This is a genomic window from Streptomyces sp. NPDC006743, assembly GCF_040703815.1.
In the GTDB taxonomy this organism is placed as follows: domain Bacteria; phylum Actinomycetota; class Actinomycetes; order Streptomycetales; family Streptomycetaceae; genus Streptomyces.
In genome coordinates this window covers 5689-170405 of sequence record NZ_JBEYJA010000013.1, presented here as the reverse complement: position 1 = coordinate 170405, position 164717 = coordinate 5689, and the positions used below count along the sequence as shown (strand labels likewise).

Below are 164717 nucleotides of genomic sequence, written 5' to 3'. Positions count from 1 at the left end.
CTGGCGGCGCGGGTCCCACTGGGAGAACTCGTCGCGGAGGCTGAACACCCGCTCCTTGGCGCGGGCCTTCTCCTCGTCGCGGCGCCCGCCGCCGAAGACCGCGTCGAACCTCTCCGCCTGGATCTTCTCGGTGAGCGGCAGCGTCTGCAGCGGGTTGCGGGTGCCGTCCGCGCGTTCCTTGAGCACGCCCCGGTCGATGTAGTCCTGCACGGAGGCGACGTGAAGGCGCAGCCCGTGCCGCTCGACCGTGCGGTCCCGGTACTCCAGCACCTCGGGGAAGTTGTGCCCGGTGTCCACGTGCAGCAGCGCGAACGGCACCGGCGCGGGCGCGAACGCCTTCAGCGCCAGGTGGAGCATGAGGATCGAGTCCTTGCCCCCGGAGAAGAGGATCACCGGGTTCTCGAACTCGCCCGCCACCTCGCGGAAGATGTGCACCGCCTCGGACTCCAGCGCGTCCAGGTGGGAGAGCGCGTACGGCCCCGCCGTGCCCTCCTCGGCCTCGGTGACGGTCGTCGTCATGCCAGTCCCCTTTCGCTGAGCAGGGCGTACACCGACGCCGCGGACTCCTGCACGCTCTGGTGCTGCGACTCGATCCGCAGGTCGGGCCTCTCGGGCTCCTCGTAGGGGTCGTCGACGCCCGTCAGACCGGTCAGCTCGCCCGCGGCCTGCTTGGCGTACAGGCCCTTCACGTCGCGCACCGAGCACACCTCGACCGGGGTGGCGACGTGCACCTCGACGTAGGCCGTGCCGTTCTCCTCGTGCCGCTTGCGCACCGCGTCCCGGCTGTCCGCGTACGGCGCGATCACCGGGACCAGCGCGAGGACGCCGTTGCGGGCGAGCAGTTCGGCGACGAAGCCGATCCGCTGCACGTTGGTGTGCCGGTCCTCGCGGCTGAAGCCGAGGCCCGCGGAGATGAACTCGCGGATCTCGTCGCCGTCGAGCACCTCGACGCGGTGGCCCTCCTCGCGGAGCCGGGTCGCCAGCTCGTGCGCGATGGTGGTCTTGCCGGCGCTCGGCAGACCCGTGAGCCAGACGGTGGCTCCGGTCGTCACGTGGTTCTCCTGTATGTGTGTCATGGTCAGCCGTGCAGTCCGCACTCGGTCTTGGCGCGGCCCGCCCAGCGGCCGGCCCGCGCGTCCTCGCCCTCCAGCAGGCGCCGGGTGCAGGGCGCGCAGCCCACGGAGCCGTAGCCGTCCATCAGCAGCGGGTTGGTCAGGACGCCGTTCTCGCCGACGTAGGCGTCCACGTCGTCCTGGGTCCAGCGGGCGATCGGGGAGATCTTGACCTTCTGCCGCTTCTCGTCCCAGCCGACGACCGGGGTGTTCGCCCGGGTCGGTGACTCGTCGCGGCGCAGCCCGGTGGCCCACGCCTGGTAGCCGGTGAGGCCCTCCTGGAGCGGGCGCACCTTGCGCAGCGCGCAGCACAGGTCGGGGTCGCGGTCGTGCAGCCTCGGACCGTACTCGGCGTCCTGCTCGGCGACCGTCTGCCGCGGGGTGAGGGTGATGACATTGACGTCCATCACGGCCTCGACCGCGTCGCGGGTGCCGATGGTCTCCGGGAAGTGGTAGCCGGTGTCGAGGAACACCACGTCCACGCCGGGCATCGCCCGGGAGGCGAGGTGGGCGACCACCGCGTCCTCCATCGACGAGGTCACGCAGAACCGCTTGCCGAAGGTGTCGGCCGCCCACTGGAGGATCTCCAGCGCGGAGGCCTCCTCCAGGTCACGGCCGGCCTGCTCGGCCAGCGCCTTCAACTCCTCGGCCGTGCGCTCCTGCTGAGTGGTCGTCACGTCTGCTCGTCCCCTCGGTCGTCGGCGGTCCGCTGGATCCCTCGGGCCAGCAGCCCGAGGAACTTCAGCTGGAAGCCGCGGTTGCACGCCGCGCATTCCCAGGCCCCGTGGGTCTGCTCACCCGGGCGCAGGTCCTCCTCGCCGCAGTAGGGGCAGTAGAAGGGCGCCGCGCGCTCGCTCACGACAGCGCCTCTTCGGAGGCCCGGGCCGCCCAGGAGGCGAAGCGCTCGCCGTCCTCGCGCTCCGCCTGGAAGCGCTTGAGGAGGCGCTCGATGTAGTCGGGCAGCTCGGCGGAGGTCACCTTCAGGCCGCGGACCTTGCGGCCGAAGGACGGCTCCAGGCCGAGGGCGCCGCCCAGGTGGACCTGGTAGCCGCCGACCTGGTTGCCGTCGGCGTCGGTGACCAGCTGGCCCTTGAGACCGATGTCCGCGGTCTGGATGCGGGCGCAGGCGTTCGGGCAGCCGTTGATGTTGATGGTGACCGGCTCCTCGAAGCCGGGCAGCCGGCGCTCGAGTTCGTCGATGAGGTCGCTGCCGCGGTCCTTGGTCTCGACGATGGCGAGCTTGCAGAACTCGATGCCCGTGCAGGCCATCGTGCCGCGCCGGAACGGGGAGGGGCTGACCCGCAGGTCCAGCGCCTCCAGGCCGTCGACCAGCGAGTCGACCCGGTCCCCGGGCACGTCCAGGACGATCATCTTCTGCTCGACGGTGGTGGAGACCCGGCCCGAGCCGTGCTCCTCGGCCAGCGCGGCGACCTTGGTGAGCAGCGAGCCGTCCATCCGGCCCACGCGCGGGGCGAACCCGACGTAGAACCGGCCGTCCTTCTGCCGGTGCACGCCGATGTGGTCGCGCCAGGCCTGCGCGGGCATCTCGGGCGCGGGACCGTCGATCAGTTTGCGGCCCAGGTACTCGTCCTCCAGTACCTGGCGGAACTTCTCCGCGCCCCAGTCGGCGACCAGGAACTTCAGCCGGGCCCGGTTGCGCAGCCGCCGGTAGCCGTAGTCCCGGAAGATCGAGGTGACGCCCTCCCAGACGTCGGGCACCTCGGCCTCCGGCACCCAGGCGCCCAGCCGCACACCGAACCGGGGGTTGGTGGACAGACCGCCGCCGACCCACAGGTCGAAGCCGGGTCCGTGCTCGGGGTGGACCACGCCGACGAAGGAGATGTCGTTGATCTCGTGCGCCACGTCCAGGAGCGGCGAGCCGGAGACGGCCGTCTTGAACTTGCGCGGCAGGTTGGAGAAGCGCGGGTCGCCGATGTAGCGGCGGGCGATCTCGTCCAGTGCGGCCGAGCCGTCGATGATCTCGTCCTCGGCGACGCCCGCGACCGGGGAGCCGAGCATGCCGCGCGGGCAGTCGCCGCACGCCTCGGTGGTGGACAGGCCGACCGACTCCAGGCGCTCCCAGATGGCGGGCACGTCCTCGATGCGCACCCAGTGGAACTGGATGTTCTGCCGGTCGGTGATGTCCGCGGTGCCCCGCGCGTACGTCTCGGAGACCTCGCCGATGGCCCGCAGTTGCTCGGTGGTGAGCCGTCCGCCCGTGATGCGGACGCGCATCATGAAGTACTCGTCCTCCAGCTCCTCGGGCTCCAGCAGGCCGGTGCGCCCGCCGTCGATCCCGGGGCGGCGCTGGGTGTACAGGCCCCACCAGCGGAAACGTCCCCGCAGGTCATTGGGGTCGATCGCGTGGAATCCGCGCTTGGAGTAGATCGTCTCAATGCGTGTCCGCACATTGAGACCGTCGTCGTCCTTCTTGAGCTGCTCGTTGCCGTTGAGCGGGGTCAGGTGCCCGACGGCCCACTGTCCCTCGCCACGGTGACGGCTCACCTTGCGGCGGGGCGCGGCGGAGTTCTGCGAAGAGGCGGCGGCCATGGTCGATACGTCCTTCGGGACAGCGGGGGTATGCGGCTCTGACCTGCGCGGATGCGGGCGCACGGGCAGACAGGCAGGCGGGCGCGTCGTTGCGCGGGAAGGGGAGGGGAATGATCCGGTGGTGCTGCGCCGGCGGCCGCTCAGGCCACCGCGGGCGAGTCAGCTCGCCGGACAGATGGCGCTGGACATGCGGCCGTGGTCGACGTGCCGTCGGCTCACCAAGGCGGTTCCAGTTCCAGGCATGACCGCAGAGTGGCACGGAGATCTGGACACAGTCCACCTTTGTCCAGACTGCGGACACCCTTGTCCCGAGATGCGGGACAAGGGTGCCGTCGGTCACATGCGGGAGAGCGATTGCCCCTGCCCGGACCAGGCCGGTGAGGCGCCGGGCGGGGCGGGCGCGGCCGGATCCGACCGGGAAAGCGCGGGCGGATCCGGCGGGGAAAGTACCGGCCGGTCAGGCCGCTGGGGCGTGGGGCGGGCCGGGCAGGGAAGCGCCGGTGGATCAGGTCGGTGGGGCGTGGGGCCGGCCGGGCCCCGAAGCGCCTGTGGTCAGGCCGGGTAGGCGCCGGGCCAAGGACCCGGAGTGGCCACCTCCGCCTCCTCCTCGACCTTGGTGTCGAACAGCTTGAAACCGCGGCGCTGGTAGTTGTCCATCGCGTGCTCGCCGTCCTTGCTGCACGTGTGCAGCCAGACCCGCTTCGTCGGCGCGAGCCCCGGCCAGCGGTCGGCGAGGTCCCAGGCGCGGGCGGCGCCGTGGGACAGCAGGTGGCCGCCGATGCGCCGGCCGCGGAAGGCGGGGATCAGCCCGAAGTAGACGATCTCGACCACCCCGTCGTCCTGCGCCTCCAGTTCGACGTACCCCGCCGGCGTGCCCCGGTCGTACGCCACCCAGGTCTCGACACCCGCACGCTCCAGGTACGCCCGCCACCGGGCGTGCGTCCAGCCGAGCCGGTCCGTCCAGCGGATGTCGCCGCCCACCGACGCGTACAGGAACCGGCTGAACTCGGGCGAGGGCACCTCGGAGCGGACGACGCGGACGTCCCCCTCCGGCGCGGCGGCCGGCAGGAGGTCGGCCGGGGCGGTCTGCTCCAGGGACCAGGTGGTCACGGCGATGTTCGTCATGCCGGCCAGGGAATCATCCGGCCGGGGTCCGTGTCGATCGAGCGGGGCGCGCCGGCGCCGGGGGAGGGGCCCGGCGGCTCGGAGCCGCGGACAGAAGGGGGCCTCCGATCAGCGGGCGCCGCCCGCAGGGGCCCGCCTTCTGTCCGCGGCTCTCAGTGCAGTTCGTGTTCGACGGCGGACAGGGGCACCGCGAACAGGGTGCGGCCGGAGACGGACCACAGCTCGCCGGTCCCGGGTTCGTAGGACAGGGAGCCTGCGCCGTCGCCCCAGCAGCGGTGCGTGTCGCCCGACGCCCCGCACTCCGTGGCCTCGGCGCCGTCGTCGTCCTGCCGCCACAGCGTGCCGTGTCCGCCCCGCTTGCCCGCCGTGCGGCCCAGGTACCAGTCGGTGTGGGCCGAGGGGCCCGTGCGGTGCGCGAACACGCCGCGCACGCCGTTCGCGTCGGTCTCGTACGCCTCGGCCGCGCTCACCGTCCCGGCGGAGTCGGCGGCCAGCAGCCCGGCGCGGGCCGGGTCCGTACTGAAGGGGTAGCGCCACAGACGGGTGTGGCGGTCGCCGTCCGCCGCCGCCGTCTGACTCGCGACCAGGCTGTCCGGCGTCGAACTGTCGTCCAGGGAGAGGCCGGTGGGGCAGGGAGGGGCGGAACCCTCCCTGCCCGGTGCGCCGGAACCGTACCCGCCGCCGGAGGCGGACGCACGTGCCGGAGCGGACGCCGTGCCCGGACCGCTCCCGGCCCCGCCCGTGCCGTCCGGGCCCGCCGCGCGGTCGCAGCCGCCCGCGGCCGGGCGGTAGGAGGCGACCGCGGGGAGGACCCAGCGGTAACCGTGCGCCGACCAGCCGCCCGGCACCCGGCCGACCGCGTCGGCGGTGACGGTGGCCCGCTGGATGCGGCGCAGGTCGTAGACGTACAGCGCGTCCCGCTCGGCACCGGAGGTGGTGACCAGCAGTTTGTCCTGGTACCGGACCATGCCCGAGACGCGGGACGCGAGCGCGCGGTAGTCGCGCCCGCCGTCGACCGGCACGGCGAGCAGCGCCCAGGTGTAGGTGAGGCGGGCCGGGTCGTCGGCGTCGACGAAGGCGACCCGGGCCAGCCGCCCGCGGCCGGTGTCGTCGCCGCGGTGGGTCCAGCCGGAGAGGATCACCCGGTGCGTGCCCCACCGGCCGGTGCCCGACGCGTCGCCCGCGGCGGCCACCGACTGCGGCCGCCACTCGCGGGTGGCCGCGTCCGCGGTGTCCCAGCAGTACGCGCGTGTGGCCGCCGGTTCGACGGGCAGGGCCTTCTTCTCCTCGTCCGTGCAGCCGTCGGCGTCGCGCAGGGTGCGGTCGGCGGCGCCGAGCACCGTACCGGCGTCGACCGGCCGGCCCATCGCCGCGGCGAGCCGGTCGAGGGACGCGGCGGGCACGGGCTGCTCGGTGAGCCGCAGTCCGGCCAGTTCGGTGGCCGAGGTGAGTGGCCGGAGCGCGCCCGGGTCGTCGGTGACCGTGGCCTGCGAGGCGCTGATCAAGGTGGCGGTGGCGGTCAGCGCGAGGCCGGCTCCGGCCAGGACCGCGCGCAGCGCCCTGCCCCGTCTGCGCCGGCGGTGTCGCCCGCGTTGCTTCATCCAACCCCCCTTGTTCCAGGGCTCGGTTCGCCTTCGGGACGCCCGCCGGCCGGGCGGGCCAACTGCGCCGCGGGTTCCCAGCGTTGAGCAAGGAGCGGATGGGGCGACCCACAGTGATGCTACGGCAGTCCGGCGCGCCGTACGCCGAAGACCCCGCAAACTCGCGCAAGATGCGGACCGGGGGCGGGGCGGGCCGCCTTCAGGGCACCGCGGACGCCGCCCGCTCCCGGCGCACCGACGGGGCCGTCGAGTGCGGCAGCAGATCGCGGGGATCGTCCGGGAGCAGCAGCCGGACCCGGGCGTCGTCACGGAAGCGGTACGGGCGGTGTTCGAGCAGCGCGCCCAGGTACCGCCGTACCCGGGACATCTCCGCCCGGACGGTGACCGTGCGGGCCGGGTCGCCGAACACCTCGCCGGCCAGTTCGGCGGCGCCGCGGCCGGCCCGGTGCACGGCCAGCAGGCAGAGCAGTTCCGCGTGGCGCGGGCTCAGTTCGCGCGTCCAGGTGCCGGCGTCGCCCGAGACGGCGAGCGACCAGCGGTGCGGGCGGGACAGGTCGAGCACGATGTGCGCCTCACCGGGCGGGGCCGCCTCCTCACCGGCCCGCAGCAGCCAGCCGTCCGCCAGCGGCTCCAGCGAGCACAGACCGATCGCCGGCAGCCAATGGGAGCCGGGAGCGGGCGAGTTGGGCAGCGCGATCCGCGCGGTGTACGGCATCCCGGTCACCGCCGCCGTCCAGCCGTCGCGGTCCACCACCGCCGCCCGGCCGCCCAGCCGGGCCAGCACCGGAGCGGCCACCGCGCGCAGCCGCTCCAGCGCGGACAGGTGCAGCTCGCGCAGCCGGGCCTCGGCCAGCTTGGCCACCGAGTCCACCCAGGCCAGCGTCGCCGGGTGCACGGTCCTGAGCGGGCCGCTGACGTCCACCACCCCGATCAGCCGGCCGTCCCGCGGATCGGTGACGGGCGCCCCGGTGCACGTCCAGGTGGTGTGCGAGCGCACGAAGTGCTCCGAGGCGAAGACCTGCACGGGCCGGCGCACCACCGCGGCGGTGCCGACCCCGTTGGTGCCGACGACGTCCTCCCGCCAGTCGGCGCCGAGTTCGAAGCCGAGACCGTCCGCCTTGCGCAGCACCGACGGGTGCCCCTCGCGCCACAGCACCCGCCCGTCCTCGTCGGCCACCACCATGATGTGCTGCGCCGCGTCCGCGAACGACAGCAGGCCCTCGCGCAGCACCGGCAGCACGTGCCGCAGCGCGGAGGTCTCCCGCCGCCGCTCCACCTCGTCGCGGGGCAGGAGCCCGGAGCGGAAGTCGTGGTCGGGATCGACGCCGCTGCGCAGCATCCGCTCCCAGGACTGGCCTATCACCGGCCGCGGCGCCACGCGGGTGGGCCGGCCGGCGAGCGTCCCGGAGCGGACCTCGCTGAGCAGCCGTGCCGCCCCCGCCGCGTCGACGGCGGCGAGCCGCGTCACGTCCACCGGCGCCTGTGCCACTGGATCCTCCCGCCAGAAGTCGCCGCCGGCGCCCGGATCCCCCTGGGTCGCGGCCACGCGCCGGCGCCTGCTCTGCCCTGCTCCCGCGCGGCCGTTCACCGGCCGTCGGCCACTGTCCGGTTCATAGTGCCGTCCGCCGCCGCCGGAGGGGGCTGCTCCGGCCATCCGCGAGGCCCGGTTGCAACCCCCCGCAACCCTGGTGAACCCGGCCGTCCCGCCCGAGACTTGTCCTGCGCCGCCCCGCGCGGCGCCCGCGGCCTGCGACGGGCCGGCGGCGCAGGTGGTGCCGTGTCGGCGCGGCACCACCTCGCGGGGTGTCCGAAAAGCATCGCCCGGCGCCGTGGAACCCGGGCGCCCGGCCGCCCCGGACGGCCGGGTCCGGCCACCGTCCGCCCGTTCAGGACACCGGACGGGCGCGTTCCACCAGCGACGCCAGGTCCAGGGTGTGCGGCAGGGTGCCGAAGGCGGCGCCGTGGTCCCCGCCCAGCCGGGAGGCGCAGAAGACGTCGGCGACCTCGGGCGGCGCGTACCGCACCAGCAGCGAACCCTGCAGGACCAGCGCCAGCCGCTCCACCAGACGGCGGGCGCGGGCCTCGATCCCCTCCAGGTCGGCGAATTCGGTCAGCAGGGACTTGATCGCGGCGTCCAGCCGGTGGTCGGCGCCGCGCGCCGACCCCACCTCCCGCAGGAAGGCGTCCAGTGCCCGCGGCTCGCGGCGCAGCGCCCGCAGCACGTCGAGGGCCTGGACGTTGCCCGCGCCCTCCCAGACGGAGTTGAGCGGCGACTCCCGCACCAGGCGGGGCAGCCCGGACTCCTCGACGTACCCGTTGCCGCCCAGGCACTCCGCGGCCTCCACGACCAGGGGCGCGCACCGCTTGGTCACCCAGTACTTCGCGGCCGGCACCGCGATCCGCAGCAGCGCCCGCTCCTGCTCGCCGCCGTCGTCCCAGGCCGCCGCGAGCCGCAGCACCAGCGCGGTCGCCGCCTCCGACTCCAGCGCCAGGTCGGCCAGGACGTTGCGCATCAGCGGCTTGCCGGCCAGCGGGCCGCCGAACGCCTCCCGGTGGGTGCAGTGGTGCACCGCCTGCGCCACCGCCTGCCGCATCAGCCCGGCCGAGCCGACCGCGCAGTCCAGCCGGGTCGCCGCCACCATCTCGATGATGGTGCGCACCCCGCGCCCCTCCTCGCCGACCCGGCGCGCCCACGTCCCGTCGAACTCGACCTCCGCCGAGGCGTTGGAACGGTTGCCCAGCTTGTCCTTCAGCCGCTGGAGCAGGAACACGTTCCGCGTGCCGTCGGCGAGCACGCGCGGGACGAGGAAGCAGGTCAGACCGCCCGGGGCCTGCGCCAGCACGAGGAAGCCGTCCGACATGGGGGCCGAGCAGAACCACTTGTGCCCGGTCAGCTCGTACGTGCCGTCCTCGGCCAGCGGACGCGCCGACGTCGTGTTCGCCCGTACGTCGCTGCCGCCCTGCTTCTCGGTCATGCCCATCCCGAACAGCGCGCCGGCCTTCAGGCGGGCGGGCCGCAGCTCGCGGTCGTAGACCGTCGAGGTCAGGCGCGGCTCCCACTCGGCGGCCAGCTCCGGGTCGGCGCGCAGCGCGGGGACCGCCGCGTGGGTCATCGACAGCGGGCAGCCGTTGCCCGCCTCGACCTGGGTCCACACCAGGAAGCCCGCCGCCCGCCGCACGTGTCCGGCCGGGCGCGTCCAGGCGGCGGTCAGGCCGGCCGAGACGCCCTTGCCGAGCAGCCGGTGCCAGGCCGGGTGGAAGTCCACCTCGTCGACGCGGTGGCCGTAGCGGTCGTGGGTGCGCAGCCGGGGCGGGTTCTCGTTCGCCTGCGCCCCCCACTCCTGGAGCTGGGCGGAGCCGGCGGCCCGGCCGAGCGCGGACAGCTCGCTGCGGACCTCGTCGAGCAGACCCGGCCCGACATGCCGTTCGACCGCCTCGGTCAGCGCCCGGTCGGCGGTGAAGACGTCGTACCCGGTCAGCGGGGGCACCTGGTTGGTGACGGAGTGAGTGCGGGCTGCCATGGCACGGAACCTACCCGCGCCACGCCCCCGGCCACCACACCGGCGGGGATCTCCGTCGGAGGCCGGGGCCGGGGGGCGAAGGCGGGGGCGGCCGTCCGGCCGTGGCGGTCCGTGTCCGGGCGGCGGTCCGCGTCGGGGACGGCGGTCCGCGTCGGGCGCGGCGGTGGCCGTCCGGCGGCGGTGATCCGTGCGGTGCCCCGGTGGATGAGGGCGGCGGGGCAGGACAGGGATACCTTTGGCTCGTGCAGCCAGCCAGTGAAACCCCCGACAGGCCGACCGGCCGCTTCCACCGGGCCCGCGCCCTCTACCGGAACGTCTCCAAGCGCAGGACCGCCTGGCTGCTGCTCAAGGACACCGTCAACTCGTGCATGGAGTACCGCATCCTCGGCCTCGCCGCCGAGGCCGCGTTCTTCACCCTGCTCTCCGTTCCCCCGCTGCTGCTCAGCCTGATCGCCCTGCTCTTCTACGTGGACTCCTGGACCGGCGCGCACACCATCGCCAGCCTGGAGCGCAACATCATGGACGCCTCCCGCACGGTCCTGTCCGACCAGGGAGTCAAGGAGATCACCCAGCCGATCCTGCGGGACGTGATGCAGGGCGGTCGGCCGGACATCATCTCCATCGGGTTCGTGTTCGCCCTGTGGTCGGGCTCGCGCGCGGTGAACGTCTTCATCGACACCATCACCGTGATGTACGGCCTCGACGGCGTGCGCGGCATCGTCAGGACCCGCCTGATGGCCTTCCTGCTCTTCGTGGTCGGGCTGCTGATCGGCTCCGTCGCGCTGCCGCTGATGGTGGCGGGACCGGACGCGGTGGTACGGGTCGTGCCCTGGTCGACGACGGTCGTCCAGGTGCTGTACTGGCCCGTGGTCATCGTCCTGTCCATCGCCTTCCTCACCACGCTCTACCACGTGTCCGTGCCCGTGCGCTCCCCGTGGATCGAGGACGTGCCCGGCGCGCTGGTCGCCCTGGCCATGTGGGTGGTGTGCAGTTTCGTGCTGCGCATCTACCTGACCAGCACCGTCGAGGGCCCCACGATCTACGGCTCGCTGGCCGCGCCGGTCGCCGTGCTGCTGTGGATCGGCGTGTCCGCGTTCGCCGTGCTCGTCGGGGCGGCGGTCAACGCCGCCATCGACCGGGTGTGGCCGGCCGCCGCGACCGCCGCGGCCCGCGCCGCCAACGAACGGGTGCGCGAGGCGCAGATCGCCGAGTACGTCGCCCGGGCCGCCGCTGTCCGCGAGGCGGATCCGGACGCCTTCGACGACGACGCCGACGACACCGACGACGCGGACGGCCTGGGCGACGCCGACATGCCCTCGGAGTTCCCCGAACGCTGGTCGCGCTTCCTGCCCCCGGAGGACGTGACCGCGCGCCTGCGGGCGCACGCGAAGAGCGCCCAGGCGCGCGGCCCGCACAAGGAGGACCGGAACGGGTCGGCGCCGCACGAGTGAGGGCCCCGGGAGCTCCGGGAGCCCCGGGGTTCCCGGGCCCGGCTCACGGCCGGTCCCACACCCCGGCCGCCGCCGCCTCCCGCGCGAAGCCGGCGAAGTCCCGCGGCTCGCGTCCGAGCACCTGCCGCACGCCGTGCGAGAGGAAGGAGTTCCGGCCGTCCAGCAGCGTCCCGAACAGCTCCACCAGGAACTCCGCCTCCTCGGCGGGCACTCCGAACCCGGCCAGCGCCTCCCCGTAGGCCGGCGCCGGCACCGACCGGTAGGTCAGCGCGCGCCCTGACGCGGCGGCGGCCTGCGCGACCGCGTCGCCGAACGTCAGCAGCCGCGGCCCGGACACCTCGATGACCTGTCCGGCGTACCGGTCGCCCGAGGTCAGCGCGGCCACCACGACGTCCGCTATGTCCCGCACGTCGACGAACGGCTCGCGCACGTCACCGGCCGGGAACACCAGTTCCCCGTTTCGCCGCAGTTCCTCCGCCAGCGGACCCTCGCTGAAGTTCTGTGCGAACCAGGCGGCCCGCACCACCGTCCACCGCGCCCCCGACGCGCGCAGCGCCTCCTCCGTGGGCAGCGCCTGCTCCTCGCCCCGCGCCGACAGCAGCACCAGCCGCCGTACGCCGAGCGCGACCGCCTCGCGGGCCAGCCGCCCGACCGTGTCCGCCGCGTCCGGGGCGCCGACGTCCGACGGATGCACCAGGTAGGCCGCGTCCGCGCCGCGCAGCACCGGCGCCCACGTCGTCGCGTCCCGCCAGTCGAAGCCGTGCGCCCGGGACGCCGCCCGCACCGTCAGACCCGCCGCCGCGGCCGCCGCGGCGACCCTGCTCCCCGTACGGCCGGAGGCGCCGGTGACCACCACGGTCGTCTCCCGCGCCGACCGCGCGCCGGTCCACACGCCCGGCGCGTTCCGCGCGTCCTGCGCGTTCTGCACGTCCTGTGCCTCCTGCGCGTTCTGTACGTCCTGCGCGTCCTGTGCCTTCCGCGTGTTCTGTGTCATGCGGACAGTCAACTGCCCGGCCCCGTACGGGAACCATCGCCGAACCGCTCACACGCATAAGCGCCCGTCTACGCTGTCCGCATGGACGCACTCGCCGGCCTCCTGGAGGGCCCCCGCGCGCGCGGCGCCTTCATGATCCGCGCCTGCCTGGAGCCGCCCTGGGCGGTACGCGTCGAGGACGAGGCCCCGCTCACGGTGATGCTGATGGCCCGCGGCCACGCCTGGATCGTGCCCGACGACGGCGAGAAGGTGCGCATCGGCCCCGGCGACCTCGCCATCGCGCGCGGCCCCGGCCCGTACACCTGCGCCGACGACCCCGGAACGGCCCCGCAGGCGCTGATCCTGCCGGGCGGCGAGTGCAGTCACCCCGACGGCCGCTCCCTGAACGGTTCCATGGACCTCGGGGTGCGCACCTGGGGCGACCGCATCGACGGCGGGACGGTGATGCTGATCGGGACCTACCTCATGAAGGGCGAGATCAGCAACCGGCTGCTGGACGCGCTGCCGCCGCTGCTCACCCTGACCCCGGACGTGTGGCAGTGCCCGCTCACCCCGCTGCTCGCGGACGAGATCGTGCGGGACGAACCCGGTCAGGAGGTGGTCCTGGACCGTCTGCTCGACCTGCTGGTCATCGCCGCGCTGCGGGCGTGGTTCGCCCGGCCCGACGCGGCGGCGCCCGCCTGGTACGGAGCGCTCGGGGACCCGGTCGTCGGCCCGGTGCTGCGGCTCGTCCAGGACGAGCCGGCGCACCCGTGGACCGTCGCGGCGCTCGCCGCGCGGGCCGGCGTCTCCCGGGCGGCGCTCGCCCGGCGCTTCACCGCCCTGGTGGGGGAGCCCCCGATGGCGTACCTCACGAACTGGCGGCTGGCTCTGGCCGCCGACCGGCTGCGTGACACCGACGAGCCCCTCGCCGCCGTCGCCCGTCAGGTCGGCTACGGCAGCGCCTTCGCGCTCTCCACCGCGTTCAAACGTGCCTACGGCGTCAGTCCGCAGGAACACCGCACGCGGGTCCCGCACTCCGGCGCGTGAGGGACGTGAGCGGCGTGAGCGGTGTGAAGGGCGCGAGCGGGGTGTGCGGGGCCCGCGGGGCACGCCGGGCGGGGGGAGCGGACGGCGCGCCCGCGGACGCGGTCCCCGCGCCCGGCGGATACGCGGAACGGCCCGCCCGGCTGCCCGGTGCGGTGCTCTGGACGAAGGGTCCGGCGGCCTCCGGTCCCGGCGCCGGACTCGTCCTGCCGGACGGGTGCATGGACCTGCTGTGGAGCGAGGGGCGGCTGCTGGTCGCCGGGCCCGACACACGGGCGTACGCCCCCGACGGGTCCTCGGCGTACTGGGCCGGCCTGCGCTTCTTCCCCGGTACGGCGCCCGCCTGCCTCGGTGTGCCCGCGCACGAACTGCGCGACCGGCGCGTCGACGTGGCCGACCTGTGGCCCGCCCCGGCGGTGCGGCGGCTGCGTGCCCGCCTGGCGGTGGCGCGGGACCCGGCCGCCGCCCTGGAACAGGCGGCGCTGGAGCGGGCGGAGTCGGCCGGACCCCCCGACCCGCTGCTGCGCCGCATGGTCGCGGCCCTGGACGCGGGACGCCCGGTCGCCGCGACCGCCGACGAACTCGGCGTCGGCGCCCGCTGGTTGCACCGGCGCTCCCTGACCGCCTTCGGCTACGGACCCAAGACGCTGGCCCGGGTGCTGCGGTTCCAGCGGGCCCTGGCGCTGGCGCGGAGCGGGGTGCCGTTCGCGGACACCGCGGTCCGGGCCGGATACGCCGACCAGGCCCATCTCTCCCGCGAGGTACGTGAGCTGGCCGGCGTGCCGCTGGGTGAACTACTCGGCGTCCGCGGGTAGCGGCGCGAACAGGTCGACGCCGTTGCCGTCGGGGTCGTGGACGACCGCGTACCGCATCCCCCAGAACGCGTCCCACGGCTTCAGCTCCCCGTGGTGCCCCGCACCGGCCAGGTCCTCGTGGACGGCGTCCACGTCGGCGGGCGTGGCGCAGCGGAAGGCGAGCGAGACCCGGCCGCCCGCCGCCGGGGGCCGCCACCCGGGGTGGAAGGAGCGCACGGTGTCCTCGGTGTCCAGCGCGAGGGTCAGGCCGCCGGGCAACTCGGCCTCGACGTGCGGCTCTTGTCCGGCGCCCTCGGGGAAGACGAGACCGAGGCGGCGGTAGAAGGCGAGGGAGGCGGCCAGGTCCGAGACGACCAGGCCGACCACGGCGAATCGTGGGGTCATGCCGCCACGGTGGCACGGCCGCGGCCGGCGGTCTTGAAGGAATCGGACGGCCCGGATCAACCCCGTGACGTGACACGCCGGTCAGTGACGTTTCTCCGGTGAAGGTGTTCCGCCGTCCGGGTGAGTAAAGGACGCCCCAAGTCCCGATCTCGGCTCGGTCTAGGGATCCTTTTGTCTCGGCAAAGGGCAGCGGGCCGCCGTTCACCGGCACGCAGCCGCCCCTGCGGGCGCCGCGCGCGCCCGACCCCCCATCAGAGGAGTCACGTTGACCTACGGCAAGAAGCTGCGCCAGCAGATCGCCGGGCCGGGTACCACCCCGCTGATCGGTGTCTACGACATGTACTCGGCGTCGATCGCGGCCGAACACTACGACGGCATGTTCGTCTCCGGGTTCGGCTTCGCCGCCTCCTACTACGGGCTGCCGGACATCGGCTTCATCGCCTGGCCGGACATGGTGGCGTTCGTCCAGCGGCTGCGGGGCGCCTTCCCCGCGCACCACCTGCTGGTGGACATCGACGACGGCTACGTCGACCCCGAGGTCGCCTGCCACGTGGTGGAGGGACTGGAACGCATCGGCGCCTCCGGGGTGATCCTGGAGGACCAGAAGCGGCCCCGCCGCTGCGGGCACGCCGACGGCAAGCAGGTGCTGCCGCTCGACGAGTACCTCGCCAAGCTGGAGAAGGTGCTGGCCACCCGGCAGGACCTGGTCGTCGTGGCCCGTACGGACGCCACCGACGAGGCGGACATCCTGCGCCGAGCCGAGGCGCTGGCGGCCACCGAAGCGGACGTGATCCTCGTCGACGGCATCCGAAGCGTGGACTGGATCCGGCGGGTGCGGGAGGTGGTCGGCGGCAAGCCGCTGCTGTTCAACCAGATCGCCGGCGGCAAGTCGCCGCGGCTGTCGCTGAGCGAACTGTCCGACCTGGGCGTGGACGTCGCGATCTACTCCACCCCGTGCCTGTTCGCGGCGCACGAGGCGATGGACAGCGCGCTCGCCGAACTGCGGCGCGCCGACGGCCGGCTGCCCGAGGTGGACCCGGCCGGTGGCGTGGGCGTCCGCGCGGCGACCAGTCTGCTGGAGCGCAACATGGCTCACCGGCGGGCCGAGCGCGCGGGCGCGAGCGCCGGCGTGGTGGCGGGCGCGGGCGTCGGCGCGTGAGCGTCCGGCCGCCCCGGCTGCGCACGGCCGCCGTGCTGGCGATGGCCCTGGTCGCCGGTTCGGCGCCCGCGGCGGCGGCCGGCAGCCTCATCACCGTCCTCGACAACTCGCACGCCGACTCCATCCTCGAGGTCGACCGCACGGCGAACCTCCAGACCGGCAGCGGCACCGCCGGCAGCGACCACGACGGAAGCGCGGTCGACCTGATGGAGGCCCTGGTGGGGGCGTCCCGCGGCGGGGGAGAGGAGGACGGCGCCTGACCGCCCCGGCACCACCGGCCGTCCCACCGGTCGTCCGCAGGCCGCGCGCAGCGGCGGCGGCCGGCCGGTGACCGGTGACCGGCGGGCGGCCGGCAGGCGGTGGGCGCACAGGGGCGCGGGGGGCGGGGCGCCCGCCGTGGCCCCGCCCCCGCCTGCCCGGGTACGCCCGCCGGTCCCGCCCCGGGCACCGGCGGCGGAATACCACGGGGCTCCATGGTGCTCTTGGGTTACCGGGGCTCGTGCGCGGTCGGCCGGGCGCGAGCGGGGTGCAGCGAGCGCGCTGAAGGGCTGGTGGGCACATGACGTCGGACCGGACGGCTCCCGTGGTCAGAACGCCGCACGGGGCGGTACGCGGAAGGTACGAGCACGGCGTGGCCGCCTTCCGGGGGATCCCGTACGCGGCACCGCCCTTCGGCCCCCGCCGGTTCCGGCCGCCCCGGCCGCCGGAGCCGTGGGACGGGGTGCGCGACGCGGGCGTCTACGGGCCCACCGCGCCGAAACCGCCGTACTCCGAGGCCTTCTCCCAGTACCTGTCCGACCCGTCCGTGCCCGGCGACGACTGCCTCAACCTGAACGTGTGGACGCCCGACCCGAGTCCGGCGGCCCGGCTGCCCGTCCTGGTGTGGCTGCACGGCGGGGCCCTGACCCGCGGCTCGTCGGCCGTGCCCGTGTACGAGGGACACTCCTTCGCCCGGGACGGTGTCGTCCTCGTCTCCGTCAACTACCGGCTGGGCGTGGAGGGCTACGGACTGTTCCCGGACGCCCCCGCCAACCCCGGCCTGCGCGACCAGCTCGCCGCGCTGCGCTGGGTCCACGAGGCCATCGGCGCCTTCGGCGGCGACCCGGGACGGATCACCCTGTGCGGCCAGTCGGCCGGTGCCATCAGCACCGGAGCCCTGATCGCCGCCCCGCAGGCCCAGGGGCTCTTCCGGCGGGCCGTGCTGCAGAGCGGCCCGCCCGAGGCCGCCGACCGCGACAAGGTGCGGCGGATGGTGCGCCGGATGGCGGCCCGGCTGAAGGTCCCGGCCACCGCCGAGGCCTTCGCCGCCGTCGACCGGGACCTGCTGCTGCGCACCCAGGCCGAGGTCGGCCGGCTCAGCAGCCCGGTCCTCGGCGGCCCCGCCTTCGGCATCGTCGTCGACGGCGACCTCGTGCCCCGCGACCCGCTGGAGGCGCTGGTCGAGGGGGAGGCCGCCCGCGGCGCCGGCCTGCTGATGGGCTGGACGCGCGACGAGTACCGGCTGTGGCTGGTGCCCGGCGGTCTGCTGGAGCGCGTCGACCGGCTCGGCCCGGTCGCCCTGGCCGGTGCGATGGCCCGCTGCCACTGCGGGCACGAGGTGGTCCGCGGCTACCGCTCCCTGCGGCCCCGGGCGGGCGCCGCCGAGATCGTCGGCCAGCTGGTCACCGACCACCTGCTGCGCCGCCCCCTGCACCGGCTGGCCGACGCCCGCGCCGGGTCCGCGTACGTGTACGAGTTCGCGTGGCCGTCCCTGCTGCCGGGCCTCGGCGCCTGCCACGCGCTCGAACTCGGCTTCGTCTTCGACACCGGCGACGTGCCGGACTCGCGCCGGCTCGCCGGCGAGGGTGCCCCGCAGGAACTCGCCGACGCCATGCACGCCGCCTGGGTCCGCTTCGCCACGGACGGCGACCCCGGCTGGCAGGCGTGGGATCCGTCCCACCCGGTCCGCGTCTTCGGTGACGGGCCGCCGCACACGGCGTACGGTCCGCGGGACGCGGAACTCGCCCTGTGGACCGCCCCGCCCGCCGCCACCGCCCCGCCCGCCGCCGGCCCGCTGCCGCTGTCGCCCGCCGCACCGGCCGCCGCCCCGGCCGTCGCGGCGGCCGGGGCGTCCGTGGGCCCGGCGGCCGTCGCCGTCCCGGGCCGGGGCGCGGAACTGCGCGCGGTGATACGGCGCCTGCGCCGCTCCGGCGGTGTCCGGGGCGCCTGACGGCGGCCGCCGCGCAGGCGTCGGGGAGGACGCCCGGGACGCGCTCGCCGCCCAGCAGGTTCCCGGCCGCCACCGCGCCGGCCGCGCCGGCCGAGGGGACCGGGGCGCGTGAGTCCTGGGCCCCGTGGTGCGGGCAGCCTGACGCGGGCGCGTGGGTCCGGGGTGCGTGAGACGGGCGGGTGGGAGACGGTGAACCGTCCGGGGTGCGCGAGCCGGTCACCCCGTCCGCAGCGTGCGGGCGAGCTGTGCGATCGTCGCCGGGCCGACCCGGCAGCAGCCCCCGATCAGACGGGCGCCGGCGGCGCGCCACCGTTCGGCCTGGGCCGGGGTGAGCGTGCGGTGCCCGGTCCAGGAGCGGGACCGGGCGTCCCAGACCTCACCGCTGTTGGGATAGGCCACGACCGGCTTGCCGGTCACCCGGGCGGCCGTCTCGACGGCGGCTTCCACGTCCTCGGGGGCACAGCAGTTCACGCCGACCGCGATCACCTCCTTTGCCCCGGCCGCGGGCGCGAACGCCTCCTCCAGGGGCTGTCCGGCGCGCGTGCGGGAACCGTCGACCGTGTACGAGAGCCAGGCCGGCATCCCCAGCCCCCGTACGGCCCGCAGCAGCGCGGTCGCCTCGTCGGCGTCCGGCACCGTCTCCAGGGCCAGTACGTCGGGCCGGGCGGCGGCCAGCACCTCGAGGCGGGGCCGGTGGAAGCGCTCCAGCTCGTCCACGGTGAGCCCGTAGCGGCCCCGGTACTCCGAACCGTCCGCGAGCAGCGCGCCGTAGGGGCCGGCCGAGGCCGCCACCCACAGCGGGCGGGCGACGCCCTTCGCCCGGGCCCGCGCCACCGCCTCCCGGGCCAGGGCGACGCTCGACGCGATGAGCGCCGCGGCCCGGTCACGGCCGAACCCGCGCCGCGCCAGGCCCTCGAAGGTGGCCTGGTAACTGGCGGTGATCACCACGTCGGCGCCCGCCTCGAGGTAGGCGAGGTGCGCCTGCGTGATCGCCTCGGGCCGCTCGGCCAGCAGCCGGGCCGACCACAGGTCGTCCCCGAGGTCGTGCCCGGCCGACTCCAGCTGGTTGGACAGCCCGCCGTCGAGCACGACCGGCCCGGCGGCGAGCGCCTGGGCGAGTCCGGTGGGGGGCGCGCCGTTCGTGCCGTGTGTCATGCCACGACGCTAGCGCTGTGGCCCAAGGAGGTTCACCGGCGCGCGACGCCCGGCACGGCTCCCCCTCGACGGCAGGCCGTCGGCGCGCGGCACGACGTGCTCCTGACGCGGCACCCGTCGGCGCGCCGCCGCGAAATCCCGTACCGCCGTCAGCGGGGAGCCTGCCAGGATCAGGAGCATGACTTCGAGGATCCGCCATGTGACGATCGACTGTTCGGACGCGTACGGCTTGGCCGGCTTCTGGTCGCGAGTCCTGGACCTGCCCGTGCACGAGGACGACCGGCCGGGTGACGAGGAGGTGCTGATCGAGGGCGCGGGCCTGCTCTTCGTGACCGTGCCGGACGCCAAGACGGTCAAGAACCGGGTGCACGTCGACCTCCAGCCGCAGGACCGCGGCCGGGACGAGGAGGTCGAGCGGCTGCTCGGTCTGGGGGCCACGCTCGTCGAAGACCGCCGCCGGGCCGACGGCACCGGCTGGGCCGTCCTCGCCGACCCGGAGGGCAACGAGTTCTGCGTCGAGCGCAGCGCCGCCGAGCGCGGAGACTGAGCCCCCACAGAGGCGGCCGAGCGCGGTGGTTGAGCCCTTACGGAGGCGGCCGGGCGCGGTGGTTGAGCCCTTATGGAGGCGGTCGAGCGTGGCGATTGGGCCCTTCCGGCCCCGGTCGAGCGCTGCGGTTGAGCCCCATCGGAGGCGGGCGGGTGGCGGGCGGCGGCGCGGGGCGCGTCCGGTGGCGGGCGGGCCGCGCCGCGTGCTCCCCACAGTTCGGCCGGCACCGAACTGACCGGCTCCTACGGTGGCCGCATGAACGAGATCACTCCTGACGACACGCCCGCCGCGGCCGTGACCGGCATGGTCGACCACGTGCTGGCCCTGGCCGCCACCTGGACCGCCTGGGACGGCACACCGCTGCCCGCCGACGACCGGGTCTACACCCCGCACAAGGCGGTCCGCCGGGTCGCCGACCACATGGTGGACCACCTCGCGGAGCTGGAGGCGCGGCTGGCGGGCGAGGCACCGCAGCCCGACCACTGGCACGCCTCCACGATCACGACCGGGGCGGACCTCGCGCCCTTCACCCGGCAGGACCTCGACGAGGCCCGCAGCCGCCTCACCCGGCTGGCCAGGATCTGGGCCGTCCGGCTCGACGCCCTCACCGCCGACCAGCTCGACCGCTCCCCGGGCGAGGGCTGGACCTTCCGCGAACTCGCCCGCCACCTCGCGGAGTCCACGTACTACGCCGACGCGGTGGGCGACCTGTCCTGACCTTCCGGGACCCGGTCGAACACCTCGGCGAGCCGGTCCGCGAACGCCTCCGGCTGCTGGACGGCACCGATGTGACCGCCCGGGAAGCGGGCGAACCCCGCGTCCAGGCGCTCTGCGAGGGCGGTCGCGGTGCGGTGCAGCAGCCGGCTGTGCGGGTCCTCGCCCGCGGCCGGCGTGAGGAGCGCCGCACCGCCCCGCGGGGCCGCCGCCCCCGGGCCCGCCGGTGCCCCCGGCAGCGGCGGGACGTAGCCGGTGAACGGCACCAGCACATGGGCGAGGAAGAGAGCCATGGGGGAGGACAGTTCCGCCTCGCGGGACAGGGGGCCGGACCCTGGGGCGGCGTCCTCGGCGCCGGGCTCCCCGGCGTCGTCCGCCTCGCGTTCCGCCAGCACGGCGGCCAGGCGCGCACCGGCGGCCCGCGGGCCCGCCGCTCGGTAGACGTCGTACACCTCGCGGAGCCTGTCCCGCTGCCGCGTCCCGTCCGGCAGGACCCCCACGCACGGCGGCTCGTGCGCGACGACGTGCCGCAGCCGCTCCGGGTGCCGGGCCAGCAGGTCGAGCGCCACGACGCCGCCCGCGCTGGTGCCGAGCACGTACGCCTGCTCGCCCTCGGGCAGCACCGTGTCGAGCACCCGCCGTGCCCCCTCGCTCCAGTCCTCGACGCGCTGGTCGGCGACCGGCTGCCCGAGGCGGCCGTGGGCCAGGCCGAGCGGGTCGCAGGTGACGACGGTGAAACGCCGGGCGAGCCGGGCCGTCATCGCCTCCAGCCCCATCGGGTGCCCCGCCCCGCCCGGCAGGACGAGCAGCACCGGCCCGTCGCCGCGCGCGTCGTGGTGGAAATCAGTCGTGTCGCGCATGTCGCGGAGTCTCCCGTGGCCAGTTGCTGAGTGCGGTGTGCAGGGCCTCGACGGCCTTGTCCCAGGAGGCGTCCACGTCCCGGCCCGCGTGGAAGCCGCCGGCGGCCTCCAGGGCGCAGAAGCCGTCGAAGGTGCTGCGCAGCAGCCGGACGGCGTCGGTGAGATCGGGCTCCTGGAGGCCGTAGGCCCGCAGCATCCCGTAGGTGATCTCGGCGGTGCGCCGCATCGCCGGCGCGTCGGTCACCGTCGCGGGGTCGACGCGGATCCGGGTGGCGGCGTACCGGCCGGGATGGCGGTGCGCGTACGCCCGGTAGGCGCCGGCGAACGCGGCCAGCGCGTCCTTCCCGGCCCGCCCCGCCACCGCGGCGGCGATCGCGTCGGTCATCTCGCCGCCGGCCCGCAGCGCGAGCCGGGTGCGCAGGTCCTGGACGCTTCTGACGTGCGAGTACAGGCTCGCGTCCTTGACGCCGAAGCGCCGCGCCAGCGCCGACAGGCTGACACCGTCGAGCCCGGCCTCGTCGGCGAGTTCGGCCGCCGCCGCGACGATGCGGTCCGCGGTGAGTCCGGCCCGGGCCATGCGGTCCCCGTCCCCTCGGCTGTCCGGGGCGCCGCCCCGCCTTCGCGTTTCCTAGAGGCCCTAGGATGCGGCCTGGGGAGGACAGGAATCAAGGGGCTGCGGCCGTCGGCCCGCGGCGGGTTCCGTACGAACGCCGGACGGCGGGCAGCTCCCGTCCGAACGCCGGGAGGCGGGCAGGTCCCGCCCGAACGCCGGGCGGCGGCCGGCTCGTACGAACGCCGGGCGGGCCCCGTACGTCCGTCAGTCGGTGAGCAGGTCCCGTACGAAGGCGTTGGTGAACTTCCCGGCGGGGTCCAGCTCGCGCGCCAGGGCGCGGAAGTCGGCCAGCCGCGGGTAGCGCTCGCGCAGCGTGGCGGCCGGCACGGTGAACACCTTGCCCCAGTGCGGCCGCGGGCCGAACGGTTCCAGCGCCTCCTCCAGCCGCCGTACGGCCGGGAGCACCGCGGCGGTGTCCTCGATCCAGGTGAAGTGCAGGGCCACGGTGTCCCGGCCGTGGCTCGGGCCGAGCCACTGCTCGTCGGCGGCGACGGTGCGCACCTCGCAGGTCTGCAGCACGGGGGAGACCGCCTCGCGGACCGCGTCGACGGCGTGCAGGGCCGCCAGGGCGTCACCGCGTGGCAGCAGGTACTCGGACTGGAGCTCGGCGCCGCTGCTGGGGGTGAACTCCGCCCGGAAGTGGGGCAGCCGCTCGTGCCAGGGCCCCGGTACGCCGAACTGCCCGGTGCAGTTCTCCGCCGGCATCCCCGGCACCGGATGAAGGGCGACCTGGGCGGGCACGGCCCACGGGAAGTCCGGCAGCGGCTGGTCGGTGCGCCGCTTGAGCCACACCTGCCGGAAACCGGGGTCCCGCCAGTCGGTGAACAGGCTGACGCTGTAGGCCGCGGCGGCCACCGTCTCGAAGTCGAGCCCGTCCAGCGGGAGTTCGGTGAACACGTGCTGCTCCACCTCGAAGGCCGGTTCGAGGTCGAGGACGAGGGCGGTGACGACGCCCAGTGCCCCGAGGGAGGTGACGGCCCCGCCGAAGCGGGCGTCGCCCCGGCCGATCCGCAGGGTGGAGCCGTCCGCGGTGACCAGTTCGACCTCGCGCACGGCGGCGGCGAGCGGGCCGTTGGCCACCCCCGAGCCGTGGGTGCCGGTCGCCACCGACCCGGCCACCGAGATGTGCGGAAGTGAGGCCATGTTGGGCAGCGCGAGCCCGTGCGCGTGCACCCGGCGGGCCAGCTCCGCGTACCGCACCCCGCCGCCGGCCCGGACCGTGCGGGCCGCGGTGTCCACCTCCACCTCGGCCGGCAGCGCCGCCAGGGAGAGCAGGACGCCGCCGGCGCCCGGGTCGGCGATCGTGTTGAAGGAGTGCCCGCTGCCCAGGGCGCGCACCTTCGCGCTGGAGGCGACGAGCGCCCGCAGCGCGCCGGCCGACTCCGGGCGGCACACCTGGCCGGCGGTGTAGGTGATGTTGCCCGCCCAGTTGGTCACGGCCTCGGTCATCGTCTCGTCCCTCCAGCGCTCCGGGCCCGGCCGCAGCGGGGCCCCGTACGACCGCCGACGGTGCCACGTAATTTGTCAATTGACAATACTAATTCGACCGGGGTCCCTCGTCCGCCGGCGCCGCCCGCGAGTGGGGGACCCGGCACCGCCCGCCGGGGCGCGGGGGCATACCGTGAGGAGTCGTACGTACGAGCCAGGAGGAGAGACGGGATGGGCAGCCGTACCGCGCTGGTCGAGGATCTGATGGACCGCTTCCCGCACGTGCCGAGGGAAGCGGTCTTCAAGGAGGACCTGCTGCGAGGCGGTGTGGCCTTCGACCCCTCCGCGCTCAGCGACAACGAGGGCGGGGAGGTGAAACCCAAGTCGTACTTCATCTTCTCCTTCGACCACGGCACCCTCCCCGAGCTGGGCGAGGCCGCGCTGCGCCGCCCGCCCGAGGAGATCATCCTCACCGGCGGACCCTACGACCTGCGGCGCACCGTCGTCTCCGTACGGGTGAACCCCGCCTCGCCCTACCGGGTGGCGGCCGACGACGAGGGCCTGCTCGGGCTCTACCTCGACGGCAAGCGGATCGCCGACGTCGGCGTGCCGCCCATGCCGGAGTACTACCGGCACACCCTGGCCAGCGGGAAGTCCGTGATGGAGGTGGCGCCCACCATCCAGTGGGGCTACCTGATCTACCTCACCGTCTTCCGGGTCTGCCAGTACTTCGGCGCCAAGGAGGAGTGCCAGTACTGCGACATCAACCACAACTGGCGCCAGCACAAGGCGGCCGGACGGCCGTACACGGGCGTGAAGGACGTCGAGGAGGTCCTCGAAGCCCTGGAGATCATCGACCGGTACGACACCCAGAAGGCCTCCACCGCCTACACGCTCACCGGCGGCGCGATCACGTCGAAGGTGGCGGGCCGCGACGAGGCCGACTTCTACGGCCACTACGCCAAGGCCATCGAGGAGCGCTTCCCGGGCCGCTGGATCGGCAAGGTCGTCGCCCAGGCGCTGCCCAAGGACGACGTGCAGCGGTTCAAGGACTACGGCGTGCAGATCTACCACCCCAACTTCGAGGTGTGGGACGAGTACCTGTTCAAGATGTACTGCCCCGGCAAGGAGCGCTACGTCGGCCGCGACGAGTGGCACCAGCGGATCCTGGACTCGGCCGAGATCTTCGGCGCGCGCAACGTGATCCCCAACTTCGTGGCGGGCGTCGAGATGGCCGAGCCGTTCGGCTTCACCACCGTCGACGAGGCCATCGCCTCCACCACGGAGGGCCTGCGCTTCTTCATGTCGCACGGCATCACGCCGCGCTTCACCACCTGGTGCCCCGAGCCCACCACCCCGCTCGGCAAGGCCAACCCGCAGGGCGCGCCGCTGGAGTACCACATCCGGCTGCTGGAGGCCTACCGCGCCACCATGGACGACTTCGGTCTCTCCTCGCCCCCCGGCTACGGCCCGCCCGGACCCGGCCGCGCCGTCTTCTCGGTCAGCTCCTTCATGGACAGCCTGCCGGCGCAGGAGGACGCGGACGGGAGCGCGGACGGTGGCGCGAGGCAGGCGGCGGGGGAGAGGAACTGACCCCACCGTGAGTGCGGGCCACGTCCTCCGCGCGATGCGGAGGCGTGGCTTGTCAGTTGTGTCGAACACGTGAAAAGCTCGGCGTCCACCGCGATAGTTGCCTCAACTCCGTTCTGAACGGGGTCGGTTGACCCCCCGCCCGTGGACGCAGGAGAGCCATGCCCGACCAGCCGAGTCCCCGGGACACCGCCGAGGCCGCGCTGCTGTCCGAGTGCTGGGACGCGGTGCTCTCCTACGCGGACCTGTGCACGGCCGGTTCCACCGCGGCCGGGGAACTGGCCGCGGAGGCCTTCGCGCTCGGCCTGCGCGAGGTGCGCGCCGCGGACGCGGGCGCCTCCCGGGGCCGCCGCACGCCCCGGCTGCCCGCGCTCCCGCTGATGCTGACCGCGGTACGCACCACCGCCGCGGCCTGGGAGGCCGCCGGACTCGGCGACCGGCTCGACCCCGGCCTGCGGCTGTGGCTCGACTCCCCGCGGGCCGCCCGCTACTGCGGCCCGCCGCTCCACCGCCCGCCGGCGCTGCGCGCGCTGCGCGACCTCCAGGAGGCGGACGCGGCACTGCTGTGGCTGGCCGAGGTGGAGGCGCTGCCGCTGGTCGTCGTGGCCCGCCGGCTCGGGCTCGACCCGGCCCGCGTCTCGGAGGAACTGGAGCAGGTGCGCGGCCTGTTCCGGGACCGCTGCCGCCGCGACCACCTCGACACGCCGATGGACCCGGAGTGCCGCGGCTACGCGCGGCTGCTGGACGTGGTCACCCGGCCGGCGATGCCCGTCGAGACCCCCGAGGACCTCTCCCGGCACCTCGCCGCCTGCGCCACCTGCGCCGAGGCCGCCGCCTGCCTGCGGCTGCGCGCGGACACCCTGCCCGCCGCGCTGGCCGGCGGGGTGATCGGCTGGGGCGGCCTCGCCTACCTGGAGCGCCGCCGCCGGGCGGCCGACGTGCGTCTCGGCGCGCGCGGGCCGGCGGCCGGTGCGGCGGACCGGGATCCGCGGGCCGAGGGCGCGGGCCGGGCGCGGCTGGTGCGCGGCGGCCTGCTCGCCACGGCCGTCGCGCTGTCGGCGCTGGCCCTGGCCGTCTCGCTGATGCCGTTCGGCGGCGCGGCGAGCGACGCCGCCCGCGACGACGCGGACCGGCGGGCGGTCGCCGACCCCCGGGCCGTCCCGCCGCCCGCCGGGCGTCCACCGGCCCCCGCCCGGGCCACGGCGTCCCCGTCCGGCCGGTCCGCCGCGAGCGGCGCGGCGCCCGGCTCCGGTCGTCACGCCACCGGTCCGCAGCCGCAGGGCACGCCCTCGGCCGCCGCCACGGGCGACGCGTCCGGCCCCGCCGCGACCGCGCGGGGCTGCCGGGTCCGCTACGACCTCGTCGACCGGTGGCCGGGCGGATTCCAGGCCGCCGTCACGGTGACCACCGCCGGGGCGCTGGAGACCTGGCGGATCGGCTGGACCTTCGGCGACGGACCGCGCATCACGCAGATGTGGGACGCCACGGTCGCGCAGAGCGGCTCCCGGGTCACCGCCACCTCCGTCGCCTACAACCGCTCGGTGGCCGCGGGCGGCACCCTCTCCTTCGGCTTCATCGCCTCCGGACCGGCCGGGCCCTCGGGCGCCGGGGACGCCGCGGGCGGCGGGCCGTGCGGCTTCACGCTCGACGGCCACGCCTGCCATCTGAACTGAACGGCCGTACCGAGGCCGCCGGTCAGGGCGGCGGGCGCCCGCGTCGGAGCGGCCCCCACCGCCGGCCGGGCCCCGCGGCACCCCGCCGGGCCCTGCCGCACTCCGCCGGGCCCGCGGCACTCCGCCGGGCGCCGCGCTGTACTCCGCCGACCGCCCGACCGCCCGACCGCCCGACCGCCCGACCGCCCGACCGCCCGCCGGACTGCCCGACCGCCCACCCACCCACGCGTGCGCGTACCCGGGCGGCTGCGGGGCAGCGGCAGGCGCCCGCGCCTGCTTCCCGGCCGGACGCGCCGGGCGGGTGCGCGGGCGGGTGCGGGGCGGGGCACGCGGGCGGGTGCGCGGGGCGTGGGCGTAAGCGGAACGAGCCGGGCGGGCGGGGCGTCACCGTACTCTCACGACCTCACCACGGAGCCGTCACCGCCTCCGCGACGGGGAAACCTGAGTTTTCGCCAAAAGCGGTTCACCGCCCGCCTTCCGCCGCCAGGGGCCGGCGCCCCCGGCGGTCCGGGTCTGACCTCACCCTCGTCCGTACGGGCCGTGCGGCGCGGAGGGGCCGCGAGCGGGCCCGGGCCGGTGCCGTGCCGCAGGGCCGTGGACGAGCGGGCGGCCCACCTGCCAGCTCGTACCCTACTGGCCAGTACAACAATGTGGCGTAATTCACTCGCCCTAAATCGACTCTCTGTCACCATCATCGCCAACGAGGCACAGGCATCCGGACTGCGGCGGGGGGCGTGGCATGGGGCTGCTCGGCGGTGAGCTGGCATTCGCGCATGCCCTGACTGCCCAGGAACGCGAGAGCGTGATGGCGCTCGGCAGCCGCAGGCACTACCCGGCCGACACCCATCTCCTGACGGAGGGGGACCGGTCGAGCCACGTCATGATCCTCGACCGCGGGTGGGTGACGGTCTCGGTGTCGACGGACCGCGGCGCCACCCGGCTCATACTCGGCCTGCGCGGCCCCGGTGAACTGCTCGGCGAGATGGCCGCGCTGGACCCGCACCCGCGCAGTGCCACCGTGCGCGCCCTGGGACCCGTGGACGCCCGCCTCATACCCGGCGACGCCTTCCGCCGCTTCCTCGCCCTGCACCCCCGCGTCAGCGGTCTGGTGATCCGCCAGCTCACCTTCCGGCTCCGCAGCGCCGACCAGGAACGGTCCGCGCTCGCCTCCCTCACCGTGCTGCAACGCCTGGCCAGCCGGCTCACCGAACTGTCGGCGGCCGCCCCCTCCGGCCCCTACGCCCCTTCCCGGGCAGGCCCCGCGCCCGGCGGCCCGGGGCCCGCGGGCCCCGTCGTCCACCTGGCCCAGGACGAACTGGCCGCCACGGTCGGCGCCACCCGCGAGGCCGTCGCCAAGGCCCTGCGGCTGCTGCGCGGCCAGAACATCGTGCGCACCGGCAACCGGATGGTGGAGATCCTCGACCCGGACCTGCTCGCACTCCTCGCGGACGGCCATCACGAGGAGATCCCGCCCCCACGTGTGTAAACGGCCACAGACGTCTCCCGCCCCGCAGGACACGCTCTTGGGGACGGACCACCAGGGCCGCGAAGGCCCCCGGAGCGACCGGCACGACCAGCACCACCACCTCTTCGGCAAGCGCACAGGACCTGCAGGGGGACACGGGTGAACCACGACGCCACCGAACCGACCGAGGCGCACTACGAGCTGGTCGTCAGTGTCGACGCCAGACGGTCGGGCCAGTACGACGACGTCGACAAGCAGCGGATGCGCGCCCGGATCTACCGCGTGCTGGAGACGGCCTTCACGCACGCCGCAGTCCCGCCGGACGCCCTGCACACCGAGGACCGCGGCGACGGCGTGCTGCTCGCGGTGCAGGGCCGGGTCGCGGCCGACCGCATGCTCGGCCTGTGGCTGATCGAGGTGCACGAGAAGCTGCGGGACGAGAACCGCGGTCTGCGGGTCCCCCTCGGGCTGCGGATCGGGATGCACGTCGGCCCGGTCCGCCACGACGACCGGGGCATCAGCGGACGCGCCGTCGACCTCGCCTGCCGGCTCGCCGACTGCGCCCTCGCCCGGCAGCTCCTGGACGCCGAGGACGCCGACCTCGTCCTGGTGACCTCCTCGTCCCTGTACGAGGACGTGGTCAGGAGCGGCGGCAAGTTCATCGAGCCCGAGCGCTACGCCCCCGCCCGGCTGGAACTCAAGGAGGGCGAGGCCACCGCCTGGTTCCACCTGCCCGGCCGGCCCGCTCCCCGTATCCCCGAAGCCGCGCCCGCCCCGGCCGCCACGGGGGCCCCCGCGACCCCCGCCGAAGAGCCGCCCGCCGGTGAGGAGCCGTCCGCGGGCGGGGCCGCCGCCGGCGGTCCGTCCGGCGCCGCCTCTTCCCCCGGGGGTCCGTCCGGGGCCCGGTACACCGTCCACGGTGACATGTCCGAGCACCACGACAACGTCTACCACCAGCCCGTGCACATCGGCCGGATCAGCGGTCGCGACTCCGAGCAGCGGAAGGGCTGAGCCGCGTGAGCGACGAAGCGGAGGCGGACGGCCAGGCCGGGGAGGCCCCCGACAGGCCGCAGCGGCGCGAGCAGCCGGACCGGGACCGGAAGCCGGAGCGGGCGCGCCCGCCGCAGGACGAGGAGAAGCGGGACAAGGGCGACAGGCCCCGCGACGACGGGGCCGGCGGTGGCGGGCGCCCGTCCCGGACCGACGACGAGGACGACCCGGACCAGGCCGGGGAACGGGACAAGGAGAAGGAGAAGGAACGGGAGCGGGAGAAGGAACGGGAGCGGGAGAAGGAGCGGGAGCGCGCCGCCGGGCGGTTCAAGGAGCACACCCGCGACCCCCTGGCCGAGGAGGAGAGCGAGGACGGCCCCACCGACCTCGCCGCCGCCGCCCGCACCCGCCGCGCCACCCACCGGCTGTTCGACGTCGGCCGCGACCACACCAGCTTCGACCGCAACTACTTCCGCAGCGCCCACATCGGCGACGTCAACCTGCTGCTGGACAGCCGCCGTCCGGCAGCGGGCATGCGCGGCGGACCGGTGCCCGACGAGGAACTGCGCCGGCTGCGCCGTATCCACGTGGAGCCCGACGGGTACGTACAACTGCGCAACGCGCTCAGGGCCCGCCGCCTGCTGGTGCTCGGTGCCGCTCCGGGCACCGGACGGACGAGCACCGCGCTGTCCCTGCTCGACGAGGTCACCACCGGTGCCGCCCGCGGCAGCGGCCCCGAGTCAGCCTCCGGCCACCGGGTGCGGCGGGTCGACCCGGACGACGGAGTGCGCGGGCTCGCCGCCTTGCTGGCCGGACCGCGCGCCGAGGAGGACGAGGAGGGCCGGCCCGGCGGCGGGTACCTGCTGGAGGTCTCCCTCACCCGGCCGGGTGTCCTGCCCCCGGCCGAGATGGACCTGGACGAACTGGCCGCGGCCCTGGACCGCCGCGAGGCCTTCGCGGTGGTCGTCGTCGCCGTCGGGGCGGCGGCCGGCCCGCTGCTCGCCGGCCGGTACGGCATGCTGTGCCCGCCCGCGCCGACCGGGGAACTGCTGCGCACCCGGCTGCGTGAGCGCCTGGAGCGCCACGCGGGCGTGGCACCGCGGGACGACGGCGCCGGCCCGGCCGGGCTGCTGGCCCGTGCCCAGGCACTCGCCGAACGCGACGACGTCAAGGACGCCGTCGGCCTGAAGGACCTGCGTCCCGCCGAGGCCGAACTGCTCGCCTCCCTGCTGGCCGGGCACGTGCTCGGGGACGTCACCCACGAGGACCTGATGTCCGGCTGCCGGAGCCTGGCCGCGGCCCAGGCCCAGGAGTGGTTCGCGGGCGTGGACCGCGCGCTGACGGCACCGGCGGCCGATTCGGACGGGAGGACGGGACGGCCGGGCACGGCGACCCTGTTCCACCCGGTGGCGTTCCGGATCGCGCTGGCCGTGCTCGGCGGCGCCCCGCACAGCGCGGTGGCCTCCGCCGCCCATCTGCTGACCTGGGAACTGTCCGTGCAGAGCGACCCGGACCACACCCCGGCCCGCCCGCTGTTCTGCGACGACCCGGACGCCGACCTGGCGCTCTCGCGCGCCGAACTGGCCGACGGCGAGGTCGAGGTGGCCGGGACGCAGGTGCCGGCCCGGCTGATCTGGTACCGGGGTTCCGCACTGCCGTCCGCCGTGCTGACCGAGCTGTGGGACCGGCACTTCCCGGCGCGGGCGCCGGTGATGCGCTGGCTGCGGCTGCTGGCCGACGATCCGCGCCCCCAGGTGTGGATGCGCGCCGCGGTCGCCGCCGGCGAACTGTGCGTGCGCGACTTCGACCACGGCTACACCGAGCTGGTCCGCCCGCTGGCCGAGGCGGCCACACCCCTGCGGCGGATCTTCGCGGCCACCACGCTCGACCAGGCCGCACGGCACGGCTCGCACCGCGCGGCCGTGCACCGGCTGGTCGGCGAGTGGAGCCGGCACGGCACGAAGACGCTGCGCTGGACGGCGGCGATGGCCCTCGGCTACGGCAACGCCGCCGCCACCACGGACGACACCCTGGACGCCCTGGCCCGCATCGGCGTCCACGGGGACGGGGACCAGCTCGCCGTCGCCTCCTTCAACGTCGTACGCCTGCTGGCCCTGCGGGACGGGGGCCGCGTGCTGGCGCGGATGGCCGACTGGACCCACCACAAGCGCGCGCCCTACCAGGACATGGGCCTGGTCACCACCGTCCGGCTCGCCCTGACCACCGTCGACGAGGTGCTGACGGACGACCCGGACTCGCCGCTGGCCGACCGGGGCGACTGGCCGCTGCCGCTCGCCCTCGCCGCCGACCGGCCCGAACTCGTCGGCCCCATGGCCGACCTGCTGTGGACGGCGCTCAACACCGCCCGCTCCAAGGACGTGGCGACGGACGCGCTGGAGACCCTGCTGCGGTCGGCGGTGCGCAAGGACGGCACGGAGTGGACCCGGCGGGGACTGGCGGCGCTGCTGCCCGCGCTCGCCGGCGACGAGTACGACCGGCGGCGGCTGGACTGGCTGCTGCGCCGCATGATGAACGACCCGGAGAAGCCGTTGTCCGACGCACGGGCGCGCGAACTGTGGTGGCTCGCCGTCACCCCTGCCCGGCGCGCGGGCCCGGAACCCGCGAGCCGGCGGCCGCCGCGCCCCGACCCGGCGCGTCAGGAGGCCCCGCGCCAGGACCCGGCGCGCCGCGAACCACCGCGCCAGGAGCGGACCCGCCGGGAGAGCACGCGCGAGGAGGAGAGGCATGGCTGAGGACGAGAACCGGGCCGGCACCGGGGGCACGGCTCCCGCGGGGCCCTTCCTGCGGGAGTACGCGCCGACGGGCGGCTACCCGCCGGTCAGTGCCCAGCGGGCCTCCGTGGTGTTCTACCGCAACGGCGGCTACAGCGTGATCACCGTCTCCGGGATCCAGCACGTCGGCAAACGCGCCCTGGCCCGGCCCTACACCGTGTGCGAGATCGCCCAGGGCACCTTCGTCACCACCCTCGACATGGACCTGCCCGCCTCCGGCGGCACCAGTTTCTTCAAGGCCGAGGTGGACATCGAATGGGAGGTGACCGACCCGCACCTGGTCGCCGTCAACGTCGTCACCGACGTCGCCGCACGGCTCACCTCCCCGGTGCTGGAACGGCTGCGGGAGGTCACCCTCGGCTACCGCGTCACCGAGGCCGACCAGGCCAACCGCGTCATCACCCAGGAGTGCGTCGCCGGACGCTGGAGCGACCTGGGCACCGAACTCGGGCTGCGCGTCAGGCTCTACGTCCGGCTGGGCGTGGACGACGAGGCCATCGCGTACGCGCAGAAGAAGCGCGAGGTGCACGCCGACGCCGAGGTGACCCGGGTCCGCCAGGACGAGTTCCGGCGGATGCTGCGCGGCGGCGACATGGAGCAGCTCACCTACATGCTGGCCGCCGACCCCGCGGGCGCCAAGGACTTCCTGGAGAAGATCCGGCAGGAGGGCCGGCAGGACGACAAGGACCGGCTGGACCGGCTGTACTCGATGGCGATGGCGGGCGAACTCCACGCCGCCGACGTGGAGACACAGGTCCTCAACCTCCTCAACCGCGACCAGCGCCGCCCCATCCAGGGCCCCATCGGCTCACTGCCCGCCCGCCGCGAGCCGCGCGAGCTGGAACCCGCCGCGGGCGACCGGCCGTTCACTCCCGAGTGGGCGTCGGACGAGCCGCCCCGCCGCTGGCCCCACCGGCCCGAGCCGCCCTGGGACGAGCCCGGACCGGGCCGGCCGCGGCGCCGGCCGGCGGACGACGTCCGGCACGATCCGCCGCCCGAGCGCGTCCACCGGCCCGAGCCCTACCACCCCGAGGACGAGGAACCGGAGCCCGCGCCGCCGCGCCGCAGCCGCGCCGAGGACGACGGCTGGTCCTGGGTGGACGAGGACCGATGAGCGCCCAGGGCGGATCACAGACCTCCTCCGACCCGGTCGTGCCCGTGCCGAACGGGGGTCGGCACAGCCACGACCGGGCGGAGGAGCGCATCGCCGAGCGCCTGCTGAGCACGGTCCGCGAGGACCTCGGCCGCGCCGACTCCAAGGCGGCCGTGCTGCTGTCGGGGACGCTGGCGCTGCCCGCGTTCCTGGCGGGCTGGCACGGCACCCCGGGCTGGCACGGGCCGGCGGACGTGACGCTGGTCCTCGCCGGGGTGTTCTGGGCCGTCGCGGTGGGCGCGCTGGTCGGGGCGCTGCTGCCGCGTACCGGCACGGTCCGGGGCGGGGACGGGGTGACGTACTTCGGCGACCTGGTGGCGCCTCGCGACCTCGCGGGGCTGTCCGCCCGGGTCACCGAGGCCGGCCTCGATCCCACCCGGTGGCTGCTCGTCCAGGCGGTGGACGTCAGCTCGATCCTGTCCGCCAAGTACCGGGCCATCCGCTGGGGGGTGGGCGCGCTCGCCCCGTCCTCGGCCCTCGCCCTGATCTGGGGCCTGACCTCGCACTGAACCACTGCCGACCGCCGACCTCCAGCCGCCGACTGACGACTGCCGACCGACAACTGGCAACCGAGGACCGACAACCGACAACCGACGAACGCCGGCTGACGACTTCGAACCGACAACCGACAACCGACAACTGTCCACCGACGACCGGCGATTGCGCGCTGACAACTGGCGACCGGGCCCTGACGACTGACCGCCACCGACCGCCGGCGACCGTCGGCGACCGGCCCACGGTCACCGGTCATCGGTCATCGGTCATCGGTACGAAGCAAGCAGCACGTCACGGATCAAGCAGCACGTCACGGATCAAGCAGCACGTCACGGACCAAGAACCACCTCGCGAACCAAGAACCACCGACACGCACCAGGAAACAGGGGATGCCGTGGGAAGAGTCACGGGAAGACGGCAGACGGGGAGAGGCCGGGCGCGGCGCGCCGCGGTCTCGGTGCTGGGCGGCGCCGCGGTGCTCGTGTCCCTGGTGGCACCGGCCGGCCGGGGCGCCGTGCCGGTGGCGGACACCGCCCCGGCGTTCCCGGCCGTCAACTACGCGGTCGCCGTGGACGAGTCGGCCAGTCTCACGGCCGACGACATGAAGGCGGAGAAGGCCGCCGCCGCCCGGATCGCGCTCGGCGACGTCTCCTCCGACTCCCACGTCACCGTCTACGGATTCGCCGCCGCGGAGTCCGCCGACCAGCGCGCGGTGGACCCGGTCTGCCCGCGCACCGCGCTGGACGCGGCGGGCCGCGAGACGATCGACGCGTGCGTCGGCAAGCTCCGCGGCCGCAAGAAGGACGAGGGCACCGGCACCGACTTCCCGAGCGCGATACGGCAGGGCGTGCACGACCTCACCGACGGCACCGACCCCTCCCAGCCGCGGGTGCTGTTCCTGCTCACCGACGGGAAGCTCGACGTCACCGGCAGCCCCGCCTACGGCGACCCCGCGCACCGCACCGCGGAGGGCGAGAGCCAGCTCAAGCAGGAACTGGCGAACGCCGCCTCCCACGGCGTGCAGATCTGGCCGCTCGGCTTCGGGGCCGACCCGGACAAGGACCAACTGGACCGGATGGCCGCGGGCGGCTACCAGAAGGGCTGCGTCGCCCTGCCCTCCGCCGCCCCGAAGGCGCACAAGGTCTCCGGGGCGAAGGACATCGCCGGCACCCTGGAGGAGATCTTCGCCGCCGCCCACTGCCTGCGCCACGAGCAGGGACCCAGCAAACGCCCGCCGGCCACCCTCCAGATCGGCATCTCCCCGCTGGCGACCGTGGGCAGCATCGTCGTCGACAAGGGCGACCCCGCCGTCGAGATCACGTACTACGACCCGCGGGGCGACAAGGTCCCCACGCACGGCACGTACGAGAAGTCCACCTTCGAACTGGCCGGCGGCTCCGGCACCGTGGAGGCGCTCAAGGTCGTCGACCCGCTGCCCGGCACCTGGAAGGTGAAGGCCGAGGCACCGGAAGGACACCGCTCGCTGCCCGTTGCCGTCAGCGTGCTGTGGCAGGGCGAACTGCGCGGCGCCCTCACCGCCGACCCGCCCTCACCGCAGGCCGGTGAGAAGGTCACCGTCGCCATGCGGCTGCAGACCCGCGAGGGCTACCAGATAAAGGACCCGCGGGACTACGCCGGGCTGCGCGTCGCCGGCCGGCTGACCGGCGAGGGCGTCGGCCCGCAGCCGCTGCGGCTCACCGACGACGGCACGGGGGCCGACCGCACGGCCGGCGACGGCTTCTTCACCGGCACCGCGCAGATCCCCGCCGGCGCACGGGGCACGCTGAAGGTGAGCGCCACCCTCACCGCCTCCGGGCTCAAGGCCGACACCCGCGACCTGGGCATCGACGTGGCGCCCGGGCCCCCGCCCGTCACCGCGCCGCTCGACCTGCCCGCCGCGGACGTCCACCCCGGCGCGACCGTCACCGGCACCCTCGACGTCCACAACAGCAGCTCCACCGCGCACACCCTGCACCTGTCCGTCGCCGACGTCCGCGCCGGGCTGCTGTCCGTCAGCCCGGCCACGGTGACGCTCGCGCCGGGCGAGTCCGGCACCCGGAAGGTGAGCGTCGAGGTCGCCCCCGCGGGCGTCTTCGGTGATCGCCTCGGTGACGGGCTGAGCCTCGCCGCCACCGTCAAGGTCACCGACGCCACCGACGGCAACCGGACGCTGACGGCCACCCCGCTCTCCCTGCGGGTGACGCCCGCACCCGGCCTCTGGGACCAGTACTGGTGGGCGTTCCTCATCGCGGTCCTGGTGCTCGTGGCGCTCGTCGCGGTCACCGCCGCCTGGGTCCGGCTGCGCCGGCGCCGCCGGGACCCGTACGGGCTGAAACTGCGCCTGGTGGCGGAGGACGGTGACGTACTGGGCGAGCACAAGGCCGGACACGGCAACAAGAAGCAGTGGTACGAGTTCGCGGTCGCCGAGGCCCACCGCAGTCCCCGCCTGGAGAAGCGCCCGCACGGCCCGTACGCCGTCCGGCGCAACCCCGAGGGCGGCGCCGTCCTGCGCAAACAGGGCGGCCGGATGCCGCTGCGCGCCGGGAGCCGCGTCGCACTGACCGACAGGCTGTACCTGGAACTGGGCGAGGACCCGCACCCGGGCGGGACCCCGCAGACACCCACCGCCGTGCCCGCCCCGGGCGACGGCGACGGCGGCAACAGCGCCTACGGCGACTACCTGTGACCGGCACGACGTCCGGCCGGACCCGGCCGCACACCGAGACCGCCAGGGCGCGCGGGCCGGTGGCCGTCACGGAGCCCGGGGCGGGGGCCGTCACGGAGCCCCAGGCGGCGGCCGTACCGCGCACGGCGGCTGTCGCGGCGCACGGCGGGGCCGGCGCGGCGCACGCCACCGCGGCCCTGCCGTGCGCCGTGGTCGCCGCACCGCACGCAATCCACGAACGCACCGAGCACGAACCGCGGCCGGCCCGGCCGCGAGCGGGGAGGAAACCATGAAGATCTTCCAGCCGATGCTCTTCGTCGGCCTGGGCGGCACCGGAGGACTGGTCGGTGCCGAACTGGAGCGCCGGCTCCGCGTCGAACTGTGCGGGCCGGACGGCATGGCCCTGAGCCGCATGAACGGCCACGCCCCCTTCCAGCTGCCCGACTGCCTCCAGTTCGTGTACGCCGACTACAGCGAGAGCGACCTCCAGCGCCTGCCCCAGTTCAACGTCGACCCCTCGCTGCGCGCCGCCTACGCCCGCACCTCACGGGCCACCCACAACCTGCTGCCCAACTTCGACAGTTCGCCCGAAGTGACCAAGATGCTCCGGGCCAGCCTCCGCGAGGAGGTGGCCGGCTGGCTGCCGCCGATCACCGGCGAACCGGAGGTCACCCCGCTGCACAACGGCGCCGGACAACTGCCCACCGTCGGCCGCGCCGCCCTCTTCGCCACCCTCCGCCACAGCCTCGCCCCGGTCCTCGAGCCCCTCCTGCAGGCGATCGACGCCATCGCCAAGTCGGCGGGCGAACTGAGCGAGCTGGGCGGCGGCAAGGTCAACGGCTGCGACGTGTTCGTCGCGTTCTCGGTGGCCGGCGGCACCGGCGCCGGCATCTTCCTGGACTACCTGCACCTCATCAACCACGCCTTCCGGCTGCGCAGCTTCGACGGGGTGAAGATCTACCCGCTGGTCGTGATGCCGTCGTCGTTCTCCGCCGCCACCGGCGGCGGACGCGAGGCCGAACTGAACGCGGCCCGCGCCCTGGTCGACCTGTTCCGGCTGGTGGACCAGCAGAACGCGCCGGTCGAACGCCCCGACATCGGCGACCTCGACCACGAGGCCAAGTTCGGCATCCGCTACCCGGGCATCACCCCGGTCCGGCTGCGCACCGGCATCCTGCCCACGGCCTTCCTGTTCAGCCCGACCGCCGGGATCCGCGCCGACGACCTGCGCCGCTCCATCGTCTCCCTGGTGATGTCGCTGGTCGGCACCGAACTGGGCGACGGCCGCCCGCAGGGCCGCAAGATGGCCGCCGACGACGACTACCAGACCTTCGCCGCCAGCTTCATCAACCGCGGGGTGGCCCGCAGTTCCATCTCGCCCACCGGCATCGGCCGGCGCGGCGTGTCCACCAGTCTGGTGGCGTCCATGACCGCCCCGATGGACCAGCTCGCCGACCTGGTGGCCGGCCGGATGCTGCGGGAGGCCGTCACCGACCTGGTGGAACGGCCGCGCGCCGAACTGCGCGAGGGCGCCGTCCCCATGATCCGGCAGCTGTTCGCCGACTCCCACCTCGAAGATCTCTGGGAGCGACGCCAGTTGGCGGTGCCGGAACCCGACCCGCTGCCGCGCGGCGGACGCAACATCGAGCAGGCCCTCGGCCAGCGCATCACCGACATGCAGGCGCTGCTGTCCGACCTGCGGGCCGAGGCGAGCCGGCAGGCCGCCGTGATGGCCGACCGGTTCGCCCCGCGCCTCGCCATCGACAAACTCCTGCAGAGCGCCGACCCCTTCCTCGTCGAACGCGTCGTGCGGGGCGTCCCGGACAGCGAGGAACAGATCGCCCGGCTCGGCTTCCTCGGCATGCTGGACAGCCGCGCCCGCGCCCCGCAGCGCCCGCCGGGCGTCACGGAGCAGCCGCCCAAGATCCCCCGCATCAAGGGCCAGCTGGCCGGCCTGGCTCCGGCCCGCTGGGGCGACGACGACGTCCAGGCCGCCCTCCAGGAGCAGAACACCTGGTACCAGTGGCGCTGCCGTTCGATCTGGCACGAGGCATGGCGCGAACAGCAGCAGCACTGGCAGCCCCAGGCGGACGTGGCCGGCATCGACCTCGACCGCCTGGTGCGGGCCTTCCTCGGCCACAGCGACCAGGAACGCAAGGCCTCGCAGCAGAAGGGCCGAGAACTCTACGAGGACCGCACCGGCATCTCCTACCTGCTGCCGCCGCAGCGCACCCTCAACCACTTCTACGAGGACGTGGTCGCCCGGCTGCGGCACCGGGAGAACCTGCGCGAACAGGACCACGTCTCCGCGCTGCTGCTCAAACTGATCGACGGCGACGCCTGGCGCCAGGTCCACACCCTCAGCCGCCGCGACCCGGAGGGCGCGGTCGCCCGCATCAAGAGCCAGCTGGAGGGCCGTGTCACCCGGCTCTTCGCCGAGAGCGGCACCCATCTGGAGGAGCGTCCGCTGCTGCCGGCCATGGGCACGCTGCTGGCCGCCGCCGCGGGCGACGCCGACGCCCGCGACCAGGTCAGCAAGGACGCGCTCGACGTGTTCGGCCGCAAGCTGGCCGGACTGCTGCCGGTGGGCTTCACCCCGGAGGGAACCGGGCCGCTGCGGGTCCTGGTCACCTACCCCCGGGTGCAGGCGGTGGACGAGGTGCAGGAGTTCCTCGGCAAGACGCTGCGGCTGCCCTCGGACGCGAAGAACTCCGTCGAGTACCGGGGCGTGGAGAGCGACTCCGTCACCGTGGTCCTCTTCCGCAGCGAGATGAGCCTCACCCAGGTGCCCGAGGCCCGCAAGGTGCTGCGCCAGTGGGCCCGCGCCAAGGAGAACGAGCAGGCCCAGGACGTGCTGCGGTGGCGGCAGCGGCTCGGTTTCAGGGACACCTGGATGGTGAGCACCGAGGACGACCGGCAGACCATCCTGCACCGGCTGCTGTGCTGCCTGTGGAACGGCCAGGTCGACGTGCTGGACGGCGGCACCGACTCCCCGCGCCGGATCAGGCTGCGGCTCTTCCCCGACACCAGCCCCGACGTGCCCGGCGTCCGGCTGCGCCTCGGTGACTTCCCCGACGGCGTCTCGAGCTGGGCGGAGCTGCTGCGCTCCTACGAACGCTGGACGGTCCTCGACGACGAGGCGACGGTGGAGGACTACTGCTACGAGCTGATGGCGGCTCAGCCGCTCGGACTGTCCCGCACGGGCAGCACACCGCACCCGCTCTTCGTGGAACTGGTCGAGGAGATCGCGCCGCGCCAGCTCGAGCTGCTGGAGGAGCGGCGTGAGCGGGGCGGCCGCCGGGTCGAGGGCTGGGTGCGTCCCCTGTGGGAGTTCTGGGCGGAGACCCTGCCGGCCGCCCTGGACAAGGAGTTCGGCGACCAGCGCGCGGTCCAGCCGACCCTGCGCACCCTGCTGGAGCACGTACGCGGCGGCTCGCCGGCCCGGCCCCGCGAGGAGGCCCCCGCGCCCCGGCGCCCGGCACCGGAGGACGACGACTTCGGCACGACGCCCTTCACCCCCCGCGGCTCCTACGGGCGCGAGAACGGACGGGAGGAGCGGAACGAGCGGTACGAGCGGGAGCAGCCGTACGAGCGGCGCGTGCGGAGCGACCGGGACGAGCGCGGCGGGTGGGACGAGCCCGCCGACGAGTACGGCACCGGGCGGAACGCCCGCGCTTCCGGCGACCACCGCGCTTCCCGCGACGCCCGCGACCCGCACGGCGCCCGTGATCCCCGCGACGGCGGCGACGCCTGGCGCGGCCGGCGCGAGGACCGGTACGACGGTGACGGGTTCCGGGACGACGGGGGCAGGGAGGACGGCGGCAGGGAGGACCGGTTCGGCGGCGGGCGGTACGGCGACCGGGACCGCGCCCACGAGGACGACCGCGAGCGCCCCTACGCCGGTGACCGGGAGGACGACCGCGAGCGCCCCTACGCGGGTGACCGCGACCGCGATCACGCGAACGACCGGGCCCGGGACCGCCGGTCCGAGTGGCGCGACGGCGAACGCAGGCGCTCCGCGGGCCGCCCCTCCTTCGGCAAACCCGACGCCGAGGACCGCGACGCCGGCCGCCGTGAGGATCCGCGCCGTGAGGATCCCCGCCGTGAGGACCGGCCGCGGGCGCCCTGGGACGAACCCGGCGACCCGGGGCCGTACCCCGGTGCCGGTGACGGCGGACGCGACCAGCACCGTGACACCCCCTGGGACGGTGACGTGCAGTGAGCACACCTCATCAGGAGGCGCGCTGCGTCATCCACCTGGACCTGCGCGCCGGAGCGGCCGAGCTGGACAGACCGTCCGCGCTGCGCGCCAGGGTCGCCCGGCAACTGGGCGGAGCCGGACTGCCGGAACCCGACGACCCGCTGTTCCTGGTGGTCGACACCCCGGCCGGGCTCACCGACCACCAGCTCCAGTACGAACTCCTCACCGGCTACCGGACCGTGGGCCAGGTCAGTCTCCTGGTCCTGCTGGTCGGCAGCGCGCCGGGCTCGTACGCCGGGGACGACGAGGCCTTCCAGCCCGACCGCAGGCTGGTGCGGCCCGCCGTCCTGCGGTCCTCGGTCACCGGCCTGCTGTGGGCCGGTGACCTGCGCTCCGCCCGCACCGCGTTGGAACAGCCGGCGCCGGACGACCCGGACGCCCTGGCGGTCCTCGTGGACGTGCTGTCGGTGCCCGACCTGTACCTGCGGGTCCTGGACGGCGTCCGCGCGCTGCCCGAGGCCGTCGCCGCGCCCGGCGTGCGGCTGCTGGAGCAGGACCTGCCGCCGCAGGTGCGCGACCGGGCCTGGCGCGACGCGCTCACCCGGTTCGCCGGCGAGGACACCGAACTGCCGACGGACGTGCTGCTGACCGCCTCCTCCGGCGCCGACCTGCCCCAGCCGCTGGGCCGGCTGGTGGCGGCCCGCGGCGCCCGGGACCAGCCGCACCGGGCACCGGGCGGGGTGGCGGACGGCGCCTACCGCGCCTGCACGGACGCCCTCGACCGCGCCGAGGAGGAACTGGCCGGGCTGCAGACCCTGCCGGGCCTGCTGCGGGCCGCGCGCCGTGCGGCCTTCGAGGCGGACGTCGACCAGGCGCGCATCGCCCTCGACGAGTACCGGGACCTCGCCGGGACGGCCCTGCGCGGCGGCGGCTCCGCGCCCTCGGCCGCCGACTCGGGGGCCCGGCTCGCCGCCCTCGGCCTGCGGGTGCCGTCCGCGGACGGCGTCAAGGACCCGATCCGTGACGGGCTCAAGGAGTTCGCCGGGAAGCTGCTGGCCCAGGGGCTGCCCCTGCGGTCGGTGGCGCAGCGTTTCACGGGCCTGGCCGGGCGGGTCGAGCCGGTGCCGGGTTCGGCGCTGCTGCCCCGGCTCGCAGCGCTCCCGCGCCCCGGCTCGCGCGAGGACCTGCCGGGCGGCGGCGCACAGCCCGGCCCGCCGGCGGCGGCCCTCGCCGCGGCCGCGACCGGACTGCTCGGCGCCCTGTGGACCGGGCCGCTGCTCGCCCTGGCACTGGTCGTCCCGCTGCTGTTCGCCGCCACGGCGGCGCTCGGCACGTCCCGGCTGCGGGACGCGGGGCGCCCGGGCCGCTGGGCCGTGCCCCACCAGGCCGCGGCGGTCGGCGGCGCGGTGGCTGGCGCGGCGGTGGCGTACCCGACCGAGCCGCCCGTCTGGCTGGGCACCATCGCCCTGGTGCTGGGGCTCGGCGGCGCGGTGGAGACGGCACGCCGGCTCTGGCGCGCGGCGGCGGCCTCCTGGGCGCCGGGCCGGACGACCGCCGTACTGCGGCAGTCCCTGGAGCAGGTCGACGCGCTGCTGGCCGAGGCGGTCAGGGAGCACTGGGCCGTCGAGGAGCGCCTGGAGTGCGCGGACGCGGCACGGTCCGTCGCCGGGGTGCTCCGGGCGACGGCCGCCGCGGCCGAGGCGGAGGCGGCGCCCGAGCGGGAACGGTCCGCGGCCACCGGTGCCCCGGGCTCCATCGGTGCCCCGGCCTCCACCGGAGCCCAGGGCCCGGCCGTGGCATCGGGCGCCGGCGGCACCCCGCGTGCCGCCCACGGGACCGGGCGAGGGGACGGGCCGGGCCCCGCGGCGTCCACCGAGGACTGGCTCTCCAGCGCCTCCCCCCTGGAGGCGGACGACGACGCCGGCGGGTCCGACGACGCGGACGTCGACTGGGCGCGCATGTACGCCTTCAGCGAGGAGCCGGAGGCGCAGACGCAGACGCACGCGGCGGACGCAGCGGACGCGGCATGGCTCGACGGGCGCGAGGAGGACCCGGACGAGGACGGCACCGCCTGGGCGGACCGCGCCAGGGTGGCACCGCGCTGGCTGGAGCGCGAGAGCGGAGAGGGCGGCCCGGAGCTGGTCGCCACGCTCGCCGCGGACCTGACGGACGCCGCCCTGGAGGCACTCGATCCCTACTGGCGTGCCGAACGCGGCCAGGCCGGCACCCGCGCCGTCCGGCGCACCGAGGAACGGGTCCGCGAACTGCTCTCGACGGCCCGCCACCACCTGCGGCGCAACGGCGTGCTGGCCGCGCCGCCGTTCGCCGCCCCCGGCCGGGTCCGCGCCGGCTCGGCCAGTCTGCTCGGCACCGACCCCTACCGGCCGGCCCAGCTGGTCGGCGCGGAGGCCGAACGGCAGGCCGTGGTCCAGCTGTCCTCGCCCGAACAGGGCGCGCTGCTCAGCCGCGACCCGGCGGACGCGGTGTGGATCAGGTTCGCGCCGCGCGCGGTGCGCGACGAGGTCCAGAAGGCCTGGCACGGGGGCGGTTCGGCCCAGCCGGAGGACGTGCTGTGGACGTCGTCGGGGCGGTACGCCGGCCTGGTCCGGCTGACACCGCTGCGCTCGGGAGTGGTCTTCACCGTCCGCTCCCGCCGCACCTCCCCGCCCGCCGGCGCGCCGTCCCCGTACGACACGTACGACAGTCACGACAGGTATGACGGTCACGACAGGTATGACGGTCACGACACGTACGACAGCCACGACCTGTACGACAGGTACGAGGCCAGGAACCCGTACGAGGCCGGGAATCCGTACGGGACGACCGGCGCGCACGACGTGAGGGACCCGTACGGCGGAGACGATGGGTACGACGGGGGCAGCGCGTACGGCGGAGATGGTGCGTACGGCGCAGATGGTCCGTACGGCAGCAGGGACGACCCGTACGACCGGCCCGTGGAGGACGACCGCCCCGTCGAGGACGACCGGCCCGTGGAGGACGACCGGGGCGTCGAGGACGCCAGGCCTGTCGAGGACGACCGGGGCGATGAGCGAGGGGACGCTCTTGAGCGCGGCCGGTGGGACGACCGTGAGGACCGGTGGGACGACCGTGAGGACGGTCGCCGGGGCGGTGAGCGTCCATGACCCTTGTCCGTACCGGTAGTTCGCCCGGTTGCCCCGGCCGCCTCGGTTCCCCCGGATCCAGCGGGCGCGGCTTCGCGCACCCGCACCCACCGGTGCACCCGTACGAAGGAGAGGACCGCCGGTGACCAGCCCCACGCACTCCGCCGGGCACGGGCAGGGCGGCGCGCCGCCCGGCAAGCTCGTGTTCACCACCCCGTCGGGCGGGCGCCGCGTCACCCCCGCCCGCTTCGGCCGTGAGTCCCGCCGGGACCGGCTGCTGCCCCAGCTGATCCGCAACTGCCTGCTGGACGACGAGGGCCGGCAGTGCGTGCAGGTCCGCCTGACCGCCGCGGACGCGGCCAACCCGGCCGCCCGCGACCTGCTGGAGACGGAGACCGGCACCGCCCTGCACCTGCACCGGCTGCTCGAGGACTCGCAGTACGCGCCGCTCTTTCCGAAGGTCGTCGGCCACCAGCTCGACACCGCGGAGCCGTTCCTGCTGTACGCCGCGCCGCGCGGGATCGCCGCGGCCCGGACCCACGTGATGGCGGCGAGCGACCAGCAGCACTTCACCCGGGACCTCATGACGGCCCTGTGCCTGCTGGACGGGCAGGGCCTGGTGCACCGCGGCCTGACCCCGGCGACCGTCCTGTGGGACGGTGCCAGGGCCCAGCTGTGGGGGCTCGAGGCGGTGACCCGGGCGGGCCTGCCACGCAGCCCGTGGGGCCGGCTGCCGTTCTGCTCGCCCGAACAGCGCCGCGGCGAGGGGCTCGCCGACGGGCGCGACGCGATGTGGAGCGCCGCGCAGTTGCTCTACCGGCTGGTGACCGGGCGGACCGGCCCCGCCGACGGGGCGCCGGCCGATCTGCGCGAACACCGGGTGCTGGACCGGACGTTCCGCGGCGCCTTCGCCCCGCGGGCCGCCGCCCGGCCGACGCCCGCCGAGGTGCTCGACGTGGTGGCGCCGGGCGCCGGTGACCGGATCCGGCTCACCGTCCCGCCCGACGAGACGCGCCCGCACCGGGAGGCGTTCGAGGACGCGCTGCGGCTCAAGCGGCAGGCCCCCCTCGCCCGGAGCCGCGACGGCTCCGGGCCCCAGGCCGAGGGGGGCAACGGCGAAGTGCTCTGCCCCTACTGCCTGCAGACCATCCAGCTCGACCTGTCGAAACTGTTCGTCGCCGACAACACGATGCAGTACAAGCAGCCGCTGGACGTCTCCGGCATCACCAACCCCGTGGTGCTGGACGACGTCATGCGCGGCGCCGTCCAGAAGTGCGCGGCGGATCCGGCCTTCCCCGAGCACGTCATCCCGGTTCCCTACCTGACCCACGGCCGCCCGCTGACCGTCGCGATGGTCGGCCAGTCCTCCACCGGCAAGAGCCACCTGCTGACCCAGATGATCGCCGCGATCACCGACGGTGGTCTGGAACCGTTCGGCCTGACCTGGCAGTCGGTCAACCCGGAGCAGCACGCCCGGTTCGTCCGCGAACGGGTGCAGCCCCTGCGCAACGGCAACGTCCTCGACCACACCGCCGCGCTGGGCCTGGACGACTTCGCCCGCTTCGTGGAGTCCCTGCTGATCACCGACGCCCGCGGCCAGGTGCGTCCCGTCGCCTTCTTCGACCTCGGCGGCGAGGACCTCGTACGGACCGACGCGGCGCTGCGGTTCCTGCTCGGGATCGACGCCCTGATCTTCGTCGTCGACCCCGCGCTGGCCCTCCCGCTGCCCGAGCTGGACCAGGCCAGGGAACGCTGGGGCGTGGAGGTGAACCGGGACGGCGACCTCGCCTTCGGCACCGTCCTGGACCGGCTGCCGAAGAACGGCCCGTACCTGGAGGTCCCGGCCGCGATGGTCCTCGGCAAGGCGGACCTGCTGCGCTTCAGGACGCCCGTCGACCGCTGGCTGACCCGGCCGCCCGCCACCTCCCTCGACCCCGCGCTGGTGCGGGCGGAGAGCCGGGACGTCCACAGTCTGCTGCGCCGGTACGCGGGCCAGGCGTGGCTGCGGCCCTTCGACACGATGCGCCGGTGCACCCTGCACATCGCGTCCGCCACCGGCGGCCAGGAGGACCGCGGCCGCTACCCGGCGGGAGCGGGGCCGCGACGGGTGCTGGAACCCCTGCTGGCGCTGCTCGCGATGCACGGGCTGATCGAGGTGCCGGGCGGCGCCGAGGCGTTCGCGGTCGGGGAGACGCCCGGCTTCGAGACGGTGCCCGGGCAGCGGGCGACAGGATCCGGCGGACCCGGCGGGACGGCCGGGGGAACGACGGCCACAGGAACGGCCGGAGGGGGACTTCAGTGAGCGACTTCCAGGACCGGGGCCCCGTGCACCAGGTCGTCTTCCGCTGGGACGGCAACCATGGACGGCAGGGCACCGGCATGAACGCCGTCGCCTACTCCTGCTCGCCCGAGCGGGCCGCCGAACTGGGCCGCGAACTCGGCCCGTTGCTGTGGATGTCGGGAGCCGCGGCGGCCCGGCCCAGTGTGGTGCGCGCCGTCTCCCGCGACGGCCACGTCATGCTCGTCCAGCGCTGGCCCACCACCGACCGCGGCGGCCGGCCCAGCACGGTCAGCCACGCCCTCGTCGGGCCGCCCGGCACCCTGAAGACCCGCCAGTGCCTCGGCCTGGCCCACCTCGGCTGGGGCACCCCCGAGAAGGCGGAGCAGGCGTCCGGCCCGCAGCCCGAGGTCGACGTCGTCCGGCTCGCCGCGGTGGCGCGGGAGCAACTGCCCCGCATGGTCGGCCGGCTGCCCGCGGTCAAACACGCGCTGACCCTGGTCACGGCGGAACTGCTGCGGGACCCGGCCCAGCGGGTGTCGCTGCTCCTGGAGGAGCGGACCCCGCTCGCCTGGCCGGACCGGTCCCAGGTGCCGCTGGTCTACCTCGGGCTCTTCCTGCTCTTCGGCTCCTGGCTGCCCCACGACTGGACGTTCGCCACGTACGACACGGTCGACAGCCATCCGCTGCTGCTGACGGCGGTCCCGCGCTGGGAGACGGACACGGCGGGCTCCGGTCCGCTGGCCCGCGTCATGGGCCGCACTCCGGACCGGCCCCGCTTCGAACTCGCGGCCGCCGCCGAGCTGGTGAAGCATCTCCTCGCGCACGCGCACCCGGAGGCGCACGCCGGCGTACCGCAGCTCGTCGAGGAGCTGCCCGGCGGCGCGGCCCTGGACTGGGACCGGCGCCGCGCCCGGCTCCAGGAGATCCTGGACACCGACCACCCGACCGCGCGCACCGCGCCCCCGGCCCGGGCCGTCCGGGACGCCCGCACCCCCCGGCCCGAGCGCACCGGACCCGCCGACCGGACCCCGCCCGGCGCCCCGGCGGCCCCGGCCTCCTCGGCCGACCGGGACGCACGGCAGCCGGACCACCCCCACCGGCCCGCCGGCCCCACCCACCCGGACGGCCCTGCCTGGGCCGCCGGGACCGATGGACGGGACTGGTCCGCGGGGACGGATGGCCCTGCCTGGGCCACCGGGCGTGAAGGGCTGGGCCGGGGTGCCGGGTCGGACGGGCGGGACTGGTCTGCCGGGTCGGACGGTCGGGGCTCGGCCGCTGGGCGCGAAGGACCGGGCCGGGCACCCGGGACCGATGGGCGGGACTGGTCTGCCGGGTCGGACGGTCGGGGCTCGGCCGCTGGGCGCGAAGGACCGGGCCGGGCACCCGGGACCGATGGGCGGGACTGGACCGCTGCGGCCGATGGCCGGGACGGGGCTGCCGGGTCCGAGGGCAGGGACTGGTCCGCCGGGACGGACGGGCGGGACTGGTCCGCCGGGTCGGATGGCAGGGGCTCGGCCGCCGGGCGTGAAGGGCGGGACTGGGGACTCGGGTCCGAAGCCGCTGACGGGCCCGGCCGGGCCGCCCGTACCGAGGGCACCGACCGAACCGACGGGGCCGCCGGGTTCCACGGCGCCGGCGGGGGCGCCCGCACCTACTGTCCGGACGAACGGGCCGCCGGGGCCACCCCGGCGGGCCACGGGGCCCAGCCCGGCGGGAGCGACTGGGCCGACCGCGATCCCCAGGACCCCCGGGCCGGCCGGACCGGCAGCGGCGCCCAGACACCCCGGGCCGGCCAGACACCCCGGGCCGGTCAGACACCCTGGGAGGAGTACGATCCCCGGACCCCCCAGGATCCCCGCGACGTCCGGGCCCCCGGGGGCGGCGAGGACCGCGGGGACGGCCGCGACCAACGGGACCGGCGGGACAGCCGCGACAATCGAGACAGCCGGGACCGGGACGACCGCGACCGCTCGGACCGTCCGCACGACTGGGACCGCCCGGACGACTGGGACCGCCGGGAGCCCCGTGAGACCCCGGCCCCCGAGGCCGCCTGGGAGGAACACGAGGCCCAGATTCCCCGGGCTCCCCAGCCCCTCCGGGCTCCCGAGACCCCCCGGAGCCCCCAAGCCCATCGTGACGACCGCGACGACCGCGACGCCCGCGCCACCCAGGCCGCCCGGACCGATTGGATCAGCCGTGCCCACTGGACCGGTACGAGCCGCCAGGCGCCCGTAACGGAGAGGACGGAGCCGGGCCAGGCTCCGCAGCCGCAGCCCGGCCCGGTGGCGCCGCCCCCGCCTGCGCGACCGCCCCTGCGGCCCTCGCCGGCCGCCCGCCCCCCGGCCCCGCCGGACCTCCCGGCGGTGGCCACCCCCCAGCCCCCGTACCCGCCGCCCGCATCCGACGCGGGCCGGCAGACCGCGCTCCCGGGGAGCACGGCGGGCGCCGGGACGCAGGAGCTGCGCCGGGTGCTGCGCGACCACCGGCCCGGCGACGGCCTGCGGCGCAACACCCTGACGGCCGAACTGGGCAGGCAGCCGGACGCGTTCCTCCTGGACGAGCTGCGCTCCGGCGAACTCCCGCAGGAATCACTGGGCCTGGTACTGAGCGAACTGGGCAGTCCCGACCGCTACCGGGCGCGGAGCGAGGAGATGCATCACCAACTGTTCCTGGAGGCGCTCCACAAGCACCTGTACTTCGCTCCGCACGGCCCCGGCGCGGAACAGGTGTCACTGAAACAGATGACCGACCGGGCGGTCGAGCTGTTCCACTGGGCCGTCGCCCCGCGGGCCAGGACGGAGCACCCGGAGGAGCAGCGGGCGCTGCGCGAGTTGATGCACAGCATGAACCAGGCCCCGGGGGCCGCCGCGGGCAACTGGCTCAGCGGGGCGCTGCTCAAGCCGCCCGGCCGCCCGGTGCCCGACCTGCCGCCCGACCTGTGGCGCCAGGTCCTGGAGGACGTGCTCAAGCGGACCGGTGACGCCGCGGCGGACCCGGCGCCCTCGCAGCACCCCCCGGCGGACAGCCGGCCCTGGTCGCAGCCGGCGGGCTGGGTGTTCGTGGGCCTGGGGGTCGCGGCGGTCGTGATCGTCGTGCTGCTGATCATGGTGATGCTGCCGTACGTCTGAGACGCGGCCGGGCCGGCGGCGGGGCGGAAGAAATTCCGTGGCGCCGTGGAGGGGACCTCTCTAGGGTGAGGGGCACATCAGGCGGGGGCCGTCGGCCATCGCCGCCGGCCCGACGGGAAACAGGAGGTGTGACCCATGGCTGTCTCCGTGATGGGCGCTGCCCGCAACCACCGAAGCATCCACACCACCTCCGCGGTCTCCGGCTGACACACCTTTCTGATACGCCCGCACTCTTCGTCGCGGGCAGTCGGGGCCGCCCTTGTGAAGGGTTCCCCTTGTCTCTCCCCTCTTCCTCCGCGTCCGCTTCTTCCACGTCCGCGTCCTCCGCGTCCTCTTCCTCCTCGCAGCCGCACCCGCTCGCCGCGTTCGGCTGGGACGAGGGCTGGGCGGCGGAGTTCGCCCCGTACGCCGAGCAGGGCCTGCTGGCCGGCCGGGTGCTGCGGGTCGACCGCGGGCAGTGCGACGTCGCCACCGCCGGCGGGGTGCTGCGCGCCGACACCGCCTTCGTCACCCCGCACGACCCGATGCGGGTGGTCTGCACCGGCGACTGGGTCGCCGTCGAACCCGGCGGCAACCCGCGCTACGTCCGCACGTACCTCCCGCGCCGCACCGCCTTCCTGCGCTCCACCTCGTCCAAGCGGTCCGAAGGGCAGATCCTCGCCGCCAACGTCGACCACGCCGTCGTCGCCGTCTCGCTGGCCGTCGAGGTCGACCTCGGCCGCATCGAGCGGTTCCTCGCACTCGCCTGGGAGTCGGGCGCCCAGCCGGTGGTCGTGCTGACCAAGGCCGACCTCGTACCCGACCCGGTGACGCTGTCGTACCTCGTACGGGACGTGGAGACGGCGGCGCCCGGCGTGCCCGTGCTGCCGGTCAGCGCGAGGACGGGCGACGGGCTCGACGCGCTCGTCGCCGCCGTCAGCGAAGGCACCTCCGTGCTGCTCGGGCAGTCCGGAGCCGGCAAGTCGACCCTCGCCAACGCGCTCTGCGGCGACGACGTGATGGAGGTGCAGGCCGCCCGGGACGTCGACGGCAAGGGCCGGCACACCACGACCACCCGCAACCTGATCGCTCTGCCCGGCGGCGGCGTACTGATCGACACGCCGGGGCTGCGCGGGGTCGGACTGTGGGACGCCGAGAGCGGCGTCGGGCAGGTGTTCTCCGAGATCGAGGAGCTGGCCGCCGGGTGCCGGTTCCACGACTGCGCCCACCTGCGCGAACCCGGCTGCGCGGTGCTCGCCGCGGTCGACGCGGGAGACCTGCCCGAGCGGCGGCTGGAGAGCTACCGCAAACTGCTGCGCGAGAACCAGCGGATCGTCGCCAAGACCGACGCGCGGCTGCGCGCGGAGATCCGGCGCGACTGGAAGCGCAAGGGCGCCGAGGGCCGGGCCGCCATGGAGGCGAAACGAGGACGCTGGGCGTAGCGGCCGGGGGCCCGGGGCCGCCGCCCGGCCGTCGGCGGCGCGGCGGCCCCAGGCCCGTGTCCGATTTCCGCCAGCACCACCCGGGCCGCGGGCGGACACTGGACCATGTGATGGACGAAGACACCAGGTACGAGGCGGTGCGCAGCCGGGACGGCCGGTTCGACGGCGAGTTCTTCTTCGCCGTCGAGACGACCGGCATCTACTGCCGTCCCAGCTGTCCGGCGGTCACCCCCAAACAGCACAACGTGCGGTACTTCGCCACGGCCGCCGCCGCCCAGGGCGCGGGCTTCCGGGCCTGCCGCCGGTGCCGGCCGGACGCGGTGCCCGGCTCGGCCGCCTGGAACGTACGGGCGGACGTCGTCGGCCGCGCCATGCGGCTGATCGGTGACGGCGTCATCGACCGGGAGGGGGTGGGCGGGCTCGCCGCGCGGCTCGGCTACAGCGCACGGCAGGTGCAGCGGCAGCTCACCGCCGAGGTGGGCGCCGGGCCCGTCGCCCTCGCCCGCGCCCAGCGCGCGCACACCGCGCGCGTCCTGCTGCAGACCACGGACCTGCCGGTGACGCAGATCGCCTTCGCGGCCGGGTTCGCCAGTGTGCGGCAGTTCAACGACACCGTCCGCGAGGTCTACGCGGCGACCCCGAGCGAACTGCGGGCCGCCGCGCCCCGCACCCGGCACCGCAGGGCCGCCGTGCCGACCGCCGGGATACCGCTGCGGCTCGCCCACCGGGGGCCGTACCAGGCCGGGCCCGTCTTCGACCTGCTCCAGTGCGAGGCCGTGCCGGGCGTCGAGGAGGTGAGCGGCCCGGCGGGCGCACGGACCTACCGGCGCACCCTGCGGCTGCCCTACGGCACCGGGATCGTCGCCGTCGACGAGTGCCCCGGCGGACCGCGCACCGCGTCCGGTGCCCACCCGGGCGGCTGGCTGGAGGCCCGGCTGCACCTGACCGACCTCCGCGACCTCACGACGGCCGTGCAGCGGCTGCGGCGGCTGTTCGACCTCGACGCCGACCCGTACGCCGTCGATGACCGGCTCGGCGCCGACCCACGGCTGGCCCCGCTGGTTGCGGCCCGCCCGGGGCTGCGCTCACCGGGCGCCGCGGACCCGGAGGAGGCCGCGGTGCGGGTGCTGGTGGGCCCCGGGGCGGCCGCGGAACTGGTACGGCGCCACGGCAAGCCGCTGGACGCGCCCTGCGGCACCCTCACCCACCTGTTCCCCGAACCCGCCGTCCTCGCCGGCGCGGAGCCCGGGGGCACCCTGGGCGCGCTGGCCGCCGCCCTCGCCGGCGGCGCCCTGCGGCTGGACTCGGGCGCCGACCGCGACGAGGCGCACCGGGCGCTGCTGGCCCTGCCCGGCCTGGACGCCGCCACGGCCGCCGCGGTCCGCACCCGCGCCCTCGGCGACCCCGACGTGGCCCCGCCCGGCGTGGCGGCCCCCGACAGCTGGCGCCCCTGGCGCTCGTACGCCCTGCACCACCTGCGTGCGGCGAAGGAGTTGGAGATCCGATGACCACCGAGACGACCCCCGAGAAGACCACCGGCAGGACCGACGGCATGACCAACGGGACGGCCGGCGACGTGCTCACCGGCATGACCGACGGGACGGCCGGCGACGTGCTCACCGGCACGACCACCGGTCCGACCGCCGGCAGGGCCACCGGGACGGCGGCCGAAGCGGCCGTGGAGGCCACGTACTGGACGCGGTGCGAGAGCCCGCTGGGGCCGCTGCTCCTCACCGCCGACGCGGACGGCGCCCTCACCTCCCTGTCCGTGCCCGGCCAGAAGGGCGGCCGTACGGTGGGGGAGGGGTGGCGGCACGACCCGGCCCCCTTCCGCGCGGCCGAGGAGCAGCTGCGGGCCTACTTCGCCGGTGAACTCGTGGAGTTCGACCTGCCGATGCGCAGCCAGGGCACCGCGTTCCGGGAACGGGTGTGGGCCGCCCTCGGCACCGTTCCGTACGGCACGACCACGACGTACGGCGAGATCGCCGCCCGGATCGGCGCCTCCCGGGCCGCCGTCCGGGCCGTCGGCGGCGCCATCGGCGCCAACCCCCTGCTGGTGGTGCGCCCCTGCCACCGGGTGATCGGCGCGGACGGCTCGCTCACCGGCTATGCGGGCGGCCTGGAGCGGAAGGTGCGGCTGCTCGCCCTGGAGGGCGTGCCGCTGCCGTAGGCCCTGTCGCCTGATTCCCGGCCGCCCCTCACCTCTCCTCCAGGCCCCAGCTGTGGATCCGCCGCGGATGGATGCGGATCACCTCCGCGCTGAACAGCGGGCCCAACGTGTGGGGGCCGGTGAGGAGTTCGGCCTCGCCGCGGATGTCGACGCCCCTGACCCGCCACGGGTCCAGGCTGACGATGTCGTCGACCACCAGGGCGACCCTCGGGTTGTGCAGCAGGTTGCGCCACTTCTTCGTACGGCCCATCGCCGCGCCGCCGATCAGGACGGTGCCGTCGTCCTGCGGGAAGAAGCCGACGGGGTTGGCCTGCGGCTGCCCCCGCGGGTCGACGGTGGCCAGCCGTCCCAGCCGCTGGGTCCTCAGATAGGCGCGTTCCGCCTCGGTGAATCGGGTGTCGGCAGTCATGGCAGCAGCCAACCACTCCCACGCGGCCGGTGCGGCAGCCGCCCCGGGGCGTCGGCGGGGCGAGGGGTCAGCCGTCGTGCCGTTCCCGGGCCACCCAGCCGCGTTCGTAGGCGTGCCAGCCCAGTTGCAGCCGGGTGGTCACACCGGTCAGCTCCATCAGCCGCTTCACCCGGCGCTGCACGGTCCGCAGACCCAGGTCGAGCTGCTTGGCGACGCTCGCGTCCGTCAGACCGGCCAGCAGCAGGGACAGCACCTCCAGATCGGTGGTGTCGGGACCCGCCGGGCCCTGCTCACCGACCCCGGACGCGCCCAGCCGCAGCGGCAGCGCGCCCCGCCACACCGATTCGAACAGGCCCGACAGCAGCTCCAGCAGGCCGCTGGAGTGCACGACCAGCGCGGCCGGCTCCGCCATCCGGGACGTGAGCGGCACCATGGCCAGTGCCCGGTCCGCGATCACCAGTTTGGTCGGCACCTCGTCGACCACGCGGACCTGTTCGTCCCGGCCCAGGGCGGCGGTCAGCTCGGTGATGCCGTTCGGCAGGTCCAGCACCGCGCGCTCGACCACCACCCGGTAGCGCACCCCGCGGCCCGCCGCCTGTTCCTCGGCGTCGTTCTCCATGCCGGAGACGACCATCGGGTTGCCCGTGACCAGCGCGCACACCTCGTCGACGGCACCGAGCTGCAACTGCACGAAGCGCTGCGCGACCGCCGAGGCCCCGGTGACCACCTCGATCAGATCGTGCACCGAAGGCTCGGCCGCCGCCGCCCGGTACTCCTCCGCGAGCAGCGCGGCGGCCAGCTCCGCCTTCTCCAGCTCGTGCCGCTGCTGGGTGAGCAGCGCGCCGAGCGCCACCCCGGGCGGCGCGGCGACCCAGCGGCCCGGCCGGGCCGAGGACTGGGCCGCGAGGCCGTGCCGCTCCAGACGGCGCAGGGCGCGCTCGGTGTCGCGCTCGCCGAGCATCAGCCGTCGCGCGAGATCGGGCACGTCGGCCGCGCCCACGGTCACCAGGGCCCGGTAGGCCGACTCGTGTCTCTCGTCCAGCCCTATCGCTGCCAGCATCAGCTGCCGTTCCTCCCCTTCGGGCCCACGTCACCGACCAGCGGCGAGCCGGGCGTGGCGGAAAGCGGCCACGGCGCAAACCCGCCGTCCGACATCATCGCCGCACCCCTGGTCATCCTGACAAGGTGGCACCACCGAAGCGCCGACGGACGGTCCGGCCGGCCGCGGGCACGCGGCCTGCGCCGATGCGCGGGGCCACCTGCGTACGGCGGCCGGACGTCCCCGCCGGGCGGTGCCCGGCGGGCCGCGCACCCGGTCGCCCTGCCCGCCCGGCCGCCGCGGCCCGCAGGCGGGCGGGGGGCGCGCAGGGCGCGGAGGCGGACGCGCGCGCCGGTGTGCGGGGCGGGGGAGTTCCGGCCGCCCGCAACCCGGCCCGGACCCGCCCCGGACCCGGCTCCGGGGCGCCCAGACGTCGCCGGGCGGTTCTCCCGTGGGGGGTGGGACCGCCCGGCGGCATTGTTCCGTACGGGTGTACGAGGGTTCGTCCGGTGGGCCGTTCCTGGTGCGTTCAGGCGCCGGATTTTCCGGATGCCCCGTTTTCATCCGGGCCGCGCGGTGGACAATCGAGGGCATGAGCCAGCAGGGGGGAAGGCCCACCGGTCATGAGGACGACTGGTGGCGGCAGCTGTACGACGACTCCACCGAGGACACGGGTCCCGCGGCCGCGGCCGATTCCCTGGACGAGCGTTTCGCCTCGGCGGCCGGCACGGTGGGCCGGGCACCGCGTCCCGGACACCCCGGCGCCCGCCCGCCCGGCCCCGGCCGGCCCGGTGACCGGCCGGAGGAGCCACCGGACGCCCCGGCCGGCAAGGACGAAGCCCCGGTGAGCGAGGACCACGGCGAAGCCCCGGTGAGCGAGGGCGACGGTGAAGTCCCGGTGTACGAGGTCTACGGCACAGCCCCGGTGTACGAGGACCACGGCGAAGCCCCGGGGTACGACGGCTGGGACGAACCTCCGGTGGACGACGGGGAGGAGGAATGGATCCGGTTCGGCCGCCCCACTCCTTCGCCCGCGCCCCCACCCCCTTCGCCCAGCCCGTCACCACCCCCTCCGCCCAGACCCCCGTCGCCGCCTCCGCCTTCGCCTCTTGCCGAGCCTTCACCGCACGCCCCCGCCCCGCCACGGGTTCCGCGCCCGGTAGGGGAATCCGCCCCGCGCCCCGTACCCGGCTTCGCCCGGCCCCCGGCCCCGCGCCCGCCGGAAGCGGCCGAGGCCCCCGGGGACACCCCGCCCCCGTGGTGGCGGCGAGCCCCCTGGGAACCCCCGCCGCCCGTCTCACCCGGCCCGAAGACGTTCCCGCCGGGCCCCGACGGCCCACCTGGCCCGTCCACCCCCTGCGGCCCGCCCGGAGCGTCCCGCCCGAGCGGCCGGGAGACCTCCCGCCCGGACGAGCCGCCGGCGTCCGAAGACGCCGTTCCCGGCCCGCCCTCGTTTCCCGGCCCGGCTTCCGCCTCCGCATCCGACGACGGCCCGGCGGACCGCTGCCCGCCGCCCTTCGCCGTCACCCACGTGGGTTCCGGGCCGCCCACCTACGAAGCGGAGCCCACCGCGCTTCCGCTCGCCGATCCCGACGCGCTCGACGACCTGGTGCCGGACACGATCCTGGACGGCGCCGGGTACGGGGTCTGCACCCTGCGGGCCGTCTCCGTCCGCGGAGACTCGCCGCGCTACCGGGGCGAGCCGCGCCGGGACGCGTTGCTCACCGCCCGCTTCGGCACCGGGGAGCAGGCACTGGTCCTCGTGGCGATGGCCACCGGGGCCCGCGCCAGGCCGGGCGCCCACCGGGCCGCGGCCGAGGTGTGCCAGTGGATCGCGCGCGCCGTCGGCCGCAGTCACCTCCGGCTGGCCGAGGACATCAGGGCGGCACGGCGCGGTGAACTGAAGTCCGGCCTGCACCGGCTCACCGACCGCAGCCTCGGCAGGCTCCGGGCGAGCGCCGCGGAACTGGGCGTCGCCCCCGGGGAGTACACGGCCGCGCTGCGCTGCCTGCTGCTGCCCGCCGACCCCGCCTGCCGTACGCGGGTCTTCTTCGGAACCGGAGGGGGCGGGCTCTTCAGGCTGCGCGACGGCACCTGGCAGGACCTCGAGCCCGGCGACCCCGGGCGCCACGATGCCGGGCCCCACGACGCCGGGTCCCGCGGCACCGACCCGCCGGGCAGCGGGCCCGATGCCGCCGGACGGCCCCCGGGGCAGCCCGGCCCGTCCCGGCCGCACACCGCCGCCTCCCGGCTGTCCGCCCCGGCCCAGGCCCCGCGGGGCGACCGGCTCACGACGGACCCGGGCCCGACCGTCCCGCCGGTCCCGCGGGACCCGGCCCCGGGCCCGGACGCCGGGTCGGGACCGCCCCACGAACCCTTCCTCTTCCGTGCCTGTGTAGCCCGGCCGGGTGACACCCTCCTGATGTGCACCGCCGGCCTCGCCGAGCCCCTGCGCGGCGAGGAGGAACTGCGCGCGCACCTCGCCCGCCGGTGGTCCGGTCCCCTCCCGCCCGGCCTCGCCGCGTTCCTCGCGGACGCCCAGGTACGGGTCAAGGGCTACGCGGACGACCGTACGGCCGCCGCCGTTTGGGAGGCGTGAGCGGCGGGGCTGTGAATTCATGGACCCAGGAAGTCCGCACCGGCCGGCAGCGGCAGGCGAACAGGCGGAGCGGCCGCGGGCGGCCGCGGCCGCCGGCCGGAGACCGAAGGGTACCGGGAGCATGGCCAAGCAGAACGTCGCAGAGCAGTTCGTCGACATCCTCGTCCGCGCCGGCGTCAGACGCCTGTACGGCGTCGTCGGGGACAGCCTCAACCCGGTCGTCGACGCGGTCCGCCGCAACGCCGCCATCGACTGGATCCACGTGCGCCACGAGGAGACGGCCGCGTTCGCCGCCGGCGCCGAGGCACAGATCACCGGCAGGCTCGCGGCCTGCGCCGGCTCCTGCGGCCCGGGCAACCTGCACCTCATCAACGGCCTGTACGACGCCCACCGCTCCATGGCCCCGGTCCTCGCGCTCGCCTCGCACATCCCCTCCAGCGAGATCGGCCTCGGCTACTTCCAGGAGACGCACCCCGACCGGCTGTTCCAGGAGTGCAGCCACTACAGCGAGCTGATCTCCAGCCCGAAGCAGATGCCCCGGCTGCTGGACACGGCCATCCAGCACGCGGTGGGCCGCAGCGGGGTCAGTGTCGTCACGCTGCCCGGTGACATCGCGGCCGAGCCGGCCCCGGAGAAGGCCGCCGAGACCGCCATCGTCACCTCCCGGCCCACCGTCCGGCCCGGTGACGCGGAGATCGACCGGCTGGTCCGGATGATCGACGAGGCCGGCAAGGTCACCCTGTTCTGCGGCAGCGGCACGGCGGGCGCGCACGCGGAGGTGATGGAGTTCGCCGGACGGATCAAGTCGCCGGTCGGGCACGCCCTGCGCGGCAAGGAGTGGATCCAGTACGACAACCCGTACGACGTCGGGATGAGCGGACTGCTCGGCTACGGCGCCGCCTACGAGGCCACCCACGAGTGCGATCTGCTGCTCCTGCTCGGCACGGACTTCCCGTACAACGCGTTCCTGCCCGACGACGTGAAGATCGCCCAGGTCGACGTGCGGCCCGAGGTGCTGGGCCGCCGGTCCAAGCTGGACCTGGCGGTGTGGGGCGACGTGAAGGAGACGCTGCGCTGCCTGATCCCGCGGGTGAGGGAGAAGAAGAACCGCCGCTTCCTCGACCGGATGCTCAAGAAGCACGCGGACGCCCTGGAGGGGGTGGTCAAGGCGTACACGCGCAAGGTCGACAAGCACATCCCGATCCACCCCGAGTACGTGGCGGCCGTGCTCGACGAAGTGGCCGACGACGACGCCGTGTTCACGATCGACACCGGCATGTGCAACGTGTGGGGCGCCCGGTACATCTCGCCGAACGGGCGCCGCCGGATCATCGGATCCTTCTCGCACGGCTCGATGGCGAACGCGCTGCCGATGGCGATCGGCGCCCAGTTCACCGACCGCGGCCGGCAGGTCGTCTCCCTGTCCGGGGACGGCGGCTTCGCCATGCTGATGGGGGACTTCCTGACCCTGGTCCAGTACGACCTGCCGGTGAAGGTGGTGCTGTTCGACAACTCCTCGCTGGGCATGGTGGAACTGGAGATGCTGGTCGCGGGCCTGCCCTCGTACGGCACGACGAACAAGAACCCGGACTTCGCCGCGGTGGCCCGCGCCTGCGGAGCCCACGGCGTACGGGTGGAGAAGCCCAAGGACCTGGCGGGAGCGCTGAAGGAGGCCTTCCAGCACAAGGGACCGGCGCTGGTGGACGTCGTCACCGACCCCAACGCCCTGTCCATCCCGCCGAAGATCAGCGCCGAGATGGTGTCCGGCTTCGCCCTGTCGGCGTCCAAGATCGTGCTGGACGGCGGGGTGGGACGGATGGTGCAGATGGCCCGGTCCAACCTGCGCAACGTGCCGCGGCCGTGAGGACCCGCACGGACCGGACGCCCGGGAAAGGGCGCCGCGGCGCGCGGAAAGCGTCGTACTCCGGCCAAGTTCGGGACACGCGGGGCGGCCGGCCCTACGCGCGCCGTACGTCCTGCGCGCGGATGCCGTACGCGCTTCGTACGCCCTGGGTACGTCCGCCGTACGGCCGGCGACGTACCCGGGGCGCCGACGGCGGCGCGTCCGGGGCCCCGGCGGGCCCGGGCGTCCCGGCTCCCGCGGGCGTCCGGCAGCGCGGCGGCCCCTCGCGCGCCGGTGGGGCCGTGGCCGAACCCTTGGTCGCCGAAGATCCGGCAGGACTGCCCCGGATCCCGCTGGGCATGGATCCCCGTGAACGTGTTCGAGCTGGAGGGGAACCGACATCGGCACGCGGGCGGGGGAGATGAAGAGTCAGACGCGAGGGAGCGGTCCCGTGACCACAGGGACCTCCTCGGTGAGGACGGTGGAGGAAGAGGCCGACGGGGCGGCGGCAAGGGCGTCGGGGCCCCAGCTCAGACGCCGGCTGGACCGGGCGGACCTGCGGGCGGTGCCCGAGGCGCGCCGGGCCCTGCGCGAGCTGCTGCACCGCTGGGGGCCCGGGGAGCGGTCGGAGGTCGCCGAACTGCTCACCAGCGAGCTGGTGACCAACGCCCTCGTCCACACGGACGACGACGCGATCCTGACGGCCACCGTCTCACCGAGCGGACTGCGCGTGGAGGTACGGGACTTCGTGGCCCGCGGACCACGTCCGCGGGTGCCGGTCGCCGCCGAGGACACGAACGGCCGGGGACTGTTCCTGATCGAGTCGCTCGCGGACGACTGGGGCGTGTGCGCGCACGAGGTCGGCAAGTCCGTGTGGTTCGAACTGGGCGCGCGGCAGGCGGCGTGAGACCGCGGGAGTGCGGAAAGGGGGAGGGCGGAGAAGGTTCTCCTTCTCCGCCCTCCCCCGGCCGCGCGCCCGCCGGGAGCCTCCCGGTCCGCGGGCGCTGTCGCCCTAGCCGAACTGCTGCTCCAGATCCTTGAGCTTGCGCTCCAGCGAGTCCAGGCGCGGCAGGGCCTGGGTGTCGTCCTCGGCGGTGAGGTCGACCGTGAGGGCGTCAGCGCCCTTGCGGACGGGCTGCAGCGAGGGACGGGCGCGTACCGGCAGCGGTTCCGCCGCTATGGCAGGCTCCGCGGTGACCTGCGAGGAGCCGCGCTCCAGGGCCTGGGCCTCGCCCTGCCGGCCGCCCCGGCCGGCGAAGCCGCGGTGGCCCCGGCTGATCGCCTTGAGCTGGGCGCGCTCCACACGGTCGTGCTCGCGCCGCAGACGGCGGTTCTGCTCCTTCTGCCGGGCGTCCTCGCGGACCTCCTCGACGGCCTCGTCCAGGCTGCGCACGTTCTCCAGGAGCATCAGCGACCAGGCGCGGTAGGTCTCCCGGGGAGCCCGCAGCCAGCGCACGATCCGGATCTGCGGCAGCGGACGCGGCACCAGGCCCTGCTCGCGCAGCGCGGCCCGGCGGGTCTGCTTCAGGGCGCGGTCGAAGAGGACCGCGGCCGACAGGGACATGCCGGCGAAGAACTGGGGCGCGCCCGCGTGGGCGACACCCCTGGGCGCGTGCACCCAGTTGAACCAGGCCGCGGCGGCGGCGAACATCCACACGAGTATCCGGGAGCCGAGGGCCGCGTCACCGTGGCTGGCCTCGCGCACCGCGAGCACGGAGCAGAACATGGCCGCGCCGTCCAGGCCGAACGGCACCAGGTACTGCCAGCCGTCGGTCAGGCCGAGGTTCTGCTCGCCGAAGCCGACCAGGCCGTGGAAGGAGAGCGCCGCGGCGACCGCGGCACAGCAGAACAGCAGGATGTAGGAGGCGGTGCCGTAGACGGCCTCCTTGCGCCTGCGGCGCTCCTCGCTGCGCTCCCACGAGTCGTCGGTGCTCGTGCTCCCGTTGGACCGCTTGCCGCGCGCGAGCACCGCCACCGCCGCCAGCACGCCCAGGAGCAGTACGGCGCCCGGAAGCAACCAGTTCAGCGATATGTCGGTCAGTCTCATCTGGGGTCCCTTGCATGGGGATAGGGCGTGACGCCCGCCATAGTGGCCCAATCCCAGCGGCCCTCAGAGGGTTTCGGGGCAAGAGGCCGCCAAGGAGGTGCAAGGGGATGCCCGCGGACGGCGTTCTGCTCGAACTGCCGCATGAGGGGCGGGAGTTGAGTTCGAATAAGACTACCCGTACGAGTGGTTCCGCGGAAAGTTCCCGCGGCGGGTGAGGGAGTTGTGAACTTCCTGTCGCCGCCGCACCCGTGAGGGCGCCCCATTCGCGGACGATCTTACGGGACGTACGGCGGTCCGCCGGACCGGGCGGCGGGGTGACGGGCGGTCAGGCGGCCGCCGTCGCGGTCAGTTTGGTGATCCGGTCGGCGTCGCAGGTGCGCGGGCAGGTGGCGCAGGTGTCCTCGGGGCGCACCGTGTAGAACATGCAGCAGCTCGCCCGGTCGCGGGTGGGCAGCGCCTCGCCGTCCGGCCCGGTCAGTTCGCGGAAGGCCGCCGAGCCGACGTAGGGGCGGGTGGCGCCGGGGAGCAGCAGTTCCAGCTCGTGCCGCGCCCGCTCCTGCTCGCCGAGCAGGTGGGCGACGTACCACAGGCCCTCGACGACCTCGTCGGTCGCCATGCCCCACAGGGCCCGGCCGCGCCGCCGCATGCGGGGGCCGAAGCCGGTGAGGACCGGGTCCAGGTGTTCGGCGACGGCCGCGCGCACCTCGGCGCGCAGGGCCTCCTCGTCGGGTACGACGCGGGCGCCGGGCAGCGTGGCCGCCGGGTCGTGAGGCAGGCAGGCGAAGGAGACGGGACGCACCGTCATGCGGCCGGCGGCGCGGTCGTACCAGACGTGCGTCACGGGCAGCCGCGGCACGCGGCGGTGCAGGAACCAGGGGACGGTGAACAGCAGACAGGCCGGCCAGGCGTAGCGGTGCAGTCCGAAGCTCGCCACCACGTCGGGGCGGGCCCGGGTGCCGTAGTCGCGCAGGACCTGCGCCTCGTCCCAGGCCAGGAACGCCTCCAGGCCCGGGCCGCCCTCGGCGAGGGCGGCGGCCTGCACCCAGGCGCCGCCCTGCGGGGTCCCGTCCGCCGGGTGCGACTCGGTCACCGTGAGGCCGGGGAAGGCCTCGGTGAGCCGGGCGTAGGCCTCCGCCACGGCCGAAGCGAGCAGGGGCATGCCGAACCGCCGATCCACGTCCGAAGGTGCGTTTTCAGGTAAGCCTTACCTTACTCGACGTCGACGGGATGTGAACCCGTGGCCAGTTGCGCCGTAAGGTGCTTGACGGACGGACAGCAACCCGTCGTAATGACCCCAAGCACCCCCAAGCCCGGAGGAGCACCGTGAAGCAGGGCGCGCAGGACTCCGCCGCGGCCGAGGGGACCGCCGGGCCCGTTCCGCGGCCCCGGCCGGAGGCCGCCGCAGTCCGCGCCCCCCGCCTGCCGCGCGCCGCGGACCCGCGGCGTCAGGAGCCGCGCGCCGCGCAGCCGCACTCGCCCCGGCCCGCGCAGGTCCGCCCGGGAAGCGGTCCAGGGCCGCGCCCGGACCGCGCGGCCGAGGGCGCCCGGCCGGCTCACCGAAATCCCGCCCCTGCGCCGTCCGCGCGCCCGAGCCCGGAGGACGGCCCGGCCGGCGGGCCGGGGCCCGGCGCGCCCGCGGCGCTCGCCCAGGACGGCCGGCGGCCGGGGGACCGGGGCCCTCGCACCGCCCCCTCGGCACCGGAGGCGGACGCGGACGCCGCGGCGCCGGCGGGCCCCGGCCCGCGGACACGGCGGGAGCACGGCACCCCGCCGGACGACGACGCCACCCGCGGCGAGCACCCGCACGGCGGACGGCCCGGCCCGCGCCCCCCGGTACGGCGCTCCTCCGTGCGCGGTCAGGTCCTCGACGCCCTGCGCACCGCGCTCGTCACGGGCGAACTGCGGCCGGGCGAGATCTACTCCGCGCCCGCGCTCGGCGAACGGTTCGGGGTCTCCGCGACCCCGGTGCGCGAGGCCATGCAGCAGCTCGCGCTGGAGGGCGCCGTCGAGGTCGTGCCCAACCGCGGCTTCCGGGTCGTCGAACGCGAGGCCCGGGAACTGGCCGAACTGGCCGAGGTGCGGGCCCTGATCGAGGTCCCCGTGCTGCTGCGGCTGGCCCGTACCGTGCCCGCCGAGCGGTGGGCCGCGCTGCGCCCGCTCGCCGAGGCCACCGTCCGGGCCGCGTCCTCCGGCTGCCGGGCCGCCTACGCCGAGGCCGACCGCGCCTTCCACCGCGCGATGCTGGCGCTGTCCGGCAACGAGCAGATGGTGCGGGTCGCCGAGGACCTGCACCGGCGGGCCCAGTGGCCGCTGACGGGCGTCCTCGGCCGCGCCGCGCGCGTGGCTCTGGTGGCCGAGGCGGCGCAGCACGGGGCACTGCTGGACGCGCTGATCGCCCGCGACACGGAGACGGTGGGCGCGCTGCTGGCCGCCCACTTCACCGCCACGGCCTGACGCCCCGCCCCGAACGCCCGCCCCGCCCCGCGCGTCCGCCCCGCCCGCACGCGGACGCTCCTGGCACCTCTGGCGCCTGGCACCTCTGGCGCCTGGCGCCTGGCGCCTCCGGCACCTGGCACCTCCGGCGCCTTCACACCGTGGCCGCCCCCGGGGGTGCCAGCTGGCGGGTGAGCCAGGTGGGGACCCCGCCGAGGAGACGGATCAGGCGGCGGGCCTCCTCGCGGAGGCGGGAGGCCTCCGGTTCCTCCTCGGTGTCGGCCAGGGACACCAGCGCGGGAGCCGTGCCGACGAGGTAGCCCAGTTCCTCGCGCAGGCGCAGGGACTCGGCGAAGCCGTGCCGTGCCTCCGCCAACTCGCCCTCGCGCAGGGCGAGTCCGGCCAGATGACGCCAGGTGAAGGAGAGCAGCAGCGGGTCGGGGCGGGCGGTGGCGCCCGCGTGGGCGCGGCGGTAGGCGGCGCGCGCGGCCTGCGCGGAACGGGTCAGGTTCTCCGCGATCAGCCCGCGCCGGAAGTCCAGCAGGGCCCGCCCCGGCGCCCCCGGAGGGATCAGCGCCGCGGCGCGGCCCAGCGCCGAACGCGCCTCGTCGGCGCGGTCCCGTACGCCGTGCAGGGTCGCCGAGTAGGCCAAGTACCCGCGTTCACAAGCGGCCGCGCCGCGCTCCTCGTCGGAGTGGGCCAGCGCCTCCGCGGTGCGCAGCGCGTCCTCGGCCTCCTCCCAGCCCGCCTCGGTGTACAGGCAGCGTTCCACCAGCAGCGCGGTGCGCTGCAGCGCGGCGGCGGCGGTGGCCGCCGGCAGCAGTGCCGCCGCGTCGGCCCAGCACGCGCGGGAGCGCAGCCGCCATACCGCGGTCTGGAGTGGATCGTCACCAGCGGTCGTTCCGTTACCAGACATGGCGGTATGCGCCACGTTGCCCTCCCCGAGCACGCCTTCGAGCCTTGAGTGGTGGCCGCATCTCAGCACGGATCCGGCGGCCCGGCCAAGGGGGCGGGTGAAGGATTTCACAAAGTCGTGGGACGGCGGACGGCCCGTCGCCGCACCGCCTTCGTCCCCGTTGACCTCAGCTCATGCGCAGGGCCAGGAAGAAGTCCAGCTTGTCCTCCAGGCGCGACAGGTCGCGTCCCGTCAACTGCTCGATCCGCCCGACCCGGTAGCGCAGCGTGTTGACGTGCAGGTGGAGGCGGGTCGCGCAGCGCGTCCAGGAGCCGTCGCAGTCGAGGAACGCCTCCAGGGTCGGGATCAGTTCCGCGCGGTGCCGGCGGTCGTAGTCGCGCAGCGGGTCCAGCAGCCGCGCGGTGAAGGCGCGGCGCACGTCGTCGGGGACGAAGGGGAGCAGCAGCACGTGCGAGGCCAGCTCCTGGTGGCCGGCCGCGCAGACCCGGCCGGGGCGGGCCGCCGCGACGCGCCGGGCGTGCCGCGCCTCCTCCAGCGCCCCGCGCAGGCCCTCCGCCGAGTGCACGGCCGCGCTGACGCCGAGGGTGAGCCGCCCGTCGCCGTCCAGCCCCGCGGCCAGCGGGTCGTGCACGGAGCGCAGCAGCGCGTCGGCGAGGATCCCGCCCTCGGGGCCGTCGTGCTCGGCGGAGACGGCCGGGAGCGGCACGAGGGCGATGGCCTCGTCGCCGCAGTGCGCGACGGCTATCCGGTCCGAGGGCTCGGTGCCGGTGCTCCGCGGGTCGGCGAGGATCTCCTCCAGGAGCGACTGGGCGACCGCGCCGCTGCCGGCCGGGCCGGCGTCCCACTCGACGCGGGCCACGACCACCTGCCAGTGCGGGGCCGAGCCGAGGCCGGGCAGCAGCACCGGCGCCGCCACCCGCAGCCGGGCGGCGATCTCGGCGGGCGGCGCGCCGCTCTGCACCAGCTCCAGCACCTCCTGCGCGAGCCGCCTGCGTACCGTGCGCGCCGCGTCCCGCCGGTCCCGCTCGACGGCGATCAGCTGGGTGACCCCGTGCAGCAGGTCGAGCCGTTCCTCGGGCCAGTCGCTCGCGTCCGCCTCGACGGCCAGCACCCAGTCCGACAGGCCCGTCTCGCGCCCGTCGCGCCCGGCCCGCGGGGAGCGGGCGCCGCTGCGGACGGGGAAGAGCGAGTACGTCGTGCCGTCCAGGGTGATCCGGTGCGGGCCGCGCCGGGCGGTCCGGCCGGCCGCCAGGTGCTCGGCGGCCAGCCGTGCGCAGGCCGGGGCGGGCAGCGCCGGGCCGCCCGCCTTGGGGCCGGCGATCAGCCGCCCGGTGGGGGAGAGCAGCCAGGCGCGCAGGTCGAGGTCGGAGCCGAGCAGGTCCAGGACCACGTCCGGGCCGCCGCCGGCCGGGCCGGCGGTCATCATGCGGCGGTGCCGGTCCACCACGGCGGCCAGGTCGCCGGCCCGCTCGCCGGACACCTGCCGTACCACGTGCTCGGTGATCGTCGCGAACGCCACCGACTCGTGCACCGCGAACAGCGGCAGCCGGTGCCGGGCGCAGGCCACCACCAGGTCCTCGGGCACCGCGCCCAGCTCGGCCTCGCCGGCGGCCAGTGCCACGACCCCCGCCTGCACGAGGATCCGCACGAAGGGCTCCGCGTCGGCGGCGTCCCGGCGCCAGGCCAGACCGGTCAGCACCAGCTCGCCGCCGGAGAGGTAGCGGCTCGGGTCGCGCAGGTCGGTGGTCATGACCCCGCGGACGGTCCGGTCCAGCTCGTCCTCCCCGCCGAGCAGCTTCAGGCCCAGCGCATCGGTGTCCAGCAGTGCGCGCAGCCGCATGTCTCGTCGCCGCCGTTCTTGTCTCGAAATCTATGATGAATCTTGTGGCGAGGGGCCCGGTCCCGTGGCCGGCCGGCGACTTCGCCGGTGGCGGGGCCCTGCCGGGCCGTGACCTCTGGTTCCCGGGGGAAGCGAAGAGGCGGGTGACGACCTTCGTTCATACGAATCTACAAGATGCATGGCGCGGCCAGCCAAACCCTTCATGGTTTCGGTGACTGACCCCGCCGGAGTACTCGGTTGTGTACTGACTCCACTCCACGTGAACAGCACATGAACGAGCCTGGCCCGCCGCACACGGATTGGCTCAATCTGTACGACCCTCCGAGACGAAGAAGAGAGCCGGTCATGGACTTCCTTCGCCCCGCCAGCTGGGAGGAGGCGCTCGCCGCGAAGGCCGAGCACCCCACCGCTGTGCCGATTGCGGGTGGCACCGATGTGATGGTCGAGATCAACTTCGACCACCGCCGGCCCGAGTACCTCCTCGACCTCAACCGCGTCGGCGACCTCTACGAGTGGGAGGTCGGCGAGGACAGCGTGCGGCTGGGCGCCTCGGTGCCGTACTCGAAGATCATGGAACATCTCCGTGCCGAGCTGCCCGGCCTGGCGCTCGCCTCGCACACGGTCGCCTCCCCGCAGATCCGCAACCGCGGCGGCGTCGGCGGCAACCTCGGCACGGCCTCTCCCGCCGGTGACGCCCACCCCGCCCTGCTCGCCGCGGGCGCCGAGGTCGAGGCGGAATCGGTGCGCGGCACCCGCCGCATCCCCATCGACGCCTTCTACACCGGCGTCAAGCGCAACGCGCTCGCCCCGGACGAGCTGATCCGCGCCGTGCACATCAAGAAGGCCGACGGCCCGCAGCAGTACTCGAAGGTCGGCACCCGCAACGCGATGGTCATCGCGGTCTGCGCCTTCGGTCTCGCGCTGCACCCCGGGACCCGCACGGTCCGCACCGGCATCGGTTCGGCCGCCCCCACCCCGGTCCGCGCCCAGGCGGCCGAGGAGTTCCTGAACGCGGCCCTGGAGGAGGGCGGCTTCTGGGACAACGGCAAGATCATCACTCCGTCGGTCGCCAAGCAGTTCGCCGAGCTGTGCTCCGCCGCCTGCAACCCGATCGACGACGTCCGGGGCACCGCGAGCTACCGCCGCCACGCGGTCGGCGTGATGGCCCGCCGGACACTCACCTGGACCTGGGAGTCGTACCGCGGCGCCCGCCGCACCACCGAGGGAGCTGCGTGATGCGCGTCAACTTCACCGTCAACGGACGCCCGCAGGAGGCCGACGACGTCTGGGAGGGCGAGTCCCTCCTGTACGTCCTGCGCGAGCGCCTGGGCCTGCCCGGCTCGAAGAACGCCTGCGAGCAGGGCGAGTGCGGCTCGTGCACGGTGCGCCTGGACGGCGTGCCGGTGTGTTCCTGCCTGGTCGCCGCCGGGCAGGCCGAGGGCCGCGAGGTCGTGACCGTCGAGGGCCTGGCCGACTTCGCCCGGCAGCGGGCCGAGGGCGGCTGCGCGAGCGGCGCCTGCGGCCCGCAGGGCGAGGAAGCCGGTACGACGCTCGACGGCGCCAAGCGCTGGAGTGCCCAGGGCACCGACTCGCAGACCGGCGAGGGCACCGGACTCTCCCCCGTCCAGCAGGCGTTCATCGACGCCGGCGCCGTCCAGTGCGGCTTCTGCACGCCCGGCCTGCTGGTCGCCGCCGACGAGATGCTGGAACGCAACCCGAACCCGACCGACGCGGACATCCGCGAGGCGCTGTCGGGCAACCTGTGCCGCTGCACGGGCTACGAGAAGATCATGGACGCGGTCCGCCTGGCGGCCGCCCGCCAGTCCGAGGGGGTCTGAGCATGACCACGGCCAACGGTGCTCCCACCAAAATCACCCAGGGCTACCGGACCAAGGGCGGCATCGGCGAGTCCACGCTCCGCCCCGACGGCACCCTCAAGGTCACCGGCGAGTTCGCGTACTCGTCCGACATGTGGCACGAGGACATGCTCTGGGGCCAGATCCTGCGCTCCACCGTCGCACACGCCGAGATCGTCTCGATCGACACCTCCGAGGCCCTCGCCATGGCCGGCGTGTACGCCGTGATGACCTACGACGACCTGCCCGCCGAGGTGAAGCACTACGGCCTGGAGATCCAGGACACGCCCGTGCTCGCCCACGGCAAGGTGCGCCACCACGGCGAACCGGTCGCCATCGTCGCCGCCGACCACCCGGAGACCGCGCGCCGCGCCGCCGCCAAGATCAAGGTGGACTACAGGGAGCTGCCCGTCATCACCGACGAGGCCTCCGCCACCGCGCCCGGCGCGATCCTCGTCCACGAGCGGCGCGACGACCACCACGCCGGGCACGTCCCGCACCCCAACATCGTCCACCGCCAGCCGATCGTCCGCGGCAACGCCGACGAGGCCGCGAAGAGGGCCGACTTCATCGTCGAGGGCGACTACTACTTCGGCATGCAGGACCAGGCCTTCCTCGGCCCCGAGTCCGGCCTGGCCGTACCCGAGGAGGACGGCGGCGTCCACCTCTACATCGCCACCCAGTGGCTCCACTCCGACCTGCGCCAGATCGCGCCCGTCCTCGGCCTGCCCGAGGACAAGGTGCGCATGACCCTGGCCGGCGTCGGCGGCGCCTTCGGCGGGCGCGAGGACCTGTCGATGCAGATCCACGCCTGCCTGCTGGCCCTGCGCACCGGCAAGCCCGTCAAGATCGTCTACAACCGGTTCGAGTCCTTCTTCGGGCACGTGCACCGCCACCCGGCGCGGCTCCACTACGAGCACGGCGCCACCAAGGACGGCAAGCTCACCCACATGAAGTGCCGGATCGTCCTGGACGGCGGCGCCTACGCCTCCGCCTCCCCGGCGGTCGTCGGCAACGCGGCCTCGCTGTCGGCGGGACCGTACGTCATCGACGACGTGGACATCGAGGCCATCGCCCTCTACTCCAACAACCCGCCCTGCGGCGCCATGCGCGGCTTCGGCGCGGTCCAGGCGTGCTTCGCCTACGAGGCGCAGATGGACAAGCTCGCCGACAAGGTGGGCATGGACCGGGTGGAGTTCCGCCGGCTCAACGCCATGGAGCAGGGCACGGTCATGCCGACCGGGCAGCCGGTCGACTCCCCGGCGCCCGTCGCCGAACTGCTGCGCCGCGTCAAGGCGATGCCGCTGCCGCCCGAGCGCCAGTGGGAGTCCAGCGAGGGCCCGGACGTACGGCAGCTGCCCGGCGGCCTGTCCAACACCACGCACGGCGAGGGCGTCGTCCGCGGTGTCGGGTACGCCGTCGGCATCAAGAACGTCGGCTTCTCCGAGGGCTTCGACGACTACTCCACGGCCAAGGTGCGCATGGAGGTCGTCGCCGGTGAGCCGGTCGCCACCGTGCACACGGCGATGGCGGAGGTCGGCCAGGGCGGCGTCACCGTGCACGCGCAGATCGCCCGCACCGAACTGGGCGTCACCCAGGTGACCATCCACCCGGCCGACACCCAGGTCGGTTCGGCGGGTTCGACCTCGGCCTCCCGGCAGACGTACGTCACCGGCGGCGCGGTCAAGAACTCCTGCGAACTCGTGCGTGAGCAGGTCCTGGAGATCGGCCGGCGCAAGTTCGGCTCCTACCACCCCGCGTGGGCCACCGCCGAACTCCTGCTGGAGGGCGGCAAGGTCGTCACCGACGGCGGCGAGGTCCTCGCCGACCTGGTGGACGTCCTGGAGGACGAGGCCGTCGAGGTCGAGGCGGAGTGGCGGCACCGGCCGACCGAGCCCTTCGACCTGCGCACCGGACAGGGCAACGGCCACGTCCAGTACTCCTTCGCCGCGCACCGCGCCGTCGTCGAGGTCGACACCGAACTCGGCCTGGTGAAGGTCGTCGAGCTGGCCTGCGCGCAGGACGTCGGCAAGGCGCTCAACCCGCTCTCCGTCATCGGGCAGATCCAGGGCGGCACCACCCAGGGCCTGGGCATCGCCATCATGGAGGAGATCATCGTCGACCCGAAGACGGCGAAGGTCAGGAACCCCTCCTTCACGGACTACCTGCTCCCCACCATCCTCGACACGCCGACCATCCCGGTCGACGTGCTCGAACTCGCCGACGACCACGCCCCCTACGGGCTGCGCGGCATCGGCGAGGCCCCCACCCTCTCGTCCACCCCGGCCGTCCTCGCGGCGATCCGGAACGCGACCGGACTGGAACTCCCCCGCACGCCGGTCCGGCCGGAGCACCTCACCGGCAAGGCGTAGCACTCCCGAACGGACCGGCCGGGCCCACGGGCCCGGCCGGCCGGACCGGAGAAACGGCAGACCCTCCGGGCGGCGCACCGGAACGTCACACCTTCCGCGCCGCCCGGAGCACTCCCCCCCACCTCTTCGAGTTCCGCTCCGCTCGCGGCCCTTGAAGTACCAGCAACGAGGTTCGTCTCGGGCCGTCCCCCGGGCCGTCCATTCCCAAATCCCGTGCCCAGGAAGGGCTTTCACGGGTGTCCCTATGAACCTTGGGAGTTGGCCCCATGACCCAGCAGTCAGTGGAGCCGAGGACCGCCGCCGAAGACGCGGGCGCGGGCAGCCGCGTCCCGGCGGGACGGTCCTGGCTCGACCGGTACTTCCACATATCCCGGCGGGGATCCACGGTCGCGCGTGAGGTGCGCGGCGGTGTCACGACCTTCATGGCGATGGCGTACATCCTGCTGCTCAATCCCGTCATCCTCTCCGGCAAGGACGTCGCCGGGGACACCCTGGGCCAGAAGGCCCTGATCACCGCGACCGCGCTCGGCGCGGCGTTCACCACCCTGCTCATGGGCTTCGTCGGCAAGGTGCCCCTCGCCCTCGCCGCCGGCCTGTCCGTGTCCGGTGTCATCTCCACGCAGGTGGCGCCCAACATGACGTGGCCGCAGGCCATGGGCATGTGTGTGGCCTACGGTGTCGTGATCATGCTGCTGGTCGTCACCGGCCTGCGCGAGATGATCATGAATGCGATCCCGTTGCCGCTCAAGCACGGCATCACCATGGGCATCGGCCTGTTCATCGCCTTCATCGGCCTGGTCAAGGCCGGGTTCGTCGGCCGCAACCCGTCGCCCGGCGGCGGCCCCGTGGTCCTCGGCCCCGGCGGTGAGCTGTCCGGCTGGCCGGTGCTCCTCTTCGCCGCCACCCTGCTGCTGATCTTCGCCCTCCAGGCCCGCAACGTGCCCGGTGCCATCCTCATCGGCATCATCGGCGGCACCGTCGTCGCCGCGGTCCTGAACGGGACCGGCGTCATCAACGCCAAGCAGTGGGTGAACGGCGCCCCCGAGCTCCACGGCAGCCCCGTCTCGATGCCCGACTTCTCGCTCTTCGGACATGTGTCGTTCAGCGGCTGGGGCGACGTCGGCGTCATGACGGTCACCGTGATCGTCTTCACGCTGGTGCTGGCCGGCTTCTTCGACGCGATGGCCACCATCATCGGCGTCGGCACCGAGGCGAACCTCGCCGACGACAAGGGCCGGATGCCCGGCCTGTCCAAGGCCCTGTTCATCGACGGCGCCGGCGGTGTGATCGGCGGTGTCGCGGGCGGCTCGGGCCAGTCCGTCTTCGTCGAGTCCGCCACCGGCGTGGGGGAGGGCGCCCGCACGGGCTTCTCCTCCGTGATCACCGGCCTGTTCTTCGCCGCCTGCCTCTTCTTCACCCCGATCACCGCGATCGTCCCCTCCGAGGTCGCCTCCGCGGCCCTGGTGGTCATCGGCGCGATGATGATGATGAACGCACGGCACGTCGACTGGGGGGACCGCGCCACCGCGATCCCGGTCTTCCTGACGGTGGTCATCATGCCGTTCACGTACTCCATCACGCCCGGTGTCGCCGCCGGCGTGGTCTCGTACACGATCATCAAGGTCGCCCAGGGCAAGGCCCGGGAGATCGGGGCCTTCATGTGGGCCCTGACGGCCGTCTTCCTCGTGTACTTCGCCCTCAACCCGATCGAGGGCTGGCTCGGCGTCCACTGACCGAGCCGCCCCCGCCCTTCACACGACCGCTGTAAGGAGACGACAGATGCTGGACATCGCCGAGGAACTGAACCGGTGGGTCGAGCAGGGCCGCACCTTCGCCGTCGCCACCGTGGTGGCCGTCGGCGGCAGCGCCCCGCGCCGGCCCGGTGCCGCCCTGGCGGTGGACACCGACGGCACGGCGATCGGCTCGGTCTCCGGCGGCTGTGTGGAGGGCGCGGTCTACGAACTGTGCCGGCAGGCCCTGGAGGACGGCGAGACCGTCCTGGAGCGCTTCGGGTACAGCGACGAGGACGCCTTCGCCGTGGGTCTGACCTGCGGCGGCGTCATCGACATCCTGGTCGCACCGGTACGGGCCGACGGTCCGGCCCGCCCGGTGTTCGCGACCGCGCTGGCCGCCGCCGCCCGTGGGGAGGCGGCGGCGGTCGCGCGGATCGTCACCGGCCCGGCCGAACTCCTCGGCCGGCCCCTGCTGGTGCGCCCGGACGGCTCCTCGGAGGGCGGTTTCGGCGCCCACCCCGAACTGGACCGCACGGTGGCCGCCGAGGCGGCCGCCTTCCTCGACGCCGGCCGCACCGGCACCCTGGAGATCGGCGAGCAGGGCTCGCGCTGCGGCGCCCCGCTCACCGTCCTCGTCGAGTCCTCCGTACCGCCGCCCCGCATGATCGTCTTCGGCGCGATCGACTTCGCCTCCGCGCTGGTGCGGATGGGCAAGTTCCTCGGCTACCGGGTGACGGTCTGCGACGCCCGCCCCGTCTTCGCCACCCGGGCCCGCTTCCCGGAGGCCGACGAGATCGTCGTCGAGTGGCCGCACCGGTACCTGGAGAACACCGACGTCGACGGCCGCACCGTCCTGTGCGTCCTCACCCACGACGCCAAGTTCGACGTGCCCCTGCTCGAACGCGCGCTGCGGCTGCCGGTGGCGTACGTCGGCGCCATGGGCTCCCGGCGCACCCACCTCGACCGCAACGCACGCCTGCGCGACGTCGGCGTCACCGACCTGGAACTGGCCCGGCTCAGGTCGCCCATCGGCCTCGACCTCGGCGCCCGCACACCGGAGGAGACGGCCCTGTCCATCGCCGCGGAGATCGTCGCCTGCCGCCGCGGCGGCAGCGGCGTCGCCCTGACCGGCGCGCACACCCCCATCCACCACGACCCGGCGCCGATGCCCGCGCAGCGGATCGGGTCGGTGGCCTGAACGGTCACTTCCGCCGGCCGGGGCCGCGCCGAACGCCGAACGCGTCCCGCGTCCGCCCCGTGCCGCGCCGGCGCCGGTCGCGTGCCGCGTCCGCGCGTGCCGCGCCGGCCGCCTCGCCGTGGTCCGGGTGTCGTCCTCGCCGTCCCGGGGCGGTGCGTCCCGGTCGGTGTTCGGGGCGGTGCGGGGCGGCGCGCCCCAGCCGATCCTCACCCTGACGGGCCGTCGGCGGCAGCGGTACCGGCCGGGCGAAGACGAGGGCGAGCACCGCGTCGCGTGCAGCGTGCGGCCCGGCTCTCCCGCGATGGCCGGTCAAAGGGAGGCCGGGCTCTCCTCCGGCCGCCATGTGGGGTGGAAGCGGAGGATCTCCGCGGTGGCGGCGCCGCTGGTGACGAACGGGTCCGCGGCGACGGCGGCCTCCACCGCCGCCTGCGGGCCCTCCGCCAGGACCACCCCGCCCGTACGGGGCTCCAGCGGCCCGGCCAGCCGGACCAGTCCCTGCCCGAACACCCCCTCGGGATGGGCGTAGTGGGCCTCCTTGAGGGAGTCGATGGTCTCCAGCGGTGCCTGGTATCGGAACACGATGACGTACATGACCCCACTCAAGGGCGCGCGGACCCGTCCGCACCAGGACCGGCCGCCGAGGCACCTATAGGCTGGCACCTATGGCTGCGCCGCTGGAGTTCCCCGACCTGGAGCTGCGCCACCTGCGCTACTTCGCCGCCGTCGCCGAGGCCGGCACGGTCACGGAGGCCGCCCGGCGGCTGCGGATCGCCCAGCCGAGCCTGAGCCAGCAGTTGCGGCTGCTCGAACGGCGCGTCGGCGCACCGCTGTTCCGGCGGCTGCCCCGGGGCATGGAACTCACCGAAGCGGGCCGGCTGCTGCTGACCGGCGTCCGCCAGGCGCAGCACGCGCTGGGTTCGGCGGTCGCCGCCGCCCGTGCCGTGCCGGTGACCGCGACGGTGGGCGTGTGCCGCGGCGTACCGCACGACGTGCTGCGCCGCGCCGAGCGGATCCTGACGGCCGCCCGCCCGCTGCGCCCGGTCTACGAACAGGTCGACTCCGGGCGCCAGGGCGAGCTGCTGCGCAGCGGAGCGCTGGCCTTCGGCGTCCTGCGGGCCCCGGTGGACGACGAGGCGGGCCTGGAACTGCGGACGGTGGGGGACGAACCCCTGGGCGTCGTGCTCGGCCGCCACCACCCCCTCGCCGTCCGTACGGAACTGACCTGGAGCGACATGGCCGGCCAGCGGCTGCTGTGGTTCCCGGAACGCAGGGCGCCCAGCTACGCTTCCGCCGTCCTCGCCCGGCTCGCGGAACACGGCTGGCACCCGGCGACCCTCGTCGAGGACACGGGCAGCCACACCCTGTTCCGCCACGCGCTCCTCGCCCACGACGACGTGGTGGCGCTGCGTCCCCGGTCCGGCTCGAGCGCGGACACGGATCTCGTCTGGCGCCCCGTCGGCCCCGAACCACCCCGCGAACGCATCCTGCTGGCCACCGCCGGACGCACGCCCTGGTCCCGCCTGTTGGCACCGCCGGACGGCCCGCCACCGAGCGAGGCCCACCCGCAGGACTGAGGCCCCCGGCCGAGCCGTTGCCGGCTCCCGGGCCGGGGCGCAGCCCGCCAGCCTGGTCCCGCCTGATGACACTTCCGGGCAGCCCGCCACCGAGCGAGGCCCGCCCCCAGGCCGAGGCCCACCGCCGAGCCCTCGCCGGCTCCCGGGCCCGGTCACCGGCCGCCGTCGCCGGTCGCGTCCCGCTGTCACGGCTGCCGCAGCAGTCCGTCCATCGCGCGGCCGAAGACCGCCCGTGCCACGAGGTGCAGGAGCGGGTCGAAGACGGCGGGCAGGAAGCGCACCCGCAGCTCCTCCCGCCACCGCACGCACGCGCGGCCACCGGGGCCCGGCCGCACCTCGATCTCGGCCCGGCCCAGGATCGTACGGCCCCGTTTCTCCAGCCGGCACAGGCCCGGTCCGCCGTCGGCGGGCGGGCGCCAGACGGTCACCTCCATGGGGTCGGCGAAGCGCAGGGGGCCCACTTCGGTGCGGGCGACGAAGCGGGTGCCCTCGCGGGTGGGCCCGGGGGTGAGCACGGTGACGCGGGTCAGCGGCACCGCGCCGCCGTGCCGGGGCCACCGGGTGAGCCGCCGCCAGGCCTCGTCGACGGGCAGCGGCGGTGTGCGTTCCAGGCGGAAGGTGACCACGGCACGATCGTAGACAGCGCGGGCCCCGCGACGACGGCTTCGCCCCCGGCCCGCACCCGGCCGGCCGTATGCTGCGCCCATGGTGATCCTGGAGCGGCTGCGGCCCGACCACGCCGAGGCGGTGCTGGCCTTCGAGCGGGAGAACCGGAGTTACTTCGCCCGCTTCATCACGGACCGCGGGGACGCGTACTTCACGCACTTCGCGGACCGCCACCGCGCCCTGCTCGCCGAACAGGACGCCGGTGTGTGCCACTTCCACCTGGTCCTCGACGAACAGGGCACGCTGCTGGGCCGGGTGAACCTCGTCGACGTCGCCGACGGGTCGGCCGAGCTGGGCTACCGGATCGGGGAGCGCGCCGCCGGCCGGGGTGTCGCGACGGCCGCGGTGCGGGAGGTGTGCCGGCTGGCCGCCGGGACGTACGGGCTGCGCGCGCTCACCGCGGCCGCCCACGTGGGCAATCCGGCCTCCCGGACGGTGCTCGCCCGCAACGGCTTCACCGAGGAGGGCGAGCTGACGATCAACGGCCGGCCGGCCCTGCGCTTCCGGCGCCGGCTCACGCCCCGCACCTGACAGCGGCGCGGCCCGCCTTCACAGCGGCCGCGTCCGGCGGTTCCTCCCGGAGGTCAGGGGCGGTACACCTTGCCCGGGACCGGCTTGCCGGGCGCCAGCAGTTGCGGCACGGTGACGAACACGTACCCCCGCTCCTTCAGCGCGTCGATGATGCCGGGCACGGCGGGCACCGTGCCGGCGTAGATGTCGTGCAGCAGGATGATCCCGTCGCGGGACGCCTGGTCCAGGACGCGCTTCTCGATCAGGTCGGAGTCGGTCGTGGTGTAGTCCTTCGCCGTCACGCTCCACAGGACCTCCGACATGCCCATCTCCTCGGAGATCTTCTGGACGGTGTCGTTGGTCCGGCCCTGCGGCGGGCGCATCAGCGTGGGCTTGCGGCCCGTCAGCCGCTCTATCGCCTCGTTGGGGCGCCGCAGCTCGTCGCGTATCTGGGCCTCGGATATCTCGGTGAGGATCTTGTGGTCCCAGGTGTGGCTGGCCACCTCGTGGCCCTCGGCCGCCATCCGCTTGACCAGCTCGGGGTACTTGTCGATGTGCCGCGCCCCGAGCAGGAAGAAGGTCGCGGGAACCTTCTTCTCCTTCAGGATGTCCAGCAGCCGCGCGGAGTTCTCGCTCGGCCCGGCGTCGAAGGTCAGTGCGATGCACTTGGCCTGCCGGCAGTCGACCGGACCGAACCGGCCCGGGGCACCCGCCGCGGCCTGGGTCCGGGCGGTGCTCGGGCTGGTCGCGTCGACCTTCGTGCAGCCGCTCAGGCCCAGCGTCAGGCCGGCCGCGGCCGCCAGCGCGGTGATCGCGCGGAATCCCGTTCCGGTTCTCCCCGTTCTCCCGCTTTTCCTGGTCTTCTTGGTCAAGGAAGGCATGCGCGGGACTTTACAGAGGGCGTATGTACGCGGTGTATAGCGGGGTCGAATAAAGAGCCGTCGCACAAGTGGTCGAGGTGGTCGGCCACCGGAAGGGGGTGATGTGTGCCGTTCTGTCACCGGGTTACTCAAGCCGACATCTGAGTGAACGCGGGGAGGGCGAGAGGGAGGAGAGTCCCGTGAGCGGACGCGAGTGGCACCGGGCCCTGGTGACCGGCGGTGCCGGCTTCGTCGGATCCCACCTGTGCGCACGGCTGCTCGACGCCGGCACCGGTGTCGTCTGCCTGGACGACCTGTCCACCGGCAGCCACGCCAACGTGGCCGAACTGGAGCGACGGCGTGGATTCCACTTCGTCCGCGCCGACGCCACGGACCCCGACGCCGTACGCGGCCTGCCCGGCCGCTTCGACCTGGTCCTGCACTTCGCCTGTCCCGCCTCGCCCGCCGACTACCTGCGGCTGCCCCTGCAGACCCTCGACGTCGGCAGCACCGGCACTCGCAACGCCCTGGAGCGCGCCCGTGCCGACGGCGCCCGCTTCCTGCTCGCCTCCACCTCCGAGGTCTACGGCGACCCGCTCGAACACCCGCAGCGCGAGACCTACTGGGGCAACGTCAACCCGGTCGGCCCGCGCAGCGTCTACGACGAGTCCAAGCGCTTCGCCGAGGCCCTGGTCACCGCGCACCGCGGCGTCCACGCCACCGACACCGCCATCGTGCGCATCTTCAACACGTACGGCCCCCGGATGCGCACCGGCGACGGCCGGGCCGTGCCCACCTTCATCGCGCAGGCCCTGGACGGCGCGCCGCTCACGGTCGCGGGCGACGGCAGCCAGACCCGGTCCCTGTGCTACGTCGACGACACCGTCGACGGCATCCTCGCCCTGGCCGCCTCGGACGAGCCGGGGCCGGTCAACATCGGCGGCGGCGACGAGATCACCGTGCTGGAGCTGGCCCGCCGGATCGTGGAACTGACGGGTTCCGCCTCCCGCATCCGCTTCGTCGACCGCCCCGTCGACGACCCCGGCCGCCGCCGCCCCGACACCCGCCTCGCCCGGGAGCGCCTGGGCTGGCAGCCGCGCGTGCCCTGGGACCAGGGGCTGGAACGGACCATCGGCTGGTTCACGCGGGCCGCGGCGGCCTGAGAACGGCCGCCGCCGGGCGCCGCAGCGGCCGGTCCCGGGCCCGGAGCCGCGGTCGCGGTCCGGAGGCGGCGGTGACGTAAGGGGCCGTCCGAGCCCGGCTACCCCCGGGCCGGGCCGGAGCCGCCCCAGCCACCTGGACTGAGCCGGCCCCGACCCCCGGGACCTGAACCGAGCCGACCCCGGCACCTGAACCGAGCCGGCCCCGACCCCGGGACCTGAACCGAGCCGACCCCGGGACCTGAACCCTGCCGCGGCCCCGCGACCAGCGGTGTTCACGCACCGTGAACGCCACCCCTGGCTCTGTCGCCCCTCGGCCCTCACCGGTGCCAGTTGGCTTCAGGTGTTTGAGACAGCTGTGGCGCGGCACCCAGAAGCCCGGAATGCCACATATGCCCCAATAGCACCGGACCGACCCCGACCCCCAGGTCCCCGCCGGAAGGCCCCCGCCGCAACGGGACGGAGCCCACCCCATGCGCATCCTTGGAATCAACGCCCTGTTCCACGACCCCGCCGCCGCCCTCGTCGTCGACGGCCGCACGGTCGCGGCCGGCGAGGAGGAGCGCTTCAGCCGCCGCAAGCACGGCAAGCGCCCGGTGCCGTTCTCCGCGTGGGAACTGCCGGAACTCTCCGCCCGCTGGTGCCTCGACCACGCGGGGCTGCGCCCCGGCGAGCTGGACGCCGTCACCTACTCCTTCGACCCCGCCCTCGCCCGGCCCGCCGCCGACCTCGGCCTGTTCGACCCGTGGGACCCGCTGCGCCTGGAGTACGCGCGCCGCGCCCCCGAGTTCCTCGCCGAGGCGCTGCCCGGCCTGGACCCGGCCAAGGTCGTGTTCGTGCCGCATCACATCGCGCACGCCGCCTCCGCCGGACCCGCCTCCCCGCACCCCGACAGCGCCGTCCTGGTCCTGGACGGCCGCGGCGAGGCCGCCTCCCACCTGGCGGGCCGCTTCCACGACGGCAAGCTCGACACCCTCGCCGCGCAGGCGCTGCCCCACTCCCTCGGCCTCCTCTACGAGGAGCTGACCGCCCACCTCGGGTTCCTGCGCAGCAGCGACGAGTACAAGGTCATGGCGCTCGCCTCCTACGGCAAACCGCGCTTCCTGCCCCAGCTGCGCCAGTACGTCCACGCCACCGGCGACGGCGGCTTCCGCGCCCACGGCGTCGACTGGGGCGCCCTCGCCCCGCCGCGCGCGAAGGACGAAGCCTGGACCCAGGACCACGCCGACCTCGCCGCCAGCTGCCAGGCCGTCCTGGAGGAGGTGCTGCTCGAACTCGTGCACTGGCTGCACCGCGAGGCGGGCGGCGACGCGCTCGCCTTGGCCGGCGGCGTCGCCCTCAACTGCGTCGCCAACTCCAAGATCGCCGCGCGGGGCCCGTACCGGCACGTGTGGGTGCAGCCCGCCGCCGGTGACGCCGGCACCGCGCTCGGCGGCGCCCTGTACCTGGCCGCGAGCGAGGGCGGCGCCCCCGCGCCGATGCCCGGCGCCGACCTGGGCCGGGGCTGGAGCGACGAGGAGCTGCGGGCCTGGCTGGAGGAGGCGGGCGTCCCCTACGAGCGGCCCGGGGACATCGCCGAGGAGGTCGCGCGGGAACTGGCCCGCGACGGCGTCGTCGCCTGGTTCCAGGGCCGCAGCGAGTACGGACCGCGCGCCCTCGGCCACCGCTCCCTGCTCGCCCACCCCGGCCGCGCCGAGAACCTGGAACGGCTCAACCGGGTCAAGGGCCGCGAGGAGTTCCGGCCGGTCGCCCCCATGGTGCTCGCCGAACGCGCCCACGAACTGTTCGAGGGCCCGCTGCCCAGCCCGTACATGCTCTTCGTGCACGACGTCCACCGCGACTGGCGGGACCGCATCCCCGCCGTGGTGCACGTCGACGGCACCGCCCGCATCCAGACCGTCGACGAGCGGCAGGAACCGCTGGTCGCCCGGATGCTGCGCGGCTTCGAACGCCGCACCGGGCTGCCCGTCGTCGTCAACACCAGCCTCAACACCGCCGGCCGGCCCATGGTCGACGACCCGCGCGACGCGCTGGAGTGCTTCGGTTCCGCACCCGTCGACCTGCTGGCCATCGGCCCGTACGCGGTGCGCAGGACGAGGGCGTACGCATGAACGGCCCCGCCGCCCACCCCGCCTACGCCGTGGTCGTCCCCACGCTCGCCCGGGACACCCTGGCCGACTGCCTGGCCGCGCTCGCCGCCGCGCACGGGCCGCGGCCCGAGGAGATCGTCCTCGTCGACGACCGGCCCGATCCCGAACCCGGCGCACTGGAGCACGCGCTGGCCGTGCTGGGCGACCTGCGGGCCCGCACCACCGTGCTCACCAGCAGTGGCCGCGGCCCGGCCGCCGCCCGCAACACCGGCCTGCGCGCGGTCACCGCCCCCTGGGTCGCCTTCCTCGACGACGACGTCCAGGTCGGCCCGCACTGGTGCGACCAGCTGGCCGAGGACCTCGCCGAGGCGAGCCCCGACACCGCGGCCGTCCAGGGCGTCATCGCCGTACCCCTGCCCGGCGAACGGCGTCCCACCGACTGGGAGCGCAGCACCGCCGGGCTGGCACGGGCCCGCTGGATCACCGCCGACATGGCCTACCGTACCGACGCCCTCAAGCAGGTCGCCGGGTTCGACGAACGTTTCCGGCGCGCCTTCCGCGAGGACGCCGACCTCGCGCTGCGCGTCCTCGACGCCGGGTGGCGCATCCGCCAGGGCCGCCGCACCACCCGCCATCCCGTGCGCCCCGCCGACCGCTGGGTGTCGCTGCGCGCCCAGCGCGGCAACGCCGACGACGCGCTGATGCTGCGCCTGCACGGGCCCGACTGGTGGCACAAGGCGGTCGCCCCGCGCGGACGCATCCGCACCCACCTCGCCGTCACCGCCGCGGGCGCCGCCGCCTGCGTCCTCGCCGCGGCCGGCCGGCCCCGGCTCGCCGCGCTGGCCGCGCTCGGCTGGGCGGCGGGCACCGCCGAGTTCGCCCGGGCGCGGATCGTCCCCGGGCCGCGCACCCGGGACGAGGTGACCACCATGGCCGTCACCAGCGTCCTCATCCCGCCCGCCGCCACCTGGCACTGGCTCAGCGGGCGGTGGCGCCACCGGGCGGCGCCCGCCTGGCCGGAGGTGGCCCCGTGAAGCCGCTCCGGGCCGTGCTCTTCGACCGCGACGGCACCCTCGTCGAGGACGTCCCCTACAACGGCGACCCCGACCGGGTCCGTCCGGTCGAGGGCGCCCGCGAGGCGGTGCGGCTGCTGCGGCAGCACGGCATCGCCACCGGTGTCGTCACCAACCAGTCGGGCGTGGCCCGCGGCCTGATCACCGCCGCCGACGTCCGCCGCGTCCACGACCGCGTCGACCAACTCCTCGGCCCGTTCGACGTGTGGGCCGTCTGCCCGCACGGCCCCGGCGACGGCTGCCGCTGCCGCAAGCCGGAACCCGGCCTGATCCTCCGGGCGGCCGGACAGCTGTGCGCCGAGCCCGCCACGGTCGTGGTCATCGGCGACATCGGCAGCGACGTGGAGGCCGCCCGCCGCGCGGGCGCCCGCGCCATCCTCGTCCCCACCCCGGTCACCCGCCCCGAGGAGACCGCCGCGGCCGGACACGTGGCCCCCGACCTCCTGACGGCCGTCCGCTCCCTGCTGGCCGGGTCCCCGGCCGGCGAGCGCCCAGCCGCCCCCGCCGGCGCGGACCCGGGGCGGTGGCCGCGATGAAGGCGATCGTCACCCGCCTCGACAGCTTCGGCGACGTGCTGCTCGCCGGGCCCGCCGTGCGGGCCGTCGCCGCCCGGGCCGAGCGGGTCGCCCTGCTGTGCGGGCCGCGCGGCGAACCCGCCGCGCGGCTGCTGCCCGGGGTCGACGAGATCCTCGTGTGGGACGCGCCCTGGGCCGGATTCGAGCCGCCGCCCGTCGACCGCGCCGAGATCGAGAAGCTGCTCGACGCCATCGACGCCGACACCGCGCTCGTCCTCACCTCCTTCCACCAGTCCCCGCTGCCCACCGCCCTGTTGCTGCGGCTGGCCGGCGTACGGCACATCGCCGCCGACAGCGTGGACTACCCCGGCTCCCTGCTCGACGTACGCCACCGCCGCCTCCCGCACGCCCACGAGGCCGAGGCCGCCCTCGACCTCGCCGCGGCCGCCGGGTTCCCGCGCCCCGACGACGGACGGCTGCGCGTCCTGCCCCCGCCCGCGACGGCCCACCTCACCGGCGGCGAGCCGTACGTCGTCCTGCACCCGGGGGCCAGCGTCCCCGCCCGCGCCTGGAGCCGGGAGCGGTGCGCGCAGGCCGTACGGGAACTCACCGCCGCCGGACACCGGGTGGTCGTCACCGGGGGCGGGGGAGAGAAGGACCTGACCGCGCACGTGGCCGGCCGCCACGGCCTCGACCTCGGCGGCCGCACCGGGGCCGCCGAACTCTCCGGCGTCCTGGCCCGGGCCCGCGCGGTCGTCACCGGCAACACGGGCCCCGCCCACCTCGCCGCCGCCGTCGGCACCCCCGTCGTCTCCCTGTTCGCCCCGGTGGTGCCCGCCGGACGCTGGCGGCCCTACGGCGTCGCGTACGTCCTGCTCGGCGACCAGGACGCCCCGTGCGCCGGCAGCCGCGCCCGCACCTGCCCGGTGCCCGGCCACCCCTGCCTGGAGTCGGTGACCGCCACCGACGTGCTCGCCGCCGTGGAGAAGGTGATGAAGCCGTGAGGATCCTCATCTGGCACGTGCACGGCTCCTGGACCACCGCGTTCGTCCAGGGCCCGCACACCTACCTCGTCCCCGTCACCCCCGACCGCGGCCCCGACGGCCTCGGCCGCGCCCGCACCTTCGACTGGCCCGACTCCGTCGTCGAACTCCCGCCCGAGCGGCTGCGGGACGCCGGCATCGACCTCGTGGTCCTCCAGCGCCCCCACGAGTACGGCCTCGTACGGCGCTGGCTCGGCCGCACCCCGCCGATGGTCTACCTGGAGCACAACGCCCCCCACGGCGACGTGCCCGACACCCGGCACCCCGTGGCCGACCTGCCCGCCGGCATCCCGCTCGTCCACGTCACCCACTTCAACCGGCTGATGTGGGACGCGGGCCGCGCCGAGACCGCCGTCGTCGAACACGGCATCGTCGACCCCGGCCCGCTGTGGACCGGCGAGGTCCCGCACGCCGCCGTCGTCGTCAACGAGCCCGTGCGGCGCGGCCGTACGACGGGCACGGATCTGCTGCCCGCCTTCGCGCGGGCGGCTGCGCTGGACGTCTTCGGCATGGGGACCGACGGCCTGGCCGAACACGTCGGACTGCCGCCCGAACGCTGCCGGGTCCACGAACTGGTGCAGAAGGAACTGCACTCGGAGATGGCCCGGCGCCGCCTCTACCTCCACCCCGTCCGCTGGACCTCCCTCGGGCTGTCCCTGCTGGAGGCGATGCACCTGGGCATGCCCGTGGTCGCCCTCGCCACCACCGAGGTCACCGAGGCGGTGCCGCCCGGCGCCGGAGTGGTCTCCAACCGGATCGACGTACTCACCGACGCCGTACGGGACTTCGTCGCCGACCCGTCGCGCGCCCGCGCGGCCGGCGAGGCGGCGCGCTCCGCCGCGCTCGCCCGCTACGGACTGACCCGCTTCCTGGACGACTGGGAGCGGCTGCTGAAGGAGGTCACCCGATGAGGATCGCCATGGTGTCCGAGCACGCGAGCCCGCTCGCCGCGCTCGGCGGGGTCGACGCCGGTGGCCAGAACGTGTATGTCGCCCGCCTCACCGAGGAACTGGCGCGCCGCGGACACGACGTCACCGTCCACACCCGGCGCGACGACCCGGACCTGCCCGACCGGGTGCCGCTGCCCGGCGGCGCCGTCGTCGAGCACGTACCGGCCGGGCCGCCCGAAGTCATCCCCAAGGACGCCCTGTTCGCGCACATGCCGTCCTTCGGCGCCCACCTGGCGCGCGTCTGGCGCCAGGAGCGGCCCGACGTGGTGCACGCGCACTTCTGGATGTCCGGCATGGCCTCCCTGCTCGGCGCGGGCCCGCACGGCGTCCCCGTCATCCAGACCTTCCACGCCCTGGGCACCGTCAAGCGCCGCCACCAGGGCCGCGAGGACACCAGCCCGCTCGAACGCATCGGCATCGAACGGCAGATCGGCCGCACCTGCGACCGGGTGCTGGCCACCTGCTCCGACGAGGTCCACGAACTCGCCGCCATGGGCATCTCCCCGAACCGCGTCTGTGTCGTCCCCTGCGGCGTCGACTCCGCCCACTTCCACCCCGGCGCGGACCCCGCCACCGCGCCCGCCCCCGCCCGCACCCACCGGCACCGGCTGCTCTCCTGCGGCCGGCTGGTCCGCCGCAAGGGCTACGACCAGGCGATCCGCGCCCTCACCCGGATCCCCGACACCGAACTCCTGCTCGCCGGCGGCCCGCCGCCCGCGCTGCTGCACACCGACCCCGAGGCCCGGCGGCTCCTGGACCTGGCCGCCCGCGAAGGCGTCGGCGACCGGGTACGGCTGCTCGGCGCCGTCGACCCGGCCCGGATGCCCGCGCTGATGCGCAGCGCCGACCTGGTGCTGTGCACCCCGGCCTACGAACCGTTCGGGATCGTCCCGCTGGAGGCGATGGCGTGCGCCGTGCCGGTCGTCGCCACCGACGTGGGCGGCCACCGCGACTCCGTCGCCGACGGACGCACCGGCCGGCTCGTCCCCCAGGGCGACACCGCGGCGGTCGCCGCCGCCGTGCGCGACCTGCTCGGCAGTGAGCGCACCCGCCGCCGCTACGGCAGCGCCGGCCGCGAACGCGTGCTCGGCCGCTTCACCTGGCGGCGCGTGGCCGACGGCGCCGAACAGGTCTACCGGCGGGTCAGCGCCGAGCACGAGGTCAAGACGGAGGTCGCGTGATGAACGTCGAGACGGAGGTCGCGTGATGAACGTCGAGACGGAGGTCGCGTGATGAACGTCGAGACGGAGGTCGCGTGTGACGGACACGGCCTTCCCCGCACCGGCTTCCCGTACCCGGAGGTGACCCCATGAGTGTCGGAACACCGTCCGTCCTCGGACACTGCGACGAACTCCTCGTCGCCCTCGGACAGTTCCGCGGCTGCGCGCACATCACCCAGCGCTGGGGCGAACGGCTCGCCGCCGTCCTCGGCGGCGGGGGACGGCTGCTCGCCGCGGGCAACGGCGGCAGCGCCGCCCAGGCCCAGCACCTGACCGCCGAACTCGTCGGCCGCTACCGCGACGACCGCCCGCCGTACTCCGCGATCGCCCTGCACGCCGACACCTCCAGCACCACCGCCATCGCCAACGACTACGGCGTCGACGAGGTGTTCGCCCGCCAGGCGCGCGCCCACGGCCGGCCCGGCGACGTCCTCGTGCTGCTCTCCACCAGCGGCGCCAGCGCCAACCTGCTCTCGGCCGCCGCCGCGGGCCGCGCCGCGGGCCTGCGGGTGTGGGCGCTCACCGGTCCGGCGCCCAACCCGCTGAGCGCGGGCAGCGACGAGGCGCTGTGCGCGGCCGGCGCCTCCACGGCCACCGTGCAGGAACTCCACCTGGTCGCCGTGCACATGATCTGCGCCGCGTTCGACGCGGCCCTCGAACGGGACGCCCCCGGACGGGGCGGGAGGTGACATGACGGGCAAGGCACCCCTGGTCGTGGTCGGTGACGCTCTGCTCGACCGCGACCTCACCGGACACGCGGACCGGCTCGCCCCCGACGCGCCGGTACCCGTCGTCGCGGACTGCGCGGAACGGGTACGGCCGGGCGGCGCCGCCCTCACCGCGTACCTCGCCGCCCGCGACGGCCGTGACGTCACCCTCGTCGCCGGCCTGGACGACGGACCGGCCGGGCGGGAACTGCGGCGCCTCCTGGAACCGTGGCTGACCCTCGTCCCGCTCCCCCTGACCGGCGAGGTGCCCGAGAAGACCCGCGTCCTCGCCCAGGGCCGCCCGGTGGTCCGCCTCGACCACGGCGGCGGCCGCACCATGGAGGCCACCGAGGAGGCCCGCGCGGTGCTCGCCGCCGCGTCCGCCGTCCTCGTCTCCGACTACGGCCGGGGCGCGGCCGACGCCCTGCGGCCCGAACTGCTCAGGCGGCCCCCGGTCGTCTGGGACCCGCACCCGCGCGGCGGTCCGCCGGTCCCGGGCACCCGTCTGGTCACCCCGGCCCGCTCGGAGGCCCGCACCTTCGCGGGCGCCCTGCGCGAGGCGACCGGGGAGACGGGCGGGCCGCAGGCCGGCGGAGCCGGTGGCGGCCCCGGCGTCGGTGAACTGCGCACCGTCGCCCACGAGGCGTCCGCGCTGGTACGGCACTGGCGGGTCGCCGCCGTCGCGGTCACCCTCGGCCCCCTCGGCGCCCTGCTGTCCTACGGCGAACACCCGCTGCTGGTGCCGGTCACCGCCGCCCATCACGGCGACGCGTGCGGTGCGGGGGACCGGTTCGCCGCCACGGCGGCCGGACTGCTCGCGGACGGCGCGCTCGTCGGAGAGGCCGTGGAGGGCGCCGTCACCGCGGCGAGCGCCTTCGTCGGCGCCGGCGGGGCGGGCGGCCTGCACGGCACCGCGCACCCCGCCGACGCCGTGCCGGCGGGCGACGACCCCGCCGGCCTGATCGCCCGGGTCCGCGGCGCCGGCGGCACCGTCGTCGCCGCGGGCGGCTGCTTCGACCTGCTGCACGCCGGCCACGTCGGGCTGCTCCAGGCCGCCCGGCGGATCGGCGACTGCCTCGTCGTCTGCGTCAACTCAGACGCCTCGGTGCGCCGCCGCAAGGGCGAGGGCCGGCCCGTCAACCCGCTCGCCGACCGGCTGCGCGTCCTGCGCGCCCTGGCCTGCGTCGACGCCGTGGCCGTGTTCGACGAGAACACCCCCGAACGGCTCCTCGCCGAACTCCGCCCCGACGTCTGGGTCAAGGGCGGCGACTACGCCGGCGCCGACCTCCCCGAGGCGGCCCTCCTCCAGGAGTGGGGCGGCCAGGCCGTCCTGCTGCCCTACCTCGACGGCCGCTCCTCGACAGCCCTGATGGCCAGGGCGGCGGAGGGCGCCCGGTGACCGGCCCCGGCGGGCCCGGGGGAGGGGACGCCCCGCGCCTCCTGGTCCTGCGTGCCCTCGGGCTCGGTGATCTGCTCGCCGGGGTGCCCGCCCTGCGGGCGCTGCGGCGGGGGTTCCGGGCGCACGAGATCGTCCTCGCCGCGCCGGAGGAACTGCGGCCCCTCGTCGAGGCGACGGGCGCCGTCGACCGGCTGCTGCCGGCCGCCGCGCCCGGCCGGGCCGTGCCGGACGCCCTCGCCTGGTCCGGGCCGCCCCCGGACGTCGCCGTCGACCTGCACGGCAACGGGCCGCCCAGCCACCGGCTGCTCGCCGCCCTGGGCCCCCGGCGCCTGCTGGCGTTCGCGCACCCCGGCACCCCCGACGTCGAGGGGCCGCCCTGGTACGCCGACGAGCACGAGCGGGACCGCTGGTGCCGGCTGCTGCGCTGGTACGGCGTGCCGGCCGACCCCGCCGACCTGCGGCTGCCCCGCCCCGCCGGCCCCTGCCCGGCCCCCGGCGCGGTCGTCGTGCACCCCGGCGCGGGATCCCCCGCACGGCGGTGGCCCGTCGACCGGTTCGCCCGCGTCGCGCGAGCGCTGCGCGCCCGCGGTCACCGGGTGGTCGTCACCGGCGGCCCGGACGAGGGCGACCTCGTCGCCACGCTCGCCAAGCGCGCCGGGCTGCCCGACACGGACGTGTTCGGCGGCGGACCGCCCCTCGGCCGGTTCTCCGCGCTGGTCGCGGGTGCCCGCGCCGTCCTCAGCGGCGACACCGGCATCGCCCACCTCGCCGTGGCCCACGCCACCCCCTCGGTGACCCTGTGCGGCCCGGTCCCGCCCAGCCGCTGGGGGCCGCCCCCGGACGACCCCCGCCACCACGCCCTGTGGCACGGCCCGCAGGGCGACCCGCACGGCCGCCGCCCCGACCCGGCGCTGCTGAGGATCACCACGCAAGAGGCACTGGACGCCCTCGACGCGCTCCCCGAGCCGTCGCACTGACGAAGGACGGCCGGCACCATGGCACACGCACACGCACACGCACACGCGTCCGAGCACGGGCCCGTCGGGGTGGTCATCGCCACCCGCAACCGCTCCGCGCGCCTCGCCGTGACCCTCCGGCACCTGCTGGCCCTGCCCGAACACCCCGAGATCGTCGTCGCCGACAACGCCTCCACCGACGGCACCCGGGACCTGCTCGCCCGCGAGTTCCCGCAGGTACGGGTCCTGGCGCTGCCCTCCAACCGGGGCGCCCCCGCCCGCACCCACGGCGTCCGCACCCTGCGCACCCCCTACGTGGCCTTCAGCGACGACGACTCCTGGTGGGAGCCGGGCGCGCTCGCCGAGGCGGCACGCCTCCTGGACCGCCACCCCCGGCTCGGCCTGCTCGCCGCCCGCACCCTGGTCGGCCCCGAGGACGAACCCGACCCGCTCGACAAGGTGCTCGCCGACTCCCCGCTGGGCCCGGCCACCGACCTGCCCGGCACCCAGGTCCTCGGCTTCCTCGCGTGCGCCGCCGTCACCCGCCGCACCGCCTACCTCGACGCCGGCGGCTTCCACCCGCTGCTGTTCTTCGGCGCCGAGGAGACCCTGCTCGCCTACGACCTCGCCGCCCGCGGCTGGGGCGTCACCCACTGCCCCGAGGTGGTCGCCCACCACCACCCGGACCCCGCCCCGCGCACCGGCCGCCCCGCCCTCGTACGCCGCAACGAACTCCTCACCGCCTGGCTGCGCCGCCCCCTCCCGTACGCCCTCGCCCGCACCCGCGCGCTGGCCGCCGACGCCCGCCACGACCCCCACGCCCGGCGCGCTCTGCGCGAGGCTCTGGCCCGGCTGCCCGGCGCCGTGCGCGCCCGGCGTCCCCTGCCGCCGTACGTCGAGCGCGCCGCACGGCTGCTGGACGCGGAACCGGTTCCCCGGCCGTCCCGCCCGGACCAGGGAGGCACCCCGTGACCGATCCCCGCACCACCGTCGTGGTCATCACCCACAACCGCCGCCCCGAACTGCTGCGCACCCTCGACCGGCTCGCCGAACTCCCCGAACGCCCCGAGGTGATCGTCACCGACAACGGCTCCACCGACGGCACCTCCGCCGCCGTGGCCCGCCACCACCCGCAGGTACGGCTGCTGAGCCCCGGCCGCAACCTCGGCGCCGTCGGCCGCAACCTGGCCGTGCGCCAGGTCCGCACCCCCTACGTGGCCTTCTGCGACGACGACTCCTGGTGGGCGCCGGGCGCGCTCGCCGGCGCCGCCGACCTGCTCGACCGGCACGCCGCGCTCGGCTCGGTCACCGCCCGCATCGTCGTCGAACCGGACGGGGCCGAGGACCCCATCGTCGAGGAACTGCGCAACTCGCCCCTGCCGGGCCCCCGCTGGCTGCCCGGCCCGGCGCTCGGCTCCTTCCTCGCCGCGGCGACGGTGCTGCGCACCGACGCGTTCCGCCGCGCGGGCGGCTTCCACCCCCGGCTGTGGCTCGGCGGCGAGGAGGAACTGCTCGCCGCCGACCTCGCGGCGGACGGCTGGTGGCTGACCTACGCCGAGGAACTGACCATCCATCACCATCCGTCGGGGGTACGGGACTCCACGCGCCGCCGCCGGGACGGCATCCGCAACACCCTGTGGTTCACCTGGCTGCGCAGGCCGCTGGGGCCCGCCCTGCGCCGCACCCTGTACCTGGCCCGCACGGTGCCGCGCGACACCACGTCCCTGCACGCCTTCGCCGAGGCGGCGGGCGCCCTGCCCTGGATCGTGCGCGAGCGCCGGGTGCTCCCGCCCGAGGTGGAGGCGCGGCTGCGGCTCCTGGAGGCCGGCCAGCGCCGCTCGAAGGCCCGTCGTTACACCGGGTGACGAGGAGGCGGCCACCCCGCGCGGCCACGCGCGTGCGCACGTTGCGGGCGCCCGAAGCCGCCCCCGCGACAGGTCGCGCGCCCGGAGCCGCCCCCGTGACAGGCGTGCCCAGAGCCGCCCCGTGGCACGTTGCGCGCGCCCGGAGCCGCCCCGCGTGCACCGCTGCTCCCCGCGCACCGGTGCGCATGCGCGACAATGGGTGCCATGACCGTGGCGTCCGACCCCCGAGCACTCGGGGCGTTCCTGAAGGCCCGCCGGGCCGAACTGGCCCCGGACGACTTCGGGCTTCCCGGGACCGGCTCGCGCCGCAAGGTCGCGGGGCTGCGCCGGGAGGAGGTCGCCCGGATCGCCGCGATCAGCGTCGACTACTACACCCGGCTCGAACAGGGCCGCGTCCCCGCCTCCGTCTCCGTGCTCGCCGCCGTGGCCCGCGCGCTGCGCCTGGACGACGACCAGCAGACCTACCTGTACCGGCTCGCGGGCAAGGCCGACGCCCGGCCGCGCGGCCCGCGCCCCGCCCAGCGGACGCGGCCCGCCATGCGGCGCCTGCTCGCCCAGCTCCCCGCCACCCCCGCCGTCGTCCTGGGCGACCGGCTGGACGTCCTGGCCTGGAACGCGGCGGCGGCGGCCCTGTTCACCGACTTCTCGCGGGTGCCGCCCGACCGGCGCAACTACGTGCGCCTGCTGTTCACCGACCCCGTGGTCCGCGCCCTGCACCGGGAGTGGCGGCACGACGCCCGCGACGCCGTCGCCGCCCTGCGCATGGGCGGCGGGCCCGACGACCCCGAACTCGCCCGGCTCGTCGCCGACCTCTCCGCCGCCGACGCCGACTTCCGCACCTGGTGGGCCGAGCACCGGGTGATCACCGCGGGCTACGGCACCAAGCACTACCGGCACCACCTGGCCGGTGACCTCACCCTCGACTGCGACACCTGGGACAGCCCGGACGGCTCGGGGCAGCGGCTCATGGTCCTCACCGCCGAGGCCGGCAGCCCCTCCCACGACGCCCTGCGCCTGCTCACCTCGGCGTCCGCCCGCCCCGCCTGACCAAAGCTGTCCGCGGCCCGCGCCGCCCAGAGGGGTCCCACGGTCCCCGCGCGAGGCTTCCGCGTCCGCGCCGCCCCACGGCTCAGACGGAGCGCGAGCGCCGCCCGCACCACAGCCGCAGCGCCGCGAACAGCGCCAGGGGCCACACCGCGGCGAACGCCCAGATCACCCCCGGCTCGGCGGTGGCGGCACCGGCCGTCAGCAGCGCGACGGCGACCGCCAGCAGCAGGACGACGGTCCACGTCCGCGGGGCGTACGCCGCCACCCGGGCGGGATCGGGGCCCCTGCGGCGCCGGGTGGAACTCAGTCGCCGGACCAGCCGGCGGTCACGGCTCAGAGCACGTTCTATCTCGTCCAGGATCCGCTGTTCGTGATCGGGAAGTCTGTTTGTCGACACTGTTGCTCCTACGGGGACCGAGCTGCCTGCCGCGTCCCGTTCCGGGTGCCCGGCCGCCCCTCGCCCTAATCGCGCCGGGCACCGGCCGAGGGCCCGTACGGCGCCTGCGACGGGCTGGTGCGGGGCGTTCCGGCCCGGCCCCGGCGCGCCGCGTCCGACGCCTCCGCCGCCGGCGAGGCGTCCGCGGCCCCCGCCGCCTCTGCCGCTCCCGCTGTCCCCGAAGCCGCTCCCGCTGTCCCGGCAGCCGCTTCAACTGTCTCCGAAGCCGCTCTGGCTGTCCCCGAAGCCGCTCCCGCCGTCCCCGCGGCCTGGGAGGCATCCGCCGCGCCCGCCGCCGGAGAGGTTCCCGCCGCCCGCGCGGCACCCAGCGCTGCCGTCAGCTCCTGGGCCGCGTCCCGCCCGGTCCCAGCGGCCCACTCGTCCCGTATGCGCCGCGCGGCCTCCCGGCCCGAGGCCAGGCACCAGCCCCACCACCGGTCCAGCTCACCGGTCCCGGACCGCTCCAGCTGCTCGGCCGGCACCAGCGCGGGCCAGCCGCAGGCGCGCGCCTGGGCGCTCACCTTCGCGCCCCCGGCGACCGGGTCCACGGCCAGCGCGGGTGTGCCGGCGCGCAGCGCGAGCACCATGCCGTGCAGCCGGTCCGTGACGACGAGGTCCAGGCGCAGGAGCACGGACTCCAGTTGGGCGGGGGTGGCGCTCAGCCGCCAGTCGTGCGCGTCGAGCCGGGTCTCCAGCTCCAGCCGGGCGCAGTCCTTGCCGTGCAGCCAGGACGTCACCGCCGCGGCGACCGCGTCGTGCCGGCGGGCGGGCCCGTACTCGTGCTGCCCGTGCGTCAGGACCACCCCGACCACGGGCCGCGCCGGCAGGGCGGGGGCACCGGCCGCGAGGTCCAGGGCGGGAGCGGCGGCGGGCGCGTCGCGTGCCAGGACGCGGTGGAAGCCGGTGACGGCCGGGCTGTCCGGGTCGAGCACAGAGGTGCCGACCGCGATCCGCGCGCAGTGCGCGAACCGCCGGTGCAGCTCCTCCACCTGGGGCCCGTGCAGCGGCCCGCACACGAACACCAGCTGCCCGTACCGGCCGGGCACCACGTCGTCCAGGTGCAGGGCGTCCGGCCGGAAGCCAGGGCTCCAGGCGACGTCGTACGCCAGTCCCGCCCGGCGCAGCACGTCCTCGGCCCGGTGCAGTGCCAGCACGTCCCCGGCGGTCGCCTCCCCGTCGGGGAAGCTGAACCAGCCGGTGAGCAGCACGCGTGACCCGTGATGTCGCTGATGCACAGTGCCCCCCGGGTGCCCAGCCGCCCCGCCCCCCATGCACCACCCGTCCGGCCGGGCGGCCCTACGCGTCCTGCTCCTCCTCCTCCGCCGTGCCGAGGCTCAGTTCGACGTCCACCACGCCGTCCTCGTGGAACAGTTCCGAGGCCAGCCGCCCGGCGTCGGCGGTGCCCTCCAGGCGCAGCAGGACCCGGGCCGCGGCGTCGGTGCGGCCCGGCAGCCGGTCGGCCTTCACCTCCAGGATGCGAAAGCCCCGGCTGGTGCACGCCTCCATCAGCCGCGGCAGCAGGGCCCGGCCCGTCAGATACGTCAGGCGCACCTCGACGGTGGCCGGCACCGGGCCCGGGGTGAGCCGGCGCGAGAGCCGGGGGTAGCCGCGTACGACGAGGAAGTGCAGCACGGTCGTGGCCAGCGCCAGGATCGGCAGCCCGCCCCCGCAGGCCATGCCGACGGCGCAGGTCAGCCAGATGGTGGCGGCGGTGGTCAGTCCGCGCACCGCGTCCCGCCGTACGAAGATCAGACCGCCGCCGATGAAGCCGATGCCGGAGACGATCTGGGCGGCCACCCGGGACGGGTCGAAGGACACGTGGTCCAGGCCCAGCACGTTGGTGAAGCCGTGCTGCGACACCTCCATCATCAGCGCGCTGGCGACGCCGACCAGGGTGTGGGTCCGCAGGCCCGCGCTCTTCTGGTGGGCCTCCCGCTCCCAGCCGATCAGGCTCGACAGCAGCAGCGCCAGTCCCAGCTCGGCGAGCTGGCGCAGGCCCTGTCCATTGGCCACGTCCCACAGCGGAACCGCGAGCCCCGGCATGCGTCTCCCTTCGTCGGTGTCCTTCCGGCCCCTGCCGCCCATTGTGGGTCCGGCACGGCGGACAGGGGGTACCCGGAGCGCGGACGCGCTCACGTGGCGGGGAAGGAGGCGCGAGGTGCCGCGGATGGACGCCGAGGAGGCCCGGCGGCGGTTCGCCGCCGCGCGCGTGGCACGGCTGGCCACGGTGGACCCGGCCGGCCGGCCGCACCTGGTGCCCGTGGTGTTCGCCGTCCCGGACGGCGGCACGATCGTGACGGCCGTCGACCGCAAACCGAAGAGCACCACCCGCCTGAAGCGGCTGCGCAACATGGCCGCCCACCCCTGGGTGTGCCTGCTGGCCGACGCCTACGACGAGGACTGGACCCGGCTGTGGTGGGCCCGCGCCGACTGCCGCGCCCGCGTCCTGCCGGCCGGCGGGACGGACGAGGCGGCGGACGCCGGCCGGCGGCGGGAGCGTGAGGAGGCGCTGGCACTGCTGCGCCGCAAGTACCCGCAGTACACCGACCAGCCCCCCGGCGGCGCGGTGGTCGCGCTGTCCGTCCGGCGCTGGACGGGCTGGTCGGCGAACCCGTAGGAGGACGCCGGTCGGCCGCGCAGGGCGCGGACCGCCCGCTTCGCCGTGCTTCGCCGCCGGCCGGCGCGCGGATCCGGCACGGGACCGCCGGGACCGCAACTGGCGGGACAACCAGGCCCACCGCACCCTCCTCGTCGACGGGTTCCTCGCGGGGGTGTGGAAGCAGGTGCGCGACACGCTTCTCGTCGAGCGCTTCGGCGACCTGCCCCGGGCCCAGCGGCAGGCGGTGACCGAGGGGGCGCGGGGGATGCCGGCCGTGCTGCACCGCGGGACGCCGTACGACGTCCGGTTCGCGGCCGTCACCCGCCCTTGAGCCCGGCAGGGTCCGCGCGGAACTCGAGCGCGGCCTGGCCGAGCGCGTCACCGACGCCTTCGTGGCCGCGTACCGCATCCCGGACGGGACCGTGCGGGTGCGGACCACGAGGTCCCGGCGGCCGGGGCGCGGCCGGGAAGCCCACCGCCGACGGGCAGCGGGCCGCGCCGGGTGGAGAGGGGGCGCTGCGGGCCGCTCGTGGTGGCCCGCAGCGCCCCCCGGCACGTGCCCCGGGGGAACCCCGGGGGATTCAGGAGCCGACCTGCGCCGTGACCAGGTCCGAGAAGGTGGTCAGCCGTGTGTACACACCCGGACGGCCCGCCTCGGCGCAGCCGTCGCCCCATGAAGTGATCCCTGCCAGGACGCCCCCGACTAGCAGGGGACCGCCGCTGTCGCCCTGGCAGGTGTCTGTGCCGCCGGATTCGTATCCGGCGCAAACCATGTCGCTCGCGACGAAGTCGGAGCCGTAGGCGCCCGCGCAGCCGCTGTCGGACACGACCGGTACGGTCGCGGTCCGCAACTGGTTGGAGGGGCCGCCGCTTTCGGTGGTGGTGCCCCAGCCCAGGACACGGGCCGTGGTCCCGGCCGCGTACGCACCGGTGTCGGCGGGGGAGACGTACTTCGCCGGGGCGTACGGCATCGCGGTCGCCAGCGTCAGGACGGCCACGTCGTCGCCGCTCGCCGCGTCCGTGTAGTCCGGGTCGACCCAGATGCCGCTGACCTCGCTGACCGTCCCGTCGGTGCCGTCGAGGTAGGTGCGGCCCCCGACGACCCGCACGCCGGCGGTGGTCTCGCCGGACACGCAGTGCGCCGCGGTGACCACCTTCCGGGCGGCCACGAGCGTGCCGCCGCAGAACTGGTTGCCGGCGGTGTCGGTGAGCTGGACGACGAAGGGGTACGCGCTCGTCGTGGTCGGCGTACCTCCGACGACGGACTCCGGTACGCCGGCGCCGGGCCGGTCGGCGGCGTGGGCGCAGGGCGCGGTGAGCAGCGCGGTCGCGGCGCCGGCCGACAGTGCGGCGGCGGTCCGTCCGCGACGGCCGGGTCTGGCGCGGGTGAGGCCGAACATGCGTCTCCTCGTGGGCTGGCCGGTGGGGGATCGCGCGGGCTGGGGGCTGAGCCGGTCGGTACGGGAACCGGTGCTCGGACTCCCACGTGCCCGGGCGAGCGGCACGTCCCTCACGCTAGGACCCGCCCCGCCCGCCCCCAATGAGGGAACCCCCTAGGGCGCCCGCACAGGGAAAACCCTCGGTGACCTACGGCACACGCCCCGTACGGCCCGTCACCTCGGGGCGCCGGGCCCGTGCCTGACGGGCTGTCGGCAGCGGACGCCCGTCCGCCCCCCGGCAGCCACGCCACGCCCACCGGGCACCACCGCCCGTCCGGAACCCCGGAGCGGGCGGGAACAGGCGGGAACGGGAGAGGGGCAGGCGACAGGCAGGTCTGGGACGCGGGCGGGGCGGCGGACGCGGCGGCCCGCGCGGCCGGGAGCCGGGCGGGCGCGAACGCGGTGGCCGGGGGCGCGGCGCGGGTGACCCGTGCGACCACGAAGACGCTCCGGGCGGTGCGAGACCGGGCGGCGGCGGCCCGTGCCGGCAGGGGCCGGGCGGGAGCGACCGGTGCGGTCGTCTCCCGTCGGTTCGCGACGACGCACCGGCCACGGCAGCCACCCGCACGGAGATCCACCCGGTCAGTCAACCCGGGCCGCGCTCACTTCGCGCGCCGGCCGGCCGCCAATCGGACGATGTCGACCCGCGAACGGATCCCCAGCTTGCGGTAGACCCGGGTCAGCGTCGCCTCCACCGTCTTGACGCTGATGAACAGCCGCGCCGCGATCTCCCGGTTGGTGGCCCCCTCCATGACGAGCGCCGCGACCTGACGCTCCATCGCGGCCAGCCCGTCCAGGACCGCGGGGACCACTTCAGGCTCCGGCTGCGCCGGACGGGCGAGCGCCGCCGCGTCCACCCGGCGCAGCCACGGCAGCGCCCGGCAGCGCCGGAAGAGCCGCGCCGCCTCGTCGAACGACGTGGGGTCCGGCCGCGGCGCGCGCAGCCGGGCCAGCGCGAAGGCGGCCCGCGCCTCCTCCAGCCCGTTGCCCAGCCCGGCCAGCCGGTCCTGTGCCGACGCCAGCCGGACGGCGGCGGCCTCGGTGTCGCCGCGGGCCGCCACCACCAGCGCCTCGGCCCGGTCCAGGACGGCCAGCACACTCTCGCGGCCCAGCCGCAGCGCGTGCTCGCGGGCCGTGTCGACGACCTGCTGCGCCTCGCCCGGCTCGCCGACGAGCACCAGCGCCTCCGCCAGATCGCCGTGCCAGCGCCCGCGCGCCGGGTCGGTGATGCCGAGCCCCGTCTCCAGCTCCCGCACCCGGCGCAGCGTCGCCACGGCCGCCTGCGCGTCCCCGGACACGAACTGCGCGTACCCGAGCGCCGCCAGGGCGCGCGAGAGGTACATCTGGTCGCCGTCCTCCTCGGCGAGCCGGACCGCCTCACCGGCCAGCGCCAGCGCCCGCCCGGTGTCCCCGCCGGAGGCCTCCGCGAAGCAGGCCAGCATGGCCGAGGCGCCCTCGCCGATCCCCGTGTCCCGGGCCAGCCGCAGGCTCTCCCGGGCCAGGTCCAGGGCGCGCCCGCAGTGCCCGGCGCGCAGTTCGGTCTCGGCGAGCAGCCGCAGGAAGTGCACCTCGCTCTCGACCATGCCGCGCCGCCGCACCTCGCGCAGCAGCGCCGTGATGGTGGCGCGTGCCTCCGTGAGCCGGTCGCTCATCAGCAGCCAGCGGTAGCGGGCCGCGCCGACGCCGTTGTGGTGGCAGGCGACATAGGGGTCCTGGGGCTCCTTCATCGCGCGCCCGATGGTCGAGGGCGCGTCGGGGTGCCCCATCAGCGTCTCGGTGGAGGCCCGGAACGCCAGCGCCATCAGCTCGGTACGCCGGTCCCCGCCGCGCGCGGCCAGTTCAGCGGCGTGCGCGGCCTCCTCACGGGCCACGCCGAAATCTCCCTCGACGACCAGCCCGCGCCAGGCCAGCTGGTAGTGGACCAGGGCGAGCAGCCCGGGGTCGTCCCCGGCGTCGGCCAGCGCCTGCGGGAAGACCGCGTCCACCTCGCCGAGGGCCTGCCCGGCGGCCTCGATCACCACCATCCACGCCCGCACCCGCTGGGCGGGCACGGTGGCCCGGGTCAGCACGTCCCGGGCGATGTCCCGGGCGAGGTCCACCTCGCCGGCCGTGATGGCGTCCTCGGCGGCGAGCAACCGCCGCTCGTCGGGCCCCGGTTCGCCGTCCGCCGGGGTGTGCCGGGCGGCGAGCAGCCCGAGCGAGGCGGCCACCGACGGCGCTCCGCGGTCGCGGGCCAGGGCGGCGGCCCCGGCGAGCCGGGCGGCCACGCCCGGATCGGTGCCGGTGGTGGACAGGGCCAGGTGACGGGCGCGTTCGATGGGGTCGGAGGCCGCGGTGGACAGCGCCGCGTGCGCGGCACGCCGCTCCCCGGCGGGCGCCTCGGCGTACAGCGCGGCCGAGATGAGGGGGTGCGCGAACCGTACGGCGGGCCCCTCGGGCTCGGTCGCCAGCAGCCCGAGCCGGGCGGCCTGCGCGCACTCGGCCTCGGCGTTCTCCCGGCCGGCGGCGTGCAGCAGCGCCGGGGTGGGGCGGGCGCCCGCGCTGGCGACGAGCAGGGTGCGGCGGGCCTCCTCGGACAGCATCTCCAGCCGGCTGAGCACCAGGGCGCGCAGCGACGTCGGCACCGGCAGCGGCTCGCCCGGCCGGGGCCGGGCCGGGCTCTCGGCCAGCGCCCGGCCCAGTTCCAGCGCGAACAGCGGGTTGCCGCCGCTGGTGCGGTGGATCTCGCGGACCGTGGAGCGCGGCAGGCCGGTGTGGCCGCGGTGGTCGAGCAGGGCCGAGACCTGGGCGCGCGAGAGCGGACCGAGGCGCACCGAGAGGGTGTCGGGCGGGCAGGGGAGTCCCCCCGCCCGGGCGCCGCCGAGAGCGGGGGAGCGCAGATGACGGCCGTAGTCCTCGTCCTCGGTGCGCACGGCGCACAGCATCCGCACCGGGGTGCCGCCCAGACGGCGGGCGGCGAAGCCGAGCAGTTCCGCGCTGGCCGGGTCCAGCCACTGCAGGTCGTCGGCGACGATCAGCACCGGGCCGCGGGCGGCGAGCGCGCGCAGCGTGGAGAGCACGGCGAGGCGCAGGGCGAGACCGTCGCGCTGGAGGGTGGACTCGCCGCGGCCGGTGAGCGCCGACTCCAGGGCGGTGCGCTGGGCGGCGGGCAGTTCGCCGGCCACCTCCGGAAGGACCAGCCCGAAGAGGTCGGCGAGGGCCAGGAACGGCAGATGGGATTCGGACTCGGTGGCGGAGCAGCGCAACACCGTGCGGGCCGCGGGGGCGTATTCCGCCGCCAATGCCCGCAGCACCGTCGACTTTCCTATTCCCGCCGGTCCGTGCAGCAGCACACTGCCGCCGCGGCCGAGCTGCTCGCGCGCCGCCGCGGACGGCTCCTCCCGGCCGATGACCAGCTCGGAGCGGCAGCCCGCAGGGCCCTTGAAGTCCCGTAGCACGGTCACCGCTCCCCTCGTGTGTCGTGTCCGGGCCAAATTCTAGGCAACCGGGCGATGAATTCCGGTCTGCCGGCGTAGTGAGGGAAACAACAGCAGCCGAAGCATGACGGAATTCAAAGCCGCGCCGATCGAATACGCACCCCGCACGCACAGCCTCCGACGGTACCCCGGCCACCCGGCCGACGGTACTCCCACCACGGACCGCCCGGCCCGGGGAGGCTCCCCGGCCCGCCGCTGCCGGCACCCGCACGCCGCCGCGGCCGGCTGCGTCCCCCGCCGTCCCGCGGAGGGCACGGCCCGCTCCTACGGCAGCACCCCCGCCCGGCGGGCAGCCGCCACCGCCTCGCCCCGGGTGTGGGCGCCGAGCCTGCGCATGGCCGAGCGGAGGTAGGCCTTGACCGTCTCCGTGCCGAGGCCGAGACGGGCGGCGGTGGCCGCGTTGGTCGCGCCCGCGGCCACACAGGCGAGGACGTCGATCTCCCGGGGGGCCAGACGCACGCCCGGCTCAGGGGCGGGCGCCGCGGCCAGCAGGCCGCACGCCTGAAGCAGTTCGGCGCGCAGGGCCGGGTCCGTGATCCGCGGGGCCAGGGCGCGCAGCGCCGCGTGGGCCTCGCGCACCTGCGCCCAGCCGGGCCCGGCGGTCCGCGCGCCCTCGGCCTCGGCCTCCGGTGCGGCGGTGGCCGCCAGCAGTTCGCGGGCCTCCTCCCGTACGACCAGCGCCTGCTCCACGTCGCGGGCCGCCGCCACCGCCGCGCTCAGCGTGCGGTCCCCGAGCGGCTGGGCGGTCCGCAGGGCGCCGTAGAGCACGCCCCGCACCCGGCGCCGTACCACCACCGGCACCGCGAGGACCGAGCGCAGTCCCTCCGCGGCCACCGCCGCGTCGTACTCGTGACTGATCTGCCGGGACAGCGAGTAGTCCGTCACCGCGCACGGGCGGGCCAGCGCCACCGCCCGGCCGCCGAGCCCGTTGCCGGCGGTCACCGCGAGCGCGCTGAGCGCGGGCGTCGCGGTGCCGGTCAGCTCGCTGATCCGCACCCGCGGCCGGCCCGGCTCGACCAGGCCGCCGAAGGCGACCGGCAGACCCGTCGCCCGCCGCAGCGCCGCCAGCGCTCCCCGGATCTCCGCCGCCCCGGACGCCTGTGCCGTCACCCGCTCGCCCCTTCGTCACGGTCCCGCGCTCACCACACCCCCGTTCGGGGGTAGTGAGACCTGCATCACGGATTACACGATGGAGCGGAGCCGCACGGCAATGGTCCGGATGCCGGACCGCACATGGAGGACAGATGACGACGGCGACGGAGACCTTCCGCGGGGCACGGGACTTCCTGCTGGAACACCGTGAGGACTACGCCACGGCCTACGCCGGCTTCCGGTGGCCCCGGCCCGGGCACTTCAACTGGGCGCTGGACTGGTTCGACGTCATCGCCGAGAACAACGACCGCACCGCCCTGCACATCGTGGAGGAGGACGGCAGCGAGGTCCGCCTCTCCTTCGCCGAGCTGTCCGAGCGCTCCGACCGCGCCGCGAACTGGCTGCGCGCGCGCGGCGTCGCGGCCGAGGACCGCATCCTGGTGATGCTCGGCAACCAGGCCGAACTGTGGGAGACCGCGCTCGCCGCGATGAAGCTGCGGGCGGTCGTCATCCCCGCGACCCCGCTGCTCGGCCCCGCCGACCTCGGCGACCGCGTGGAGCGCGGCCGGGTCAAGCACGTGATCGTGCGCGCCCAGGACACCGCCAAGTTCGCCGACGTGCCCGGCGCCTACACCCGCATCTCGGTCGGCGGGGTGCCCGAGGAGGGCTGGGAGCCCTACGAGGACGTCCACGCGGCCCCGGCGGAGTTCCTCCCCGACGGCCCCACTCTCGCCGACGACCCGCTGATGCTCTACTTCACCTCCGGCACCACCGCCCGTCCCAAGCTGGTCGAGCACACCCACACCTCGTACCCGATCGGGCACCTGGCGACCATGTACTGGATCGGCCTGAAGCCCGGCGACGTGCACCTGAACATCTCCTCGCCGGGCTGGGCCAAGCACGCCTGGTCCAACCTGTTCGCCCCGTGGAACGCGGAGGCGACCGTCTTCATCCACAACTACACCCGCTTCGACGCCGCCCGTCTGATGTCCGAGATGGACCGGGCCGGCGTCACCACCTTCTGCGCCCCGCCCACCGTGTGGCGCATGCTCATCCAGGCCGACCTGAGCCTGCTGGGCACCCCGCCCCGCGAGGCGGTGGCCGCCGGCGAGCCGCTCAACCCCGAGGTCGTCGAGCAGGTCCGGCGGGCCTGGGGCGTCACCGTCCGGGACGGGTTCGGGCAGACCGAGACGGCCGTGCAGGTCTCCAACAGCCCCGGCCAGCCGCTCAAGACCGGTTCCATGGGACGGCCCAGCCCCGGCTTCCGCGTCGAACTGCTCGACCCGGTCTCCGGCGCGCCCGGCGCCGACGAGGGCGAGGTCGCGCTCGACCTCTCCGCCCGGCCCGTCGGCCTGATGGCCGGCTACCACGGCGACGCCGACCGCACCGCCGAGGCGATGGCGGGCGGTTACTACCGCACGGGCGACGTCGCCTCCCGCGACGAGGACGGATACCTCACCTACATCGGGCGTTCCGACGACGTCTTCAAGGCCTCCGACTACAAGATCAGCCCGTTCGAGCTGGAGAGCGCCCTGCTGGAGCACGAGGCGGTGGCCGAGGCGGCCGTCGTGCCCGCCCCCGACGAACTGCGCCTGGCCGTACCGAAGGCGTACGTCGTCCTGGCCGAGGGCTGGGAGCCCGGCCCCGGCACCGCGAAGGTCCTCTTCGAGCACTCCCGCCGGGTCCTCGCCCCCTACAAGCGGCTGCGCCGCCTGGAGTTCGGCGACCTGCCCAAGACGGTCTCCGGCAAGATCCGCCGCATCGAACTGCGCGAGGCCACCGCCCAGGGTTCCGGCCACGAGTACCGCGAGGAGGACTTCCGGTGACGCACGCCCCCGCCCTCTCGTACACCCACGGCACCGGCGGCACCGCGCTGCTCGGCGACACCATCGGCGCGAACCTGGACCGGGCCGTCGCCGCCTGGCCCGGCCGCGAGGCACTCGTCGACGTCCCCTCCGGGCGCCGCTGGACCTACGCCGAGTTCGCCGCCGACGTCGACGGGCTGGCGTACGCGCTGCTGGCGAACGGTGTCGCCAAGGGCGACCGGGTCGGCATCTGGGCCGTGAACTGCGCCGAGTGGATGCTGGTCCAGTACGCCACCGCCCGCGTCGGCGCGATCATGGTCAACATCAACCCGGCCTACCGCACCCACGAGGTCGAGTACGTCCTGAAACAGGCGGGCATCTCCCTGCTCTTCGCCTCGCTGCGGCACAAGAGCAGCGACTACCGGGCGATGGTCGACCAAGTACGGGGCAACTGCCCGCAGCTGACGGAGATCGTCTACATCGGCGACCCGACATGGGACGCGTTCGCCGCCCACGGCACGCCCGACCGCGCCGACGAACTGCGGGCGCGGGAGGCGGAGCTGTCCTGCGACGACCCCATCAACATCCAGTACACCTCGGGCACCACCGGCTTCCCCAAGGGCGCCACCCTCTCCCACCACAACATCCTCAACAACGGCTATTTCGTGGGGGAGCTGGTCGCCTGCACCGAACGGGACCGCATCTGCGTGCCCGTGCCCTTCTACCACTGCTTCGGCATGGTGATGGGCAACCTCGCGGCCACCTCGCACGGCGCGTGCATCGTCGTCCCCGCCCCGTCCTTCGACCCGGAGGCCACCCTGGACGCCGTCCAGCGGGAACGCTGCACGGCGCTGTACGGCGTCCCGACCATGTTCATCGCCGAACTCAACCTCCCCGGCTTCGCCCGGTACGACCTCTCCTCCCTGCGCACCGGCATCATGGCGGGCTCCCCCTGCCCGGTGGAGGTGATGAAACGGGTGGTCACCGAGATGCACATGGCCGAGGTCTCCATCTGCTACGGCATGACCGAGACCTCCCCGGTGTCCCTGCAGACCCGCGTGGACGACGACCTCGAACACCGCACCGCCACCGTCGGCCGGGTGCTGCCGCACCTGGAGGTGAAGGTCGTCGACCCGGCCACCGGCGTCACCCTCCCGCGCGGCACCGCGGGCGAACTGTGCACCCGCGGCTACAGCGTCATGCTCGGCTACTGGGAGGAGCCCGAGCGGACCGCCGAGGCCGTCGACCCCGGCCGCTGGATGCACACCGGCGACCTCGCCGTGATGCGCGAGGACGGGTACGTGGAGATCGTCGGCCGCATCAAGGACATGATCATCCGCGGCGGCGAGAACATCTACCCGCGCGAGATCGAGGAGTTCCTGTACGGCCACCCCAAGATCCGCGACGTCCAGGTCGTCGGCGTGCCGCACGAGCGCTACGGCGAGGAGGTCCTGGCCTGCGTCATCCCGCTCGACGAGGCCGACCCGCCGACCCTCGACGAGGTGCGGTCCTACTGCCGGGACCGGCTGGCGCACTACAAGATCCCCAGCCGGCTGAGCGTCCTGGACTCCTTCCCGATGACGGTGTCCGGCAAGGTGCGCAAGGTCGAACTGCGCCGCAGCCACGGCGGGGACGGCCCCGGCCGGGCCCCCGGCACCGGCCCGGCGCCGGACACCGCCCCCGCAGTCAGCGCGGCAGCACCGCCGGGGAACTCGCGTCACGGATGAGCAGGCGCGGCGCCCCCCTCCCGTCGGCCGGGACGGACCACACGTCCCAGCCGCCGCCGTGCCGGGGCAGCGCGTACATCACGGTCCGCGCGTCGAGCCAGGCCGCCTGGTCGTCGACGCTGCGGGCCTCGGCGAGCGGTGTCTCGCGCATCGTGGCCAGGTCGAGCGCGTACAGCCGCCACGGGCGTCCGCCGCCCGCGCTGACCCGCTTCTTGAACACCAGCCGCCTCCCGTCCGGCGACAGCGAGGGGCACTCGGCGTTCTCCCGCAGCGTGCGCGCCGTCCACTTCCGGTAGTCGCCCCGCACCAGGTAGGTGCGGCCGGCGGTGCGCACCGTGGCGTAGAAGGTGCTGTCGTCCCGCGCGAACGTCACCCCCCAGTAGTTGACGTCGGCGGCCTGGTAGGGGCGGCCGTCCAGGGTCAGCGGGATCCGCTCGATGTCGCCGGTCAGCCGGCCGGTACGGGTGTCCAGCACGCCGGTACGGGTCGAGAAGTCGTCGCGCAGGTAGGAGTCGCCCCGCACGAACATCGTCCACGACAGCATCCGTCCGTCCGCCGACACCCGTGCCCGGTTGGGGAAGCCCTCGGTGCGCACCCGGCGGACCCGGCGCAGCTCGCGGTCGAGCACCGTGACGTAGGTGCCCGGGACGGGGCCGGTGCGCTGGAGGCACACACCCGTGCCGTGCGCCGCGTAGAGGCGGTCGCAGCGGGTGGCGCCGACCGTGCGGACCGCGCCCGGCCGCTCCAGCGGCACCGTCGCCACCTTGCCGAACCCGGCGCCCGGCGCGGTGTTCCGGAACAGGATCCGCCCGGCCGCGTCGAGCCGGACCGCGCCGCCCGGGGTGCCCGGGTCCGCGCCGCCGCGCACGTGCCACACGTATCCGGTGCTCGCGCCCGCCACCAGCAGCACGGCGGCGAGGACGCTCAGCAGTCTCGCCCTGGTGCTCATCCGGCGGCCTCCGCGCACTCGTCCGCCGGCACCGGGCCCCGCCGCTCGGTGCGCCAGGGCAGGATCCACACCGCGAGCACGCTCGCCACCGCCAGCGCGGCCAGCGCGGCGGCCAGCGCGGTCCGCAGCCCCCACAGCGACCAGCACGCCCCGAACAGCACCGAGGAGGCCAGCGCGGCCACCGACTGGGCCGTCTGGACCAGGGACAGGCCCCCGGCCCGCAGCCGCTCGGGCACCAGCGGCCCGACGGCGGCCATCAGCACGCCGTCCGTCGCCGCGTAGAACACCCCGTGCAGCGCCAGCACCACGACCACCGGCGCCGGTCCCGACCACGGCAGGAACAGCAGCAGACAGCCCGCCAGCAGGGCGAGGTGGCCGGCGGCGAAGACCCGCAGCCGCCCGAGGCGGTCGGCCAGCCGCCCCACCGGCACCGCGAGCAGCAGATAGCCGCCCGCCGTGCCCAGCGGCAGCAGCGGGAAGTACTGCTCGGGCACGCCCAGGCGCTCCTGGAGGAGCAGGTAGACGAACGAGTCGCCGATCACCACCGCGGACAGCAGCACCGCGGCCAGCCCCACCCGCAGATAGGCGCGGTGGCGCAGCAGCGCGAGCACGTCGCGCAGGCCGGCACGGCGCTCCGGCTCCCCGGCCGTCACCGGCGCCCGCCGCTCCTGGACCAGCAGGGCGAGCATCAGCACCCCGAGGACGGCGACGCCGAAGCTCACCACGAGCACGGTGTCGTAGCGGCCCGGCGTGGCCAGCAGCAGGGCGAACGCCACCAGCGGGCCGAGGAAGGCGCCCGCCGTGTCGAGCGCGCGGTGCACGCCGAAGGAGCGGCCCAGCGTCGCCGGTGTGCTGCTCAGGGAGATCAGCGCGTCGCGCGGGCCGGTGCGCAGCCCCTTGCCGGTGCGGTCGGCGGCGATCACCGCGCCGAGCACCGGCACCGAGGAGCCCGCCGCCAGCAGGCCCAGCTTGCACACCGCGGAGAGCGCGTAGCCGCCGCCCGCCACCAGTTTGCGGCGCTGCCAGCGGTCGGCCGCGTGCCCGCCGGCCAGCCGGACCAGGGCGGTCACGCCGACGTACATGCCGTTGAGCGCGCCGAACTGCAAGGGGCTCAGACCCAGCGTGAAGATGACGTACATCGGCAGCACGGCGGTGATCATCTCGGAGGAGATGTCGGTGACCAGGCTGACCGAACCGAGCGCGAGCACGGTGGGGGAGACCCGGGCCGTCGCGCGCGCCCGGCGCCCGGCACCCGGGGGTGCCTGCGGGGCGGCGGGGGCTGGTGGGGCGACGGCGCGGGGATCGGTGCCGGGGGCGGGGGAGCGCGGCGTCGCCGCCCGGCTCGATGAGATGTACATGGCTGGGGGTGTCCTCTCGGGGCCTGTCCCGTGGTGGGGGGTCTCGCGCGGTCAGGGGCCCGCCGGCGCGGTGGCCGGCGGGCCCCGCGGGCGGCCGGGTCAGCCGTCGATCTCGTACGGGTCGCCGTAGACCTTCCAGCGCAGCGGCGGGTCGAGGCGCAGGTTGCCGTCCTTCAGGAAGACGCGCTGCTCGGTGTCGACCCTGCTGGTGTCGCTGTGCGCCTCCTCGGTCTTCATGGCCGCCACCCGGGCGTCCAGGAAGGCGTTGAGGTACGCCGTCTCGTCGCCGCCCCGGGACGGCGGCTTCGCGTGCCGCAGCGCGGTCGCGCGGATGCCGCCGAAGCTGGTGGCGTCGTCACCGGGGCCGTGCATCACGATCGCGTCGTAGTACGCGAACTGCCCGAGCGCCTGCAGCCCGTCGGCCTCGGCCTGCTTGACGGCCGGGTCGAAGTAGACCCGGTCTCGCTCGTCGTCCTGCGCCTTGCGGAAGATGGAGTCCTTGGCCGCGGTGTGCCAGGCGGAGACGAACGCCGAGCCGAGCCCGGAGTGCGAGTCGCCGCCGTTCACCTTGCGCAGCGCGGGCAGGTACTCGGCCAGGACGTTGTCCGGCTTCAGGTCGGTGTAGTGCTCGACGAGGTCGAGCATGTCGCCGGTGCCCGAGCAGAAGCCGACGATGCCGCCCGTGTAGCCGCGGCCGTCGCCGATGTCCTCGATGTAGGTGTACTGGGCCTTCCAGTCCAGGGAGGAGTTCTCCGCGCTGGAGACCAGCTCCATCGCGATCTCCTTCTTGGCCGGGTCGGTCAGGCCGGCGCCGGAGGTCGCGGGCGGCGGGGTGGCGGTGCCCGCCTTGCCGTACACCTCGAAGCCGTACAGCGAATACCCGTACGCCGTACCGCGCTTGGTGCCGTTCACGCGCACGTACCGGCCGTGCCCGCTCACCGTGAGGTCGTCGGTGCCGCCGTCACCGGCCGACGTGGAGTACACGGTCGACCAGGTGGAACCGTCCTGGGAGGTCTGCACCGTGTACGCCTTGGCGTAGGCGTCCTCCCAGGTGAGCTTCACCCTGTCGATGTCGGTGTCGGCGCCCAGGTCGGCCTGGATCCACTGCGGGTCCGAACCCTCCTTGCTGGCCCAGCGGGTGGCCGGGTCGCCGTCCACCGCCTTGGCGCCGGAGTAGGAGGTGCTCTCGGTGGAGGAGGTCTTGACGGGCCGGTTCAGCGCGAGGTCGTCCGAGGAGCCGGGCGGGGTGGTGCCGCCGTCGTCCCAGATGCCGGTGAGAGGCCGGCGCGACGCCGCCTCGCCCAGGGCCGGCAGCCCGTGCATGTCCTCCAGGGTGCGCAGCAGCGAGTAGAGGTCGCCGCGGTCCTCGGCCTTGTACCCCTGCTTGACGTGGGCGCCGACGACCAGGGTGGGGATGTGGTTGACGTCGTCGTCGCTGTCGTCCTCGTCCCAGGTCAGCACCAGCGCGCTGTTGTGCGTCCTGGCCCACCGGACGTAGCCGTCCAGGTTCTTGCGCAGCCAGTCGTCGCCCTCGCGCACGGTGCCGTCGTGCATGTCGTCGGTGAGATTCGGCGTCACGAACGCCACGTCCGGCAGCTTGCTGTAGTCCGAGGGGAAGCGGCTCATGCGCAGGTTGGAGGAGGCCGGGACGTTCTTGAAGTCGACCCAGCCGTTGTGCTTGCGCGCGTAGCCGCTGTCGCCGTCGTCCCCGCAGTCCTTCGACCCGTCGGACGGCAGGTCCTCGGAGTAGCCCACGAACGTCCTGCCGTGGGTGAGGAGCTGGTTGCCGAGGTTGTCGGAGGAGTAGTCGTGCGGGCAGTCGTCGTCCTTGATCCCGTGCGTGGAACCGGAGAACAGCGCCACGTAGTTGCCCTGGCTGGGGTGGACGACACCGTGGAAGTCGGAGAAGGAAGCGCCCTGCTTGGCGAGGGAGTTGATGTACGGCGCCTGGGAGCTGCCGATCACGTCCTCGTAGAACTTGTTCTCCTCCATGACCACCACGACGTGGTCGAACTTCGGGACACCGCTCGCGGTGAAGGCCGCGGGCACGGCGGCGGACGGTTCCGCCTGGGCGGTGGTGGGGGCGGTGCCGGCCGCGGCGGTCAGGCCGAGCAGGGCCAGCGCGATGCTCGTGCCGGCGGCGACGGCGGACCGCCGGGTGCGGCGGCCGGGGCGCGCGGGAGGCCTCGGAGGCGGGGTAGGCGTCATGCTGATCTCCTTGAGGAAGGGCGCGAGGTGCCCTCGAACACAGAGGTGAGCAGCGCCTGGGCGACTTGCGGCAGGCCCGTCCGGCGCGGCGCGGTGTGGGGCGCGTCGCGGGACGTGCGGGTGCGGCAACAGGCGGGAAGCGGCATGGGACCGCGGACGGCCGGGGCACCCGGGCCCGTGGGGGACCAAGGGGTGAGCGCGTCGGGTTCGGAACGTCCGCGCCAGGCCGCCGACGGAATACGTACGCCCCGCCGCGCACGGCTGTCAACGGTCCCGCCCGATCCCGCCGGCATCCCGTCCCTTCTCTTGACGGGACATGGTCAGCTTCAGTATTCCTTTTCTGTTAGGAAAGTTTCCTGACACCCGGTTCCGACCGGGCCCGACGTGTTTCCCGCCGTGTGGGGCGGGAGGCGAAAGGGGCAGGCCGGGCGCGTGGCGACCGTCGCCCGGCCCGCCCCGTGCGTCGCACCCTCCGACCCTCCTGGACGCCGGCCTCTGTCCGGCCGCTCCCCCGACGACCCGCCGCGCACCGCGTCCGGCGGGCGCTCGGGCATGCCCCGGGGCGGCCTTCCCTGTCCGACTCCCTTGACGACCCCCGGGCACCCCCTTACATTGCTTCCAGATCGTAGAAACTACTTTCCGCTATACGGAAGTACGGAAGAAGCTCACCGCGGGGCGCGACGGAGTGCGAATCCGGCAGCCGAGACAGCAGAAGACAGCCGAAGCAGGAGTACTCGATGGCTCGTATGACCGCTGCCCGCGCGGCAGTTGAGATCCTCAAGCGTGAGGGCGTCACCGACGCGTTCGGTGTGCCGGGTGCGGCGATCAACCCCTTCTACGCGGCGCTCAAGGCCTCCGGAGGCATCGGCCACACGCTCGCCCGCCACGTCGAGGGCGCCTCGCACATGGCCGAGGGCTACACGCGCACACACCCGGGCAACATCGGCGTCTGCATCGGCACTTCGGGGCCGGCCGGCACCGACATGATCACCGGCCTGTACTCGGCCATCGGCGACTCCATCCCGATCCTGTGCATCACGGGCCAGGCCCCGACCGCCGTGATCCACAAGGAGGACTTCCAGGCCGTCGACATCGCCTCCATCGCCAAGCCGGTGACCAAGATGGCGGTCACCGTCCTGGAGGCCGCGCAGGTCCCCGGCGTCTTCCAGCAGGCCTTCCACCTGATGCGCTCCGGCCGCCCCGGCCCGGTCCTGATCGACCTGCCGATCGACGTCCAGATGACGGAGATCGAGTTCGACCCGGAGACCTACGAGCCGCTGCCGGTCTACAAGCCGGCCGCCACCCGCGCCCAGGTCGAGAAGGCGATCACCCTGCTGAACGCCTCCGAGCGGCCGCTGATCGTCGCGGGCGGCGGTGTCATCAACGCCGACGCCGCCGACCTCCTGGTGGAGTTCGCCGAGCTGACCGGCACTCCGGTCGTGCCGACCCTGATGGGCTGGGGCATCCTGCCCGACGACCACGAGCTGAACGCCGGCATGGTCGGCCTGCAGACCTCGCACCGCTACGGCAACGCGACCTTCCTGGAGTCCGACTTCGTCCTCGGCATCGGCAACCGCTGGGCCAACCGCCACACCGGCAAGCTCGACGTCTACACGGCCGGGCGGAAGTTCGTCCACGTCGACGTCGAGCCCACCCAGATCGGCAAGATCTTCGCCCCCGACTACGGCATCGCCTCGGACGCCAAGGCCGCGCTGGAGCTGTTCGTCCAGGTCGCCAAGGAGCTGAAGGCGGCCGGCAGGCTCCCCGACCGCTCCGCCTGGGCCGCTGCCGCGCAGGAGAAGAAGGCCACGCTCCAGCGCCGTACGCACTTCGACGACATCCCGATCAAGCCGCAGCGCGTCTACGAGGAGATGAACAAGGCCTTCGGTCCGGAGACCCGCTACGTCTCGACCATCGGCCTCTCCCAGATCGCCGGCGCCCAGATGCTGCACGTCTACCGGCCGCGGCACTGGATCAACTGCGGCCAGGCCGGCCCGCTCGGCTGGACCATCCCGGCCGCGCTCGGCGTCGCCAAGGCCGACCCGGAGTCCCCGGTCGTCGCCCTGTCCGGCGACTACGACTTCCAGTTCATGCTGGAGGAGCTGGCCGTCGGCGCGCAGCACAGGATCCCCTACGTGCACGTCCTGGTGAACAACTCCTACCTGGGCCTGATCCGTCAGGCGCAGCGCGGGTTCGACATGGACTTCCAGGTCAAGCTGGAGTTCGAGAACATCAACTCGCCCGAGCTGGGCGTCTACGGCGTCGACCACGTCAAGGTCGCCGAGGGCCTGGGCTGCAAGGCGATCCGCGTCACCGACCCGAACGAGCTGGGTGCCGCCTTCGAGGAGGCCAAGAAGCTGGCCGCCGAGTTCCAGGTCCCGGTCGTCGTCGAGGCGATCCTGGAGCGCGTCACCAACATCTCGATGTCCGGCACGAACGACATCGGCAACGTCGTCGAGTTCGAGGAACTCGCCACCGAGCCCGGCCACGCGCCGACGGCCGTCAGGACCCTGAAGGTCTGACGGTCCGGCCGGCGGCCCGCCGGCCGGAGACCGCCGTCCGCGGTACAGGGGCGGCCCGCCCGGGAGGGAGGGCCGCCCCTTCGCCGTGCCCGTGCGCGTCAGCGCGTCCTCACTCGGTGCCGCAGCCGAAGCCGCCCGCGCCGCCGTCCCAGGAGGATCCGCGCTCCCGCGGGGCGGGCCGGCCGCGACGGCCGGTGAGACCGCCCTCGTGCGCGAAGCGCGGCATGAGCCGGACCAGCGCCCGGTCGCCGTACAGGGCCACCGCGAGCAGCCGCTCCTCGGGCGCGAGCCCTCCGGGACCTTCCGGCAGCGGGTGCCGCTCCCGCAGGGATCGCAGGGCGCGCCGCCCGGCCCGGGTCCGGCCGGGCAGGCGGATCCGGGTCAGCCCGGCCACCGTGAGGTCGTAGCGCAGGTCGATCAGAGCGAGGGCGACGCCCTCGCGCACCATCAGGTCCCGCAGGCTCGCGGGCGTGCGGAGCGCCTCGTGCACGGCCAGGAGCAGTGCGGGGACGGCATCGGCGCCGCGGTCCGTTCCCGGACCACCGAGCGGTCCCGTGGCACGCAGCAGTGCGCCGCCCCAGGCCGGTCCGACCGCGCCGCGCAGGCGCAGGGCGAGGACGGCGACCGTGACGGCGGCCCGGGGCCCGCCCCGCAGGCAGGCGACCTCGTGCGGCTCCGGCCGGTGCGCTCCCGTGCTGTCCATCGACGCCTCCCCGCTGCCCCGCGCGGGGCCCGCCGCCCCCGTGCCGGCGGGCCCCGTGTCAGGCACTGTGCCCGCTCGCGGGGGTGCCCCATGCCTGCGGGGGCCGGGTTCAGAGCTGGATCTGAGCATGCCGTAGCGGCCCTACGCCTCGTGCCGCAGGCGGGCGCGGGCCGGTCACGCGGGCGGGTGCCCCGCGCGGACGCCCCCCGGGATCCCGGGTGCTCAGGCCTCCCCGTGCTCCGACAGGCCGGGCCAGTCGTCCGGGCCGCCGCCCTGCCACTCGATCAGGTCGCTCTCCTCGACCTCGACGCGGTCCAGGTCGGCCAGCCGGAGGATCTCGACGACGTCGTCCAGGTGGGAGGCGAGCCCGAGGGTCACGTCGTCCTCGGTGACCCGCCGGGAACCGTCCAGCGCGGGGGAGTGCACGACGATGTGCGGATGCCGGGTGCTGTGCTCCATGCCCCCAGACTCCTGCGGACGGGCCCGCACCGCACCCCGGGGCCTCCCGCGGAGCCCAGCCGCTCGCCGGGGCGGCGGACCCCGCGGAGCCGGCGGACCGGACGGGTGGAGGAGCGGACGGGTGGAGGGCCGGACGGGTGGAGGGGCCCGGACGGGCGGGGGCCGGAAGGGGGGGCGGGCCGCGGAGGCGGACGGCACCGCACGCGAGGGACCCGCGGAGGCAGCCCGTACCGTACCCGGGCAACGCGTGGGGCCGGACGGCGCCGGATGCGGGACCGTCCGCGTCCGGCGCCGTCCGGCCGGTGAGGGTGTTCGGTGGTGGATCCCGTCCGACGGCACGAGACTGGGCGCGACAGGACATTCGCGCCGCCGGACGGAGTTCGGGGGCCTCGCCGTCGGCGAGGCGTGTTCTTGGCTGGGACCGCGGTGGGTGCGACGGTCCGGAAGGTCTTCCCTCTGGTCGAGAAGACGGGTCCCGGGACCTTCACCACCGCACTGGCTCGCACTCCCCCGTGTCCGGGCTTCGCCCGGACACGGGGGACCCCCACCGCGGTCCTCGCCCTGACCGCACGGCCGTCGGCCGACCACCCCTCATCCGGGTCGTCCGACGCCCGCGCGGGGCGTACGCGTCCGGGTCCCGACCTCCCCGTCGGGACACCGGACGCGGCTCGTGTCAGTCCTCGCGCAGGGCGCGGACCGCCGCCTCCACCCGCTTGCCGTAGTCCGGGTCGGCGGCGTGGAAGTGGGCCAGGTTCTTCTCGATCACGTCGTTGCGGGAGACCTGCGAGAGACCGCCGGCGATGGTCGCGACCAGACGCTCCTTCTCCTGCTCCGACATGACGCGGTACAGCTCGCCCGCCTGGAAGAAGTCGTCGTCCTTGGTGTGCCGCGGCGCCTCGTGGGTGCCGGTGTGGCCGGAGACGGGCAGCGGGGCCGACAGCGGGCGGCCGGTCTCGACCGGGCCGTCGTAGGAGTTCGGCTCGTAGTTCTTGGCGTCACGGCCCTGGGCGTTGGACGCCATGAAGCCGTCGCGGCCGTAGTTGTTCGCGCCGCCCGGCACCGCCTTCGGGGCGTTCACCGCGAGCTGGGTGTGGTTGACGCCCAGGCGGTAGCGGTGGGCGTCCGCGTAGGCGAACATGCGGCCCTGGAGCATCTTGTCCGGCGAGGGGCCGATGCCCGGCACGAAGTTGTTCGGGGAGAACGCGGCCTGCTCGACCTCGGCGAACACGTTGTCCGGGTTGCGGTCCAGCACCATGCGGCCCACGCGCTGGAGCGGGTAGTCCCGGTGCGGCCACACCTTGGTCACGTCGAACGGGTTGAAGCGGTAGTTGTCCGCCTCGGCCGCCGGCATGATCTGCACGTACAGCGTCCAGGAGGGGTGCACCCCGCGCTCGATCGCCTGGAGCAGGTCGGTCTGGTGCGAGTCCGCGTCGCTGCCCGCCAGCTCGGCGGCCTGCTCGTTGGTCAGGCAGCGGATGCCCTGGTCCGTCTTGAAGTGGTACTTGACGAAGAAGCCCTCGCCCTTGGCGTTCGTCCACTGGTAGGTGTGCGAGCCGAAGCCGTCCATGTGGCGGTAGGACGCCGGGATGCCGCGGTCACCCATCACCCAGGTCACCTGGTGCGTGGCCTCGGGGGAGTTGGCCCAGAAGTCCCAGACGTTGTCCTGCTCGGTCCTGCCGGTGAACGGGTCGCGCTTCTGCGAGTGGATGAAGTCGGGGAACTTGATCGGGTCCTTGATGAAGAACACCGGGGTGTTGTTGCCGACGAGGTCGTAGTTGCCCTCCTCGGTGTAGAACTTCACCGCGAAACCGCGCGGGTCGCGCACCGCGTCCGCGGCACCGAGGTTGCCGGCCACGGTGGAGAAGCGCACGAACACCTCGGTGCGCTTGCCGACCGTGTTCAGGAAGTCGGCGTGGGTGAAGCCGGTGACGTCGTCGGTCACCTCGAAGTGGCCGTAGGCGCCCGAACCGCGGGCGTGCACCACGCGCTCCGGGATGCGCTCGCGGTTGAAGCGCGCCAGCTTCTCCAGGAGGTGCTGGTCCTGGAGGAGGAGCGGGCCGCCGACGCCGGCGGAGGCGGAGTTCTGGTTGTCGGCGACCGGGGCGCCGGACTCTGTCGTGAGCACGCGCTGCGACATCGTGGACCTTCCATGCGGGGGCAGCGGAAACTTGTTTCCGCTTCGTGGAGCCTAGGTTTGGGCGATCGGGACGTCAACAGTTTGTTGAATTCCTGATCGGGCTGCTGCCGGGTACCGGCGCCGCGGGGGCCCGGTGGACACCGGTGCCGCCGGCAGGCGCCGGTGGACAGGGCGGACCGGGTGGACGCCGCCGCCTGGGCGCGACAGGACAGGTGTCGGCGGCGGCGTCCCCCGGAGCTGTGGGACGGGGGGCCGGACGGTCAGACCTGGGCGCCGGACAGGCGCTCCACGGTCCGCAGCAGGGCCGAGTGGTCCAGGCCGCCGTCGCCCTGGGCGCGCAGCGAGGCGACCAGCTGGGCGACCACGGCGCCGACCGGCAGGGCCGCGCCGACGTTGCGGGCGGCGTCGGTGACGATGCCCATGTCCTTGTGGTGCAGGTCGATGCGGAAGCCCGGCTTGAAGTCCCGGTTCAGGAAGTTGTCCTTCTTGCGGGTCAGCACGGTGGAGCCGGCCAGGCCGCCGTTGAGGACGTCCAGGGCGGCCTGGAGGTTCACGCCGGACTTCTCCAGGAAGACCACGGCCTCGGCGCACGCCTGGATGTTCACGGCGACGATGAGCTGGTTGGCGGCCTTCACGGTCTGGCCCGAGCCGTGCGGACCGCACAGCACGATGGTCTTGCCGAGCGCGTCGAAGATCGGCTTGGCCTGGTCGAAGTCGGCCTGCTCGCCGCCGACCATGATCGACAGCACGGCCTCGACGGCGCCGGCCTCGCCGCCGGAGACCGGGGCGTCCAGGACGCGGACGCCCTTGTCCTTGGCGGCCTTGGCCAGGTCGACCGAGGTCTGCGGGGTGATCGAGGACATGTCGATCAGCAGCGCGCCCGGCTTCGCGTTCTCCAGGATGCCGTCCGGGCCGTAGGCGATGGCCTCGACCTGGGGGGAGGCGGGCACCATCGTGATGACGACGTCGGCGTCCTCGACGGCCTCGGCGATCGAGCCGGCCGCGGTGCCGCCGGCGGCGGACAGCCGGTCCAGCTTCTCCTGCTCCAGGGTGAAGCCGGTGACCTGGTAACCCGCCTTGATCAGGTTCTCGGACATGGGGGAGCCCATGATGCCGAGGCCGATCCACGCGATCTTGGGAAGAGTGCTCATGACAGGGGTGCCTCTCTGGAAAACTCTGCTACGTCTGCGGTGGGCGCTCGGCGCCCGGGGCGCTCAGCGGGCCGCGCGGGCCTCGGCCGGCAGCCAGTCGAAGGCCTCGGCGCTGGGCTTGTCGCCCGGCTTGTACTCCAGGCCTACCCAGCCGTCGTAACCGGCCTTCTTCAGCTGGTCGAGCAGCTCCTCCAGCGGGAGGGAGCCGGTGCCGGGGGCGCCGCGGCCGGGGTTGTCGGCGATCTGCACGTGGCCGGTCTTCGCGGCGTACTGCTCGATGACCGAGGGGAGGTCCTCGCCGTTCATCGACAGGTGGTACAGGTCCATCAGGAACTTGGCGTTGCCGAGTCCGGTGGCCTCGTTGACCTTGTCCACGACGCCGATCGCGGCGGGCGCGCTCACCAGCGGGCACAGCGGCGACTCGGGCTTGTTCAGCGCCTCGATCAGGACGATCGCGCCGATCCGGTCGGCGGCGCGGGCCGCGAGGACCAGGTTCTCCAGGGCGAGGGCGTCCTGCTCGGCCGCGTCCACGCCCTCGACGCGGTTGCCGTACAGGGCGTTGAGCGCCTTGCAGCCGAGCGAGTCGGCGAAGCCGACGGCCACGTCGATGTTGGCGCGGAACCGCTCGGACTCCTCACCGGGCACCGACAGGGCGCCGCGGTCGGGGCCGGGCAGCTTGCCGGCGTAGAAGTTCAGTCCGGTGAGCTGGACGCCCGCGTCCTCGATCGCCTTCTTCAGGGCGTCGAGCTCGGACTGCTCGGGGGTGGCGGTGTCGATCCAGGGCCACCACAGCTCGACCGCGGTGAAGCCGGCCGCGGCGGCGGCCGCGGGACGCTCCAGGAGCGGGAGTTCCGTGTAGAGGATCGACAGGTTGACGTTGAAGCGCTGGTCTGCGAATCCCATCGGGGTCGCGCTCCCTTCCGTGTCGCTATTCCGTATGACGGAAGTTCGTTTCTGCGTAATGGAAGAGTGCCGTCGGGTGTCGCGGCTTGTCAAGGGGGGACCGGCCGCCGGCGGCGTACCGGCCGCCGGAACCTGCCCGAAAACCGGCCTTGCGCGTTAGGTTGAGCGCGTGCGATTGAGAGTGGAGTTCACGACCGAACCCTTCGACCTCGACGAGGCACCCGCGCACGCGCTGGTCGCCCGCGAGGTCGTCGAGGCCGCCGAACTGGACGCGGTGGACGTCGGCCCGTTCGGCAACACCGCCGAAGGTGCGGCCGGTGCCGTCCTGACCGCCGTGGACACCCTGCTGCGCAGGAGCCTGCAGGCCGGTGCCACCCGGATCTCGCTCCAGGTCAACGTGATCGGGGAGGGTGATAGGTGACCGGTCACGAGCCGTTCATCGCGGCGGTGAAACCGCTGGTCGACGCGATCGGCGGCGAACTGCTCCCGCCGGACGAGGCCGGACCCGACGACGTCGTGCTCGCCTGGGACGGGGTGGACGCGGTCGGGGTGCGCCTGCCCCAGCTGGCCGACTCCCTCGACCACATCCTGGCCGCCATGGAGCGCCGCAAGGGCGTGCCGCTCGCGGACCTGGACCGCAGGGCCAAGCAGGAGGTCGTACGGATCCTGGAGGCGCGCGGCGCCTTCTCCGTGCGGCACGGTGTGGAGACCGTGGCGAGCGCGCTGGGCGTCAGCCGCTTCACCGTCTACAACTACCTCAACCGGGAGAAGGAAGGCTGAAACACCCGGAGCGGGAGCGGCGCGGACAGGGTGTTCCAGGGTTTCCCCAGAATTTTCAACAAACTGTTGACGTGATGTTTCGGAGGGCGTTAGCTATCCGCAGCCCGTTCAGCACACAGGCCGTTCAACGGCCACGGAGGCTCCCGTGACCACGACTTCCACGCCGTCGGGCCTCGCCCGTTTCAACACCCTCCCGGCTGCCGCGGCCCGCTCCGCGCTCCTGGAGGCATGCGCCTGCACCGCCTGGGCCGAGCGGCTGCTCGCCGCCCGTCCCTACGCCGGTGCCGAGGACCTCTACACCGCCAGTGACGCCGCCATGGCCGACCTGACGGCGGAGGACCTCGCACAGGCCATGGCCGGCCACCCCCCGATCGGCCGCCCCAAGCCCGGTGACCCGGCCTCCGCCCGCGAACAGAGCGGCATGGCCGGCGCCTCCGAGGACCTCAAGGCGGAGATGCTCGAACTGAACCTGGCCTACCAGGAGAAGTTCGGCCATGTGTTCCTCATCTGCGCCACCGGCAGGACCGGCGAGCAGATGCGGGACGCGGTCAAGGAGCGGATCGGCAACGCGCCGGAGCAGGAACGGGAGATCGTCCGCACCGAGCTGGGGAAGATCAACCGTATCCGGCTCGCGCGCCTGCTCGAAGACGCCTGAGCACCTGCTCGAAGACGCCCGAAGAGGAAAACATGAGCACCGAGACCACCGCCTCAGTGTCCACGCACATCCTGGACACCAGCGCCGGCCGCCCCGCCGAGGGCGTCGCCGTCCAGCTCTCCGCCCGCTCGGGCCGGGAAGCGGACTGGCGGACGCTCGGCGGCTCCGCGACCGACGCGGACGGGCGGTGCAAGGACCTCCCGGCACTGCCGGAGGGGACCACCCACGTACGCCTCGCCTTCGAGACCGAGACGTACTTCGCCAAGAAACAAGCCGCGGCCCAGCAGGACGCCCCCGCGCTCCGGGACAGCGAGAACGCCCGGCCCGTGTTCTTCCCCGAGGTCACCATCGCCTTCGCGGTGGTGCCCGGCGAGCACTACCACGTTCCGCTGCTGCTCAACCCGTTCGGCTACTCCGTTTACCGAGGGAGCTGACCGACACCATGACCCGTTTCGTCCTGGGACAGAACCAGTACGGCAAGGCCGAGAACCGAGTCGTCAAGATCACGCGTGACGGCGACACGCACCACATCAAGGACCTGAACGTCTCCGTCGCCCTCTCCGGCGACATGGAGGAGGTCCACCGCAGCGGTTCGAACGCGAACGTCCTGCCCACCGACACCACCAAGAACACGGTGTTCGCCTTCGCCAAGGAGCACGGCATCCAGAGCGCCGAGGACCTCGGCGTCAAGCTCGCCCGTCACTTCGTGGACAACAACGAGCCCATCCACCGGGCCCGCATCCGCATCGAGGAGTACTCCTGGGAGCGGATCGAGACCTCGAAGGGCGGCGCCCGCTTCGTCGGCTCGGACGAGATCGCCCACTCCTTCGTCCGCAACGGCCAGGAGACCCGCGTCGCGCAGATCACCTACGACGGCCACGGCATCCAGGTGCTCTCCGGATTCAAGGACCTCACCGTCCTGAACTCGACCAACTCCGAGTTCTTCGGCTTCCTCAAGGACAAGTACACCACCCTCCAGGAGGACCACGACCGCATCCTCGCCACCACCGTCTCCACCTGGTGGCGGCACAACTGGGACGGCATCGACTCGCACGCCCCGGACTGGGACCGTTCGTACAGCGGAGTGCGCAAGCACGCGCTCCAGGCGTTCGCCGAGACCTACTCGTACTCGCTCCAGCAGACCCTCTTCGAGATGGGTGTGCGGGTGCTGAACTCCCGCGACGAGGTCGACGAGATCCGCTTCTCGATGCCCAACAAGCACCACTTCCGCTCGGACCTGTCGCCCTTCGGGATCGACAACGAGGCCAAGGACGGCGCCGTCTACTACGCCGCCGACCGGCCCTACGGCCTGATCGAGGCCACCATCCTGCGCGACGGCGCCGAGCAACTCATCCCGGTCGACATGACCAACCTCTGACGCGGGACGCGCACCACCGGCCCACCCGCCCGGGCCGGTGGTGCGCCACACCGGAGGGAACACCATGGCACAGCCTGCAACGGAGCCGGCGAAGGGCTCCTGTTCCACCCCGCCGGTGCACACCGAGGACGCCGTCACGTCCGTGCACCCGGTGGACGAGAAGCTCCACCCCTCGCGGCTCGTCCCCGCCGCTCTCCAGCACATCGCCGCCATGTACGCGGGCGTTGTCACTCCTCCGCTCATCATCGGCCAGGCCTGCGGCCTCGACATCGCGGCCCGCACCCGGCTGATCGCCGCCTCGCTGCTCATCGCCGGCGTGGCGACCATCCTGCAGACCATCGGCGTCAAGGGTCTCGTCGGCAACCGCCTGCCGTTCGTGAACGCCGCCTCCTCCGCCGGCATCGCGCCCATCCTCGCGATCGCCGAGACCAACTCCAAGGGGCACCAACTCCCCGCCATCTACGGCGCGGTGATGGTCGCCGGAGTCTTCTGCCTGGCCGTCGGACCGTTCTTCGGACGGCTGCTCAGGTTCTTCCCGCCGCTGGTCACCGGCGTGGTGATCACACTCATCGGCGTCACGCTGATGCCCGTGCCGGTCGGCTGGGCCCAGGGCGGCGACAAGAGCGCCGCCGACTTCGGCGCCATGAAGAACCTCGGCCTCGCCGCGTTCACCCTCGTCGTCATCCTGCTGATCCAGCGCTTCGGCAAGGGCTTCGTCAAACAAGTCGCCCTGCTCTTCGGCCTGTTGGTCGGCACACTGGTCGCCATCCCGTTCGGCATGGCCGACTTCAGCGGCATCACCTCGGCGCCCGTCGCGGCCCTGCCCACCCCGTTCGCCTTCGGCGCCCCCGTCTTCCAGCCCGCGGCCATCCTGTCGCTGTGCATCGTGATGCTGGTGCTGATGACCGAGTCCAGCGCCGGCATGCTCGCCCTCGGCGAGATCTGCGACCGCCGCGCCGACGCCCGCACCATCACCCGCGGCCTGCGCACCGACGGCATCGCCACCCTGCTCGGCCCCGTCTTCGGCGGCTTCCCCACCTCCGCCTTCGCACAGAACGTCGGCGTCGTCTCGCTGACCCGGGTCCGCAGCCGCTACGTCGTCGCGGTCGCCGGCGGCGCCCTGCTCGTCCTCGGCGCCTTCCCGGTGCTCGGCGCGGTCGTCTCCCTGGTCCCCATGCCGGTCCTCGGCGGCGCGGGCATCGTCCTGTTCGGCTCCATCGCGGTCAGCGGCATCCGCACGCTCTCCGAGGCCGGACTCGACGACAGCTCCAACATCATCCTGGTGGCCGTCGCCCTCGGCGCGGGCATCATCCCGCTCGCCGCCCCCACCTTCTACGAGGAGTTCCCGGCCTGGGCACAGACCGTCCTCGGCTCCGGCATCAGCGCCGGAGCGATCGTCGCGGTCCTGCTCAACCTGTTCTTCCACCATCTCGGCACCCGGGGCCGCACGGCTCCGGCACTCAAATCCTCCTAGGGTCCTGCCGTGCCCTCCCCGTGGGCTCCCCGTCCACGGGCCGCCACTGAAAGACAAGGAAGCGCAATGGCACCATCGGCAGCCCAGCGCATCGTCATCGAGAACTGTGCGATCGCGACCGTCGACGCGGACGACACCGAGTACGCGTCCGGTCACCTCGTCATCGCCGGGAACAGGATCGAGTCGGTCGGCTCCGGCCGGGCCCCCGCGGGCCTGGAGAACGTGGCACGCCGGATCGACGCGCGCGGCCACCTGGTCACGCCCGGTCTGGTCAACACGCACCACCACTTCTACCAGTGGATCACCCGGGGCCTGGCCACCGACCACAACCTGTTCAACTGGCTCGTCGCGCTCTACCCCACCTGGGCGCGCATCGACGAGGAGATGGTGTACGCGGCGGCCCAGGGGTCGCTCGCGATGATGGCCCGCGGCGGTGTCACCACCGCCATGGACCACCACTACGTCTATCCGCAGGGCTCCGGCGACCTGTCCGGCGCGATCATCCGGGCCGCCTCCGAGATGGGCGTCCGCTTCACGCTGGCCCGCGGCTCGATGGACCGCAGCGAGAAGGACGGCGGACTGCCGCCGGACTTCGCCGTCGAGACCCTGGAGGGCGCGCTCGCCGCCACCGAGGAGACCGTCAAGAAGCACCACGACGCCTCCTTCGACGCCATGACGCAGGTGGCCGTCGCCCCCTGCTCGCCCTTCTCCGTCTCCACCGAACTGCTGCGCCAGGGCGCCGAGCTGGCCCGCCGGCTCGGCGTGCGGATGCACACCCACGGCTCGGAGACCGTGGAGGAGGAGAAGTTCTGCCACGAGCTGTTCGGCATGGGCCCCACCGACTACTTCGAGTCCACGGGCTGGCTCGGCGAGGACGTGTGGATGGCGCACTGCGTCCACATGAACGACTCCGACATCGAGGCCTTCGGCCGCACCAGGACCGGCGTCGCGCACTGCCCGTCCTCCAACGCCCGCCTCGCCGCCGGCATCGCCCGGGTCCCCGACATGCTCAAGGCGGGCGTCCCGGTCGGCCTCGGCGTCGACGGCACCGCCTCCAACGAGTCCGGCGAACTCCACACCGAACTGCGCAACGCCCTGCTCATCAACCGCCTCGGCGCGCACCGCGAGGCGGCCCTCAACGCCCGCCAGGCGCTGCGCCTGGGCACCTACGGCGGCGCCCAGGTGCTGGGCCGGGCCGGGCAGACCGGCTCGCTGGAGGCCGGCAAGCTCGCCGACCTCGTGCTGTGGAAGCTGGACACCCTCGCCCATGCCTCCATCGCCGACCCGGTGACCGCGCTGGTCTTCGGCGCGGCGGCACCGGTCACGGCGTCCTTCGTCAACGGCCGGCAGATCGTCGAGGACGGCCGTCTGCTGCACGCCGACGAGGACGCCATCGCCCACGCCACCCGCGAGGAGGCCCGGCGCCTGGCGCGGATCGCCGCCCAGGGCTGACCGGGCCGCGGCCGAGCGCCGCCGCGCTCGCCGCACCGCGCCGACCGCGGCGGGGCGCGGCGGGGGGCGACGGCGGCCCGCGGCAAGAACTCCGGCCGGGAGGGACGGCTCCCGGCCGGTAGCCGTGGACCCGAGCGGGGTCCGCGGTGGCCGCTCCGGGGCGTGCGTGGACGCGCACGCCCCGGAACGGTATCCGTCCGCCTCCCGGGCCCCGTCGAGGGCCCGTCCAGGGCTGCCCGCGTCAAAAGGCCCGCCCAGGGCTCCTTCCAGGAGCCCGCCACGGTCCCGCACGACCACCGCACCACGCACCACCTCCTTGACACCCACGTCAGAGCCGACGTGAAAACCGACCGGAGGAGCCGCCGTGACCGCACAGCCCGTCGACGAGAAACTGGTCCACCCAGTCGACGAGAAACTTCCCGCCCTGAAGATGGCGACCAGCGGCCTGCAGCACGTCGCCGCCATGTACGCGGGTGTCGTCGCCCCACCCCTGATCGTCGGCGCGGCCATCGGCCTGTCCGCCTCCGACCTCACCTTCCTCACCGGCGCCTGCCTGTTCACCGCGGGCCTCGCCACCTTCCTGCAGACCCTCGGCATCTGGAAGATCGGCGCCCGGCTGCCCTTCGTCAACGGCGTCACCTTCGCCGGTGTCGCCCCGATGACCGCGATCGTCGCCTCCACCAAGGACAAGTCCGACGCGCTGCCGGTCATCTTCGGCGCCGTGATCGTCGCAGGACTCCTCGGCTTCCTCTTCGCCCCCCTGTTCTGCAAGGCCATCCGCTTCTTCCCGCCGGTCGTCACCGGCAGCGTGATCACCCTCATCGGCGTCTCCCTGCTCCCCGTCGCCTTCGGCTGGGCCCAGGGCCCGAATCCGGCCGCCCACGACTACGGGTCCGCGACCAACCTGACCCTGGCCGGCATCACCCTGGCCCTGGTCCTGCTGCTGCGCCGCTTCACCCGCGGCTTCGTCAAACAGATCGCCGTGCTGATCGGCCTGGTGGCGGGCACCGTCATAGCGATACCGTTCGGTGCGACGGACTTCAGCCCGGTCGCCGACGCCCAGGTCGTCGGCTTCCCCACCCCCTTCCATTTCGGGGGCCCGCAGTTCCAGCTCGCCGCGATCCTGTCCATGTGCGTGGTGATGGTCGTCTGCATGACCGAGTCCACCGCGGACATGCTCGCGCTCGGCGAGATCGTCGAACGCCCGGCCGACGAGAAGACCATCGCCGCCGGCCTGCGCGCCGACACCCTCGGCTCCGCCCTCAGCCCCCTGTTCAACGGCTTCATGTGCAGCGCCTTCGCACAGAACATCGGCCTGGTCGCCATGACCCGTATCCGCAGCCGTTACGTGGTCGCGGCCGGCGGCGGCTTCCTGGTCCTGATGGGCCTGTGCCCGACGGCCGCCTCCCTCATCGCCGTCGTGCCGCGTCCGGTGCTCGGCGGCGCGGGCGTGGTGCTGTTCGGCTCGGTCGCCGCGAGCGGCATCCAGACCCTGGTGCGGGCCGGTCTCGACAAGGACAACAACGTCCTGATCGTCGCCGTGTCGCTGGCCGCCGGCATCATCCCGATCACCGCCCCGGAGTTCTACCACGCCTTCCCCGAGACGGCCCGCATCGTCCTGGACTCGGGCATCTCCACGGGCTGCGTGGTGGCCGTCCTGCTGAACCTGCTCTTCAACCACATCGGCAAGGGCCGCGACGCGGAGGACGTCACCCACCCGATGGAGGCGGGCACGGACCTCGCGGAGGCGGCCCACCCGGCCGCCGCACACTGACGGCGACGCCCCGGAGGGGCAGGGCACCGGCAGGCCTGCCCGTGCCCTGCCCCTCCAGGCGTACGTCGCCGGCCGGTCACGCCGGCCCCCCCCGGGTCACCCCCGTCATGCCGCACACGTCCCTCACGCCCGGCGCGGGGACGCCAGCAGGTACCGCACCCGCGTCCGCGGCTCGGTGCACTCCCCGGCCTGCCACCCCGCACGCTCCAGCGTGAGCGCGCAGCCCCGCAGGAACTCCGCGTCCGGCGCGTACACGGCGACCGCCTCGGGCTGCGGCGTCTCCCGCACCCGGTAGCCGTCGGCCGCGGGCCCCGCCGGACGGTGCCCGGCCGCCTCCAGGGCCAGCGCGGCGGCCCGCACCAGATGCGCCCGCTCCCAGCCGCACGGCCGATCGACCGCACCGTCCGGATTGGTCATCCGGCGCAGCTCGAGGAGGCCCTGCCAGGCGCTGTGCACCTCACGGCCGCGCGCGGCGGAGTCGTCCGCCGCGGCCTCCTCCGCACCGCCGGTTCGGGCGGAGAACACACCGGCGGGTGAGGGCCGCGCGACCGCCTCGGCACAGTCCGCGGACGCGGGCTCCGCCTGCCGTATCCGGTGCCCGGCCGGGGTCAGGAAGTGGTCGTGCGGCGGACGCGGATGGCGGAAGGCCAGCCCACGCTTCACCAGCGCCGCGAGCTGCGCGTCCGTGCCCCGCAGCCGTCCGGTCACCGGATCGGCGTCGTCGATGACGCGCCGCTGCGCGGCGGTCGGCGGTCGTGTCACGGCGCCCTCCCTCCCCGAGTCGCCCGGACGGCCTGACCGAGCGGACCGTGAAGACCGCGCTCCAGGCCCACTCGAAGACTACGGCCCGGGTCTGACAACGCCCCCGGGCGTGCTCAGGACGGCGCGGGCGGGCGGATGTTCCAGCCCGCGACCACCGGCCGGTCGTGTTCCGTGCCCAGCCGGCACACCGTGCCCGTGGCCAGCTGGAAGAGCGCGCCCGAGGACGGGGGCAGGCCGAGGCGCCGGGCGGTGAGCACCCGCAGGAAGTGTCCGTGGGCCACCAGCAGCACAACCCCCTCGGTGTTGGCGAAGGCGGCGTCCACCTTGGCCAGCATCCGGTCGGCGCGCTCCCCGACCTGCTCCACGCTCTCCCCGGGATGCTCCGGCGGCCCCGGCGCCACCCCGTCGGTGAACAGGAACCAGCCGGGCCGGGTGCGCTGGATCTCGGGGGTCGTGACGCCCTCGTAGCCGCCGTAGTCCCACTCCCGCAGGTCCGGGTCGACACGGGCGTCCGTGATCCCGATCAGTTCGGCCGTCTCCCGGGCCCGCTGGAGCGGACTGACGAACGCGGCGCCGATCCGGTGCGAGCGGATCAGCGGCACCAGCCGCCGCGCCTCCTGGCGCCCCTGCTCGGTGAGCGGCACGTCCGTCCGGCCGGTGTGCCGGCCGGACCGCGACCACTCGGTCTCCCCGTGCCGGACGAGAAAGAGATCACCCACGCCCGCCGTCCCTTCCCGCGCCGCGTGCCTCCTCAGCACCGTGTCACACGCGGGCGGCGGCCCGCAGGACGGACTGGGCCAGACGGCCGTTCTCGGGCGAGGCGCCCTGCCCCGGCGGCTGTTGCCGAAGGCGACCAGATCGGTCGGCTCGGGGGCGTGCGCGTTGAACGCGATCCCGGCGACACTGTCCGGTGCCACGGCACGCGCCGCCAGCAGCTCCACCTCCTCGGGCGTGGGCTCCAGCGGCAGCACCTCGCGCCACCTCGGCTCCAGCGCCTCGGGGAACCCGGCGTAGAAGTCGAGCCCGTACGGCGCGCGCACCCGCTCCTCGTACCACTGCCTCGTCAGTGATCGGTGGCGTACGAGATGAACGCTGCCCACCCTTGCGGCCGGAAACTGAGCTGAGGGCTCTGCCTGTCCTTCGAGTCGCGTACGTGGATGGTCTTCGGTGCAAAGGCGACCTCGACGCAGGCAGCGCCGTCGGGGTTGCTGTGGCTGCTCTTGAACCACCGCAGCTCGGTGCCGTCACCGGCCAGGGGCTTCACGCTCATGTCTCTCCCAGCAGTTTCTCGATGTAGGCCAGCGACTCTCGGGGCGTGAGGGCCTGAGCCCGGATGATCCCATAGCGCAGTTCAAGGATCTGGATCTCCCTGCGGTCCGAGATCAACCGACTGACGAGTTGGATGTCGCTGTGCCCCACGGTGGTGCCTTCCTTCAGCCGCAGCAGGTGGAAGGGGCCGTCGAGACCGGCGTTGTCCTCGCAAGCCAGGGGCAACACTTGGATCTCCACGTTTCGCTTCTGTCCGGCCTCCAACAGCCGTTCGAGCTGACGGCGCAGCACCATTCTGCCTCCGACCGGGCGCCGCAGGGCAGCCTCATCGTGCACGAAGCTGAAAGCCGGGATCATCTGCTTCCCGTCCAGTACCCTCTGCCGTGCCAGCCGTGCAGCGACCAGCCGTTCTACGTCCTCCTCCGAGAAGGCAGGGCGCCGCGACGCGAACACGGCCCGCAGGTACTCCTCCGTCTGCAACAGCCCATTGACCACCGAGTTGTCGTAGGCGCAGATCTCCACCGCCTCGGCCTCCAGCTTGGCCAGGTCGCGGACCTTTTTCGGGTAGCGGGCCTCCTCCACGTCCTTGCTGAGCGCGGCGATCACTCCGCCGGCGTCCAGCACCCGGTCCGCCGCTTCCAGGAACTGGGGTTTCGGTGTCCGCCGCCCCCGTTCCACCGCGGAGGCCTGCTCCTCGCTGTAGCCGATGGCCGCGCCCAACTCCGCCTGCGTGAGGCCCTGCCGTTCGCGGAACTTCTTGACCACCTTGCCGACGGTCCGCAGGACGGCCGCCGACTCCTCGTCCTCCGAGCCCGTTTCCAGCCCGTCACCGTTCTGTGGCCCCTGCCCCATCCCGCCCACGCTCCGACTCCTTGGTGTGTTGTCCGATCCCAACGCCGCCAGGGGCCCTCGCGTCACGCGTCGCCGCCCGGACAGGCCCGGACGAGGGCCGGACAGCGACGCTGAGTACGACCTCCATGACTGCACAGCGTAGTGACGACCGGCCACGCTGGGTGACATGAACGCCGATACCGCCCGCTCGACCGCTCCCGCCGCCCACTTCGCCATCCGCCTGTCGGCCACGGCCAGAGGCGCCCGCCTCGCCCGCCGCCTGACGGCGCACCAACTCGACGACTGGGGCTGGCCGTACGACACGGAGGCGAACCGGACGGCCGCTCTGCTCGTCGCCGAACTCGCCGCGAACGCGGTGCAACACGGCGGGGTGAGGGGCCGCGATTTCCGCCTGCGGCTCACGCTCCACCCCGCCGGTCCCGTCCCCGCACTGCGCATCGAGGTCACGGACCCACGCCCGGAGCGGCGCCCGCCCGGTCCCGGCACGCTCCCGCCGCCGTCCCCCGACGCGGAGTTTGGCCGCGGCCTCCTCCGCGTCGAGGCACTGGCGAGCCACTGGGGGACGGTGTGCGCGGACCCGTACACGAAGACCGTCTGGTGCGAGACCGTGCTCGCGTGAGTGCCGGCCGGCTACTGGTGGTACCCGCCCAGGAACCGTCCGATCCTGCTGATCGCCGTGTCCAGGACGTCCGCGTGCGGGAGGGTGAGGATGCGGAAGTGGTCCGGGGCGGGCCAGTTGAAGCCGGTTCCCTGGACGATCTGGATCTTTTCGCGCAGGAGGAGGTCCAGGACGAACTTCTCGTCGTCGTGGATCTCGTGGACGGCCGGGTCGAGGCGGGCGAAGGCGTACAGGGCGCCCTTGGGCTTCACGCAGGAGACGCCGGGGATCTCGTTCAGCTTGCGCCAGGCCACGTCGCGCTGCTCGTGCAGCCTTCCGCCGGGCACGGTCAGGCCGCGGATGGACTGGCGGCCGCCCAGCGCGGCCTGGATGGCGTACTGCGCCGGGGCGTTGGGGCACAGGCGCATGGAGGCCAGCATCGTCAGGCCCTCCAGGTAGTCCTTCGCGTGCCGGCGGGGGCCGGTCACGACCAGCCAGCCGGAGCGGAAGCCCGCCACGCGGTACGTCTTCGACAGGCCGCAGAAGGTCAGGACCACCAGGTCGGGCGCGAGCGCGGCCGTCGAGTGGTGCACGGCGTCGTCGTAGAGGATCTGGTCGTAGATCTCGTCGGCGAAGACCATCAGGCCGTGCCGGCGGGCGAGTTCGAGGATGCCCTCCAGGACCTCCTTCGGGTAGACGGCGCCCGTCGGGTTGTTCGGGTTGATGATCACCACCGCCTTGGTGCGGTCGGTGATCTTCGACGCCATGTCGTCCAGGTCCGGGTACCAGTCGGCCTGCTCGTCGCACAGGTAGTGGACCGCCTTGCCGCCGGCCAGCGTCGTCACGGCGGTCCACAGCGGGTAGTCCGGCGCGGGGATCAGGACCTCGTCGCCGTCCTCCAGCAGGGCCTGGACGGCCATGGACACCAGTTCCGAGACGCCGTTGCCGAGGAAGACGTCGTCGACGCCGACCTCCAGGCCCCGTTCCTGGTAGCGCTGGGCGACCGCCCGGCGGGCGGAGAGGACGCCGCGCGAGTCCGTGTAGCCGTGCGCCCGCGGGAGCATCCGGATCATGTCCTGGACGATCTCCTCCGGCGCCTCGAAGCCGAAGAGCGCCGGGTTGCCCGTGTTCAGGCGCAGCACGCTGTGGCCCGCCTCCTCCAGCGCGTTGGCGTGCTCGATCACCGGGCCGCGGATCTCGTAACAGACCTCGTTGAGCTTGCTCGACTGCCGGAACTCCATGCGTCCCTCCGGTTCTTGGTGACGCTTGGTTTTACCAAGTACGAGCTTGGAAAGTCCAACAACATGTCTAGACTGCGTCGCATGTCACCTCGCCGAAGCTACGACCAGTACTGTTCCGCCGCCCGCGCGCTCGACGCCGTCGGCGACCGCTGGACCCTGCTGATCGTGCGGGAACTGCTGGCCGGTCCCCGCCGCTACACGGATCTGCACGCCGATCTGCCGGGGGTGAGCACCGACGTCCTCGCCTCGCGGCTCAAGGACATGGAGCGGGACGGGCTGGCGAGCCGGCGCAGGCTGCCGCCGCCCGGCGCCGCCTTCGTCTACGAACTCACCCCGCGCGGCCGTGACTTGCTGCCCGTGCTCCAGGCGCTGGGGGAGTGGGGGCAGGCCGAGCTGGGCGAGCCGCGGCCCACCGACGCCGTGCGCGCGCACTGGTTCGCGCTGCCCCTGCTGCGGGCGCTGGACGGCGAGGGGCTGGTCGAGGTGGTGCTGGAGGAGGGCGTCTTCCACCTGTACGCCGGCGGCAGGGAGCGGGTCCCGTACGGCGACGGGCCCGCTCCCCGCGAACCCGACGCCCGGCTGACGCTCGACTCCCCGGCCTGCGTGGCCGTGGCGCGCGGGGAAGCGGAACTCCTGGAAGCGGTGCGCGACGGCCGGGTGACGGTGACCGGCGACGGTCCGCTGGCCAAGGCCCTGCGGGAGGCGTGAGGGCGAGGCGGCGGCACCGGTGACGCCGACGGCGCGGGGGCAACCGGTGCCTGCTGCCTGCCGCGTCCGTGACTCGGGAGGCGGCCGGCGCCGGCACCGGGGGCAGGAGCCGGGGGTGTGGGCGGCACCTGTGGCTCGGTGATGCCCGCGGCGGATGCGGCGAAGGCCCGCCTCCGAGGGGGCGGGCCTTGCCGGTACCGGGAGTTGATGTCCCGTCAGGTGGGGCGGTGTGCGGTCAGGCGCCCGGCGGTACCCGCGACGGCCGCCCGGAGCCCCGGGTCAGCGCGTACCCGCCGATGCCCGCGAGCGCGGCCAGCACCGCGCCGATCCCGGTCCACACCCACCGGTCGGACCACCAGCCCGAGGACCAGCCGTCGTCGGGCTCGATGCTGGAGAGCACGGCCGGCTTCTTCGTCGCCGAACCGTCCCCGCTGCCCGAACCGGCCTCGTCCTGCTGGGACTTGACCGCGATGCCCGGCACCAGCGGCTTCGCCAGCGAGCCGTCCACGGCCGCCGCGCCGCCGATGTGCTTGGAGTCGGCCTTCACCTCGGCGCTCACCGGCAGGCCCAGGTCCGAGGGCTGCAGGCCGACCACCGTGAGCCGGACGTAGTACGTGCCCGGCAGCGGGTCGTTGGCCCACGGCTCCGCCCAGGCGCGGACGGTACGCAGGACGCAGGCCAGCTCGACGGAGGGCGTGCCGGCCTCGGCGGTCCGCGTCTGGGCGCCGTACTGGCACGACTGGCGGCGCCGCAGACCGTCGTAGACGTCGAGCTGCCAGGTCTGGGTGGTGTGCTTGTCGGGCAGCTTCACCGTGGCGTGGACCGTGGGCCGCTGCCCGGCGTCCGCCGGGAACGACCAGTACAGGTAGTCGCCCGTGGAACCGGTCGCGGTGGCCTGCTGCCCCTGCTCGATCTCGGTCGCCGTACGGAAGGAGGTGCCCGCCTGGGTGGGGGCCTTGCCGTCGCCGGACGGGCTCGCGGACGGGGAGGAGTCGGCCGCCGCGGGGGCCGCCGCCAGTCCCAGTGCCAGCAGCGCGGCACCGAACGCACGTGTGAGACGCATCAGTTGGTCCTCCAGATCGCCACGCGCCAGCGCGACAGCCAGCCCCAGACCAGTCCGGCGAGGAAGCCGACCAGTACCAGGACGCCGAGCAGCCACCAGCCGCGGCCCAGTCCGAACGCCGCCACGTCATGCGCCTTGCCCGGGGCGCCCACGACGTCGACGGTCAGCTCCAGCGGCAGGCCCGGCGTCGTCTTGACGCCGTCCGCCGCGGCGAAGGAGTTGGTGACCTGCAGGCACACCGTCTCCGCCGGGGCGTTGTCGTCGTCGCTCTTCGCCTTCGGGTAGCGCAGGCCGGTGGAGACGACGTCGGTGCGGCCGGTGCCGGCCGCCTCGCCGCGCACGATCTCCCGGCCGTGCACGGTCACCGCCCGCAGCAGCACCCCGTAGTCGGGCCGCACGGTGCGGTCGTCGGCGACGCTGACCGCGGCCCGCAGCTCCTGGCCCGGGTTCACGTCCACCCGGTACCAGCGCTGCTGCCCGAACTCCTCGCGGTCGGTGTACAGGCCGGACTTGAGCGCCGGCGCCTTGGCGCAGTCGGCCGCGCCCTCGGTGGCGACCGGGGTCACCACGGGATCGGCGGCCCGGTCGACCAACTGGCCCACCCGGTCGGAGAGTTCCTCCTTGTGCCGGACGGAGGTGTAGGTGCCGCCGGTGGCGTCCGCGATGCAGCTGAGCTGGTCGCGGGTCTTGGCGTCCGGGACCAGGCCGAGCGTGTCGATGGTCAGTCCGATGCCCTGGGCCGCGATCTCACGCGCCACCTCGCACGGGTCCAGCGGCTGGCAGGTGTCCTCGCCGTCGCTGATCAGGACGATACGGCGGGTGCCGTCGCCGCCCTTGAGGTCGGCCGCCGCCTTCTGCAGCGCGGGGCCGATCGGAGTCCAGCCGGTCGGCGCGAGCGTGGCCACCGCCGTCTTCGCCTCGGTGCGGTTCAGCGGGCCGACCGGGTAGAGCTGCGCGGTGTCCTTGCAGCCTGTCTTGCGGTCCTCGCCACGGTAGTTGGCGCCCAGGGTCCGGATGCCGAGCTGGACCTCCTCCGGGGTGGCGTCGAGCACCTCGTTGAACGCCTGCTTGGCCGCGGCCATCCGCGACCCGCCGTCTATGTCCCGTGTGCGCATGGAACCGCTGACGTCCAGGACGAGTTCGACCTTCGGCGCGGCCGTGCCGTCCGGCTCGTCGGCGACCGCACCGGCGGGAAAGGCCATCCCGGCCGTCAGGGCGGCGAGCAGAGCACAGACTCCTGCCGCCAGCCGTTGTCTTGTGATCATCGGCGGATCCTATTGATCAGAACGGGGTGGGACCAAAACGAGCGGGTTGGGCAGACCCGTCCACAGGTCCCCGGCGTGCCCGGGGGACAGCCGCATCAGCGTCAGCGCCTTGGCGGGCAGCGGCTCCTCGGTCAGGGCCCGGGAATCGGCGGTGCGCGGCAGGCCGCGTACGGCGCTCTCCAGCGCGGCGCGCAGGGCCGGTCCCGACCCCGCCGTCCCGGCCAGCGCGCCCGCCACCAGTGAGCCGAACAGTTTGCGGCGCAGCGCCCTCGGGTCGTCGGTGAGGTTGCGGGCGGGCAGGCCGGGGACGGGGATGCCGTGCCCGGCCAGGCGGGCGGGGCTCACCCTGATGTCGGCGAGGTCGCGGTAGACCAGGCGCAGCGGGGTCCCGTCGCCGGACAGCACGACCAGCAGGTTCTGGCCGTGGGCCTCCAGGGCCACGCCCAGCTCCAGCAGACGCAGCCCCACGGTGAGCGCGAGGCGGGCGAAGCCGGCCAGCCACGTGGGCGAGTCGGCCAGGCCGGTGACGGGCAGGGCCGCCACCGGCACGACGTGCTCGCCGGAGGCCGTGTACGTCTGCGGCGGCTCGCGCCACAGGGCCGCCAGGTCCGGGGAGCGGGCGGTGGCGGCGCCGAGCGTACGGGTGATGTGGAGCAGGCCGCCGGCGCGGCCCACCAGGTCCTCCGCGAAGGCCGACAGGGCGGCCGACGCCGCCACCGAACCGACCGAGATGTCCCGCACCGAGGACGTCAGCCGGGCCGACAGCGCGGTCTTGACGTGCGGGCCGCCCGGCAGGGCCAGGGTGCGCAGCGACATCAGCGGGTGAGCGGGGAGACCGGCGCCCTCGGCGGGCCGCTCGAGCACGTGCTCCGCCTGCCACGGGTGCACCGGGATCAGCAGCCGCCCGCCGTCCCGCAGTTCCTCCGGCCACACCCCGCTCACCAGGCACTCCCGCACCGGGACGGGCACCAGCCCCAGCTCCACCACGGGCCGGTGCTCGGGCCCGTACGCGAACTGCTCGGCCACCGAGAATCCGGGCCGGGAACGGCAGTTGGGGTGGAACGGGTGCCCGTCGACCACCCCCTGCTCCCACTCCCACTCCCGGTCCGCGGCAGGCCACGAGTCAGCGGGGACCGGCGGGACGAGGGCTCCGGCACCGGCCGGCTGACCGGCCCGGGACAGGGCCAGCGAGGCGACGCTGTGCGCCAGTTCGGCCGCGAACGCGTCACCGTGCGGCACCCCCAGCGCGGCCGTCAGCCGCGCCGGGTCGTCGTACGCCGTGCCGTCCAGGCGCACCGAGGCGACGTACGCGGACGTGGCGTACGGGTCCGCAGGCGGCCCCTGCAGCACCCGGCCGTCGGACAGCCGCAGCACCAGCGCGTCCCCTTCCCGCCGCCGGCCGGTGATCCACGGCAGCGGCTCGTGGGCGAGCCCCCGCCACAGCCGGGTCAGCACGGACGCCCGGGCGCCGCTCAGCTCGCGCGCGTACCGTGGGACCAGGCCGGGCCGCACCACGGCCAGTTCCTCGCCGATCTCGGCCTCGGCGGTCGGGAAACGGTGCACGGTCGGGCTCCTCGGGTACGGATCGGGGGGCGCGGGCGTCACGGTAGCGCGCCGGACGGACATACTGATCACCCTCGCACCGTGTGGACGTACGGAACGAATGGAACGCATGGAGCCGACGCCCCCCGCCGACGACACGGCGGCACCCCCCACCGACCGCGTCGCGACACCGCGCACCCGGGCGCCGGCGGTGCCCGGCCGTGCCGCGGCACCCCCGACCGACGATGTCGCCGCGCGCGCCGACGCCTACGCTGCCGCGCCCCTGCTGAACTGCCTCGTCCGCGAGGTGGCCCGGCGGTGCCCGGATGCCGGGGGACGGCAGGTGTACCGGCTGCCGGGCGGCGGGCGGCTGCTGCGCGTGCGCGGCGGGCGGCGGCCCGCCGGGCCCGAGGTGTTCGCCGCCGGCCGCTGGCAGCGCGTCGGCCACGCCGAACTGGTCAAACTCGCCGCCGACGAACTGCGCCGCCACACCGGTGTGACCAACGACGAACTGCCCGCCGAGATGATCGACAGCCGGGAGGCGGTCGCGGCGCTGCTCGCCGCCCGCGACCGCGCGACGCCGCCCGAGGACCTGTACACCCGCTCCGAGCAGTCCCTCGTCACCGGTCACCCGTACCACCCGGCGCCCAAGGCGCGCGGGGGCGGGCCGGTCACCTCCTGGCTGCCGTACGCGCCGGAGGCGTACGCCCGCTTCCCGCTGGAGCTGCTCGCGGTGCGCGCCGACCAGGCGGTCGAGGAAGGCGACACCTCGGCGCTGGACGCCCTCGGTCAGGCCCCGCCCGGCTACCGGCTGCTGCCCGCCCACCCGTGGCAGCTCGGCCTGGTGGGCGGCGGCCTCGCCGAAGCGTTCGCGGACGGCCGGCTGCTCCGGCTCGGCACGACCGCCTGGGACGTGCGGCCCACCGCGGCGGTCCGCACCGTCCACGCCCCGGACGCCGACCTGTTCCTGAAGTTCAGCCTGGACGTGCGCATCACCAACGACGTACGCCGGCTGTGGCGGCACGACCTGCTGAGACTGCGCCGCACCGACGCGGCGGCCACGGCCGCCCTCGCGGCGGCCGGCGGCCCGGCGGCCTGGCTGAGCGACCGCGGCTACCGCACCGCCGCCTTCGCCTTCGAGGAACTGGCCGTCGTGGTCCGCGACGGGACGGGCCGGCACCTGCTGCCGGGCGCGACCCCGCTGCTCGCCGCCGCCCTGGCCGAGGGGTTCTGCGGCAACCCGCTGGACGGTCCGCTGGATCCGGCGGTGTGGTGGGGGGCGTACCTGCGCCAGGTAGTGCCACCGGCCCTCACCGCCTTCGCCCGGCACGGTGTGGTCCTGGAGGCGCACCTGCAGAACTCCCTGGTCGCCGTCGACGTCCGCGGCCTGCCCGTGCAGGCGCTGTTCCGGGACGCGGAGGGCGTGAAACTCCTGTCCGACGTGGACCGGGCGGCCGGCTGGGAACGGCTGGTGTACTGCCTGGTCGTCAACCACCTCACCGAGATCGCCGCGGCCCTGGCCGAACGCCGGCCCGGCTTCGACCCGTGGCCCGCCGTGCGCGGCGAACTGGCCCGCCACGACCTGCCGGAGATCCCCGCTCTGCTCAGCGCCCCGACACTGCCCGGCAAGACCAACCTGCTGCTGCGCTGGACGGGCGCGGACGGCGCGGACGCCCGCTACCGTCCCCTGCCGAACCCGCTGGCCGGCGGCTAGCTGCTAGCGGGTTCGGCAGGAGGCGGACCCGATGCCCGCCCCGGCCGGATGGCGGGCGGGGTCGGGAAGCAGGTCAGGCCGTTGCCGTGTCGCGGGCCGGCGGCGCACCGCACTAGGCTCTCGTGCCCATGGAGACGGGGGAGACAGACCGCGGACGGCGCGCATGGCACGACGGGCCGGTCAGGCGTCGTGCGGCCGCGGGTCTGCTGGCCGGTGCGGGGCTGGTCGCTCTGGGCACCGTGTTCGTCGTACTGCCGGGGGTGGTGGTCGACCACGATCTCGCCGGGGCGAGCGTCGCCGCGCAGGACCGGCTGAAGGCGGTCAACGATGTCCGTACGACGCTTCTGCAGGTGGCCGGCGGCCTGGTCGTGCTGTTCGGCGCGTACGCCACCTGGCGGCAACTGCGGGTGAGCCAGGACGGATTGCGCGCCACCCAGGAGGGTCACGTCACCGACCGGTTCAGCCGGGCCGTCGACCAGCTCGGCAGCGACAAGCTGGATGTGCGCATCGGCGGGCTGCACGCGCTGTGGCGGATCGCCGAGCAGTCCGCCCGCGACCGGGAGGCCGTCATCTCCATCCAGGCCGCGTATCTGCGGACCCACCTGCCCTGGCCACCCGCCGGGCCTCCCGCACCGGCCGCGGACGTGTCCATCAACGACATCGCACCCCTGGAGACCCGCGCCGCCGACGCCCAGGTGGCGCTGACCGCGCTCGGCGTGCTGTGCCGGCAGCGGGAGCAGTCGTGGGTCAATCTCAGCATCACCGACCTGCGCCGGGCCGACTGCGACGGACTGTGGTTCCCCGAGGTCAACTTCGACCGTGCCTGCCTGGAGGCGGCCGGCCTGTACCACGCCAATCTGACCCAGGCGTCCCTGGTCTCGGTCAACCTGCGGCACGCCGACCTCACGACGGCGATTCTGCGCCGGGCGCGCTGCGTGCTGGCCGACCTGCGGGCCGCGAAGCTGGTCGAGACCGACTTGCGCGACGCCGACTTCACCGAGAGCGACCTGCGCGAGGCGAACCTGCGCAAGGCCGCCGCCCACGGCGCGGTCCTGCGGCGGGCCGACCTCCGCATGGCCGACTTGCGCGGCACCGACCTGCGGACCGCCGACCTCGCCGAAGCACGCCTGACCGGCGCCCTCGCCAGTGAGCACACCCGCTGGCCGGCCGGCTTCGACCACACGGCCGCCGGAGTCGTCGACACCGAGGACCCCGGACCCGAGCCCTCGCCCCTGCTCCAGCCGCCCGGGATGACGAGGCAGGCACCGCCGCTGCGGTCCACCCCCTGATGACCAGGGCCTTCACCCGCCGCCTGTCACGCTCGGTTACTATGCTCACTTCATGCCGGAGGTCACGAGCAAGGGCCGCAGTGCCGTCGAGGGACTGCTGGGAAGACGGGGAGCGAGCGTGCCGGTCGAAACCCCGCGGACTCTCCCCAGGGCCGGTCTGCCCGTACTCCTGGAGTGCAGCGTCTTGGAGGTGGCCGTGGACTTCGAGGCCGGCGAGCGACGGGACCTTCGGACATGTTGAGAGAGGTCACCGCGACCCGCTACATCGAGCCTCTGCGCTCCGGCGGCTCCGTCCCCGGGGTCGTCGAGGCCGACGACCTCGGCACGTACGTCGTCAAGTTCACCGGCAGCGCGCAGGGGCGAAAGGCGCTGGTCGCCGAGGTGATCGTCGGGGAGCTGGCACGGGCCCTCGGCCTGCGGTTCCCGGAGCTGGTCCTGGTGCACTTCGACCCGGCGATCGCCGCGCACGAGGTCCATCAGGAGGTGCGGGACCTGCACGGCGCCAGTGCCGGGGTCAACCTCGGGATGGATCATCTGCCGGGGGCGCGGGACTTCACCCCCGAGGTCGCGCAGTCGTTCCGGGTGGATCCGCTGGAGGCCGGCCGGATCGTCTGGCTGGACGCGCTGACGGTGAACGTCGACCGTACCGTGCACAGTTCCAACCTGATGATCTGGCCGACGCTCGGCGTCGTGCCCCCGCGCCTGTGGCTCATCGACCACGGCGCGGCGCTCGTCTTCCACCACCGCTGGGACCTGACCGCGCCCGAGAAGGCGTACGACTTCCGCCACCACGCGCTCGGCCGGTACGCGCCCGACGTGCGCGCGGCCGACGCCGAGCTGGCGCCGCGGGTGACCGAGACGCTGCTGCGCGAGATCGTGGCCCGGGTGCCGGACGCCTGGCTGAGCGAGGAGCCGGGGTTCGCCACGGCCGAGGAGGTGCGCGAGGCCTACGTCGGCCATCTGCACGCCCGCGCGCGGGCCTCGGCGGCCTGGCTGCCCACCGACTTCCCCGGCGGGGAGGAACTGGCCGCCGAGGAGGCCCGGCGCGCGGCGCGGACGCGGCAGGGGCGGCCGGACTGGCTCAAGCGGGTCCCGGACCTGCACGGCAAGCCCTCGGCGGAGCAGGACTGGTCCGTCCACCTGGGCCGGGAGGGCTGACGGACTGGTCCCGGCGAGGTGACGGGCAGGTCCCGGTGGGCTGACGGGCTCCTCCGGGCGAGGTGACCGGTCCGGGCGGGGCGACGGACGGGTCGGAGCGCGAAGCGGCCCCGGGAACACCTCTCCCGGGGCCGTCCGCTCGTCCGGCCGTCAGCCCTTGAGCTGCTGGTACGCCGGCAGCGTCAGGAAGTCGGCGTAGTCCGCGTCGAGGGAGACCTGGAGCAGCAGGTCGTGGGCCTGCTTCCAGTGACCGGCGGCGAAGGCGTCGTCGCCGATCTCCTCACGGATCTTGTCCAGTTCCTCGGCGGCGACCTTGCGGGCCAGCTCCGGCGTGGCCTTCTCGCCGTTCTCGAACTCTACACCCGCGTTGATCCACTGCCAGATCTGGGAGCGGGAGATCTCGGCGGTGGCCGCGTCCTCCATGAGGTTGAAGATGGCGACCGCGCCGAGGCCGCGCAGCCACGCCTCGATGTAACGGATGCCCACCTGCACGGCGTTGACCAGACCCGCGTACGTCGGCTTGGCGTCCAGCGAGTCGATCGCGATCAGGTCGGCCGCCTTGACGTCGACGTCCTCGCGCAGCCGGTCCTTCTGGTTGGGCTTGTCGCCCAGGACCTTGTCGAAGGACTCCATCGCGATCGGCACCAGGTCGGGGTGGGCGACCCAGGAGCCGTCGAAACCGTCGCCGGCCTCGCGGTCCTTGTCGGCGCGGACCTTCTCGAAGGCCACCTTGTTGACCTCGGCGTCCCGGCGGGAGGGGATGAACGCCGCCATGCCGCCGATCGCGTGCGCGCCGCGCTTGTGGCAGGTGCGCACCAGGAGTTCGGTGTACGCCCGCATGAACGGGGCGGTCATCGTGACCGCGTTGCGGTCCGGCAGGACGAACTTCTCGCCGCCGTCACGGAAGTTCTTGACGATGGAGAACAGGTAGTCCCAGCGGCCCGCGTTCAGACCGGAGGCGTGGTCGCGCAGCTCGTAGAGGATCTCCTCCATCTCGTACGCGGCCGTGATCGTCTCGATCAGGACGGTGGCACGGACGCTGCCCTGCGGGACGCCGACGTAGTCCTGGGCGAAGACGAAGATCTCGTTCCAGAGGCGGGCCTCCAGGTGCGACTCCGTCTTGGGCAGGTAGAAGTACGGGCCCTTGCCGAGGTCCAGCAGGCGCTGGGCGTTGTGGAAGAAGTACAGGCCGAAGTCGACGAGGGCGCCGGGGACCTGCTTGCCGTCGGCGTCGGTGAGGTGGCGCTCGTCGAGGTGCCAGCCGCGCGGGCGCATGACGACGGTCGCCAGCTCCTCGGCCGGGCGCAGGGCGTAGGACTTGCCGGACCTCGGGTCGGTGAAGTCGATGCTGCGGGTGTAGGCGTCGATCAGGTTGAGCTGGCCGAGGACGACGTTCTCCCAGGTGGGGGCGGAGGCGTCCTCGAAGTCGGCGAGCCAGACCTTCGCGCCCGAGTTCAGCGCGTTGATGGTCATCTTCCGGTCGGTGGGACCGGTGATCTCGACCCGGCGGTCGTTCAGGGCCGCGGGGGCCGGGGCGACCTTCCAGGAGTCGTCCGCGCGGATCGCGGCCGTCTCCGGGAGGAAGTCGAGACGGGAGGTGCGGGCGATCTCGGCGCGGCGCTCCGCACGGCGGGCGAGGAGTTCGTCGCGGCGCGGCGTGAACCGCCGGTGCAGCTCCGCCACGAAGGCGAGCGCCGCGTCGGAGAGGACCTCCTCCTGCCGGGGCAGGGGCTCGGCGTCGACGATGGCCAGCGGGGACGGCGCTGGTGCGGACATGAGCTGTCACTTCCTTCAGCGGTGGCACCGGGTGCCAAGGCGTACGAATGGGGTGATTCGCACCCGCTGTGCGGTCGGGTGCTTCTGATCAGTGGATAGTAGTTTCCTCATCGTGGAACTTCAATGGTTTGTTGATGTCGAGATTCTCTGAGTCGAGGAAAGGTGTCGCTCGGTGCCACCCCGTTCACTCCAGGTGGCACAGATCCGCCTCCGTGTCGATGTCGTACGCCTGCGCGACGTCCGCGCACTCGACCAGGGTGATCAGCCCGGCGTGCTCCTTCAGGTAGTCGCGTGCCCCCCGGTCCCCGCCCGCACTCGCCGCGACGCCCGCCCAGTGCGCCGCACCGAACAGCACCGGGTGCCCGCGCACCCCGTCGTAGGCCGCCGAGACCAGCGACCTCTCGTCCCGGAACGCCGCCCGCACCCGGCGAGCCGCCTCGGCGCCGATGCCGGGCTGGTCGACCAGCGAGACCAGCACCGCCCGTGCCCCCGAACCCGCGAGCGAGTCCAGCCCGGCCCGCAGCGACGAGCCCATGCCCTGCTCCCACCCGGGGTTCTCCACGAGCACGCAGCCCTCCAGCCGCGCCCGCTCCCGTACGTCCCCCGCCCGCGCGCCCAGGACGACGTGCACGCGCGTGCATCCCGCCGCCCGGAGCACCCCGACCGCGTGTTCGACCAGCGGGCGGCCCCGGTGGGTGAGCAGAGCCTTGGGCCGGCCGCCGAGCCGCCGTCCGCCGCCGGCGGCCAGGACCAGGCCGGCGACCTCGTCGTCCATGTCGTCCACAGGTGTCATGTGTCCTGCATACCTGACGGCCCGTCGCCCGTGCCCGGCGCGCGGGGCTGAATTTCGGTCCGTACGGTGGCGCACCGCGCCCCGGGTGGCGTTTACTGACCCGCGTCCGGGGACGGCGCACGACGACGTGCGAGGGGGAGGGCTGTGTTGCGGAGCTTGGGACAAAGAGCGGTGACCGGCAGCGGAGAGGACCCGAGGGTGGCGGAACTGCGCACCGCCGTGTCCCGGTTACGCCGTGAACTCGCCGCCCACCCCCGGGACTTCCCGGACCGTGCCATAGCCGAGGACGAACTCGCCTCGCTCGCCGCGATGGCCGCCCACGGCACCCCCGAGGTTCCCCGGCTGCGCCGCTCCCTGCTGCTGATCGCCGGTTCCATAGGTTCGGTCAGCGCCCTCCGGTCCGGCCTCGCGGAGGTGCGCGCCGCGGTGGACATGTTCGGGCCGCCACCGCCACCGACGCCGCCGGTGCGCTGAGCCGGGACGGGCCCGACCCCGGACCGGTTCACGGGGTGCCCGCCGGCGCTCGCCCGCCGGCCCCGGCGGCTCCGTGACGGCTCGCCGCGCGGAGCCGTGCGTCAGGGCCTGCGGCGCCGGATGAGCCCCTGCTCGGTGGCGGCCGCGACCGCCGCCGTACGCGACTCCACGCCCAGCTTGGCGTACACGTGCACCAGGTGGGACTTCACCGTGGCCTGGCTCAGGAACAGACGCTTGCTGATCTCCAGGTTGGACAGACCGTCGCGCACCAGTTCCAGCACCTCCAGCTCGCGGCGGCTGAGCGCGGCGGCCGGCGCCCGCATCCGGTCCATCAGCCGGTGCGCGACCGCCGGGGCCAGCGCCGAACGGCCGGAGGCCGCGGTCCGCACCGCCGCGGCCAGCTCGTGCGGTGGCGCGTCCTTCAGCAGGTAGCCCGCCGCACCGGCCTCCACGGCCGCGAGGATGTCCGCGTCGGTGTCGTACGTGGTCAGGACCAGGACCCGCGGCGCGCCGGACCGCGCGGTGATCGCCGCCGTCGCCTCCGTGCCGTGCGCGCCGCGCGGCCCGAACTGGAGATCCATCAGCACCACGTCGAACCCGCCCGTGGCGGCCAGCTCCACGGCGCGCTCCGCCGTGGACGCCTCCCCGGCGATCTCGAAGTCGGGTTCGGCGGACAGGACGGCCTTCAGACCCGCGCGCACCACGGGATGGTCGTCGGCCAGCAGCAGCCGGATCGTCACGCGCCGCCTCCCGCGCCACGGGCGGCCGGGTAGGGCAGGGTGACCGCCACCGCCGTGCCCTGCCCGGGCGCGGACTCCACCGCGAACGTGCCGCCCAGCGCCTCTGCGCGCGAGCGCATCGCGGGCAGCCCGAAACCGCCGCCCGCCACCGCGCCGTCACTCTCCGCGGCGCCTCGGTGCGCCGCCGCGAGCCGGTCTTCAGCCGTGCCGCGGTCCGCCGCCGCACCGTGGCCTTCAGCCGCACCGCCGTCCGCCTGCGTACCGTGGTCGGCCGACCTGCCGCCCGTCGCGGGGCCTGCCCCGCCGCCCGCGGCCGCACCGCCGTCCCTCGCGAGGTCCGCCCCGCCGCCCGCGGCAGCGCCCGCCGTGCCTCCGGCCGTCACCCTCGCGCCCGCTGCCCCCGCAGTCCCCGTCACCCCCGCCGCGCCGGCCGTCCGTACCGCCCCGGCTGTCCGTACCGCCCCCGCGCCGGCCGCCGCCCCCGCGTCCGGGGCGAAGCCCACCCCGTCGTCGACCACGTCCAGTGCCACCGCCGTGTCCATGAAGCTGAGGGTGACCTCCGCGCGGGCGGCGCGGGCGTGCCGCAGGGTGTTGCCGAGCGCCGACTGCGCGATCCGCAGCAGCGCCACCTCGTACGGGGTGGGCAGCCCGGCCGGGGCGCCGCTGACCGAGAAGCGGACCACCGGCGGGGCCGCCACGCGCGAGCAGAGCCGCTCCAGCGCGCCGGTCAGCGAGCCGTGCTCCAGGTCCGGCGGCGTCAGGGCACGCACGAAACGGCGGGCCTCGGCGAGGTTGTCCTGCGCGGTGGCGCGGGCCTGCTCGATGTGGGCCGCGGCCGGCGAGTCGCCGGGGATCCCGCGCTGGGCCGCGCGCAGCAGCAGCTGGATGCTGGACAGGCCCTGGGCGAGCGTGTCGTGGATCTCCCGGGCCAGCCGCTCCCGCTCCGCGAGCGTGCCGGCCGCGCGCTCCGCGTCGGCCAGCTCGGCCCGGGTGGCCACCAGTTCCTCGATCAGCTCACGGCGCCGTTCGCTCTCCCGGTACAGGGCCTCGTAGCCGAGGACCGTGGCCACGGCCACCGCCGCGCCGAGCAGCGGACCGATGAACACGCCCGCGCTGACGTGTTCCCCGTGACCGGTGAATCCGGCGATCGCCGCCGCCGCGGTCGCCGCGACGGCGGGCAGTCCCCAGCGGGCCGGGAGCAGGTGCAGGTGCAGGAAGTACAGCGGGAAGGCCGCCCAGACGGCCTCGGGGGAGAACGCGAGGAGCACCAGCCAGGCCGCGCTCAGGACCGCCAGCCACACCGCCGAGCGGCGCCGGGAGCGGCGCACCGCCGGGCTCAGCGCGCCGAGGGCGAACACCGCGCCCGTGCCGAGCGCCGCCGCCACCGTCGCGGGGCCGCCGGCGCGGAGGGCGGCGAGCGCGAGGAGCCCGGCGAACAGCGCGTACAGGCACAGCCGCAGGGTGACGACGACGGGGGAGTGCGGGCGGACGTCCATGACGGACCCAGCGTAAGCGGGCGGTGCGCGGGACCGGTCAACCGAAAGGTGGAAAGGCGGCCGCACCCTTCGATCCGGCAGGAGCGTGCCCCGGCGCGATGCGCGGCGGGGGGTGCGCCGCCGAGGCTGGGGGACATGTTCGTCGCATGGAGAGACCTCCGGTTCGCCAAGGGGCGGTTCGCCCTGATGGGAGCCGTGGTCGTACTGATCACCCTGCTCGTGGGGCTGCTGTCCGGGCTGACCGCCGGGCTCGCCGAGGAGAACACCTCGGCGGTGCGGGGCCTGCCCGCCGACCACCTCGCCTTCGCCGCGCCGCCGGACGGGCAGGCGGTGTCGTTCACCGGCTCGTCGCTGCCGCCGGCCGCCGTCGCCCGGTGGGCGCAGCGGGTGCCGTACGCCGAACCGGTGGCGATCCGCACGGTGGACGCCACCGCCGGCGGCCGCAGGGCGGCCCTGTCGGTGTTCGCGGTGCGGCCCGGCTCCGGCCTCGCGCCGCACGAGGTCGCCCCCGGACAGGCGGTGCTCTCCGAGAAGGCGGCCTCGGACCTGGGGGTCGCGGCCGGGGACCGGGTGCGGCTCGGGGCGTCCTCGTGGACGGTGACGGCCGTGACGGGCGGTGCCTCCTACAGCCACACGCCCGTGGTGTGGACGGCGTGGGACGGGGGCCGGGCGACGGTGATCGCGCTGCGCACGCACGGCGCCGACGTCACCGCCGGGGACGAGGCCGCCGGCACCAGGACCCTCCCCAAGGGGGAGGCCGTGACGGCGATCGGCTCCTACCGGGCCGAGAACGGATCGCTGCAACTGATGCGCGGGTTCCTGTTCGTCATCTCCGCGCTGGTCGTCGGGGCCTTCTTCACGGTCTGGACGATCCAGCGGGCGCCCGACATCGCCGTGCTCAAGGCCCTGGGGGCCGCCACCGGGTACCTGCTGCGCGACGCGCTGGGGCAGGCCGTGGTCCTGCTGGCCGCCGGCACGCTCGCGGGCACCGCCCTGGCGGGCCTGGCCGGTGCCCTGGTGCGGGGCGGCGGCACGGTGCCCTTCGTGCTCGATCCGGCCACGGTCCTGGTGCCCGCCGCGGTGATGACCGTCCTCGGCGTGCTGGGCGCCGCCCTGTCCGTGCGGCGGATCACCGCCGTCGACCCGCTGACTGCGCTGGGAGGCGTGCGATGAGCCTGCTGCTGGACGACGTCACCCTGACCTACCCTGACGGGGACGGCAGGCTGACCGCGCTGGACCGGGTGTCCCTGGAGGTCCCCGCGGGCACCGTCACGGCGGTGGTGGGGCCCTCCGGCTCGGGCAAGTCGAGCCTGCTGGCGGTCGCGGCCACGCTGATCACACCGGACAGCGGGCGGGTGCGGGTGGCCGGGACGCCGACCGGGCGGCTGAGCGCCGCGGAGCGGGCCGCGCTGCGCCGGCGGGACATCGGGATCGTCTTCCAGCAGCCGAACCTGCTGCCCTCGCTGACCGCGGCGGAGCAGCTGGAGGTGATGGCCCGCCTCGACGGCCGTCGCGCGGCGGCGGGCCGCGCGCGGGAGCTGCTGGCCGCCGTCGGTCTCGCCGGCCAGGCGCACCGCCGTCCGCACCAGCTCTCCGGCGGCCAGCGGCAGCGGGTGAACATCGCCCGGGCGCTGATGAACGAACCGTCGGTGCTGCTGGTGGACGAGCCCACCAGCGCCCTGGACCACGAGCGCGGCGCGGCCGTCCTCACGCTCCTGACCCGCCTCACCCGCGACCGGGGCACCGCAACGGTCCTGGTCACCCACGACCGGACCCATCTGGAGACGGTGGACTCGGTGGCGCAGATGCGCGACGGACGGCTCGGTGCGCCCCCGCCGCCGTCCGTCCTGCGGCCCGGCGCCCCGGCGGACGCACGGCTCACCGCGCCGGGGGACTGACACCACGGGGGCCGGCCGCCCGGCCGGTCCCCGTTCGCTCCCGGCCGGTCCCCGTTCGCTCAGGCCGGCGCGCCCGCGCTGGTCAGCGCCTGGGACAGCTCCGCCGCCACCTGCTGCAGGACCGGGACGATGCGCTCGGTCGCGGACTCGGTGACCCGCCCGGCCGGCCCGGAGATGGAGATCGCGGCGGCGGTGGGGGAGTCGGGCACGGTGACCGCGAGGCAGCGGACCCCTATCTCCTGCTCGTTGTCGTCCATGGCGTACCCGAGCTTGCGCACGTCCTCCAGGGCTGCGAGGAATCCCTCCGGAGTCGTGATCGTCTTCTCGGTGGCCGCGGGCATGCCGGTCCGGGCGAGCAGGGCGCGCACCTCGTGGTCCGGGGTGTGGGCCAGCAGCGCCTTGCCCACCCCCGTGGAGTGCGGCAGCACCCGCCGGCCGACCTCGGTGAACATCCGCATCGAGTGCCGGGACGGCACCTGCGCCACGTACACGATCTCGTCGCCGTCGAGCAGCGCCATGTTCGCCGTCTCACCGGTCTCGTCGACCAGCCGGGCGAGGTAGGGGCGGGCCCAGGTGCCCAGCAGGCGGGAGGCGGACTCGCCCAGACGGATCAGCCGGGGGCCGAGCGCGTAGCGCCGGTTGGGCTGCTGGCGGACGTATCCGCAGGCCACGAGCGTGCGCATCAGGCGGTGGATGGTCGGCAGGGGCAGTCCGCTGGCGGCGGACAGCTCGCTCAGGCCCACCTCGCCGCCCGCGTCCGCCATCCGCTCGAGCAGGTCGAAGGCGCGCTCGAGGGACTGGACGCCACCGCTGGCGGAGGACTTGGCGGAGTCGGTGGTGCTGGCGCTGGACGTCGGCACGGCGCGTTCCTTTCGGGGCGGGCAGGAAGGGCCAAAGCCTACCGGGGGGACGGTTGACTCCCTGCCTGTACGGAACTACGTTCTGTCTATTGGAATTCTAATTCCGCTTTGTGGAAACGTCCAGAGTGTGTACGCCGACCGGCTGTCCAGCAGTGTGCCCCTTGACGGGGTGAGGGTGGGAGTGAAGACTCCTTCAACAGAACGTTGAAGTCCGTTACATGGGTGTAAATGGGCCTAAGTCCCTGCACATCTCGTGTCCTGGAAGCACGGCGGCGACGAAGAGAGGGGTCCCGGTGTCCGAGGCTGAACTGGTGCTGCGCTCGACACGAGTCATCACGCCCGAGGGGACGCGCGCCGCGTCCGTCGCGGTCGCCGACGGCACGATCACGGCCGTACTGCCCCATGACGCGCCGGTGCCGGCCGGTGCCCGCCTGGAGGACCTCGGCGACGACGTCCTGCTGCCCGGTCTGGTCGACACCCACGTCCACGTGAACGACCCGGGCCGCACCGAGTGGGAGGGCTTCTGGACCGCCACGCGCGCCGCGGCGGCCGGCGGCATCACCACCCTGATCGACATGCCGCTCAACTCCCTGCCGCCCACCACCACCGTGGACAACCTGCGCGTCAAGCAGGACGTGGCCCGCGACAAGGCGCACATCGACGTCGGCTTCTGGGGCGGCGCCCTGCCCGGCAACGTCAAGGACCTGCGCCCGCTGCACGACGCCGGTGTCTTCGGCTTCAAGGCGTTTCTGTCGCCGTCGGGCGTGGAGGAGTTCCCGCACCTCGACCAGGACCAGCTGGCCACCTCGCTGGCGGAGATATCCGGCTTCGACGGCCTGCTGATCGTGCACGCCGAGGACCCGCACCACCTCGACGCCGCCCCGCAGCACGGCGGCCCCCGGTACACCGACTTCCTCGCCTCCCGGCCGCGCGACGCCGAGGACACGGCCATCGCCGCACTCATCGCCCAGGCCAAGCGGCTGAACGCGCGCGTGCACGTGCTGCACCTGTCCTCCAGCGACGCGCTGCCCCTGATCGCCCAGGCGCGGGCCGAGGGCGTGCGGATCACCGTCGAGACCTGCCCGCACTACCTGACCCTGACCGCCGAGGAGGTCCCGGACGGCGCCAGCGAGTTCAAGTGCTGCCCGCCCATCCGCGAGGCCGCCAACCAGGACCTGCTGTGGCAGGCGCTGGCCGACGGCACCATCGACTGCGTGGTCACCGACCACTCGCCCTCCACCGCCGACCTGAAGACGGACGACTTCGCCACCGCCTGGGGCGGCATCTCCTCGCTCCAGCTGAGCCTCTCCGCCGTCTGGACCGAGGCCCGCGAGCGCGGACACGGCCTGGAGGACGTCGTACGCTGGATGTCCGCGCGCACCGCCGCCCTCGCCGGCCTGGACCGCAAGGGCGCCATCGAGGCCGGGCGTGACGCCGACTTCGCCGTCCTCGCCCCCGACGAGACCTTCACCGTCGACCCGGCCCGCCTCCAGCACCGCAACCGCGTCACCGCGTACGCGGGCCGGACGCTGCGGGGCGTGGTGAAGTCCACCTGGCTGCGCGGCGAGCGCATCGTGTCCGGCGGCGAGTTCACCGCCCCCCGGGGCCGGCTGCTGAACCGGTCCCACTGAGCCACCACTCCCGCGCGCGCGTGGGACCGCGTCAGGTACGGAACCCGTACCGCACCGCGTGCGCACGCGCGCCCCAACCGCACCGGCCGACTCCCGAAAGGAAGAACTGATCACCGTGACGGCGACTTCCCGTTTCACCGGCGACGCGAACCCCTACGGAGGCGGTGACCCGTACGCGGACTACCGCACCGCCGACTTCCCCTTCACCCAGCACGCCAACCTCGCCGACCGCCGCCTGGGTGCCGGGGTCATCGCCGCCAACGACGAGTTCTTCGCCCAGCGCGAGAACCTGCTGGTCCCCGAGCGCGCCGAGTTCGACCCCGAGCACTTCGGCCACAAGGGCAAGGTCATGGACGGCTGGGAGACCCGCCGCCGCCGCGGCGTCTGTGCCGAGCACCCCTGGCCCACCGAGGACGACCACGACTGGGCGCTGATACGGCTCGGCGCGCCCGGCGTCGTACGCGGTCTCGTCATCGACACGGCGCACTTCCGCGGCAACTACCCGCAGGCGGTGTCGGTGGAAGGCACCTGCGTACCGGGCTCGCCCTCCCCGGAGGAGCTGCTCGCCGGCGACGTCAAGTGGACGACCCTCCTGCCGCGCACCCCGATCGGCGGCCACGCGGCCAACGGATTCGAGGTCGGCGTCGAGCAGCGCTTCACGCACCTGCGCGTCAACCAGCACCCGGACGGCGGCATCGCGCGGCTGCGCGTGTACGGCGAGGTCGTGCCCGACCCGGAGTGGCTGCGCACGCTCGGCACCTTCGACGTGGTCGCCCTGGAGAACGGCGGCCGGGTCGAGGACGCGTCCAACCTCTTCTACTCGCCGGCCACCAACACCATCCAGCCGGGCCGCTCGCGCAAGATGGACGACGGCTGGGAGACCCGCCGCCGGCGCGACCAGGGCAACGACTGGATCCGCTACGAGCTGGTCGCCCGCTCCGAGATCCGCGCCGTCGAGATCGACACCGCCTACCTCAAGGGCAACAGCGCCGGCTGGGCGTCCGTGTCGGTCAAGGACGGTGAGGACGGCGAGTGGCGCGAGGTCCTGCCGCGCACCCGCTGCCAGCCCGACACCAACCACCGCTTCGTGCTGCCCGTGCCCGCCGTCGGCACGCACGCGCGCGTGGACATCTTCCCGGACGGCGGCATCTCCCGCCTGCGCCTGTTCGGCTCCCTGACGGAGGACGGCGCGCGGCGCCTGGGCGCCCGCCACCAGGAACTGGGCGGCTGACCCGTCCCACGGCCCGCGGGGCGCGCCCGGCCCGACAGCACCGGCGCGCCCCGCGATCCCGCGTCCCCCGACTCCGCGATGCGGCGTCCCGCGATCCCGCGATGCGGGCGCGCGTCCAGCGATGGCCGCGGCTCGGCGTCCAGCATCCCCTGATTCGGCGTGCGTCCGATGACGGCCGCGGTTCGGCCTCCCGCCGTCCCGCGTCCCGTGATCGCCGGCCCTTGCGGGCCGCAGCGCGCGGTGGCCTGCCCGCGGCCCGCCGCGCGCAGGCCGCGCGCGCCCTACGCCGCGTGCCCGCCGTCCACGGCGAACTCCGCGCCGGTGACGTAGGCCGCGTCGGCCCCCGCCAGATAGGCCACCATCGACGCCACCTCGTCGGGGGTACCGAAGCGGCCGAGCGCCGTCAGCGCCGCCTGCCCGGGCGCGTACGGCCCGTCGGCGGGGTTCATGTCGGTGTCGATCGGGCCGGGGTGCACGATGTTCGCGGTGATCCCGCGCGGTCCCAGTTCCCTGGCGAGCGCCTTGGTCAGACCGATCAGGGCGGACTTGCCGGTCGCGTAGAGGGTCCCGCCGGGCCCCGGCACGCGCTGGGTCATGCAGGTGCCGATGGTGACGATCCGGCCCCCCTCCCGCATCCGCACGGCGGCGGCCCGGCAGGCCAGGAAGACGGCGCGCACGTTCACGGCGAGCACCCGGTCGGCATCGGCGAGGGTCAGACTCTCCACCGGCCCCAGCAGGCCCACGCCCGCGTTGTTCACCAGTACATCGAGCGCGCCCAGTTCGCCGGCCGCCCGTCCGACGACGTCCGCCGCCTCCTGCGGGTCCGCCGCGTCCGCGCGCAGCGCCACCGCCCGCCGGCCCAGCCGCCGGATCTCCCGCGCCACGTCCTCGGCCGCCTCCTTCCCGTTCACGTAGGTGAGGGCCACGTCGGCCCCCTCGCGGGCGAGCCGCAGGGCCGTCGCCGCGCCGATGCCACGGCTGCCGCCGGTCACGAGAGCCGTCTTGCCTTCGAGGTTCTGCTGAGATGTCATGCCTCCATCCCAGCGGCCGGCCCGTACCGGCGCTGGCGGCCATCGGACCGCGAGGTCCGGCGGCGGGCGCGGCGGACAGCGCGCACCGCTGCCAGGGGAGAGCGGGCCGCCGTCCGCGCGGCGCGGGTCAGCGAAGGCAGGCGTGGGAGCCCCCGGCCCAGGGACCGCCGACGCCGTCGCCGGACACTCCGGCGTCGGTGCGAGGGCGGCCGGGCGTTCGTTGCCGACCCGGTTCGCATGAACGTCCGGGGAACAGATGAACAGTCGAGGTCAACCACCGGTGAATTCACCGGACTTGCCGGGAAACTCCACGGCATTGTCATTGACATGCCACTGTCTACGCGCGTCATCATGAGGTCCATGAGATTCCCCCCACGCATGACCCGCATCGGCGCCGCGGGCGCCCTCCTGTCCGCCCTCCTCGTCGGCGGCACCGTCTCCGCCGGCCAGGCCGGCGCCGCCACGGCCTCGGTCGGCAGCATCTGCTACGGCGCCCTGCCCTCCCAGGCCCACGACACGCTCGACCTGATCGACCAGGGCGGCCCCTTCCCGTACTCGCAGGACGGCAGCGTCTTCCAGAACCGCGAAGGCGTCCTGCCCAGCCGGGCCGGCGGCTACTACCACGAGTACACGGTGATCACCCCCGGTTCCCCCACCCGGGGCGCCCGCCGGATCGTCACCGGCGAGCGGACCCAGGAGGACTACTACACCTCCGACCACTACGCCACGTTCGACCTCGTCGACTTCGGCTGCTGAGGCGGCTGCCGGGCGGCCTCCCCACCGGCCGCCCGGTACGCGCCCGCCGGCCCGCCGCTCACCGCCCGCGGCTGTCGGCGGCGGCGAACAGGGCGCACGCCAGCACGATCAGGACGAAGCTCACGAACACCTCGTAGCCGTGCAGGAACGGCACCCGCCGCACCATCCCCACGTGCCAGTCGGTGAACTCCTGCACGAACCCCAGCACGCCCTGCACCAGGGCGATGAAGCCGACGACCTCCAGAACCTTCTTCATGCGTCCGAGACTCGCCCCGCGGTCCCCCCGCGCGCATCGGCCGCGGGGAGGGAGACGGCCGACCAAGGTCCACGGCCCGTGCGGGACGGAGAGCCGAAGGTCGTCCGCGCCGCGACTTCGGTCGCGGATGCGTTCCGGGCGCGGTGGAGGCCACTCCCCGTTGCGTAGATTTGTCGACCGTGACAGCAGACGGGACGACGCAGGAACCGATGGTGCGCGACGGACGGCGGTGGTGGCTGCCCTCCGCCGTGGCCGACGGACTCGACCCCGAGGAGGGGCGCGCCGGCCGGACCCGGCGCACCGCCCGTGACTGGTTCGTCGACTTCTCCTGTTTCCTCCTCGCCGTCCTCATCGGCCTCACCGCCGTCGACTCGCTGCCCCACGAGCAGGACCTGCCGCGGGTCGTGGCCGTCACCGACCAGGTCGTCGGGGCGCTGGCCTGCGCCGCGCTCTGGCTGCGCCGCCGCCGGCCGCTCGGGCTGGCCGTCGCCATGATCCCCGTCAGCGTGATCTCGAACACCGCGGGCGGAGCCGTCGTCGTCGCCCTCTTCACCCTCACCGTGCACCGCCCCTTCCGGTACGTGATGTGGGTGGGCGGCGCCCAGCTCGCGCTGATCCCGCTCTTCTACTGGCTGCGCCCGGACCCCGACCTGGCGTATCCGGCCATCGTCGTCTTCGCCGTACTGCTCAGCCTGTCGGTCGTCGGCTGGGGCATGTTCGTCCGGTCCAAACGGCAGCTCATGCTGAGCCTGCGGGACCGGGCGCGGCGGGCCGAGACGGAGGCACGGCTGCGCGCCGAGCAGGCGCAGCGGCTCGCCCGGGAGGCCATCGCCCGGGAGATGCACGACGTCCTCGCGCACCGGCTGACCCTGCTGAGCGTGCACGCCGGCGCGCTGGAGTTCCGGCCCGACGCGCCCCGCGAGGAGATCGTGCGGGCCGCCGGGGTCATCCGGGAGAGCGCGCACGAGGCCCTGCAGGACCTGCGGGAGATCATCGGCGTCCTGCGCGCCGGGGACTCCGACGACGCGGGGCGCCCGCAGCCCACCCTGGCCGCGCTGGACGCCCTGGTCGCCGAGTCCCGCGAGGCCGGCATGAGGGTGACGCTGACCGGTCAGGTCGTCGACCCGGCTGCCGTGCCCGCCTCCGTCGGCCGCACCGCGTACCGCATCGCCCAGGAGGCCCTGACCAACGCCCGCAAGCACGCCCCCGGCGCGGAGGTGACCGTGACCGTCACCGGCGGTGCCGGGCAGGACCTCGCCGTCCACGTACGCAACCCGCCGCCCGAGGGTGAGGTACCGCACGTCCCCGGCTCCGGCCAGGGCCTCATCGGCCTCACCGAACGCGCCGCCCTGGCCGGCGGCACCCTGCGCCACGGGCCGACCCCGGACGGCGGCTTCGAGGTGCGGGCCCACCTGCCGTGGCCGGCCTGACGGGGGCGCGTCCGGTGGTGGGCCGGAAGCACGTCCGGCGGGGGCGGGGAGCACATCCGGCGGCGCGCCTGAGCGTGCGCCGGGCGCGCGCCGGAGTACGAGTTGGCGTGCGCGCCGGGCGTACGCGCATGCGTGCGCGCCGACGTACGCCGCTCACCGCTCCGGGACGGGCCGCGTTCCCTCCGAGGGGGCTGGTCGCCGGCCCCCGGCCGAGTCCTTCCGGGCCGCCCCCCGGGGCGTTCGGGACCCCGCCGGCCCCCATACCCCAGGCCTTCCGCCCGGTCCGTCAGGGCAGCAGGACCACGCGCCGTCCGTGCAGTTCGCCGCGCTCCACGCGCCGGTGCGCGTGGGCCGTCTCGCTCAGCGGGGCGTACTCCACCGCCCGGGGCCGCAGGCCGCCCCGGGCCAGCCGTTCGTTGACCGCCTCCGCCGCCGCGGCCAGCTCGGCGACCGTCGCGTGGGAGATGACGAAGCCGCGCAGGGAACCGTCCTTCATGTAGAGCGGACCGACCGGCAGGGCGGCCTCGTCCCGGGCACCGGCCAGGAGGACGACGCGGCCCCGGCGGGCGAGGAGGGCGACCGCGGCCCGCAGGTCGTTGCGGCCCGAGGTGTCGACATGGACGTCCACCCCGTCCGGCGCCAGGGCGGCGAGCCGCTCCACGAGGTCCCCGGCGCGGTAGTCCACGACCTCCGTTGCGCCCAGGGAGCGCACGTGGTCGTGGTCGCGGGGCGCGGCCGTGGCCAGGACACGCGCCCCCGCGCACGCCGCCAGCTCCACCAGCGCGCTGCCCACGTTGCCGCCCGCCCCGCCGACCAGGACGGTCTGTCCGTCCCGCAGCCCGCCGTGGGTGAACAGCGCCAGGTACGCGGTGGCAGCGGGATGGAACACGGCCACCGCCTCCTGGGGCCGCACCCCGGCGGGCAACCGGTACAGGCGGTCGGCCGGCACGGCGGCCCGCTCCGCCGCCGCTCCCTGCCGCCCGTCATGGCCGAGGCTGTTGCACCACACGGTCTCGCCGGCCGCGAACCCCGAGCCGGGCGACGCCACCGTGCCCACGAGGTCGCGCCCGACCACGAACGGGAACGGCAGCGGCGTACGGAAGACCCCCGAGCGCACGAACGTGTCCACCGGGTCCACCGCCGTGGCCAGCACGTCCACCAGCACCTCACCGGCTTCCGGCACGGGCGGCGGCAGCTCACCCCAGCGGATGACCTCGGGCGGACCCAGCTCTTCGATGTAGGCAGCACGCATGAACGACCATGCTGCCACCGCCGGTCACCCGCCGCGTCCCGGGGCGGCGAGCCGGTGTGGCCGCGGCCAGGGCCGTTTGGTTGGCTGGGCCCATGACCGTGATCCGAGTGCTCCTCGTCGACGACGACCCCCTGGTGAGGGCGGGGCTGTCCTTCATGATGGGAGGCGCCGCCGACATCGAGATCGTCGGTGAGGCGGCCGACGGCGGCGAGGCGGAGACGCTGGCCGAACGCACCCGGCCGGACGTCGTCCTCATGGACGTGCGCATGCCGGGCGTGGACGGCCTGACGGCCACGGAACGGCTGCGGGCCCGCCCGAAGGCACCGCAGGTCGTGGTCCTGACCACCTTCCACGCCGACGAGCAGGTGCTGAGGGCGCTGCGCGCCGGCGCCGCCGGCTTCGTCCTCAAGGACACCCCGCCCGCCGAGATCGTCGAGGCCGTGCGCCGGGTCGCGGCCGGCGACCCCGTGCTCTCGCCCGCCGTCACGCGCCAGTTGATGCGGCAGGCGGCCGGGGCCGCGGGCGACGACCGGCGCTCGCGCGCGCGTGAGCGGCTTGCCGCACTCAACGACCGCGAACGCGAGGTCGCCGTCCGCGTCGGACAGGGCCTGGCCAACGCCCAGATAGCCGCCGGCCTGTTCATGAGCGTCGCCACCGTCAAGACGCACGTCTCCCGCATCCTCGCCAAACTCGGCCTCAACAACCGGGTGCAGATCGCGCTGCTCGCCCATGACGCCGGACTCCTCGAGGAGGACGCGTCCTAGGGACCTGTGGTGGTCACGTTCCCGTCGTCGCCCGGCGGGCGGCCCCGCGGCGTCCGGTGCGTGCTCCCGGCGTGCCGGGCGGAAGTCCTCGTACCGGGGGCCGTACCCGGGCTTTCGGCCGGTGCGGCGAGAGGGCGTGCCAGGCATGGCGGGGCAGGCGGGAACGCGGCGCCAGGGCCCAGGGGCACTTCGCGGCGCCGCCGGTCGTTGTCCGGGCACGGGGCGCCGGTGGCGTACGCGCTCCGGAGGGGAGCCGAGATGGCAGACGTGATCGACATGGCGGAGTACGGCGAGGGGTTCAGGGACGACCCCCACCCCGTCTACGCGCACCTGCGGGAACTGGGCCCGGTCCACCGCGTGCGGCTGCCCCCGCCCGAGTCCTACGACACCTGGCTCGTCGTCGGGTACGAGGAGGCGCGTGCCGCCCTCGCCGACCCCCGGCTCGCCAAGGACGTCGCGGGCCTCGACGTGCGGCCCAGGGAGGAGGAGGTGATCGGCAAGCACCTGCTGACAGCCGACCCGCCGCAGCACACGCGGCTGCGCTCCCTGGTCACCCGCGCCTTCACCGCGCGCCGTGTGGAGGCACTGCGGCCCAGGATCCAGGCGATCACCGACGAACTGCTGGACGCGATGCTGCCGCTGGGGCGCGCGGACCTCGTGGAGTCCTTCTCCTACCCGCTGCCGATCACGGTCATCTGTGAGCTGCTGGGCGTGCCCGAGATGGACCGGGCCGCGTTCCGGGAGATGTCGAACGAGTTCGTCGCCCCCACCAGCGAGGACGGCTTCGTGCGGTCCGTGGACCGGCTCGCCGCCTACCTCACCGACCTGATCGAGGACAAGCGGGGCGCCGGCCCCGCCGACGACCTGCTCGGCGCGCTGATCCGCACCACCGCGGAGGACGGCGACCGGCTCTCCCCCCAGGAACTGCGCGGCATGGCCTTCCTGCTGCTCATCGCGGGCCACGAGACCACGGTCAACCTCATCACCAACAGCGTCCACACCCTGCTCAGGCACCCGGCGCAACTCGCCGAGGTGCGGGCCGACCCCGGCCTGGTGGACGCCGTCGTCGAGGAGACCCTGCGCTACGAGGGCCCGGTGGAGAACGCCACCTTCCGGTACGCGGCCGAGCCGCTGGAGATCGGCGGCACCGCCGTCGCGCGCGGCGAGCCGGTGCTGATCGGCCTCGCGGCGGCCGACCGGGACACCACCCGCTATCCGGCCGCGGACCGCTTCGACCTCCACCGCGACACCCAGGGACACCTCGCCTTCGGCCACGGCATCCACTTCTGCGTGGGCGCGCCCCTGGCCCGGATGGAGGCGCGTACGGCCCTGCGCACGCTCCTGCGGCGCGCGCCCGGCCTGGCGCTCGACGGGCCGCCGGGGGAGTGGCTGCCGGGCATGCTCATCCGGGGCACCCGGACCCTGCCGGTGCGCTGGTAGCCGGCCCGGCCGCCCTGGGGCCACTTGCCGGCGGGGCACCCGCTCCCCGCCCGCGCACCCCGCTCGCCGGCCGGGGGCGCGGGCGCCGGGACGGGACGGCGGGCGCACCGCGCGGGCCGGTCACCGGGCCCGCGCGGTACGACAGGCGGTGAGCGGCCCGCCGGTCGGTCCCGCCGGTCGGAGGGACAAGGTAGGGGGGCGGCCCCGGACGCCACCACTCATATGTCCGGACAAACTGACTACACGACTTCCCGTCAACCGGTCGCCGGGCTACGCTCGGGCCGTGCCCAGACCAGATGTGGACCCCACCCTGTCGCTCGCGCTGAGTGTCGACCGGAGTTCCCCCGTGCCGCTGTACTACCAGCTGTCGCAGCAGCTGGAGGCGGCGATCGAACAGGGCGCCCTCACCCCCGGCAGTCTGCTGGGCAACGAGATCGAGCTGGCCGCGCGGCTCGGTCTGTCCCGCCCCACCGTCCGCCAGGCCATCCAGTCGCTCGTCGACAAGGGGCTGCTGGTGCGCCGCCGCGGGGTCGGTACCCAGGTCGTGCACAGCCAGGTCAAGCGCCCGCTGGAGCTGAGCAGCTTCTACGACGACCTGGAGGCGGCCGGGCAGCGCCCCACGAGCACGGTCCTGGTGAACGCGGTCGTCCCCGCCTCCGCCGAGGTCGCCGCCGCGCTCGGGGTGACCGAGGGCGCCGACGTGCACCGGGTGGAACGGCTGCGGCTCGCGCACGGCGAGCCGATGGCGTACCTGATCAACCACCTGCCGGCCGGTCTGCTCGACCCGGACACCGCGCAACTGGAGGCGACCGGCCTGTACCGGCTGATGCGCTCCGCCGGGATCACCCTGCACAGCGCCCGTCAGTCCATCGGTGCCCGCGCCGCCACCCTCTCCGAGGCCGAGCGGCTCGGGGAGGCGGAGGGCGCCCCTCTGCTCACGATGCAGCGCACCACCTTCGACGCCACGGGACGGGCGGTCGAGTTCGGCACGCACACCTACCGTCCCTCCCGCTACTCTTTCGAGTTCCGGTTGCTCGTACGGTCCTGAGCAGGGAGTGATCCGGGGGTGGGTCAGGAGTGAGGCGGGAGCGGTCCCGAGCTGCTTCGGCGCGGGGCCGGAGCGGCCCCGAGGTGCCCGGGGCGGGGCGGGAGCGGGCCCTGGCTCAGGGTGCCGGTCGTCACAATGTCCGGACAAGGCGGCCGGTTCACGGCACCCGGCCGTTTGCCTTCCCTTGTAGATATCCGATAATGCGATGTTCGGGGCTGATGGGATGTGTCATCGGCCCCGCGCGTACGTTCGAACACGGCTAGAAGGGCACGGCCTCGTGGCACGGTTTCCAACCTGGGTAGGCATCGCCCTCGCAGGGGCACTGTCGCTGTCCCTCGCGGGATGCAGCAGCACCGGCGGCAAGCGGGCGGAGGACGCCCGCAAGACCGCGGCGGCCCAGGGCAGGGCGGCGGTGAACACGCCCCGCTGGACCTTCGCGATGATCACCCACTCCGGTGACGGCGACACCTTCTGGGACATCGTGCAGAACGGCGCCCAACAGGCCGCCGTCAAGGACAACATCAACTTCCTGTACTCGCACGACGACGAGGCCCAGCAGCAGGCGCAGCTCGTCGACGCGGCGGTGGACAAGAAGGTCGACGGCATCATCGTCACCCTCGCCAAGCCCGACGCCATGAAGGCGGCCGTGGCCCGCGCCGAGAAGGCCGGCATCCCGGTGGTGACGGTGAACTCCGGCTCCGCCGAGTCCAAGGCGTTCGGCGCGCTCACCCACATCGGCCAGGACGAGACCGTCGCCGGCGAGGCCGTCGGCGAGGAACTGGACAAGCGCGGCAGGAAGAAGGTCCTGTGCGTCCTGCACGAGCAGGGCAACGTCGGCCACGAGCAGCGCTGCGCCGGTGTCGCGAAGACCTTCTCGGGCAAGGTCGAGAACCTCTACGTCAACGGCACCAACATGCCCGACGTGCAGTCCGCGATCGGAGCCAAGCTCCAGGCGGACAAGTCCGTCGACGCGGTCGTCACCCTCGGCGCCCCCTACGCGGACACGGCCGTCAAGGCGAAGGCGGACGCGGGCAGCAGGGCCGAGGTCGACACCTTCGACCTGAACGCCAAGGTCGCCGCCGAGCTGAAGGACGGCACCCTCGGCTTCGCCGTCGACCAGCAGCCCTACCTCCAGGGCTACCAGGCCGTCGACCTGCTGTGGCTGTACAAGTACAACAGCGACGTCCTCGGCGGCGGCAAGCCGGTGCTCACCGGCCCGCAGATCGTCACCAAGGACCAGGCCGCCGCCCTGGAGGAGTACACGAAGCGGGGCACCCGATGAGCGCCACCTCGGAGCGGACCGGGTCCGGCGCCGACGAACGGCTGCTGGGCACCTCCCCGCTGCGGACCCTGCTCTCCCGGCCCGAGCTGGGCTCGGTCGTCGGCGCGATCGCCGTCTTCGTCTTCTTCGCCGTCGCCGCCGACGGGTTCGTGCGCGCCTCCAGCCTCAGCACGGTGCTGTACGCGTCCTCGACGATCGGCATCATGGCCGTCCCCGTCGCCCTGCTGATGATCGGCGGCGAGTTCGACCTGTCCGCGGGCGTGATGGTGACCTCCTCGGCGCTGGTCTCCTCGATGTTCAGCTACCAGATGACGGCGAACGTCTGGGTCGGTGTCGGCGTCTCCCTGCTGGTCACCCTCGCGATCGGCGCGTTCAACGGCTTCATGCTGACCCGCACCAAGCTGCCCAGCTTCATCATCACCCTGGGCACCTTCCTGATGCTGACCGGTATGAACCTCGGCTTCACCAAGCTGATCGACGACACCGTCTCCACCAAGACCATCGGCGACATGGAGGGCTTCCCGGCCGCGCACGCCGTCTTCGCCTCCACGTTCACCATCGGCGGCGTCGACTTCAAGGTCACCGTCCTGTGGTGGCTCGCCCTGGTCGCCGTCGCCTCCTGGATCCTGCTGCGCACCCGCACCGGCAACTGGATCTTCGCCGTCGGCGGCAACCAGGACGCCGCCCGCGCGGTCGGCGTACCGGTCACCAGGACCAAGATCGGCCTGTACATGGGCGTGGCCCTCGGCGCCTGGATCTCCGGCCAGCACCTGCTGTTCTCCTTCGACGCCGTCCAGTCCGGCGAGGGCGTCGGCAACGAGCTGATCTACATCATCGCGGCCGTCATCGGCGGCTGCCTGATCACCGGCGGCTACGGCAGCGCCGTCGGCTCGGCGGTCGGCGCACTCCTGTTCGGCATGACCAGCAAGGGCATCGTCTTCGCCGAGTGGAACCCCGACTGGTTCAAGTTCTTCCTCGGAGCGATGCTGCTCCTGGCGACCCTGCTCAACGCCTGGGTCCGCAAGCGGGCGGAGGCCACCACATGACCGGCAGCACGGCACGTACCCCGCTCGTGGAGCTGTCCGAGGTCAGCAAGCACTACGGCACCGTCCGCGCCCTCGAAGGCGTCTCCTTGGAGGTGCACGCCGGGGAGATCACCTGCGTGCTCGGCGACAACGGCGCCGGCAAGTCGACGCTGATCAAGATGATCGCCGGACTGCACCAGCACGACGGCGGCACCCTGCGCATCGCCGGCGAGGAGACACGGCTCGCCTCCCCGCGCGAGGCCCTGGACCGCGGCATCGCGACCGTCTACCAGGACCTGGCCGTCGTGGGCCTGATGCCGGTGTGGCGGAACTTCTTCCTCGGCTCCGAACCCAGGAAGGGCACCGGCCCCTTCAAACGCCTGGACGTCGACCTCATGCGCCGCACCACCCGGGAGGCACTGCTGCGCATGGGCATCGATCTCAGGGACGTCGACCAGCCCATCGGCACCCTCTCGGGCGGCGAACGCCAGTGCGTGGCCATCGCCCGCGCGGTCCACTTCGGTGCCAAGGTCCTCGTCCTCGACGAGCCGACGGCGGCGCTCGGCGTCAAGCAGTCGGGCGTGGTGCTGAAATATGTGGCCGCGGCACGCGACGAGGGCCTGGGTGTCGTGTTGATCACCCACAACCCGCACCACGCGTACCTGGTGGGGGACAGGTTCGTGCTCCTCAAGAGGGGCACGATGGTGGGACATCACACACGTGAGGAGACCACCCTGGAGGAGCTGACCCGGCAGATGGCCGGCGGCAGCGAACTCGACGACCTCCGCCACGAACTCGAAAAGGCCACCTCCGCGCTGGAGAAGGGCACTTCCTGAAGCGTGCCGGCCGCCGCGCGCGACGTCCCCACGCGCGCGTGCCGCACGCCCGGGGCGCCGGACCGCCGGTGCCGATACAGCACCCTTACCGGGCGTGCGGCAGAATCGGGGCCGATGAGCACCTACCGCGACCTCACCGCCCCCATCGGTTCCCGCCGAGCCACGGTCCTGCGCACCGTGGGCACCCGTGAGCGCCGTTCCCACCTGACGGCGCCCCGTGTCCCGACGGTCGGCATCGACATCGGCGGCACCAAGGTGATGGCGGGCGTCGTCGACGCCGACGGCAACATCCTGGAGAGGCTCCGCACGGAGACCCCGGACAAGTCCAAGAGCCCGAAGGTCGTCGAGGACACCATCGTGGAACTGGTCCTGGACCTGTCCGACCGGCACGACGTGCACGCCGTCGGCATCGGCGCGGCCGGCTGGGTCGACGCCGACCGCAACCGTGTGCTGTTCGCGCCCCACCTGTCCTGGCGCAACGAGCCGCTGCGCGACCGGCTCTCCGAACGCCTGTCGGTGCCCGTCCTGGTCGACAACGACGCCAACGCCGCCGCCTGGGCCGAGTGGCGCTTCGGCGCCGGCCGTGGCGAGGACCACCTCGTCATGATCACGCTCGGCACCGGCATCGGCGGGGCCATCCTGGAGGACGGCCAGGTCAAGCGGGGCAAGTTCGGCGTCGCCGGCGAGTTCGGGCACATGCAGGTCGTGCCCGGCGGCCACCGCTGCCCCTGCGGCAACCGCGGCTGCTGGGAGCAGTACAGCTCCGGGAACGCCCTGGTGCGCGAGGCCCGGGAGCTGGCCGCCGCGGACTCCCCGGTCGCCTACGGCATCATCGAGCACGTCAAGGGCAACATCCCCGACATCACCGGCCCGATGATCACCGAGCTGGCCCGCGAGGGCGACGCCATGTGCGTCGAACTGCTCCAGGACATCGGCCAGTGGCTCGGCGTCGGCATCGCCAACCTGGCCGCCGCCCTCGACCCGTCCTGCTTCGTCATCGGCGGCGGGGTGTCCGCGGCCGACGACCTGCTCATCGGACCCGCCCGCGACGCCTTCAAACGCCAGCTCACCGGCCGCGGCTACCGCCCCGAGGCCCGCATCGTCCGGGCTCAGCTCGGCCCCGAGGCCGGCATGGTCGGCGCCGCCGACCTCGCCCGTCTGGTCGCCCGCCGCTTCCGGCGCGCCAAGCGCCGCCGGGTCGAGCGCCACGAGCAGTACGCACAGGCCCGGCGTGCGGCCCGGGAGACGCTGTGACGATGTCCCTGCCCCGTCAGGCGGCGGCACCGGACGAACCGCCGTCCCGGCCCGCCGAGGACCGCCGCCACCGCAACCGCCGCCGGGCCCTGACCCTGCTGATCATCATGCTGCTGATCGGCGTCCCGGCCGGCTACCTGGTCATCTCCGCCGCGCAGAGCCGCGACAGCGGCAAGGACAAGGAAGCCAAGTACGCCGCGACCGGCCTGACCCCCACCTACCCGGCCAAGGTCCAGCGCCGCCTCTACCAGGTGCCGATCCCGCACCCCGCCGACCGGGTCGCCTCCTACGAGACGAACAACTGGAAGACCAGCCGCCTCTACGTCCAGTTCCGGACCACCCAGCCCGGACTCGACACCTTCCTCGAGGCGATGGGGGTCAACCGGAGCGACCTCAAGAAGGGCGACATCACCTTCAGCCGCCGCGACCGCGACGTCACCGGCTGGAACTTCAAGGGCCCCGGCCCCTGGTGGGGCCTCAGCCACAGCCAGGAGAACCCGGCCCCCAGCCAGGACGTCATCGTGAACCTGTCCGATCCGGTGCTCCCCATGGTCTACGTCGTCTCCCGGACCGTCCCCTGACCCACGCCCGGCCCCTGCCGCGGATCCTCCCGGCGCCGTGCGAGGGCCCCGGCGCCCGGGCCGGAGCCGATTGTCAGACCCCGCCCGTAGAGTCGAAGACGGCTGACTCGACCGACGAGCGGGAGGTGACAGGACGGATGAGCGACATGGCCGTGGCCGGGACGACCTCGGCGGAGGCGAGCGGGACGGGGTGGCCCGGCACCGGCACGAGCGGGAGGGTGACGTCCGTCACCGGGACGAGCGGGACGGGGACGACCGGAGCCGGGCAGGCCGTCCCGCTCCGCCTGCCCGCCGTCTTCGTACCCGCACCGCTGCCGCGCGAGGGCCGCATCGTCCTGTGGGACCCGGAGGGGGAGACGCCCGACGGCCCGGCCGCCCCCACCCCGCCCGCCCCGGGCGCCCCGCCCGTGCGCACGACCCTCACGGTGGTGCGACCGCACGGCGCCACCGCCCGCCCCCGGACCGCCCCCGCCCTGTCCCTCCCGCTCGACGTCGCCCTGCCCCACCTCGTGCGCGCCCGCCACGACCCCGCCGCCCACCCCGCCACGGCCTGCTGGGGAGCCGCCGCCCTGCACGCGCTGCGGCTCACCGCCCGCGGACGCCTGCTGCCCGGCCTGACCGCCACCGGACACGACGCCTGGCGGGCGGGCCCGCTCGACCCCGACGACCTCGCCCACCTGCGCGCCATCGCCGCCGCCCTGCCCCCCGAGGGCCATGCCGTGCCGCTGCCCGGCCCCGGCCCGCTCCGGCTGCCGCAGCCGGAGGCCCTCCTGCGCGCGTTCCTCGACGCCGTCGCCGACACCCTGCCCCGCACCCCCGCCGCACCGCACACCGCGGGCAGGCCCTTCGCGCACCGCGCCCCCCAGCACCTCCCCGCCGCCCACGACTGGGCCGCCGAGGTCGCGGCAGGGATGGACGCCGGTGTGCGGATCTCGCTGCGCCTGGACCTGTCCGCCCACGACCTCTTCGACGCGGACCCGGCGGGCGGCGCGGACGACACGGAGCCGGCCCGCCGCGCCGGCGCGGCCATCGTCCAGGTGCACAGCCTCGCCGACCCCACCCTCGTCGCCGACGCGGCGGCCCTGTGGGCGGGCGAGGCCGATATGGCCTTCGGCCCCCGCGCGCGCGTGGACGCCGCCCTGGCCGTGCGGCGCGCGGCCCGCGTCTGGCCGCCGCTGGACCGGCTCGGCGAACAGGACGTGCCCGACGTCCTGGCCCTGTCCGAGCCGGAGGTGAGCGACCTGCTCTCGGTGGCCGCGACCCGGCTCGCGGCGGCCGGCGTCGCCGTGCACTGGCCCCGCGACCTGGCGCACGACCTCACCGCGACGGCCGTGGTGCGGCCCGCGCCCGGCGCCGCCACCGACGGCACCGGCTTCTTCGAGAGCGAGGAACTGCTGCGGTTCCGCTGGCAGCTCGCGCTCGGCGGCGACCCGCTCACCGAGGCCGAGATGGACACCCTCGCCGAAGCCCACCGCCCGGTGGTCCGGCTGAGGGACCGCTGGGTCCTGGTCGATCCCGCCCTGGTCCGCAGGGCCCGCAAGCGCGACCTGGGTCTGCTCGACCCGGTCGACGCGCTCTCCGTCGCCCTCACCGGTACCGCCGAGGTCGACGGCGAGACCGTCGAGGCCGTGCCGGTCGGAGCCCTCGCCGCGCTGCGGGACCGCATCACCGCCGGCGTTCGCCCCGCCGAGCCGCCCCCGGGTCTCCGGGCCACCCTGCGCGACTACCAGCTGCGCGGCCTCGCCTGGCTCGACCTCATGACCTCCCTCGGCCTCGGCGGCTGCCTCGCCGACGACATGGGCCTCGGCAAGACCGTCACCCTCATCGCCCTGCACCTCAAGCGGGACCACCGCGCGCCCACGCTGGTGGTCTGCCCGGCATCGCTGCTGGGCAACTGGCAGCGGGAGATCACCCGGTTCGCGCCCGGTGTACCCGTCCGCCGGTTCCACGGCCCCCACCGCACCCTGGACGGCCTCGAAGGCGGCTTCGTCCTCACCACGTACGGCACCATGCGCTCGGCCGCGCCCCTGCTCGCCGGCCGGCCCTGGGGCATGGTCGTCGCCGACGAGGCACAGCACGTCAAGAATCCCCACTCCGCGACCGCCAAGGCCCTGCGCACCATCCCCGCGCCCGCCCGGGTCGCCCTGACCGGCACCCCCGTGGAGAACAACCTCTCCGAACTCTGGGCCCTCCTCGACTGGACCACCCCCGGCCTCCTCGGCCCCCTCACGTCCTTCCGCGCCCGCCACGCCCGCGCCGTGGAGAACGGCGAGGACGACCAGGCCGTGGAACGGCTCGCCCGCCTGGTGCGCCCCTTCCTGCTGCGCCGCAGGAAGTCCGACCCCGGCATCGTCCCCGAGCTGCCGCCCAAGACCGAGACGGACCACCCGGTCCCGCTCACCCGCGAGCAGGCCGCGCTGTACGAGGCGGTGGTGCGTGAGTCCCTGCTCGCCATCGAGACCGCCGACGGCATCGCCCGCCGCGGCCTGGTCCTCAAGCTGCTGACCTCGCTCAAGCAGATCTGCGATCACCCGGCCCTCTACCTGAAGGACGGCACGCACCCGGACGGCGGCGACCGCCTGGCGGCCCGCTCGGGCAAACTCGCGCTGCTCGACGAACTGCTGGACACCGTGCTCGCGGAGGACGGCTCCGCCCTGGTCTTCACCCAGTACGTCGGCATGGCCCGCCTGATCAGCGCCCACCTCACCGCCCGCGCGGTCCCCGTCGATCTCCTGCACGGCGGCACTCCGGTCCCCGAGCGCGAACGCATGGTGGACCGATTCCAGGACGGCGCCACCCCGGTCCTCGTCCTCTCCCTGAAGGCGGCCGGCACCGGCCTCAACCTCACGCGCGCGGGCCACGTCGTCCACTTCGACCGCTGGTGGAACCCCGCGGTCGAGGAACAGGCCACCGACCGCGCCTACCGCATCGGCCAGACCCAGCCCGTCCAGGTCCACCGTCTGATCACCGAGGGCACCGTCGAGGACCGTATCGCCGAGATGCTCGAAGCCAAGCGCGCCCTGGCCGAGGCGGTCCTCGGTTCCGGCGAGTCCGCCCTCACCGAACTCTCCGACCGGGAACTGTCCGACCTCGTGTCGTTGCGGAGGGGGGCCTGATGAGCGCGGCGGAGCAGACGGACGAGGTCGAGCGGACCGAGCGGCCGCAGCAGACGGGGACCGAGCAGCCCGGCCCCTCTCGGTCGGCCGGGGCCGGGCAGTCCGGTTCTTCTCGGTCGGCCGGGACCGAGGCCGGGGCCGAACACGCCGGTTCCTCTCGGCCGGCTGGCGAGCAGCCCGGTTCTTCGCAGCCGACCGATGCCGAGCGGCCCGGTTCCTCTCGGTCGGCCGGGGCCGAGCAGTCCGGTTCTCCTCATCCGCCCGAGAGGAAGGGCACCGGGACCGTGCGAGAGGACGGCGTGGACCTCCGAGGGGAGGAGCCGACGCCGGTGACCAGCGGCAGCGCCCCGGGCGCCGATGCACGGGCCGCCGCGCCGGCCCCCACCGTGCGGCCGCCCGCCGCCCGCCCCCGGTCGCCCCGCCCCGGCGACGCGGCCCGCGAGGCGCTGCGGGCGGCACGGGGACACCGGCCGCCGACGGACACACCGGCCGCCGGCGTCCCCACGCCGAAGGCGGCTGGGCGGCCGGCTGCGAGGGAGCGGACTGAGCCGGACAAGGAGAGAGGGAGGGAACAGCCACCTCGCCCGGGTGACGTGGCGCGCGCGGCCCTGCGGCGTACGGCGCCGCCGGCGGGCCCGCAGCAGCAGCCCGCCCCTGCCACCACGCAGGCGCCCACCACCCAGGCGTCCACCGCGGCGGACCCCGCCCCGGTGAGCGCCGCCGCACCCCGGCCCGCCGACGTGGCGCGTGAGGCCCTCCGTGCCGCCCGCACCCGCAGCGGCGGCGGCAGCGGCACGGAGGGGGAGGAGGACCGGTCCGCGCCGACCGGGGGAGCGGCGAACCCCCGCCCCCGTTCCGCCCGCCCAGCGCGCGGCGCGCGAGAGGCCCGCGCGTCGGAACGCTCCCCGGCGCCGCTCAGGGCGCCCCGTGGTTCCGTGCGCCGGGCCGGCGGACCGGCGGACAGCGACAGCAGGGCCGGTGACGGTCCCGGCGCCCCCGTCCGCGCCGTGGCGGAACTCCTCGGGCGGTCCTTCCGGATGCCGCCGGGAGTGCGGACGACGGACGAGACATCCCCCGCGCACACCGAAGTGGCGAGCCAGCAAGCGACCGGCCCCAGGCCGGACGCCCTGGCGACGGGCGAGGCCGAAGAGTCCCTCCCCACCACCCCGGAACGGCCCCCGGGACCCACGGCACCCACCGCCACCGGCCCCGACGCGGCGCCCGGCATCCAGCCCGAGGCCGAGACCGGGGTCGGGGCCGGAACCGGCACGGAGACTCGCGCGGAGGGCCGTCAGGGGCCCGGCACGGAAGCGCACGCGGAAACGGGCAGAAAGCCCCGTCCCGTGACCGGCACGGAGGCTCACGGGGAGGCCCGTTCCCGTACCGGCACGGAGGCTCACGGGGAGGCCCGTTCCCGTACCGGCACGGAGGCTCACGGGGAGGCCCGTTCCCGTACCGGCACGGAGGCTCACGGGGAGG

The 164717-nt window shown here is 74.6% G+C and carries 133 protein-coding genes and 3 pseudogenes; 81 read left to right on the top strand and 55 right to left on the bottom strand.

What is annotated here, in order from left to right; genetic code table 11:
* The 9 genes from cysD to ABZ719_RS14390 all read right to left on the bottom strand — a co-directional run.
* Nucleotides 1–519 (bottom strand): sulfate adenylyltransferase subunit CysD (gene cysD, locus ABZ719_RS14430; RefSeq protein WP_366725507.1); only part of this gene is annotated, 519 nt, incomplete at its 3' end.
* On the bottom strand, nt 516–1076 hold the full coding sequence (cysC, locus tag ABZ719_RS14425) for an adenylyl-sulfate kinase (RefSeq protein WP_366725506.1): 561 nt from the start codon (nt 1074–1076) through the stop codon (nt 516–518). The genes cysC and cysD, both read right to left, overlap by 4 nt.
* Nucleotides 1077–1078: 2 nt before the next feature.
* Nucleotides 1079–1789, bottom strand: coding sequence for a phosphoadenylyl-sulfate reductase (locus ABZ719_RS14420; RefSeq protein WP_366725505.1), 711 nt, complete (start codon nt 1787–1789; stop codon nt 1079–1081).
* Nucleotides 1786–1971: a hypothetical protein gene (locus tag ABZ719_RS14415; protein WP_366725504.1), complete on the bottom strand. Its 186-nt coding sequence runs from the start codon at nt 1969–1971 to the stop codon at nt 1786–1788. The genes ABZ719_RS14420 and ABZ719_RS14415 overlap by 4 nt, the downstream gene beginning before the upstream one ends.
* A complete protein-coding gene (locus tag ABZ719_RS14410) occupies nt 1968–3662 on the bottom strand; it encodes a nitrite/sulfite reductase (protein ID WP_366725503.1) in 1695 nt (564 codons plus the stop codon). Before ABZ719_RS14410 ends, ABZ719_RS14415 begins: the two co-directional genes overlap by 4 nt.
* 552 nt (nt 3663–4214) lie before the next feature.
* Entirely contained in the window at nt 4215–4787 is a 573-nt protein-coding gene (locus ABZ719_RS14405) for a GNAT family N-acetyltransferase (RefSeq protein WP_366725502.1), read from the bottom strand.
* A gap of 152 nt (nt 4788–4939) precedes the next feature.
* On the bottom strand, nt 4940–6388 hold the full coding sequence (locus ABZ719_RS14400; RefSeq protein WP_366725501.1) for a hypothetical protein: 1449 nt from the start codon (nt 6386–6388) through the stop codon (nt 4940–4942).
* Between the two features lie 199 nt (nt 6389–6587).
* A complete protein-coding gene (locus ABZ719_RS14395) occupies nt 6588–7877 on the bottom strand; it encodes a GAF domain-containing protein (protein WP_366725516.1) in 1290 nt (429 codons plus the stop codon).
* Between the two features lie 397 nt (nt 7878–8274).
* Nucleotides 8275–9909, bottom strand: coding sequence for an acyl-CoA dehydrogenase family protein (locus ABZ719_RS14390; RefSeq protein ID WP_366725500.1), 1635 nt, complete (start codon nt 9907–9909; stop codon nt 8275–8277).
* A 242-nt stretch (nt 9910–10151) separates the two neighbouring features.
* Here ABZ719_RS14390 and ABZ719_RS14385 point away from each other — a divergent pair, with 242 nt between their 5' ends.
* The gene (locus tag ABZ719_RS14385) at nt 10152–11360 is read left to right on the top strand and encodes a YihY/virulence factor BrkB family protein (RefSeq protein WP_366725499.1); all 1209 of its coding nucleotides are present in this window, start codon (nt 10152–10154) and stop codon (nt 11358–11360) included.
* Nucleotides 11361–11403: 43 nt separating this feature from the next.
* On the opposite strand, the gene ABZ719_RS14380 is transcribed toward ABZ719_RS14385, so the two are convergent.
* Nucleotides 11404–12354: an NmrA family NAD(P)-binding protein gene (locus ABZ719_RS14380; protein WP_366725498.1), complete on the bottom strand. Its 951-nt coding sequence runs from the start codon at nt 12352–12354 to the stop codon at nt 11404–11406.
* Nucleotides 12355–12435: 81 nt separating this feature from the next.
* On the opposite strand from ABZ719_RS14380, the gene ABZ719_RS14375 reads away from it, so the two are divergent.
* Together ABZ719_RS14375 and ABZ719_RS14370 are read left to right on the top strand one after the other, a co-directional pair.
* Complete coding sequence (locus ABZ719_RS14375; RefSeq protein WP_366725497.1) at nt 12436–13383, top strand: AraC family transcriptional regulator; 948 nt, start codon at nt 12436–12438, stop codon at nt 13381–13383.
* 140 nt (nt 13384–13523) lie between these two features.
* Nucleotides 13524–14195 carry a helix-turn-helix domain-containing protein gene (locus ABZ719_RS14370; RefSeq protein ID WP_366725515.1) on the top strand — a complete coding sequence of 224 codons (672 nt, stop codon included), beginning with the start codon at nt 13524–13526 and terminating at the stop codon, nt 14193–14195.
* Here the strand turns inward: ABZ719_RS14370 and ABZ719_RS14365 are convergent.
* Complete coding sequence (locus tag ABZ719_RS14365; protein WP_366725496.1) at nt 14175–14579, bottom strand: VOC family protein; 405 nt, start codon at nt 14577–14579, stop codon at nt 14175–14177. The two genes, ABZ719_RS14370 and ABZ719_RS14365, sit on opposite strands and share 21 nt — an antisense overlap.
* A gap of 265 nt (nt 14580–14844) precedes the next feature.
* Here ABZ719_RS14365 and ABZ719_RS14360 point away from each other — a divergent pair, with 265 nt between their 5' ends.
* The 3 genes from ABZ719_RS14360 to ABZ719_RS14350 all read left to right on the top strand — a co-directional run bounded on the left by ABZ719_RS14360 (nt 14845) and on the right by ABZ719_RS14350 (nt 17947).
* Nucleotides 14845–15738, top strand: coding sequence for an isocitrate lyase/PEP mutase family protein (locus ABZ719_RS14360; protein ID WP_366725495.1), 894 nt, complete (start codon nt 14845–14847; stop codon nt 15736–15738).
* Nucleotides 15735–15998, top strand: a complete 264-nt coding sequence (locus tag ABZ719_RS14355) for a hypothetical protein (RefSeq protein WP_366725494.1) — start codon at nt 15735–15737, stop codon at nt 15996–15998. Before ABZ719_RS14360 ends, ABZ719_RS14355 begins: the two co-directional genes overlap by 4 nt.
* A 299-nt stretch (nt 15999–16297) precedes the next feature.
* On the top strand, nt 16298–17947 hold the full coding sequence (locus ABZ719_RS14350) for a carboxylesterase family protein (RefSeq protein ID WP_366725493.1): 1650 nt from the start codon (nt 16298–16300) through the stop codon (nt 17945–17947).
* A 216-nt stretch (nt 17948–18163) separates the two neighbouring features.
* Here ABZ719_RS14350 and mmuM read toward each other — a convergent pair whose 3' ends face one another.
* Complete coding sequence (mmuM, locus tag ABZ719_RS14345) at nt 18164–19102, bottom strand: homocysteine S-methyltransferase (protein WP_366725492.1); 939 nt, start codon at nt 19100–19102, stop codon at nt 18164–18166.
* Between the two features lie 178 nt (nt 19103–19280).
* Here mmuM and ABZ719_RS14340 point away from each other — a divergent pair, with 178 nt between their 5' ends.
* Together ABZ719_RS14340 and ABZ719_RS14335 are read left to right on the top strand one after the other, a co-directional pair.
* Nucleotides 19281–19649: a VOC family protein gene (locus ABZ719_RS14340; RefSeq protein WP_366725491.1), complete on the top strand. Its 369-nt coding sequence runs from the start codon at nt 19281–19283 to the stop codon at nt 19647–19649.
* A gap of 255 nt (nt 19650–19904) precedes the next feature.
* On the top strand, nt 19905–20366 hold the full coding sequence (locus ABZ719_RS14335; RefSeq protein WP_366725490.1) for a hypothetical protein: 462 nt from the start codon (nt 19905–19907) through the stop codon (nt 20364–20366).
* Here ABZ719_RS14335 and ABZ719_RS14330 read toward each other — a convergent pair.
* The 3 genes from ABZ719_RS14330 to ABZ719_RS14320 form a co-directional block, all read right to left on the bottom strand.
* The gene (locus ABZ719_RS14330) at nt 20336–21223 is read right to left on the bottom strand and encodes an alpha/beta hydrolase (RefSeq protein ID WP_366725489.1); all 888 of its coding nucleotides are present in this window, start codon (nt 21221–21223) and stop codon (nt 20336–20338) included. The two genes, ABZ719_RS14335 and ABZ719_RS14330, sit on opposite strands and share 31 nt — an antisense overlap.
* On the bottom strand, nt 21207–21800 hold the full coding sequence (locus ABZ719_RS14325; RefSeq protein ID WP_366725488.1) for a TetR-like C-terminal domain-containing protein: 594 nt from the start codon (nt 21798–21800) through the stop codon (nt 21207–21209). The genes ABZ719_RS14330 and ABZ719_RS14325 overlap by 17 nt, the downstream gene beginning before the upstream one ends.
* 240 nt (nt 21801–22040) lie before the next feature.
* Complete coding sequence (locus ABZ719_RS14320; protein ID WP_366725487.1) at nt 22041–23285, bottom strand: FAD-binding protein; 1245 nt, start codon at nt 23283–23285, stop codon at nt 22041–22043.
* A 210-nt stretch (nt 23286–23495) separates the two neighbouring features.
* Here ABZ719_RS14320 and ABZ719_RS14315 point away from each other — a divergent pair, with 210 nt between their 5' ends.
* The 15 genes from ABZ719_RS14315 to ABZ719_RS14245 all read left to right on the top strand — a co-directional run bounded on the left by ABZ719_RS14315 (nt 23496) and on the right by ABZ719_RS14245 (nt 52410).
* On the top strand, nt 23496–24857 hold the full coding sequence (locus ABZ719_RS14315) for a radical SAM protein (protein WP_366725486.1): 1362 nt from the start codon (nt 23496–23498) through the stop codon (nt 24855–24857).
* Between the two features lie 158 nt (nt 24858–25015).
* Entirely contained in the window at nt 25016–26527 is a 1512-nt protein-coding gene (locus tag ABZ719_RS14310; RefSeq protein WP_366725485.1) for a cellulose-binding domain-containing protein, read from the top strand.
* A 739-nt stretch (nt 26528–27266) separates the two neighbouring features.
* The gene (locus tag ABZ719_RS14305; RefSeq protein WP_037858677.1) at nt 27267–28013 is read left to right on the top strand and encodes a Crp/Fnr family transcriptional regulator; all 747 of its coding nucleotides are present in this window, start codon (nt 27267–27269) and stop codon (nt 28011–28013) included.
* A 138-nt stretch (nt 28014–28151) separates the two neighbouring features.
* Nucleotides 28152–29003 carry a hypothetical protein gene (locus tag ABZ719_RS14300; RefSeq protein ID WP_366725484.1) on the top strand — a complete coding sequence of 284 codons (852 nt, stop codon included), beginning with the start codon at nt 28152–28154 and terminating at the stop codon, nt 29001–29003.
* Between the two features lie 5 nt (nt 29004–29008).
* Nucleotides 29009–31735, top strand: coding sequence for a hypothetical protein (locus ABZ719_RS14295; RefSeq protein ID WP_366725483.1), 2727 nt, complete (start codon nt 29009–29011; stop codon nt 31733–31735).
* The gene (locus ABZ719_RS14290) at nt 31728–32888 is read left to right on the top strand and encodes a hypothetical protein (RefSeq protein ID WP_366725482.1); all 1161 of its coding nucleotides are present in this window, start codon (nt 31728–31730) and stop codon (nt 32886–32888) included. Before ABZ719_RS14295 ends, ABZ719_RS14290 begins: the two co-directional genes overlap by 8 nt.
* Nucleotides 32885–33436, top strand: a complete 552-nt coding sequence (locus ABZ719_RS14285; RefSeq protein ID WP_037858681.1) for a Pycsar system effector family protein — start codon at nt 32885–32887, stop codon at nt 33434–33436. Before ABZ719_RS14290 ends, ABZ719_RS14285 begins: the two co-directional genes overlap by 4 nt.
* A gap of 380 nt (nt 33437–33816) precedes the next feature.
* Nucleotides 33817–36108 (top strand): choice-of-anchor X domain-containing protein, encoded by a 2292-nt coding sequence (locus ABZ719_RS14280; protein WP_366725481.1) that lies wholly within the window; start codon nt 33817–33819, stop codon nt 36106–36108.
* 268 nt (nt 36109–36376) lie between these two features.
* Nucleotides 36377–40309, top strand: coding sequence for a tubulin-like doman-containing protein (locus tag ABZ719_RS14275; RefSeq protein ID WP_366725480.1), 3933 nt, complete (start codon nt 36377–36379; stop codon nt 40307–40309).
* Nucleotides 40306–43431: a hypothetical protein gene (locus ABZ719_RS14270; protein ID WP_366725479.1), complete on the top strand. Its 3126-nt coding sequence runs from the start codon at nt 40306–40308 to the stop codon at nt 43429–43431. Before ABZ719_RS14275 ends, ABZ719_RS14270 begins: the two co-directional genes overlap by 4 nt.
* A gap of 121 nt (nt 43432–43552) precedes the next feature.
* Nucleotides 43553–45712 (top strand): hypothetical protein, encoded by a 2160-nt coding sequence (locus tag ABZ719_RS14265; protein WP_366725478.1) that lies wholly within the window; start codon nt 43553–43555, stop codon nt 45710–45712.
* The gene (locus ABZ719_RS14260) at nt 45709–48819 is read left to right on the top strand and encodes a hypothetical protein (protein WP_366725477.1); all 3111 of its coding nucleotides are present in this window, start codon (nt 45709–45711) and stop codon (nt 48817–48819) included. Before ABZ719_RS14265 ends, ABZ719_RS14260 begins: the two co-directional genes overlap by 4 nt.
* A 275-nt stretch (nt 48820–49094) precedes the next feature.
* A complete protein-coding gene (gene rsgA, locus ABZ719_RS14255) occupies nt 49095–50240 on the top strand; it encodes a ribosome small subunit-dependent GTPase A (RefSeq protein ID WP_366725476.1) in 1146 nt (381 codons plus the stop codon).
* Nucleotides 50241–50350: 110 nt separating this feature from the next.
* A complete protein-coding gene (locus tag ABZ719_RS14250; protein ID WP_366725475.1) occupies nt 50351–51748 on the top strand; it encodes an AlkA N-terminal domain-containing protein in 1398 nt (465 codons plus the stop codon).
* Nucleotides 51749–51918: 170 nt separating this feature from the next.
* Entirely contained in the window at nt 51919–52410 is a 492-nt protein-coding gene (locus tag ABZ719_RS14245) for a methylated-DNA--[protein]-cysteine S-methyltransferase (protein ID WP_366725514.1), read from the top strand.
* 28 nt (nt 52411–52438) lie between these two features.
* Here ABZ719_RS14245 and ABZ719_RS14240 read toward each other — a convergent pair whose 3' ends face one another.
* Nucleotides 52439–52819 (bottom strand): PPOX class F420-dependent oxidoreductase, encoded by a 381-nt coding sequence (locus tag ABZ719_RS14240; protein WP_366725474.1) that lies wholly within the window; start codon nt 52817–52819, stop codon nt 52439–52441.
* 67 nt (nt 52820–52886) lie between these two features.
* Nucleotides 52887–53879 (bottom strand): helix-turn-helix domain-containing protein, encoded by a 993-nt coding sequence (locus ABZ719_RS14235; protein WP_366725473.1) that lies wholly within the window; start codon nt 53877–53879, stop codon nt 52887–52889.
* 1510 nt (nt 53880–55389) lie between these two features.
* Between ABZ719_RS14235 and ABZ719_RS14230 the strand changes: the two genes are divergently transcribed.
* From ABZ719_RS14230 to ABZ719_RS14220, 3 genes are all read left to right on the top strand, one after another.
* Entirely contained in the window at nt 55390–56457 is a 1068-nt protein-coding gene (locus ABZ719_RS14230) for a protein phosphatase 2C domain-containing protein (protein WP_366725472.1), read from the top strand.
* 121 nt (nt 56458–56578) lie between these two features.
* A complete protein-coding gene (locus ABZ719_RS14225; protein WP_366725471.1) occupies nt 56579–58321 on the top strand; it encodes a pyruvate dehydrogenase in 1743 nt (580 codons plus the stop codon).
* 400 nt (nt 58322–58721) lie between these two features.
* Entirely contained in the window at nt 58722–59207 is a 486-nt protein-coding gene (locus ABZ719_RS14220; protein ID WP_366725470.1) for an ATP-binding protein, read from the top strand.
* 105 nt (nt 59208–59312) lie between these two features.
* On the opposite strand, the gene ABZ719_RS14215 is transcribed toward ABZ719_RS14220, so the two are convergent.
* Together ABZ719_RS14215 and ABZ719_RS14210 are read right to left on the bottom strand one after the other, a co-directional pair.
* Entirely contained in the window at nt 59313–60347 is a 1035-nt protein-coding gene (locus ABZ719_RS14215; protein ID WP_366725469.1) for a DUF2637 domain-containing protein, read from the bottom strand.
* 325 nt (nt 60348–60672) lie between these two features.
* Nucleotides 60673–61506, bottom strand: coding sequence for a (2Fe-2S)-binding protein (locus ABZ719_RS14210; protein WP_366725468.1), 834 nt, complete (start codon nt 61504–61506; stop codon nt 60673–60675).
* A gap of 260 nt (nt 61507–61766) precedes the next feature.
* Between ABZ719_RS14210 and ABZ719_RS14205 the strand changes: the two genes are divergently transcribed.
* Complete coding sequence (locus ABZ719_RS14205; RefSeq protein WP_366725513.1) at nt 61767–62801, top strand: GntR family transcriptional regulator; 1035 nt, start codon at nt 61767–61769, stop codon at nt 62799–62801.
* 133 nt (nt 62802–62934) lie between these two features.
* Here ABZ719_RS14205 and ABZ719_RS14200 read toward each other — a convergent pair whose 3' ends face one another.
* On the bottom strand, nt 62935–63696 hold the full coding sequence (locus ABZ719_RS14200) for a hypothetical protein (RefSeq protein WP_366725467.1): 762 nt from the start codon (nt 63694–63696) through the stop codon (nt 62935–62937).
* 166 nt (nt 63697–63862) lie between these two features.
* Nucleotides 63863–65536 (bottom strand): PucR family transcriptional regulator ligand-binding domain-containing protein, encoded by a 1674-nt coding sequence (locus ABZ719_RS14195; protein ID WP_366725466.1) that lies wholly within the window; start codon nt 65534–65536, stop codon nt 63863–63865.
* 345 nt (nt 65537–65881) lie between these two features.
* Here ABZ719_RS14195 and ABZ719_RS14190 point away from each other — a divergent pair, with 345 nt between their 5' ends.
* The 5 genes from ABZ719_RS14190 (at nt 65882) to ABZ719_RS14170 (ending at nt 72695) form a co-directional block, all read left to right on the top strand.
* Nucleotides 65882–66772, top strand: a complete 891-nt coding sequence (locus ABZ719_RS14190) for a xanthine dehydrogenase family protein subunit M (RefSeq protein WP_366725465.1) — start codon at nt 65882–65884, stop codon at nt 66770–66772.
* Nucleotides 66772–67374, top strand: coding sequence for a (2Fe-2S)-binding protein (locus ABZ719_RS14185; protein WP_366725464.1), 603 nt, complete (start codon nt 66772–66774; stop codon nt 67372–67374). Before ABZ719_RS14190 ends, ABZ719_RS14185 begins: the two co-directional genes overlap by 1 nt.
* Nucleotides 67375–67376: 2 nt before the next feature.
* Nucleotides 67377–69764 (top strand): molybdopterin cofactor-binding domain-containing protein, encoded by a 2388-nt coding sequence (locus tag ABZ719_RS14180; RefSeq protein WP_366725463.1) that lies wholly within the window; start codon nt 67377–67379, stop codon nt 69762–69764.
* A gap of 266 nt (nt 69765–70030) precedes the next feature.
* Nucleotides 70031–71497, top strand: coding sequence for an NCS2 family permease (locus ABZ719_RS14175; RefSeq protein ID WP_366725462.1), 1467 nt, complete (start codon nt 70031–70033; stop codon nt 71495–71497).
* Between the two features lie 46 nt (nt 71498–71543).
* Entirely contained in the window at nt 71544–72695 is a 1152-nt protein-coding gene (locus ABZ719_RS14170; RefSeq protein ID WP_366725461.1) for an XdhC/CoxI family protein, read from the top strand.
* Nucleotides 72696–73004: 309 nt separating this feature from the next.
* On the opposite strand, the gene ABZ719_RS14165 is transcribed toward ABZ719_RS14170, so the two are convergent.
* A complete protein-coding gene (locus ABZ719_RS14165) occupies nt 73005–73286 on the bottom strand; it encodes a YciI family protein (protein ID WP_366725460.1) in 282 nt (93 codons plus the stop codon).
* Between the two features lie 71 nt (nt 73287–73357).
* On the opposite strand from ABZ719_RS14165, the gene ABZ719_RS14160 reads away from it, so the two are divergent.
* Complete coding sequence (locus tag ABZ719_RS14160; protein ID WP_366725459.1) at nt 73358–74269, top strand: LysR family transcriptional regulator; 912 nt, start codon at nt 73358–73360, stop codon at nt 74267–74269.
* Between the two features lie 185 nt (nt 74270–74454).
* Here ABZ719_RS14160 and ABZ719_RS14155 read toward each other — a convergent pair whose 3' ends face one another.
* Nucleotides 74455–74895, bottom strand: a complete 441-nt coding sequence (locus tag ABZ719_RS14155) for an SRPBCC family protein (RefSeq protein WP_366725458.1) — start codon at nt 74893–74895, stop codon at nt 74455–74457.
* Between the two features lie 79 nt (nt 74896–74974).
* On the opposite strand from ABZ719_RS14155, the gene ABZ719_RS14150 reads away from it, so the two are divergent.
* Nucleotides 74975–75466 carry a GNAT family N-acetyltransferase gene (locus ABZ719_RS14150; protein WP_366725457.1) on the top strand — a complete coding sequence of 164 codons (492 nt, stop codon included), beginning with the start codon at nt 74975–74977 and terminating at the stop codon, nt 75464–75466.
* Nucleotides 75467–75519: 53 nt separating this feature from the next.
* Here the strand turns inward: ABZ719_RS14150 and ABZ719_RS14145 are convergent, their stop codons facing one another.
* Nucleotides 75520–76326, bottom strand: a complete 807-nt coding sequence (locus tag ABZ719_RS14145) for a polysaccharide deacetylase family protein (protein ID WP_366725456.1) — start codon at nt 76324–76326, stop codon at nt 75520–75522.
* Between the two features lie 179 nt (nt 76327–76505).
* On the opposite strand from ABZ719_RS14145, the gene ABZ719_RS14140 reads away from it, so the two are divergent.
* From ABZ719_RS14140 to ABZ719_RS14080, 13 genes are all read left to right on the top strand, one after another.
* Entirely contained in the window at nt 76506–77468 is a 963-nt protein-coding gene (locus ABZ719_RS14140) for an NAD-dependent epimerase/dehydratase family protein (protein WP_366725455.1), read from the top strand.
* A gap of 470 nt (nt 77469–77938) precedes the next feature.
* On the top strand, nt 77939–79576 hold the full coding sequence (locus ABZ719_RS14135; RefSeq protein WP_366725454.1) for a carbamoyltransferase C-terminal domain-containing protein: 1638 nt from the start codon (nt 77939–77941) through the stop codon (nt 79574–79576).
* Entirely contained in the window at nt 79573–80589 is a 1017-nt protein-coding gene (locus ABZ719_RS14130) for a glycosyltransferase (protein ID WP_366725453.1), read from the top strand. The genes ABZ719_RS14135 and ABZ719_RS14130 overlap by 4 nt, the downstream gene beginning before the upstream one ends.
* A complete protein-coding gene (locus tag ABZ719_RS14125) occupies nt 80586–81164 on the top strand; it encodes an HAD family hydrolase (protein ID WP_366725452.1) in 579 nt (192 codons plus the stop codon). The genes ABZ719_RS14130 and ABZ719_RS14125 overlap by 4 nt, the downstream gene beginning before the upstream one ends.
* Nucleotides 81161–82147, top strand: a complete 987-nt coding sequence (locus tag ABZ719_RS14120) for a glycosyltransferase family 9 protein (protein WP_366725451.1) — start codon at nt 81161–81163, stop codon at nt 82145–82147. Before ABZ719_RS14125 ends, ABZ719_RS14120 begins: the two co-directional genes overlap by 4 nt.
* The gene (locus ABZ719_RS14115) at nt 82144–83097 is read left to right on the top strand and encodes a glycosyltransferase (protein WP_366725450.1); all 954 of its coding nucleotides are present in this window, start codon (nt 82144–82146) and stop codon (nt 83095–83097) included. The genes ABZ719_RS14120 and ABZ719_RS14115 overlap by 4 nt, the downstream gene beginning before the upstream one ends.
* Entirely contained in the window at nt 83094–84317 is a 1224-nt protein-coding gene (locus tag ABZ719_RS14110) for a glycosyltransferase (RefSeq protein ID WP_366725449.1), read from the top strand. Before ABZ719_RS14115 ends, ABZ719_RS14110 begins: the two co-directional genes overlap by 4 nt.
* A 128-nt stretch (nt 84318–84445) precedes the next feature.
* The gene (locus ABZ719_RS14105; RefSeq protein WP_366725448.1) at nt 84446–85045 is read left to right on the top strand and encodes an SIS domain-containing protein; all 600 of its coding nucleotides are present in this window, start codon (nt 84446–84448) and stop codon (nt 85043–85045) included.
* A 1-nt stretch (nt 85046) separates the two neighbouring features.
* On the top strand, nt 85047–86462 hold the full coding sequence (rfaE2, locus tag ABZ719_RS14100) for a D-glycero-beta-D-manno-heptose 1-phosphate adenylyltransferase (protein ID WP_366725447.1): 1416 nt from the start codon (nt 85047–85049) through the stop codon (nt 86460–86462).
* Nucleotides 86459–87439, top strand: coding sequence for a glycosyltransferase family 9 protein (locus ABZ719_RS14095; protein WP_366725446.1), 981 nt, complete (start codon nt 86459–86461; stop codon nt 87437–87439). Before rfaE2 ends, ABZ719_RS14095 begins: the two co-directional genes overlap by 4 nt.
* Before the next feature lie 18 nt (nt 87440–87457).
* The gene (locus ABZ719_RS14090; protein WP_366725445.1) at nt 87458–88390 is read left to right on the top strand and encodes a glycosyltransferase; all 933 of its coding nucleotides are present in this window, start codon (nt 87458–87460) and stop codon (nt 88388–88390) included.
* Entirely contained in the window at nt 88387–89283 is an 897-nt protein-coding gene (locus ABZ719_RS14085; RefSeq protein WP_366725444.1) for a glycosyltransferase, read from the top strand. Before ABZ719_RS14090 ends, ABZ719_RS14085 begins: the two co-directional genes overlap by 4 nt.
* Before the next feature lie 204 nt (nt 89284–89487).
* Complete coding sequence (locus ABZ719_RS14080) at nt 89488–90330, top strand: helix-turn-helix domain-containing protein (protein ID WP_366725443.1); 843 nt, start codon at nt 89488–89490, stop codon at nt 90328–90330.
* An 82-nt stretch (nt 90331–90412) separates the two neighbouring features.
* On the opposite strand, the gene ABZ719_RS14075 is transcribed toward ABZ719_RS14080, so the two are convergent.
* From ABZ719_RS14075 to ABZ719_RS14065, 3 genes and pseudogenes are all read right to left on the bottom strand, one after another.
* Nucleotides 90413–90727, bottom strand: coding sequence for a DUF3040 domain-containing protein (locus ABZ719_RS14075; protein WP_366725442.1), 315 nt, complete (start codon nt 90725–90727; stop codon nt 90413–90415).
* A gap of 413 nt (nt 90728–91140) precedes the next feature.
* Nucleotides 91141–92037 (bottom strand): annotated as a pseudogene (locus ABZ719_RS14070) (polysaccharide pyruvyl transferase family protein); the annotation flags it as partial.
* Nucleotides 92038–92062: 25 nt separating this feature from the next.
* Nucleotides 92063–92809: an MgtC/SapB family protein gene (locus tag ABZ719_RS14065; RefSeq protein ID WP_366725441.1), complete on the bottom strand. Its 747-nt coding sequence runs from the start codon at nt 92807–92809 to the stop codon at nt 92063–92065.
* Between the two features lie 115 nt (nt 92810–92924).
* Here ABZ719_RS14065 and ABZ719_RS14060 point away from each other — a divergent pair, with 115 nt between their 5' ends.
* Nucleotides 92925–93383 (top strand): TIGR03668 family PPOX class F420-dependent oxidoreductase, encoded by a 459-nt coding sequence (locus ABZ719_RS14060; protein ID WP_366725440.1) that lies wholly within the window; start codon nt 92925–92927, stop codon nt 93381–93383.
* Nucleotides 93384–93549: 166 nt separating this feature from the next.
* A complete protein-coding gene (locus tag ABZ719_RS14055; RefSeq protein ID WP_366725439.1) occupies nt 93550–93696 on the top strand; it encodes a hypothetical protein in 147 nt (48 codons plus the stop codon).
* Between the two features lie 250 nt (nt 93697–93946).
* On the opposite strand, the gene ABZ719_RS14050 is transcribed toward ABZ719_RS14055, so the two are convergent.
* From ABZ719_RS14050 to ABZ719_RS14040, 3 genes are all read right to left on the bottom strand, one after another.
* Nucleotides 93947–94765, bottom strand: coding sequence for a serine protease (locus ABZ719_RS14050; protein ID WP_366725438.1), 819 nt, complete (start codon nt 94763–94765; stop codon nt 93947–93949).
* Nucleotides 94766–95406: 641 nt separating this feature from the next.
* Nucleotides 95407–98247 (bottom strand): AAA family ATPase, encoded by a 2841-nt coding sequence (locus ABZ719_RS14045; protein WP_366725437.1) that lies wholly within the window; start codon nt 98245–98247, stop codon nt 95407–95409.
* Between the two features lie 297 nt (nt 98248–98544).
* Nucleotides 98545–99390, bottom strand: coding sequence for a LuxR C-terminal-related transcriptional regulator (locus tag ABZ719_RS14040; RefSeq protein ID WP_366725436.1), 846 nt, complete (start codon nt 99388–99390; stop codon nt 98545–98547).
* A 134-nt stretch (nt 99391–99524) separates the two neighbouring features.
* Here ABZ719_RS14040 and ABZ719_RS14035 point away from each other — a divergent pair, with 134 nt between their 5' ends.
* Complete coding sequence (locus ABZ719_RS14035) at nt 99525–101198, top strand: AMP-binding protein (protein ID WP_366725435.1); 1674 nt, start codon at nt 99525–99527, stop codon at nt 101196–101198.
* Entirely contained in the window at nt 101195–102904 is a 1710-nt protein-coding gene (locus ABZ719_RS14030; RefSeq protein ID WP_366725434.1) for an AMP-binding protein, read from the top strand. Before ABZ719_RS14035 ends, ABZ719_RS14030 begins: the two co-directional genes overlap by 4 nt.
* Here the strand turns inward: ABZ719_RS14030 and ABZ719_RS14025 are convergent.
* From ABZ719_RS14025 to ABZ719_RS14010, 4 genes and pseudogenes are all read right to left on the bottom strand, one after another.
* Nucleotides 102864–103853: a hypothetical protein gene (locus tag ABZ719_RS14025; RefSeq protein WP_366725433.1), complete on the bottom strand. Its 990-nt coding sequence runs from the start codon at nt 103851–103853 to the stop codon at nt 102864–102866. The two genes, ABZ719_RS14030 and ABZ719_RS14025, sit on opposite strands and share 41 nt — an antisense overlap.
* Complete coding sequence (locus ABZ719_RS14020; RefSeq protein ID WP_366725432.1) at nt 103850–105211, bottom strand: MFS transporter; 1362 nt, start codon at nt 105209–105211, stop codon at nt 103850–103852. The genes ABZ719_RS14025 and ABZ719_RS14020 overlap by 4 nt, the downstream gene beginning before the upstream one ends.
* Before the next feature lie 99 nt (nt 105212–105310).
* Nucleotides 105311–106018: pseudogene (locus tag ABZ719_RS14015) on the bottom strand (chitosanase); the annotation flags it as partial.
* A 75-nt stretch (nt 106019–106093) separates the two neighbouring features.
* Nucleotides 106094–107203, bottom strand: a pseudogene (locus ABZ719_RS14010) (alkaline phosphatase family protein); the annotation flags it as partial.
* A 953-nt stretch (nt 107204–108156) separates the two neighbouring features.
* On the opposite strand from ABZ719_RS14010, the gene gcl reads away from it, so the two are divergent.
* Complete coding sequence (gene gcl / locus ABZ719_RS14005) at nt 108157–109941, top strand: glyoxylate carboligase (protein ID WP_366725431.1); 1785 nt, start codon at nt 108157–108159, stop codon at nt 109939–109941.
* 109 nt (nt 109942–110050) lie between these two features.
* Here the strand turns inward: gcl and ABZ719_RS14000 are convergent, their stop codons facing one another.
* From ABZ719_RS14000 to ABZ719_RS13980, 5 genes are all read right to left on the bottom strand, one after another.
* On the bottom strand, nt 110051–110644 hold the full coding sequence (locus ABZ719_RS14000; protein WP_366725430.1) for a TIGR04222 domain-containing membrane protein: 594 nt from the start codon (nt 110642–110644) through the stop codon (nt 110051–110053).
* A gap of 222 nt (nt 110645–110866) precedes the next feature.
* Nucleotides 110867–111103 carry a hypothetical protein gene (locus ABZ719_RS13995; protein WP_366725429.1) on the bottom strand — a complete coding sequence of 79 codons (237 nt, stop codon included), beginning with the start codon at nt 111101–111103 and terminating at the stop codon, nt 110867–110869.
* A 673-nt stretch (nt 111104–111776) separates the two neighbouring features.
* A complete protein-coding gene (locus tag ABZ719_RS13990; RefSeq protein WP_366725428.1) occupies nt 111777–113240 on the bottom strand; it encodes a catalase in 1464 nt (487 codons plus the stop codon).
* Between the two features lie 260 nt (nt 113241–113500).
* Nucleotides 113501–114391: a 2-hydroxy-3-oxopropionate reductase gene (locus ABZ719_RS13985; protein ID WP_366725427.1), complete on the bottom strand. Its 891-nt coding sequence runs from the start codon at nt 114389–114391 to the stop codon at nt 113501–113503.
* A gap of 63 nt (nt 114392–114454) precedes the next feature.
* On the bottom strand, nt 114455–115294 hold the full coding sequence (locus ABZ719_RS13980; protein ID WP_366725426.1) for a TIM barrel protein: 840 nt from the start codon (nt 115292–115294) through the stop codon (nt 114455–114457).
* Between the two features lie 169 nt (nt 115295–115463).
* On the opposite strand from ABZ719_RS13980, the gene ABZ719_RS13975 reads away from it, so the two are divergent.
* The 8 genes from ABZ719_RS13975 (at nt 115464) to ABZ719_RS13940 (ending at nt 122807) form a co-directional block, all read left to right on the top strand.
* Nucleotides 115464–115715 (top strand): hypothetical protein, encoded by a 252-nt coding sequence (locus ABZ719_RS13975; RefSeq protein WP_366725425.1) that lies wholly within the window; start codon nt 115464–115466, stop codon nt 115713–115715.
* Entirely contained in the window at nt 115712–116074 is a 363-nt protein-coding gene (locus ABZ719_RS13970; protein WP_366725424.1) for a helix-turn-helix domain-containing protein, read from the top strand. Before ABZ719_RS13975 ends, ABZ719_RS13970 begins: the two co-directional genes overlap by 4 nt.
* 145 nt (nt 116075–116219) lie before the next feature.
* Nucleotides 116220–116729 carry a 2-oxo-4-hydroxy-4-carboxy-5-ureidoimidazoline decarboxylase gene (uraD, locus tag ABZ719_RS13965; RefSeq protein WP_366725423.1) on the top strand — a complete coding sequence of 170 codons (510 nt, stop codon included), beginning with the start codon at nt 116220–116222 and terminating at the stop codon, nt 116727–116729.
* Nucleotides 116730–116761: 32 nt separating this feature from the next.
* On the top strand, nt 116762–117163 hold the full coding sequence (uraH, locus tag ABZ719_RS13960; RefSeq protein WP_366725422.1) for a hydroxyisourate hydrolase: 402 nt from the start codon (nt 116762–116764) through the stop codon (nt 117161–117163).
* Between the two features lie 8 nt (nt 117164–117171).
* Entirely contained in the window at nt 117172–118107 is a 936-nt protein-coding gene (pucL, locus tag ABZ719_RS13955) for a factor-independent urate hydroxylase (RefSeq protein WP_366725421.1), read from the top strand.
* Nucleotides 118108–118171: 64 nt separating this feature from the next.
* Nucleotides 118172–119581, top strand: a complete 1410-nt coding sequence (locus ABZ719_RS13950) for a nucleobase:cation symporter-2 family protein (protein WP_366725420.1) — start codon at nt 118172–118174, stop codon at nt 119579–119581.
* Between the two features lie 66 nt (nt 119582–119647).
* Nucleotides 119648–121033, top strand: a complete 1386-nt coding sequence (locus ABZ719_RS13945; protein ID WP_366725419.1) for an 8-oxoguanine deaminase — start codon at nt 119648–119650, stop codon at nt 121031–121033.
* Nucleotides 121034–121397: 364 nt separating this feature from the next.
* Nucleotides 121398–122807 carry a nucleobase:cation symporter-2 family protein gene (locus tag ABZ719_RS13940; protein ID WP_366725418.1) on the top strand — a complete coding sequence of 470 codons (1410 nt, stop codon included), beginning with the start codon at nt 121398–121400 and terminating at the stop codon, nt 122805–122807.
* 123 nt (nt 122808–122930) lie between these two features.
* On the opposite strand, the gene ABZ719_RS13935 is transcribed toward ABZ719_RS13940, so the two are convergent.
* The 4 genes from ABZ719_RS13935 to ABZ719_RS13920 all read right to left on the bottom strand — a co-directional run bounded on the left by ABZ719_RS13935 (nt 122931) and on the right by ABZ719_RS13920 (nt 125690).
* The gene (locus tag ABZ719_RS13935; protein WP_366725417.1) at nt 122931–123569 is read right to left on the bottom strand and encodes a hypothetical protein; all 639 of its coding nucleotides are present in this window, start codon (nt 123567–123569) and stop codon (nt 122931–122933) included.
* A 113-nt stretch (nt 123570–123682) separates the two neighbouring features.
* Entirely contained in the window at nt 123683–124288 is a 606-nt protein-coding gene (locus tag ABZ719_RS13930) for a histidine phosphatase family protein (protein WP_366725512.1), read from the bottom strand.
* 344 nt (nt 124289–124632) lie between these two features.
* Nucleotides 124633–124839 carry a DUF397 domain-containing protein gene (locus ABZ719_RS13925; protein ID WP_366725416.1) on the bottom strand — a complete coding sequence of 69 codons (207 nt, stop codon included), beginning with the start codon at nt 124837–124839 and terminating at the stop codon, nt 124633–124635.
* Nucleotides 124836–125690, bottom strand: a complete 855-nt coding sequence (locus tag ABZ719_RS13920) for a helix-turn-helix transcriptional regulator (protein ID WP_366725511.1) — start codon at nt 125688–125690, stop codon at nt 124836–124838. Before ABZ719_RS13920 ends, ABZ719_RS13925 begins: the two co-directional genes overlap by 4 nt.
* 166 nt (nt 125691–125856) lie before the next feature.
* Between ABZ719_RS13920 and ABZ719_RS13915 the strand changes: the two genes are divergently transcribed.
* Nucleotides 125857–126309 carry an ATP-binding protein gene (locus tag ABZ719_RS13915; protein ID WP_366725415.1) on the top strand — a complete coding sequence of 151 codons (453 nt, stop codon included), beginning with the start codon at nt 125857–125859 and terminating at the stop codon, nt 126307–126309.
* 11 nt (nt 126310–126320) lie between these two features.
* Here the strand turns inward: ABZ719_RS13915 and ABZ719_RS13910 are convergent, their stop codons facing one another.
* A complete protein-coding gene (locus tag ABZ719_RS13910; protein WP_366725414.1) occupies nt 126321–127529 on the bottom strand; it encodes a pyridoxal phosphate-dependent aminotransferase in 1209 nt (402 codons plus the stop codon).
* Between the two features lie 81 nt (nt 127530–127610).
* Here ABZ719_RS13910 and ABZ719_RS13905 point away from each other — a divergent pair, with 81 nt between their 5' ends.
* Nucleotides 127611–128237 (top strand): winged helix-turn-helix transcriptional regulator, encoded by a 627-nt coding sequence (locus tag ABZ719_RS13905; RefSeq protein WP_366725413.1) that lies wholly within the window; start codon nt 127611–127613, stop codon nt 128235–128237.
* Nucleotides 128238–128472: 235 nt separating this feature from the next.
* Here the strand turns inward: ABZ719_RS13905 and ABZ719_RS13900 are convergent, their stop codons facing one another.
* The 3 genes from ABZ719_RS13900 to ABZ719_RS13890 are packed head-to-tail and all read right to left on the bottom strand — an operon-like array spanning nt 128473 to nt 132128.
* Nucleotides 128473–129300, bottom strand: a complete 828-nt coding sequence (locus ABZ719_RS13900) for a hypothetical protein (RefSeq protein ID WP_366725412.1) — start codon at nt 129298–129300, stop codon at nt 128473–128475.
* A complete protein-coding gene (locus ABZ719_RS13895; protein ID WP_366725411.1) occupies nt 129300–130565 on the bottom strand; it encodes a VWA domain-containing protein in 1266 nt (421 codons plus the stop codon). Before ABZ719_RS13895 ends, ABZ719_RS13900 begins: the two co-directional genes overlap by 1 nt.
* Nucleotides 130566–130574: 9 nt before the next feature.
* Nucleotides 130575–132128, bottom strand: coding sequence for an IucA/IucC family protein (locus ABZ719_RS13890; RefSeq protein WP_366725410.1), 1554 nt, complete (start codon nt 132126–132128; stop codon nt 130575–130577).
* A 100-nt stretch (nt 132129–132228) separates the two neighbouring features.
* Here ABZ719_RS13890 and ABZ719_RS13885 point away from each other — a divergent pair, with 100 nt between their 5' ends.
* From ABZ719_RS13885 to ABZ719_RS13875, 3 genes are all read left to right on the top strand, one after another.
* The gene (locus ABZ719_RS13885) at nt 132229–133821 is read left to right on the top strand and encodes an IucA/IucC family protein (RefSeq protein ID WP_366725409.1); all 1593 of its coding nucleotides are present in this window, start codon (nt 132229–132231) and stop codon (nt 133819–133821) included.
* Nucleotides 133822–133949: 128 nt separating this feature from the next.
* Nucleotides 133950–135110 carry a pentapeptide repeat-containing protein gene (locus ABZ719_RS13880; protein ID WP_366725408.1) on the top strand — a complete coding sequence of 387 codons (1161 nt, stop codon included), beginning with the start codon at nt 133950–133952 and terminating at the stop codon, nt 135108–135110.
* Nucleotides 135111–135344: 234 nt separating this feature from the next.
* Nucleotides 135345–136268 carry a HipA family kinase gene (locus ABZ719_RS13875; protein ID WP_366725407.1) on the top strand — a complete coding sequence of 308 codons (924 nt, stop codon included), beginning with the start codon at nt 135345–135347 and terminating at the stop codon, nt 136266–136268.
* 150 nt (nt 136269–136418) lie between these two features.
* Here ABZ719_RS13875 and aceB read toward each other — a convergent pair whose 3' ends face one another.
* Nucleotides 136419–138044: a malate synthase A gene (aceB, locus tag ABZ719_RS13870; RefSeq protein WP_366725406.1), complete on the bottom strand. Its 1626-nt coding sequence runs from the start codon at nt 138042–138044 to the stop codon at nt 136419–136421.
* 184 nt (nt 138045–138228) lie between these two features.
* Nucleotides 138229–138837: a nucleotidyltransferase family protein gene (locus ABZ719_RS13865; RefSeq protein ID WP_366725405.1), complete on the bottom strand. Its 609-nt coding sequence runs from the start codon at nt 138835–138837 to the stop codon at nt 138229–138231.
* A gap of 144 nt (nt 138838–138981) precedes the next feature.
* Here ABZ719_RS13865 and ABZ719_RS13860 point away from each other — a divergent pair, with 144 nt between their 5' ends.
* A complete protein-coding gene (locus ABZ719_RS13860; RefSeq protein ID WP_366725404.1) occupies nt 138982–139311 on the top strand; it encodes a DUF5955 family protein in 330 nt (109 codons plus the stop codon).
* Between the two features lie 101 nt (nt 139312–139412).
* Here the strand turns inward: ABZ719_RS13860 and ABZ719_RS13855 are convergent, their stop codons facing one another.
* The gene (locus tag ABZ719_RS13855; protein ID WP_366725403.1) at nt 139413–140051 is read right to left on the bottom strand and encodes a response regulator transcription factor; all 639 of its coding nucleotides are present in this window, start codon (nt 140049–140051) and stop codon (nt 139413–139415) included.
* On the bottom strand, nt 140048–141547 hold the full coding sequence (locus ABZ719_RS13850; protein ID WP_366725402.1) for a histidine kinase: 1500 nt from the start codon (nt 141545–141547) through the stop codon (nt 140048–140050). The genes ABZ719_RS13855 and ABZ719_RS13850 overlap by 4 nt, the downstream gene beginning before the upstream one ends.
* 135 nt (nt 141548–141682) lie before the next feature.
* Between ABZ719_RS13850 and ABZ719_RS13845 the strand changes: the two genes are divergently transcribed.
* Nucleotides 141683–142720, top strand: coding sequence for an ABC transporter permease (locus tag ABZ719_RS13845; protein WP_366725401.1), 1038 nt, complete (start codon nt 141683–141685; stop codon nt 142718–142720).
* Complete coding sequence (locus ABZ719_RS13840; RefSeq protein WP_366725400.1) at nt 142717–143445, top strand: ABC transporter ATP-binding protein; 729 nt, start codon at nt 142717–142719, stop codon at nt 143443–143445. Before ABZ719_RS13845 ends, ABZ719_RS13840 begins: the two co-directional genes overlap by 4 nt.
* 59 nt (nt 143446–143504) lie before the next feature.
* Here the strand turns inward: ABZ719_RS13840 and ABZ719_RS13835 are convergent, their stop codons facing one another.
* A complete protein-coding gene (locus tag ABZ719_RS13835; protein WP_366725399.1) occupies nt 143505–144305 on the bottom strand; it encodes an IclR family transcriptional regulator in 801 nt (266 codons plus the stop codon).
* 293 nt (nt 144306–144598) lie between these two features.
* On the opposite strand from ABZ719_RS13835, the gene allB reads away from it, so the two are divergent.
* On the top strand, nt 144599–145936 hold the full coding sequence (allB, locus tag ABZ719_RS13830) for an allantoinase AllB (RefSeq protein WP_366725398.1): 1338 nt from the start codon (nt 144599–144601) through the stop codon (nt 145934–145936).
* A gap of 115 nt (nt 145937–146051) precedes the next feature.
* A complete protein-coding gene (gene alc / locus ABZ719_RS13825) occupies nt 146052–147167 on the top strand; it encodes an allantoicase (RefSeq protein ID WP_366725397.1) in 1116 nt (371 codons plus the stop codon).
* A gap of 281 nt (nt 147168–147448) precedes the next feature.
* On the opposite strand, the gene ABZ719_RS13820 is transcribed toward alc, so the two are convergent.
* Nucleotides 147449–148198, bottom strand: coding sequence for a 3-oxoacyl-ACP reductase family protein (locus ABZ719_RS13820; protein ID WP_366725396.1), 750 nt, complete (start codon nt 148196–148198; stop codon nt 147449–147451).
* Nucleotides 148199–148558: 360 nt separating this feature from the next.
* Here ABZ719_RS13820 and ABZ719_RS13815 point away from each other — a divergent pair, with 360 nt between their 5' ends.
* On the top strand, nt 148559–148954 hold the full coding sequence (locus ABZ719_RS13815) for a ribonuclease domain-containing protein (RefSeq protein WP_037858824.1): 396 nt from the start codon (nt 148559–148561) through the stop codon (nt 148952–148954).
* Nucleotides 148955–149012: 58 nt separating this feature from the next.
* Here the strand turns inward: ABZ719_RS13815 and ABZ719_RS13810 are convergent, their stop codons facing one another.
* Nucleotides 149013–149210 (bottom strand): hypothetical protein, encoded by a 198-nt coding sequence (locus ABZ719_RS13810; protein ID WP_366725395.1) that lies wholly within the window; start codon nt 149208–149210, stop codon nt 149013–149015.
* 209 nt (nt 149211–149419) lie between these two features.
* On the opposite strand from ABZ719_RS13810, the gene ABZ719_RS13805 reads away from it, so the two are divergent.
* On the top strand, nt 149420–150640 hold the full coding sequence (locus ABZ719_RS13805; protein ID WP_366725510.1) for a histidine kinase: 1221 nt from the start codon (nt 149420–149422) through the stop codon (nt 150638–150640).
* Between the two features lie 286 nt (nt 150641–150926).
* Here ABZ719_RS13805 and ABZ719_RS13800 read toward each other — a convergent pair whose 3' ends face one another.
* The gene (locus ABZ719_RS13800) at nt 150927–151892 is read right to left on the bottom strand and encodes an NADPH:quinone reductase (RefSeq protein WP_366725394.1); all 966 of its coding nucleotides are present in this window, start codon (nt 151890–151892) and stop codon (nt 150927–150929) included.
* Between the two features lie 92 nt (nt 151893–151984).
* On the opposite strand from ABZ719_RS13800, the gene ABZ719_RS13795 reads away from it, so the two are divergent.
* The 9 genes from ABZ719_RS13795 to ABZ719_RS13755 all read left to right on the top strand — a co-directional run bounded on the left by ABZ719_RS13795 (nt 151985) and on the right by ABZ719_RS13755 (nt 163238).
* Complete coding sequence (locus ABZ719_RS13795) at nt 151985–152656, top strand: response regulator transcription factor (protein WP_366725393.1); 672 nt, start codon at nt 151985–151987, stop codon at nt 152654–152656.
* 258 nt (nt 152657–152914) lie between these two features.
* Nucleotides 152915–154096 carry a cytochrome P450 gene (locus ABZ719_RS13790; RefSeq protein ID WP_366725392.1) on the top strand — a complete coding sequence of 394 codons (1182 nt, stop codon included), beginning with the start codon at nt 152915–152917 and terminating at the stop codon, nt 154094–154096.
* A 310-nt stretch (nt 154097–154406) separates the two neighbouring features.
* Nucleotides 154407–155144: a GntR family transcriptional regulator gene (locus ABZ719_RS13785; protein WP_366725509.1), complete on the top strand. Its 738-nt coding sequence runs from the start codon at nt 154407–154409 to the stop codon at nt 155142–155144.
* Between the two features lie 277 nt (nt 155145–155421).
* Nucleotides 155422–156426: a sugar ABC transporter substrate-binding protein gene (locus ABZ719_RS13780; protein WP_366725391.1), complete on the top strand. Its 1005-nt coding sequence runs from the start codon at nt 155422–155424 to the stop codon at nt 156424–156426.
* Nucleotides 156423–157472, top strand: a complete 1050-nt coding sequence (locus ABZ719_RS13775) for an ABC transporter permease (protein ID WP_366725390.1) — start codon at nt 156423–156425, stop codon at nt 157470–157472. The genes ABZ719_RS13780 and ABZ719_RS13775 overlap by 4 nt, the downstream gene beginning before the upstream one ends.
* Nucleotides 157469–158287 (top strand): ATP-binding cassette domain-containing protein, encoded by an 819-nt coding sequence (locus tag ABZ719_RS13770; RefSeq protein ID WP_366725389.1) that lies wholly within the window; start codon nt 157469–157471, stop codon nt 158285–158287. Before ABZ719_RS13775 ends, ABZ719_RS13770 begins: the two co-directional genes overlap by 4 nt.
* Before the next feature lie 114 nt (nt 158288–158401).
* Complete coding sequence (locus ABZ719_RS13765) at nt 158402–159541, top strand: ROK family glucokinase (RefSeq protein WP_366725388.1); 1140 nt, start codon at nt 158402–158404, stop codon at nt 159539–159541.
* The gene (locus ABZ719_RS13760) at nt 159538–160122 is read left to right on the top strand and encodes a sugar kinase (RefSeq protein ID WP_366725387.1); all 585 of its coding nucleotides are present in this window, start codon (nt 159538–159540) and stop codon (nt 160120–160122) included. Before ABZ719_RS13765 ends, ABZ719_RS13760 begins: the two co-directional genes overlap by 4 nt.
* Nucleotides 160123–160259: 137 nt before the next feature.
* Nucleotides 160260–163238 (top strand): SNF2-related protein, encoded by a 2979-nt coding sequence (locus ABZ719_RS13755; RefSeq protein WP_366725386.1) that lies wholly within the window; start codon nt 160260–160262, stop codon nt 163236–163238.
* Nucleotides 163239–164717: the final 1479 nt, after the last annotated feature.

What these genes read in the sequence shown, in the direction of transcription:
- cysC (WP_366725506.1), bottom strand. Translation starts at nt 1,076, where the DNA reads ATGACACACATACAGGAGAACCACGTGACGACCGGAGCCACCGTCTGG.
- ABZ719_RS14410 (WP_366725503.1), bottom strand. Translation starts at nt 3,662, where the DNA reads ATGGCCGCCGCCTCTTCGCAGAACTCCGCCGCGCCCCGCCGCAAGGTG.
- ABZ719_RS14405 (WP_366725502.1), bottom strand. Translation starts at nt 4,787, where the DNA reads ATGACGAACATCGCCGTGACCACCTGGTCCCTGGAGCAGACCGCCCCG.
- ABZ719_RS14400 (WP_366725501.1), bottom strand. Translation starts at nt 6,388, where the DNA reads ATGAAGCAACGCGGGCGACACCGCCGGCGCAGACGGGGCAGGGCGCTG.
- ABZ719_RS14390 (WP_366725500.1), bottom strand. Translation starts at nt 9,909, where the DNA reads ATGGCAGCCCGCACTCACTCCGTCACCAACCAGGTGCCCCCGCTGACC.
- ABZ719_RS14380 (WP_366725498.1), bottom strand. Translation starts at nt 12,354, where the DNA reads ATGACACAGAACACGCGGAAGGCACAGGACGCGCAGGACGTACAGAAC.
- ABZ719_RS14375 (WP_366725497.1), top strand. Translation starts at nt 12,436, where the DNA reads ATGGACGCACTCGCCGGCCTCCTGGAGGGCCCCCGCGCGCGCGGCGCC.
- ABZ719_RS14365 (WP_366725496.1), bottom strand. Translation starts at nt 14,579, where the DNA reads ATGACCCCACGATTCGCCGTGGTCGGCCTGGTCGTCTCGGACCTGGCC.
- ABZ719_RS14350 (WP_366725493.1), top strand. Translation starts at nt 16,298, where the DNA reads ATGACGTCGGACCGGACGGCTCCCGTGGTCAGAACGCCGCACGGGGCG.
- mmuM (WP_366725492.1), bottom strand. Translation starts at nt 19,102, where the DNA reads ATGACACACGGCACGAACGGCGCGCCCCCCACCGGACTCGCCCAGGCG.
- ABZ719_RS14340 (WP_366725491.1), top strand. Translation starts at nt 19,281, where the DNA reads ATGACTTCGAGGATCCGCCATGTGACGATCGACTGTTCGGACGCGTAC.
- ABZ719_RS14335 (WP_366725490.1), top strand. Translation starts at nt 19,905, where the DNA reads ATGAACGAGATCACTCCTGACGACACGCCCGCCGCGGCCGTGACCGGC.
- ABZ719_RS14330 (WP_366725489.1), bottom strand. Translation starts at nt 21,223, where the DNA reads ATGCGCGACACGACTGATTTCCACCACGACGCGCGCGGCGACGGGCCG.
- ABZ719_RS14325 (WP_366725488.1), bottom strand. Translation starts at nt 21,800, where the DNA reads ATGGCCCGGGCCGGACTCACCGCGGACCGCATCGTCGCGGCGGCGGCC.
- ABZ719_RS14320 (WP_366725487.1), bottom strand. Translation starts at nt 23,285, where the DNA reads ATGACCGAGGCCGTGACCAACTGGGCGGGCAACATCACCTACACCGCC.
- ABZ719_RS14315 (WP_366725486.1), top strand. Translation starts at nt 23,496, where the DNA reads ATGGGCAGCCGTACCGCGCTGGTCGAGGATCTGATGGACCGCTTCCCG.
- ABZ719_RS14310 (WP_366725485.1), top strand. Translation starts at nt 25,016, where the DNA reads ATGCCCGACCAGCCGAGTCCCCGGGACACCGCCGAGGCCGCGCTGCTG.
- ABZ719_RS14305 (WP_037858677.1), top strand. Translation starts at nt 27,267, where the DNA reads ATGGGGCTGCTCGGCGGTGAGCTGGCATTCGCGCATGCCCTGACTGCC.
- ABZ719_RS14290 (WP_366725482.1), top strand. Translation starts at nt 31,728, where the DNA reads ATGGCTGAGGACGAGAACCGGGCCGGCACCGGGGGCACGGCTCCCGCG.
- ABZ719_RS14285 (WP_037858681.1), top strand. Translation starts at nt 32,885, where the DNA reads ATGAGCGCCCAGGGCGGATCACAGACCTCCTCCGACCCGGTCGTGCCC.
- ABZ719_RS14275 (WP_366725480.1), top strand. Translation starts at nt 36,377, where the DNA reads ATGAAGATCTTCCAGCCGATGCTCTTCGTCGGCCTGGGCGGCACCGGA.
- ABZ719_RS14250 (WP_366725475.1), top strand. Translation starts at nt 50,351, where the DNA reads ATGGACGAAGACACCAGGTACGAGGCGGTGCGCAGCCGGGACGGCCGG.
- ABZ719_RS14240 (WP_366725474.1), bottom strand. Translation starts at nt 52,819, where the DNA reads ATGACTGCCGACACCCGATTCACCGAGGCGGAACGCGCCTATCTGAGG.
- ABZ719_RS14235 (WP_366725473.1), bottom strand. Translation starts at nt 53,879, where the DNA reads ATGCTGGCAGCGATAGGGCTGGACGAGAGACACGAGTCGGCCTACCGG.
- ABZ719_RS14225 (WP_366725471.1), top strand. Translation starts at nt 56,579, where the DNA reads ATGGCCAAGCAGAACGTCGCAGAGCAGTTCGTCGACATCCTCGTCCGC.
- ABZ719_RS14220 (WP_366725470.1), top strand. Translation starts at nt 58,722, where the DNA reads ATGAAGAGTCAGACGCGAGGGAGCGGTCCCGTGACCACAGGGACCTCC.
- ABZ719_RS14215 (WP_366725469.1), bottom strand. Translation starts at nt 60,347, where the DNA reads ATGAGACTGACCGACATATCGCTGAACTGGTTGCTTCCGGGCGCCGTA.
- ABZ719_RS14210 (WP_366725468.1), bottom strand. Translation starts at nt 61,506, where the DNA reads ATGCCCCTGCTCGCTTCGGCCGTGGCGGAGGCCTACGCCCGGCTCACC.
- ABZ719_RS14200 (WP_366725467.1), bottom strand. Translation starts at nt 63,696, where the DNA reads ATGTCTGGTAACGGAACGACCGCTGGTGACGATCCACTCCAGACCGCG.
- ABZ719_RS14195 (WP_366725466.1), bottom strand. Translation starts at nt 65,536, where the DNA reads ATGCGGCTGCGCGCACTGCTGGACACCGATGCGCTGGGCCTGAAGCTG.
- ABZ719_RS14190 (WP_366725465.1), top strand. Translation starts at nt 65,882, where the DNA reads ATGGACTTCCTTCGCCCCGCCAGCTGGGAGGAGGCGCTCGCCGCGAAG.
- ABZ719_RS14185 (WP_366725464.1), top strand. Translation starts at nt 66,772, where the DNA reads ATGCGCGTCAACTTCACCGTCAACGGACGCCCGCAGGAGGCCGACGAC.
- ABZ719_RS14180 (WP_366725463.1), top strand. Translation starts at nt 67,377, where the DNA reads ATGACCACGGCCAACGGTGCTCCCACCAAAATCACCCAGGGCTACCGG.
- ABZ719_RS14175 (WP_366725462.1), top strand. Translation starts at nt 70,031, where the DNA reads ATGACCCAGCAGTCAGTGGAGCCGAGGACCGCCGCCGAAGACGCGGGC.
- ABZ719_RS14170 (WP_366725461.1), top strand. Translation starts at nt 71,544, where the DNA reads ATGCTGGACATCGCCGAGGAACTGAACCGGTGGGTCGAGCAGGGCCGC.
- ABZ719_RS14165 (WP_366725460.1), bottom strand. Translation starts at nt 73,286, where the DNA reads ATGTACGTCATCGTGTTCCGATACCAGGCACCGCTGGAGACCATCGAC.
- ABZ719_RS14160 (WP_366725459.1), top strand. Translation starts at nt 73,358, where the DNA reads ATGGCTGCGCCGCTGGAGTTCCCCGACCTGGAGCTGCGCCACCTGCGC.
- ABZ719_RS14150 (WP_366725457.1), top strand. Translation starts at nt 74,975, where the DNA reads ATGGTGATCCTGGAGCGGCTGCGGCCCGACCACGCCGAGGCGGTGCTG.
- ABZ719_RS14145 (WP_366725456.1), bottom strand. Translation starts at nt 76,326, where the DNA reads ATGCCTTCCTTGACCAAGAAGACCAGGAAAAGCGGGAGAACGGGGAGA.
- ABZ719_RS14135 (WP_366725454.1), top strand. Translation starts at nt 77,939, where the DNA reads ATGCGCATCCTTGGAATCAACGCCCTGTTCCACGACCCCGCCGCCGCC.
- ABZ719_RS14130 (WP_366725453.1), top strand. Translation starts at nt 79,573, where the DNA reads ATGAACGGCCCCGCCGCCCACCCCGCCTACGCCGTGGTCGTCCCCACG.
- ABZ719_RS14120 (WP_366725451.1), top strand. Translation starts at nt 81,161, where the DNA reads ATGAAGGCGATCGTCACCCGCCTCGACAGCTTCGGCGACGTGCTGCTC.
- ABZ719_RS14110 (WP_366725449.1), top strand. Translation starts at nt 83,094, where the DNA reads ATGAGGATCGCCATGGTGTCCGAGCACGCGAGCCCGCTCGCCGCGCTC.
- ABZ719_RS14105 (WP_366725448.1), top strand. Translation starts at nt 84,446, where the DNA reads ATGAGTGTCGGAACACCGTCCGTCCTCGGACACTGCGACGAACTCCTC.
- rfaE2 (WP_366725447.1), top strand. Translation starts at nt 85,047, where the DNA reads ATGACGGGCAAGGCACCCCTGGTCGTGGTCGGTGACGCTCTGCTCGAC.
- ABZ719_RS14090 (WP_366725445.1), top strand. Translation starts at nt 87,458, where the DNA reads ATGGCACACGCACACGCACACGCACACGCGTCCGAGCACGGGCCCGTC.
- ABZ719_RS14080 (WP_366725443.1), top strand. Translation starts at nt 89,488, where the DNA reads ATGACCGTGGCGTCCGACCCCCGAGCACTCGGGGCGTTCCTGAAGGCC.
- ABZ719_RS14065 (WP_366725441.1), bottom strand. Translation starts at nt 92,809, where the DNA reads ATGCCGGGGCTCGCGGTTCCGCTGTGGGACGTGGCCAATGGACAGGGC.
- ABZ719_RS14050 (WP_366725438.1), bottom strand. Translation starts at nt 94,765, where the DNA reads ATGTTCGGCCTCACCCGCGCCAGACCCGGCCGTCGCGGACGGACCGCC.
- ABZ719_RS14035 (WP_366725435.1), top strand. Translation starts at nt 99,525, where the DNA reads ATGACGACGGCGACGGAGACCTTCCGCGGGGCACGGGACTTCCTGCTG.
- ABZ719_RS14025 (WP_366725433.1), bottom strand. Translation starts at nt 103,853, where the DNA reads ATGAGCACCAGGGCGAGACTGCTGAGCGTCCTCGCCGCCGTGCTGCTG.
- ABZ719_RS14020 (WP_366725432.1), bottom strand. Translation starts at nt 105,211, where the DNA reads ATGTACATCTCATCGAGCCGGGCGGCGACGCCGCGCTCCCCCGCCCCC.
- gcl (WP_366725431.1), top strand. Translation starts at nt 108,157, where the DNA reads ATGGCTCGTATGACCGCTGCCCGCGCGGCAGTTGAGATCCTCAAGCGT.
- ABZ719_RS14000 (WP_366725430.1), bottom strand. Translation starts at nt 110,644, where the DNA reads ATGGACAGCACGGGAGCGCACCGGCCGGAGCCGCACGAGGTCGCCTGC.
- ABZ719_RS13995 (WP_366725429.1), bottom strand. Translation starts at nt 111,103, where the DNA reads ATGGAGCACAGCACCCGGCATCCGCACATCGTCGTGCACTCCCCCGCG.
- ABZ719_RS13990 (WP_366725428.1), bottom strand. Translation starts at nt 113,240, where the DNA reads ATGTCGCAGCGCGTGCTCACGACAGAGTCCGGCGCCCCGGTCGCCGAC.
- ABZ719_RS13985 (WP_366725427.1), bottom strand. Translation starts at nt 114,391, where the DNA reads ATGAGCACTCTTCCCAAGATCGCGTGGATCGGCCTCGGCATCATGGGC.
- ABZ719_RS13980 (WP_366725426.1), bottom strand. Translation starts at nt 115,294, where the DNA reads ATGGGATTCGCAGACCAGCGCTTCAACGTCAACCTGTCGATCCTCTAC.
- uraH (WP_366725422.1), top strand. Translation starts at nt 116,762, where the DNA reads ATGAGCACCGAGACCACCGCCTCAGTGTCCACGCACATCCTGGACACC.
- pucL (WP_366725421.1), top strand. Translation starts at nt 117,172, where the DNA reads ATGACCCGTTTCGTCCTGGGACAGAACCAGTACGGCAAGGCCGAGAAC.
- ABZ719_RS13950 (WP_366725420.1), top strand. Translation starts at nt 118,172, where the DNA reads ATGGCACAGCCTGCAACGGAGCCGGCGAAGGGCTCCTGTTCCACCCCG.
- ABZ719_RS13945 (WP_366725419.1), top strand. Translation starts at nt 119,648, where the DNA reads ATGGCACCATCGGCAGCCCAGCGCATCGTCATCGAGAACTGTGCGATC.
- ABZ719_RS13925 (WP_366725416.1), bottom strand. Translation starts at nt 124,839, where the DNA reads ATGAGCGTGAAGCCCCTGGCCGGTGACGGCACCGAGCTGCGGTGGTTC.
- ABZ719_RS13920 (WP_366725511.1), bottom strand. Translation starts at nt 125,690, where the DNA reads ATGGGGCAGGGGCCACAGAACGGTGACGGGCTGGAAACGGGCTCGGAG.
- ABZ719_RS13915 (WP_366725415.1), top strand. Translation starts at nt 125,857, where the DNA reads ATGAACGCCGATACCGCCCGCTCGACCGCTCCCGCCGCCCACTTCGCC.
- ABZ719_RS13910 (WP_366725414.1), bottom strand. Translation starts at nt 127,529, where the DNA reads ATGGAGTTCCGGCAGTCGAGCAAGCTCAACGAGGTCTGTTACGAGATC.
- ABZ719_RS13905 (WP_366725413.1), top strand. Translation starts at nt 127,611, where the DNA reads ATGTCACCTCGCCGAAGCTACGACCAGTACTGTTCCGCCGCCCGCGCG.
- ABZ719_RS13900 (WP_366725412.1), bottom strand. Translation starts at nt 129,300, where the DNA reads ATGCGTCTCACACGTGCGTTCGGTGCCGCGCTGCTGGCACTGGGACTG.
- ABZ719_RS13895 (WP_366725411.1), bottom strand. Translation starts at nt 130,565, where the DNA reads ATGATCACAAGACAACGGCTGGCGGCAGGAGTCTGTGCTCTGCTCGCC.
- ABZ719_RS13885 (WP_366725409.1), top strand. Translation starts at nt 132,229, where the DNA reads ATGGAACGCATGGAGCCGACGCCCCCCGCCGACGACACGGCGGCACCC.
- ABZ719_RS13880 (WP_366725408.1), top strand. Translation starts at nt 133,950, where the DNA reads ATGGAGACGGGGGAGACAGACCGCGGACGGCGCGCATGGCACGACGGG.
- ABZ719_RS13875 (WP_366725407.1), top strand. Translation starts at nt 135,345, where the DNA reads ATGTTGAGAGAGGTCACCGCGACCCGCTACATCGAGCCTCTGCGCTCC.
- aceB (WP_366725406.1), bottom strand. Translation starts at nt 138,044, where the DNA reads ATGTCCGCACCAGCGCCGTCCCCGCTGGCCATCGTCGACGCCGAGCCC.
- ABZ719_RS13865 (WP_366725405.1), bottom strand. Translation starts at nt 138,837, where the DNA reads ATGACACCTGTGGACGACATGGACGACGAGGTCGCCGGCCTGGTCCTG.
- ABZ719_RS13850 (WP_366725402.1), bottom strand. Translation starts at nt 141,547, where the DNA reads ATGGACGTCCGCCCGCACTCCCCCGTCGTCGTCACCCTGCGGCTGTGC.
- ABZ719_RS13845 (WP_366725401.1), top strand. Translation starts at nt 141,683, where the DNA reads ATGTTCGTCGCATGGAGAGACCTCCGGTTCGCCAAGGGGCGGTTCGCC.
- ABZ719_RS13840 (WP_366725400.1), top strand. Translation starts at nt 142,717, where the DNA reads ATGAGCCTGCTGCTGGACGACGTCACCCTGACCTACCCTGACGGGGAC.
- ABZ719_RS13820 (WP_366725396.1), bottom strand. Translation starts at nt 148,198, where the DNA reads ATGACATCTCAGCAGAACCTCGAAGGCAAGACGGCTCTCGTGACCGGC.
- ABZ719_RS13815 (WP_037858824.1), top strand. Translation starts at nt 148,559, where the DNA reads ATGAGATTCCCCCCACGCATGACCCGCATCGGCGCCGCGGGCGCCCTC.
- ABZ719_RS13810 (WP_366725395.1), bottom strand. Translation starts at nt 149,210, where the DNA reads ATGAAGAAGGTTCTGGAGGTCGTCGGCTTCATCGCCCTGGTGCAGGGC.
- ABZ719_RS13805 (WP_366725510.1), top strand. Translation starts at nt 149,420, where the DNA reads ATGGTGCGCGACGGACGGCGGTGGTGGCTGCCCTCCGCCGTGGCCGAC.
- ABZ719_RS13800 (WP_366725394.1), bottom strand. Translation starts at nt 151,892, where the DNA reads ATGCGTGCTGCCTACATCGAAGAGCTGGGTCCGCCCGAGGTCATCCGC.
- ABZ719_RS13795 (WP_366725393.1), top strand. Translation starts at nt 151,985, where the DNA reads ATGACCGTGATCCGAGTGCTCCTCGTCGACGACGACCCCCTGGTGAGG.
- ABZ719_RS13790 (WP_366725392.1), top strand. Translation starts at nt 152,915, where the DNA reads ATGGCAGACGTGATCGACATGGCGGAGTACGGCGAGGGGTTCAGGGAC.
- ABZ719_RS13775 (WP_366725390.1), top strand. Translation starts at nt 156,423, where the DNA reads ATGAGCGCCACCTCGGAGCGGACCGGGTCCGGCGCCGACGAACGGCTG.
- ABZ719_RS13770 (WP_366725389.1), top strand. Translation starts at nt 157,469, where the DNA reads ATGACCGGCAGCACGGCACGTACCCCGCTCGTGGAGCTGTCCGAGGTC.
- ABZ719_RS13765 (WP_366725388.1), top strand. Translation starts at nt 158,402, where the DNA reads ATGAGCACCTACCGCGACCTCACCGCCCCCATCGGTTCCCGCCGAGCC.
- ABZ719_RS13755 (WP_366725386.1), top strand. Translation starts at nt 160,260, where the DNA reads ATGAGCGACATGGCCGTGGCCGGGACGACCTCGGCGGAGGCGAGCGGG.